The sequence below is a fragment of the Rhodopseudomonas palustris HaA2 genome, from assembly GCF_000013365.1.
Classification (GTDB): Bacteria; Pseudomonadota; Alphaproteobacteria; order Rhizobiales; family Xanthobacteraceae; genus Rhodopseudomonas; species Rhodopseudomonas palustris_J.
The window spans coordinates 2574352-2802655 of record NC_007778.1 but is presented as its reverse complement, the minus strand read 5'-3'; the positions used below and the strand labels follow the sequence as shown (position 1 = coordinate 2802655).

Annotated in this window: 208 protein-coding genes, 4 tRNA genes and 1 pseudogene; 65 read left to right on the top strand and 148 right to left on the bottom strand. The window is 65.5% G+C overall.

Annotated features, from left to right (window positions below):
• The 3 genes from RPB_RS12315 to RPB_RS12305 form a co-directional block, all read right to left on the bottom strand.
• Positions 1-654: a tetratricopeptide repeat protein gene (locus RPB_RS12315; protein WP_011441336.1), complete on the bottom strand. Its 654-nt coding sequence runs from the start codon at positions 652-654 to the stop codon at positions 1-3.
• 158 nt (positions 655-812) lie between these two features.
• A complete protein-coding gene (gene panB / locus RPB_RS12310; protein WP_011441335.1) occupies positions 813-1637 on the bottom strand; it encodes a 3-methyl-2-oxobutanoate hydroxymethyltransferase in 825 nt (274 codons plus the stop codon).
• A gap of 2 nt (positions 1638-1639) precedes the next feature.
• Positions 1640-2224: an NnrU family protein gene (locus tag RPB_RS12305; RefSeq protein WP_011441334.1), complete on the bottom strand. Its 585-nt coding sequence runs from the start codon at positions 2222-2224 to the stop codon at positions 1640-1642.
• A gap of 143 nt (positions 2225-2367) precedes the next feature.
• Here RPB_RS12305 and RPB_RS12300 point away from each other — a divergent pair, with 143 nt between their 5' ends.
• The gene (locus tag RPB_RS12300; protein WP_011441333.1) at positions 2368-3387 is read left to right on the top strand and encodes a Bug family tripartite tricarboxylate transporter substrate binding protein; all 1020 of its coding nucleotides are present in this window, start codon (positions 2368-2370) and stop codon (positions 3385-3387) included.
• Between the two features lie 48 nt (positions 3388-3435).
• Here the strand turns inward: RPB_RS12300 and RPB_RS12295 are convergent, their stop codons facing one another.
• From RPB_RS12295 to gatA, 5 genes are all read right to left on the bottom strand, one after another.
• Positions 3436-3702: a hypothetical protein gene (locus RPB_RS12295; RefSeq protein ID WP_011441332.1), complete on the bottom strand. Its 267-nt coding sequence runs from the start codon at positions 3700-3702 to the stop codon at positions 3436-3438.
• A gap of 702 nt (positions 3703-4404) precedes the next feature.
• Positions 4405-4527 carry a hypothetical protein gene (locus RPB_RS25160; RefSeq protein WP_011441331.1) on the bottom strand — a complete coding sequence of 41 codons (123 nt, stop codon included), beginning with the start codon at positions 4525-4527 and terminating at the stop codon, positions 4405-4407.
• A gap of 523 nt (positions 4528-5050) precedes the next feature.
• Positions 5051-6535 (bottom strand): Asp-tRNA(Asn)/Glu-tRNA(Gln) amidotransferase subunit GatB, encoded by a 1485-nt coding sequence (gene gatB / locus RPB_RS12290; RefSeq protein ID WP_011441330.1) that lies wholly within the window; start codon positions 6533-6535, stop codon positions 5051-5053.
• 131 nt (positions 6536-6666) lie between these two features.
• Entirely contained in the window at positions 6667-7767 is a 1101-nt protein-coding gene (locus RPB_RS12285) for a sensor histidine kinase (RefSeq protein WP_011441329.1), read from the bottom strand.
• A gap of 81 nt (positions 7768-7848) precedes the next feature.
• Positions 7849-9327: an Asp-tRNA(Asn)/Glu-tRNA(Gln) amidotransferase subunit GatA gene (gatA, locus tag RPB_RS12280; protein ID WP_011441328.1), complete on the bottom strand. Its 1479-nt coding sequence runs from the start codon at positions 9325-9327 to the stop codon at positions 7849-7851.
• A 180-nt stretch (positions 9328-9507) separates the two neighbouring features.
• Between gatA and RPB_RS12275 the strand changes: the two genes are divergently transcribed.
• Both RPB_RS12275 and RPB_RS12270 read left to right on the top strand, forming a co-directional pair.
• Positions 9508-9795 (top strand): BrnT family toxin, encoded by a 288-nt coding sequence (locus RPB_RS12275; RefSeq protein WP_011441327.1) that lies wholly within the window; start codon positions 9508-9510, stop codon positions 9793-9795.
• Entirely contained in the window at positions 9743-10027 is a 285-nt protein-coding gene (locus RPB_RS12270; RefSeq protein ID WP_041798225.1) for a BrnA antitoxin family protein, read from the top strand. Before RPB_RS12275 ends, RPB_RS12270 begins: the two co-directional genes overlap by 53 nt.
• Before the next feature lie 3 nt (positions 10028-10030).
• On the opposite strand, the gene RPB_RS12265 is transcribed toward RPB_RS12270, so the two are convergent.
• The 3 genes from RPB_RS12265 to RPB_RS12255 all read right to left on the bottom strand — a co-directional run bounded on the left by RPB_RS12265 (position 10031) and on the right by RPB_RS12255 (position 11697).
• Complete coding sequence (locus RPB_RS12265) at positions 10031-10237, bottom strand: hypothetical protein (protein ID WP_011441325.1); 207 nt, start codon at positions 10235-10237, stop codon at positions 10031-10033.
• A 10-nt stretch (positions 10238-10247) separates the two neighbouring features.
• Complete coding sequence (gene gatC / locus RPB_RS12260) at positions 10248-10535, bottom strand: Asp-tRNA(Asn)/Glu-tRNA(Gln) amidotransferase subunit GatC (RefSeq protein ID WP_011441324.1); 288 nt, start codon at positions 10533-10535, stop codon at positions 10248-10250.
• Between the two features lie 85 nt (positions 10536-10620).
• Entirely contained in the window at positions 10621-11697 is a 1077-nt protein-coding gene (locus RPB_RS12255) for an NAD(P)H-dependent flavin oxidoreductase (protein WP_011441323.1), read from the bottom strand.
• A 300-nt stretch (positions 11698-11997) separates the two neighbouring features.
• Between RPB_RS12255 and RPB_RS12250 the strand changes: the two genes are divergently transcribed.
• A complete protein-coding gene (locus tag RPB_RS12250; RefSeq protein WP_011441322.1) occupies positions 11998-12945 on the top strand; it encodes a cyclase family protein in 948 nt (315 codons plus the stop codon).
• 10 nt (positions 12946-12955) lie between these two features.
• Here RPB_RS12250 and RPB_RS12245 read toward each other — a convergent pair whose 3' ends face one another.
• Both RPB_RS12245 and RPB_RS12240 read right to left on the bottom strand, forming a co-directional pair.
• A complete protein-coding gene (locus RPB_RS12245; RefSeq protein WP_245258214.1) occupies positions 12956-13618 on the bottom strand; it encodes a TetR/AcrR family transcriptional regulator in 663 nt (220 codons plus the stop codon).
• Between the two features lie 44 nt (positions 13619-13662).
• The gene (locus RPB_RS12240) at positions 13663-15642 is read right to left on the bottom strand and encodes an oleate hydratase (protein WP_011441320.1); all 1980 of its coding nucleotides are present in this window, start codon (positions 15640-15642) and stop codon (positions 13663-13665) included.
• 265 nt (positions 15643-15907) lie between these two features.
• On the opposite strand from RPB_RS12240, the gene ruvX reads away from it, so the two are divergent.
• Both ruvX and RPB_RS12230 read left to right on the top strand, forming a co-directional pair.
• Positions 15908-16390, top strand: coding sequence for a Holliday junction resolvase RuvX (gene ruvX / locus RPB_RS12235; protein WP_011441319.1), 483 nt, complete (start codon positions 15908-15910; stop codon positions 16388-16390).
• Positions 16391-16431: 41 nt separating this feature from the next.
• Entirely contained in the window at positions 16432-16821 is a 390-nt protein-coding gene (locus RPB_RS12230; RefSeq protein ID WP_011441318.1) for a YchJ family protein, read from the top strand.
• A 153-nt stretch (positions 16822-16974) separates the two neighbouring features.
• Here the strand turns inward: RPB_RS12230 and RPB_RS12225 are convergent, their stop codons facing one another.
• From RPB_RS12225 to ipdC, 3 genes are all read right to left on the bottom strand, one after another.
• On the bottom strand, positions 16975-18624 hold the full coding sequence (locus RPB_RS12225; RefSeq protein WP_011441317.1) for an acyl-CoA dehydrogenase family protein: 1650 nt from the start codon (positions 18622-18624) through the stop codon (positions 16975-16977).
• A 118-nt stretch (positions 18625-18742) separates the two neighbouring features.
• Entirely contained in the window at positions 18743-19495 is a 753-nt protein-coding gene (locus tag RPB_RS12220; protein WP_011441316.1) for a M15 family metallopeptidase, read from the bottom strand.
• Positions 19496-19505: 10 nt separating this feature from the next.
• Positions 19506-21137 carry an indolepyruvate/phenylpyruvate decarboxylase gene (ipdC, locus tag RPB_RS12215; RefSeq protein WP_011441315.1) on the bottom strand — a complete coding sequence of 544 codons (1632 nt, stop codon included), beginning with the start codon at positions 21135-21137 and terminating at the stop codon, positions 19506-19508.
• 182 nt (positions 21138-21319) lie between these two features.
• On the opposite strand from ipdC, the gene RPB_RS12210 reads away from it, so the two are divergent.
• The 4 genes from RPB_RS12210 to RPB_RS25225 all read left to right on the top strand — a co-directional run bounded on the left by RPB_RS12210 (position 21320) and on the right by RPB_RS25225 (position 24573).
• Positions 21320-22273, top strand: coding sequence for an aspartate carbamoyltransferase catalytic subunit (locus tag RPB_RS12210; protein ID WP_011441314.1), 954 nt, complete (start codon positions 21320-21322; stop codon positions 22271-22273).
• A gap of 19 nt (positions 22274-22292) precedes the next feature.
• A complete protein-coding gene (locus tag RPB_RS12205) occupies positions 22293-23603 on the top strand; it encodes a dihydroorotase (RefSeq protein ID WP_011441313.1) in 1311 nt (436 codons plus the stop codon).
• A gap of 13 nt (positions 23604-23616) precedes the next feature.
• Complete coding sequence (plsY, locus tag RPB_RS12200; RefSeq protein ID WP_011441312.1) at positions 23617-24210, top strand: glycerol-3-phosphate 1-O-acyltransferase PlsY; 594 nt, start codon at positions 23617-23619, stop codon at positions 24208-24210.
• 147 nt (positions 24211-24357) lie between these two features.
• Complete coding sequence (locus RPB_RS25225) at positions 24358-24573, top strand: hypothetical protein (protein ID WP_349644108.1); 216 nt, start codon at positions 24358-24360, stop codon at positions 24571-24573.
• Positions 24574-24627: 54 nt separating this feature from the next.
• Here RPB_RS25225 and RPB_RS24590 read toward each other — a convergent pair whose 3' ends face one another.
• Positions 24628-25458: a hypothetical protein gene (locus RPB_RS24590; RefSeq protein ID WP_157038819.1), complete on the bottom strand. Its 831-nt coding sequence runs from the start codon at positions 25456-25458 to the stop codon at positions 24628-24630.
• Between the two features lie 117 nt (positions 25459-25575).
• A pseudogene (locus tag RPB_RS25265) lies at positions 25576-25743 on the bottom strand (DUF6471 domain-containing protein); the annotation flags it as partial.
• Between the two features lie 126 nt (positions 25744-25869).
• Here RPB_RS25265 and dprA point away from each other — a divergent pair.
• Entirely contained in the window at positions 25870-27006 is a 1137-nt protein-coding gene (gene dprA, locus RPB_RS12195; RefSeq protein WP_011441311.1) for a DNA-processing protein DprA, read from the top strand.
• A 133-nt stretch (positions 27007-27139) separates the two neighbouring features.
• Here the strand turns inward: dprA and RPB_RS25220 are convergent, their stop codons facing one another.
• A complete protein-coding gene (locus tag RPB_RS25220) occupies positions 27140-27457 on the bottom strand; it encodes a hypothetical protein (protein ID WP_011441310.1) in 318 nt (105 codons plus the stop codon).
• Between the two features lie 246 nt (positions 27458-27703).
• Here RPB_RS25220 and topA point away from each other — a divergent pair, with 246 nt between their 5' ends.
• From topA to RPB_RS12170, 4 genes are read left to right on the top strand one after another with little or no spacing between them, the layout of a single operon-like run.
• A complete protein-coding gene (gene topA / locus RPB_RS12185; protein WP_011441309.1) occupies positions 27704-30439 on the top strand; it encodes a type I DNA topoisomerase in 2736 nt (911 codons plus the stop codon).
• A gap of 2 nt (positions 30440-30441) precedes the next feature.
• On the top strand, positions 30442-32793 hold the full coding sequence (gene rnr, locus RPB_RS12180) for a ribonuclease R (RefSeq protein WP_011441308.1): 2352 nt from the start codon (positions 30442-30444) through the stop codon (positions 32791-32793).
• Positions 32790-33221, top strand: a complete 432-nt coding sequence (locus RPB_RS12175) for a DUF983 domain-containing protein (protein ID WP_011441307.1) — start codon at positions 32790-32792, stop codon at positions 33219-33221. The genes rnr and RPB_RS12175 overlap by 4 nt, the downstream gene beginning before the upstream one ends.
• Positions 33222-33264: 43 nt before the next feature.
• Positions 33265-34023 (top strand): NUDIX hydrolase, encoded by a 759-nt coding sequence (locus tag RPB_RS12170; protein WP_011441306.1) that lies wholly within the window; start codon positions 33265-33267, stop codon positions 34021-34023.
• Positions 34024-34044: 21 nt separating this feature from the next.
• Here the strand turns inward: RPB_RS12170 and RPB_RS12165 are convergent, their stop codons facing one another.
• Positions 34045-35292, bottom strand: a complete 1248-nt coding sequence (locus RPB_RS12165) for an MFS transporter (RefSeq protein WP_011441305.1) — start codon at positions 35290-35292, stop codon at positions 34045-34047.
• A gap of 292 nt (positions 35293-35584) precedes the next feature.
• Here RPB_RS12165 and rpmG point away from each other — a divergent pair, with 292 nt between their 5' ends.
• Positions 35585-35752 (top strand): 50S ribosomal protein L33, encoded by a 168-nt coding sequence (gene rpmG / locus RPB_RS12160; protein ID WP_011441304.1) that lies wholly within the window; start codon positions 35585-35587, stop codon positions 35750-35752.
• 232 nt (positions 35753-35984) lie between these two features.
• Here the strand turns inward: rpmG and RPB_RS12155 are convergent, their stop codons facing one another.
• Both RPB_RS12155 and RPB_RS12150 read right to left on the bottom strand, forming a co-directional pair.
• A complete protein-coding gene (locus tag RPB_RS12155) occupies positions 35985-37358 on the bottom strand; it encodes a PleD family two-component system response regulator (RefSeq protein ID WP_011441303.1) in 1374 nt (457 codons plus the stop codon).
• Positions 37359-37367: 9 nt separating this feature from the next.
• A complete protein-coding gene (locus tag RPB_RS12150; RefSeq protein ID WP_011441302.1) occupies positions 37368-37733 on the bottom strand; it encodes a response regulator in 366 nt (121 codons plus the stop codon).
• A gap of 149 nt (positions 37734-37882) precedes the next feature.
• Between RPB_RS12150 and RPB_RS12145 the strand changes: the two genes are divergently transcribed.
• On the top strand, positions 37883-38182 hold the full coding sequence (locus RPB_RS12145; RefSeq protein WP_011441301.1) for a DUF3572 domain-containing protein: 300 nt from the start codon (positions 37883-37885) through the stop codon (positions 38180-38182).
• Positions 38179-39468 carry a DNA polymerase IV gene (locus RPB_RS12140; protein WP_011441300.1) on the top strand — a complete coding sequence of 430 codons (1290 nt, stop codon included), beginning with the start codon at positions 38179-38181 and terminating at the stop codon, positions 39466-39468. The genes RPB_RS12145 and RPB_RS12140 overlap by 4 nt, the downstream gene beginning before the upstream one ends.
• 272 nt (positions 39469-39740) lie before the next feature.
• Here RPB_RS12140 and RPB_RS12135 read toward each other — a convergent pair whose 3' ends face one another.
• On the bottom strand, positions 39741-40562 hold the full coding sequence (locus RPB_RS12135) for a cell envelope integrity EipB family protein (protein WP_433993737.1): 822 nt from the start codon (positions 40560-40562) through the stop codon (positions 39741-39743).
• Between the two features lie 332 nt (positions 40563-40894).
• On the opposite strand from RPB_RS12135, the gene RPB_RS12130 reads away from it, so the two are divergent.
• The 5 genes from RPB_RS12130 to RPB_RS12110 all read left to right on the top strand — a co-directional run bounded on the left by RPB_RS12130 (position 40895) and on the right by RPB_RS12110 (position 45047).
• Entirely contained in the window at positions 40895-41362 is a 468-nt protein-coding gene (locus tag RPB_RS12130; protein WP_011441298.1) for a RidA family protein, read from the top strand.
• Positions 41363-41379: 17 nt separating this feature from the next.
• A complete protein-coding gene (locus tag RPB_RS12125) occupies positions 41380-42132 on the top strand; it encodes a glycerophosphodiester phosphodiesterase (protein ID WP_011441297.1) in 753 nt (250 codons plus the stop codon).
• Positions 42133-42224: 92 nt separating this feature from the next.
• Complete coding sequence (locus RPB_RS12120; RefSeq protein ID WP_011441296.1) at positions 42225-43460, top strand: GNAT family N-acetyltransferase; 1236 nt, start codon at positions 42225-42227, stop codon at positions 43458-43460.
• Positions 43461-43512: 52 nt separating this feature from the next.
• Positions 43513-43941 (top strand): HIT family protein, encoded by a 429-nt coding sequence (locus tag RPB_RS12115; protein WP_011441295.1) that lies wholly within the window; start codon positions 43513-43515, stop codon positions 43939-43941.
• Positions 43942-43973: 32 nt separating this feature from the next.
• A complete protein-coding gene (locus tag RPB_RS12110) occupies positions 43974-45047 on the top strand; it encodes a calcium/sodium antiporter (protein WP_011441294.1) in 1074 nt (357 codons plus the stop codon).
• Between the two features lie 94 nt (positions 45048-45141).
• Here the strand turns inward: RPB_RS12110 and tsaA are convergent, their stop codons facing one another.
• From tsaA to RPB_RS12095, 3 genes are all read right to left on the bottom strand, one after another.
• On the bottom strand, positions 45142-45603 hold the full coding sequence (gene tsaA / locus RPB_RS12105; RefSeq protein ID WP_011441293.1) for a tRNA (N6-threonylcarbamoyladenosine(37)-N6)-methyltransferase TrmO: 462 nt from the start codon (positions 45601-45603) through the stop codon (positions 45142-45144).
• 81 nt (positions 45604-45684) lie between these two features.
• A complete protein-coding gene (locus RPB_RS12100) occupies positions 45685-46029 on the bottom strand; it encodes an AzlD domain-containing protein (RefSeq protein ID WP_011441292.1) in 345 nt (114 codons plus the stop codon).
• The gene (locus tag RPB_RS12095; protein ID WP_011441291.1) at positions 46026-46766 is read right to left on the bottom strand and encodes an AzlC family ABC transporter permease; all 741 of its coding nucleotides are present in this window, start codon (positions 46764-46766) and stop codon (positions 46026-46028) included. The genes RPB_RS12100 and RPB_RS12095 overlap by 4 nt, the downstream gene beginning before the upstream one ends.
• A gap of 144 nt (positions 46767-46910) precedes the next feature.
• On the opposite strand from RPB_RS12095, the gene RPB_RS12090 reads away from it, so the two are divergent.
• Positions 46911-47270 (top strand): PilZ domain-containing protein, encoded by a 360-nt coding sequence (locus RPB_RS12090; protein WP_011441290.1) that lies wholly within the window; start codon positions 46911-46913, stop codon positions 47268-47270.
• Between the two features lie 15 nt (positions 47271-47285).
• Here the strand turns inward: RPB_RS12090 and RPB_RS12085 are convergent, their stop codons facing one another.
• Positions 47286-48173 carry a lytic transglycosylase domain-containing protein gene (locus RPB_RS12085; RefSeq protein WP_433993736.1) on the bottom strand — a complete coding sequence of 296 codons (888 nt, stop codon included), beginning with the start codon at positions 48171-48173 and terminating at the stop codon, positions 47286-47288.
• Positions 48174-48584: 411 nt separating this feature from the next.
• On the opposite strand from RPB_RS12085, the gene RPB_RS12080 reads away from it, so the two are divergent.
• From RPB_RS12080 to RPB_RS12075, 3 genes are all read left to right on the top strand, one after another.
• Positions 48585-48929 carry a PilZ domain-containing protein gene (locus tag RPB_RS12080; RefSeq protein ID WP_011441288.1) on the top strand — a complete coding sequence of 115 codons (345 nt, stop codon included), beginning with the start codon at positions 48585-48587 and terminating at the stop codon, positions 48927-48929.
• A 72-nt stretch (positions 48930-49001) separates the two neighbouring features.
• Positions 49002-49385 carry a hypothetical protein gene (locus RPB_RS25065; RefSeq protein WP_245258213.1) on the top strand — a complete coding sequence of 128 codons (384 nt, stop codon included), beginning with the start codon at positions 49002-49004 and terminating at the stop codon, positions 49383-49385.
• Positions 49386-49401: 16 nt separating this feature from the next.
• Positions 49402-50973 (top strand): glycosyltransferase family 39 protein, encoded by a 1572-nt coding sequence (locus RPB_RS12075; protein ID WP_245258212.1) that lies wholly within the window; start codon positions 49402-49404, stop codon positions 50971-50973.
• A gap of 235 nt (positions 50974-51208) precedes the next feature.
• Here RPB_RS12075 and clpA read toward each other — a convergent pair whose 3' ends face one another.
• A complete protein-coding gene (gene clpA, locus RPB_RS12070) occupies positions 51209-53614 on the bottom strand; it encodes an ATP-dependent Clp protease ATP-binding subunit ClpA (RefSeq protein WP_011441286.1) in 2406 nt (801 codons plus the stop codon).
• Positions 53615-53810: 196 nt separating this feature from the next.
• Positions 53811-54140, bottom strand: a complete 330-nt coding sequence (clpS, locus tag RPB_RS12065) for an ATP-dependent Clp protease adapter ClpS (RefSeq protein WP_041798222.1) — start codon at positions 54138-54140, stop codon at positions 53811-53813.
• A gap of 466 nt (positions 54141-54606) precedes the next feature.
• Between clpS and RPB_RS12060 the strand changes: the two genes are divergently transcribed.
• Both RPB_RS12060 and RPB_RS12055 read left to right on the top strand, forming a co-directional pair.
• Positions 54607-55977, top strand: coding sequence for a TadE/TadG family type IV pilus assembly protein (locus RPB_RS12060; RefSeq protein ID WP_011441284.1), 1371 nt, complete (start codon positions 54607-54609; stop codon positions 55975-55977).
• Positions 55978-56396: 419 nt separating this feature from the next.
• The gene (locus RPB_RS12055) at positions 56397-58118 is read left to right on the top strand and encodes a serine hydrolase (RefSeq protein ID WP_011441283.1); all 1722 of its coding nucleotides are present in this window, start codon (positions 56397-56399) and stop codon (positions 58116-58118) included.
• Positions 58119-58350: 232 nt separating this feature from the next.
• Here the strand turns inward: RPB_RS12055 and RPB_RS12050 are convergent, their stop codons facing one another.
• The 4 genes from RPB_RS12050 to RPB_RS12035 all read right to left on the bottom strand — a co-directional run bounded on the left by RPB_RS12050 (position 58351) and on the right by RPB_RS12035 (position 61943).
• On the bottom strand, positions 58351-59076 hold the full coding sequence (locus RPB_RS12050; RefSeq protein ID WP_041798221.1) for a DnaJ domain-containing protein: 726 nt from the start codon (positions 59074-59076) through the stop codon (positions 58351-58353).
• Between the two features lie 43 nt (positions 59077-59119).
• Entirely contained in the window at positions 59120-59860 is a 741-nt protein-coding gene (locus RPB_RS12045) for a hypothetical protein (RefSeq protein WP_011441281.1), read from the bottom strand.
• A gap of 89 nt (positions 59861-59949) precedes the next feature.
• Positions 59950-60783 (bottom strand): alpha/beta fold hydrolase, encoded by an 834-nt coding sequence (locus RPB_RS12040; RefSeq protein WP_011441280.1) that lies wholly within the window; start codon positions 60781-60783, stop codon positions 59950-59952.
• A gap of 236 nt (positions 60784-61019) precedes the next feature.
• On the bottom strand, positions 61020-61943 hold the full coding sequence (locus RPB_RS12035; protein ID WP_011441279.1) for a division plane positioning ATPase MipZ: 924 nt from the start codon (positions 61941-61943) through the stop codon (positions 61020-61022).
• Positions 61944-62184: 241 nt separating this feature from the next.
• On the opposite strand from RPB_RS12035, the gene panC reads away from it, so the two are divergent.
• Positions 62185-63036, top strand: a complete 852-nt coding sequence (gene panC, locus RPB_RS12030; RefSeq protein WP_011441278.1) for a pantoate--beta-alanine ligase — start codon at positions 62185-62187, stop codon at positions 63034-63036.
• Here panC and RPB_RS12025 read toward each other — a convergent pair whose 3' ends face one another.
• The 4 genes from RPB_RS12025 to RPB_RS12010 all read right to left on the bottom strand — a co-directional run bounded on the left by RPB_RS12025 (position 63037) and on the right by RPB_RS12010 (position 65766).
• A complete protein-coding gene (locus RPB_RS12025) occupies positions 63037-63474 on the bottom strand; it encodes a DUF1489 family protein (RefSeq protein ID WP_011441277.1) in 438 nt (145 codons plus the stop codon).
• A gap of 37 nt (positions 63475-63511) precedes the next feature.
• On the bottom strand, positions 63512-64549 hold the full coding sequence (locus RPB_RS12020) for a hypothetical protein (protein ID WP_011441276.1): 1038 nt from the start codon (positions 64547-64549) through the stop codon (positions 63512-63514).
• Positions 64550-64707: 158 nt separating this feature from the next.
• Positions 64708-64899: a hypothetical protein gene (locus tag RPB_RS12015; protein ID WP_011441275.1), complete on the bottom strand. Its 192-nt coding sequence runs from the start codon at positions 64897-64899 to the stop codon at positions 64708-64710.
• Positions 64900-65109: 210 nt separating this feature from the next.
• On the bottom strand, positions 65110-65766 hold the full coding sequence (locus RPB_RS12010; protein ID WP_011441274.1) for a glutathione S-transferase family protein: 657 nt from the start codon (positions 65764-65766) through the stop codon (positions 65110-65112).
• Between RPB_RS12010 and RPB_RS12005 the strand changes: the two genes are divergently transcribed.
• Both RPB_RS12005 and RPB_RS12000 read left to right on the top strand, forming a co-directional pair.
• Positions 65738-65947, top strand: coding sequence for a hypothetical protein (locus tag RPB_RS12005; protein ID WP_157038818.1), 210 nt, complete (start codon positions 65738-65740; stop codon positions 65945-65947). The genes RPB_RS12010 and RPB_RS12005 overlap by 29 nt on opposite strands.
• A gap of 3 nt (positions 65948-65950) precedes the next feature.
• The gene (locus RPB_RS12000) at positions 65951-66226 is read left to right on the top strand and encodes a DUF3253 domain-containing protein (protein WP_011441273.1); all 276 of its coding nucleotides are present in this window, start codon (positions 65951-65953) and stop codon (positions 66224-66226) included.
• A gap of 18 nt (positions 66227-66244) precedes the next feature.
• Here RPB_RS12000 and RPB_RS11995 read toward each other — a convergent pair whose 3' ends face one another.
• From RPB_RS11995 to mgtE, 4 genes are all read right to left on the bottom strand, one after another.
• Positions 66245-67039, bottom strand: coding sequence for a YdcF family protein (locus RPB_RS11995; RefSeq protein ID WP_011441272.1), 795 nt, complete (start codon positions 67037-67039; stop codon positions 66245-66247).
• 76 nt (positions 67040-67115) lie between these two features.
• Entirely contained in the window at positions 67116-67934 is an 819-nt protein-coding gene (locus RPB_RS11990) for an aldo/keto reductase (protein ID WP_011441271.1), read from the bottom strand.
• Between the two features lie 77 nt (positions 67935-68011).
• Entirely contained in the window at positions 68012-68335 is a 324-nt protein-coding gene (locus tag RPB_RS11985; RefSeq protein ID WP_157038817.1) for a helix-turn-helix domain-containing protein, read from the bottom strand.
• A gap of 59 nt (positions 68336-68394) precedes the next feature.
• Complete coding sequence (gene mgtE, locus RPB_RS11980; RefSeq protein ID WP_011441269.1) at positions 68395-69816, bottom strand: magnesium transporter; 1422 nt, start codon at positions 69814-69816, stop codon at positions 68395-68397.
• Positions 69817-69977: 161 nt separating this feature from the next.
• Here mgtE and RPB_RS11975 point away from each other — a divergent pair, with 161 nt between their 5' ends.
• Together RPB_RS11975 and RPB_RS11970 are read left to right on the top strand one after the other, a co-directional pair.
• The gene (locus tag RPB_RS11975) at positions 69978-70775 is read left to right on the top strand and encodes a polysaccharide deacetylase family protein (RefSeq protein ID WP_011441268.1); all 798 of its coding nucleotides are present in this window, start codon (positions 69978-69980) and stop codon (positions 70773-70775) included.
• A gap of 117 nt (positions 70776-70892) precedes the next feature.
• Positions 70893-72209, top strand: a complete 1317-nt coding sequence (locus tag RPB_RS11970; protein WP_049824683.1) for a polysaccharide deacetylase family protein — start codon at positions 70893-70895, stop codon at positions 72207-72209.
• A gap of 52 nt (positions 72210-72261) precedes the next feature.
• Here RPB_RS11970 and RPB_RS11965 read toward each other — a convergent pair whose 3' ends face one another.
• Together RPB_RS11965 and RPB_RS11960 are read right to left on the bottom strand one after the other, a co-directional pair.
• Positions 72262-72753, bottom strand: coding sequence for a cytochrome b (locus RPB_RS11965; protein WP_011441266.1), 492 nt, complete (start codon positions 72751-72753; stop codon positions 72262-72264).
• Positions 72754-72818: 65 nt separating this feature from the next.
• Positions 72819-73328, bottom strand: coding sequence for an EF-hand domain-containing protein (locus tag RPB_RS11960; RefSeq protein WP_011441265.1), 510 nt, complete (start codon positions 73326-73328; stop codon positions 72819-72821).
• Between the two features lie 170 nt (positions 73329-73498).
• On the opposite strand from RPB_RS11960, the gene RPB_RS11955 reads away from it, so the two are divergent.
• Positions 73499-74236 (top strand): response regulator, encoded by a 738-nt coding sequence (locus RPB_RS11955; protein WP_011441264.1) that lies wholly within the window; start codon positions 73499-73501, stop codon positions 74234-74236.
• Positions 74233-75603 (top strand): ATP-binding protein, encoded by a 1371-nt coding sequence (locus RPB_RS11950; RefSeq protein ID WP_011441263.1) that lies wholly within the window; start codon positions 74233-74235, stop codon positions 75601-75603. Before RPB_RS11955 ends, RPB_RS11950 begins: the two co-directional genes overlap by 4 nt.
• Positions 75604-75732: 129 nt before the next feature.
• Here the strand turns inward: RPB_RS11950 and RPB_RS11945 are convergent.
• Positions 75733-75817 (bottom strand) — tRNA-Leu (locus tag RPB_RS11945).
• 78 nt (positions 75818-75895) lie between these two features.
• Complete coding sequence (locus RPB_RS11940) at positions 75896-76138, bottom strand: FliM/FliN family flagellar motor switch protein (protein ID WP_011441262.1); 243 nt, start codon at positions 76136-76138, stop codon at positions 75896-75898.
• A gap of 63 nt (positions 76139-76201) precedes the next feature.
• Here RPB_RS11940 and lipB point away from each other — a divergent pair, with 63 nt between their 5' ends.
• Together lipB and RPB_RS11930 are read left to right on the top strand one after the other, a co-directional pair.
• Positions 76202-76969 carry a lipoyl(octanoyl) transferase LipB gene (gene lipB, locus RPB_RS11935; protein WP_011441261.1) on the top strand — a complete coding sequence of 256 codons (768 nt, stop codon included), beginning with the start codon at positions 76202-76204 and terminating at the stop codon, positions 76967-76969.
• Positions 76966-77289, top strand: coding sequence for a YnfA family protein (locus RPB_RS11930; RefSeq protein ID WP_011441260.1), 324 nt, complete (start codon positions 76966-76968; stop codon positions 77287-77289). Before lipB ends, RPB_RS11930 begins: the two co-directional genes overlap by 4 nt.
• Before the next feature lie 32 nt (positions 77290-77321).
• Here the strand turns inward: RPB_RS11930 and RPB_RS11925 are convergent, their stop codons facing one another.
• From RPB_RS11925 to RPB_RS11905, 5 genes are all read right to left on the bottom strand, one after another.
• Complete coding sequence (locus RPB_RS11925) at positions 77322-77621, bottom strand: acylphosphatase (protein WP_011441259.1); 300 nt, start codon at positions 77619-77621, stop codon at positions 77322-77324.
• Entirely contained in the window at positions 77618-78487 is an 870-nt protein-coding gene (locus tag RPB_RS11920; RefSeq protein ID WP_011441258.1) for an isocitrate lyase/PEP mutase family protein, read from the bottom strand. The genes RPB_RS11925 and RPB_RS11920 overlap by 4 nt, the downstream gene beginning before the upstream one ends.
• Positions 78488-78492: 5 nt before the next feature.
• Positions 78493-80508 carry an acetyl-CoA carboxylase biotin carboxylase subunit gene (locus tag RPB_RS11915; protein ID WP_011441257.1) on the bottom strand — a complete coding sequence of 672 codons (2016 nt, stop codon included), beginning with the start codon at positions 80506-80508 and terminating at the stop codon, positions 78493-78495.
• Between the two features lie 445 nt (positions 80509-80953).
• Entirely contained in the window at positions 80954-81565 is a 612-nt protein-coding gene (locus RPB_RS11910; RefSeq protein ID WP_011441256.1) for a hypothetical protein, read from the bottom strand.
• Between the two features lie 307 nt (positions 81566-81872).
• On the bottom strand, positions 81873-82271 hold the full coding sequence (locus tag RPB_RS11905) for a DUF2177 family protein (RefSeq protein WP_011441255.1): 399 nt from the start codon (positions 82269-82271) through the stop codon (positions 81873-81875).
• Positions 82272-82385: 114 nt separating this feature from the next.
• Here RPB_RS11905 and RPB_RS11900 point away from each other — a divergent pair, with 114 nt between their 5' ends.
• Positions 82386-83849, top strand: coding sequence for a cryptochrome/photolyase family protein (locus tag RPB_RS11900; RefSeq protein ID WP_011441254.1), 1464 nt, complete (start codon positions 82386-82388; stop codon positions 83847-83849).
• A 90-nt stretch (positions 83850-83939) separates the two neighbouring features.
• Positions 83940-84299: a hypothetical protein gene (locus RPB_RS24585; RefSeq protein WP_011441253.1), complete on the top strand. Its 360-nt coding sequence runs from the start codon at positions 83940-83942 to the stop codon at positions 84297-84299.
• A gap of 1206 nt (positions 84300-85505) precedes the next feature.
• Here RPB_RS24585 and RPB_RS11890 read toward each other — a convergent pair.
• Both RPB_RS11890 and RPB_RS11885 read right to left on the bottom strand, forming a co-directional pair.
• Complete coding sequence (locus RPB_RS11890; RefSeq protein ID WP_011441252.1) at positions 85506-86381, bottom strand: DMT family transporter; 876 nt, start codon at positions 86379-86381, stop codon at positions 85506-85508.
• An 85-nt stretch (positions 86382-86466) separates the two neighbouring features.
• Complete coding sequence (locus RPB_RS11885; protein WP_011441251.1) at positions 86467-86913, bottom strand: hypothetical protein; 447 nt, start codon at positions 86911-86913, stop codon at positions 86467-86469.
• A gap of 205 nt (positions 86914-87118) precedes the next feature.
• Between RPB_RS11885 and RPB_RS11880 the strand changes: the two genes are divergently transcribed.
• Positions 87119-87195: transfer RNA gene (locus RPB_RS11880), tRNA-Arg, on the top strand.
• 20 nt (positions 87196-87215) lie between these two features.
• Here RPB_RS11880 and RPB_RS11875 read toward each other — a convergent pair.
• Positions 87216-88157, bottom strand: coding sequence for a GGDEF domain-containing protein (locus RPB_RS11875; protein ID WP_011441250.1), 942 nt, complete (start codon positions 88155-88157; stop codon positions 87216-87218).
• A 122-nt stretch (positions 88158-88279) separates the two neighbouring features.
• Complete coding sequence (locus RPB_RS11870; RefSeq protein ID WP_011441249.1) at positions 88280-89152, bottom strand: hypothetical protein; 873 nt, start codon at positions 89150-89152, stop codon at positions 88280-88282.
• A 299-nt stretch (positions 89153-89451) separates the two neighbouring features.
• Between RPB_RS11870 and RPB_RS11865 the strand changes: the two genes are divergently transcribed.
• Positions 89452-91470, top strand: a complete 2019-nt coding sequence (locus tag RPB_RS11865) for a methyl-accepting chemotaxis protein (RefSeq protein WP_041798698.1) — start codon at positions 89452-89454, stop codon at positions 91468-91470.
• 244 nt (positions 91471-91714) lie between these two features.
• Positions 91715-92065 carry a GrlR family regulatory protein gene (locus RPB_RS11860; protein ID WP_011441247.1) on the top strand — a complete coding sequence of 117 codons (351 nt, stop codon included), beginning with the start codon at positions 91715-91717 and terminating at the stop codon, positions 92063-92065.
• A gap of 22 nt (positions 92066-92087) precedes the next feature.
• Here the strand turns inward: RPB_RS11860 and RPB_RS11855 are convergent, their stop codons facing one another.
• The 8 genes from RPB_RS11855 to RPB_RS11820 all read right to left on the bottom strand — a co-directional run bounded on the left by RPB_RS11855 (position 92088) and on the right by RPB_RS11820 (position 105555).
• Positions 92088-94790: a PAS domain S-box protein gene (locus RPB_RS11855; protein ID WP_011441246.1), complete on the bottom strand. Its 2703-nt coding sequence runs from the start codon at positions 94788-94790 to the stop codon at positions 92088-92090.
• Between the two features lie 183 nt (positions 94791-94973).
• The gene (locus RPB_RS11850; RefSeq protein WP_011441245.1) at positions 94974-97166 is read right to left on the bottom strand and encodes a PQQ-dependent dehydrogenase, methanol/ethanol family; all 2193 of its coding nucleotides are present in this window, start codon (positions 97164-97166) and stop codon (positions 94974-94976) included.
• A gap of 159 nt (positions 97167-97325) precedes the next feature.
• Positions 97326-98120 carry an NUDIX hydrolase gene (locus RPB_RS11845; protein WP_011441244.1) on the bottom strand — a complete coding sequence of 265 codons (795 nt, stop codon included), beginning with the start codon at positions 98118-98120 and terminating at the stop codon, positions 97326-97328.
• 5 nt (positions 98121-98125) lie between these two features.
• A complete protein-coding gene (locus RPB_RS11840; RefSeq protein ID WP_011441243.1) occupies positions 98126-99079 on the bottom strand; it encodes a dihydrodipicolinate synthase family protein in 954 nt (317 codons plus the stop codon).
• 169 nt (positions 99080-99248) lie between these two features.
• Positions 99249-100109: a MaoC family dehydratase gene (locus RPB_RS11835; protein ID WP_011441242.1), complete on the bottom strand. Its 861-nt coding sequence runs from the start codon at positions 100107-100109 to the stop codon at positions 99249-99251.
• 184 nt (positions 100110-100293) lie between these two features.
• Entirely contained in the window at positions 100294-100686 is a 393-nt protein-coding gene (locus tag RPB_RS11830) for a Zn-ribbon domain-containing OB-fold protein (RefSeq protein ID WP_011441241.1), read from the bottom strand.
• On the bottom strand, positions 100686-101834 hold the full coding sequence (locus RPB_RS11825) for a thiolase domain-containing protein (protein ID WP_011441240.1): 1149 nt from the start codon (positions 101832-101834) through the stop codon (positions 100686-100688). Before RPB_RS11825 ends, RPB_RS11830 begins: the two co-directional genes overlap by 1 nt.
• Before the next feature lie 235 nt (positions 101835-102069).
• Complete coding sequence (locus tag RPB_RS11820) at positions 102070-105555, bottom strand: indolepyruvate ferredoxin oxidoreductase family protein (protein WP_011441239.1); 3486 nt, start codon at positions 105553-105555, stop codon at positions 102070-102072.
• Between the two features lie 311 nt (positions 105556-105866).
• Between RPB_RS11820 and RPB_RS11815 the strand changes: the two genes are divergently transcribed.
• Positions 105867-106310 (top strand): hypothetical protein, encoded by a 444-nt coding sequence (locus RPB_RS11815; RefSeq protein ID WP_011441238.1) that lies wholly within the window; start codon positions 105867-105869, stop codon positions 106308-106310.
• Between the two features lie 203 nt (positions 106311-106513).
• Positions 106514-106792, top strand: a complete 279-nt coding sequence (locus tag RPB_RS11810; RefSeq protein ID WP_011441237.1) for a GCG_CRPN prefix-to-repeats domain-containing protein — start codon at positions 106514-106516, stop codon at positions 106790-106792.
• Between the two features lie 87 nt (positions 106793-106879).
• Here the strand turns inward: RPB_RS11810 and RPB_RS11805 are convergent, their stop codons facing one another.
• The 3 genes from RPB_RS11805 to RPB_RS11795 all read right to left on the bottom strand — a co-directional run bounded on the left by RPB_RS11805 (position 106880) and on the right by RPB_RS11795 (position 109589).
• Complete coding sequence (locus RPB_RS11805; protein WP_011441236.1) at positions 106880-107689, bottom strand: DUF1295 domain-containing protein; 810 nt, start codon at positions 107687-107689, stop codon at positions 106880-106882.
• A gap of 146 nt (positions 107690-107835) precedes the next feature.
• On the bottom strand, positions 107836-108384 hold the full coding sequence (locus tag RPB_RS11800) for a hypothetical protein (protein ID WP_011441235.1): 549 nt from the start codon (positions 108382-108384) through the stop codon (positions 107836-107838).
• Positions 108385-108530: 146 nt separating this feature from the next.
• Positions 108531-109589, bottom strand: coding sequence for a lipase family protein (locus tag RPB_RS11795; protein WP_011441234.1), 1059 nt, complete (start codon positions 109587-109589; stop codon positions 108531-108533).
• A gap of 259 nt (positions 109590-109848) precedes the next feature.
• Here RPB_RS11795 and RPB_RS11790 point away from each other — a divergent pair, with 259 nt between their 5' ends.
• Complete coding sequence (locus RPB_RS11790) at positions 109849-110268, top strand: HigA family addiction module antitoxin (protein WP_433993715.1); 420 nt, start codon at positions 109849-109851, stop codon at positions 110266-110268.
• Between the two features lie 185 nt (positions 110269-110453).
• Here RPB_RS11790 and RPB_RS24580 read toward each other — a convergent pair whose 3' ends face one another.
• Together RPB_RS24580 and RPB_RS11780 are read right to left on the bottom strand one after the other, a co-directional pair.
• Complete coding sequence (locus tag RPB_RS24580; RefSeq protein ID WP_157038816.1) at positions 110454-110990, bottom strand: hypothetical protein; 537 nt, start codon at positions 110988-110990, stop codon at positions 110454-110456.
• Positions 110991-110997: 7 nt separating this feature from the next.
• Positions 110998-112530, bottom strand: coding sequence for an acyl-CoA carboxylase subunit beta (locus RPB_RS11780; protein WP_011441232.1), 1533 nt, complete (start codon positions 112528-112530; stop codon positions 110998-111000).
• Positions 112531-112829: 299 nt separating this feature from the next.
• Between RPB_RS11780 and RPB_RS11775 the strand changes: the two genes are divergently transcribed.
• Positions 112830-113267 (top strand): DUF4260 domain-containing protein, encoded by a 438-nt coding sequence (locus tag RPB_RS11775; RefSeq protein ID WP_011441231.1) that lies wholly within the window; start codon positions 112830-112832, stop codon positions 113265-113267.
• A 4-nt stretch (positions 113268-113271) separates the two neighbouring features.
• Here the strand turns inward: RPB_RS11775 and RPB_RS11770 are convergent, their stop codons facing one another.
• From RPB_RS11770 to RPB_RS11735, 7 genes are all read right to left on the bottom strand, one after another.
• The gene (locus RPB_RS11770; RefSeq protein WP_011441230.1) at positions 113272-114090 is read right to left on the bottom strand and encodes a penicillin-binding transpeptidase domain-containing protein; all 819 of its coding nucleotides are present in this window, start codon (positions 114088-114090) and stop codon (positions 113272-113274) included.
• A gap of 175 nt (positions 114091-114265) precedes the next feature.
• Positions 114266-114535, bottom strand: coding sequence for an EscU/YscU/HrcU family type III secretion system export apparatus switch protein (locus RPB_RS11765; RefSeq protein WP_011441229.1), 270 nt, complete (start codon positions 114533-114535; stop codon positions 114266-114268).
• Complete coding sequence (locus RPB_RS11760) at positions 114532-116340, bottom strand: flagellar hook-length control protein FliK (protein ID WP_041798217.1); 1809 nt, start codon at positions 116338-116340, stop codon at positions 114532-114534. The genes RPB_RS11765 and RPB_RS11760 overlap by 4 nt, the downstream gene beginning before the upstream one ends.
• Positions 116341-116399: 59 nt before the next feature.
• Entirely contained in the window at positions 116400-117197 is a 798-nt protein-coding gene (locus tag RPB_RS11755; RefSeq protein WP_011441227.1) for an ATP12 family chaperone protein, read from the bottom strand.
• A gap of 15 nt (positions 117198-117212) precedes the next feature.
• Positions 117213-117530: a hypothetical protein gene (locus RPB_RS11750; RefSeq protein ID WP_011441226.1), complete on the bottom strand. Its 318-nt coding sequence runs from the start codon at positions 117528-117530 to the stop codon at positions 117213-117215.
• Between the two features lie 48 nt (positions 117531-117578).
• Entirely contained in the window at positions 117579-118940 is a 1362-nt protein-coding gene (locus RPB_RS11745; protein WP_011441225.1) for an RluA family pseudouridine synthase, read from the bottom strand.
• 732 nt (positions 118941-119672) lie between these two features.
• The gene (locus tag RPB_RS11735) at positions 119673-120752 is read right to left on the bottom strand and encodes a hypothetical protein (RefSeq protein WP_157038814.1); all 1080 of its coding nucleotides are present in this window, start codon (positions 120750-120752) and stop codon (positions 119673-119675) included.
• 866 nt (positions 120753-121618) lie between these two features.
• On the opposite strand from RPB_RS11735, the gene RPB_RS11730 reads away from it, so the two are divergent.
• Both RPB_RS11730 and RPB_RS11725 read left to right on the top strand, forming a co-directional pair.
• Positions 121619-121873 carry a FitA-like ribbon-helix-helix domain-containing protein gene (locus tag RPB_RS11730; protein WP_011441223.1) on the top strand — a complete coding sequence of 85 codons (255 nt, stop codon included), beginning with the start codon at positions 121619-121621 and terminating at the stop codon, positions 121871-121873.
• 24 nt (positions 121874-121897) lie between these two features.
• Positions 121898-122320 (top strand): type II toxin-antitoxin system VapC family toxin, encoded by a 423-nt coding sequence (locus RPB_RS11725; RefSeq protein WP_011441222.1) that lies wholly within the window; start codon positions 121898-121900, stop codon positions 122318-122320.
• A 129-nt stretch (positions 122321-122449) separates the two neighbouring features.
• Here RPB_RS11725 and RPB_RS11720 read toward each other — a convergent pair whose 3' ends face one another.
• From RPB_RS11720 to RPB_RS11710, 3 genes are all read right to left on the bottom strand, one after another.
• The gene (locus RPB_RS11720) at positions 122450-123028 is read right to left on the bottom strand and encodes an HXXEE domain-containing protein (protein WP_011441221.1); all 579 of its coding nucleotides are present in this window, start codon (positions 123026-123028) and stop codon (positions 122450-122452) included.
• Between the two features lie 118 nt (positions 123029-123146).
• Entirely contained in the window at positions 123147-124547 is a 1401-nt protein-coding gene (locus RPB_RS23815) for an HD-GYP domain-containing protein (protein WP_011441220.1), read from the bottom strand.
• Positions 124548-124805: 258 nt separating this feature from the next.
• On the bottom strand, positions 124806-125225 hold the full coding sequence (locus RPB_RS11710; RefSeq protein WP_041798214.1) for a secondary thiamine-phosphate synthase enzyme YjbQ: 420 nt from the start codon (positions 125223-125225) through the stop codon (positions 124806-124808).
• 252 nt (positions 125226-125477) lie between these two features.
• On the opposite strand from RPB_RS11710, the gene RPB_RS11705 reads away from it, so the two are divergent.
• On the top strand, positions 125478-125981 hold the full coding sequence (locus RPB_RS11705; protein WP_011441218.1) for a cupin domain-containing protein: 504 nt from the start codon (positions 125478-125480) through the stop codon (positions 125979-125981).
• 148 nt (positions 125982-126129) lie between these two features.
• Positions 126130-126270, top strand: coding sequence for a hypothetical protein (locus RPB_RS24575; protein WP_157038813.1), 141 nt, complete (start codon positions 126130-126132; stop codon positions 126268-126270).
• Between the two features lie 234 nt (positions 126271-126504).
• Here RPB_RS24575 and RPB_RS11700 read toward each other — a convergent pair whose 3' ends face one another.
• The gene (locus tag RPB_RS11700; RefSeq protein ID WP_245258210.1) at positions 126505-127218 is read right to left on the bottom strand and encodes a tetratricopeptide repeat protein; all 714 of its coding nucleotides are present in this window, start codon (positions 127216-127218) and stop codon (positions 126505-126507) included.
• Between the two features lie 206 nt (positions 127219-127424).
• Here RPB_RS11700 and RPB_RS11695 point away from each other — a divergent pair, with 206 nt between their 5' ends.
• Positions 127425-128129: a nitroreductase gene (locus RPB_RS11695; protein ID WP_011441215.1), complete on the top strand. Its 705-nt coding sequence runs from the start codon at positions 127425-127427 to the stop codon at positions 128127-128129.
• Between the two features lie 138 nt (positions 128130-128267).
• Here RPB_RS11695 and RPB_RS11690 read toward each other — a convergent pair whose 3' ends face one another.
• Both RPB_RS11690 and RPB_RS11680 read right to left on the bottom strand, forming a co-directional pair.
• Complete coding sequence (locus RPB_RS11690) at positions 128268-129602, bottom strand: replication-associated recombination protein A (protein ID WP_011441214.1); 1335 nt, start codon at positions 129600-129602, stop codon at positions 128268-128270.
• A gap of 229 nt (positions 129603-129831) precedes the next feature.
• Complete coding sequence (locus tag RPB_RS11680; RefSeq protein ID WP_011441213.1) at positions 129832-131223, bottom strand: DegQ family serine endoprotease; 1392 nt, start codon at positions 131221-131223, stop codon at positions 129832-129834.
• Positions 131224-131434: 211 nt separating this feature from the next.
• Between RPB_RS11680 and RPB_RS11675 the strand changes: the two genes are divergently transcribed.
• Complete coding sequence (locus tag RPB_RS11675; protein WP_011441212.1) at positions 131435-132448, top strand: zinc-binding alcohol dehydrogenase family protein; 1014 nt, start codon at positions 131435-131437, stop codon at positions 132446-132448.
• Between the two features lie 239 nt (positions 132449-132687).
• On the opposite strand, the gene RPB_RS11670 is transcribed toward RPB_RS11675, so the two are convergent.
• From RPB_RS11670 to rpsL, 32 genes are all read right to left on the bottom strand, one after another.
• Positions 132688-133482: an SDR family NAD(P)-dependent oxidoreductase gene (locus RPB_RS11670; RefSeq protein ID WP_011441211.1), complete on the bottom strand. Its 795-nt coding sequence runs from the start codon at positions 133480-133482 to the stop codon at positions 132688-132690.
• Positions 133483-133786: 304 nt separating this feature from the next.
• Complete coding sequence (rplQ, locus tag RPB_RS11665) at positions 133787-134203, bottom strand: 50S ribosomal protein L17 (RefSeq protein WP_011441210.1); 417 nt, start codon at positions 134201-134203, stop codon at positions 133787-133789.
• Between the two features lie 121 nt (positions 134204-134324).
• Complete coding sequence (locus RPB_RS11660; RefSeq protein WP_011441209.1) at positions 134325-135344, bottom strand: DNA-directed RNA polymerase subunit alpha; 1020 nt, start codon at positions 135342-135344, stop codon at positions 134325-134327.
• Positions 135345-135475: 131 nt separating this feature from the next.
• Positions 135476-135865 carry a 30S ribosomal protein S11 gene (rpsK, locus tag RPB_RS11655; RefSeq protein WP_011441208.1) on the bottom strand — a complete coding sequence of 130 codons (390 nt, stop codon included), beginning with the start codon at positions 135863-135865 and terminating at the stop codon, positions 135476-135478.
• 129 nt (positions 135866-135994) lie between these two features.
• Positions 135995-136363: a 30S ribosomal protein S13 gene (rpsM, locus tag RPB_RS11650; protein ID WP_011441207.1), complete on the bottom strand. Its 369-nt coding sequence runs from the start codon at positions 136361-136363 to the stop codon at positions 135995-135997.
• A gap of 187 nt (positions 136364-136550) precedes the next feature.
• Positions 136551-137576, bottom strand: a complete 1026-nt coding sequence (locus RPB_RS11645) for an adenylate kinase (RefSeq protein ID WP_011441206.1) — start codon at positions 137574-137576, stop codon at positions 136551-136553.
• Entirely contained in the window at positions 137573-138904 is a 1332-nt protein-coding gene (gene secY, locus RPB_RS11640; RefSeq protein WP_011441205.1) for a preprotein translocase subunit SecY, read from the bottom strand. Before secY ends, RPB_RS11645 begins: the two co-directional genes overlap by 4 nt.
• 149 nt (positions 138905-139053) lie before the next feature.
• On the bottom strand, positions 139054-139539 hold the full coding sequence (rplO, locus tag RPB_RS11635) for a 50S ribosomal protein L15 (protein WP_011441204.1): 486 nt from the start codon (positions 139537-139539) through the stop codon (positions 139054-139056).
• Positions 139540-139551: 12 nt separating this feature from the next.
• Positions 139552-139746, bottom strand: a complete 195-nt coding sequence (gene rpmD, locus RPB_RS11630) for a 50S ribosomal protein L30 (RefSeq protein ID WP_011441203.1) — start codon at positions 139744-139746, stop codon at positions 139552-139554.
• A 56-nt stretch (positions 139747-139802) separates the two neighbouring features.
• On the bottom strand, positions 139803-140378 hold the full coding sequence (gene rpsE, locus RPB_RS11625) for a 30S ribosomal protein S5 (protein WP_011441202.1): 576 nt from the start codon (positions 140376-140378) through the stop codon (positions 139803-139805).
• Positions 140379-140438: 60 nt separating this feature from the next.
• Positions 140439-140801, bottom strand: a complete 363-nt coding sequence (gene rplR / locus RPB_RS11620; RefSeq protein ID WP_011441201.1) for a 50S ribosomal protein L18 — start codon at positions 140799-140801, stop codon at positions 140439-140441.
• Between the two features lie 11 nt (positions 140802-140812).
• On the bottom strand, positions 140813-141346 hold the full coding sequence (gene rplF, locus RPB_RS11615; protein WP_011441200.1) for a 50S ribosomal protein L6: 534 nt from the start codon (positions 141344-141346) through the stop codon (positions 140813-140815).
• 112 nt (positions 141347-141458) lie between these two features.
• Complete coding sequence (gene rpsH, locus RPB_RS11610) at positions 141459-141857, bottom strand: 30S ribosomal protein S8 (protein WP_011441199.1); 399 nt, start codon at positions 141855-141857, stop codon at positions 141459-141461.
• A 13-nt stretch (positions 141858-141870) separates the two neighbouring features.
• Positions 141871-142176, bottom strand: a complete 306-nt coding sequence (gene rpsN, locus RPB_RS11605) for a 30S ribosomal protein S14 (protein WP_011441198.1) — start codon at positions 142174-142176, stop codon at positions 141871-141873.
• A 55-nt stretch (positions 142177-142231) separates the two neighbouring features.
• Positions 142232-142789: a 50S ribosomal protein L5 gene (rplE, locus tag RPB_RS11600; protein ID WP_011441197.1), complete on the bottom strand. Its 558-nt coding sequence runs from the start codon at positions 142787-142789 to the stop codon at positions 142232-142234.
• Positions 142782-143096 carry a 50S ribosomal protein L24 gene (gene rplX / locus RPB_RS11595; protein ID WP_011441196.1) on the bottom strand — a complete coding sequence of 105 codons (315 nt, stop codon included), beginning with the start codon at positions 143094-143096 and terminating at the stop codon, positions 142782-142784. Before rplX ends, rplE begins: the two co-directional genes overlap by 8 nt.
• Positions 143096-143464, bottom strand: a complete 369-nt coding sequence (rplN, locus tag RPB_RS11590) for a 50S ribosomal protein L14 (protein ID WP_011441195.1) — start codon at positions 143462-143464, stop codon at positions 143096-143098. Before rplN ends, rplX begins: the two co-directional genes overlap by 1 nt.
• A gap of 60 nt (positions 143465-143524) precedes the next feature.
• Positions 143525-143773: a 30S ribosomal protein S17 gene (gene rpsQ, locus RPB_RS11585; protein ID WP_011441194.1), complete on the bottom strand. Its 249-nt coding sequence runs from the start codon at positions 143771-143773 to the stop codon at positions 143525-143527.
• Positions 143774-143784: 11 nt separating this feature from the next.
• Positions 143785-143994, bottom strand: a complete 210-nt coding sequence (gene rpmC, locus RPB_RS11580) for a 50S ribosomal protein L29 (protein ID WP_011441193.1) — start codon at positions 143992-143994, stop codon at positions 143785-143787.
• A 5-nt stretch (positions 143995-143999) separates the two neighbouring features.
• Positions 144000-144413, bottom strand: coding sequence for a 50S ribosomal protein L16 (gene rplP, locus RPB_RS11575; RefSeq protein ID WP_011441192.1), 414 nt, complete (start codon positions 144411-144413; stop codon positions 144000-144002).
• Positions 144414-144446: 33 nt separating this feature from the next.
• The gene (gene rpsC, locus RPB_RS11570) at positions 144447-145145 is read right to left on the bottom strand and encodes a 30S ribosomal protein S3 (RefSeq protein WP_011441191.1); all 699 of its coding nucleotides are present in this window, start codon (positions 145143-145145) and stop codon (positions 144447-144449) included.
• Between the two features lie 23 nt (positions 145146-145168).
• Positions 145169-145555, bottom strand: coding sequence for a 50S ribosomal protein L22 (rplV, locus tag RPB_RS11565; protein WP_011441190.1), 387 nt, complete (start codon positions 145553-145555; stop codon positions 145169-145171).
• A gap of 10 nt (positions 145556-145565) precedes the next feature.
• Positions 145566-145844, bottom strand: coding sequence for a 30S ribosomal protein S19 (rpsS, locus tag RPB_RS11560; protein WP_011441189.1), 279 nt, complete (start codon positions 145842-145844; stop codon positions 145566-145568).
• An 11-nt stretch (positions 145845-145855) separates the two neighbouring features.
• The gene (gene rplB / locus RPB_RS11555) at positions 145856-146692 is read right to left on the bottom strand and encodes a 50S ribosomal protein L2 (RefSeq protein ID WP_011441188.1); all 837 of its coding nucleotides are present in this window, start codon (positions 146690-146692) and stop codon (positions 145856-145858) included.
• Positions 146693-146705: 13 nt separating this feature from the next.
• Positions 146706-147005, bottom strand: a complete 300-nt coding sequence (locus RPB_RS11550) for a 50S ribosomal protein L23 (protein WP_011441187.1) — start codon at positions 147003-147005, stop codon at positions 146706-146708.
• Positions 147002-147622, bottom strand: coding sequence for a 50S ribosomal protein L4 (gene rplD, locus RPB_RS11545; protein WP_011441186.1), 621 nt, complete (start codon positions 147620-147622; stop codon positions 147002-147004). Before rplD ends, RPB_RS11550 begins: the two co-directional genes overlap by 4 nt.
• 1 nt (position 147623) lies before the next feature.
• Positions 147624-148349, bottom strand: coding sequence for a 50S ribosomal protein L3 (gene rplC, locus RPB_RS11540; RefSeq protein ID WP_011441185.1), 726 nt, complete (start codon positions 148347-148349; stop codon positions 147624-147626).
• Positions 148350-148399: 50 nt separating this feature from the next.
• The gene (rpsJ, locus tag RPB_RS11535; protein WP_002712302.1) at positions 148400-148708 is read right to left on the bottom strand and encodes a 30S ribosomal protein S10; all 309 of its coding nucleotides are present in this window, start codon (positions 148706-148708) and stop codon (positions 148400-148402) included.
• A gap of 84 nt (positions 148709-148792) precedes the next feature.
• On the bottom strand, positions 148793-149983 hold the full coding sequence (gene tuf / locus RPB_RS11530) for an elongation factor Tu (RefSeq protein WP_011441158.1): 1191 nt from the start codon (positions 149981-149983) through the stop codon (positions 148793-148795).
• Positions 149984-150022: 39 nt separating this feature from the next.
• Positions 150023-152095 (bottom strand): elongation factor G, encoded by a 2073-nt coding sequence (fusA, locus tag RPB_RS11525; protein ID WP_011441184.1) that lies wholly within the window; start codon positions 152093-152095, stop codon positions 150023-150025.
• A gap of 30 nt (positions 152096-152125) precedes the next feature.
• Positions 152126-152596: a 30S ribosomal protein S7 gene (rpsG, locus tag RPB_RS11520; RefSeq protein WP_011441183.1), complete on the bottom strand. Its 471-nt coding sequence runs from the start codon at positions 152594-152596 to the stop codon at positions 152126-152128.
• A 15-nt stretch (positions 152597-152611) separates the two neighbouring features.
• Positions 152612-152983, bottom strand: coding sequence for a 30S ribosomal protein S12 (rpsL, locus tag RPB_RS11515; protein WP_011441182.1), 372 nt, complete (start codon positions 152981-152983; stop codon positions 152612-152614).
• Between the two features lie 938 nt (positions 152984-153921).
• On the opposite strand from rpsL, the gene RPB_RS11510 reads away from it, so the two are divergent.
• Positions 153922-154845: a hypothetical protein gene (locus RPB_RS11510; RefSeq protein WP_011441181.1), complete on the top strand. Its 924-nt coding sequence runs from the start codon at positions 153922-153924 to the stop codon at positions 154843-154845.
• 334 nt (positions 154846-155179) lie between these two features.
• Here the strand turns inward: RPB_RS11510 and RPB_RS11505 are convergent, their stop codons facing one another.
• From RPB_RS11505 to RPB_RS11405, 21 genes are all read right to left on the bottom strand, one after another.
• Positions 155180-157294: an ABC transporter ATP-binding protein gene (locus RPB_RS11505; protein WP_011441180.1), complete on the bottom strand. Its 2115-nt coding sequence runs from the start codon at positions 157292-157294 to the stop codon at positions 155180-155182.
• A gap of 115 nt (positions 157295-157409) precedes the next feature.
• Positions 157410-159476 carry an FAD-dependent oxidoreductase gene (locus RPB_RS11500; protein WP_011441179.1) on the bottom strand — a complete coding sequence of 689 codons (2067 nt, stop codon included), beginning with the start codon at positions 159474-159476 and terminating at the stop codon, positions 157410-157412.
• Between the two features lie 299 nt (positions 159477-159775).
• Positions 159776-163978 (bottom strand): DNA-directed RNA polymerase subunit beta', encoded by a 4203-nt coding sequence (rpoC, locus tag RPB_RS11495; RefSeq protein ID WP_011441178.1) that lies wholly within the window; start codon positions 163976-163978, stop codon positions 159776-159778.
• Positions 163979-164129: 151 nt separating this feature from the next.
• Positions 164130-168302, bottom strand: a complete 4173-nt coding sequence (gene rpoB, locus RPB_RS11490; RefSeq protein ID WP_011441177.1) for a DNA-directed RNA polymerase subunit beta — start codon at positions 168300-168302, stop codon at positions 164130-164132.
• Positions 168303-168842: 540 nt separating this feature from the next.
• Positions 168843-169214 (bottom strand): 50S ribosomal protein L7/L12, encoded by a 372-nt coding sequence (gene rplL / locus RPB_RS11485; RefSeq protein WP_011441176.1) that lies wholly within the window; start codon positions 169212-169214, stop codon positions 168843-168845.
• A gap of 54 nt (positions 169215-169268) precedes the next feature.
• The gene (rplJ, locus tag RPB_RS11480; RefSeq protein ID WP_011441175.1) at positions 169269-169787 is read right to left on the bottom strand and encodes a 50S ribosomal protein L10; all 519 of its coding nucleotides are present in this window, start codon (positions 169785-169787) and stop codon (positions 169269-169271) included.
• Between the two features lie 661 nt (positions 169788-170448).
• Entirely contained in the window at positions 170449-171102 is a 654-nt protein-coding gene (locus RPB_RS11475; protein ID WP_011441174.1) for a hypothetical protein, read from the bottom strand.
• Positions 171099-173267 (bottom strand): xanthine dehydrogenase family protein molybdopterin-binding subunit, encoded by a 2169-nt coding sequence (locus RPB_RS11470; RefSeq protein WP_011441173.1) that lies wholly within the window; start codon positions 173265-173267, stop codon positions 171099-171101. The genes RPB_RS11475 and RPB_RS11470 overlap by 4 nt, the downstream gene beginning before the upstream one ends.
• A 2-nt stretch (positions 173268-173269) precedes the next feature.
• Entirely contained in the window at positions 173270-173734 is a 465-nt protein-coding gene (locus RPB_RS11465) for a (2Fe-2S)-binding protein (RefSeq protein WP_011441172.1), read from the bottom strand.
• Between the two features lie 186 nt (positions 173735-173920).
• Positions 173921-174868: a 2-hydroxyacid dehydrogenase gene (locus tag RPB_RS11460; RefSeq protein ID WP_011441171.1), complete on the bottom strand. Its 948-nt coding sequence runs from the start codon at positions 174866-174868 to the stop codon at positions 173921-173923.
• A gap of 111 nt (positions 174869-174979) precedes the next feature.
• A complete protein-coding gene (gene rplA, locus RPB_RS11455; RefSeq protein ID WP_011441170.1) occupies positions 174980-175669 on the bottom strand; it encodes a 50S ribosomal protein L1 in 690 nt (229 codons plus the stop codon).
• 5 nt (positions 175670-175674) lie between these two features.
• On the bottom strand, positions 175675-176103 hold the full coding sequence (gene rplK / locus RPB_RS11450; RefSeq protein WP_011441169.1) for a 50S ribosomal protein L11: 429 nt from the start codon (positions 176101-176103) through the stop codon (positions 175675-175677).
• Between the two features lie 255 nt (positions 176104-176358).
• Positions 176359-176889, bottom strand: a complete 531-nt coding sequence (gene nusG, locus RPB_RS11445) for a transcription termination/antitermination protein NusG (RefSeq protein ID WP_011441168.1) — start codon at positions 176887-176889, stop codon at positions 176359-176361.
• A 16-nt stretch (positions 176890-176905) separates the two neighbouring features.
• Entirely contained in the window at positions 176906-177094 is a 189-nt protein-coding gene (gene secE, locus RPB_RS11440) for a preprotein translocase subunit SecE (protein ID WP_041798694.1), read from the bottom strand.
• A gap of 335 nt (positions 177095-177429) precedes the next feature.
• On the bottom strand, positions 177430-178143 hold the full coding sequence (locus RPB_RS11435) for an ABC transporter ATP-binding protein (RefSeq protein WP_011441166.1): 714 nt from the start codon (positions 178141-178143) through the stop codon (positions 177430-177432).
• Entirely contained in the window at positions 178124-178888 is a 765-nt protein-coding gene (locus RPB_RS11430; RefSeq protein ID WP_011441165.1) for an ABC transporter ATP-binding protein, read from the bottom strand. Before RPB_RS11430 ends, RPB_RS11435 begins: the two co-directional genes overlap by 20 nt.
• Positions 178885-179883 carry a branched-chain amino acid ABC transporter permease gene (locus RPB_RS11425; protein WP_011441164.1) on the bottom strand — a complete coding sequence of 333 codons (999 nt, stop codon included), beginning with the start codon at positions 179881-179883 and terminating at the stop codon, positions 178885-178887. Before RPB_RS11425 ends, RPB_RS11430 begins: the two co-directional genes overlap by 4 nt.
• Positions 179883-180749: a branched-chain amino acid ABC transporter permease gene (locus tag RPB_RS11420; RefSeq protein ID WP_041798693.1), complete on the bottom strand. Its 867-nt coding sequence runs from the start codon at positions 180747-180749 to the stop codon at positions 179883-179885. Before RPB_RS11420 ends, RPB_RS11425 begins: the two co-directional genes overlap by 1 nt.
• A gap of 176 nt (positions 180750-180925) precedes the next feature.
• Positions 180926-182101, bottom strand: coding sequence for an ABC transporter substrate-binding protein (locus RPB_RS11415; protein WP_011441162.1), 1176 nt, complete (start codon positions 182099-182101; stop codon positions 180926-180928).
• Between the two features lie 43 nt (positions 182102-182144).
• A complete protein-coding gene (locus RPB_RS11410; RefSeq protein WP_433993735.1) occupies positions 182145-183515 on the bottom strand; it encodes a glutamine synthetase family protein in 1371 nt (456 codons plus the stop codon).
• A 94-nt stretch (positions 183516-183609) separates the two neighbouring features.
• Positions 183610-184968: an aromatic ring-hydroxylating dioxygenase subunit alpha gene (locus RPB_RS11405; RefSeq protein ID WP_011441160.1), complete on the bottom strand. Its 1359-nt coding sequence runs from the start codon at positions 184966-184968 to the stop codon at positions 183610-183612.
• Positions 184969-185248: 280 nt separating this feature from the next.
• Between RPB_RS11405 and RPB_RS11400 the strand changes: the two genes are divergently transcribed.
• Positions 185249-186034, top strand: a complete 786-nt coding sequence (locus RPB_RS11400; protein WP_041798212.1) for an IclR family transcriptional regulator domain-containing protein — start codon at positions 185249-185251, stop codon at positions 186032-186034.
• A 127-nt stretch (positions 186035-186161) separates the two neighbouring features.
• Here RPB_RS11400 and RPB_RS11395 read toward each other — a convergent pair.
• Positions 186162-186237 (bottom strand) — tRNA-Trp (locus RPB_RS11395).
• A 403-nt stretch (positions 186238-186640) separates the two neighbouring features.
• Positions 186641-187831, bottom strand: coding sequence for an elongation factor Tu (gene tuf, locus RPB_RS11385; RefSeq protein WP_011441158.1), 1191 nt, complete (start codon positions 187829-187831; stop codon positions 186641-186643).
• A gap of 174 nt (positions 187832-188005) precedes the next feature.
• Between tuf (RPB_RS11385) and RPB_RS11380 the strand changes: the two genes are divergently transcribed.
• A complete protein-coding gene (locus RPB_RS11380) occupies positions 188006-189229 on the top strand; it encodes a serine hydrolase domain-containing protein (protein WP_011441157.1) in 1224 nt (407 codons plus the stop codon).
• Between the two features lie 158 nt (positions 189230-189387).
• Here RPB_RS11380 and RPB_RS11375 read toward each other — a convergent pair whose 3' ends face one another.
• Complete coding sequence (locus tag RPB_RS11375) at positions 189388-190155, bottom strand: SDR family NAD(P)-dependent oxidoreductase (protein ID WP_011441156.1); 768 nt, start codon at positions 190153-190155, stop codon at positions 189388-189390.
• 146 nt (positions 190156-190301) lie between these two features.
• Positions 190302-191063, bottom strand: a complete 762-nt coding sequence (locus RPB_RS11370; protein ID WP_011441155.1) for a histidine phosphatase family protein — start codon at positions 191061-191063, stop codon at positions 190302-190304.
• Between the two features lie 151 nt (positions 191064-191214).
• Here RPB_RS11370 and RPB_RS11365 point away from each other — a divergent pair, with 151 nt between their 5' ends.
• Positions 191215-192000, top strand: coding sequence for an SDR family NAD(P)-dependent oxidoreductase (locus RPB_RS11365; protein ID WP_011441154.1), 786 nt, complete (start codon positions 191215-191217; stop codon positions 191998-192000).
• 240 nt (positions 192001-192240) lie between these two features.
• Here RPB_RS11365 and RPB_RS11360 read toward each other — a convergent pair whose 3' ends face one another.
• Together RPB_RS11360 and RPB_RS11355 are read right to left on the bottom strand one after the other, a co-directional pair.
• Positions 192241-193299, bottom strand: coding sequence for a phosphotransferase family protein (locus tag RPB_RS11360; RefSeq protein ID WP_011441153.1), 1059 nt, complete (start codon positions 193297-193299; stop codon positions 192241-192243).
• A gap of 154 nt (positions 193300-193453) precedes the next feature.
• Positions 193454-194686 (bottom strand): acyl-CoA dehydrogenase family protein, encoded by a 1233-nt coding sequence (locus RPB_RS11355; RefSeq protein WP_011441152.1) that lies wholly within the window; start codon positions 194684-194686, stop codon positions 193454-193456.
• A 238-nt stretch (positions 194687-194924) separates the two neighbouring features.
• Here RPB_RS11355 and RPB_RS11350 point away from each other — a divergent pair, with 238 nt between their 5' ends.
• Complete coding sequence (locus tag RPB_RS11350) at positions 194925-195590, top strand: TetR/AcrR family transcriptional regulator (RefSeq protein ID WP_011441151.1); 666 nt, start codon at positions 194925-194927, stop codon at positions 195588-195590.
• Between the two features lie 102 nt (positions 195591-195692).
• Here the strand turns inward: RPB_RS11350 and RPB_RS11345 are convergent, their stop codons facing one another.
• From RPB_RS11345 to RPB_RS11335, 3 genes are all read right to left on the bottom strand, one after another.
• Positions 195693-197177 carry an L-lactate permease gene (locus tag RPB_RS11345; RefSeq protein ID WP_011441150.1) on the bottom strand — a complete coding sequence of 495 codons (1485 nt, stop codon included), beginning with the start codon at positions 197175-197177 and terminating at the stop codon, positions 195693-195695.
• A gap of 2 nt (positions 197178-197179) precedes the next feature.
• Positions 197180-198190 carry a 2-hydroxyacid dehydrogenase gene (locus RPB_RS11340; RefSeq protein WP_011441149.1) on the bottom strand — a complete coding sequence of 337 codons (1011 nt, stop codon included), beginning with the start codon at positions 198188-198190 and terminating at the stop codon, positions 197180-197182.
• Between the two features lie 412 nt (positions 198191-198602).
• Positions 198603-198676, bottom strand: a tRNA-Gly gene (locus tag RPB_RS11335).
• Between the two features lie 204 nt (positions 198677-198880).
• Here RPB_RS11335 and RPB_RS11330 point away from each other — a divergent pair.
• The 4 genes from RPB_RS11330 (at position 198881) to RPB_RS11315 (ending at position 203445) form a co-directional block, all read left to right on the top strand.
• Positions 198881-199390: a ferritin-like domain-containing protein gene (locus RPB_RS11330; protein ID WP_011441148.1), complete on the top strand. Its 510-nt coding sequence runs from the start codon at positions 198881-198883 to the stop codon at positions 199388-199390.
• Positions 199391-199401: 11 nt separating this feature from the next.
• Complete coding sequence (locus tag RPB_RS11325) at positions 199402-199962, top strand: DUF4142 domain-containing protein (protein WP_011441147.1); 561 nt, start codon at positions 199402-199404, stop codon at positions 199960-199962.
• 225 nt (positions 199963-200187) lie between these two features.
• Positions 200188-202389, top strand: coding sequence for a glycogen debranching protein GlgX (gene glgX, locus RPB_RS11320; RefSeq protein WP_011441146.1), 2202 nt, complete (start codon positions 200188-200190; stop codon positions 202387-202389).
• 204 nt (positions 202390-202593) lie between these two features.
• Positions 202594-203445, top strand: a complete 852-nt coding sequence (locus tag RPB_RS11315) for a transglutaminase-like domain-containing protein (protein ID WP_041798692.1) — start codon at positions 202594-202596, stop codon at positions 203443-203445.
• Between the two features lie 124 nt (positions 203446-203569).
• Here RPB_RS11315 and RPB_RS11310 read toward each other — a convergent pair whose 3' ends face one another.
• A complete protein-coding gene (locus RPB_RS11310; RefSeq protein WP_011441144.1) occupies positions 203570-203782 on the bottom strand; it encodes a hypothetical protein in 213 nt (70 codons plus the stop codon).
• Positions 203783-203926: 144 nt separating this feature from the next.
• Here RPB_RS11310 and RPB_RS11305 point away from each other — a divergent pair, with 144 nt between their 5' ends.
• Complete coding sequence (locus RPB_RS11305) at positions 203927-204334, top strand: DUF2177 family protein (RefSeq protein ID WP_011441143.1); 408 nt, start codon at positions 203927-203929, stop codon at positions 204332-204334.
• 14 nt (positions 204335-204348) lie between these two features.
• On the opposite strand, the gene RPB_RS11300 is transcribed toward RPB_RS11305, so the two are convergent.
• The gene (locus RPB_RS11300) at positions 204349-206361 is read right to left on the bottom strand and encodes a methyl-accepting chemotaxis protein (protein WP_011441142.1); all 2013 of its coding nucleotides are present in this window, start codon (positions 206359-206361) and stop codon (positions 204349-204351) included.
• 185 nt (positions 206362-206546) lie between these two features.
• Complete coding sequence (locus RPB_RS11295; RefSeq protein WP_011441141.1) at positions 206547-207713, bottom strand: S1C family serine protease; 1167 nt, start codon at positions 207711-207713, stop codon at positions 206547-206549.
• A gap of 230 nt (positions 207714-207943) precedes the next feature.
• On the opposite strand from RPB_RS11295, the gene RPB_RS11290 reads away from it, so the two are divergent.
• Together RPB_RS11290 and RPB_RS11285 are read left to right on the top strand one after the other, a co-directional pair.
• Positions 207944-208615, top strand: a complete 672-nt coding sequence (locus tag RPB_RS11290) for a site-2 protease family protein (protein WP_011441140.1) — start codon at positions 207944-207946, stop codon at positions 208613-208615.
• Between the two features lie 192 nt (positions 208616-208807).
• Entirely contained in the window at positions 208808-209218 is a 411-nt protein-coding gene (locus RPB_RS11285) for a hypothetical protein (protein WP_157038811.1), read from the top strand.
• Between the two features lie 87 nt (positions 209219-209305).
• On the opposite strand, the gene RPB_RS11280 is transcribed toward RPB_RS11285, so the two are convergent.
• The 3 genes from RPB_RS11280 to RPB_RS11270 form a co-directional block, all read right to left on the bottom strand.
• Positions 209306-226588: a tandem-95 repeat protein gene (locus tag RPB_RS11280; RefSeq protein ID WP_080507775.1), complete on the bottom strand. Its 17283-nt coding sequence runs from the start codon at positions 226586-226588 to the stop codon at positions 209306-209308.
• Between the two features lie 407 nt (positions 226589-226995).
• Positions 226996-227340: a hypothetical protein gene (locus RPB_RS11275; RefSeq protein ID WP_011441137.1), complete on the bottom strand. Its 345-nt coding sequence runs from the start codon at positions 227338-227340 to the stop codon at positions 226996-226998.
• Positions 227341-227442: 102 nt separating this feature from the next.
• Positions 227443-228279, bottom strand: a complete 837-nt coding sequence (locus RPB_RS11270; RefSeq protein ID WP_245258346.1) for a transglutaminase-like cysteine peptidase — start codon at positions 228277-228279, stop codon at positions 227443-227445.
• Between the last annotated feature and the right edge of the window lie 25 nt (positions 228280-228304).

Below are 228304 nucleotides of genomic sequence, written 5' to 3'. Positions count from 1 at the left end.
TCAGCTCTTGGCGGCAGGCGGCAGCAATGCCTGCAGCACCTCGGCGCGATTGCGCAAGCTCGCCGGCGTTCCGGCGTCGGTATTGATCTGCTCGATCCACTGCCGCGCGGCGGCAACATTGCCGGCGCGCCAAGCAGATAGCGCCAGCATTTCGCGTGCGGTGTGACGATAGGCGGCATCCGCGCCGGCGATCGGCTCGAGCCGTTGCGACAGGTCGGCGTAGCCGACGCTGTCCATCAGAAACTGCGCCGCGCGGAGCGACGCGAGATCGCGGTCCTGCGCCGGAACGCTGCGATCGGCAGCAATGGCGTCGTAGACCTTGACCGCTTCCTTCGGATCGCGCTGCGCGACCTCGGCCGCGGCGCGCAGACGCGCCAGCGTGCGATAGCCGCCCGATGCGGTCGCGGCGATGTTGTTGAAGGCAGCCTCGGCTTCGGCATGCTTGTTCTGCTCCGCCAGATCGGCAGCCGCGGTGAACGCGGCGCCGGTTTCGGCAGCCTTCTTGCCCTCGTAGTATTGATAGCCACGCCAGCCGCCGACCCCGGCGATAATCAGAATCGCGCCGGCGATGATGAAGAGCGAATATTTGTCCCACAGCTGCTTGAGCCGTTCGCGACGAACTTCTTCATCGACTTCATTAAATATTTCAGACACTTATAGATTTCCTGTCCCGACTGAGCCGCGCATCTGCAAAACCGGCGCGCGGCCGTCTCCCGACGTCGCGGCGGCGATACCCTAGCGTTATGGCGGAGGCAAGGCAAAGCCAGCCGGATCAAGGGGATGCCCCGATATGATTAACCGGCGCGCCAGCCTCAGCCCTTCGCCTTCATTCCGTAGACGTGTTCCGGCCCCGGGAAGGCGCGCGACCGCACCTCTTCGGCATAGCCCTTGATCGCCGCTTCGATGCCCGGCCCGAGTTCACCGTAGCGCTTGACGAATTTCGGGGTGCGCGGCGACAGCCCGAGCATGTCCTCGAGCACCAGTACCTGACCGTCACAGGCGGCGCTGGCGCCGATGCCGATGGTCGGGATCGCGATCGTCTCGGTGATCTTGCGCCCGAGCGGCTCGGCCACCGCCTCGACCACGACGGAGAAGGCGCCCGCATCGGCGACGGCGCGCGCGTCCGCCTCGATCGGCTCCCAGCTGCCCTCCTCGCGCCCCTGCGCGCGGAACGAGCCCAGCGTGTTGATCGATTGCGGCGTCAACCCGATATGGCCCATCACCGGAATGCCGCGCTCGGTGAGAAACGCGATGGTCTCCGCCATCCGCACGCCACCCTCGAGCTTCACCGCGCCGCAATGCGTCTCTTTCAGGATGCGCGCCGCGGAGTGAAACGCCTGCTCCTTCGACGCTTCGTAGGAGCCGAAAGGCATGTCGACGACGACCAGCGCGTGCTGCGAGCCGCGCATCACCGCGTGGCCCTGCAGGATCATCATCTCGAGCGTCACCGGGATGGTGGTCTCGAAGCCGTGCATCACATTGCCGAGCGAGTCTCCGACCAGGATGACGTCGCAATAGCGATCGACCAGCGAGGCGGTGTGGGCGTGATACGAGGTCAGCATCACGATCGGATCGCCGCCCTTGCGCGCGCGGATGTCCGGAGCGGTCTTCCGCTTGATGGTCGTTTGGACGGACATGCTTAGGCTCCGAAGACGGGAACGCCGACGACGTAGGGATGGAAGGCGAACGCCAGCGCCAGATACAGCACCACGCCGGCGCCGATCGCGATGGCGTCGTTTTTCGGGCCGCCGACCGGAATCCGCGGGCCGCCCGGGTCGGCGCGCCGCTTCAGCGAGATGCGGTCGTACACCGCCCAGGCCAGCAACGAACCGAACAGGATGATCGAGCCGAGATCGCCGTTGGCGATCAGATGGCCGACCGCCCACAGCTTCACCGCGGTGATCATCGGGTGCTTCACCGCCGCATAGATGCGGCCGCGCGAATAGGCCGCGGCCAGCAGGATAGCCATCGGCAGCATCAGCAGCGCGGTGAGGTGCTTGGTCCAGACCGGCGGAAACCACAGATCGATCAATCCATCCTCACGGTAGGCACCGAAGCCGTAGGAGATCAGGACGATGCCGAGGATCGCCAGAACGGCGTAACCGATCTTGTAGACTGCTTCGCCGCCGATCCCGATCAGGCGGCCCCGCAGATCGCGCTGCGTCGTCACGACGTGGGTGCCGATGAACAGCACCAGGCCGAGGATCATCACCGCAAGTCCCATCGCGCCACTCCTGTCCCCGTCGGCACGCGTCGGTTTCCGCGCCGGCCAAATCCCACTATGGTCCGCGCCGCTGCGTGAGGCACGGCAGATCGGCCAATCGCGCGAACGAATTCCGGGTATCACTCTTTACGGGACGGATGCAAATGCTGGAAGCCACCGGTCGACGGCCACGGCTGCGAACACGCGCAATGTTCGCACTGATTGCGCTGTTCGGAGCGCACGCCGCAACGGCGAGCGCCGCAGAACCGGCCTCCCAGCCCAACAGCTGGCCGCCGAAGCTGGTGCGGATCGTGGTGCCGTTCTCGGCGGGGTCGACTCCGGACATGGTGGGCCGCGTGCTGGCCGACAGTCTGCAGGCGCGCCATCCCGGCGTCAGCTTCGTGATCGAGAATAAGCCGGGCGCGGCCGGCAATATCGGCACCGACGCCGTCGCCAAGGCGCGCCCGGACGGCGCGACGCTCGGTATCTCGATCGCAGGGCCGCTGGTGATCAACCGGATTCTGTTCGCGAAGCTGCCCTACGACCCCGAGCGCGACATCGCGCCGGTGACGATGCTGACACGGATGCCGAGCGTGCTGGCCGTGCCGAGCAGTCTCGGGATCAGCACCGTGTCCGACTTCATCGCCCGGTTGAAGGACGGCAACAAAAGCCTCGCTTACGCCTCGATCGGCGCCGGCTCGCTGTCGCAACTTTGTATGGAGGCGATCGCGCAGAAGGCCGGCGCCAAAATGGTGCACATCCCCTATGCCGGATCGCCCAACGCGGTGACCGCGCTGATCCGCGGCGACGTACAGGCCGCCTGCCTGCCGGCGATCGCGGTAGCACCGCAGCAGGCCTCGGGCGCGATCCGGATTCTGGCCGTGACGACGCCGGAAAGGTCGCCGTTTCTGCCGGAGATTCCGACCTTGAAAGAGAGCGGCATCGAGGTTCAGTCCGACGCCTGGAACGCGCTGATCGCGCCGGGCGGAACGCCGCCGGCGCTGGTCGCTGCGATCAATGCCGAGTTTCGTCAGTCGCTGTCCGAACCGGCGGTGATCGCGAAGCTGAAGACCCAGATGATCGTGCCGGCCGCCTCGTCGCCCGACGAATTGCGCAAGACGCTCGCCGACGAGAAGTTGCTGTGGGCTGATGTGATCCGTGCCGCCGGCATCAGGATCGAATGAACGGCGCGACTGCGGAGGGTCCTCGGGCGGTCTCTGCCCTCCCCGCAATCAGTGCGAGGTGATCCAGGCCCGCGCTTCGCGCTGCGCCGCGGCGATCTCGTCGGCCGACATCTGCTCGGCGACTTCGCGACGCAGTTCGATCGCGTCGGCGCGGCCTCTCAGAGCGGCAAGGTTGAACCATTTGTGCGCCGCGATCAGATCGACCGGCGCGCCGCGCCCCGACGCGAACAACAGGCCGAGATCGAACAGCACGTCCGGGCTCTCGCCGGCTTCGATCGGCAGCGCAGTCTCGATGTTGAAATGTCCCTGCAGCATCTGTCTCTCCATCCTGGCCGGGCCCGAACCGAGCGCGGCTCCTGTCCTCTGATCTTGTCGTCCCCACCGCCGTGTCCCGGCGCGTTATGGGGTGATCATGTCGGTCAAATTTGAAGAGCAGTTTAAGCGTCGCGATGAACGGATTCTGAACGCGGACCGGCGGCCCGTCTGGGTGAATCGAAGAAACCGCTGAGGCACAGCGACTTTCTCGATGCGCTTACGGTCGATTCACCCTGGGATTTGGCGAACCGATAACCATCGCGGCAACCGGGCGAGCGCGGCGGACCTCGGCCGGCGAAACCGCAGCGGCAGGGCGCGACGAAGCGGACGACAGGACGGGAGGAGTTGGACGGCAGCAAAGCCGCGGGGCCCGAAGGCGGAACTGCTCACGAGCCGGAACCGGGGCTCGGAAAACAACGAGGGCGTCGGCGAACACGTCAGGACCAAATCTCACACGCGATGACCGCCGTGAAACTGCGGACCCAGCATCCGCACCGTTCGAAGAAAAACCGTTTCTTCTGCCGGACTTTCACGGACGAGGACGAACCCCGTCGAAAAATTCCAGCCGCTTGACCTGATGTCTCGCCGACACCCTCTCGTCGACCAAGGCCTTCGCCGGGGAGAAGCTCGTGAAAGCGTGCCTCGCCGATGGCCCTCGTGACGCTGCCGGCATCTTTCGAGCCGGCTCTCGCCGAAGCGAGCTTACTTCTTGGCGGCCTTCTTGGCGACCTTCTTCGTCTTCTTCGCAGTCTTCTTGACGGCGCTCTTGGCCTTCTTGGCCACCTTCGTCGTCTTCTTTACTGCCTTCTTCGCTTTCTTGGCCATGTTGCCCTCCGATAAAGTGAGATGGCTCGATTGCTGCTGCGTGCACTCGGGAATCGAGATGCACTACTTCCCGAATACACCAACACATCGAAAAAAACAGTGTCCCGCTTAAGGAAGTGTTGATGGCTGTTTTGCCGCTCGGCTGCGGCGTCTTTGAAATCGCCGTGTCGCGCAATTCACCGCACGATCGAGTTTACCCGCAAAAAACCTGCATCGGCATTTGTCAAGATCACAAGAAACGCACGAACTGCAGAGCTTTTTTGAATTCGTTAGTAGTGCCAAGTACACACTTTGCCTCCGCGCAAGGCGCGCCGAGTCGGCGCACGCGCGTCGCGCGTGGACTCTGAGTCGCAATTTTTGGCAACGAAAATATTTTCATGCACACCCCCGCATGGGCGCACAATGGATGCTGCGGGGCGTGGGTTTCGGCGCGAATCGAAACCGATGATTCGAGAGCGATCGTCGGCGCCGCGCAGCCTCCGCGCGTCGCGACGACGGCGAAGACGGCACACGCGGCGCGCCGTCAGAGACCGAGCTTACGCTTCAAGAGGTCGTTCACGGCCTGCGGGTTCGCCTTGCCGCCGGACGATTTCATCACCTGTCCGACGAACCAGCCGAGCATCGCCGGCTTGGCGATCGCCTGCGCGACCTTGTCGGGATTGCCGGCGATGATCTCGTCGACCACCTTCTCGATCGCGGAGAGGTCGGTGACCTGCTTCATGCCGCGCGCTTCGACCAGTACGCGCGGATCGCCGCCTTCGGTCCAGACGATTTCGAACAGCTCTTTGGCGATCTTGCCGGAGATGGTGCCTTCGCCGATCAGGTCGACGATCGCAGCCAGCTGCGCGGCGGAGACCGGCGACACCTCGATGCTCTGGCCGTCCTTGTTGAGGCGGCCGAACAGTTCGTTGATCACCCAGTTGGCCGCGAGCTTGCCGTCGCGCGCGGCGTCCGCAAGTGCGGCGAGCACCGCCTCGTAGAAATCGGCGCTCTCCCGCTCGCTCACCAGCACGCCCGCGTCGTCCGGCGAGAGCCCGAAACTGCCGATGAACCGGGCCTTCTTCTGGTCCGGCAGTTCCGGCAACCCGGCCTTCAGCTCGTCGACATAGGCCTGGGAGAATTCCAGCGGCAGCAGGTCTGGATCGGGGAAGTAGCGATAGTCGTGCGCCTCCTCCTTGGAACGCATCGACCGCGTCTCGCCCTTGCCCGCATCGAACAGCCGTGTCTCCTGCACGATCGCGCCGCCGTCTTCGAGAACTCCGATCTGGCGGCGAGCCTCGTATTCGATCGCCTGACCGATAAAGCGGATCGAGTTGACGTTCTTGATCTCGCACCGCGTGCCGTACGGCTCGCCCGGCTTGCGCACCGAGACGTTGACGTCGGCGCGCAGGCTGCCCTTTTCCATGTCGCCGTCGCAGGTGCCGAGATAGCGCAGGATGGTGCGCAGCTTCGACACATAGGCCTTGGCCTGTTCGGACGACCGCAGATCCGGCTTGGAGACGATCTCCATCAGCGCAACGCCGGAGCGATTGAGATCGACGAAGGTCGAAGTCGGGTCCTGATCGTGCAGCAATTTGCCGGCGTCCTGTTCGAGATGCAGCCGCTCGATGCCGACGGTGGTGCTGTCGCCGTCCGGCAGATCGACCACGACCTCGCCCTCGCCCACGATCGGCGACTTGTACTGGCTGATCTGGTAGCCCTGCGGCAGATCCGGATAGAAATAGTTCTTGCGGTCGAACACCGAGCGCAGGTTGATCTGGGCGTTCAGTCCCAGTCCCGAACGGATCGCCTGCTTCACGCACTCCTCGTTGATCACCGGCAGCATGCCGGGCATCGCGGCGTCGACCAGCGAGACGTGGCTGTTGGGATCGCCGCCGAATTCGGTCGCCGCACCGGAGAACAGCTTGGCGTTGGACGAGACCTGGGCGTGGATCTCCAGCCCGATCACGACTTCCCAATCGCCGGTGGCGCCCTTGATGAGCTGGGACGGTTTGACGGGTGCGTTCATGGAGAAACTCTCTGACGAATTCAGCAATGAGGGCCTGAATAGGCCGATCTGCGTCATTTTCCAACAGTACGAAGCCGAAACAGCATGGATGCGGGGACCGCCGCCGCCTGGCGGGGCGCCCCGCTCCAAGATCAATTCGTCGCCGGAGCCGGTGGCGCTTCGAAGCCGAGGGCGAACAACGTGCCCTGCCCGCGAATGCTCTCTGCCCGGAACGTAACGTTGCGGGCGTTTTCCTTGAGGGTCTGCAGGATCAGCGCGCCGAGCTTGCGCGGCGACGGCCATTCCTGGCCTTCCGGCAGGCCGGCGCCGTCGTCCGAGACGATCACCGAGACGCGACCGTTCTCGACGCTACAGATCACCTTGATCCGGCCGCCGCGGCGTCCGACGAAGGCGTATTTCAGCGCGTTGGTCAGCATCTCGTTCACCAGGAGGCCGGCGGGCATCGCCACATTGACCGAGAGCGGGCAGTACCCGACATTGAGGTCGTAGGCGATCCCCTCGCTGCCATGGGCCTGCATCACCGCCTCGGTGACATCCGACAGATATTGGCCGAGATCGATATCGCTGCCGGCGGCACTCTCTGCGGACAAAATCCGGTACAGCGCGGTCAACGCATCGATCCGGCTTGCGAGCCGCGTCAGCGCGACGGTCTCGCCTTCGGCCGCCGAACGCGCTTCGAGCCGCACCAGCGCCGTCACCAATTGCAGATTGTTCTTCACCCTATGCTGCAGCTCGCGCATCAGGGTGTCGCGTTCACGGATCTGGGACTCGAACAGCTCGATCTGCGCCCGCTCGCGTCCGCCGACATCGACCAACGCCGCGATCCGGAAATTCTCGACGCCGTCGTCGCTCTCGATCACGGAGGCGTAGGCCTGCACGATCAGCACCCGGTCGGGCGGCACGGTGGGGCGGAACACGCCGATGAAATCCTCGCCGTCCCGGATCGCCGCGCCGAGCGTCAGCGCCGTATCGTCTTCGTTGATCAACGCATCGAGGCAGTTCCAGCCCTGCCCCTCGATGTCGGCCGGGGCCAGCGACATCAGATCTTCGAAAGCGTGATTGATATAGACGATCCGCTGATCGTCGCCGTTGCCACGCGACACCGCGAGGGCCACCGGAACATTGTCGAGCAGGTGCTTGTAGCGGTCGTTCTCGATCGCCACCGCAATCTTTGACGAGCCTAAAATCCCGTCGACGCTTTGCGGAGACGGCCCCCCTTCATCGGCGCTCATTCAACAAATCCTACCCACCCATCCGAGAATGGCGAAACAAAACGGGAAACGCAACGCAAAAGCCGGTGCATCGCGCGCAGGCTACGCCCACCACTTAGCCGGCGTGAACCGGCCGGCGGACTGCTCGATGACGTCGCCGAGGGAGAACAACGTCTCCTCGTCGAACGGCCGCCCGATCAGTTGCAGCCCCAGCGGAAGTCCCTGCGAGTCGCTCCCCGCCGGAACCGCGATGCCCGGCAGGCCCGCCATGTTCACCGTCACGGTGAAGATGTCGTTCAGGTACATCTCGACCGGATCGGCGCCGCCTTTTTCGCCGATTCCGAACGCCGCCGATGGCGTCGCGGGCGTCAGGATCGCGGAGACGCCCTGGTCGAAGCACTGCTCGAAATCGCGCTTGATCAGGGTGCGGACCTTCTGGGCGCGGAGATAATAGGCGTCGTAATAGCCCGCCGACAGCACATAGGTTCCGATCATGATGCGACGCTTGACCTCGGCGCCGAAACCGGCCGCGCGGGTGTTCTCGTACATCTCGACGATGTTGCGGCCGTTGACGCGGGTGCCGTAGCGCACGCCGTCGTAGCGCGCGAGGTTCGACGAGGCTTCCGCCGGCGCCACGATGTAATAGGCCGGCAGTGCGTATTTGGTGTGCGGCAGCGACACCTCGACCAATTCGGCGCCCGCCGCTTTCAGCCACTCGGCGCCCTGCATCCACAATTTCTCGATCTCGGCCGGCATGCCGTCGAGCCGATACTCCTTCGGGATGCCGATCTTCATGCCCTTCACCGAGCCGCCGATCGCGGCTTCGTAGTTCGGCACTGGGCGATCCACCGAGGTTGTGTCCTTCGGGTCAAAGCCGGCCATCGAGCCGAGCAGGATCGCGCTGTCGCGCACCGTGCGGGCAATCGGACCGGCCTGGTCGAGCGAGGACGCAAACGCGACGATGCCCCAGCGCGAGCAGCGGCCATAGGTCGGCTTGATGCCGACGGTGCCGGTGAACGCCGCCGGCTGCCGGATCGACCCGCCGGTGTCGGTGGCGGTGGCGCCGAGGCAGAGGCCGGCGGCCACCGCCGCCGCCGAGCCGCCGGACGAGCCGCCAGGAACCAGCTTGGTCTCCGAGCCCGCGCGCCGCCATGGGTTGACCACCGGGCCGAAGCACGATGTCTCGTTCGACGAGCCCATCGCGAATTCGTCGTTGTTGAGCTTGCCGAGCAGCACGGCGCCGTCGCGCCACAGCTGCGACGTCACGGTCGACTCGTAGGGAGGCTTGAAGTCTCCGAGAATTTTCGAGCAGGCGGTGGTGCGCGTGCCTTTGGTGGCGAACAGATCCTTGATGCCGAGCGGGATGCCGGCGAGCGGCCCGCCCTCGCCTTTGGCGATCTGCGCATCCGCCGCCTGCGCCATCTGCCGTGCCTGATCCGGCGTCTCCAGCACATAGGCGTTGAGCACACGCGCGGCTTCGATTGCGGCGAGATGCGCGTCGGTCAGTTCGACCGCGGTGAAGGACTTGTTCACGAGGCCATCGCGGGCCTCGGCCAGCGTCAGCGAAGTCAGATCGGTCATGGTTCAGGCACGCCTGGATTGAAGCCGGCGCCGGGCCGGTCACGGGCGCCGCGGATCCGTGCGGCTTTGTTGCAGCGCTGGCTAGCACAGCGCCTTCGACAATTGAAGCGATTGTGCCGCTTTGGCTGGCGCGGCTAGAGTCGGGCATTGACGTTTCGAATATTGTAGTTACATAATTGCATGTCCATCTCATTCGATCCGGCAAAGCGGGATTGGACCCGGCGACATCGTGGTCTCGACTTTGCCACCGACGCCGCAACGGCATTTGCCGGACGTATCGTGACGAAGCTCGACGATCGCTTCGACTACGGCGAGAACCGCTACATCACCGCCGGATACGTCGGTTCACGCATGGTCGTGATCGTCTGGACGCCACGAGACGGCGACCATCATGTGATTTCGATGAGGTATTGCCATGCCAAGGAAGAAGTCCGCTGGGCCGCCCTCTTTCGGCAAGCCTTTGACTGACGATCCCGATGATGCGCCCGAATTACTCGACGAATTCTTCCGCACCGGCGAAATTCGCATCGGCGGCAAGATCGTCCGCCGTGGTCGGCCCCCGCTCGGGGCGCAGCCGAAGAGTTCCGTTACCTTGCGGCTCGATGCCGATGTGCTGGAGTCCTATCGCGCCCTCGGGGCCGGCTGGCAGTCGCAGATCAACGCCGACCTGCGCCGCGTCCGCAAGCTGAAGAAGGCTTGAGGCCTACTTGTTCACCGGGCTGCAGAAGAACGGCGACAGCGTCTTGTCGTTCTCGGGCGCGTCGCGCCTGGCCTTGTCGGCGGCCTGCAGGCCGTCGAGGATCGCGTCCATCGCCTTGTCGGGGTCAGCGACCTTGCCTTGCCGCTCCATGGCGTCGAGGTAGTCCATATAGGCCTGATAGGCCTTCTCGTCGTCGCACAGCAGGCACATCGGCGGGCTCCTATTCGACCACCTTCGGCACCAGGAAGAAGTGATCTTCCGTCGCCGGCGCGTTGGCCACCACCTGATCGGCGATCTCGCCGTCATTGACGACGTCCGCACGCTTCTTCATCTGCATCGGCGTCACCGAGGTCATCGGCTCGACGCCGTCGACATCGACCTCCGAGAGCTGCTCGACGAAGGCCAGCATCGCATTCAGTTCGCCCTGCAGATGCGGGACCTCGTCGTCGGTCACGGCGATCCGCGCCAGATGCGCGATACGACGGACGGTGGCGGCATCGACCGACATTATGTAAGGCCTTTCCCGGAAGTGGCGACCTGTGCCGTATAGCAGAGCCGGCTTTCGCGCCGCAACCTCAGCCCGCTCGGCCGGATCAGCCGGCGAGCCGGCTCAGCCGCGCCAACGCCGAACCCGCCAGCGCCCGGGTCAGTTCCGCCGCCGGCATGTCGCGACCGAGCCGCACCGCCTGCCCGGCCCAAAGGTTGGTGAAATCGGTGCGGCCCTGCTTCTCCGCCTCGGCCTTCAGCGGGCCCAATGCTGTGGCCGCATGCGGGAACGCCGGCGCGTCAGCGGACAGTGGCCCGATTTCGCGCATCACCCGGTTGGCGACGCCGCGTGCGGGACGCCCGGTCATGACGTTGGTGATCACGGTGGACGCGTCGGTCGCCTGGGCCAACGCGGCGCGCGCCGGAGCGCTGATCCGCGATTCCGGGCAGCGCAGATAGGCTGTGCCGATCTGGACGCCGGAAGCGCCGAGCGCCATCGCCGCGGCGATGCCCCGGCCATCGGCAATGCCGCCGGCCGCGATCACCGGCACCCGCACCGCATCGACCACCTGCGGCAGCAGCGCGAACAGGCCCGGCTGCTCGGCGATATTCTCGGTCAGGAACATGCCGCGATGCCCGCCCGCCTCGGCGCCCTGCGCGATCACCAGATCGGCACCGCGCTCCTCGAGCCAAATCGCCTCGCGCACGATCGTCGCCGACGCCAGCACGATGCAGCCGGCGTCCTTCACGCGCCGCAGCAAAGCCTCGTCCGGCAGGCCGAAATGAAAGCTGACCGCCGCAGGCTTCAACTGCTCGACCAGTTCGCACATCGCCGCATCGAACGGCGCACGATTGGCGGCGGCCACCGGCGCGGCCGGGTCGAGGCCGAATTCCTGATAGTAGGCGCCGAGCCGCTGCTTCCACACCGCCTCGCGCGCCGGATCGGCGGCGACCGACCTGTGGCAGAAGAAGTTGAGATTGACCGGCGCCGACACCTGCTGGCGGAAGATCCCGACCTGCTCGCGCGCCTTGTCAGCGGTCAGCATCGCGCAGGGAAGCGACGCCAGCGCCCCACCCCGCGCTGCTGCAATCGCCAGCTCGGCATCCATCGCGCCGGCCATCGGCGCCAGAACGAATGGAAATTCGATATCGAACAGGTCGAGGAGACGGCGGTCCGGCCACATGCTCAGTGCTCGCGATGGTGAGAAAGGACGGCGGGCGTCGTTGCGCGCCGCCGCCGCTTTAGCACGCAGCGCGGTCGCCCGGCTATCCGGGGCTGAATGAGGTGGTTCGCGCGTGCAACAACGCGATCTCGCACCACGGCATGAGCGGTCCCGTTTCTATGGCGATTTGCGGCGCCGCACCCAATGTTGCCGATGGCGCGAAGCAGCTTTCCGGCGGAAGATCGCACGCGGCCCGCAACCGGCAACGGCGTTGCGGGCCGACGACAAACGTCAAGAAACAACAATCGGGAGAAAACCACCATGCTGAAAATGCTGACGCTCGGCGTCTCGGTCGCGTTGATGGGCTCGATCGGGATCGCTCAGGCCCAGGCCCCCGCACCGGACTGGACCAAGTCGAAATGGGGGCCGAACGACGAGATCGGCGCCGCCAACTATCTGACGCCCGAGCTGGCGCTGAAAGCCGCGCAACTGGTGAAGACCGGCAAGGTCTACGCGCTCGGCATCCCGGTCGATACCAAGACCCCGGCCTATCCGCCGCGCGCCTTCAAGATCACCGTGGTGCAACCCGGCCAGGCCGGCAGCCCCGGCATGGGCCCGAGCAAGACGACCTACAATGACGACATCATCGAAGGCTGGGTCGGCGTCGGCAGCCAGCTCGACGGGCTCGGCCATATTGGCGTCGAGCACGTCTACTACAACGGCAACAAGATCGCCGATTTCGGCGATGCGACCGGCCTGAAGAAGCTCGGCATCGACAAGGTGCCGCCGATGGTGACGCGCGGCGTGCTGCTCGACATGGCGGCGCATTTCGGCACCGACGTCGTCAAGGAAGGCACCGCCTTCAACGTCAAGGAGATCGAGGACGTCGCCAAGAAGCAGGGCGTCGAAATCCGTCAGGGCGACGTCGTGCTGTTCCACACCGGCTGGATCAGCCTGATCGGCAAGGACGACAAGCGCTACAACACCGGCGAACCCGGCGTCGGCGTCGAGGGCGCGAAGTATCTGACCTCCAAGGGTGTGGTCGCGGTCGGCGCCGACACCTGGGGCGTCGAGGTGGTGCCGTTCGAGAGCAAGAACATCTTCGAGGTCCACCAGATCCTGCTGCCGATGAACGGTACCTACATCCTGGAAAACATGAACACCGCCGACCTCGCCCGCGACAAGGTCTACGAGTTCATGTTCGTGCTCGGCCAGCCGCGGTTCAAGGGCGCGGTGCAGAGCATGATCAACCCGGTCGCGATCCGCTGATCCGCGGTTCTCACGATGCCGACTGATCGGCGGACGGCTGTCTCCCGTCAGCGGGCGATGGTGATCCGCCGATCACGGCGCGTAGAAAGGCAAGAAAGATTTCATCGCGCGGCCCGGCACCCGGAACGGTGCCCTGCACGGCCAGGCCCGACCACAGCGCGTAGAGACCGATGCCGATCTGCAGCGGCGGCAGCGCCGGCGCGAGGTTGTGACGTTGCAGGATGTCCTCGACCAGCCGCGCGAACTCGGCATGATAGCTGATCTTCGCCGCGTTGTAGGCGTCGGCGAAGCGGGCATCGCGCTGGGCGTGCAGTTGCAGTTCGATGGACAGCAGCGACCATTCGGTCTGTTGCGCCAGATCGGCGAGGCGCGCGGCCACCGTTGCGGGCACGTCGCCCAGAGCCTCGCCGTCCATCACCTGGACCAGGCGCCGAAGCGTTTCCACTTCGCCGAGCACGTGTCGCTCCATCAGCACCAGCAGCAGGTCGTCGCGACTGGCGAAGTTGGAGTAGAACGCGCCCTGGGAATAGCCGGCCTCCTCGCACAGCCGGCGCAGCGACAGACCGCCGATGCCGTCACGCCTGATCGCCGCATGGGCCGAAGCAATCAGCCGTTCCCGCGTCTCCAGCCGGCTCTGTTCCCTCGTCTTTCGCATTCGATCGATCCGTTGCAACGCGCGCGGAAGGAAGCGGCGCGCCGGCTTCCTTCCGCTCGTCGTTATTTCGACGTGTCTCTCAGTCCGTCCCGCATCCGGTCGAGCCAGCCGACGACCGCGCCGAGCGCCTGGCTTCCCTTGCCCAGCAGCGTGGACAGTTCGGCCTCGGCGCGTTCGCGCAAGCTGTCGTCGTGCTCCGGCAGCGGCGGCAGGATATGGGCGTAGTAGCTGTTGTCGAGCAGGCGATGCAACAGCCGTTCGCCCGGGAACGGCTCGTTGTTGTTCATCGCGCGCGCGCCCTTCAGCAGGTTGCGGATGTCGTATTGGGTCGGGCTGATATCGGCGACCTGCTTGGGCAGGCCCAGCAGCGTGTAGACGCCGATCCGCGCCGTGCGCACCGAGGCTTCCATCGTGAAGATGATGTCGTTGCTGGTCTCGACGAATTGCCCCATCAGCGCCAGGTTGGTGCAGCCCTCGGGCACGACGCGCGGGCGATCGCCCGCCGCCCGCGGCATGAATTGCGCGGTGATATAGGGCATCAGCGCCAGACGAACCTTGGTGCTGGCCACGACCGCGTCGAGCTGATCGACGATCCCCAGATGATAGCACAGCTCCGCCAGAATTTCCCGGCCGGTGCAGGCCGGCATCGGCTTCTTGACGTGATTGCCGTCCTTGTCCATCAGCAGCGCGTAGACCCACAGCACCAGCACGTCGTCGGGCTGGGTCGGAAAATGCGGCTGGCGATTGCAGGTGAAGCTCAGCACCCAGTTGGAATCGGTGAAGGTGATGATTCCGCCGGTGGCGGTCTTGCCGGAATACGGATCGTTGACCGACAATTGCTTCAGCTTGTCGATGAGGGGTGAGGGTTTGCAGGTCAGCGTCGCCGATTCCCACATCGAGCCCGCGACATTGCCATAGAATTTTTCAGGCTTGCCGAACACCGGCGACTTCTTCGCCAGGTTCTTCCACAGCATCCAGTCGCTGTCGTCGCCCGGCTCGGCATTGCCACGGGCCAGCACGGGGGCGGTGTCCATGTCGCCATAGGCCGTGCCCTCGGTCATCGATCCCGTCAGCGCGAACACAACGTCGTTCGGCCCGACGGCGATGCTGTCGTCCTTGCCGTCCTTCTTGCAGCGGATCGCCGTCACGGTGCGGCGGCCGGCCTCTTCGACCATGTCGAGATCATAGGCCCTCGTGCCGAACTGCACCTTCACGCCCTTCCCCTCGAGCATCCGGGTCAGCGGCACGACGAAGCTGTCGTACTGATTGTATTTCGGAAATACCAGAGCCGACATGTCGGTCAGCCCGTCGATCGCATCGAGGAAGCGATGCATGTAGAGCTTCATTTCCAGCAGGCTCTGCCAGTTCTCGAAGGCGAACATCGAGCGCCACAGATACCAGAAATTGGTTTCGAGGAAGCTTGCGCTGAAATATTGCTCGATGGTGATGTCGTCGAGGTCCTCCTTGCGCTTGAGCAGCAGCTTGAGGATCTCCCACTGGTGCAGCTTGCTCAGGCCGAGCGTCGAGAAGTCGCGGATCTCGCCCTGCTTGTGCATCAGCCGCGCCTTCGACCAGTTCGGATCGTTGTCGTTGACCAGCCGATATTCGTCGAGGACGGAATAGCCCTCGGGCAATTCCAACGCCGGCACATCCTGAAACAGGTCCCAGAAATTGTCGTAGTTGAAGTTCATCTCGCGGCCGCCGCGGATGATGTAGCCCTCGTCGGCATTGCCGGCGCCGTCGAGCGAGCCGCCGGCGATCTGCATCGTATCGAGGATGGTGATGTCGCAGCCTTTCATCCCGCCGTCCCGGATCATGTAGAAGGCGGCCGCCAGCCCGGCGATGCCGCTGCCGATGATCCAGGCCTTGCGCCCTTCGACCTGTTCGGCCGGGACCGGACGGTTACGCATGTAGGGGCCCATCATGTCGGGCGGCGGCAGCGTATCGGCCGGCCCTTTGCGCCAGAACCCCGCGCCCGCATCGGCCTCGATCGGGTGCTTGCCGGATGTCTGGTGGATCGAAGTGTGGGCTGGTTCGGTCATGGTGGTCCCTTCCGTCGATCGCATCCGGGGACGCGATCGAGCTTGCTTCAGATATCGACTGATATTTGAATGACAGATGATATTGCTCAAATGAGGGCGTAAAAGTCGAAAAACCCGCACAAAATACGGTACTTAGACACCCTTCTTGCAGCCAGAACCGAACAACCGCCGCTCAGCTCGGCGGCTCCTGACAGCGAGGATCGCCGCTCCGGGAGAGGCGCGGGATCGGCTTTGCGCCCGCGGCCATGGGCTGCTATGCGGCGCCATGCCCGCTCTCATCCTTCCGCTGATCGAAGCCGCCGGCCATTGGCCCGCGCGCGGCTCCCTGCTCGGCCTCGACCTCGGCACCAAGACCATCGGCGTCGCGGTTTCCGATCCGGATCGCAGGCTCGCCACCGGCATCGAGACCGTCGCGCGCAAGGCTTTCACCGCGGATGCCCAGCGCCTGCTGGCGCTTGCTGCCGGACGCAACGCCTGCGGCTTCGTGCTGGGACTGCCGCTCAACATGGACGGCAGCGAAGGTCCGCGCGTGCAGTCGACCCGCGCCTTCGCGCGCAATTTCGCTCGCCTCACCGAGCTGCCGATCGGGCTATGGGACGAACGGCTATCGACGGCGGCCGTCGAGCGTGAACTGATCGCCAATGACGTCAGCCGCGCCAAGCGGGCCAAGATCATTGACGAACACGCCGCGATCTACATCCTGCAGGGCGCGCTCGACCGGCTGGCGACGTTGAACCGCGCCGACTGATCGAGCTTCATTGCGACGTTAACGAATGACGGAATGGTGCGATGAATTGCGTCTGCGGATCGGGCAAACCCTATGACAATTGCTGCGGGCCGCTGCTCGCCCGAGCACGGCAGGCGGCGACGCCGGAAGCGCTGATGCGGTCGCGCTACGCGGCCTTTGTGCTGAAGGATTTCGACTATATCGTCGAGACCACAGATCCCGACATGCGCGACCTGTTCGACCACGACGCCAATCGCGCATGGATGGAGCAGTCGACCTTCGTCGATCTGCTGGTGCTCGATAGCCACGAGAAGGGTAGCCGCGGCACCGTCGAATTCGTCGCCCGCTTCAGCCGCGGCGGCGCTGCCGAGCAGACCCACCACGAACGCTCGCAATTCCGCAAAGTCCGTGGCCGGTGGTACTTCGCCGAGGGCGTGACGGTCGGGAGCTGATCTCACGCTCCCTTCAGAACACTCTGACCAACCTATCCACCCGTCATGGCCGGGCTCGTCCCGGCCATCCACGCCTTTGGACGATGCACCGCTGAACAACGTGGATGCCCGCGACAAGCGCGGGCATGACGAACTTGGTGACAGGGACTGGTATCACATCTCCGGCAGCGCCCGCGCCAGCAAGCTTTGCGCCTGATCGGCCGACAGGTCGGCCGCGCCGTACATCGTCGCCGGCTCGGGCGTCAGCCGCGTCCGGGCGAAGAGTTCGGCGTGCGGGGGGTGGATTTCGCTGAGCGCGGAGGCGGCGGCGAGTTTCGCCAGCGTCTCGACCGCGAGCCGCGCGGTGCGCTCGTTGTCGGCCTGCAGGAATGCCCGGGCGACCAGGCTCGCCGCGGCCGGTCCGCCGGTCAGGCCGGCAGTGTCCTGGATCAGGCTCTGCAGCACTTCGGTGCCTGCGTCGCTCTCGCGTGACATCGCGCGCAGCACGTCGAGGCACATCACATTGCCGGAGCCTTCCCAGATCGCGTTCACCGGCGCCTCGCGATAGTGACGCGCCAGAATGCCGTCCTCGACATAGCCGTTGCCGCCCATGCACTCCATCGCCTCGTAGAGAAATGGCGGCGCCGATTTGCACACCCAGTATTTCACCGCCGGCGTCATCAGCCGCATATAGGCGGCTTCGAGATGATCGTGCGGCGCCTGATCGAACGCCCGGCACAGCCGCATCACCAGCGCCACCGAGGCTTCGACCTGTAGCGCCATATCGGCGAGCACCGACTGCATCAGCGAGTGGTCGATGAGGTGCTTCTGGAACACGCTGCGATGGCGGGCGTGATGCAGCGCGTGCGCGAGCCCGGACCGCATCAAGCCTGCGGAGGCGATCGCGCAATCCTGCCGGGTGAGCTGCACCATCTGGATGATGGTGCGGATGCCCCGCCCCGGCTCGCCGACCGGCACCGCATAAGCGCCGGTGAATTCCACTTCGGACGACGCGTTGGAGCGATTGCCGAGCTTGTCCTTCAGCCGCTGAAACTGGATGTCATTGATCGAACCATCCGGCTTGAAGCGCGGCATGAAGAAACAGCTCAGTCCTTCCTCCGCCTGCGCCAGCACCAGAAAAGCGTCGCACATCGGCGCCGACATGAACCATTTGTGGCCGATGATGCGATAGGCGTCGCCGTCGCGGATCGCGCGGGTCGCGTTGCTGCGCACATCAGTGCCGCCCTGCTTCTCGGTCATGCCCATGCCGACGCTCATGCCGCGCTTCTCGGACCACGGCGCGAAAGCGGGATCGTAGCGCTTGCTGCTCAGAACCGGCATGATCTGCGCAAGCAACTCCGGCTGCGCGGCAAGTGCAGCCACGGAGGCGCGCGTCATCGTCACCGGGCACAGATGCCCGGTCTCCACCTGCGCCGCCATGTAGAACTTCGCGGCCCGCACCACTTCGGCCGAGCCGCCGGCCGGCTGGCCGTTGTGGTCCCAGGTCGAATTGTGGATGCCGGCGTGGAAGCTCTCGGACATCAGTTCGTGATAGGCGGGATGAAACTCGACCTGATCACGGCGCAGCCCCTTGGCGTCGAAGGTCTTGAGCTTCGGCGTCTGCTCGTTGGCGAGCCGGCCGCGCTCGGCCATATGCGCCGAGCCCCAATTGCGCCCGAACGCCTCGAGCTCGACATGGGCATGACCGCCATTGTTGAAAGTCACCGCCTCGACCAGCGGCCGATCGGTCCCGAACAGATCGACCTCCTCGAAAGGCGGCGACTGGTTGAAGACGTCGTGGGTCGCGAAAGACGGCTGCGTCATGAGTGTTCCCGGCGGGAGGCAAATGGATTCGCGCGCATGTTAAGCACAAACGCGCGCAAGATCACGCCGGTTCGCGGGTTGTGGCCCCCCGTCGAAATACGACAGCGACCGCTCGAGATCACCGCGTCCGGGGCGCGATCGGGAAATCGTAGGCCTGTCGGCCTCCGCCCGGCAGCGAGAAGTGCCACCACTCCTTGCTGAAATTGACGAAGCCCTGCCGCACCATCGCTCCCGCCAGCAGCTTGCGCCAGCGGCGCTGCCCGGCGGTGATCGATTTGGCGGAAGTGTGCGCCTTGGCGTCCGAGCAGTCATAGCCGGTTCCCATGTCGACGCTGTTCTCCGGGGCCCGCAGCGCTTCCGGCGCGGTGCAATCCGCATAGGCCCGATTCGGATCGAACGAAGGTCCCGTCGGCGCATGCAGATCGACCAGCGTGACGTCGACCGCCGCCCCGGTCGAGTGGCCGGAATATTCCGCGATGTAGCCGAGCCGGAACAGCTCGCTCTTGCTGAAGCCGGGATTGTAGCGCTTCTGCGCCGCGGTCTCATGGCCGTCCTGCGCCCACGCCACCATCTCGCGCGACGCCCGCGCCGGGCGGTAGCAATCGAGCATCTTCAGCGAGACGTTCTGCGGCGCGAGTTCGCGCTGCACCTTCTGCAAGGCGAGCCCGACCGACCGCTTCACAATGCACTCGTTGGCGTCATAGCCGGCAAGCTTCCGGCCGACGAAATTGTTGACGCCCGCATAGCGGATGTCCTGCCGGATACTCGGATCGAGATCGCGCAGATAGACGAAATCGTCGGGCAGCGGCTGCGCGCGCGCCGCCGTCGCCAGCACCATGCCGAAGCACGCAAGCGCGAGGCGGCGCATCATGCTCAGGCGCTCACTTCATCCGCTCGCGCGCGGCCTTGAAGCCTTTGACGAACCGCGCCAGCGTATGCGAGGTGGCGCCACGCGGCAGCATCACTTCGATCAGCGAGAACTGCCCGCGCCGCGCGACGGCGGCATCGAGCGCCGCGGCGAGTTCGGCGCGGGTGGTGACGCGCACGCCGTGGCCGCCGATCGACGGCGCGATGTCGGCGAAGTGCCAGTCGTCGAGATCGTTGAACTTCGACTCCGGCTGGAACACCCGCAGCATCTCCCAGCTGCAATTGTTGAACAGCACCACGATCGGATCGAGGCCGTAGCGCTTACAATTGCCGAGCTCCCAGCCGGTCATCTGGAACGCGCCGTCGCCGACCAGGATCAGCGGCCGCAACCCGGTGGCGGCGACGCCGACGCCCGCCGGCACGCCGAAGCCCATGCCGGCGTAGTAGCCCGGCGCCGCCAGCGCGGTGTTGTCGATCTCCATCGCGGTGAACAGGCAGTCGCCGATGTCGGCGGTCATCGGCATCTTGCCGTGCTTGTCGAACAGGTCGTTGATCGCGGTGGCGATATCGGACGGTGCGATCGCGCCGGAATCGGCGACCAGCTTGCGCGGATAGACCATGCCCTGCCCAGCATTGCGCGGTCGCGGCGGATGCGCCGTGGCGTGAGCGTCGAGCCCGGCGATCAGATCCGCCAGCGGCAGGTCACGATAGACGTGATGGCCGATCTGCACCTCGCGCCCGGTGGCGAGCACGGTGCGGCGCGGATCGGTCATGTTGGTCGACAGCGCGAAATTGGTGTCGGACAGGATCACCCCGAACATCAGCACCAGGTCGGACTCTTCTACCAGCGCCGACAGGCCGGGATCGCCGGCGGCGCCCATATAGGTGCCGGCAACGACGTCGTCGTCGCCTTCGAGCAGCCCGCGGCCCATGAACGTCGTCACCACCGGCAGGCCGAGCTTGCGCGCCAGTGCGGCGACCTGCTTCTCGACGCCGTAGCGGCGGATTTCGACGTCGACCACGACCACCGGCGACTTGGCCTTGGCGATCCGGTCAAGAATTTCCTCGGAACATTCGGCGCACGCGCCGGGGTCGGCCGCCCGCTGCGGCAGCTTCTCGACCGGCTCGACCTTGGCGTCGACCATGTCGCGGGGGAATTCGATGTAGACCGGCAGCGACAGTTCCAGCGAGCTGCGCAGCACGCGGGCGATCTCGGCCGGCGCGGTGGCGGGATCGTTCAGCACCGCCTGCGCGCAGGTGACTTCCTTGAACACCGCGAGTTGCGTGTCGACGGTGCGGACCTGATGGTGCAGCAGATAGCCACTGGTGCGTTCGCGCGCGCCGGGCGCGCCGGCGATCACCACCACCGGCGAGCGCTCCGCGTAAGCGCCAGCGATCGAATTGACCAGATTGAACGCGCCGGCGCCGTAGGTCACCACTGCGACGCCGATACCGCCGCGGTAGCGCGACGCCGCATCCGCCGCGAAGCCGACCGCCGGCTCGTGGCTCAGCGTGAAATAAGGCAGGCTTCCGCTCTCCTCGATCACCTTGAAGAACGGCAGCACGAAATCGCCGGGGATGCCGAAGATCTCCTTGGCGCCGTGATCCTTGAGAGCGTCGAGCAAAGCGGTCGCAAGCGTCGGCATGGCGGCTCCTGAGCGTCGCGCGGGATAGACCGCACCGCTTTACCAGAGCCGCGACCTTCGACCAACATCGCGAGCGGTCGCGATACACCGGGCCTCTGTTCCACAGCACCGGGGGATATTCTGCGCGGGCCTGCGGATCGCGCTTGCCCGCTCCGGCAAGTCTCCCTATAGCTCTTGCTTTAATGACCCCCGCATTGAAATCGACCTTTGTCCTCGCTCACCGGCATCTGCTGGGGATCGAAGGGCTTTCCGCCGCCGACATCACCGGCCTGCTCGACCTTTCCGAGGAATATGTCGAGCTCAACCGGCAGGTCGACAAGAAGCGCGCCTCGTTGCGCGGCCGCACCCAGGTCAATCTGTTCTTCGAGGCTTCGACGCGAACGCAATCGTCGTTCGAGATCGCCGGCAAAAGGCTCGGCGCCGACGTCATGAACATGTCGGTGTCGTCGTCCTCGATGCGCAAGGGCGAGACCCTGATGGACACCGCGGTGACGCTGAACGCGATGCACCCGGACATCCTCGTGGTCCGCCATCACGCCTCCGGCGCGGTCGAACTGCTGGCGCGAAAAGTCGACGGCTCGGTGATCAATGCCGGCGACGGCGCGCACGAGCATCCGACCCAGGCGCTGCTCGATGCGCTGACGATCCGCCGCAACAAGGGCCGGCTCGAAGGCCTGGTGGTCGCGATCTGCGGCGACGTGATGCATTCGCGCGTCGCCCGCTCCAACATCCTGCTGCTCAACACCATGGGCGCCCGCGTCCGCGTGGTCGCGCCCTCGACGCTGCTGCCCCGCGGCATCGAGCGCATGGGCGTCGAGGTCGCGCGCGACATGCGCGAAGGGCTCGACGGCGCGGATATCGTCATGATGCTGCGGCTGCAGCGCGAGCGGATGAACGGCTCGTTCGTGCCGTCGAGCGGCGAATATTTCCACTATTTCGGGCTCGACCAGAAGAAGCTGGCCTACGCCAAGCCCGACGCGCTGGTGATGCATCCGGGCCCGATGAATCGCGGCGTCGAGATCGACTCGATCGTCGCCGACGGCGCGCAGTCGGTGATCCGCGAACAGGTCGAAATGGGCGTGGCGGTGCGGATGGCGGTGCTCGAAGCGCTCGCCCGCAACCTGCCCAACGCCTGAAGCTGGAACTGGACCGACAATGCTGATCGACCGCCGCCCGATCCTGCTCGCCAACGCCCGCCTGATCGATCCGGCGCGCGACTTCGACGGCCTCGGCGACGTGCTGATCGCCGACGGCGTGATCCGCGACGCGCGCCGCGGCATCGGCGCCGCCGGCGTGCCCGAGGGCACCGACATTATTAATTGCGCCGGCATGGTGGTCGCCCCCGGGCTGGTCGATATGCGCGCCTTCGTCGGCGAGCCCGGCGCCAGCCACCGCGAGACCTTCGCCTCGGCCAGCCAGGCCGCCGCCGCCGGCGGCATCACCACCATCATCTGCCAGCCCAACACCTCGCCGGTGATCGACAATTCGGCGACGGTCGATTTCGTGATGCGTCGCGCCCGCGACACCGCGATCGTCAACATCCATCCGATGGCCGCGCTGACCAAGGGTCTGAACGGAATCGAGATGACCGAGATCGGGCTGTTGAAGGCCGCCGGCGCCGTGGCGTTCAGCGACGGCGACCGCAGTGTGATGAATGCGCGGGTGATGCGCAGCGCGCTGACCTATGCGCGCGATTTCGATGCGCTGATCGTCCATCACACCGAAGACCCCGATCTGGTTGCCGAAGGCGTGATGAACGAAAGCGAGTTCGCCACCCGCCTCGGCCTGTCCGGCGTGCCGAGTGCCGCAGAAGCCGTGGTGCTGGAGCGCGACGTCCGCCTCGCCGCATTGACCGGCGGGCGCTATCACGCCGCCTCGCTGACCTGCATCGAGTCGCTGGAGATCCTGCAGCGCGCTCGCGACGCCGGGATCAACGTCTCGGCGTCGGTGTCGATCAATCACGTCACGCTCAACGAGAACGACATCGGCCCGTATCGCACCTTCCTCAAGCTGTCGCCGCCGCTGCGCAGCGAGGACGACCGCAAGGCGCTGATCGCCGCGGTCTCGTCCGGTCTGATCGACGTCATCATGTCGGACCACAATCCGCAGGATGTCGAGGTCAAGCGGCTGCCCTTCGCCGAGGCCGCCGCCGGCGCGATCGGGCTGGAGACGATGCTGCCGGCCGGCCTGCGATTGCTGCACGCCGGCGAACTCGATCTCTTGAGTCTGATCCGCGCGATGTCGACCCGCCCGGCCGAACTGCTCGGCCTGCCCGGCGGCACGCTGCGCGCAGGCAGCCCGGCCGACCTGATCGTGATCGACCTCGACACGCCGTGGATCGTCGATCCGAACGAACTGAAATCGAAGTGCAAGAACACCCCGTTCGACGAGGCGCGGTTCTCCGGACGGGTGGTCCGCACCATCGTCGGCGGACGCACGGTGTACGAGCACGTCAGCGCACATTGAGGGAACCACGACGATGTTGATCGGCATCTACATCGCAGCGCTGCTGCTCGGCTATCTGTTCGGTTCGATTCCGTTCGGGCTGATCCTGACCAAGATCGCCGGCACCGAGGATCTGCGCTCGATCGGTTCCGGCAATATCGGCGCCACCAACGTGCTACGCACCGGCCGCAAGGGCCTCGCCGCCGCCACGCTGCTGCTCGACGCACTCAAGGGCACCGCCGCGGTGATCATCGCGTCGAGTTTCGGCGGCGCCGAAGCCGCGATGCTGGCCGCGCTCGGCGCGTTTCTCGGCCACCTGTTTCCGGTCTGGCTGAAGTTCAAGGGCGGCAAGGGCGTCGCGGTCTATATCGGCGTGCTGATCGGCCTGTTCTGGCCCGGGGCGATCGTGTTCTGCCTGCTCTGGCTCGCCACCGCGGTCACCGCGCGCTACTCGTCGCTGTCCGCCCTGGTCGCCGCCTTCATCACCCCGATTTTCCTGTGGTGGTTCGGCCACCCCGCCCTCGCCTCGCTGTTCGCGGTGCTGACGCTGCTGCTGTTCTGGATGCACCGCGAAAACATCAAGCGGCTGCAGGCCGGCACCGAGAGCAAGATCGGCGAGAAGAAGTAAGCGACTGCTACGCAGCTTGCTTCTCACGCGCCGTCATCCTGAGGCGCGAGCGCAGCGAGCCTCGAAGGATGTGCCACACGGCGTGGCGCTCGTCCCCTTCTTACCCTACCATCGCCCTTTCGAGGGCCGCTACGCGGCCACCTCAGGGTGACGGCGCCCGATACCTCATCATCTTCCGCCTTCGTTGAACTTGTCCACTCGCAAAAGTTGCGCAACACTCCCGGCGGGGGTGGTGCGTGCCGAAAGTACCAGCGACAAGGGAACGTGCTTCTCACCGAGGCGCAGCGGGTCGACTGGCTGCGGCTGATCCGGGCCGACAATGTCGGGCCGCGCAGCGTTATGGAGCGAACGCCCCAAGCCTAGCGGACACCACCGACCCAATTGGGGGCACGTCGTGATCGCGCTCTCTTTGACAGCCTATTTGTGCGAATTGGCTGGTGACGCGTCGGCCCTTTTGCCCGATGCGTCGGGGCGACCGGCTTTGATCCAAGCGACCGTAGCTGCAACCGGCCTTGATCCTACCTGCAGGTACACGCCATCCAATTTCGGCGAAAAGTTCCGGAATGGGTCGCTCAAAGCCCCATCCGACCCCGGGGGGAAGTCGACAACCATTATCAAACCATGCGTGCCACCAACAGGATATGACCCAACCCCGAGCCCGGCGTTTGTGAGTGCCAGCGCCAGCGAAACCGCAGCTGCACTCAATACCGAGAACCTTTGCTGTGCCTCATCCTTAGGATCCCAAGCCTTGTAGGAAGCCGGCGAAAAGACGCTGAGTCCTTCTGAGAGGTTCAGAGAATACCCTGAGCGCGTCTCGTCAATGAACTCTGGTTTCCAGCCGTATTTTGAGAGAACGATCGCGATCTCGTTCGCAAGATTCTGTGCCTCAAGATCGCCAGCGACGACTTGAATTAGTATTTTAGTCCCGGCCCAGCGTTCAAACCCAGCAAACCACGTCTTGGCTTTAGGCTGTTCATCAATTCCGATTAGCCCAACGTGCCTTGGCAACAAGGCTGTCTGTAGCGCCAGATTGTCCGCCGTTAGTTTTGCCGATTCGTTGTTCAATGTTGCAATGTGTTCGCTGGATTGCCGCCTGTCCTCAGCCCAATATTGCTCTTTGACGTCTGTCGTCTTCACTAGAACGAATGTTGAAAGTAGCCCGACTACGAGGCTACCCAATAATGTCCAGTTTGCCACGCTCCCAACGAAAGTCGCGGCTGAAAGAGACATTTCAGAAAAGGGCCACATCAAAATATCCGACTGGTTCTATAGAGGTGACATTCTGGTGGTTCTATCTTGTGGGACCATCGCACTGATCGGTCAGGGTGGAATCGTGATGAGAATTTTTGAGGCCTGGCGAAAAGACTAACTCTCTTTCAAAACTACTCCCTCAAACTCCGTCGCAGCAAGATAGGCGAGGAAAAACTTAGCCGAGAACGTTCCTCGCTTGAGCTTGTTGGTAATATTCGCTTCCATCTCCGATTTGAAACCGTGCCCATTGGGCCGCTTCGCCAGTTTGGCACAGATGACTTCGGTATCCCGGAGCTTGGAGCTCGCGTTTCAAGAACGCAGTGGCTCTCTCCGCACCTATGACGTCCACCCCTCGCCAGTCTTGATCACACGCATCAGTCGCGCGACACTCCCGGCCGGGGGTGCACTTTGGGCGAGCGTAGCAGTGATCAGGGGACGACCGTTCTCACCGAGGCCCAGCGGGTCGACTGGCTGCGGCTGATCCGGGCCGACAATGTCGGGCCGCGCACCTTCCGCTCGCTGATCAATCATTTCGGCTCGGCGCGCGCGGCGCTGGAGCGGTTGCCGGAACTGGCGCGGCGCGGCGGCGCGGCGCGCGCCGGACGTATCCCGTCCGAAGATGAGGCGCGGCGCGAGATCGAGGGCGGGCGGCGGCTCGGTGTCGAGCTGGTGGCGCCGGGCGAGCCTGGCTACCCGCCTCGCCTCGCGACGATCGACGATGCGCCGCCGCTGCTCGGCGTCCATGCGCTGCCCGACGCGCTGGCGCTGATGCAGCGGCCGATGATCGCGATCGTCGGCTCACGCAACGCTTCCGGCGCCGGGTTGAAGTTCGCCGGCCTGCTCGCCGGCGACCTCGGCGCGAGCGGCTTCGTGGTGATCTCCGGGCTGGCGCGCGGCATCGACCAGGCGGCGCATCGCGCCAGTCTCGGCAGCGGCACCGTCGCGGTGCTGGCCGGCGGCCATGACAAGATCTATCCGGCAGAGCACGAGGATCTGCTGCTCGACATTATCGAAGCGCGCGGCGCGGCGATCTCGGAAATGCCACTCGGCCATGTCCCACGCGGCAAGGATTTTCCCCGCCGCAACCGGCTGATCTCCGGCGCCGCGGTCGGCGTGGTGGTGATCGAGGCGGCGTATCGCTCCGGCTCGCTGATCACCGCGCGGCGCGCCGCCGATCAGGGCCGCGAGGTGTTCGCGGTGCCGGGCTCGCCACTCGATCCGCGCGCCGCCGGCACCAACGATCTGATCAAGCAGGGCGCGACGCTGATCACCTGCGCCGCCGACATCATCCAGGCGGTGGCGCCGATCCTCGATCGGCCGATCGAGCTGCCCGGCCGCGAACCCGACCACCCGCCGCCGGCAAGCGATCCAGATCCCAGCGACCGCAGCCGGATCGTCAACCTGCTGGGGCCGAGCCCTGTCGGAATCGACGATCTGATCCGGCTGAGCGGTATCGCTCCCGCGGTGGTGCGCACCGTGCTGCTGGAGCTGGAACTCGCCGGCCGGCTGGAGCGCCATGGCGGCGGGCTGGTGTCGCTGCTGTGAGACCGGGCTGCGCCACAAAAAGCAACGGCCCGAAGTGGTGACACTTCGAGCCATCTCGGAGGCGGACGTACATCCGGCCCGCCTCCCGCTTATTTCGAATCGTGAACCAGTTCGGTTAATAAGACGTAAAGCCTCAGTCGGTTCCGCCGGGACCACGGTGGACCCGGCGCTCCGCCCCCTGATCCTGGAAAGCCGAAACCGGATGCGGATTTGGGCCGCTCCGCTCATACCCGGCATGAACCGTTTCGCTGCGTTGCGCACAGCATCCGGCGCGCAGCCGCACGATTTCGCCGGCCTCCAGGCGCGCCATATCGAGCAAATAACACAGCATATCCAGCCGATGGACCTGGGCGATCTGGATCAGCTCGGAGATTGCCTCCGAAAGGTAACCTGCCGCTTCGACGGGGCCGCCATCGCGATCGGACGAGCTGTTGCCACTTCGTAGCGCCATGTTGTGGCCCTTTCAGAAGGAGGCAACCGCCTCCAATGATAGTTCATAGACGTAATTACTACTCTAAGTTGTACAACTCTAGGTTTATTTTGTGTTGGGATTCATCCCTATTTTGCACCAAAGGGCTCGGTGGTATCGGTGAGCCGATTTGACAGCGCCCGTCCCAGAACCCATGTTCCGAGCCATGCGGCTGGCGCGAGTCTCGCGAAAACGGCGCATTTCTCTAAGCTAAGCCATTGGAATCCGATGAATCTCGTCATTGTCGAGTCGCCTGCGAAGGCCAAGACGATCAACAAATATCTGGGCTCGTCCTACGAGGTTCTGGCCTCGTTCGGGCATGTGCGCGACCTGCCGGCCAAGAATGGCTCGGTCGATCCCGACGCCAATTTCCAGATGATCTGGGAGATCGATCCGAAAGCCGCCGGACGGCTCAACGACATCGCCAAGGCGCTCAAGGGCGCCGACAAGCTGATCCTCGCCACCGACCCTGATCGCGAGGGCGAGGCGATCTCCTGGCACGTGCTGGAGGTGCTCAAACAAAAGCGTGCGCTGAAGGACCAGAAGGTCGAGCGCGTGGTGTTCAACGCCATCACCAAGCAGTCCGTCACCGAGGCGATGCAGCATCCGCGCGAGATCGACGGCGCGCTGGTCGACGCCTATATGGCGCGCCGGGCGCTGGATTATCTGGTCGGCTTCACTCTTTCTCCTGTGCTGTGGCGCAAGCTGCCGGGCGCCCGCTCCGCCGGGCGCGTGCAGTCGGTCGCGCTGCGGCTGGTGTGCGACCGCGAGATGGAGATCGAGAAGTTCGTCGCGCGCGAATACTGGTCGCTGATCGCGACGCTGACGACGCCGCGCGGCGACGCCTTCGAGGCCCGCCTGGTCGGCGCCGACGGCAAGAAGATCCAGCGGCTCGACATCGGCACCGGCGCCGAGGCCGAGGACTTCAAGCAGGCGATCGAGACCGCCAATTTCAACGTGTCGAGCGTCGAGGCCAAGCCCGCCCGCCGCAATCCCTACGCCCCGTTCACCACCTCGACGCTGCAGCAGGAAGCCAGCCGCAAGCTCGGCTTTGCGCCGGCGCACACCATGCGGATCGCGCAGCGGCTGTATGAAGGCATCGACATCGGCGGCGAAACCACCGGTCTCATTACTTATATGCGAACCGACGGCGTCCAGATCGACCCGTCCGCCATTACGCAAGCGCGCAAGGTGATCGCCGAGGATTACGGCAGCGCCTATGTGCCGGACTCGCCACGGCAATATCAGGCCAAGGCCAAGAACGCCCAGGAAGCGCACGAAGCAATCCGCCCGACCGACCTGTCGCGCCGCCCGTCCGAGGTCAACAAGCGGCTCGATTCCGACCAGGCCCGGCTCTACGAGCTGATCTGGGTCCGCACCGTCGCCAGCCAGATGGAATCGGCCGAGATGGAGCGCACCACCGTCGACATCGAGGCGAAGGCCGGATCGCGCGTGCTGGAGCTGCGCGCCACCGGCCAGGTTGTGAAGTTCGACGGCTTCCTCGCCGCCTATCAGGAAGGCCGCGACGACGATTCCGAAGACGAGGATTCGCGACGGCTGCCGGCGATGAGCGAGAACGAGGCGCTGAAGCGCGAAGCGCTCGCGGTGACGCAGCATTTCACCGAACCGCCGCCGCGCTTCTCGGAAGCCTCATTGGTGAAGCGGATGGAAGAGCTCGGCATCGGCCGGCCCTCGACCTATGCGTCGATCCTGCAGGTGCTGAAGGATCGCGGCTATGTGAAGCTCGAAAAGAAGCGGCTGCACGGCGAGGACAAGGGCCGCGTCGTGATCGCGTTCCTGGAGAGCTTCTTCGCCCGCTATGTCGAATACGACTTCACCGCGGCGCTGGAAGAGAAGCTCGACCGCATCTCCAACAACGAAATCTCCTGGCAGCAGGTGCTGCGCGATTTCTGGACCGACTTCATCGGCGCGGTCAATGACATCAAGGAACTGCGCGTCGCGCAGGTGCTCGACGTGCTCGACGAGATGCTCGGCCCGCACATCTATGCACCCCGCGAGGACGGCGGCGATCCGCGGCAGTGCCCGAGCTGCGGCACTGGCCGGCTCAACCTCAAGGCCGGCAAGTTCGGCGCCTTCGTCGGCTGCTCGAACTATCCGGAATGCCGCCACACCCGCCCGCTTGCTGCAGATGGCGGCGGCGCCGATGCCGATCGCGTGCTCGGCCTCGATCCCGACACCGGCTTCGAAGTCGCGGTCAAATCCGGCCGGTTCGGCCCCTATATCCAGCTCGGCGACGCCAAGGACTACGCGGAGGGCGAAAAGCCCAAGCGCGCCGGCATCCCGAAGGGCACCTCGCCGTCCGACGTCGAGCTCGACGTCGCGCTGCGGCTCCTGGCGCTGCCGCGTGAAGTCGGCAAGCACCCCGAGACCGGCGAGCCGATCAAGGCCGGCATCGGCCGGTTCGGGCCCTATGTGCAGCACGAGAAGACCTACGCCAGCCTCGAGGCCGGCGATGACGTCCACAACATTGGGCTCAATCGCGCGGTCACGCTGATCGCCGAGAAGATCGCCAAGGGTCCGAGCAAGCGCCGGTTTGGCGCCGATCCCGGCAAGCCGCTCGGCGATCATCCGTCGCTCGGCCCGGTCGCCGTCAAGGCCGGCCGCTACGGCGCCTATGTCACCGCCGGCGGCGTCAATGCCACGATCCCGAACGACAAGACCCAGGACACCATCACGCTCCCCGAAGCGATCGCGCTGATCGACGAGCGCGCCGCCAAGGGCGGTGGGGCTAAGGCCAAGAAGAAGGCGCCGGCCAAGAAAGCCGCAGCCAAGAGCGACGCCAAGCCGGCGAAGAAAGCCGCGGCCAAGAAGCCGAAAGCCGAGGGCGCCGCCGCAAGCCCGGCGCGCGCGCCGGTGAAAGCCAAGACGTCAACGACCAAGCCTAAAGCCGCGGCAGCCAAGCCGAAATCACCCGCCAAAAAGAGCGCGGCCAAGAACGGATAGATGTGAGCAAGACGCGCGACGACAAGTTCCCGGACAAGGCCACGCTCCTCGCCTTTATCCGCGCGCATCCCGGCAAGGTCGGCACCCGCGAGATCGCCCGCGAGTTCGGCCTGAAGAATGCCGATCGTGCCGAACTGAAGCGCCGTCTCAAGGAACTGTCCGACGACGGCGCGATCCGCAAGAGCGGCCGCCGCAAGGTCGCCGAGCCGGCCACCCTGCCCCCGACGCTGTTGGCGGATATCACCGCGCGCGATAGCGACGGCGAACTGATCGCCACCCCGTCTGAATGGGACGAGCAGGACGGCGAGCCGCCGAAGATCCGCATCCACACCCCGCGCCGGCCCAAGCCCGGCACCGCCGCCGGCCTCGGCGACCGCGCGCTGCTGCATGTCGAGCCGGCCGAGGCGCCCGAGCAAGGTCCCGCTTATGTCGGCCGCGTCATTCGCGTGCTCGATCGCGGCAAGCCGCGCATTCTGGGGATTTTTCGCGCCACGCCGCAGGGCGGCGGCCGGCTTGTCCCGGTCGACAAGAAGCAGGCCGGGCGCGAACTCAACATCGCGCCGCACGATGCCGGCGGCGCGCAGGACGGCGACCTCGTCAGCGTCGACCTGATCCGCAGCCGCGGCTATGGCCTGTCGTCCGGCCGCGTCAAGGAACGGCTCGGCTCGCTCGCGACCGAAAAAGCCGTCAGCCTGATCGCAATCCACTCCCACGACATCCCGCAGGAATTCTCGACGACCGCGTTGCGCGAATCCGAAGCCGCCGAGCCGGCGACGCTGAAGGGCCGCGAGGACTGGCGCGAGCTGCCGCTGGTGACGATCGATCCGCCCGACGCCAAGGACCACGACGACGCGGTCCACGCCGAGCCGGATCCCGACCCCAACAACAAAGGCGGCGTGATCCTGCACGTCGCGATCGCCGACGTCGCCTACTACGTGCGGCCGGACTCGGCGCTCGATCGCGACGCGCTACGGCGCGGCAATTCGGTGTACTTCCCCGACCGCGTCGTGCCGATGCTGCCGGAGCGGATTTCCAACGATCTGTGCTCGCTGAAGCCCGGCGAGCCCCGCGGCGCTCTCGCGGTCCGCATGGTGATCGGCGCCGACGGCCGCAAGCGCTCGCATTCGTTTCATCGCGTGCTGATGCGCTCGGCCGCGAAGCTGAACTACGCGCAGGCCCAGGCCGCGATCGACGGCCGGCCCGACGACACCACCGGCCCGCTGCTCGACACGATTTTGAAGCCGCTCTACGACGCCTATGCGATCGTCAAGCGCGGCCGCGACGAGCGCGATCCGCTCGATCTCGATCTGCCCGAGCGCAAGATCATCCTGAAGCCCGACGGCACCGTCGACCGCGTCATCGTTCCGGAGCGGCTCGACGCGCATAAATTGATCGAGGAATTCATGATCCTCGCCAACGTCGCCGCGGCCGAGATGCTCGAAAAGAAAGCGCTGCCGCTGATCTATCGGGTGCACGACGAACCGAGCGTGGAGAAGGTCCACAACCTCGTCGACTTCCTGAAGACGCTGGATCTGTCCTTCGCCAAGGGCGGAGCGCTGAAGCCGGCGCAGTTCAACCGCATCCTGGCGATGGTCAAAGGCGAAGACGCCGAGCCGCTGGTCAACGAAGTGGTGCTGCGCTCGCAGGCGCAGGCCGAATATGCCTCCGAGAATTACGGCCATTTCGGCCTGAACCTGCGCCGCTACGCGCATTTCACCTCGCCGATCCGCCGCTACGCCGATCTCGTGGTGCACCGCGCGCTGATCCGCGCGCTCAACCTCGGCGACGGCGCGCTGCCGCAGACCGAGACGGTGGAAACGCTGGCCGAAGTCGCAGCCCAGATCTCACTGACCGAACGCCGCGCGATGAAGGCCGAGCGCGAGACGGTCGACCGGCTGATCGCGCATCACCTCGCCGACCGCATCGGCGCGACCTTCCAGGGCCGCGTCTCCGGCGTCACCAAGGCCGGCCTGTTCGTCAAGCTGAGCGACACCGGCGCCGACGGACTGATTCCGATCCGCACGCTCGGCGACGAGTATTACAACTACGACGAAACCCGCCACGCGCTGATCGGCTCGCGCAGCGGTGCCATGCATCGGCTGGGGGACGTCGTCGACGTCCGTCTGGTAGAAGCAGCCCCTGTGGCTGGCGCGTTGCGGTTCGAGCTATTAAGTGAATCGCGAAGCGTCGCGCGCGGGCCACGCAAGGGAGCGTACAAGGGTCGCGCCAAGGCGGTGGAACCGGCAAAGGGCGGCGCCAAAATCGGGCGCAGCGCGCGAAGCAAGGCCGGCAAGCCGAAGGCTGCGAAGCCGTCGAAGCGCAAGGCGAACAAGCCCGGAAAGGGAACGCGATGAAGACCGTTGTGAATCGTGCACCGATCGTCTGGCCGTCGGACAACGCTCCCGCCGAAGATCGCAATGTCTGGCAGGCGATGTGGCGCGGCTTTCGCGGCCGCTGCCCACAATGCGGCGAAGGCAAGCTGTTCCGCGGCTTCCTGAAGACCGCCGACAACTGCTCGCATTGCGGTCAGGATTTCACCGGCCACCGCGCTGACGACCTGCCGGCCTATTTGGTGATCGTCATCGTCGGCCACATCGTGGTTCCGATCGCGCTGTCGATCGAGACCAATTTCTCGCCGCCGGTGATGTTGCAGCTCGCGATCTATCTGCCTATCACGTTGTTCGCATCGCTGGCGCTACTGCAGCCGGTGAAGGGCGCGGTGGTCGGCTTGCAATGGGCGTTCCGGATGCACGGCTTCGACGAGAACAATCCTGAGAAGTGACGGCGTCAAGCCGCAACAAAAAGAGACGGGGGATGGGAACGAGATGAGCGAGACGGTCACGCAGGCTGCGCACACGGTCGAACAGGGCGAGAAGGAAGCCGATCACCATCCCTATTTCCGTCCCAAGGACGCCGCGACGCTGATCCTGGTCGATCGCAGCGGCAGTATCCCGAAGGTTCTGGTCGGCCGGCGCCACGACAAGGTGGTGTTCATGCCCGGCAAGTTCGTGTTCCCCGGCGGCCGGGTCGACAAGTTCGACAACCGCGTGCCGGTCGCAGCGCAGATTCCGCCGGAGCTCGAGGCCAATCTGCTCAAGGGCAGCCCGAGGATCACCCCCGCCCGCGCCCGCGCGCTGGCGATCGCGGCGATCCGCGAGGCTTGCGAGGAGACCGGCCTGTGCCTCGGCTGCAAGGCGGACGGCGCCAAGACCAATCTCGATGGCCCATGGCAACCCTTCGCCGAGGCCGGGCTGTTGCCCGACCCGTCCGGCCTGTACCTGATCGCCCGCGCCATCACCCCGCCCGGCCGGGTGCGCCGGTTCGACACCCGTTTCTTCACCGCCGATGCCTCGGCGATCGCCCACCGGGTCGAGGGTGTCGTCCATGCCGATGCCGAACTGGTCGAACTGGTCTGGGTCGAGCTCGGTTCCAGCCCGCTCGCCGATCTGCATGCGATGACCAAGAACGTGCTCGGCGAGCTGCACCGCCGCCTCGCCACCGGCCCGCTCCGCCACGACGCGCCGGTGCCGTTCTTCCATTTCTACGGCGGCAAGATGCAGAAGGACCTGCTGCCGGGCGCCTGAGGGCCCGGCACGGCTCGTGCCCTATCGGGCCGCCCTGCGGGCCAGCAGTTCCAGCACCAGGGCGACCGCGGCCAGCGCGGCACCGAAGACGCACACCGCCGGCCAGCCGCCCTGTCCCCACGCGAACGCCGCGCCGGCCGATCCGATCGCGCCTCCGATGAAGGTGCCCGTCATGAACACGGTGTTCAACCGGCTGCGCGCGTCCGGCACCAGCGCGTAGATGATGTGCTGGTTCGAGATCAGCGCGCTCTGCAGCCCGAAATCCAGCACGATCACCCCCAGCACCAGCCCTGCCAGGCTGCCCCACAGGCCGAACAGCCCCCACGACACCACCGTCAGCAACGCGCCGATCGTGATCACCGGACCGGGCCCGCTGCGGTCGGCGATGCGCCCGGCGATCGGCGCGGCCAGAATGCCGACCACACCGACCAGCCCGAACAACCCAGCCGCGTCGGGGCCGAGCCCAAAGCGCGGCTCCTGCAGATACAGCGCCAGCACCGTCCAGAACACGCTGAACGATCCGAACAGCGCGGCCTGCACCAAAGTGGCGCGGCGCAGGCTCGGCTGCTCGCGCCACAGCGCCAGCAGCGATTTCAGCGCGGCGCCGTAGCCGATCGTCAGATGCGGGTGGTTGCGCGGCAGCAGCCACGCCATCAGCGCGGCGGCCACCAGCGCCAGCGGCGCCGCCAGCCAGAACATCTCGCGCCAGCCGGTATGGCCGGCGACGAAGCCGGCCACGGTGCGGCTCAGCAGAATGCCGCACAGCAGCCCCGCCATCACCGCGCCGATCACCTTGCCGCGCCGCGCCGGCTCGGCCAGCGCCGCGGCGAACGGCACCACCTGCTGCGCCACCGTGGCGCAGGCGCCGAGAGCCAGCGAGGCGACGATCATCAGCCCAGCCGATGGCGCCAACGCCACCAGCACCAGCGCGCCCGCGAGCAGCACGAATTGCCACGCGATCAGCCGGCGCCGGTCGGTGAGATCGCCGAGAGGCACCAGCAGGAACAGGCCGACCGCATAGCCGAGCTGGGTCGCGGTCGGAATCAGGCCGGTCAGCGACGGGGAGCCGAGGTCGCGCTCGATCACGCCGAGCATCGGCTGGTTGTAATAGATGTTGGCCACCGCGATTCCCGACGCAGCGGCCATCGCCCATGTCAGGGCGAACCCCATTGCCGGGGCCGACGGCGCGCCCTCCCCGCCGGTCTTGCGCGGCGGCGGCTGGGGTCGCTGGTCGTCCACCACCCTCAGGCTCGGTTCGATTGCGGTCATTGTTCGACTTTCGTTGAGATTCGGCGCGGCTTGCGAACATGGGGCACGCTGGCCCCTTGTCGAGAGCGGTTCAGCAAGGATCTGCGATGCAAATGCCTGCCGTCTTGTCGAAATCGCCCATATTCTGGCGACGGCCGGCCCGAAACCGGCCCGAAAACCGGGGTCGACCGCCGCGGTGACGCGAGTTTGGCCGAAAACCTTGACTTTCGATCATTCGCGGCTAGTTTGCGCGCCAAACGCGGGTCCTGACGTTCGACCTCGCTGATTGATTCCCGACATCCGAGGTTCCGACATGGCCAAAGCGGTCACCATCAAGATCAAGCTCGTCTCCACGGCCGACACCGGCTTCTATTACGTGGCGAAGAAGAACTCGCGCACCATGACCGACAAGATGACCAAGAAGAAGTACGACCCGGTCGCGCGCAAGCACGTCGAGTTCAAGGAAGCCAAGATCAAGTAAGCGTCACGCTTGCTGACGGCGTTTCGCGGGGCCCTCGGGCCCCGTTTGTTTTTGCAATTCCTCACCGCTCCTGCGCCCCCACACCTGCAGCGTCATCCTGAGGTGCGCGCTCTTGCGCGCCTCGAAGGATGGGCGGCAGGCACGCGCGGCCATCCTTCGAGGCGCGCCGTGAAGGACGGCGCGCACCTCAGGATGACGGCGGCGCGTGTTTCGATGCAGAGGGTGCCAGTGCTCACGCCGCCGCCGCGACCACCCGATTCCGGCCGTCGTGCTTGGCGCGGTACAGCGCGGTGTCGGCGCGCTTGAGGAGATCGCGCACCGCTTCTCCCTTGCGTTCGAGCGTCGACAGGCCGATCGAGATCGTGACGGCGATCCGCTTCGTCCCCTTCTCGATCGCGAACGGTTCGCCGGCGATGGCGCGGCGCAGCCGCTCCGCCACCATCTGGGCGACCTGCAGGTCGGTCTCCGGCATCACGATCACGAACTCCTCGCCGCCATAGCGGCAGGCCAGATCGATGCCGCGGATCGACTTCTTGATCCGCACCGCGAATTCGCGCAGCACGTCGTCGCCGGCATCGTGGCCGTAGGTGTCGTTGATCGCCTTGAAGAAGTCGATGTCGAGGATCATCAGCGCCAGCGGCTTGCCGCGCGACCCCGCCTGTTCGGCCAGCGTCGCGAGATGGCTCTCCATGTAGCGGCGATTGTGCAGCCCGGTCAGGCCGTCGGTGATCGCCATCTCGATCGAATGCTGCACGTTGTCGCGCAGATGATCGGTGTAGCGCCGACGGCGGATCTGGGTGCGCGCGCGCGCCAAGAGTTCGTTCTTGTCGACCGGCCGCAGCAGGTAGTCGTTGACGCCGATCTCGAGCCCGCGCAGCAGCCGCGCATTGTTGTCGGCGTCGGCGATGGCGAGGATCGGCACGTGGCGTGTCCGCTCCAGCGAACGGGCCTGGCTGCACAGCCGCAGCCCGTCGAAATTCTCCAGGCCGAGCGACACGATCAGCAGATCGTAATTGCCTTCGGCCGCATGGAACAGCGCCTCGGACGGATTGGGTTCGACGTCGATGTCGTGTTCGGCGGCGAGCAAGGGCGCCAGCCGCTCGTAGGACGACGGCCGGTCGTCGACCAGCAGGATGCGGCCGCCTTTGCCGAGATCGTTGACCGCCTCGCGCTCCGGCGCCTGCACGCCGATCTCGAACGAGGTGATCGCGCGCATGCGCAATTCGTCGGTCATCATCTTCAGCCGCGTCAGCGAACGCACCCGCGCGATCAGCACCACATCCGACACCGGCTTGGTGAGGAAATCGTCGGCGCCGGCCTCGAGCCCGCGCACCCGATCGGCCGGGCTGTCGAGCGCCGTCACCATCACCACCGGGATGAAATGCGTCTTCGGATTGGCCTTCAACCGGCGGCAGACCTCGAATCCGTCCATGTCCGGCATCATCACGTCGAGCAGCACGATGTCGCATTCGGCGCGGTCGCAGATCTCCAGCGCCTGCGCGCCGTTGGCCGCGGTGACGACGTCGAAATACTCCGCCGACAGCCGCGCTTCGAGCAGCTTGACGTTGGCCGGAATGTCGTCGACCACCAAAATGCGTGCGGACATCGCGTTCTCCTATCCGATGAAACGGCGCACGGTTTCGATGAACTTGCCGACCGATATCGGCTTCGACAGATAGGCTTCGCAGCCGCCCTCGCGGATGCGTTCCTCGTCGCCCTTCATCGCGAACGCCGTGACCGCGACCACCGGAATGTGCCGCAGTTCCGGGTCGTCCTTGATCCAGCGGGTGACCTCCAGACCAGACACCTGCGGCAGCTGGATGTCCATCAGGATCAGGTCGGGATGCAGCTTGCGAACGAGGGCGAGCGCTTCATGGCCATTGCTCGTTCCCGCGGTCTGGTAGCCGTGGGCTTCCAGCAGATCGCGAAAGAGCTTCATGTTGAGCTCATTGTCCTCGACGATCAGGACGGTTTTGGCCATCCCGCCCTCCAATCCTGATACGAGAATGCCCGCGTCTGCGACGAGCGTGACTGTCCGACAAGCCGCAAAACTCGAGACTCAAGCATGCAAGACTCGGGCATGATTGAATAAAATAGAGACCAGAAGTTACGGAAAGGCAAACATCAGCGATGCCAAAGCGTGTTCACAATGCCAGACAAGTTTCTGAAATCGTGGCGATTCAGGCGCTGTCCTTCATCGCCTCCGACCCCGAACGGCTGGGCCTGTTCCTGGCCGAGAGCGGGATCGGCCCCGAGACGCTGCGGCAGTCGGCCGCCGATCCGCAGTTCCTGATCAGCGTGTTGAACTTCATCATGCGCGATGACGCGACCGTGAAGGCGTTCGCAAATTCGGTCGAGCTCGACCCGACGAATGTCGCGGCCGCGCTGCAGGTGCTGGAAGACAAACCCTGGGAGCGCGACACGCCGTGAATTCGGCCTCGCCGCCCGGACCGCTGTGCTTCTGCCGCGATTGCCTCGCCGACAACGCGACGGCCGCGCGGCGCTGCGCCGCCTGCGGTTCCCCGCGGCTGGCCCGGCATCGTGCGCTTCCGGCGCTCACCCTCGCCCATATCGACTGCGATGCGTTCTACGCGACCGTCGAGAAGCGCGACAATCCGGAACTCGCCGACCGCCCGGTGATCATCGGCGGCGGCAAACGCGGCGTGGTCTCGGCGGCCTGCTACATCGCGCGGACCTTCGGTGTGCGCTCGGCGATGCCGATGTTCAAGGCGCTGGCGCTGTGCCCGTCGGCCGCCGTGGTCCGGCCCGACATGGCGAAATACGTCCGCGTCGGCCGCGAGGTCCGCCAGGCAATGCTGCAGCTCACGCCGCTGGTCGAGCCGCTGTCGATCGACGAGGCGTTTCTCGACCTGTCCGGCACCGAACGGATGCACGGCACCATCGCCGCCAAGGTGCTGGCGCGGTTCGCCCGCGACATCGAGCGCGACGTCGGCATCACCGTCTCGGTCGGGCTGTCCTGCAACAAGTTCCTCGCCAAGATCACCTCCGATCTCGACAAGCCGCGCGGCTTTGCGACGCTCGATCAGGACGACGCCCGGGCGATGCTCGGCCCGCGCCCGGTCGGCTTCATCTTCGGCGTCGGACCCGCGACCGCGGCACGGATCGCGCAGCATGGCTTCCGCACCATCGCCGATCTGCAGAAGGCCGACGAGATCGAGCTGATGCGGCAGTTCGGCGACGAGGGCCGGCGGCTGTGGCGGCTCGCCCGCGGCATCGACGACCGCAAGGTCGTGCCGGATCGCGGCGCCAAGTCGATCTCCAACGAGACCACGTTCGAGACCGACATCCGCGATTTCGAAACGCTGGAACGGATCCTGTGGCGATTGTCCGAGAAGGTGTCGTCGCGTCTCAAAGGCGCAGCGCTGGCCGGCTCGACGATCACCCTGAAGCTGAAAACCGGCGACTTCCGCCAGCGCACCCGCTCGCAGACGATTCACGCGCCGACCCAGCTCGCAGGACGAATCTTCGCGATCTCGCGCGACATGCTCGCGAAGGAAATCGACGGCACCGCGTTCCGCCTGATCGGCACCGGCGTCAGCGCACTGGCGCCGGGCTCCACGGCCGGCGACACCGACATGATCGATCGCCGCTCCGCGACAGCCGAGCGCGCCATCGACGATCTGCGCAAGAAATTCGGCGCCGCCGCGGTGATCAGGGGGCTCGCTTACGACGGCCCGGACAAGCCGCGGGGATGACTCACTTTCGTCTTTAGCGCCGAGACATCAACAACCACCGTCATGCCCGGGCTTGTCCCGGGCATCCACGTGTTTGTTACGTGGACAGGCCCAAGACGTGGATGGCCGGGACGAGCCCGGCCATGACAAAAGTTGTTAGTTGGCATCGTCGCCGCCGCGAGGCTTGCGTCGTCCTGAGGTGCTCGCGCAGCGAGCCTCGAAGGACGGGCCGGAAACGCCGTCGCCCTTCGAGACGCGGCTGCGCCGCTCCTCAGGGTGACGGCTCGCTCGACCTACTGACACGGCTTGTTCGACTTGACGTCGAACTTGCCCATGGCGCCGGCGAGCACGAAGTCGTTGTAGTCGAGCACCAGCGAGCGCGACACGCCGTTTTCATACAATTCGAACGACATCGCATAGACCGGCGTCTGCTCGCCGGAATTGGATTTGGCCGCGTGATCGTAGTAGCTCACCGTCACCGGCCAGCGCTTCAGCGACTTCATCGCGTCGTCCGAGGTCGACGGATCGGGAGACGACGCCGCGCGGTCGCCTTGGATCGGCTGCCCGATCACGGTCAGCGTGTTGTAGACCTTCTCGCCGTTGTCGGAGCCGTCATAGACCTGCAGCTCGAGCAGCGTCTTGCCTTGGCGCGCCGCGGCGATGATGCGTTCGATCTGCTCGGTCGGGAACACCGTCTTGCCATCGAGCGTGAAGGTCTTCTGCACCGGCTGCTTCAATTTCACCGTGATGGTGTCGCCGGTGCGCTCCGCGATGCCGTCAACGTCGGTCGGATCGGCATCGTTCATCTTGGTGTCGATCTTGAAACGATAGCTCTTGCCGGCCGCGTCCTCCCAGCTCGACGAGCGCAGGTCGCTCAGCGTGTTCTTGCCCTCGCCGCTCTCGATCTCGGAGACCTGACGGAAATCCGAGGTGTAACCCTCGCAGGAATTGCCGGAGAAATTGTACAGGATGCGACCGCGCACGGTGCTGACCGAGGCGTTGTTACGCGTCTTCAGCAGACTGAGATCGTACAGCGCCTGATGCGGCAGGAAGGAGACGTTCGGAGCGGCGAGCGCGGGCGCGCCGGACAGCGCCGCGGCGCCGAACATCGTCATCGCCAGCATATTCGCGCGAAGGCTCGTCGGTCGGGACATGCGGGTGGATCTCCTTGAAGACATGCAATTGAGGATAGTAAGCGGCCGGGCGCGCCGCAACGCCGCCGGCCGATGGAACACCGGATTGCGGTGAATTCGCGGAGCAATTCGGTCAAACTTGCATGATGGCCCCGGAACAGGCGGGCGATCATTGCGCCGTCGCCGCTGTTCACACCCCGCGCCCGGCTTGCTTGCCAGACCCGGCGCAATCGGCCAAACAGGGCCGGCCCGGACGCATGGCCGGCTGGGGACGTGACCAACACAACGCCTGACGAACAAAATTGGGGACTGCTATGACCGGAGTGATCGAACAGAAACTGACCGCGCAGGGCATCGTCCTGCCCGAACCCGCGAGCCCGGTCGCGAATTACGTCGGCTTCGTGCGCACCGGCAATCTACTGGTGGTGTCCGGCCAGCTCTGCTTCGACGGCGACGGCAAGCTGATCGCCAAGGGCAAGCTCGGCGCCGGCGTCAGCATCGAAGACGGCAACGCCGCCGCGCGCGGCTGCGCGATCAATCTGCTGGCGCAACTCAAGGCCGCGCTCGGTGACCTCGACAAGGTGGTGCGCGTGGTGCGGCTCGGCGGCTTCATCAACTCGACGCCGGATTTCACCGACGGCCCGAAGGTGATGAACGGCGCCTCCGACCTGATGGTCGCCGCGTTCGGCGACAAGGGCCGCCACGCCCGCACCACGATCGGCGTCGCCTCGCTGCCGGCCGATGCCGCAGTCGAGGTCGAGGGATTGTTCGAAGTCGCCTGATTGCAGGACTGACGGCGATGCGCGCTCCCGACTGGCTGACAGCTCGTCCGATCGCGCATCGCGGACTGCACGACCGCGCCCGCGGCGTGCTCGAGAACATGCCGGCCGCGATCGACGCCGCGGTCGCCGGCCATTTCGCCATCGAGGTCGACATCCAGCTCACCGCCGACGGCGAAGCGATGGTGCACCACGACGACACGCTCGGTCGACTGAATGACGGCAGCGCAAAGCTGCTCGCCCTGACCGCGGCCGAGCTGAAGCAGGTCCGCTTCCACGACACCGCCGAGCGGATGATGACGCTCGGCGGTCTGCTCGACCGGGTCGGCGGCCGGGTGCCGCTGGTGATCGAGCTGAAGAGCCATTTCGACGGCGACCGCAAGCTTGCCACACGTTTGACGCAAGCGCTCGCGGCCTATCGCGGCCCGGTCGCGGCGATGTCGTTCGATCCCGACCAGGTGCTGGCGCTGCGCCAGCTCGCGCCCAAACTGCCACGCGGCATCACCGCCGAGCGGCGCTATGACGACGCCTATTGGGACAAGCTGCCGGAGGCCCAGCGCAATCCGATGCTGGCGCTGCGCCACGGCCTGCGCACCCGGCCGCATTTCGTCGCCTACCGCGTCGACGATCTGCCCGCGCCGCCCCCCTGGATCGCCCGCAACGTCTTCGGCTGCGCGCTGCTGGCCTGGACGGTGCGCACCCCGGATCAGCGCAGCCGCGCCGCCCGTCATGCCGACCAGATGATCTTCGAAGGCTTCGTTCCGGAACCGTGAACGCTGGCGCTCTTGCGGCGCGCCGCGAAAATGCACAATCTGTGGGAATGCCGCTCACCCGTCTTGATCGCCGCAGCGCCCCGGTCAGCTGATTGACGAGCTCATCCGACATCGTTCTGGAAGCCGTCCCCTCGGTCGACGCCATCCCGGCGAGCGAGTGGGACGCCTGCGCGCGTGCCGCCTTGCTACCCGACGCGACTATATCCGGTCTCTCAGCCAATTCCTGCGCAGCTTCGAAAACGGCTTACAACCCATTCCTGTCGCACGCTTTTTTCGCCGCGCTCGAGAAATCGAATTCAGCCTGCGCGCGAACCGGCTGGGGACCCAGGCATCTCGTGGCCAAGCAGTACGGACGGATTGTCGGCCTCGTGCCGTGCTACCTGAAATCGCACTCGCAGGGCGAATACGTGTTCGACCGCGGCTGGGCCGACGCCTATGAGCGCGCCGGCGGCAGCTATTATCCGAAGCTGCAGGTCTCGGTACCGTTCACGCCGGCGACCGGACCGCGGCTATTGATCCGCGACGGCGGCGACACCGCGCAGGTCGCGACCGCGCTCGCAGGCGGGCTGGTGGCGCTGTGCGGGCTCTCCAAGGCGTCGTCGGCCCACGTCACCTTCGCCCGCGAAAGCGAATGGCGCTTCCTCGCCGCGCAGGGTTTCCTGCAACGCACCGACCAGCAGTTCCACTGGCACAATGCCGGCTACCGCAGCTTCGACGACTTTCTCGCCACCCTCGCCTCGCGGCATCGCAAGGCGATCAAGCGCGAGCGCCGCGATGCGTTGGCCAATGGCATCAGCATCCATTGCCTGACCGGCCGCGACATCACCGAAGACGCCTGGGACGCGTTCTTCGAATTCTACATGGAGACCGGCTCGCGCAAATGGGGCCGGCCCTACCTCACCCGCGCATTCTATTCGCTGATCGGGCAGAGCATGGCGCAGGACGTGCTGCTGGTGATGGCCAAGCGCGGCGGCCGTTGGATCGCCGGCGCGATCAATTTCATCGGCGGCGACACGCTGTTCGGCCGGCACTGGGGCGCGGTCGAGCACCACCCCTTTCTGCATTTCGAGGTCTGCTACTACCAGGCGATCGACTTCGCCATCGCCCGCGGCCTCGCCACCGTCGAGGCCGGCGCGCAGGGCGAGCACAAGATCGCCCGCGGCTACCTGCCGCAGACCACCTACTCGGCGCACTACATCGCCGATCCCGCGCTGCGCCGCGCGATTGCGGATTACCTGAAGCGCGAGCGGATGGTCGTCGACGAGATGGGCCGCGAACTGACCGAGGCCGGCCCGTTCCGCAAGAGCGACGCCGCCGATCCGGCTTGACCGGCTGGTTCGCCGCGGCGAAAGATGACGCGAGCGAACAGCCGGAGCGCCCATGACCGCCTACGATCCCGAGAACATCTTCGCCAAGATCCTGCGCGGCGAGTTTCCCTGCCACAAGATCTACGAGGACGACCACGTCTTCGCCTTCCTCGACATCATGCCGCGCTCGCCCGGGCACACGCTGGTCATCCCGAAGGCGCCGGCGCGCAACATCCTCGATATTACCGCCGAAGACTTCGCCCATGTCGCGCGCGGCGCGCACAAGATCGCCCACGCCGCGATGAAAGCCTTCAAGGCCGACGGCATCGTGGTGCAGCAGTTCAGCGAACCGGCCGCCGGCCAGGTCGTGTATCATCTGCACATGCACGTGATGCCGCGCCATGACGGCGTGCCGCTGCTGCCGCCGGCCACTAAGAAGGAAGACACCGCCGTCCTGGAAGGCCACGCCGAGAAACTGAAGGCGGCTCTGGCGCAGGGTTAGCCTCCCGCGATCCCGATAGCGAGTCGAGAAAAATGCTGACCCTGCTCAGTTTTCTGTTGGGACTTGTCGCTCTTGTCGTCGGCGCAGAATTGCTGGTCCGAGGGGCCTCCAAACTGGCGCTCACGTTCGGAATATCGCCGCTGGTGGTCGGCCTGACGGTGGTGGCCTTCGGTACCAGCTCTCCGGAACTGGCGGTCTCGATTCAGGCGGCGATGTCGAACCAGGCCGACATTACGATCGGCAATGTCGTCGGCAGCAACATTCTGAATGTGCTCTTCATCCTCGGTCTGTCGGCGCTCATCACGCCGTTGATCGTCAACCGACAACTGATCCGCCAGGAGGTTCCGATCATGGTCGGAGCATCCTTGCTGCTGGCCGCGCTGGCGTGGGATGGCAATCTGTCGCGCGTGGACGGATTGATCCTGATAGGCCTCATGGCCGCCTATACGGCATTCCTGATCGTGCAGAGCCGTCGTCAGGAAACGGCCTCGGATGAGGCGGCACCGACCACCGCCGACGCGGGAACGGGGTGGGACTCGAAGCTGCCGGTGCAAATCGCGCTGATCATCGTAGGCCTAATCTTGCTGGTGATCGGCGCGACCTTTCTGGTCGAGGCGGCCGTCACGTTCGCGAAACTGTTCGGCGTCAGCGAAATGGTGATCGGTCTGACCATCGTCGCGGCGGGCACCTCGCTGCCCGAGGTCGCGACCTCGATCATGGCGGCCATCCGCGGTCAGCGCGACATCGCCGTCGGCAATGTGGTGGGCAGCAACACCTTCAACATTCTCGGCGTGCTCGGCCTGTCCGCCGGGGTGGCGCCGGACGGCCTTAATATCGCTCCGGCCATGATGGCGTTCGATATCCCGGTGATGGTCGCGGTGGCGATTGCCTGCCTGCCGATCTTCTTCACCGGCAGCCTGATCGCCAGGTGGGAAGGCGGGCTGTTTCTGGCGCTCTACGTCGCCTACACCGTTTACCTGGTGATGGCGGCACAGCAGCACGACGGACTCTCGACCTATGGCTTCGTCCTCGGCACCGTCGTTCTTCCGCTGTGCGGGTTGACCCTTGTCGTCATCAGTTGGCGTGAATGGCGTGCCCGACACTAATCGTATTAGAGCATGATCCCGAAAGGCGGATGCCGGTTTTCGGGATCATGCTCAATCAAGACAACAAGCATCCGGCCATCACGGCCTTGTCTGGTTACTTCGCCATCGAATGCACGCAGCGGTCGGGCTTGAGGTCGATCAGCGGCGTTTCGTCGAGACAATCGAGCCCGCGCACCAGCACCGTCGATCCCTCGATCCCGACCAGAGCCGCCGACGAAATCCCGATCGGGTTCGGCCGCACCGGCGAGCGCAACGCAAAGGTGCCGCGGGGGCCGTCGATGCCGTGGCCGCGCTGGATCACCAGATCGCGGCGCGACTGGTGCAGCCAATAGACCACCTGCACCTGCGTGAACCTATCGAGGCCGGCGAGCGCCGCGGTCCACGGCTCGAAAATCTCCAGCCGGCACACCGGACCGTCGGGACTGCCCTGCCGCGGCGTCTCGCCGCGCGACCTCCACGGCGTGCGAATCCGGCCGATGAACACCAGACCGGCGTCGGTCGGCGGTGGCGGCGTGACGGTGACTTCACCTTCGCGGATGTCATCGGTGGCAATCATGGAGATTTCCCGGAGTCTGTGCCGAAATCGATTCCAGCCTAGCGGGATAGAGGCGTCTGGCAACCACCGCAAAAGGTGAACTCAGCCGAGCGCCCATTGCCCGGCGATTAGCACCGCCTCGCCGACCAGCACGCCGAACAGGATCGAGCGGCCGGCCGCGAGAAACACCAGCAGCCCCATTCCCACCGCGCCGTAGCGCAGCAGCGCCGGCACACCCGCCAGCGCGCCCGGCGGCAGCACCAGAATCTGCGCGATCACGCCGGCGAGGATCGCGGTCGCCACCGCGCGCACCCAGATCAGCAGCTCGGAGCCTTCGTCGATGCCGCCGCCGAGCCACAGCCCGAGCATGCGCCAGATCTCGTTGGGCAGGAAACCCGCGAGCACCAGCACCACGAGCGCCTGCCAATCGCCGATGAAGTCGGTCATGCCGGTCTCCGCCGAAAGCGATGCACGCCGTAAGCGATGGTACCGGCCGCCACGCCGCTGATCAGCACGTCGACCCCGGTGTGAAACATCGCCACCAGCGGAAACAGCGCAAGTCCCAGCCCGAGCGCGACGATGTCGGCGAGTTCGCGGCAGTTGCGCGCGGTCGACAACAGAAACGCCAGCGGCGTCAGCAGCAGCACCGCGGCGCCGAATAGTTGCGGCAGATTGGCGGCCAGCAGATAGCCGATCAGATTGGCGATCAGGCACACCGAGATCAGCCCGGTGCCGAGTCCATTGGCGAAAGCGATCCGGCGTTCGCGCGGCACTTGCGGCAACAGCCGGAAGCACTCGACCCACATCGTCACCGCCACGAAATGCGCCGGCAGCACCAGATGGCGCAGCTTGGTGGTCGGAGTCCGTAGCATCGGTAGCACCGATACCACCATCGGAAACAGCCGGATCGCGCTGACGGTCACCGCGATCGCCGCCTGCAACACGGTGGCCCCGGAGCCGAGCGTCGAGATCAGGATGATCTGCGCCGGCCCGGCCCACACCAGCAGCGTGCCGAGCAGCACCCAGCCGAGGCTGAAGCCGCTGTCATGCGCCAGCGCGCCGATGCCGATGAAGGTGGCGAACAGCACCATCGACAGGACCGAGGTCGCGACCGCCCGCAGCCCCAGCAGGAAGGCGCGCATCGGGCTCTGCCAGCGCGAGGAGTCATGGGGAGGAAGCGCCATTCGTACTGAAACACCTTTGACCATCGCGGCGAATCTCGCGCGGTCCCGCTGCCCGTTTACCTTAACAATCGGTTGACCGTCAGTCGAATTCCGGCCTCGCCACTACCCCTGATAGCATCCCACAACCAAAGCGAGGGGCTGACGATGTTCGAACGGCGCAGCAGTTCACGACGACGGGTCTATTACGGCGGACGGCTCGCCTTCCAGGCCCGAACAGCAACGATCGACTGTATCGTCCGCAATCTGTCGGCGGAGGGAGCCCAGATCGAGTTCGACAATCCGGCCGCCGTGCCGGACCGCGTGGACCTGGTGATCGCGCGCAAGAGCATCGCTTATCGCGGCCGGATCGTCTGGCGGCGTGAAAACCGCGCCGGTCTTTGGCTGGACGCGCCGCGGCGACAACCCTCCGAGCTGCCGCTCGACCTCGCGCTGCGCATCCGGGCCACCGAGCGCGTCAACGTGCAATTGCGCGCCAGGTTGGCGCAACTGCGGTCCGAATTCTGATCCGCACCGTGTTGCTCAGCCGCGATTGCGCAGCACCAGACAGGCGCTGCCGGCGCGGCGTATCCGGCTGCACAGATCGTTCGCTTCAGTGCGCGTCTCGGCACCGATCCGCACCTGATAGAACGGCCGCGTACCGCGGCTGCGGAACACCGCGCTCGACAGGCTCGGATCGTGATCGCCGATCACCGCGCTCAGCCGCGCCATCGCGCGCGCATACATCGCCAGCGCCCGGTCGCGATTGAAGCCGGCCGCGAGTTGCACGCCCCAAGGTTTGTCGGCGCCGAGTTTCACCCGCGCTTCGAGCTGCGTCACGAACGGGTTCGGCGCACGCCGCAGCAGCGCCATCAGCGTGCGGCAATCGCCGGCGGCTTGCGTCGCGGGCTTGGTCTTGCGGCCGGCGGCGGCCCAGTCGTCGACCGAGGTGCCGGTGATCGCATAGACGTAGTCGCGGGTCTGCTGCGGCATCGGGCCGGTGCCGGCGATCCATTCCTGCACCAGGCGCGGACCGGCATTGTATGCCGCCGCCGCCAGTCCGAGATTGCCGAACTGACCGCGCAACTCGCTGAGGAATTCGGCGGATTTCGGCAGCGCCTGCACCGGGTCGAACGGATCGAGCAGGCTGCGTTCCGTCGCGGTGCCGGGCATGAATTGCGCGATGCCCTGGGCGCGCTGACCGTTGCGCGTCACCGGTCCGATGGCGTCCGGCTGAAACCGGCTCTCCTGCCAGATCACGCGGGCGAAGAACTCCAGCGGCAGATCATGCGCCTTCGCCGCCGACTCGATCATCAGGCAGATCGACTCGCGGGTGTCGCGGTCGGCGGGTTTCTCTCCGGGCTGCTCGACAGGCTTTGCCGCGGGCTCCGCCGGGTCCGACTTCGCCTGCGGCTCGGGCTTGCTCTGCATCTCGCCTTGCTTCGACGGCTGCGCCTCCTCGGCGCGCGTGAAGCTTGGCGCTGTCAGCGCGACGAGCAGAACGACCGCGATGCCGCGCAGCATGCCGATGAGCATCCGGATCCTCACGCGAAGTTCCTGATCGAGTAGTCGAGACCAGCGCAACCGCCATCCTGCGCGCCCCGGACGTCCCGATCCTGACACGGCGACCTGCGCTATTATCGCACGATCGCCAAGGATGTTCCTTCTCGCTGAACGTCCAATGCCGCGTGATCGCGCAGATCGACACCGCCGCGCTCCCTGATCTCGCGAACGGCGGATCGAGCACACGATCGATTCAGGTTAATCCGCGATCGGTTCACACGCGCCCTTCCGCACCTTCCGAAGCCGCCTACAATCGGCCGCTCACGCGTGGAGGGTTCGATGGACGATCGGCGGAAATCCCGGCGGGACAAGGTTGTGTATGGCGGCGTCGCCGCGATCAATGCGCGTGGCGCGACCCGGAACTGCGTGGTCCGCAACATCTCGGACGACGGCGCCACGGTCGAGTTCGGCAGCGCGGCCGGCGTCCCGGACCAGATCGCGCTGACCGTCGCCAGGAAGGCCCGGACCTATCCGTCGAAGATCGTCTGGCGCCGCGGCGATACGGTCGGACTGGCGTTCAGCGCGGCGGCCGACGGCTCGGACCTCGGCGAGCGCCTGCGCAAGAGCGAGCGGAAGAAGCGCGAGCTGCAGCGCAAGATCAAGGTTCTGCTCGGAGAGGCCTGAGCGGCCGGCGCGCGCCGCCGCAGTATCCGGTTCTCCGCAAGTCGCCTTTCCGGCAATTGCCTCGGCGGCCGGATGGACTACAACGTCGGTCCTGACTTCATGATCGGCCCGGCCTTCGATGGCAGCGTCGCCGATCTGCAGAGGACGACGCACCATCAAGCGCAAGCAGCCCAGGAACACGTCGAAATACCGTCGGCCGAACAAGAAGCGCCAGGGCGGCAAGAGCGGCGCGCGTCCGGCTGCGGCCGCGAATTCGGCCGGCTCCGATCTGGCTGCCGAGACCGCCACGACCCCGGTCACTGCGCCCGCTCCGGTCGCTCCCCCGACGCCCGCCGTCGAGACGAAGGGCGCGCCGCCCCGCCCGGCTCCCCACGTTTCAAAGCGGCCCACAGCGCCGCCGAAGCCATCCAGTTCGAAGACATCGCCCGGTCAGCCGACTGCACCACCGTCACCTGACGCCGTTGCGGTCACGATGCCCGGGGGTGCGGCCCCCGGTCTGCTGCTGCGCGCCTGCGACGTGGTGCTGCAGATCCTGCGCGGCGAGCCGCGGCGGCTGTTGCTGTGGATTCTCGGCATCTATGGCGGGCTGTGGTTCGTCACAGCCTTCAGCTTCCCGAGCCTGCCGGCGATCAGCTACGAGATGGCGCTGTTCGGTAAGGAACTGCAGGCGGGCACTTGGAAGTATCCGCCGCTGGCGCCCTGGCTGACCGAGATCGCCTCGCTGCTGACCGGCGGGTGGAGCGGATCGCAGCTCCTGCTCTCGATCGGCTCAGCGCTGGCGACGCTGGTGCTGCTGTGGCGGCTCGGCGCTGGCATCGTCGGCGCAGCCGGTGCGACGCTGGCGGTCGCGCTGACGATCCTGATCGGCTGCTTCGGCCCGCAGGTCACCGGCTATGATCCCGCCATCGCCGGCCTGCCGCTGACGGTCGCGGCGGTGCTGCTGTATCGGCAGGCGGTGCTCGGGCAAGCGCGGTCGAGCTGGATCGGCCTCGGCGTCGTCTGCGCGCTGCTGGGCAATGCCAATCACGCCGGCTTCGCCCTGATCCTGGTGCTGCTCGGCCATCTGCTGCTGACGCGCGAGGGTCGCCGGCAGTTGGGGACGCTGGGCCCGCCGATCGCCGCGGTGGTGTGCTTTGTCGTGTTGCTGCCGCATCTGATCTGGCTCGGTCAGGCGAATGCATCGGCGTCCGCCGCAGCGGGCGCGTCGGCCGATTTGCTGCCACGGATCGGCGCGGCCTTCGCCTTCGTGTTCGGCCAGGTCGGGCTGCACGCTGGGCTGATCCTGATCGCGGTGCTGGCGGTGCTGCCGCGACTGCCGCTGCAGGGCGCCCCCGCAACGATCGAGCTCGACACGCCGAGCAGCTTCGATCGCTCGCTGATCCTCGCCGCCGCCTTCGTGCCGTCGATGCTGGTTGCGGTCGGCAGCGTGCCGGACTGGTTCACGATCGGCGCCTACACCGGCAGTGCGCTGGTGCCGCTATCGGGGCTGGCGCTGCTCCTGCTGCTGCCGCGGCGGCTGGTGCTACGCGCCCCGCGCCTCGCGGTGGTGGCGTGGCTGCTGGTGCTGGTGGGCGTTCCGATCGCCACCACGGCATCGATCTACGCCAGAGCCTATGGTGACGGCCCGCCGCCGACCGAGCTGTATCCGGCTCGCGCGCTGTCGCAGGCGATGCAGGCGGCGTGGAGAAGCCGGACCACCCGGCCGCTCGATAGCGTCACCGGGAGTGCCCGCCAAGCCGGCTTCGTCGCATTCGACGCCTCGCCGCGACCATCGGTGTTCATCGATGCCGACTTCGCCAAGAGCCCGTGGATCACGCCGCAACGGCTGAAGCAATCCGGCACGCTGGTGGTGTGGTCGACCGACGAATTCGCCCGCACCGACGAAATCCCGGCGCCCTATCGCGGCACGCTCGGCAGCAGCACGCCGGTGTTCGGCACCATGGTGCTGCCGCTCGGCCGCGGCAAACTGAAAGCCTATGGCTGGGCGATGATCGCGCCGGAAGGCGATCCACCGCAGGCGCCGGCACCGGCGCCGGCGAAGTAATTAGACGGAATTCTTCATCAACCCTCGCCACGAGTCTCAACGTCATCCTGAGGTGCCCGTCGAGCCGCGCCACAGCGCGGCTCGACGGGCCTCGAAGGATGGGCCGCAAATGCCGTCCTCGCCGCCGCATCCTTCGAGGCTCGCTGTGCTCGCACCTCAGGATGACGACTCGCCCCAAACGAAAAAGGCCGGCGATCGCTCGCCGGCCTCGTTCAATTGATCAAGCGTAGTCCGCTCAGGCCTTGACCAAGGGATCCTTCGCCGATCCCTTCGGGCCGCCCGGCTTGGGCTTGCGGGCCGCGCCGCGCTTGCGCGCGTTGGGCAGATTTTCGGGCTTCGGCGTCACCGGGCCGTCGAGGAATTCGAAGGCGATCTTCTCCAGCTCGACGCCGGCGACCGCCTCGTCCTTGACCAGCACCACCTTGACGTGGCCACCGCCCTTGAGCTGGCCGAACAGCACCTCGTCGGCCAACGGCTTCTTGATGTGCTCCTGGATCACCCGCGACATCGGCCGCGCGCCCATCTGCTCGTCATAGCCGTGCTGCACCAGCCAGGCCTTGGCCTCGTCGGTCAGCTCGATGGTGACGTCGCGATCGGCGAGTTGCGCCTCGAGCTGCAGCACGAACTTCTCGACCACCATGCCGATGACATCGGCATTGAGATGCGCGAACGACACGATCGCATCGAGACGGTTGCGGAACTCCGGCGCGAACTGCCGGTTGATCGCCTCGTGGTCGTCGCCTTCCCGCTTGTTGCGGGTGAAGCCGAATGCCTGCCGCGCCAGATCGGCGGCGCCGGCATTGGTCGTCATGATCAGGATGACGTTGCGGAAATTGACCTGCTTGCCGTTGTGGTCGGTCAGCCGGCCGTGATCCATGATCTGCAGCAGCACGTTGTACAGATCGGGATGCGCCTTCTCGATTTCGTCGAGCAGCACGACGCAATGCGGATGCTGGTCGACGCCGTCGGTCAGCAGGCCGCCCTGATCGAAGCCGACATAGCCGGGCGGCGCGCCGATCAGGCGCGAGACGGTGTGGCGCTCCATGTATTCCGACATGTCGAAGCGCAGCAGCTCGACGCCGAGCGTCGAGGCCAGTTGCTTGGCAACCTCGGTCTTGCCGACGCCGGTCGGGCCCGAAAACAGGTAGCAGCCGATCGGCTTCTCCGGTTCGCGCAGGCCCGCACGGGCGAGCTTGATGGAGGCGGACAGCGACTCGATCGCCTTGTCCTGGCCGAACACCACGCGCTTCAGGGTGGTTTCGAGGTGCTTCAGCACCTCTGCATCATCCTTCGACACGCTCTTCGGCGGGATCCGCGCCATGGTCGCGACCGTGGCCTCGATTTCCTTGATGCCGATGGTCTTCTTGCGCTTGTTCTCCGCCACCAGCATCTGCGCCGCGCCGGATTCGTCGATCACGTCGATGGCCTTGTCCGGCAACTTCCGGTCATGGATGTAGCGCGACGACAGTTCGACGGCCGATTCGATCGCCTCGTTGGTGTATTTGAGCTTGTGATAGTCCTCGAAATACGGCTTGAGGCCCTTGAGGATCGCGATCGCGTCTTCGACCGTCGGCTCGTTGACGTCGATCTTCTGGAAACGCCGCACCAGCGCGCGGTCCTTCTCGAAGTGCTGCCGGTATTCTTTGTAAGTCGTCGAGCCCATGCAGCGGATCGTGCCTGAAGCCAAGGCAGGCTTGAGTAGATTCGAGGCATCCATCGCGCCACCGGAGGTCGCGCCGGCGCCGATCACGGTGTGGATCTCGTCAATGAACAGGATCGCGTTCGGATGCGCTTCGAGCTCCTTGAGCACCTGCTTCAGACGCTCCTCGAAGTCGCCGCGATAGCGCGTGCCGGCGAGCAGCGTGCCCATGTCGAGCGAGAACACGGTGGCTGCGGCGAGCACTTCCGGCACTTCCGAGTCGACGATGCGCTTGGCGAGGCCTTCGGCGATCGCGGTCTTGCCGACGCCGGCTTCGCCGACGAACAGCGGGTTGTTCTTCTGCCGGCGGCACAGCACCTGGATGGCGCGGTTGATTTCGGCGTTGCGCCCGATCACCGGATCGATCTTACCGTCGCGCGCCTTCTTGTTGAGATTGACGCAATAGGTCTCGAGCGCGTCGCCCTTCTTCTTGGAATCTTCGCCGCTCTTGGTCTCGGTCTCTTCGTCGACGCCGCGCACCGGCCGCGCCTCGGACACGCCGGGGCGCTTGGCGATGCCGTGGCTGATGTAGTTGACCGCGTCGTAGCGCGTCATGTCCTGCTCCTGCAGGAAGTACGCGGCGTGGCTCTCGCGTTCGGCGAAGATCGCGATCAGCACATTGGCGCCGGTCACCTCTTCCCGCCCCGACGACTGCACATGGATCACCGCGCGCTGGATCACGCGCTGGAAACCGGCGGTCGGCTTGGCGTCTTCGGAACCGTCGGTGACGAGATTCTCGAACTCGGTTTCGAGGTAGTTCACCAGGCTCGCGCGCAGCTTGTCGAGATCGACGCTGCAGGCGCGCATCACCGCGGCCGCATCCGAATCGTCGACCAGAGAGAGCAGGAGATGCTCGAGCGTGGCGTATTGATGATGTCGCTCGTTGGCGATCGCGAGCGCGCGGTGGAGGGATTGCTCAAGGCTTTGCGAAAATGTCGGCATCTCGTCCTCTGTGGCCCCCGCTCATCATGATCGCCGCTGCAACGTCGCGCAACAACAACCTTTCGACATATAGTGTCGCAACCCGCCGACGAAAGCCCCGTTCCTTCCCCGTCGGGCAGCACACCAAGCAAGTCCGGGAAAACCCGCTAGCAGAAACGATGCAAGAGCCGTTCCGGGTTCGGCGACCTCACCCCGCCTATTTCTTTTCCATCACGCATTGCAGGGGATGCTGGTGCTTTCGCGCGAAGTCCATCACCTGCGTCACTTTCGTCTCGGCGATCTCGTAAGTGAACACGCCGCACTCGCCGATACCGTGATGATGCACGTGCAACATCACCTTGGTCGCGGCCTCGATATCCATCTGGAAGAACTTTTCCAGCACATGAACGACGAATTCCATCGGCGTGTAGTCGTCGTTCAGAATCAGAACGCGATACAGGTTCGGCCGCTTGGTCTTCGGCTTGACCTTGGTGATGACCGACGTCGTCGGGCTGCCGCTGCCGGCACGGCCGCCGTCGCCCGCCATGCGGGTCGCACGATACGATAGCCCGACGGACGCGGGGACGGAGTCGAAAGATGAAAATCGTTGCAGCATGGCTCAGGTATTCGAATCCCCAGGGAACTCATCTTTACCGGAACCGCAGCGCGCACAAAATGTGATCGACGATTCAGCTCCGGCTGTCCGCCACCCCGGCGGGCCGATCCGACAGGACCGGGTACCGCAAATATGGGTCGACACGCCGTGCGCCGCAAGCGCGTAAATTCCGGAGGTTGTCCAAACAGCGTTCCGCCCACCGGAACGTCGACGGTTAACCCACCCTTCCCGATTCGTCCGCAATTCAGGCCGCGCCGTTTGCCGGGGATTTACCCTGGCGCGGCTCCCGGAGCATTTAGCACGCAATTTAGCGAGTTTCGAAGATCGGCTTTACTCGCCGTTCAGTGGTAGAATGGAACATCCCGGCCATCTTCTCATCAGGCCGGGATTTCGCAAGATGCCGATGACGTCCATAGCCCCTTGGTCGAGGGACGTTTCGAGCCGTTTCGTCAAGACGGACGGAGGCAACGTCGCCATCATCTTCGCGATCGCGCTGCTGCCGATGATCGGCTTCATCGGCGCGGCGATCGACTATTCCCGCGCCAACAAGGCGCGCACCTCGATGCAGGCGGCGCTCGATTCGGCCGCCCTGATGGTGTCGAAGGATCTGGCGTCCGGCGTCATCACCGCCGGACAGGTGTCGGCGAAGGCGCAGAGCTATTTCGCCAGCCTCTATAACAACACCGAGGCCCCCAACATCACCGTCACCGCGACCTACACGGCGAAGGACAGCACCGGCTCGTCGACGGTCTTGCTGAAGGGCACCGGCGATATCAGCACCGAATTCATGAACATGTTCGGCTTCCCGACGCTCGGGATCGGCAGCGCCGCCACCGCGACCTGGGGCGGTACGAGGCTGCGCGTCGCGATAGCGCTCGACGTCACCGGGTCGATGGCATCCGCCGGCAAGATGCCGGCGATGCAGTCTGCAGCCAAGACGCTGGTGGACAATCTCCGCGCCAACGCCCAGACCGCTGACGATCTCTATATTTCCATCATTCCGTTCGCCCAGATGGTCAACGTCGGCAAGAGCAACAAGAACGCCAGCTGGATCAAATGGGACTACTGGGAAGACACCACCGGCAGCTGCAATTGGTGGTGGCTCACGACCAAGTCGAGCTGCGAAAGTGCGGGCCGGACCTGGAGCTCGACCAATCAAAGCCAATGGGGCGGCTGCGTCACCGATCGCGATCAGCCGGCAGACACGACCAAGGATGCGCCGACGACGGCGGCGACACGCTTTCCCGCGGCGAACTACAGCGCCTGCCCCGAACAGATCCTGCCGATGACGTCGGCGTATTCGTCGAGTAACGCGACGACGATCAAGGACAAGATCGACGCCCTCTCTCCGAACGGCGGCACCAACCAGCCGATCGGCATGCACTGGGCGTGGATGTCGTTGCAGGATGGCGCTCCGCTCAACACGCCGGCCAAGGACGCGGACTACAAGTACACCGACGCGATCATCCTGCTGTCGGACGGCATGAACACGATCGACCGCTGGTACGGCAACGGCTCGAGCTGGTCGAAGGATGTCGACGCCCGACAGAAGCTGCTGTGCGACAACATCCGCGCCGCATCGGCCGCGAGCACGACGAAGACCGTGATCTACACCATCCAGGTCAACACCGACGGTGATCCGGAATCGGAAGTCCTGAAATATTGCGCCGACAGCGGCAATTTCTTCGCCACCACCACCGCGTCCGGCATCAGCACCGCGTTCGCCCAGATTGGCGCCTCCCTGTCCAAGCTGCGCATCGCCAAATAGGCTGCCGGCCGCGCCGGCGCTATCCGCATCGCCTGAAGGTCAGCCGCTCCGACCTTGTCGGGCGGCATCGTCGGCTGCGCCAGACCGGGCGTCCCCGCCGCGAATCGTCGACGATTCCCCTCGCACTGCACCATCACGCGCGGGGTCACATCGCGCAATTGACCAAAATCCTCGGGATTGCCGCAACGGACGTTTAACCTTTTGGAAACGCGCCTCCCCTAACCTCTGCCTCTGATTGTTCGCGCTCTTGAGAAAAAGCCGCGTAAACTCAGCCGCTTAATCTCGACCGCTCGTCCTCGACTCGATGGGTTGGGCTTCCGCGGCTGAACTCGAGGCCGAACCGGGAGGCGTCGCCGCCGTGATGGGCATAATTCTGCCTCACGGTCCGGTGATTGATGAAAGATCGGACGGGGACGTTCATGCACCGCAACACCTATGTCAGCTCGCGGGTCTTGCGAGTATGCGTACTCGGTCTGGCCACCATCGCGGGCGCGGTCATCGCCACCACCGACACGGCCGACGCACGGCGAAAACACCGTCGACATCACGTCGAGCGCAACAGCTACAATCCGGCCTTCGCCTCGATCATCGTCGACGCCAATACCGGCGCCACGCTGAGCGCGACCAATCCCGACGCCGTGCGCCATCCCGCGTCGCTGACCAAGATCATGACGCTGTATCTGCTGTTCGAGCGGCTGGAGGCGGGCAAGCTGTCGCTCGACAGCGAGATGGAGGTGTCGGCGCATGCGTCGTCGCAAGCGCCGACCAAGCTCGGTCTGCGCCCCGGCCAGACGCTGCGCGTCGAAGACGCGATCAAGGCCCTCGTCACCCGTTCCGCCAACGACGCTGCCGTGGTGATCGCCGAAACCGTCGGCGGCAGCGAAGCCGAGTTTGCCAGGATGATGACGCGGAAGGCGCGCGCCCTCGGAATGTCCCGGACCGTCTACCGCAACTCCAACGGCCTGCCGAACGACGACCAGGTGACTACCGCGCGGGACCAGTCGATCCTCGGCCGCGCGATCCAGGACCGCTTCCCGCGCTATTACCGCTACTTCGCCACCACCACGTTCAACTACCGTGGCGCGTCGATCCGAAATCACAATCGCCTGCTCGGCAATGTCGAAGGCGTCGACGGCATCAAGACCGGCTACACCCGCGCGTCAGGCTTCAACCTCGTCACCTCGATGCACCGCGGCAACCGCTTCCTCGTCGGCGTTGTGCTGGGCGGTCGCAGCGGTGGTTCGCGCGACGCGATCATGCGCAACCTGCTCGCTGAAAATCTGGAGAAGGGCGCGACAAGGCGCACCGTCGCTGCGATCGTCGAACGCTCGCCGTCGTCGACGCAGGTCGCAGAAGACATGCCGGACAGCCGCCCATCGCCGACCGTCCAGGTCCAGGGCGCCGTTCAGGTCGCATCGGCCGCGCCGGAGCCGATCGAGACGGTCGCCCGCCCGGCCCCGCCCGCGCCGATCACCCGCGCGATCGCAACGCGGCCCGAGAAGCCCGAGCCCGGCCCGTTTAACAGCGGCACGATCGAGACCAAGCCGCTGTCGCTGATCCCGGGGTCGTCGGAGCCGATGAAGCCGGTCCGGGTGAAGACCGTTCAGGTCAAATCGGCGCCGATCAAGCTCGCCTCCGCCGTCGCCGCGCCGCCCGTGACCAACACCATCCCGCCGGCCCGCCGCGAGATCGCCGAAACCTCCACCGCCGCCATCACCAGGGCCGAGCTGGTGCAGCAGCCGGCCAATCACGGCACCGGCAATGGCATCCTCGGCGTCCTGCCGGCATCCCGAGTGGCGCCGTCGAACGCCCAGGCGATGGCCGCGGTCGAGCCGACGCCCGCGCCGACGTCCAGCGCGGTTCAGCAGAACGGAGCGATCAAGTCGGTGACCCACACCGGCTGGATCATCCAGGTCGGCGCGCTGGAGAGCGAGAGCGAAGCCAAGGCCCGGCTCGAAGCCGCGCGCGATCAGGCCCGCGGCATGCTCGGCAAGGCCGATCCGTTCACCGAGACGGTGGTGTCCAAGGGCGATCGCAAGCTGTATCGCGCCCGCTTCGCCGGGCTCGGTCGCGATGAAGCCGAAGCGGTGTGCCGCAAGCTGAAGCGCTCGGACATCTCCTGCTTCACCATCAAGAACTGACGCACCTCCGACGCAACGTGATCTACGGCCGGACACGCGTCCGGCCGTTTTCGTTAGTGCACCGTCCTTTGCGACGAAGGGATCGCAGCCGTGCGCTGCGCGGTGAAACCACTCGTCAATCATTGCGCGATAAAAACGGAAACAACAGCCACGCCGAAAGGGCGGGCAGTCGGCGTCAATCAGAGATCAGAGAAGCACTCGCAGTCTGTAGCGTTGAGTTGCGTTGCCGGAGTCAGCTGCGATGCGTGCGAAGCAAAGTATCCTTGGCCGCGTTTACACGGGCGGCAAGGTACGTCGACCCCCCTTGGTCGGGATGCAATTTCTTCATCAGGGCGCGGTGAGCGCGGCCGATGTCGTCCGGCCCCGCGCCCGGCTTCAGGCCAAGGATCTCATAGGCCTCCTCGGTCGTCATTTTGCTGCCCGACGGCTGGCTTCCACGCCGCCCTGCCGCGTCTCCCTGCGCGTTCTGACGCCAGGCGGGAAACCGGCGGTCCAGATAGCTTTCAAGTAGCGCACAGCTCTCGGCGTCGAAGCCGGCCATCATCGCGGCGAGTTCGGAAAGATCGAACGCGTCGAGCGAGCGGCCGGCATGGGCGCCGGTCAGAATGCGGCCGTTGATCGCACCGCTCTCGTGGTCGAGCGTCATCTCCAGCGCCGACGATCGCACCTGCGAGGTCTGGCCGGGCGAGCGCCGTCCCGCTGATCCGAACACGCCGCCGAGCCTGCCGAAGCCGGCATTGCCCATCGGCGCCCAGCCGAGCAGGCCGGCGCCGAACAGGCCGAGCGGGATCGCCACAGCCAGCTGTCCCTTGACGCCGGTGAACAGCGCCGCCGCGAGCGTGACGATGCCGCCGGCGACCTTGATCGCGCGCGCCAGCACGGCCGGGTTGGCCGTCCGGACCATCTGCAGCAGCATGTAGAGAACGAAAACGGCGACGACGCCGACGATCAGAGTCATGGATGCCATATAGGATGGGTGCCGGCAAAAAGCATCGCCGCGGCTATTTCATCTGCCCGAGCAGCAGTGCCGCACCCCCGCCCCCGCGGGCGAGCCGCAGCAACGCGTCGCGGCCGCCGGCCGCATAGGCCGCAGCCGCGCGCAGCAGTTCGCGCAACTGTGCCGCCGCGCCCGGATCGAACCGGCACCAGGCGCCGCCGGTCAGCCGCGCGATCTCCCGGAAGGTCTGCTCGGCGACCGGATCGTAACCCTCCTGAAAGACGAACACCGGCACCTTCAGCATGCCGAGTTCGCCGGCTTTCGCGCACAGATCGTCGATCGATTCTTCCATGGCGTCGCCGACGAACACCACCGCGCGCACCCCCGAGGCGATCGCCTCGCGGCGTGTGTCGGACAGCACCCGACCGATCTGGGTGTGGCCGCCGCGGCAGTCGATCCGGCCCATCAGCCGCGCCAGTTCGTCGCTGGTCGAGATCCAGCCGCTGGCGCGGCATTCGCTCAGGCCGCGATAATACACCAGCCGGATGTCGAGGCTGCCGATCGCCTCCGCCTCGCGAAACATGTCGGCCTGCAGCGCGCAGGCCATGTCCCAGGTCGGCTGCCGGCTCATCGTCGCATCGAGCGCAAACACCAGCCGGCCGCGCGCGCCGGTCGCCCCCGGCGTCATCGCCCGCGCCTTGGCGACGAAGGCGGCGATTTCGTCCGACGAATTGCCGGTCCGCACCGATCGATCGGCAGCGTCCGTCAGCGGTCGTTGGGAAGATTTGGTCGGATCGTGAGGCATCGAAGCTCGCGCGTGATCACGCGGCTTATGTGGCGTCTACCCCGGCGACGGTCAATGCCGGGAGCGCAGCGACTGCCGAAGTCCGCGGCTCACCTCACCTGCGCCATGGCGCCCGAGCTCGGCGCAGGCCGCGCCTTGACCGGCCCCGGCCTGACTCCCTCGGTGTCGAGGAACTGATCCAGCGCGCTGCTGATCGACGCCTTGACGTCGTCCGGACCGCGATCACTCATGTCGACATGCTGGAAGCCGGTGTTGACCACGGTGATGCCGGCCTTGTCGCAGATCTCCTGGTCCGGCACGACGCCGGGATCGGGCTTGAACACCGGGTCCTGGGAGCGGAACGACAGAATTCTGAACTTGCCATCGATCATGAACGGCACCCGCAGATTGTCCAGCGTCACCACCTTCCTGATCCGGTCGGGATGCAGCTTGGCGTAGTACATCGAAATGTCGCCGCCGTTCGAATGACCGACCATCGTCAAGTGTTCGTAATCGGCGTTCGGCTGCAATACGGCGAGTTGCTTCACAGCGAATTCGATGTTGGCGATACCGCGTTGATACACCGGAAGCCGTCCCACATAAGGCTCGCCGACTTTCGTCACCAGCGGCGCGTCGCTGTCGAGATCGTGCTGGATGCTCACCGCCATGTAGCCGCGCGCGGCGAACAGATTGGCGAGGAACGAGTACTCGGTAAAGCGGACGGTATTGCCGTGATTGAGGAGCGCGACCGGCAGTTCGATCAGGCCGGCCTCGGCCTGCAGCTCCTTGTCGCGCCGCACCGCGATATCGACGGCCACCGGCCGGTTGCGGGCCGCATCGAAGAACGTCAGCGTCTCGTGACGGATCGCCCATTTCGAAGCGGTGAAATAAGCTGCGGCCGATACGATGCACAGCGTCAGCAGAACGGCAATTCCGCGCGTCATGATCCATCCTGGTTCGGCGCATTGCCCCATGCCCAGGGCTTCGGACGCCGATACCGCAACTATAAGTCACGGCCATATGACGGGAAGATCAAACATTAGGAGAATCCCGCTCGCAGCTTGTGCAAATGCACAATGCAGCGACAAAGCGCGACGATCCATGCAGCGTGTTGCAACAATGCGACGATCGACCGGCTGCGAAACGACCGACACCAAGACACGGGACGGCTGTCAGCCTGCTACGCGCCGACGATGTCGTGTAGTTCGAGCGGCGTGTCGGCCCGGGCGAACCATTCGGCGCGGTTTGCGGCGCGGCGGCGGCCGCGCTCGTCGAGCGGCAGCTTCAATTGCCGTAGCAGCCCGGTGACTTCCTCGCGCGCGGTGACGTGCCCCATACTCGGCCGGGTCCCCAGCGTCGCCTCGGTGAGATCGTCGAGCGCAGTCAGCCCGCGCGGAAAGAATTCGCGGTAAACCACCCGTTCGGCGAAACCGTCGAGCGGACGAAACCCGATCCGCATCGCCAGATCCTTCAGACTGCCGGCGACGAGCTGATTGTTGCGCGACCCCATCGTCGACAGCCGATTGCGCACCACGATCCAGTCGGTATCGACGCCGTCGAGCTGGCGCCGCCTGCGCCGGGCATCGAGCACCATCGACGCATAGTGCCCCGGCCCGGTGACCGAGAATGTCGCCGGGTCGACGCAGCCCAGCACGTCGAAGTCCAGAAAGCTGTCGTTGATCGGGGTCACCAGCGTGTCGGCCATCGAATGCGCCAGCCGCATCAGATAGCTGTCGGCGCCGGGCGTATCGATCACGATGAAGTCGTGGGTGAGTTCGACCGCCGCGACCGCGTCGGCGAATTGCGCGAACTCGGCCGATTCATTATCGGCGATGTGCATCGTCTCGCCGAGCCGGATGCAGCAATGCTGCGGCAGCTCGAGCTCGAGGCCGGTATGCCGCGCCCAGCTCCGGCGATTGTCGATCGAGCGGGTGAGGCTCTGCTGCCGGCAGTCGAGGTCGATGGTCGCGACGCGCTGGCCGGCCTTCAGCAAGGCCACCACAATGTGCAGTGCCAGCGTCGATTTGCCCGAGCCGCCCTTCTCGTTGCCGAGGACAACGACGCGCGCCGAGCCGGACTGTGCCTGCGGAGCCTGAACCAGCATCGATCTCCCCTTGTGGATATCTTCAAAGCGGCGACCTCCGCGGTCAAGCAAATTGCGTGAAAGCGCTGCCGGATCAATCGCCTTGCGGCTTCATCATGAATCCTAAGCTCGGCGGCTCCGGTTCCGGGCGTCGGAAAACGCCTTGGGATTGGCTTGGGATTGGCGGCGGAACGCGGGCTTTGATAAGATCGAAATCCTCGACGCCGCCATCCGGCGGCTCTCTTCACGCCCGCGAGCCCCCATGCCCCGTCCTCCCGTCGTCGCCCGCACCCTCCCCGCCCTTCGCCGCGCGCTCGACGATCTGCGGCGCCGCAACGCCACCGTGGCGCTGGTTCCGACCATGGGCGCCCTGCACGACGGCCATCTGTCGCTGGTGCGGCTGGCGAAGCGCCGCGCCGCCAAGGTCGTGGTGTCGGTGTTCGTCAATCCCACCCAGTTCGCGCCGCACGAGGATTTCGGCTCCTATCCGCGGACCTGGAAGGCCGACGTCGCCAAGCTCGCCGCCGAGAATGTCGACCTGATCTGGAATCCCGATGTCAAGACGATGTACCCAGAGGGCTTCGCGACGAGGATCGGAGTCGATGGCCCCGCGATCGCCGGGCTCGAGGATCGTTTCCGTCCACATTTTTTCGGCGGCGTCGCCACCGTCGTCGGCAAACTGTTCCTGCAGGTCCGGCCGGACGTCGCGATCTTCGGCTCGAAGGATTTCCAGCAGCTCCGCGTCGTGACGCGGATGGCGGCCGACCTCGACTTGGGCGTCAAGGTGATCGGCGCACCGACGATCCGCGAACGCGATGGCCTCGCGATGTCGTCGCGCAACGTCTACCTGACGCCGGAGCAGCGCCAGGTGGCGCCGACGCTGTATCGCGCGATGAAGGAGACCGCCAAATTGTTGAAAGCCGGCAGGAGCGCGGAAGCGGCGTTGGCAGCGGGCGCGAAGATGATCACCGACGCCGGCTTCGCGCTCGACTATCTCGAAGCTCGCCATGCCGAGTCGCTGGCGCCGGTCGGATCGATCAAGGATGGCCCGATCCGTCTGCTGGTCGCCGCCAAGCTCGGCAACACAAGGCTGATCGACAACGTCGCGGTGTAGTCAGAGCAATCCGAGTTCGCGCAATTCGCGGCGCATCGGCTCCGGCATCGCGGCGATGCTCTCGGCGGCCTTGCCGAGGTCGGGCGGCGCGTCGGCGGTGGTGAGATAGCGCCAGCCCTGAAACGGCCGCATCGGCCGTGGGCTGACGGCATGCACCTTCGGCTCCATGATCAGCCGGCAGCGGCCGATGCCGTCGCCGTCGCGAAACGGCTCGATGCCGATCAGCTTCTCGCGCGCAGCGATCTCGCCGCGGATCACCCAGTAGATCGAACCGCCGTCGAGCAGTTCGGCGTCACGCTTGGGCACCATCCGGGTGATGTGGACATGCTGGCGCGGCAGCCCCTGCTGGCGCGCGAGCTTGGCGCGCTCGGCGACGCGGCTGGTCAGGTCCTTCACCGACTCGCAGCCGACCGCCAGCTTGATCAGATTGAGCGCCATTGGTTCGGATCGTTCCTGATGCGGGAGAGGGTCGCGATCAGTTATCCGGATTTGCCTCCGCGGGCGCAAGCTGGACCGGCGCCGCCACCGGCGGCTTCGGTTTCGGCGGCGGCGGCGGTCGCCTGACCGCAGCCTGGGCATTCGCCGGAGCCTGCCCGCCGGCGGCGGCTGCCTGGCCGTTGGCCGGAGCCTGGGCGCTCGGGGCTGCGGGCGGCCGCTTGGCGGCGGCCGACGGCGCCGCGTGACCGGCGGCATTGCCGGCGGCCGTCGCGGCAGGCTTCGGCGCGGCCGGCGCCGGCTCGTTCATGATCGAGATCGGCGGAATCGAGGACGAGGTCGCGAAATCGATATTGACCGGCTTGCCGCTCGGCGCCTCGGCGACGCCGAGCACGCCGCCAGGCACCGGAGCGGCCGCTGCGAGCGGCCCACTTCCCGCGCCCCACGCGGGCGCTGCCCGGGTGACGGTGGTCTCGTAGACGTGTTCGTTCATGTTGGCCGCGATCCGGCTGTGATCGGTGAGCGACTGGAAGGCGGCGCACTGATCAGGCACGCAACGATCCTGCGCCGTCAGCACATAGGCGATCAGGCCGTAGCGGTCACGCTCGATCGAACGCCGCAGCCGGTCGAGTTCGGGCGTCATCCGCTTGCTGGCCGAAGCGACATCGCCCTGCGCCGTCAGTTGCGCCATTCGCGCCGACGCATAGGACACCGCCGCCGCCACCGTCTCGGGCGACGAGAACAGCGCGCGTTCGCATGCGGCCTGCACGGCATCGCCGGCGAGGTCGTCGACGCAGGCCAGCGCCGGCATGGTGTTGATGGCCCGCCCCGCGTCCGCGTTGCGCACCACCGGACCCGCGCTGTCGACGAACAGCCGCCAAGATGCGAGGCCGGCAACGCCCACGGCGAGCAGCGTGATGACGCCGAGCACGGCATTCGCCACCGATCTGTCGGCCCGCACCAGCGCGATGACGAGAATCAGGACGAAAACAGCCGCAGCGGCCATCGCGGCCCAGATCGGCAAATTCGGCGAATGCAGAATGCGGTCGGCTGCCGCCGACCATGAGGCCCACTCCATGCGCGTTGTCCCCTTGCGCCTACCCGGTTCAAATCAACACGGGATTTGCGACGAAAATACGCGCGAGCGTCGTGGGCGGGTCATTCAACCCTGGTTCCGTCGAGCCGTCGGTCGATCGGCTGCCGGCGTCTTGCCGCCGGCCCTGCCGATATGCCACGTCAGCAAACCGTGAGCTGGCTTTCCTTGGCGACGCGCTCGAAGGTTTCGGACGAACTCTTGATGCGATACTGGCAATCCTGGCCGTCGGTCGGGAGCAACCGGATGACCTCGTAGATACCGCTCGCTGCCGGGCGGGCAACGTTGCTGGCGGTAAAATACACGTTTTCACCAACCACGAACTTGTGCTTCAACGCTCTACTCCATGCGCCACGAAAACGCCGGCAGCCGATGATCCCCAGCGCATGCCGGCCAAAACCCTGTTTCCATATAGCACGCCAGGGCCTCAAATGACCAGCGATCAGAGGGCATAGGTCCGCATCGAATTTGCAGCTTTTTCAGCGAGGTAGGCCAGATCGTCGCAGCGTTTCCGGCAACCGCGGACGGGGTTTTAGGGAACCCGCTCAATCGACCTCGAATTTCGCAATGACCAGGGTCTCGGCGAGCGCGGCTTCGGTCCATTCATGGAAGGCCGGCAGCGCCTGCATGACCTCGGCATAGCCCTGCGAGATCGGATCGAGCTCGATCGCATAGGTTCGGAACCGGTGCACCACCGGAGCGTACATCGCATCCGCCCCGCTGAAACCGCCGAACAGATAGGGCCCGAACCGGCCGTAGCGCTCGCGGCAGTCGGTCCAGATCTGCTTGACCCGGGCGATGTCGGCCAGCGCTGCGTCGGACAGCGCCTTCGGACCGACCGGCCGGTGGATGTTCATGCCGCATTCGTTGCGCAGCGCCGCGAAGCCGGAGTGCATTTCCGCCGACACCGAGCGCGCATGGGCGCGGGCGGCGACATCATCGGGCCAGAGTTGCGCCTTGGGAAAACGCTCGGCGGCGTATTCGATGATCGCCAGCGAGTCCCAGATGGTGACGTCACCATCGATCAGCACCGGCACCTTGCCGGAATCGGTGAACGCGAGGATGCGCCGCTTGTCCGCGTCGCCGGTGTAGAGCGGGATCAGCACTTCGTCGAAGGCGATGCCGGTCGCCTTCAGCGCCAGCCACGGCCGCATCGACCAGGACGAGTAGTTCTTGTTGCCGATCACCAGCGTGCGCGCCATCGATGAACTCCAGAAACAGCCGATTCCACCCGGCCTGCGGCACAATCATCGCAACGCCGGGCCGGCTGTCAATCAGGGCGTTTCGAGCGAAGGCGGCTCAGGTTGGCATCAAGACAACGCGTCGGTCAGAACCGAGGCGCGCGTGGCGGTTGCGATCCTCGGCGCGATGCTGCAGGTGTGACGGATGAACATCCAGGATTCGACCACCACCGCGCCCGCGTCGCTCGAACACGCCCTCCTCTCCATCCTGACCAAGGCCAGCCCCGGCACGCTGAGCGCCCCGGAAATCGCGCATGCGATCTCGCCGGAAGGCGACTGGCACGGTTTGCTGATGCCGATCCGCCGCACCGCCGTCGAACTCGCGATGGCCGGCCGGCTGGTGATCTATCGCAAGGGCAAGCCGGCCGACCCGGCCGACTTTCGCGGCGTCTACCGTCTCGGCCTACCGCGCCACGACTAAGCGCGCCTGCTCGTCGCGCTACGGCGATGGCAGCAGGCTCGTGGTCCGGCCGCTCAGCCGATAGGCCAACAGCCCCGCCCATTCATGGGCGGCGACGTCGGTGCGCGCGAGACCGCTGCTGAGCCGGTCGAATGGCCGTGCGGCATCGCCCCAGCCCCGCGTCCGCCAATCCACCGGAGCAGCCGTCACGTCGAAGCCGGCGGCGCGGAACGCGGTGATCGAGCGCGGCATGTGGAACGCCGAGGTCACCAGCAGCCATACTTCGCCGGGCTTCGGCGAGACCAGCTCGCGCGTGAAGCTGGCATTCTCCGCCGTCGTGCGCGATCGGCTCTCCACTACGAAACGATCCGGCGCGACGCCGAAGCGCGCGAATAGATCGGCCGCGATCGGCGCCTCGGCGACCGAATTCTGGATCAGATTGCCGCTGCCGCCGCTGTAGACGATCCGCGCCTGCGGATAGTCCCGCGCCAGTTCGAGCGCGGCCATGACGCGCTCCGCCGAAGAATCGAGCTCGACCGCGTCGCGCGCGGCGCTGACCTCGGAGTCGATCGCACCACCGAGCACGATGATGCCGTCCGGGGCGCGACCGCTGAATTGCCACGGCGGGAAGCGCTCCGACAAACTCAGCAGCAGCACGCTGCCGAGCGGCGAGTAGCCGGCGATCAGCAGCAGCACGACGCCCACGCCCAGCACCCGCGCGCCCGCTCGCCGCCACCGCGTCAGCAACATCAGCACGCCGACCGCGCAGATCACCGCGATGGTGTTGGAAGGGTGGATGAAGAAGCCGAGGATTTTGGACAGCACGAAGAACATCGATCACCCGCGCAGCGAGGCCATGCCCCGCGAGGTGCGTGATTTCGCCGGCCGGGTCAATCTGCCGCGATGTCGCTCAGTCCCAATCCGGCTCGGTGACCGAATGCACCAGCCGGCCCTCGGGGCTGCCCAGCGCAAAGATCTCGCGCATCTCGTCGTCGCTGAGCACGAAGTCGAAGACGTCGATGTTTTGCGAGAGGCGCTCGATCCGCGAGGTGCGCGGGATCGCCGGAACGTTCTGCTGCACCAGCCAGCGCAGGCACACCTGCGAGGGCGACTTGCCGTGCGCTGCCCCGATCCGGGTCAGCACCTCGCTCTGCCGCGCGGTGCCCTTGGCGATCGGGCTGTAGGCGACCATCGCGATGCCGAGTTCGGCGCAGGCCGCCAGCAAATTGCTCTGGCCGAGAAACGGATGATACTCGACCTGATTGCACACCAGCGGTTCCGGACAGAGCGCGACCGCCTGCTTCAGCAGCGCCACGGTGAAATTCGACACGCCGATATGCCGCGTCATGCCGAGTTCTCTGGCGTGCGCGAGTGCGCCGAGCGTTTCGTTCAGCGGCACATGCGCGTTCGGCCAGTGCAGCATCAGCAGGTCGACCTCCGACAGCCGCATCTTGTGCAGGCTCTCTTTGGTCGAGCGGAGCAGATCGTTGGGCGCGAAATGCGTCGTCCAGACCTTGGTGGCGACGAACATCTCGCTGCGCCTGATGTGCGAATTGCGGATGCCCTCGCCGACGTCGCGTTCGTTGTAGTAGACCTGCGCGGTGTCGATGTGGCGATAGCCGAGCCGGATCGCCTGCTCGACGATGCGGGCGCAGGAATGGCCGCTCAGCTCCCAGGTGCCGAGTCCGATCGCGGGAATTTTCGCGCCATGGGCTTCAACGAACTGCATATCGGTGCTCTCGCAGTCGCAACGCAGATCCGTCTGCGCAGTATGTCCCGGGATTGCCGCCGTGCCAATCGCCGCGATTACGAGGCCGTCGAATCCGCAGCGCCGGCTCCCGCCAGCGCCGCGAATACCGTATCGGGCGCATGCGCGATGACGGACAGCAGCGCCCGCGCCGGACCGCGCGGCAGGCGCTTGCCCTGCTCCCAGTTCCGGATGGTATCGACCGGAACGCCGAGCCGGTCCGCGAATTCGGTTTGCGTCAATCGGGCGCGCCGGCGTAGATCGCGCACCGCGGGCGTCGCTGGCTCCGGAGCCGCCGGCGACAGCGGAAATTCCTGCCCGTCGCGCAGTTCGACGATCCGTCCATCCGCCTTCAGGCGCAGCCGCTGCAACTGATTGACCATCGGGCGATGGTCGACCTTCGACGTTAACAGCCGATGAAGACGCGGTTGCTCCCCAGTCGTTACTTCAGCCCGAACCACAACGTGGCGATGCCGAGGAAGGCGAAGAAGCCGACGACATCGGTCACCGTGGTGACGAACGTCCCCGATGCGACGGCGGGATCGACCCGGAAGCGATCCAGCGCGATCGGGATCAGGATTCCGCCGAGCGCGCCCGCCACCAGATTGGTCACCATCGCCAATCCGATCACCACGCCCAGCCCTGGCACCCGGAACCAGGCATAGGCGGCCAGCCCGGTGATGATCGCAAAGCCGATGCCGTTGACCAGACCGACCAGCAGTTCGCGCATCACCACCCGATAGGCGTTGCTGGAGCCGAGTTCGCGGGTCGCCAGCGCCCGCACCGCCACCGTCATGGTCTGGGTCGCGGCATTGCCGCCCTGGCTGGCGACGATCGGCGCCAGCACCGCCAGCGCCACCATCTGCTCCAGCGCGCCTTCGAACAGGCCGAGCACCGAGGAGGCCAGGAATGCGGTGGCGAGATTGACCAGCAGCCAGTTGAAGCGGCTGCGGGCGATGGTCCAGACCCGGTCGGACAGTTCCTCGCCGCTGGAGACGCCGCCCAGCGCCTTGAGGTCCTCGTCGGCCTCTTCCTCGATGACGTCGACGACGTCGTCGATGGTGATCACGCCGACCAGGCGGTCGTCGGTGTCGACCACCGGCGCCGCGACCAGATTGTACTTGCCGAACAGCCGCGCCACCTCTTCCTGGTCGTCGAGCACCGAGACCTTGCGGCGGTCCTCGTCGATCAGATCGGCCAGCGGCACGTCGCGATGCGAGCGCAGCAGCGCGTCGAGCGCGATCGCGCCCTGCCAGCGGTTGATCCCGTCGACGACGTAGATCTCGTAGAACCGGTCCGGCAGATCCGGGGTCTCGCGCATGAAGTCGATCGCCTGCCCGACGTTCCAGTCGCGCGGCACCACGATGAATTCGGTCTGCATCCGCCGGCCGGCGGAGTTTTCCGGATAGTCGAGGCTGCGCTCGAGCGCGTCGCGCTCGGATTGCGGCAGCTTGCCGAGGATCTCGTCCTGCTCGTCCTCGTCGAGCACCTGCAGCAGTTCGACCGCGTCGTCGGAATCGAGCTCGCGGACGCCTTCGGCGACGGCCTCGGGCTCGAGTTCCTCGAGGATCTCCTCGCGGACGGTCTCGTCGACCTCGTTCAGCGCCGAGAAGTGGAAATCGGCGCCGGTCAGTTCCACCAGCCGGACGCGCTCGTCGGAATCCAGCGCCTCGATCAGGTCGCCGACGTCGGCCTCGTGCAGGTCGGAGACGATTTCGCGCAGGAACGGCGCATTCTCCTCGGCGATGGCGCGGGAGATCGCCGCGACGAAGTCGGCCCTGATTTCGCCGTCCTCGTCCCGCATCGAGAGATGATCGGGCATGGTCTGGTCGGCTCGCACGACCGCATCGAGTTCGTCGGCCATGGCGCCCCCCGCGGGTTTTATCGGTTGCAGATTTCGTGCGCCGTCGGGCAAGATGCGCTGTCGATCGGCGGATCGAACGACTTTGGCAATACTCAATCGGTGATGTACGGCGCAATGAATTTCGTGACACCCGCGATCAATCATCGGCCGGAAAGGGTGTCATGAACGCATCGACAGCACTGGCCGCGATTGTCACTCTCGGCATTCTCGGCTCCGCGGCGCAGGCCGCCGACTGCGCCCGCCCCGGGGCGCTCGGCACCGCGCGCACCATGGTCGTCGACGCCGCGAAATACCCGCGCATCGGGACCAAGAGCTTTCCGCAGACATTGCCGTTGGACGACCACGAGGTCGTCCTGACGTTCGACGACGGCCCTGCGGCGACGACACCGAAGGTGCTGAAGGCGCTCGCCGACGAATGCGTCAAGGCGACGTTCTTCCTGGTCGGCAAGCCGGCCGCCGAAACGCCCGGCCTGGTCAAGCGGATCGCGGCCGAGGGCCACACCGTCGCGCATCACACCTGGACGCACAAACATCTGCCGAGTCTCACCTATGCCGACGCGCTGGCCGAGATCGACCGCGGCATCGCCGCCGATGAGGCGATCCTCCGCCGCAACGGCATCGCGGTGTCGCCCACGAAGTTCTTCCGTTTTCCCTATTTCGAATCGACGCCTGCCTTGCTCGACACGCTGCAAGCGCGTGGGATCGTGGTGTGGGGCGCCGACCTCTGGGCCAGCGACTGGAACGTGATGACGCCCGAGGTGCAGCTCAAGCTGATCACCGATCGGCTGAAGACGACCGGCAAGGGCATCATCCTGTTTCACGACCCCCGCGCGCAAACCGCTGAAATGATGCCGGCTTTCCTGCGCTGGCTGCGCGACAATCAGTATCGCGTCGTGCATGCCGTGCCGCCACCGGCCGGGCCGCCGGTGGTCGCCGCCGGCTCTCATGCGACGCGCTGATCGCAGGCTGGCGCCGGCTGAGAAACCGTGATCAATGCCACAGTTAAGCTGCTGTTCAGGCTGCTGACTTACGGTGAGAAGCGACTGATTGGGCGGTCCGGAGTGCGTGGTCACGTGATGGCAAGTGAACTGTTTCGACGGAGAGCCCGGACCCGGTCCCTGCTCGGTATCGCCTGTGTGATTGCAGCACTCGCCCTCCCCGCCGCCCCCGCCCTCGCCGCGGATTGCCCCGGCAATCCGGGCGCGCTCGGCACCTCCCGCACGCTGGTCGTCGATCCGCGCGAGCATCCGCGGATCGGCACGATGCAATATGCCGAGACGCTGCCGCTGCGGGACCACGAGGTGGTGCTGACCTTCGACGACGGCCCGCTGCCGCGCTACAGCAATGCCGTGCTCGAGATCCTCGCCAGGGAGTGCGTCCAGGCGACGTTCTTCGTGGTGGGACGGATGGCGAAGGCCTATCCGGAAGGCGTCCGCAGGATGCGCGATGCCGGCCACACCATCGGCACCCACAGCCAGAACCATCCGCTGAGTTTCAACCGGATGACCGCCGAGCAGGCCAAGCAGGAAGTCGACGACGGCATCGCTTCGGTCGCAGCCGCGCTCGGCAGCCGCGCGGCGATCGCACCGTTCTTCCGCATTCCCGGCCTGCTGCGGGCCGAAGCCGTCGAATCCTATCTCGGCTCGCAGGGCATCCAGACCTGGAGCGCCGACTTCCCCGCCGACGACTGGCGGCACATCTCGCCCGAGGCCGTCTACAGCCTGGCGTTGAGCCGGCTGCAGGCCAAGGGCCGCGGCGTGCTGCTGCTGCACGACATCCAGCCGCGCACGGTGGCGGCGCTGCCGCACATCCTGCACGAGCTGAAGGCCCGCGGCTTCCGCATCGTGCATGTCGTGCCGGCGACGCCGGATCGCCCGAAGACGCCGACCGAGCCGTCGCAATGGCGCCTGCACCCGGTTACCGAGCAGGTCGCGATCTCGCATTGGCCGAAGGTGCCGCGCTTCAGCTATGCCAGCGCCGAGATGCTGCCGGGGCCGTCGATCGCCGATCTCGGCCTCGACATCGGCCGCGTGCCGGAGCCGTTCGATGGCCTCCGGCATCTCGCACGCGGCCAGGTGCCGCTGCCGAAACCCGCGCCGTGGCCGCGCCAGCGGTCGGCCGAGACCTCGACCAATCTGATCACCTTCCCGATTCCGGCCGCATCGCTGTTCAGCATTCCCGAGAAATCCCAGCCGGAATTCCGCGCAATGACTCGCCAGCCCGGGAAGCGGGCCGCGCACGACACCGCTCCGCAGACCGCGCAGACGGAGCCGCGTGCGATCGAGATCAGCGCTGCCGCCCGTCCGATTTCCGGCAGCGCGGCAATCGCCCCCGCCACCCTGCAACGCGGCCCGATCACCGTCACGGCACGGCCGCGACCGCTCAATCACTGAGGATCCGGGCGACCGACAGCCGAGCCGAGCCTGGATGAGCGCCTGCGATCGCTCAGGCTTGCGGCCGAACCATCCGCCGCATCACGTCGGTCTTCAGGACGACGTGGTGGAGCAGCGCGGCGAACACATGCAGCGCGATCAGCCCGAGCAGAACCAGCCTGAGCAGATTGTGGATCTGTGCCGCCGGGACCAAGTCTCCGAACCAGGCGATGGCGCCGCTGACCGACATTGCGGCGAGTACCACGTAGAAGCTGGCGTGCGAGAATTGGGCGATCGCCCGCATCGGCGCCGGCTCGTCTTCCGGCGGGGACGGCGCGCCGAGCTTGGCGCGCAGCACCAGACGCCAGCCGATCAGCAGCAGGATGAGCATCCCCACGACGATATGCGCGAGGATGCGCGGGTCGAACGCGAACGGCAGTTCCTGCTGCCACGCCATCCAGGCATTGGCGATGGAATCCTTGAAGATGTATTGCGCGGCGACCAGCGCCACCACGATCCAGTGCAGCGCAATCTGAGCGCGCGAATAGCCTGCGGGAGAGTTCATCGACGTGTCCTCGTGATGTTGGGATCGAACGATGGCGCCCTGTCGGGGCGCCGTCGCGGTTGCGATCACGGCTTCTGCGGCGCCGCGTCCGGCTTCGACGCGCCGTAGCGCCAGGCGTGCATCCGCGCCATCATCTGCGCCGGGGCGTTGATCTCGACGATGCTGACCTGGCCGTCATTGTCGGCGTCGAGCATCGCGAACGGGCGCTCGGCGAAGCCGCGCGACATCTCGGCGACCATGTCGCCGAATTCCTTCTTGGACAGCGTGCCGTTGCCGTCGGCGTCGTGCTTCTTCAGCAGCGCCGCGGTGCCGGCCTTGGCTTCTTCCGGCGAGACGACGCCGTCGCCATTGGCGTCGAGGGTCTTGATCAGCGGATTGTTGGCGAAGCCGCCGCGACCGCCCCAGCCGCCTTGGGCGAACTGCATCATGCCCGGGCCCCAATTGCCCATCTGCCCGAAGCCGTGCGGGCCGCAATGGCCGAACGGTCCGCCGCCGGCGATCGCCGGGATCGCCACGGCGCCGATGGCCACCACCGCTGCGACGGCGCCGAGCGCCAGGATTGTGCTGCGTTTCATGTCGTGATCTCCTCTTGCTCCAGATTGGATGCAGCGAAGATCGGCCCGTCCTGTCGCAGCAGCTTGTCGGCCGCTTGGAGATTTGTATCGGTCTGTCGCAAGACGCCGGCCTGCGATGATTTGCGACAGAAGTCTTTTCCGGCGCGGGGCAAGTCGGGCTAGATCAAGACATGGCCGATCAACCACAGTTGCCGCACATCCTGGTCGTCGACGATCACCGCGAGATCCGCGAGGCGGTGACAAAATACCTCGAGCGCAACGGCATGCGCGCCAGCGCCGCCAGCAACACGGTCGAGATGGACGCTCAGCTCAAGGCCGGACGGTTCGACCTGATCATCCTCGACGTGATGATGCCCGGCGAGGATGGGCTGTCGGCAGCGCGGCGGCTGAGCACAGGCGGCGGCCCGCCGGTGCTGATGCTGAGCGCGCTGTCGGACGAGACCGACCGCGTGGTCGGGCTGGAGATCGGCGCCGACGATTATCTCGCCAAGCCGTTCAGCCCGCGCGAATTGCTGGCGCGGATCAAGGCGATCCTGCGCCGGAGCGAACGGCGCGAGCCGCTCGCCGGGACGCTGGGCGGCCGCAAGCTCGGCTTCGCCGGCTGGTTGCTCGACACCGATACCCGCGACCTCGTCCGCGACGCCGACCGCGCGGAGAAAATCGCCCTGACGACGGCGGAGTTCAAGCTGCTGGTGGCGTTTCTGGAACGGCCGCGGTTCGTGTTGACGCGCGAGCAGTTGCTCGACATCACCAGCGGCCGCAGCGCCGACGTGTTCGACCGCACCATCGACAACCAGGTGAGCCGGCTGCGTCGCAAGATCGAGGACGATCCGGCGCATCCGAAGATCATCACCACGGTTCGCTCCGGCGGCTACAGCCTCGCCGCCGACGTCCGGGAGCTGCCATGAGCCGCCGCAGGCCGCGCAGCCTTCTCACCCAGGTGGCGCTGCTCAGCTTCGCAGCGCTCCTCGTCGCCCAGTTCGTCAGTTTCTGGCTGTTCACAGCCGACCACGCCAAGCGGATTCGCGTCGCCCAGCGCATCGAGGTGGTCGAACGCGTCGCCGCCGTCGCCGCATTGCTGGACAAGGCCCCGGCGACGGCGCGCGACGACCTGCTCGAAGCGGCCAGTTCACGCTCGACACGGTTCGAGGTGGCCACGGCACCGACCGTCGATCGGCCCGTCGACCTGCTCGGGTCCGATTGCGGCCAGCGCGATTGCGCCGATCTCGGCTTGCCCGCGGGACTGCGGATGCAAGAGGACTTCGTTTCGCCGCGTGATGGCGGCCGGTTCAGCGATCCGCCACCCCGGTTCCGCGATCGGCTCGTGAAATCCAACCTGGCACCGGTCGCGTTCAAGCTGTCGCTGCCGCTGCGCGACGCGCAGTGGCTCAACGTCACCTCGCGCTTCGAGCGGCCGGCCATTCAACTGCCCCCGCAGGTGATGGGCACCACGCTGGTTTCGCTGGCGCTGGTGCTGGCGGCGCTGTGGTTCGCGCTGCGGCGCGTCACCCGGCCGCTCGATCAGCTCGCCTCGGCGGCCGACGGGTTCGGCCTCGACGCCCCGCCTCCCCGGATGCCGACCGGCGGACCGCGCGAAGTCCGTGCGCTGTCGGATGCGCTGGCGCGGATGCACGAGCGGCTGGCGCGGATGCTGGGAGAGCGCACGAGGATGCTGGCGGCGCTCGGCCACGATCTGCGCTCGCCGATCACCGCGCTGCGCGTCCGCGCCGAAATGGTCGACGACGCCGAGAACAAGGAGCGGATGATCGCGACGCTCGACGAGATGCAGCAGATGGTGGAAGCCACGCTGGCCTTCGCCCGCGGCGTCTCGACCGACCAGCCGACCGAACCTGTCGACCTCGCCGCGCTGGCGTCGGAGCTGGCCGCCGAGCTGAGCGCGATCGGACCACCGATCCGGATCACGTCGGCAACCCCGATCGTGCTGCCGCTGCGGCGCGTGCCGCTGCGGCGCGCGCTGCGCAACATCCTGGAAAACGCCCAGCGCTATGGCGGCGGCGCCGAGGTTCGGGTCGAGCAAGACGGCACCGAAGTCCGAATGGTGATCGAGGATCGCGGCCCCGGTCTGCCGGACAGTGACCTCACGCGGGTGTTCGAACCGTTCGTCAGGCTGGAGACCTCACGGTCGCGGGAAACCGGCGGCACCGGTCTCGGCCTGCCGATCGCGCGCGCCATTCTGCAGGCGCACGGCGCCACCATCGCCTTGGCCAACCGGCCCGAAGGCGGTCTGCGCGCGACGGTGACGTTCGCAGGATAGGTCGGCGGCGACTCGGTGAGGATGGGTGGACGACACGCGCCGGCTGGGCTGCTTTCCCGCCAATTCGCGGGAGGCCGGACCGTGCATGTTCGAAGAGAATGGCCTGATTTCGGTCAATCAGGCATTGCTTGGTGCGCTCGGAGGGACTCGAACCCCCACGATTTTACTCACTGCCACCTCAAGGCAGCGCGTCTACCAATTCCGCCACGAGCGCTTGGGATCGGTTCAGGCTGGGCGCCCGACCGGATCGACGGCGCCCATTTAACAAATCAATGATGGGGGTACAAGGCCGTCATCGTCGATCGGGCGATCGCGTCAACATCTGTTTGACCTCGACCGCGATGCGGTTGCGATCGACCAGCACAACGCCGCTGGCCACCGGCATGTTATTGGCGAGGATCTTGACCTCGTCGGCCTCGGTGGCGTCCAGTTCGATGATGGCGCCGCGGGACAGCCGCAGCACCTGGTGAATGGGCATCGAGGTGGTGCCGAGCACCACCATGAGATCGACCGAAACATTATCGAGTGTTGGCACTGGGACCCGGACCGGCAGGCTGTGAATGAAAGTGTGCGAACTTGACCACGTTATGGTTATTCAATGATTAACGCGCCGCTTCATGCCCGTCAGACGCTCGATTTGGCTGGTTTTCGCCCTCAGGCCGACGCCCGGCCGGTGGAATGGCTGATCTCGGAAGCTCCGGTGCCCTACCCCGACGCGGTCGCGGCGATGGAATCACGCGCCGCGGCGATCGCCGCCGGCGACGCCGCCGAGCTGGTCTGGCTGCTCGAACATCCGCCGCTCTACACCTCCGGCACCAGCGGCCAGTCCACCGACCTGCTCGACCCGCGGTTTCCGCTGCACACCACCGGGCGCGGCGGCCAGCTCACCTATCACGGCCCCGGCCAGCGGGTGGCCTATGTGATGCTCGACCTCAAGCGCCGCCGCCCCGACGTCCGCGCCTATGTGGCCGCGCTGGAGCAGTGGATCATCGCGACGCTCGACGCTTTCAATGTGCGCGGCGAGCGCCGCGAGAACCGCGTCGGCGTCTGGGTGGCGCGGCCCGACAAGGGCGCGGACCACGAGGACAAGATCGCCGCGATCGGCGTCCGGCTGAAGCGCTGGGTGTCGCTGCACGGCATCGCCATCAACGTCGAACCCGATCTGAGCCACTTCACCGCCATCGTGCCCTGCGGCATCAGCGACCCGCGCTACGGCGTCACCAGCCTGGTCGATCTCGGCCTGCCGGTGACGATGGCCGACGCCGACATCGCGCTGCGCGCGGCCTTCACCGAGATCTTCGGCGCGACCGTGGATGCGCCGCAAGTCGATCCGGCTGTCGATGCGGGCGCGAGGTCGCCGGCTTGAACACAGCGATCATCTATGTCGGCGCGGCGATCGCCGAGATTGCCGGCTGCTTCGCGTTCTGGGGCTGGCTGCGGCTCGGCAAGCCGGTGTGGTGGCTGGCGCCCGGGCTGCTCTCCCTCGCGCTGTTCGCCTATCTGCTGACGCTGGTGGAGAGCGAGGCTGCCGGCCGCGCCTATGCGGCCTATGGCGGCATCTACATCGTCGCGTCGCTGGCCTGGCTGTGGAGCGTCGAGGGCGTGCGTCCGGACCGCTGGGACGTCAGCGGCGCCTGCGTCTGCCTCGCCGGCGCGGCGATCATCCTGTGGGGCCCGCGCGGATAGAGCATGACGCGGCGCTGCAGCGCCGACTCACATCACACCGTCGCCAGGATCGAAAACCGCTCGCCGGGATTCCGCTGATCGAGCGCGTCCGGTCCCGCATCTTCCGCGAACACCCCATCGACCCGCGCGGCCGAAGGGCCGTGGTAACAGGCCGCGATCACCTCGGTCACGGTCGCGCTCACGCCGGCGAGCAAAGCCTCGACGCTGCCGTCGCGCCGGTTGCGGACCCAGCCTTCGAGGCCCTGCGCCTGCGCGGTCGTCGCGACCCAGGCGCGATAGCCGACCCCCTGCACATGGCCGCGAACGATCACCTGCCGGACCGCCCTGCTCATTCGCGTGCGAGCCCCAGAAACCGGGCGCCGCGCTCGTCGACCAGCGATGCGCGGGTGACGCGGTCCATCAGCTCGGGCGTGGCGAGGCCGGTGAGCTGCTGCGGCGCGGCGCCGTCGCGGAGCGCCGACAGCGTCCTGAACACCGCCTCGGTCGCCGCAGCGATCGGCGCGTGGCCCTGCACGGCGATGCGCACGCGCTGCGCGGCGAGGTACTCCCAATCGGCCAGTTCCGCCGGCGGGCTGCCGAGCACGATCGGCAGCCGCGTCGCGGCGCTGATCGCTTGCAACTGATCGCGCGCCTTCACGCCGGTGAAGAACAGCGCATCGACGCCGGCCGCCTCGTAAGCTACCGCGCGCTCGATCGCATCGTCGAGCGAACTGATCGAACACGCGCCGGTGCGGCCGATGATCACCAGCGACGGATCGAGCCGCGCGTCGAGTGCGGCGTTGATCTTGCCGAGCCCCTCCTCCGACGAGATCAGTTGCGGCTTGGCTTCGCCATAGGCCTGCGGCAGCAGCGTGTCCTCGATGGTGAGGCCGGCACAGCCTGCGGCCTCCAGCTCCTGCACGGTGCGGCGGACGTTGAGCGCGTTGCCGTAGCCGTGATCGGCGTCGACCAGCACCGGCAATGCAGCAGCGCGCGCCATCCGCCGCATCTGCTCGGCGAGTTCGGTGAGCGTGATCAGCGCGCTATCGGGATCGCCGAGGATCGCCAGCGACGCCACTGAGCCGCCGAACATCCCGAGCGGAAAGCGAAGATCGTCGGCGATCCGGATCGAGATCGCATCATACACCGACGCCGGGCGCACGCAGGCCGATCCTTCGAGGATCGCCCGCAACGCGCCGCGGCGGTCGCGCCAGGCCATCGCGGCTACGCGAACTCGAGGATCAGCGCGTCGACGGCGAGTGTGGCGCCCGCCGCGGCGTGGATCTTCTTCACCGTGCCGTCGCGCTCGGCGCGCAGCACGTTCTGCATCTTCATCGCCTCGACCACCGCCAGCGTCTCGCCGGCCTTGACCTCCTGGCCTTCGACCACCGCGATCGAGACCACCAGACCCGGCATCGGGCACAGCACCTTCTTGCCGGTGTCGGCCTTGTTGCCCTCCAGCATCCAGCGCGCCGCCGAGGCTTCGCGCTCGGTGAAGACGTTGACCGCGACTTCGTAGCCGTGATGCGCGAGCCGGACGCCGTTCGGGATCGAGCGGACCTGCACCGCGACCGGCTTGCCGTTGATGGTCCCCTGCCACACCGGGTCGCCGGGAATCCACGACGACAGCAATTGATGCGACTGCCCCAGCGATCCGTCGGCCTCGACGAAGCGCACCACGAAGCCCTCGCCCTCGCGGATCACATCGAGCGCGATCTCGCTGCGTTCGAGCCAGACGCAGCGGCGGCGTTCGCGGATCACCGCGCGGCCGATCATCTGGCCGGAAATCTTGCGCTTGCGCTCGCCGACGACGCGGTCGATCGCAGCGCCGACCGCGGCGATGCGGCGGGCGACGTCGCCCTCCGGCAGCCGCGCGGCGAAGCCCTGCGGGAATTCCTCGGCGATGAAGCCGGTCGAGAGATTGCCCTCGCGCCAGCGCGGATGCGTCATCAGCGCCGACAGGAACGGGATGTTGTGGCGGATGCCATCGACATAGAACGCATCCAGCGCGTGCGCCTGCGCCTCGATCGCCGCCGCGCGCGACGGCGCATGCGTCACCAGCTTGGCGATCATCGGATCGTAGAAGATCGAGATCTCGCCGCCTTCTTGCACGCCGGTGTCGTTGCGCACGGTGACGCCGGAGGCTGAGCTCTCGCTCGGCGGACGATACTTCACCAGGCGGCCGATCGACGGCAGGAAGTTGCGGAACGGATCTTCCGCATAGACCCGGCTTTCCACCGCCCAGCCCTTCAGCCTGACGTCCTTCTGCGCAAGCTCGAGCTTCTCGCCGGCCGCGACACGGATCATCTGCTCGACCAGGTCGATGCCGGTGATCATTTCGGTGACCGGGTGTTCGACCTGCAGGCGGGTGTTCATTTCGAGGAAGTAGAAGCTCTTGTCCTGACCGGCCACGAACTCCACGGTGCCGGCGGAATCGTACTGCACCGCTTTCGCCAGCGCGACCGCCTGCTCGCCCATCTTCCGGCGGGTGACCTCGTCGAGCAGCGGCGACGGCGCCTCCTCGATCACCTTCTGGTTGCGGCGCTGGATCGAGCATTCGCGCTCGCCGAGATAGATGACGTTGCCGTGCTTGTCGCCGAGCACCTGGATTTCGATGTGGCGCGGGTCGACGATGAATTTCTCGATGAAGACGCGATCGTCGCCGAACGAGGCTTTCGCCTCCGCCTTGGCGAGGTTGAAGCCTTCGGCGACCTCACTGGTCGAATGCGCGATCCGCATGCCCTTGCCGCCGCCGCCGGCCGAGGCCTTGATCATCACCGGATAGCCGATCTCGTCGGCGATTTTCACCGCGTGGGTGGCGTCCTCGATCACGCCGAGATAGCCCGGCACGGTCGAGACGTTGGCCTTGGCGGCGGCCTTCTTGGATTCGATCTTGTCGCCCATCGCGGCGATCGCGCCGGCGTTGGGACCGATGAAGACGATGCCGGCGTCGGCCAGGATACGCGGGAAGGATTCGCGCTCGGACAGGAAGCCGTAGCCCGGATGCACCGCCTCGGCGCCGGTCTTGCGGCAGGCCTCGACGATCTTCTCGATCACCAGATAGCTCTCGGATGCCGCCGCCGGTCCGATCAGGACCGCTTCATCGGCCATCTCGACGTGCAACGCGTCGCGATCCGCCTCGGAATAGACGGCGACCGTCTCGATTCCCATCAGGCGGGCGGTCTTGATGACCCGGCAGGCGATCTCGCCGCGATTGGCGATCAGAATACGTTTGAACATGTTCTTGTTGCTTGCGACCTTGGGAGTGGTTCTGCCCTCCCGGCGAGGGACGGCAATCGGCGTGCGTGTGCTTGTAACAATTCTGACGCCGAGGAAAACTAGTTATTGCGAAGGGGTGCCTCGCCGCCCGTCGCCGGGTGCACGCGCGTTCCTCCCTCGCTCCGCTTGCGCGGGTCCATTCTCCGTCGGCCGCCCGATGTCGCCCAGAACGGCCAAAGCCGCAACCTGATTTCACCCGCCCCCGCGGCCACGACGCCCTGGGCCGGGCCCGGCCGACATGGCCGCGAACAACGAAATTCCGCATCGCAGACAATAACCTCGCGCCATCGGACGACATCTTGGATGAACAGACCGACGGGCGGACTCGGCCGCATCAGCGTCCGCACAACGAAAAGGGCGGCGGGACATGATCCCGCCGCCCGGAGGCTCAGCCTGAGAGAGTTGCTTACATGCCGAGGTCGAATACCGTCGGGAGCTGAATCAACGGCAGGGTGGCGACGCCGACCAGGGTCGCGACCATCCGCATCAAAGTGCGATTGTTCGGGCGCGCGCTGCCGCGCATCTGACGCGAGATCCACTCCAGAACCTCGGTGTCGACGCCGACCGCCTTGGTCGGTGCCCAGGATTCGATGTCGGTATCCGGCGCCAGCGCCACGCTGCGCGACGGCACCGGCAGCCCTGACGCGGCGGCGGCATGGTGCACCACCGCCTTGGCGAACAGATCGTCGAAGCGACCGCCGTCCTTGCGCTCGGCTGCTGCGGCGTTGATCTCGAACAGGGCCTCGGCTTCGGCACGGCTGATCGGCTCGTTCTCCACCGCGGCGGCGGTAAGAATGCGCGCGCACCAGGCGACGTCGGCGTCGTCCAGCGTCCGCGAGAAATGAACTCTGCCGCGGGTCGTCGGGCCCTCTCCGGTGATCACGCCATCGCGCACGACACCGAGCGCCATAGCGGCGGTGTAGCGGTCCGAAATACGGGTGGATTCGATGCCGATCTCGTCGGCCAGGGCAGCGGCAGTCATGGGTCCTTGCTCTTCATGTTGGTTGCCGGCCAGCATTTCCACGCCGGCGTAAACGCTTGGTTAAGTCTTCAGCCGGGCTTGCGAGGTTCGCGCATCACCCTCGATCATCGTTAAGAGGGTTGCGGATTTGTCGCAGTGACCCGGGTCACGGACAATGAGATCGCAGGCCGCTCCGGCGGCGGTGCGGCGCAGCAAAGGCTTTATCGAGGCAGCAGGACACCCAAAATGTCGCAGCATCGCCGGTGGTGCCGGGACACCCGAAACAACCACCCGCGCAATGGTCGGGCGGCGCTCGCGCGCCGCCTACCAGCTCGCCCCGCCAGCTATCCCCGTCGTCTGAAAATCAGCGCGGCGACAACCGGTCTGCAATCACGAGGCCGAGCGACCCGGAGACCGCGGTGACGAAGGTGCCCCACGAGATGTCGGCGGCGACCATCGGCCAGGTCCAGTGCTTCAGAACCGCCAGCGCGGTGAGCTCGAAGGTCGCATAGCAGAACAGGCCGAACAGCGCCCCGAGCAGCAACGCCGATTTCCAGGTCGCGGTCGCCGCGCCATTGACGAACACCATGATGCCGACGACGTAGAGCGAATAGAACAGCACCGCCGGCAGCAGCCGGACCGGGCCGAGCATCTCGCCGACCTGGCTGGCGAAGAAGTCCTTCGCAATGAATCCGAGAAACAGGAAATCCAGCGGGATAAGAATGATGAACGTCGCCAGGTAAAGAACGCCATACCGCTTCAAATCAACCTCCAATTATCATCCGCATCGTTCTCAATACGCTTTACTTCTTTTCCGGTTTCAAGCCCGCAACCCTCGCCACGGATCAAAATCCCTCCTGCCGGATTGCATCTTCCGATGAGCAACGACATTCCCCGCCCCGTCATCGTCTGGTTCCGCGACGATCTGCGGCTCTCCGACCATCCGGCCCTGCACGCAGCTGCGGCCTCCGGCAGCCCGCTGATCTGCATCTACGTCCATGACGAACAAAGCCCGCAACTGCGTCCGCCGCAGGCGCGGCCGATCGGCGGCGCCGCGCGCTGGTGGTTGGCGCAGTCGTTGCGCGCGCTCGCCGCCGAGCTCGAGCAGCGTGGCGCGCGACTGATCCTGCGCCGCGGCCCTGCCGCTGCGATCGTCGGTGAACTCGCCCGACAGGTCGACGCCGCCGCCGTGCATTGGAACGAGATCGAGATCGCACCGCATCGCGCCATCGCCGACGACCTCGCCGAAACGCTGAGCATGTCCGGGATCGATCACCACCGCCACCCCGGCGACCTGTTGGTGGCCCCGTCCGAAATCCGAACCAAGGACGGCCGCGGCCTGCGCGTGTTCACGCCGTTCTGGCGCCGCGTCCTCGGCCTCGGCGATCCACCGAAGCCGTTGCCGGCGCCGGCGATGCTGCGCGCTGGACCCGACATTGCAAGCGACGATCCGGCGACGTGGCAGCTGGAGCCGACCGCGCCGGATTGGGCCGGTGGACTGCGCGCGAGCTGGACGCCGGGGGAACGCGCCGCGCACGACCTGCTCACCGCCTTCCTCGATCGCCTGCCCGGCTATGCCGCGGACCGCGACCGGCCCGATCGCGACGCCACCTCGCTGCTGTCGCCGCATCTGCGGTTCGGCGAGATCAGTCCGCGGCAGCTCTGGTACGCGGCGCGCTTTGCCGCCGCAAAGCGGCCGGCGATCGCCGCCGACATCGACAAATTCCTCAGCGAACTCGGCTGGCGCGAGTTCTGCCGGCACCTTCTGCACGACCACCCCGATCTCGCCGAGCGCAATCTGCAATCGGCGTTCGACGCCTTTCCGTGGACGCGCGACGATGCGGCGCTCGCCGCCTGGCAGCGCGGACGCACCGGCTATCCGATCGTCGACGCCGGGATGCGCCAACTCTGGCACACCGGCGTGATGCACAATCGCATCCGTATGGTGGTGGCCTCGTTCCTGGTGAAGCATCTGCTGATCGACTGGCGGCTCGGCGAAGAATGGTTCTGGGACACGCTGGTCGACGCCGATCCCGGCAGCAATCCCGGCAATTGGCAGTGGGTCGCCGGCTCCGGCGCCGACGCCGCGCCGTATTTTCGCGTCTTCAACCCGATCCTGCAGGGCGAGAAGTTCGATCCCGCCGGCGATTATGTGCGCCGCTGGGTGCCGGAGATCGCGGCCCTGCCGAACAAGTTCATCCACCAGCCATGGACCGCGACGCTGCTCGAACGCGCCGCGGCGGGCGTTGCGCTCGGCGGCAATTACCCCGCGCCGATCGTGGATCACAAGGTCGGACGCGCGCGCGCGCTTGCCGCTTACGCCGAACTGCGTCAGAGTTGAACAACTGCGGTTAGCACCACTACTAACTGACGCGAATCGGCTATCGTCGATTCCATCTGTAAACCCATCTAGTGAACCTCGGGGAATGACATGGACGACGACAAGCCGATGATCGATCAGGTGACGGACGCCATCAGCAACGCGGCCGACGAAGCCAAGAAGGTGGTGAAGAAGGCCCGCAAGGCCGCCACCAAGGCGGCCAAGAAGGTCGCCAAGAAGGTGACCGGCAAGAAGGCGACCGCCAAGAAGGCGAAGAAAGCCAAGAAGGCCCCCGCCAAGAAGACCGCGAAGAAATCCGCCAAGAAGGCCGGCAAGAGCGTCGCCAAGAAGGCGAAGAAGACCACCAAGAAGGCCCCGAAGTCGGTGAAGAAGGCCGGCAAGAAGGTCGCCAAGGCGGCCAAGAAGGCCCCGAAGAAGGCCGCCAAGAAGGCCAAGAAGTCGAAGCGCTGAGCCTTTCGGCCTCGGCAAGCGGAAGCCTCCGGATCATCGCCGGAGGCTTTTTGCTGTGCGGCGCGTCCCACCTCCTCGATCGTCGACCGTGCGGTCATGGCGAGGAGCGCAGCGGCGCCGGGTGCTCCGCCTCGCGTTGGTCGAGCGGGCCCGGCCATCTTCAATTCGGAAGAACGCGACGATGATCCGCGTGTCCCGCACGCGGTGCAGCGCGCAGAGCTGCGCCGCCGATGCGGGACCCCGGTTTCTCCTGCTGATCAAGCAGCGCGTAGGGTGGGCAAAGTCGCGCAGCGACGTGCCCACGCGAACGCTGCTGCTGCATCTGAGGGGCGCGATTCCCCTCACCACATCCACCGTCATCGCCCGCGCAGGCGGGCGACCCAGTATCCCGGAGCGTCTGCGGGTCCGCTGTGCATCCGCCGTGGCGCCCTGCGATACTGGATCACCCGCCTGCGCGGGTGATGACGGTCGTGGTGATGACGGTCGTGAAGGCGGAAGGCCTCTTGACAATAATCCTATTATGATTATAGTCCGCCCCGTCCTGTCCGTGAGGGGCGCTTCGCGAGGCGTCGTACAAGCGGGACAGATCGGCGGGCTGGGTAACCAGCCCGGAACGATGGCCCGGCGAAGCCGACACTTGTCGGCGAAGCCGGAGCGGACGCGGCGTCCTGCGCGTCGTGCCTCGCAAGCACGCGTCCGGGAGGCTTCGGGGACCCGTCCGGGCCTACTACGAGGCTCTGCGACTTGTTAGTTCGCTGCACGGGGGCAGGCGAAGGCGGCGAAATCCGCCGGACCGTGGGGTTTCATTACCCTTGCCTGTCAACGGAAGCACGTGCCCGAAGACAGAAAGCGCCGCGGTGGGCGCGCCGGAAGGCGTTACGCGATGGTCGCAAGCCATCGCGAGAAACCACCAAACCCCGCGCCGACCGGCGCGCCCCCACCCCTCGCTGTGACAGCGACGGGTCCAAACCTCGGGCTCGATGAGCCGCGAGAACGAAGAGCCGTGGCTGTTTGACAATTGAATCGGAGATCGCGGCAGGGGATGGCGACTGCTACACTCACCGCCGTCATCCGCGGGCTTGACCCGCGGATCCATCGCGCGCGAAGCGCGCTGATCGATGCATCTCGTGAAGAAGATGGATTGCCGGGTCAAGCCCGGCAATGACATCAATCTGCATCCCGAGCCCAACGCGGCGCTCGCCTTGCCTACACCTTCGCGCGGTTGACCAAGAACACCGCCGCCGCGCAGGTCGCCATGCCGGCGATCGCCACCGCGTCGAGGCGCTCGTCGAACAGCACGAAGGCCATCAGCGCCGTCACCGCCGGCACCAGATAGAACAGGCTCGCCACCGAGGTCGCGGCCGAGCGGCGGATCAGCCAGTACAACAGGCCGATCGAGCCGATCGACAGCACCACCGCGAGCCAGCTCACCGCCAGCACGAACTCGGCGGTCCAGTTGACCTCGCGGGTTTCGAACAGGAACGCGCCCGCGGCGAAGAACGCCAGCGCCGCGAGATACTGCACGATGTTGCCGGCGCGCCAGTCGATGCCGCCGCAGAACCGCTTCTGATACAGCGTGCCGACGGTGATCGCGACCAGCGAGCATCCCGAGGCGAACCATCCCCAGCCGGCGTCGCCGCTGATGGTGCGGTTGTGCATGATCATCAGCGCGCCGCCGAGGCCGAGCGCCAGCCCGGCCCATTGCTGCACGGTGACGCGCTCGCCGAGCCAGCGGTTCGCCAGCGTCGAGGTCAGGATCGGCTGCAATCCCGGGATCAGCGCCGACAATCCCGCCGGCACGGAGTGTGCGATCGCGATCGCGGTGCCGGCGAGATAGACGCCGTGCACCAGGAGGCCGGCGACGATGCTGTGGCCGATGCCGGCGAGGTTCGGCCAGCGCGGCCGGCCGATCGCGGCGATGATCGCCAGCAGCGCCACCACCAGCACCATCCGGATCGCCAGATAGGTCAGCGGCTCGGCGCCGCTCAGCGCGTATTTGGTGCCGACGAAGCCGGTGCTCCACAGCACGACGAAGATCGCCGGCGCCGCGCGCGCGGCGAGATGGTCGGAGGGTGAGGTCATGGCAGCTTGAGTGCCCGATCCGCGCGCGGGCGGCAATCTCGAATGCGCGGAGCGGCCCGCGCGAGCGCTCAGCGAGGCTGCGCGATCAGAAGTCCTCGGGGCACGGGTCGACGATTTTCCACAGATCGACGCCGTTCTTGATCTTCTTCATCTCGTTGGTGAGGCCGCCATTGCGCCGGATCCAGTCCCTCACCGGCTGGGGATAATACCCCATCAATTCGGAGGTGCCCTCGGAACTGTTGACCTTGATGCCGAAGGTGAAGGCCTTGTCGTAATAGGCCAGATGGAAGCCGAGGCTGGCGCGCGGGGTGACGCAGATCTTGTTCAGCGGCACGATGCCGAACACCATGGTGCAGGCCGAATTGCAGATGCCGTCGATGATCACCCGCTCGCGTCGCTCGCGGATGCGCTCGTATTTGGCCTTGTACTCGGTGACGTAGCCGCCGTGATCGCGGGTGATGCGCAGATCGGCATGCGCCGGCGACACCATCAGCAGCAGAGGCAGCAGCAGCGCGGCAAGCAATCTTCGCATGGATCGGTCGGTAACCGGAATGGTCGGGAGGAAACGACGGCCGGCTCCGCCGGGCTCCCCAATGTGGCGTCACATGGTTGGGAAATCCTTAAACACCGCATTCCGGCGAAAACATGGGCAACTCTGCGCACCCCCTTGTAAATCCCGGCAAAAATGCGGTAATCGGCACGTGACCGGCCGGTTTGCGGCCGGTCGACGTGGCCAGGCGCTCGTAGCTCAGCTGGATAGAGCATCGGATTTCGATTCCGAGGGTCGGAGGTTCGAATCCTTCCGAGCGCGCCACGGTCAGCAAGGTTGTTGCGCTAAGCCGCCCGGCTTTGCGCGTCGTCGCCGACCAGATGGACCCGGTTGCGGCCGGCGGCCTTGGCCCGGTACAGCGCGACATCGGCTTCCGCGAACAGGTCGGCGATCCGCCGCCGATGCGGTCGGCCGACCAGAGCCGCGCCGATCGAGGCGCTGACCTCGATGCGAAGACCGTTCCAGAACATCGGTCGGCTCAACATCACGAGGGTCTGCTGCAGCACCTCGGCGATCCGCGCGGGAGCTGTCGGCGCCCGCAGGATGATGGCGAATTCGTCGCCGCCGAGCCGGCCGACCAGGCCGGCATTGTGGAACGCCCGCCGCAGCCGCTGCGCGACCTCGCACAGGCAGGCGTCTCCGGCCAGATGGCCGTGCGTATCGTTGAGATCCTTGAAGCCATCGAGGTCGATCAGCACGAGCGCCGACGCGAAGCCGTGATTCAGGCTGTCGTCCACGACCTCGCGATAGCGCACCTGGAAAATGGTCCGATTGGCGAGCCCGGTGAGCGGATCGGTTTCGGCCTGCTGCCGGAGGCTCTCGATCACGTGTCGGTCGGAGGTGACGTCCTGTTTGCAGCCGAAGATCCGCGCCGGCCGCTCGCCCTCCCGCATCGCGTTGATCCACAGGCGCATCCAGCGCCTTTCGCCGCGCCAGGTTCTGATCTCGGCGTCGAGCGAGACCGGGCGCCCGCTCCGGATCACCTCGGCACGCGCGAGTTCCATGTTCCGCCGCGATTCATCGATGTAGAGGTCGACGATGTTGGCGCGCCGCAGCGGGTTGGCCATCGGATAGCCGAAGATCTCGTAGACGCCCGAGGTCCAGCTCAGACGCTCGGTCTCGATGTCACATTCCCAGACGCCGATGCGAGCGGCATTCAGGGCCTGATCATACAGCCGTAAGCGAACCTCGTCCGACGACACCGAGGCAGCAGGGTCTTCCCTCATCGGCGATCCGACATTCCACGACCTTATCTGCGTACCCAAGGACTAGGGCTGCCGCGTTAACGAATCCTATATGCCGGCCCGCGTCCGCGACGCATAGGCGGCCGCTGAACGGACGGGCCGGCTCAGGCCAGAAATGCGTCCGACGTGGTCAGCACCAGGCCGCGTGCGGCCATGTCGCTGGCGAACTGCGCGGCGAGCGCCGGGAAATCCGGCGATCCGGGCGACGCCGGCACCGGCGACATGCAGTCGGTCAGGATGTGGATCTTCGGCAGATGCCGGTCACCGATGTGGTCGACGATCTGCCGGATGGTCGCCGCCACGCAGTGCGACGACGCCTCGCCGGCGATCGCGATCATGTCGGCCTCCTCCAGCGCCGCAACGATGTCGCGGTTGAGTTGCGTCGCCGGGTCGGCCGGATCGGGCACCTCGGCCAGCAGCGCGCCGTAGTGCTCGGTGAACATGTTGGTACCTTTGATGATGTAGTCGACCGTCGCGCACTGATCACGCTCCCAGCGCGCCATCGCGGCGCGCAGATTGTCGACGATGTTGTGGCCCCAGCTTCCGATCAGGCAATGCTCCGGCCAGATCATCAGCACGAATTTGCCGGCGCGCTGCAACTCGGCCGTGTAGTCCAGCATCCGGTTACGCCAGGCCGGGTTGCGCGGCGCCCAGATGCCGGCTTCAATCTCGGCAGTGGTAATCATCGTGAAGGGCGGCGGCGGACGGCCGTCGCTGTCGCGCCAGAACGCCGGATGCGCGACGTCGATGACCCGATGCGAATCCAGCGTGACGTGAATTCGCGCCAGCCGCCCGCCGAGCCGGCCGATCGTGGTCGCGAGGCGATCCATGTCGGCGAGCGCACCGGGCACCGGAAGGGCCGACCGAAAGCCCGTCCCGTCCGGCAGCGCGAGGCTAACCGACTCCCCTGCCTCCGCACCGATGTCCATGAAGTCGTTCTGCGGATCGATCACCACGAGATGAGTCCGAAGGCTCACACGATATCTCCTGTCGTCTCTGCCCGATGACCACAGCGCCGGCGCGGATCGTGCGAATGACTCTCATTGTACTTCGACCGCAAATCGTCACACTGATCGAATTCGCGGCACCGGGCGCCACGCATTTGAGCAACTCGACTCGGCAGCCGTCAGCGCCACCGCTCGATATCAAAAAGACGACTGGTAGTCTTACGTAGCGCAAGTTTCATCAATCTCTAAGGCGATGATCAACATAGTTACCCCGCTATTATTCGGACTCCCTCCGAACGTCGACGTCAACCCTGGGATTCTGCGCGATGATGAAATTCGATCGAATTGGTAACAAGCTCGGCCTGGCAGGCTTGCTGGGTGTGGTGTTGGCCGGCGGCATGCTGGTCAACCAGATGATGGCCGAGCAAAAGATCGCGGCGGCCAACACGCTCGCCGAGCGTCAGCAATACATCAACGAACACACGCTGGAAGCCAACATCGCCTTGCGGCGGATACAGCTCGCGGTGCGCGATATCAGGCTCGCCAAGACTCCCGCCGAGCTCGAGAAGCCGGTCGCAGCCCTGGCGGAGATGGCGGCGCGCACCCAGAAAGAACTCGAAGCAGCCGCTGCGCGCGCCGCGCGGCCGGAGACCAAGCAACGGTTCGAGAAAATCAAGGCGCTCGCCAAGGACTACGAAACGCAGGCATCGGCGCAGGTCAAAACCATCCAGCAAGCGTTCGCGATGGCCGCCAAGCGGGGCCAAGTGACGAGCGACTGGGGCAAGGCCTTCGAAGCCCTGAAGGCTTCTCCGGCGATCGCCGCGAGCCGCCTCGAGGTCGAGCGGGCGATGTACGAAGCGGATTCGCACTTCAACGCGATCCGCGCGGCGAACTGGCGGTTTACCGCGAGCGGGGAAGACAGCCAGAGGAAGGTCATCGAACTCCGCGCCACCGCCCTGAACGATGCGCTGGCCCGGCTGCGCAATATCTCCAACGACAAGGCGCTGACCACAGCCGCCGACCAGCTCTCGGCCGACGCCAAGACCTTTGTCGGGATGGCCAATGACGCAGTGAAGCTCGACAGCACCAGGAACGGGCAGTCGGCCTCGATGCTGACGATCGCCGACCAGATGGGCCCATTGATGCGGGAAGCCGTCGACGCCTCCAGCAACAGCTTCCGCACCGCCAAGGAGACCGCCGAAGCCGAGCTCGAGTCGGCCAACCGGATCAGCTTCATGGCTGCCGTCGCCGTGATGCTGGCGCTGATCGGCTCGGTGATCTTCACCTTCATCGGCGTCGCCCGCCCGCTCACCCTGCTGAACAACGCGCTCGGCCGGATCGCGGCCGGCGAACTCAATGCCGATATTCCCGGCGCAACCCGCGGCGACGAAGTCGGCGATATCGCCAAGACCGTGGTGGTGATCAGCAAGAACGCCGAACAGAAGGCCCGCGACGAAGCCGAAGCCCAGGCCAAGCAGGAGCAGATCGCCGCGCAGCGTCGCAAGGCCGATATGATCCAGCTCGCCGACAGCTTCGAAGCCGCCGTCGGCGAGATCGTCGACACGGTGTCGTCGGCCTCGACCGAGCTCGAAGCCTCGGCCTCGACGCTGACGTCGACCGCCGAACGCTCGCAGGAACTCACCACCATGGTGGCGGCGGCCTCTGAGGAAGCCTCCACCAACGTGCAGTCGGTGGCCTCCGCGACCGAGGAGCTGTCGTCCTCCGTCAACGAGATCAGCCGTCAGGTGCAGGAATCGGCGCGGATGGCCAATGAGGCGGTCAACCAGGCACGCACCACCAACGATCGCGTCGGCGAACTGTCCAAGGCCGCCGCCCGGATCGGCGACGTCGTCGAACTGATCAACACCATCGCCGGCCAGACCAACCTGCTCGCGCTCAACGCCACCATCGAGGCGGCGCGCGCCGGTGAAGCCGGTCGCGGCTTCGCGGTCGTCGCCTCCGAAGTGAAAGCGCTGGCCGAGCAGACCGCCAAGGCGACCGGCGACATCAGTCAGCAGATCTCCAGCATCCAGACCGCCACCCAGGACTCGGTGGGCGCGATCCGGGATATCAGCGGCACCATCGAGAAACTGTCCGAGATCGCCTCCACCATCGCCTCGGCGGTCGAAGAACAGGGCGCCGCGACGCAGGAGATCTCCCGCAACGTGCAGCAGGCTTCGCAAGGCACGCAGCAGGTCTCCGCCAACATCACCGACGTGCAGCGCGGCGCCACCGAAACCGGCTCGGCCTCGGCGCAAGTGCTCTCGGCGGCCCAAACGCTCTCCAGCGACAGCAACCGCCTCCGGAGCGAAGTGGGCAAATTCCTCAGCACCGTCCGCGCCGCGTAACGACGACAGAGCCCGGCTCCGCATGGAGCCGGGCTTTTCGACCTGCACATCGAGATTGCGACCATCGGGCCGTGGAGTCGTGCCGCCATCCGGCACTGCCCCGCGGCCTCTTCGTGTCTCGTTGCGCGACCAACTTTACAACGCCCCGCCAGTGCCTTCGCGTGATCCTGTCACGTTGACGCCGATCGGCCGGCTTTGGCATAAGTGAGCAGCGCCTTTCGGCGATACGGCGCGGGGGGACGTGATGAGGAACGGTCTGTATTCGATCCACGCCGATCTGCTGGACGGCCGCTCCGGCAAGGGCAGCGGCGTCGCTCTGTTCCGAAACGGCAAGATCCTCGGCGGCGACGCGTATCTGTTCTACACCGGCAGCTACGTCACCACCGGCGACACCTTCAAGGGCGAGGTCACGGTCAGCCAGCACACGCCGAGCCCCGACGCCAATCCGCTGTTCGGCGGTCAGAAAGAACCCGTCGGCATCGGCGTTTCGGGAAGCTGGACCGAGACCTCGGCGGTGATGCAGGGCACGGCGCTGGTCGGCAAATCGAGCCAGCTGTTCCGGGCAACTCTGCGCTGGCTGGCAGAGGCCGACTGAGCCCGCGGCGGGAACGCCCGGCTCAGGCCTGCGCGGTCATCGGCTCGTCCACCACGTCGCGCGGCGCGACGCGCGGCAGGATCATCTGGATGCGCGTGCCGTTGCCCGGCGCGGAATCGAGATCGAGCCGGCCGCCGAGGCGGTTGGTGACGATGCTGTAGACGATATGCAGGCCGAGCCCGGTGCCACCCTGATCCCGCCGCGTGGTGAAGAACGGGTCGAACGCCCGCCTGCGCACATCCAGACTCATGCCGCAGCCGTCGTCGGCGTAGATCACCTCGACATTGTCCTTGCCGGAGGCACGGACCTTGATCTCCACCGTGCCGGGGCGGCCATTCGGAAATGCGTGCGCCACCGAGTTTAGAAACAGGTTGGTCAGTACCTGACCGTAGGGGCCGGGATAGGAATTCATCGTCAGACCGGGCTGGCAATCGACATCCAGCGTCAGATTGTGCTTACGCAGGCCCGGCCGCAGACTCATCACCACCTGCTCGGTCAGGTCGCCGAGATCGAACGGCCGCTGATCCGAATAGTTGCGGTCGGCCGCGACCTGCTTGAACGACTGGATCAGCTCGGCGGCGCGGTTGAGATTGGCGACGAGCTGCGAGGCCGCATCGCGGCTGGTGGCGAGGAATTCGTTGAGCCGCGAGCGTTTGAGATCGCCGCGCTCGACTTCGGCGGCGAATACCGAGGTCTTGCGCTCCAGCGCGGAGGCGACCGTGAGGCTGATCCCGACCGGATTGTTGACCTCGTGGGCGACGCCCGCGACCAGACGTCCGAGGGCGGCGAGCTTTTCCGCCTCGATCAGCGATTGCTGGGTCTCGCGCAGATTGCGCAGCGCCGCCTCGGCGGCATCCTTGGCCTTGCGCATTTCCAGTTCGCCGCGCTTGCGCTCGCCGATATCGAGCGCGACCGTGACGATCCGCTCGATATTCCCTTGCGAATCCTTCAGCGGCATCTTGTTGACCAGCCATTGCCGCATCGCGCCGGTGGCGTCCTGATATTCTTCTTCGTAGAAGCCGAGTCCCTCGCCGGTCGCCAGCACCTTCTTGTCGTTGGCGTCGGTCTTGTGCGAGCCGTAGCGCGACATCAGGTCGGCGGTGGTGCGGCCGATCGCGTCGTTCGGATCGATGCCGAAGATCGTCGCCATGTAGCGGTTCATCAACAGATAGCGAAGCTCGGTGTCCTTGACGTTGATCACCGCCGGAACGGTGTCGATCACCTGTTGCAGCAGGCGGCGCCCCTCGGCGACCGCGGTCTCCGCACGCTTCTGGTCGGTGATGTCGCGGACGGCGCCCTCGTAGCGGATCACCGCGCCGGTCTCGTCGCGCACCGCGCTGGCGCTGTCCGACAGCCACAGCACGTCGCCGTTGCGCTTGAGCGCCTGATACTCGAACTCGCGCACCATGCCGTCGCGCTGCATCAGCGCGCGATAGGCGTCGCGCTTGCGCGGATCGAGATAGATCGAGTTGGAGACGTCGCCGGTGGCGCGCATCAGGTCGGCCGGATCGTCGTAGCCCATCATCCGCGCCAGCGCCGGATTGGCGTTCAGCAGCGCGCCGTCCGGCGTCGTCACATAGATGCCGTCGATCGAGCCTTCGAACAGCTTGCGGTAGCTCTCCTCGGCGAGGCGCTGTTCGGCGAGCGCCCGCACCGCTGCCTCGCGCGCGCTGTCGGCCTCGACCAGCGTGCGACGGAACACTTCCGCCGCGCGGGCGATGTCGCCGATCTCGTTCTTGAGTTCGATCGCCGGAATCGCGGTGTATTGCTGGCCGGCCGCGAGCTGGCGGATCGCCTTGGTGATCGCGGTGAGCGGACCGACGGTGCGGCGCACGACGAACGCCGCCGCCAACAGGCCGACGAGCACGCCGGCGGAGCCGAGCACGATGCTCTGCCACTTGTCCTCGGTGAGCGTCCGGGCGAGATCGCGCGACAGCACCCTGCCCCGCCGCGCGGCGACATCACGCAGCAGCTCGGTGACACGCGCGATCGACCGTCCTTCCGCACCGAGCACGTTGCGATCGAGCGATGCGATCTCGTGCTCGACCGCCGTGGTCGAGATGATCACGTCGGCATAGTCGCGCACCGCGGTCGCGGCGGCGACATCTCCGATCGGGATCGCGCGCATCCGCTGCGCCGCCTCCCCCGCGCCGATCAGATCGCGCGACAGCAGCGCAGCGGCGATCTTGCTGTGCTCGCCGTGCAGCGCCGCCGCCAGCGAACGGTCCTGCAGCCCGACCACCACCGCCTCGAACGCCTCGCGCAGCGGCGGGACGGTGGCGACCATGTCCGCCCGCCGCGGCATCAGCGCGGTGATCCGCTCCAGCCCGTCGCGATAATTGGTGAGCCGATCGGTGACGCCGTCGATCATCTCGCGCTGATCGGCATCGAGCTCGAGCCGCGTCTTCTTCAATAGCGCGGTCAGGGTCGAGGCGGCCTCGAACACCCGCCCGGCCGGCTGCGCGCTCGGTTCGCTGACGACCTGGCGCGCCGCAAAGCGGAGATCGCTCATCCGGCGCTCGATCTCCTCGGCGAGATCGCCGACACTTTGCAGCCGCTGCAATTCGGCGAAGGTGGCGTCGATATGACGGATCGCGACCACGCTGCCGATGCTGGTCATGGCGATGATGGTCAGCAGCAACAGGAAGCTGCCGAACGTCATCTGTCCGATCGAAAGCGTGCGCGACCTCACGCTCTGGATGAACGCTGCAATGGCGTTTGGCATGCTGGCGAAACCGCTGCTCCGGTCGGGGCGAACATCGTCCCACGAATTCGCCGTGAAGGGTATCGCGTCCGCCCGCCGACAACAACGGCGATCGGCGGGCCCGCCTGGACAGGCCCGCCGACAGGTCGAGGCTTCGACAGCCCTGCCTGTCGGCCGGCGCTCCCGGCCGACAGGGGCGCGCCGCTATTTCTTCGGCCGGATCGCGTCCGCGGTGCCCTGGATGAAGGCCTGGATCTTGACCACATCCGCCTCGGTGAGCTTGCCGGTGAAGTCCGGCATGCCCTTGTCGCGGTACGGGCCCTTGAACACGATGTCCTTCAGATGGGCGATGTTCTCGGTCGACGTGTAGCCGAGATTCTTGACGTTGCCGCCGCGGTCAACGCCCGGCACGCCGTGGCAGGTGGCGCAGGCCGCGACATAGATCGCGGTGCCTTCCGGCACGTCCTTCGGATCGTATTCGATCCCGGTCAGCAGATTGCCCATCTGATACTTGGTGAATTCCGGCATCGGCGCCTTGCCGCCCACCGCGAAGGTGTAGACCGTGCCCGGCGCTTCCTTCTCCGTGGCGCGCTGGCTGATGCCGAACACGCCGCCCCAGCCGACCGCGATCGAGACGTATTGCACGCCGTCGACCATGTAGGTGGCCGGCGCCGCCACCGCGCCGGTGCCGAGCGGGCTTTCCCAGAGCTTCTCGCCGGTCTTGGCGTTGTAGGCGACGAAGCGCCCGTCCGCGGTGCCCTGGAACACCAGATTGCCCGCGGTGGTGAGCGTGCCGCCGTTCCATGGCGCGACATATTCGGCGCGCCAGACCTCCTTCTGCTGCACCGGATCCCACGCCAGCAGCCGGCCGAACGGCAGGTTCTTCGGCGGCACGGCGTTCAGCGTGAAGCCGACGTTCCAGCCGGTGGTGCTGCCGAATTTGAACGGCTCCATCTTGTTCTGGGTCAGCGCTTTCTCACCCGTCAGATTGATGGGTACGCCTTGCGCCGGCAGATACACCAGCCCGGTCTGCGGATTGAACGACATCGGGTGCCAGTTGTGCGCGCCGTACGGGCCCGGAATGCTGTCGAACGATTTGGTCGGGTCGCGCGCTTCCGGATTTTCGATCGGCCGGCCGTTGGCGTCGTAGCCGGTCGCCCAGTTCACCTCGACGAAGTTCTTGGCCGAGATGAACTTGCCGTTGGTGCGGTCGATCACGAAGAAGAAGCCGTTCTTCGGCGCGTGCAGCACCACCTTGCGCGGCTGGCCGTCGATGGTGAGATCGGCCAGGATCATCGGCTGGGTCGAGGTGTAGTCCCAATTGTCGCCGGGCGTCTCCTGATAGTGCCAGACGTACTTGCCGGTGTCGGCGTTCAGCGCCACGATCGAACCGAGATACAGATTGTCGCCGCCGGCGGGACTGCGCAGATGCCGGGCCCAGGGCGAGCCGTTGCCGGTGCCGATATAGACCATGTTGAGGTCGGGATCGAAGGTGATGCTGTCCCACGCGGTGCCGCCGCCGCCATTGACCCACCATTTGCCGGCCGGATCCCAGGTCTTGGCCGCCGCTTCCATCGAGGCGTCCTCGAACGGCTTCGACGGATCACCGGGCACCGTGAACCAGCGCCAGGCCTGGTTGCCGGTCTCCGCGTCGTAAGCGGTGACGTAGCCGCGCGCGCCGTATTCGGCGCCGCCATTGCCGATCACCACCTTGCCGTTGAACACCCGCGGCGCGCCGGTGATGGTGTAGGAATAGCCGTGGTCGATCACGGTGTCCTTTTCCCAGACCACCTTGCCGGTCGCGGCATCCAGCGCGACGAGGCGTCCGTCATAGGCGCCGACGAACACCTTGCCCTTGTACAGCGCGACGCCGCGGTTCACGACGTCGCAGCAGCCGCGATAGCCCTTCGAGCGGTCGACGCCGGGGTCGTAGGTCCACAGCTTCTTGCCGGTCCGGGTATCGACCGCGTGAACAACGCTCCACGACGCGGTGACGTACATGATGCCGTCGACCACCACCGGTGTCGCCTCGACGCCGCGATCCGAACCAAGACTGTAGCTCCACTGCAGGCCGAGCTGCTTGACGTTGTCGACATTGATCCGGTCGAGCTTGCTGAAGCGCGTCTCCGCGTAGTCGAGCCCGTAGCTCGGCCAGTCGTTGGTGGTCTTGGCGTTGGCGATGATGGCGGCGCTGTCGATCGCGCCGGTCGCGGCGCGGATATGATCGGCGGAGCCCTTCGCGTTCTGCGCGAACGCGCCGCCGTGAAACAGTGCCGCGGCGATCAGCGCGGCGGCACCGAGTTTCAGGTCTCTCTTTGTGGATGTTGCGGATCGTGATGTCGCGTTGTCGCGGAGGAATCGGTGCGCAAACCACACCGACACGGCAGGCTGTTTCATGCTTCGCTCCCTATGGCCTCTGACGGGCCTGGCCGGGAGTGTTGCGCGCGTTGATGCGAGCGTCAACCAAGGACGCACGTGCTACGAGTTGTATCGCATGACGCGCCGCAACGCGCGTTCGCCGCAGCGCAGCGCGCGAAGCGGTCGTGAACTAACTGCCTAACTGCCGGTGAACTCGAACACTTCGCCGTCGTAACCGGCCTCGGCCGGAATCCGCAGTGTTCTCTTGTCGCCGTCGCGGCTCATGATCGGCATCACCGTCACGATGGGTTTGCCGCGACTGTCGGCGAGCGCCTGCCGGACGTTGGGCTGCTTGCCGAGCCGGATCAGGTTGCGCGTCGTCGGAAACGGCAGCGTGAAGCGTCCGCTGTCGCCGCCGTCCAACGCCTCCTGCGGCGACAGCCAGATCGAATCGGTCGACTCCTTGCCGTCGTGCATGCCGAGCTGTTCGGGCGGCGCTTCGGCGAGGAAGAACCAGGTGTCGAAACGCTTCGGCAATTTCTCCGGCGTGATCCAGCGCGCATAAGGCACCAGCAGATCGAGCGCCAGCACCAGGTCGTGATCGGCGAGGATCTGCGCGAACGAGATCCTGCTCTCGCACAGTGCGGTGCGGTGCAAGGCCTCGATCTCGGCGGCGCGGGACGCCGCAACGAGTTGATCGCTGCCGAGCGGACGCGCCAGCAGGATGCCGCTCTCCTCGAAAGTCTCGCGAATCGCCGCGATCTGGAAATCCAGCGCCGGTTCGGCGGTGGCGTCCGCGCAACAATACAGCTCCGGCCGGCCGATGATGTCGCGATCCCCGGCATCGACGCTGCCGCCGGGGAAGACCAGCGCACCCGAAGCGAACTCGATCTGATAGTGCCGCACCATCATGAAGACGTCGAAGGTGTCCGGACGGTCGCGCAGCAGCATGATGGTGGACGCGGGACGCGCGACCGGGGTTTCGCTCGACATTCGCCCTACTCCGCCGCGCTCGAACGCAGCTCGAGATCGGCCCGTTTGTCGATCCGGGCGAGCCGCGACAACAGATAGTCGACCTCCTCGCGCGCGGTCTCGCTCAACACCGAGCCCGGCTTGCGCTGGGCCGACGAGGCGATGATGCCGCGCTTCTTCAGCACGTATTTGCGCACGGCGAGCCCGACGCCTTGCTGCTGCTCGTAGCGGATCAGCGGCAGATGCGCGTCGAACAGATTGTGCGCCAGATCGCGCTGGCCCGCTTTCGACAGCTTGACGACATCGACCAGCATGTCCGGGAAGCAATAGCCGGTCATCGCACCGTCGGCGCCGCGCTCCATTTCGAAATCCAGAAACAGTCCGCCATTGCCGGTCAGGATCGACAGCGGCCGCAGCGAGCCGTCCTTCTGGAATTCGCGCAGCCTGGTGATCTTCTCCAGACCCGGCCAGTCCTCGTGCTTCAGCATCACGCAGGACGGGTTCTCCATCACGATCCGCCGGATCACGTCGGGCGTCATCACCACCGACAGCGTCAACGGATAGTCCTGCAGCACCCAGGGAATATCGTCGCCGATCGCCTCCACGGCCTGGCGGAAATAGCCGGTGATCTGCTCGTCGGTCCGCAGCGACGGCGGCGGCGCGATCATCACGCCGGCAGCGCCGGCCTCCATCGACGCGCGCGCCAGCGCACGCATGGTCGCGAAGCCCGGCGCCGAGACGCCGACGATGACCTGCATCGCCTTGGCGCGCTTGACGAACCGCACGGCCACCGCTTCGGCCTCGGCCGCGTCGAGCTTCGGCGCCTCGCCGAGGATGCCGAGAACCGTGACGCCTTCGCAGCCGACCTCGGCGTAGAAATCGGTCAGCCGGTCGATCGAGGTTTCGTCGATCTTGCCGTCATGATGGAACGGCGTCGGAGCGATGGCGAAAGTGCCGGCGGCGTCGGGGGTCAGCTTCATCGGGGCAGCCTTTGTCCAGTCGTGGTCGAGAATTCAATCCAATCGGCCACTCGATAACATCATCCCCGGCCAAAATCCCCCCCGCCCTCGCATGGCCGTGTCCCGCCGACAATCCGGGAACCGGGACAGTGCATCGAGGTTGGAACCGGATTCTGTGGCGCGAGCTGCCCTAGCCCAGCACGCTCCGGCCGCTTTTGATCACGGTGACGTCGCGCGCCTTCACCTTGGCCTCGAACGAGATCACATTGCCGTCCTTCCACAAATCCATCGTGACGGTCTCGCCCGGATAGACCGGCGACGAGAACCGCACGGCGTGCTGCCGGAACGCCGAGGCGTCGTAATCCGCATAGGTCTGCAGCACGCCGCGGCAGGTGATGCCGTAAGTGCACATGCCGTGCAGGATCGGCCGCGGGAACCCGGCTTTCTGGGCGAATTCCGGATCGGAGTGCAGCGGGTTGCGGTCGCCGCACAGCCGATAGATCAGCGCCTGATCCGGCCGGGTGGTGATATCGACCGAGCGATCCGGCGCGCGGCTCGGCATCTTGTGCGGCTCGGGCTGCTCCAGCGCCGGGCCGCCGAAGCCGCCGTCGCCGCGGGCGAAGCGCGACGCCAGCAGCGTCGCCAGCTCGGCGCCGGCCTCGTCGCGCAGGATGGTCTGGTGACGGATCACCACGCCCTTGTCCTTGCCCTTGTCGTAGACCTGCACGACGGTTGAATCGGCGGTGATCTTCGCAGCCACCGGCATCGGCCGATGAAAGGTGATGTCGCGCTCGCCGTCGACGACCAGCAGGCGATTGAGATTCATCTCGCCGGGGCCCGCGCCCCATGCCGCGACCGAGGCGAAGGTCGGCACCACTTTCAGCGGCCGCTCGGTGTAGGTCGCCTCGTTGACGAAGGCGAGTTCGCGCTCATCCATCGGATCGGCGCCCATGCCGATGCCGTAGGCATAGAGCATCACGTCGCGATCGGTGTAGGCGTAGTTCTGGCCGATCGCCTCGAGGGCCATGAGTTCGTCGTAACGGGCCGACATCGGCTTCTCCATTGTTGTTATTCGTGTTGCGCCTGCGACTGCGCCCTCTCCCCTTGTGAGAGAGGGCTGCACTGACGTCGCGCCGATTGCAGTCCGGTGAGCGGAAGCGGCATCGCGCGCTTCGACCCCTCACCCGCCTGTGCTGCGCACAGGCACCCTCTCCCACAAGGGGAGAGGGAAGTAATCAGACCACTGTAAAGAACGGCAGCGGCGCGCCGCCGTCACTCGGCTTGAACACCACCTTGACCTTCTGCCCGATCTTCAGCGCCGCAAAATCGCAATCGACGAAATTGGTCAGCACCGACGGGCCCTCCTTGAGCGTCACATAGCCGATGGCGTAAGGACCGGTGGCGGATTTCCGCATCAGGCTGAAGCTGTAGATCTCGCCCTCGCCCTTGCTCTCTTCCCACACCGTCTGGTCGGAGAAGCAGAACGGGCACAGCGTGCGCGGAAAGTAGTGCGCCTCACCGCAGGCCTGGCAACGCTTGATCAGCAGCTTGCCTTCGCTCGCCGCATCCCAGAAAGCCTTCGTTTCCGGATTGCCTTGCGGCGCTGGATATTTCACGGGGCTGTTCATCACACGCGCTCCAGAATGCAGGTAGATGCGGCGTGGCGGATGCCGAGCATGCCGCCGGTGCCGTGGGCGATGGCGAGGTCGCAGTTCGGCACCTGCACCTTGGGATGCGCTTCGCCGCGGAGCTGGCGCACGGCTTCCAGAATCTTGGTCATGCCGCCGCGATTCACCGGATGATTGCTGCACAGTCCGCCGCCATCGGTGTTGAACGGCAGCTTGCCGACGCCGGAAATCAGATTGCCGTCGGCGACGAACTTGCCGCCCTCGCCTTTCTTGCAGAAGCCGAGGTCTTCGAGCTGCATCAGCACGGTGATGGTGAAGCTGTCGTAGATCGAGGCGTATTTGATATCCTTCGGGGTGATGCCGGCCATCTCGAAGGCCGGCGGCGCCGACCACACGCCCGCCGAATAGGTCAGGTCGAGCTTCTGCCCGCCGCGCGGCCCCTTGACCGCCTCGCCGGCGCCGATCAACCGCACCAGCGGCCGCTTCAGGCTGCGCGCGATCGCCTCGGACGTGACGATCAGCGCGCCGCCGCCGTCGGTGACGACGCAGCAGTCGAGCCGATGCAGCGGGTCGGCGATCAGCGGCGAGTTCAGCACGTCTTCGACAGTGACGACGTCGCGCAGCATCGCGTGCTCGTTGTATTGCGCGTGATGCGAGGCCGCGACCTTGATCCAGGCGAGCTGCTCCGACGTGGTGCCGTAGTCGTGCATGTGGCGCGCCGCGCACATCGCATAGACATTGTGCGTCGTCGCGCCATAGGCCAGCTCGAAATCACCCTCGGCGCCGACCGGACGCGGCGGCAGCGCGCCGGTCCGCGGCTTGCCGGCCAGCGTGATCAACGCCACCGAGCAGCGGCCGGCCGCGATCGCCTCCGCGGCGTGGGCGAGAAGGATCAGATAGGAGGAGCCGCCGGTGTCGGTGGTGTCGAGGTGGCGGACTTTCAGCCCGAGATAATCCACCATCGCCATCCCGCCGCCCGGTGCATCGCCGGCGCAGAAATAGCCGTCGATGTCGTCCTTGGTCAGGCCGGCGTCTTCGAGCGCGCCTTTGGCGACTTCGGCGTGGAGCTGGGCGATGGATTTGTCAGGCGCGTGGCGCGTGGGGTGTTCGTAAATTCCGGCAATGAAAGCCTTGCCTCTTATTGTCAACGCAGTTCTCCGCTGGCGTTTGGTCGGACGGTTTTTTGTGACGGCTCGGAACGACCTTGGCAAGCGTGTTCGCGCGCAGGCGAAATTACCACGTCACGGAATGTTCCAGAGTTGCTCGGGCGTCTCCTCCGTCATTGCGAGGAGCGCAGCGACGAAGCAATCCAGAAGCGTCATGCACTGGGCTTCTGGATTGCTTCGCCTTCGGCTCGCAATGACGTGGAAACGTATCGGCAACCTACTCCGCCGCCATTTGCCGCGGCGGCGCCGGCTGCGGGTCGCGCAGATTGGCGCGCAGCTCGGCATAGCGCGGCGCGGTGTCGTCGACCGACTTCTGTTTGATCGGTCCGTAGCCCCGGATCAGATCGGGTAGCGACAGCAGTTCGACCGCAGTGTCGATCGTCGCCGGCGACAGCGACTGCAGCACGCTGGCGACATCCGCCTCGTAGTCGGCGATCAGCTTGCGCTCGAGCTTGCGCTCGGGGTGATAACCGAACACGTCCAGCGGCGTGCCGCGCAGCGCCCGCAACTTCGCCAAGGTGCGGAACACCGGCCGCATGCCCTCGCCGAACTGCCGCTTCTTCGGCCGGCCGGTGACGTCGACGCCCGGCAGGATCGGCGGCGCGAGGTTGAAGCTGATCTTGTAGTCGCCTTCGAACTGATCGCGGATCTGCTGTTCGAATGCGGGCTCCGTCAGCAGCCGCGCCACTTCGTATTCGTCCTTGTAGGCGAGCAGCTTGGCGTAGTTGATCGCCACGGCACGCGGCAGCTCGTCGCCATAGCCGCCGGCATCCGCAGCGCGGCGCACCGTCTCGACCAGATCACCGTAACGCTTCGCCAGCCGCCTGCTTTGGTAGTCGGTCAGCATCGCGCTGCGATGCGCGATGATCTCGTCGAGCGACATCTCGCCCTGGGTCTTCGCGGCCACTGTCTGGCCGGCGCCCTGCAGCAGCGACGCCAGCCGCACCGGATCGGCGGCGGCGAGCCGGCCGAGATTGAACGCCTGGGTGTTCATCTTGATCGACACGCCGTTCAATTCGATCGCCTGCTGGATCGACGCCGCCTGCAGCGGCAGCAGGCCCTGCTGATAGGCGTAGCCCATCATCATCATGTTGGTCGCGATCGAATCCCCGAGCAACGTTTCCGCCGCCTTGGTGAAATCCAGGAAGGCGGAGTCCCTGCGCAACGCGCCTTCCAGCACGCTGTTGACCTTGCGGGTCTGGAAATCGAAATCGCGGTTGCGAATGAAGTCCGCGATCGGGATCAGATGCGTATTGACGATTCCGTGGGTGCGGGACGGCTCGCACAGCGAGATCGTCTCCTTGGAGATCGCCATCACCTCGTCGGCGACGATCAGCACGTCCGCTGTGCCGGTGACGATCCGCGAACAAGTGACGTCCTCGGGCTTGTCCGACAGCCGGACGTGGCTGAGCACCGCGCCGCCCTTTTGCGCCAGCCCGGACATGTCGAGGATCATCGAGGCCTTGCCCTCGATATGCGCCGCCATGCCGAGCAGCGCGCCGATCGTCAGCACGCCGGTGCCGCCGACGCCGCCGACCGCGATGTTGTAGGGCTTGTCGAGGCCCGGGCGCGCCGCCGGCTCCGGCAATGCGCCGAGGTCGCCGAGATCGACCGGCGCACGCTTGCGCAAGGCGCCACCGTCGATGGTGACGAAGGACGGGCAGAAGCCCTTGAGGCAGGAATAGTCCTTGTTGCAGGTCGACTGGTTGATCTTGCGCTTGCGGCCGAGTTCGGTCTCCAGAGGCTCGACCGAGATGCAGTTCGACTGCACCGAGCAGTCGCCGCAGCCTTCGCACACGGCGGCGTTGATCATCACCCGGCGCGGCGGATCCTCCAGCGTGCCGCGCTTGCGGCGGCGGCGCTTCTCGGCGGCGCAGGTCTGCACGAACACAATCGCGGAGGCGCCTTCGATCTCGCGGCACTCCTTCATCACGGCGTCGAGCTCGTCGCGATGACGCAGATGCGTGCCCGGCGCGATGCTGTCGGCCGGATAGGCGTCGGGCGTCTCCGACACCAGATAGATCGCGCGGATGCCTTCGGCGTGCAGCTGATAGGTGATCTGCTGCGGCGACAGATCGCCGTCGTGGCGCTGGCCGCCGGTCATCGCCACCGCGTCGTTGTAGAGGATCTTGTAGGTGATGTTGGCCTTGGAGGCGATCGACTGGCGGATCGCCAGCGAGCCGGAATGGAAATAGGTGCCGTCGCCGAGATTGGCGAAGATGTGCTTTTCCTCGGTGAACGGCGCGATGCCGACCCACGGCACGCCCTCGCCGCCCATGTGCGTGAAGGTCTCGGTGTTGCGGTCCATCCACAGCGACATGAAGTGACAGCCGATGCCGGCGAGCGCGCGGCTGCCCTCCGGCACCTTGGTCGAGGTGTTGTGCGGGCATCCCGAGCAGAAATACGGCGTGCGCGCGATCGGCACCACGTTCTGCACCTGCGAGGCGTCACGGCCGTGGAACCAGTCGGCCTTGGCGCGCAGCATCTCGGCGATGGTCGGGTCGATCTCCATCGCCAGCAGGCGGTCGACCAGCGAGGTCGCGACCTTGGCGACGCTCAGCTCTTGCGCGAACGGCAGGAAGCGATGCTCGTGCTCGTCCATTTTGCCGATCACGCGCGGCCGGTCGCGGGTGCTGAACAACTGCTGCTTGAGCTGGTTCTCGACGATCTCGCGGCGCTCCTCGACGACGAAGATCTCCTCGAGGCCGTGCGCGAATGCGCGCACGCCTTCCGGCTCCAGCGGCCACGGCATGCCGATCTTGTACAGCCGCAGGCCGATGCGTGCTGCGACCTGCTCGTCGATGCCGAGCTCGCGCAGCGCCTGGCGCACGTCCTCGTAGCTCTTGCCGGACGCCATGATGCCGAACCGCGCGTTCGGCGAATCCATCGTGATGCGGTTGACCTTGTTGGCGCGGGCGAAGGCGATCGCCGCGAAGCCCTTGTAGTCCTGCAGCCGGCGGTCCTGATCGTAGCGATCGTCGGGCCAGCGCAGATTGAGGCCGCCCGGCGGCATCTCGAAATCGGTCGGGATCACGAACGGCGTCATCTCGTCGGCGAGATTGATCTCGGCGGTGGTCTCCACCGTCTCGGTGATCACCTTCATCCCGACCCAGCAGCCGGAATAGCGCGACATCGCGATGCCGAGCAGACCCATCTCGATGATTTCGTGGATCGACGACGGATACAGATACGGCATCAAGGCCGCGATGAAGGCGTGGTCGGACTGATGCGGCACCGTCGAGGACTTGGCGCCGTGATCGTCGCCGGCCAGACACAGCACGCCGCCGTTCTTGGCCGAGCCCGCGGCGTTGCCGTGGCGGAACACGTCGCCGCAGCGATCGACGCCGGGTCCCTTGCCGTACCAGATCCCGGTCACGCCGTCGTATTGGGCGCCGGGCGACAGATTGAGCTGCTGCGTGCCCCAGATCGCGGTGGCCGCGAGGTCCTCGTTCACACCGGGCTGAAACTTGACGTTGTACTGCTCGAGATGCCGCCGCGCCGCGACGAGCTGCTGGTCGTAGCCGCCGAGCGGCGAGCCGCGATAGCCGGTGACGAAGCCCGCCGTCTTCAGCCCCGCGGCGCGATCGCGGCGGACCTGCGCCATCGGCAGCCGCACCAGCGCCTGAATGCCGGTGAGAAAAATATGCCCGGAATGCTGGGTGTATTTTTGATCGAGACTGATCGGTCCCTGGTCGATTCCCATACGGCCCTCATAAGGCGTTGGACCGCGCAACCATCCGGCCGCTCTTGCGGTCTTTGGAATCAGTCTATGCCGGTTTATGTGGCTGGCGCATCACAAAAAACGGCGAACGTCAGGCGCTCCGATCTTCGCAGTTTCGTTCCTTTCCGCGCGGCCTCGGCTTGCAGATAACGTCGCGGAACCGGCTCGGCGCGAACGATCGTGTCCGACGCGCTGCAACAGGAACGGCAACGCCCGAGGCGGGCCGATTGCAATCGGCGGGGAACGGATCAGGACGCGCTGGATTGATTCCCTGTCAATGAAAGGAGGACTTCATGGCGCCACGCAATCCCAACGATCCTCTTCGGCCCGGCGTCCAGGCCGACGATCGGCGGGCTCCGTCGCAGTTCGATCACGAACTTCAGGCCGATCCCGAATTGAAGCAAGGCCCGGCCACCGCAGGTCGGATTGCGGCGTTTGCCGTCGCTATCGTGGTGGTGTTCGCGGCGGTGTTCTACGGCCTGAATACGTCGTCTCTCGATCCGAAGGACGAGGCGATCGTGATTCCGAATCCGCCGGAAACATCCGCAGGCCAGACTGCGCAGACCTCGCCCGCCACCGATCCGGCTGCGCCGGCTGCGACGCCGGGCATCAATCGGCAGCCGGGGATGACCACCGGAGCCGCGCCGTCGCGCGACAATGCGGCGCCGCCAGTGCCGCCGACGGCGGATGGCACGACATCGCCGACCGGCCCGGCCGGGTCCCAAGGAACGAAGTAGCACACAGTCATGATCGGCGGATCGACCTGAGCAGCGGGTGCAGCGATGCATCCGCTGCATTTCCATGCGCTGCGCATCGATCCTGGCCGCACGGCGCTCTCTTCGAAACGCGGCGTTCATGGCCTATTCACGGCGACTCGCCTAGGTAGGCGTCGGGGCACGGACGCGTGTTGCGCCGCGCCGAGGCAACAGAGGAGTCCATTATGAAAGCCGTTTTCGCAGCGACCGTGTTCGCAGCCACGCTGGTCGGCGCAGGTGCAGCCAGCGCGATCCCGCTGGCGCCGCTCGCCTCGTCCGCTCCGGCCGACATCATTCAGGTCGCCCAGGGCTGCGGCCCGGGTTGGGCCCGCGGTCCGATGGGCCGCTGCCGTCCGATGTATCGCCGTGGGCCGGTTGTGGTCGTCCCGCCGCGCGTCGTCGCACCGCGCGTCTGCCCGCCGGGCTATTTCTGGCGTGCCGGCCGCTGCCTGCGCCGCTACTGATCCGGATCGACACCGCATCGACGAAGCCCCGTTCGCGCGGGGCTTTTTCGTTGGCGACACCGAGCATCGATCGCCGGACACGCCTCGCTAGCGGAATGCCAGCCGCAGCTTGCGCAACGAATAGATCGCGGTGGCCGGAAACAGGATCGGCACGGTCCGGACGTAGTCCTGATAGTCCGGCTGCGCGCCGTAGCGCTCGTCCTGCTTGCGCTCGAGGCCGGCGGCGGCCGCAATCATCAGCACCTCGATATACAGCATCCCCAGCGTCGCCGGCAGCCACGCCGCGACCGTCGCATAGGCCGACAGGCCGGACAGCCAGACGCCGAACCAGAACAGCATCTCGCCGAAATAATTCGGGCAGCGCACCATGCGGTATAGCCCGACGTCGCAATAATGCGACGGGTTGGCTTGCTTGTAGCGATATTTCTGCCAGTCCGCGACGCCCTCGATGACCAGGCCGGCGAACATCACCATCACGCCGAGTGGCGTCGATGCCGGCCAGACGCCCGCGGCTTGCAGCGACAGCGTCAGCAATGCCGGCAGGAACAGCAGCGTGTACAGCAGGCTGACGCCGAGCCAGATCGCGACCTTCTGCCAGAGCTTCACATCGGCCGTGCGCCGCTCCGCGCCGGCGAGTTCCTTCGCATACACGGAATTGCGCTCGCGAATCGCGAGGAAGCCGCCGAGCCGGACGCCGTAGACGAGCAGCAGCGCGAGCTGCAGCAGCGTCCATCCCCCCACCGTGTCGTGAAACACCAGCCCGAACGCCAGGCTCTGCGCCGCGATGGCGCCCGCATAGCACAGGCTGACGAAGTAATAGACCCGCCGGAAGCCCGGCGCGGAAACGGCCAGGCAAATCAGGAAAGCAAGCCCGACGAGGTGCCACGGAACGGTCATGTCGATTAGCCGCGCGATGCCATGATGGCTGCAGTCCGGATGTTATAGGCTCGACGCGGACACGCCGCCACGCCGAAATCGACTGAGCGCCGGGCGCAGGGTCGCCGCATTGTCGTCAGGCGCTCGCGGCTGGTCGCGCAAGCGGCTCACTTCTGTTTGCAGCGATGGCCGGGCACGCGGGTGTCACACACTCTCGACGCATCGAACAGCCGGACGAGCGCCTTGCGCTGCTTGGCATCGGGCTCGAACCGGTGCGCCTTCTGCAACAGATAGAAATTCTCGCGGCCGCGCACGGCCTTCGACCAGGTGATTTCGGGCTTGCCGCCGTCCTTCGCCTTTGGACAGGTCTCGGTCCAGGCGACCATCGGATACAGGTTCTCGGTGCCGTCCTTGATCGTCTCGAAGGTCGCGCCGGGGCATTCGGCTGCCGCCGCCTTCTCGGAGCGCGTCCGATAGGCGGAGGGCGACTGCTCGGCCTGTTTGAACAGGACCTGCGTCGTCAGTTTCTCGGTCCAGTTCGCCACGCTCTGGCCGTCCGGAACCATCACCGCCGTGCTCGTCGTGTCGGTCTTGGACTCGGCCACAACCTTGAAGCCCTTCGGCGGCTTCAGCAGCATCTGCTCCAGCGCCTCGGCCGAAGCGAGTGGCGCCAGCACGGCGGCGAAGGTGAGGACGGCGACGACGATACGATGCATGAGGGCGAACCTGCGGCGGGACGACGAAACTCTGCCCGAGACCGCGGCCGTTTACAATATCGCGGACCGGGCCGGCATCGCGGCCACGCGGCCTGCGTCGGACCTGCCCGATCGCCTTGGTCGTCGCCGACCGCCGGCCGGTTCAATTACTTGCGGTTGATCCAGTCGACGAGGCGATAGATCCAGGTCTCGCCGGGGTCGCTGCCGGGCGCATTCGGCAGCGGCAGGGCGCGCGCGGCCCATGCCTCCGGCGTTCCCGAGGTTTCGAGCAGGCCGGCGGCGAGATCCGCCATGTTGTGCCTGGCGACGACGCCGCCCTCGGCACCGAAGCTGAACCGCACGGTGCGGATCTGCGGATTGAAGGCCGCCACCGGATAAAGCTGCGTCATCAGGAACCGCAGATAGGCCAGCACCTCGCCGCGCTGATACACCCGATCGATCAGCAGGCCGACCGAATTCTCCTTGCCCGGAACGCCGGGATCGTAATAGCCGGTGACGGTCGAGGGATCGAACGCATAGACCGCGCGGATGCGGCCGTCCTTGTAGGCCGCCTGCTGCGCCAGCCCGCCGCCGAGCGAATGCCCGGTGGCGACGATCGTCGGATCAGCCAGCTTGTGCGCCGCCAGCGCCCGGTCGAGGATCGGCCCGATGTGGCGCTGCACCTGCGCGTATTGATCATAGTACGGCAGAAACCGCGTCACCCAGCGCAGATTGGCGATCCAGTCATGCGCCTCCTTGAAGTCGGTGCCGCGGAAGGCGACGACGATCTCGTTGCGCGCCTGCGAGCTGAACACCTTGTAGCCGAGCCCGCCGAGCGCCCGGCCGCCGCACTGCCCGTCGCCGTCGGGACACGGCAACGGCCCCTCGCCCTGCTCGATCAACGCCCAGTCGCCGAGCCAGCCGCCGCGCAGTTCGGCGGTGATCCGGCTCCGCGCAGGATCGTCCGGTGCCGGCCGCTCCAGCAACGCATTCAGCTTCGGCGAACCGCCGGGTCCGGCCGGATCATAGGCCCGCAGCGCGAACAGCGCGTAAGGCAGATAATGCCCGGCATAGTTCGCGGACGGCAGATGCGCCGCGCGAAAATCGCCGACCCGGATGAAGGCTTCGCCGGTCTTCTGCCGGTAGCTGTCGAACGAGCCGTGAAAATACAGCCAGCCCGCCAAGGCCGCCGCGGCGATCAAAAGAAGTATCACCAGGGCACGCATGGTTCGGCCCTCCAGGGTTGAGCAATCAGTTTCGTCTCAAAATCGGAGCCGCCCACGCCATCGGCCGCGACGACAAATGCCGCGGAGGCGTTGCGCTCAGGCGGCGATCTTGTCCCGGTTCGCGGAGCATTTCCAGCGAAGTTGCGGAGGCAGCGCTACAACTAACGGCGGATGAAGCGCGGAAAATACCGTGTGCGGGGCCGCGAACAACACCCACGCGGCGGGCATAGGATTGATACGAAGCGACCGGCGAGCCAGAATGTCGAACGAGTTATCATTCGGTCCGGATCAACGATCAATGGCAGATCGTGTTCCGCTGGAGAGACACCGCCCCGGACGATGTCGAGATCGTCGACTATCATTAGCGCGAGGCGACGATGACGAAGAAGCTTCCCCCTGTTCATCCCGGCGAGATTCTGCGCGAGGAGTTTCTCCTGCCGATGAACCTGTCGCCTACGCGGTCGCCGCAGCCTGCGGCGTGCCGCGAACCCGCATCGAGCGCCTAGCCCGTCAAGAAGCGCCAGTGAAAGCCGACACCGCGCTGCGACTGGCGAAGTACTTCGGCACGACACCGAATTTCTGGATGAAGCTGCAGGCGCAGTTCGATCTCGGGGTCGCGGAAGACAATAGCGCTGAAGAGCTGAAGCGGATCAGGCCGAGAAAGGCGCAGGCGGCGTAAAGAATGTGATGCAATAAATTGGATGTCATAGCCTGAAGATGACTATACGCATCACGCCCCGTGTTTACAAAACCTACGGTTGCTGCAATCTATCTACTCTTGTTGCGCGGCTCGATAGGGCTCGACAGATAATACGGCGGCCACAAAGATTCCTTTCGACACGACCGTTCGAAGGACTGAGCACCCTAGAGGAATCCAACCAAACTTTTGGCGTTGGCCGTTCCGAAATTCATCAGAAAAAAGTGGGCCGCCTCATTCGCCTCGCCTCCCAACGCTTGGTCAAACCGGACAGACACCTCCGAGCCCGCCTCGAGCAATGGAAGCTTAGGGGTAGATGATATCGTGTAGCACACCACCAGAAAGTGGGACCAATTCCCACACTGAAGATAGCAAAGCCGCATAAGATCACGATAGATTTTTGAAGCTCGCCATCCCTTCCCTTCTCTCAAGAAGCTGACCTCGAACACCAAGTTTCTGAGACTACTGGAATTGCCATCAGGGACTGCTGTCAAGTCATACGCCAAATAACCACTCTGCTGCTGTCCAACGCTACTAAGGATGCTCTGCAAGCTAGCCTCAGATTTGACTGAAAATCCTTGTGGGACCAGATGCCGGCCAATTGAATAGCAAACAAAAGACTCGTCAAGCAACGCCTGAAGGCGTTCGCTACGCGCTTCTTCAAGCCGATCCACCAAATAACGAGCCAATTCTTCAGGATTCAAACTTCCCTCACAACGGCATATTGTCGTGCTTCTTCAGCGGCAGGTCGACGTGCTTGTCGCGCAGCATCGCCAGCGCGCGCGCGATCCTCCGCCGCGTCGCATGCGGCATGATCACGTCGTCGATGTAGCCGCGTTCGGCGGCGATGAAGGGCGACAGGAAGCGGTCTTCGTATTCCTTGGTGCGGGCGGCGATCTTGTCGGGATCGTTCATGTCCTGACGGAAGATGATCTCGACCGCGCCCTTGGCGCCCATCACCGCGATCTGCGCGGTCGGCCAAGCGTAGTTGATATCGGCGCCGATTTCCTTGGAGGCCATCACGTCGAACGCGCCGCCATAGGCCTTGCGGGTGATCAGCGTCACCAGCGGCACGGTGCATTGCGAGAACGCGAACAGGAGCTTCGCGCCGTGCTTGATCAGCCCGCCATATTCCTGCGCGGTGCCGGGCAGGAAGCCCGGCACGTCGACGAAGGTGACGATCGGGATGTTGAAGCTGTCGCAGAACCGCACGAACCGCGCCGCCTTGCGCGAGGCGTCCGAGTCGAGCACGCCCGCCAGCACCATCGGCTGGTTGGCGACGAAGCCGACGGTGCGGCCGGCGATACGGCCGAAACCGGTGATGATGTTCTTGGCGAAGGCGTCCGACAATTCGAAGAAGTCGCCCTCGTCGACGACCTTCAGGATCAGCTCCTTCATGTCGTAGGGCTTGTTCGGATTGTCCGGGATCAGCGTGTCGAGCGAGAAGTCCTCGCGCTCGATATCGTCGAAGCTCGGCCATTCCGGCACGCCGTCCGACGAATTGGCGGGCAGGAAGTCGAGCAGCCGGCGCATCTGCAGCAGCGTCTCGACGTCGTTCTCGAACGCGCCGTCGGCGATCGAGGAGCGGGTGGCGTGGACCGAGGCGCCGCCGAGCTCTTCCGGCGTGACGACTTCGTTGGTCACGGTCTTCACCACGTCGGGGCCGGTGACGAACATGTAGCTGGTGTTCTTCACCATGAAGATGAAGTCGGTCATCGCCGGGGCGTAGACGTCGCCGCCGGCGCAGGGGCCCATGATGACGCTGATCTGCGGGATCACGCCGGAGGCCTGCACCACCCGGCGGAACACGTAAGAGTAACCGGCGAGGGCCGCGACGCCCTCCTGGATGCGCGCGCCGCCGGCGTCGTACAGGCCGATGATCGGGGCGCGGGCCTTCAGCGCCATGTCCTGGATCTTGGTGATCTTGGCGGCGTGGGTCTCCGACAGCGAGCCGCCGAACACGGTGAAGTCCTTGGCGAACACGAAGGTCTTGCGGCCGTTGACGGTGCCCCAGCCGGTGACCACACCGTCACCCGGAATTTTGGTGTTCTCCATCCCGAATTCGGTCGAGCGGTGCTGGACGAACATGTCCATCTCCTCGAACGAATGCTTGTCGAGCAGCAGGTCGATGCGCTCCCGAGCGGTGAGCCGGCCGCGGGCGTGCTGCGCGTCGATGCGCTTCTCGCCGCCGCCGAGTTTGGCCGCCGCCCGGCGTTCGTCGAGTGCTTCAAGGATGTGTTTCATGAGGTTGAGCCGCGCTTCTTGATGTCGTTGTCCCGCCGCATGGCGTGCCGGATTTGTGCCCCCGGATCGCCGCGATAATCAAGGCCTTCTAGCACGGGGCTTCGGAAGGAGGAAACCACCTCGGGACGGATTGGAATAACCCTTTCGGCGCGTTCCAACGGTCCGCGGCGCGGCTGCGCCGGACGCGACCCGGCCGGCAGCCGGCCACCGCCTTCAAAACTGCATCGGCCGGATGCGAAAGCGCGATGGCGTTGCCGCGCAAACCGCCCTATATCGCGTGTCCCGCGCAGGAGCACCGCATGACCGAGGCCACCACTGAACCCACCAATCCCGGCGCGGTGCGCGGCGGCTTGGCCTCGCTGATGCGCGCCGAGGGCGCTGCGCTGTTCATCGGCGCATCGCTGTTCTATCTGATCTCGGACGCGCCCTGGGAGTTGTACGCGATCCTGTTCTTCGCGCCCGATCTCGGCATGCTCGGCTATCTCGCCGGGCAGCGGATCGGCGCGATCGTCTACAACGCGCTGCATACGACGGTCGCGCCGCTGGTGCTGGCGATCGCCGGCCTTCTCGTGCTGTGGCCGATGGCCGGCACGCTGGCGCTGATCTGGTTCGCCCATATCGGCTTCGACCGGATGCTCGGCTTCGGCCTGAAATACGGATCGAGCTTCCACGACACCCATCTCGGCCGGCTCGGCAAGCGCAAGCCCGTCGCTGCCGGTCCCGCCGAGGCGAACTAAGCGTTCAGATCGCGCCGATATCCGCCAGACACTTCTGCGCCAGCGTCATCCGCGCCGCGGCGTGGCGCGGTTCGCTTGCGTCGAGATTGAGCGCGAACACCGTCTGCCGATCGCCCTTCTCGGCCCAGCCGACCAGCCAGCCGAGCGACGGCTGGCCCTTCTCGGCGCCGAGCAGCCCGGTCTTGGCGCGGATCACCGCATCGCCGACTTTCGTCACCGGCAGGATGTCGACGACCAGATCCTGGCTGCGCTTTCCGATCGGCAGCGCGCGGCGGCGCAGCCGGTCGAGGAAGTCGATCTGCTGAATGCAGTCGATCCGCAGATCGCCGGTCAGCCAGAACCGGTCGATGCCGCCGCCAATGTTGCGGTTGCCGTAGTCGAACAAATTCACGTAGTTCTGCATTCTCTCGGCGCCGATGCGGCGGGCGATCTCCTGATACACCGGCACCGCCGAGGCCGCGATCGCGCTGCGCAGCGTGTGGTCGCGATTCCACGCCTCGATGCCGCGGGTGACGCCGTCCCACTTGAACACATCCTTGTCCGGATCGCCGACCACGCCGGTCTCGAGCGCGATCAGCGAGTTCGGCACCTTGAAGGTCGAGGCCGGCAGGAACGCTTCGCCGGAGCGCTGCGCATCGCTGGCGATGATCAGGTAGTCGTCGGTCTTGTAGCCGACGAAAGTCCCTGCCGTGCCCTCGTCGGTGAAACGTTTGGCGAGGCTGGCGCGGATTTCACTGCGCGGCGGCGCGACCTCCGCAAACGCCCGGGGGGTGGGTAGCAGGGCGGCGGCGCAGAGGCCGAGGGCGGAACGGCGGGTGAGCAATGGATGATCCTCGAGGATGGATAAAGCGCGGACGATGCGCGAGGCTCGTGGTGAAACGATGGCCGTCGAGCTATCAACCTCACCGTCATTGCGAGGAGCGCAGCGACGAAGCAATCCAGCGGCTCCATGCACGGCGCTGGATTGCTTCGCTACGCTCGCAATGACGGCGAGAAGCTTAGCCCGGCGTCCGGCCCGACAGTTTCAGCACGAACACCAGCACCTCGGCCACCGCCTTGTAGAGTTCTTCGGGGATCTCGTCGCCGAGTTCGACATGCGACAGTGCCCCGGCCAGCACTTCGTTCTCCTCGATCGGAACATTGTGCTCCTTCGCGACCTCGATGATCTTGGCGCCGATCGTGCCCCTGCCCTTGGCGACGACGCGCGGCGCGCCGCCTTTGTCGTAGTACAGCGCGACCGCGATCTGGTTCTTGATACTGACGGTCACAGCGCGCGATCCAGGAAATGGCCGGCCGCAGCCGGCGGCGGCGCGGTCGGCGCGCCGTCGCGAATGACGATGTCGCCCGGCGTCAGTTCGGCGCGGCTGAGCGCGGCGCTGAGTTGCGCGGCGCCGGCGCGGAGCTGCGTCGCGGTGGACGGCCGCTCCGCCCACATCCGCACCGAGGTCTTCTCGCCCTGCAGCGAAATCAGCGCGTGCACCGGGCCGGCCGGCTCGACGTCCAGCGAGAAACGCGCCCGCCACACCCGGTGCGTGGCGGCGCCGGTCTGGCCGTCGTCGCCGTCGCGGGAGATTTCGAATTGCGCCACCGCGGTGCCCTGCGGCGTGGTGAACGGGATCTCGAAGCTCCAGCGCGGCTGCGGCGCGTCGAATTTCGCCGCGGCGAGTTCGGTCCGATCCGGCAGCGAGGCGACCTGCAACAGCGTCTGCCGCGCCAGCGAACCTTCGGTCTCGGTGAGGATGCGACGCAGCGTGGCGTCGAGCGGCGCGTGCGGATCGAGATTCGCCGGCATCACCGGCTGTGCCGCCGGCAGCGCGCCGCCGATCGGCGGCGGCGGCGTGTTGGTGCGCGCGATCGCATTGTCGTCGACCTTGCCCGCGCGCGCGCCGCCGGCCACCGCCGGCAGCAGCGACAGCAGCAGCGCGTTGTTGGCGAAGCCGGCCTTGGCGAGCAGCGCCGCGGTCTGCGGATTGGCCTGGATCGCCGCTTGCAGCGCGCTCAGCGCCGCGGCGGACTCTGCTGTCGCGGCCGCCGCGGTCGGCGATGCCGGTGCCGACGCGTTGACGTTGGTGAGCTGATTGATCACGTTGCGGACCAGCGCCTGCTCGGCCGCGTCGGTCGCAGCACCCGAGGTGGCGGCGACCGAGATTCCGAGCGACGCGAGCATCTGCGACGTCGCGGTCGCCAGGCCGGCGGTCGCGAACGGCGTCGTCGCCTGCGCGGTCGTTGGCGCTGTCGCGTTCGGCAGTTCGGCCTGCGTGGCGAGCAGCGCGGCCTGAGCAAGTAACTGCGTGCCCTGCCCGCTCTGAAGGAGCGGCGTGGTCGTGGCTGTCGACGCCGCTTGCGCGGCGGTCGCGCTGCCGCCGAGCGCGCTGCTCAGCACCTGGCGCAGCACGATCAGCGCCGCCTTGAGATCGGTGCCGGCGGTCGCCGGCTGCGCGCCGGTCGCCAGCGACGCTTCGAGCAGGATGCCCGACCCCTGAAACGCGCGCTGGATATCCGCGCCGGTCAGCGCCGGCGTGAGATTGGCGCGCTGCGCCAGCACCTGCTCCACCGCCGCGCGCACCGCTTGCGGCAGGCTGGCGAGATCGGTCGCCGCGTCGAGATTGGCGAACAGCGACGACAGCCCGGTCTGCTGCGTGGCGGCGATTTGCGCCGCGGTCGTCAGGGCCGTGAGTTGCTGCGGCGTCAGCGCATTGGCCGACGGCACGATGCTGGGTGCGGCTTGCGCCGTGAGCGTGATCGCCTGCGGCGCCAGCGTGACGGTGTCGAGCGCGGCGCTGGACGCGGCGAGATTGGCGGTCGTGACCGACGCCGTCGCCGGCTGGTTGACCACCGCGAGGCGAATGCCCTGATCGGTCTGCGACACCGCGACCTGCAGGCTCTGCCCGGGCTGCAGCGGAATCTGCGTGGTGGCCTCCACGGTCTGGCCGCCGATCGCGATCCGGACCTGGTTGTTGTCGAGGATCGACAGCACTTTGGCCTGCACCACCGTGCCGGGCTGCAGCGCGACATCGGCGGTCACGCCCTGAAGGGCGAGCACCGGAAGGTTCGGATTGACCGAGATCGCCATCGAGATGCCTTCGCCCCGCGCGTGTCCGGTCAAGCTATCCGACGGCCGTAAACCCCTCGTTAACTTCCAGGCGCGATTGCACGCGGCGACAGCGCCGCCAGCACCCGCGCCGCGGCCTGGAACTCGACCTGCCGCGCCGCCCGCCGCGCCGCGACTTCGTCGTCCAGCCCCCAGCGCGCGATGTTCCAGTCCTCGTCGACATGCGCCGCGGCCCAGACCTGCTCCGGATCGAGCCGGCCGTGCGCCAGCGCCAGCGCCAGCAGCGCCGAGCCGGTGATCGTGGTCACCACATGCAGCGCACCGACCGACCACGGATGCCGCGGCAGCGCCGCGCGCGCGGCGGCGATCGCGGTTTCCGGCTGGTCGACATGGATGATGCCCTCGGCGAGGATGAAATGCGCGCCGAATTCCTCCGCGGCCCAGAACAGCACCGGGTCCCAATGCTGCGCCTCGCGCGCGATCAGTTCCTCCGGATGGCCGGCGCGATAGAACAAGAGATCGGAGCCGAAGTACTTGGCGATGTCGTCGGTGACTTCGTCGATCCGGCCGGCGACGCCGTCGATCACGCTGTTGGCGAGCCGCGTCAGCGGCATCGTGATCGGATCGATCAGCTCCTGCTGCGCCTGCCATTCGGCGGCGATCGCTTCGGCGAGATCGCGGCTCGGCGCCGCGAGCGCGTTGCGCGTCGGCGTCTTGATCGGCCTTCCGTCGAGCGTGATCGCAAAGCCGTCCGGCGTTTCGCTGATCGCGGCCGTGGTGTAGAACCGCTTCGGCAGCGACGTACGCGTCGTGCGCCGCACCGCTTCTTCAGGGTCGAGCATCGATTGGCCTGCGACGTCGTCGAACAATTCACGCATCGATCGGTCCGTTGGTCATTGATTGGCGCAGCCGCGCGAATACGCCGCGCGGTCGTTCGGCGACAACCGCGCCGCATTGCCGTCGGTGAGGCAATCGGTGATGCGGTCGCCGAACGAGCGGCGCTGGTTCGGCAGCTGCGCCCGGGGGGTGGGCGGCGGGTCGCCGAGCTGCGGCACCGGCGGCACGTAGACCGGCGGCGGCGGCGGAGGCGCCGGGGGCGGCGGCAGCAGCGAGGGCTGCGTCCCCAGAATGATCTGCGCCGACGCGGCGCCGGGCGGAACAAGAAGCGCTGCGGCGAGCAGCCAAGGCACGATCCGTTTCATCGGCAACATGTCGGCATCGCGCCGCAAATCCGCAAGCCGGGCCGGCGCGTTGCGCGCTCATTCTTCCGGCGCATGCTCGATCGGATCGAACCGGTCGTGCTCCAGCCCGAGCAGGTTCCAGCTCTGCAGCATGTGCGGCGGCAGCGGCGCCGAGACGTCGATGGTGCCGCCGCGCGGATGCGGAATCACGATGCGTCGCGCCAACAGATGCAGCCGCTTCTGCAGGCCGCCCGGCAATTGCCAGTTCTCGATGTTGAAGTATTTCGGATCGCCGACGATGGCGTGGCCGATATGCGCCATATGGGCGCGGAGCTGATGGGTGCGCCCGGTCACCGGCTTCAGCGACACCCAGGCGAGCTTCTGTGCCGAGGTCTCGACCACCGCGTAGTAGGTCACCGCGTGGCTGGCGCCCTCGTCGCCGTGCTCGGCGATCCGCATGATGCTGTCGTCCTCGCTCTCCTCCTTGGCCAGATAGGTCGAGATCCGGCCCTGCTTCGGCTTCGGCACGCCGGCGACCAGCGCCCAGTAGATCTTCCGCGCCGAGCGGTGGCGGAACGAGCCGGTCAGCGCGGTGGCGGCGAAGCGCGTCTTCGCCACCAGCAGGCAGCCCGCGGTCTCCTTGTCGATGCGGTGCACCAGCCGCGGCTTCTGGCCCTTGCTGTCGCGCATCACCTCGAGCATCAGGTCGATGTGCTTGGTGGTGCCGCTGCCGCCCTGCACCGCCAGGCCCGCGGGCTTGTTCAGCACCAGCACGTCGGCGTCCTCGTACAGCGTCATCGCCTTCAGCGCCGCCAGCGTCTTCTGCTCGGCCTCCGACAGATGCCCGGGCGCCTTCGGCGTGTCGAGCTTGAGCGGCGGAATCCGCACGCTCTGGCCCTCCTCCAGCCGGTCCTTGGAATCGGCGCGCTTGCCGTTCACCCGCAGCTCGCCTTTGCGGACGATGCGCTGGATGTGGGAGAATGACAGACCCGGAAACCGCCCCTCGAGGAAGCGATCGACCCGCATGCCGTTCTCGTCGGCGGTGACGACCACGGTCTCGACCTTGGTCGGCAGCGGCGCGTCGGGCTTGGCGGCCTTCTCGGGCTCGATTGCGGCCTCGGGACGCTGCGCACGCGGCGGCCGCGTGGCGGATGACGCGCCGAACCGCGCCGGCGGACGGCCGGGACGCGCGCTCTGCGGGCGATCGGACGCGGGACGTTCGGGTCGCTCGGCGGCGGGACGCTTCGTGGCAGGCCGCTCGGCGCGCTCGCCACGCGGCTCGCGCTGCGGCCGCGCCGAGATCGGGCGGCCGTCCTCGCCGCGATTGCCGCGCACCGGCCCGCTGGCAGCCGGCCCCCGCTTCGCGGCGGGCCGGCCGGCTTTGGGGCGATCGCCGCCGGGGCCGCGCTTGGCGAGGGGTTTCTTGGTACGACGGCTCATAGGATGAAAGCTCCGGGGTTGAGGCTGTGCCTAGCGCAAAAGCGCCATCGGGTCACGGCCGGAATGCGGCGCGCTCGGCGCGTGGCCTGCCCGGTAGCCCCGTAGCCCGGATGAGCGCAGCGACATCCGGGACCGCCGCGCGGCGCGGAGCCGCGGCTCGGAGCGCGCAACCCGGCGCGGATTGCGCCGGCTGGACTGCGGACCCGGGCGCTGCCGCCTCGGCGACACCGGCCCCGGCCGAACGTCCGAGTTCTCGCGGCGCAACCGGCGCCCGAGTTGTGCGGACGTTCCGCCCCTCGCGACGATGAGGGGCGGCGGAGCGCCGAAAGGCGCACCTTGGTCGTGGTTGCCGCAGCGTGATCACCGGATCGCCGGCAATCAGAGGCCGCGGAAACGCCTTCCGGCGCTCCACCGTGGCGACTTGTCGCTTCAGGGCCGTGCTTCCGGGCGCAGGTCCGGGTAATGAAACCCTGTTGATCCGGAGGGATTTCTCCCGCCTTCGCCTGTGCCGCGTCCAGCCAACTACCAAGTGGCAGAGCCTCGTAGTGGGCCCGGACGGCGACCCGAAGCGTCCCGAGTGCGGAGAACACGTCTGCCCCCCGCCCGCAGGCGCCACACCCCGCCCCACTCCAAGACGCCTCTAGAAGCGCCCCTCGTGGACGGGACCGGCGTGGGTATATGATCCTATGGGAATTTTGTCAAGGGCGACTTTGAGGCCCTGTCTAGATTGGCTCACTCCAAGAATCGTTTGACAATGAGATAAAACGCGTAATTTCCCAATACTGAAAGAATAATCGAACCGAGAATAGAGCAAACGAAAAAGAACCAATTGTCCCAATCACGCGACAACGTCGCATCACGCAACTCGATAGTCTTGTCGGTAAGCGCAACAAAGCTCGGCTTTCGTTCGCTTGCATATTCGCCCACCATTGTCGCAAGAATTGCACTAACCCCTAGCGCTAGCAAAAAGCCAAACAATGAAATCCCGATCAATCGCTCGTTCGGGCTGTCGACTAAGCGCTGTAGAATTTCTTTGGTCGCACTTGCTATTGTCGCTGTCTGACTAAAATCCATCCTAAGGACTTCACGAGCTCCCCGCGTCACTTGATCCTTGTAATCATCTAAAGCAATCCAACCTCCGTAGAGAAACGAGCAAATCAGGGCGGCAAAAGTCAAAAACCCAATTTGAGTAGAATAGCGCCGAGCGAATGATCGCAAAGGGGATTGCTGGCGCACTAAGCGCGTCAGATGCCCCGAGAGAAGAGCTTCAATATCCGTCCCCCAGGTCCGATCAGTATGACTTATCCGCAACGATATAAAGCCAGAATTCCGAAACTCCATCGACCTAAATCGAAACTCGTCGAGATCGAGTCTTCGATGCGGATCCCCCAAAAAGCCAACATCTATCTGCTGCTTCTCGTGCACATTCTTGTTTCTGAACTTGATAAGATAGGTCCATCCTAGTTGGACCGCAGTCGAGACAAGAGGCTTGACCTCCTTGTAGCTCGCAAAATCAGAAAACGAATTCAGCAACACAGAAGAATTGTCTTTGTAGAATATCCGCGCCGTGAATTGAATAAGGGTGGAATCATTCTGAGATGACACCCTCTGATCTAACAAGATGAACAAGTCTTCAATGTCGCTCTTCGCCACACAGAAGGGCCCTGATATAGTTCGATCGATCACCTGCGGCTTACCAAGCAGACCTGAGATGAACTCCCGAAACTGGTGAGGTTCACAAGGCAAAACAACTGCCGCCCGCTCTGGATCAATTGGGGAAATAATCTCTGCTTCAGAATCAGGATGAGACATCTGTAAACCTCGAATATAACGGACGGACCCACATGTAAGTGGATTAGCGAAACGCAGTTCGTATTCGTCCACGCCCTTGCTTTTCTCAATCCGCCGGCGGGCTCGGCGGGTCGCCCGGCTATCCCGTCCTACACATTAATGCGCGGCGTGGGTAACCACTAAACATGGCCCTTTAGTTACGATCTATTGTTCTCGCCTGTTGCTGTCCAATACAGCCACCGCCGCACTTACGGGAACCGCACGAACGGGACTGTGACCGGATTATGCCAGGTTATCACTCTATGAAATCCAGCCCTTACAGATTAGCTCGTAGGGCGGATTAACGCAGCGTAATCCGCCAATCTATCCACTGGGATTCGCCGTAATGGCGGGTTACGCCTTCGGCTAACCCGCCCTGCGATATCGGCGTCAAGCGAATCCACTTGAAAGCGAATTACCTCCCGTAGGGCGGATAAGCGAAGCGCCATCCGCCAGCGTTCATGGCGATAGCGGTATCGGCGGATGACGCCTTCGGCTTATCCGCCCTACGGGCTACGAGCTGAAGCAAGCGCAAGGTGGGCAAAGGCGCGTCAGCGCCGTGCCCACGCGCGCTGTGCGGTGCTCCGCGTGGGCTTCGCTTCCGCCGTCGCTCTTTGAGCTATGGCGGACGAGGCGCTCAGCGCCACCCTACGGGCCGCGCTCGCTCGTCGCGTGAGGCGGAGGGGGCCTTGGGCTGATGCGCTGGCGGATTCCTTCAGCGTGATCGCACTTGCCCCGCTTCCTTCCAAGAGGTTCGGCCGCCTAGGTGAGCGCAGCACCACCCTTGAAAGATGCTATCATTTTTCCTAGTTTGATAGCATCGCAGTCATCCCGCGGAGGACGCCAGCATGGTCGCCGTCACCATTCGCAACCTCTCCGACGAGGCGCATCGCGCCCTGAAGGTCCGCGCGGCGCAGCATAATCGCAGCGCGGAGGCAGAGATGCGCGCCATTCTGGAAGCCGCCGTGCGCCCCGAGGGCCGCGTGCGGCTCGGCACCGCCTTGTCGGACATAAGCCGGAAAATGGGTCTCACCAATGCCGATATCGAAGCGCTCGAACAGGTCCGCGACACGCGTCCGGCCGAGCCGATGAAGTTTGAATGACCTGACGCGGAATTGGTGCCTCGAATGATCCTGCTGGACACCAACGTCGTCTCGGAAGCGATCAAACCCGGACCTCACCCGTCGGTTCTCGCCTGGCTCGACGTTCAGGCGGCCGAGACCTTGTTTCTGTCCAGCATCACCGTGGCCGAACTTCTCTTCGGCGTCGGCGCGATGCCGGACGGCAAGCGAAAGAACTTGCTGGCGGTTCGGATCGACGGCTTGCTGGACCAGTTCGACCGCCGTGTCCTGCACTTCGATATCCCTGCGGCGCGGTGCTATGCCGATCTCGCCGTCAAGGCACGCGCGGTCGGAAAGGGCTTCCCCACGCCCGACGGCTATATCGCCGCGATCGCCGCCGCACACGGCTTTAGTGTCGCGTCGCGCGACGCGAGTGCGTTCGACGCGGCCGGCCTGACCGTGATCGATCCCTGGACGGCGAGCGACTGAGACGCAGCCCGTAGGGCGGATTAGCGAAGCGTCATCCGCCAATTCGGTCACCGCAATTCGGTCGAAGCCTCACAATGGCGGGTTACGCCTTCGGCTAACCCGCCCTACGATCTCTGATCCGCGACGGCTTCAAGCCATTGAGGTGGCCACCCCCCGCCCCGCCATCGCCCGCTGCCGCGCGTGCAGCGCGATCGCGGCGTGGATGGCGATGGCGATCGTGAGGCCCACGGCGTGCTGCAGGGCCGTGGCCGGGATCTCGATCAAGGCGAACAGGCCGAACGGGATGAACACCAGCGCGGCGCTGCCGAGGCCGGGGTTATAGCCGCGCAGATGCGCCGCCATGCCGACATGGGTGAGGCCGTTGACGAGGATCAGATACGCCGCGGCGAGGCCCCAGCCGGGGCCGATGAAATACGCCGCATACAACGCCGCGAGGTTGATGCCCCACACGCCGGGCAGATTGATCAGCAGCACGTCGCCGGGCGTCAGCGCCTCGACGCCGCCGAACACTTTGCTGTTCACGTAAGTGCGGAAGCGGTCGCCGAGGTGCTCCTCGACCTGGTGCAGCATGTAGATCGGCGACGCCAGATAGACCAGCAGCAACGCGCGGTCGCCGCCGGGTACGCCCAATGGCAGCAGAAGGAGCAGCGCCACGCCCATGCACAGCGCCGCCGCCACCCAATGGGCTTCGAAATACGATCTGATCACGGCCGCCCCCAGTAGATCCACGAGGATGGCGAATGCTACCTTTGATTATTTAACAATTGGCGTAGCAGGCAGAGGCAGGCTGCCGCGCTGTGACGGTGCATATGGCCGCCCGGCCGGCTCAGTCCGCGTAGCGGGCCGCGATCGTCTTGAATTCATCGGCGGCAATGGCGACGAACGCGTCGACCACGTCGGGGTCGAATTGCCGGCCGCTGCCGTCCTTGATGATCGCGACCGCCCGATCGTGCGGCATCGCGTCCTTGTAGACCCGGCGCGAGGTCAGCGCGTCGTAGACATCGGCCACCGCCATCAGCCGGGCCGAGATCGGAATCGCCTCGCCCGCCAGCCGGTTCGGGTAGCCGTTGCCGTCCCAGTGCTCGTGATGGCTGAGCGCGATCTCCTTGGCGCAGGCGAGAAACGCCACCGGCGTGCCGAGCCGCTTTTCGGCGTTCACGATGGTCTGGTAACCGAGCGTGGTGTGGGTCTTCATGATTTCGAATTCGTGCGGATCGAGCTTGCCCGGCTTGAGCAGAATGCTGTCGGGAATGCCGACCTTGCCGATGTCGTGCAGCGGCGCGTATTTGAACAGCATGTCGATCTGCGCCTCCACCAGATAGGCCGCGAAGGCCGGGTGCGACTGCAGGCGGCGGGCCAGGGCCCTGACATAATGCTGGGTCCGGCGAATGTGGTTGCCGGTTTCGTTGTCGCGGGTCTCCGCCAGCGAGGTCAGGATCTCGATGGTGACGTCCTGGGTGCGCTGAATCCGCTGGGTGCTTTTCTCCACCTCGAGCTCGAGATGGCCGTTCTGGTTCCTCAGGACGTTCTGCGCCGCCCTCAGGCTGGTCTGCGCCGCAAACCCCTTGCGCAGCAGGAATTCCCGCCACCAGCCGATGCCCGCGGCCAGGATGAACAGAGTCGCCGCATGATACGACAAGTACAGAAACGCGCCGCTGTCCGCGCCGATCGCGCGCAGCAATGCGAGTTCGAACATCGCCAGAACGATCGCACCCGCTGCGAGCGCATACCTGAACTGGACGCCGAGAACGACGAAGCAATAGAATTCGAGAAATACGAAGTTGAGGATGCCGACCCACGACGTCATGCCCATGCCGCCCTGGTTGTCGATCACCAGCAGCACCCAGAACAGGCTGCCGGCGATCGCCGTGATCAGTCCGGACATCACCGGCTGCCAGTGGCGCCGCGCGTAGTCGGCGAACGAGCCGACGAGGCCGAGGCCGAGCAGCGGCACGCAGAGCAGTAGGCGATCGAGATTCGCCGGCGTGGCCTTGGATGCGAGCAGGTCGACGAGGAAATCGGCCGACACCAGCAGCATCCCGACGATCAGGCTGACTTGCGCGTAGCGATAGTAGAATCTGTTGTAGTAGCGAACGAAGTCGCTCTCATAGGCGGGGTCGTCGAACACCAGCAGCGGCCGCAACCGCAACCCGTCGTGCGGACGGCCGCGAACCGCCTCGCCGCTCCGTCCCGCTCCCCATTCCGCTGAATGACCCCAAGCCGACATCGAGGACGCCCCATCCGACGATGGCGAGACGTTCCGGAGGGCCCGGGCGCGATCGCATCGACTAGCGGCAAATCGCTATCGATAGCCGCTAGCGCCACCATTTCCTGCGACTGCTTAAGCGGTGGTGAAGGCTCCCTCCTCGGAAATGCCGGCGACGGCGCGACCACGAACAGCGTTTCCGGGCCGCTGAAAGCTCCGACCCGGTTTGATTCAAGTTTGAGGCGAATGCGCCGGGCGCTCCCGGATCGCGATCCGCGGCTACTCCCCGATCACTTTCACCAGCACCCGCTTCTTCCGTCCGCCATCGAATTCGCCGTAGAAGATCTGCTCCCACGGGCCGAAATCGAGGCGGCCGTCGGTGATGGCGACGACGACTTCGCGGCCCATGATCTGGCGCTTCATGTGGGCGTCGGCGTTGTCCTCACCGGTGCGGTTGTGGCGATAGGACGCCACCGGCTCGTGCGGCGCGAGCTTTTCCAACCACAATTCGTAGTCCGCATGCAGGCCGCTCTCGTCGTCGTTGATGAACACCGACGCGGTGATGTGCATGGCGTTGACCAGCACCAGTCCCTCGCGCACGCCGCTGTCTTTCAGCACGGCCTCGATCTGCCGCGTGATGTTGATGAAGGCGCGGCGGCCCGGCGTCTCGAACCACAGTTCCTTACGGTAGGATTTCATGCGTATCCCCTTCTCGTCCTGTCCGAACCGGTTGCTACTCTCTGGAAACGTCATCGCGCCACAGCGATCCTGCGCTGCGGGCGCGCGATCGTCGAGCTTGCGAGCGCTTCGCAAGCCGGCGCCCGCGGCTGCCGTGATCGTCGAATAACGCGACGCCGGCGTGTCGCACCGGAACTGTTTCGATCAGCATGACTTGCCCATGTTCAACCGGATGCGAGACGGACCCTCGCAGCATATTCGAGGAGACACGTCGTGAGCACCATTGCCGACACCATTCCCGTCGCAAGCCAACACCTCATCCACGACATCGGGCCGCAGCCGCAATCCTTCGACATCGAAGGCGCGACCAAGGACAATATCAATTACCGCACCGTCGCCTGGAGCGGGCGCTATCTGCAATTGACTCTGATGTCGATTCCGCCCGGCGGCGACATCGGCCTCGAAGCCCATCCGGAGACGGATCAGTTCCTGCGCCTCGACGCGGGCAATGGCCGGGTGCAGATGGGCGCCACAAAGGACAGGCTCAGTTTCGAACGGGACGTGTCGGACGGCTGGTGCGTGCTCGTCCCGGCGGGGACCTGGCACAACGTCACCAACACCGGGACGACGCCGATGCAGCTCTATACGATCTACGCACCCGCCCACCACGCGCCCGGCAAGGTGCAGGCGACGGCGGCGGCGGCCAAGGCCGACACCCACGACGAACCGGCGGCATGGTCGGTGCAGCCGCCGAAACATCCGTCGGACAAGCACTGAGGGAGCCTCATCTAAGCGGGCGGGCTCGGCGGACGATCTCAGCCGAATGTCGCGGCTTTGCGGCACGCCCGCGTCGATGTAGGCTCCCGCCGTCCACCGCGCGCCGACCGTCGGCGGCGGCAGCACGATGGCGAGGTTGGATCGAGCGATGCGCGGCCTTGTGGTCTTTGCCCTTCTGTTCGCGCTCGGCGCGGTGATCGATGCGGTGTATTTCAAAGGCCGCCATCTCGACGACGCGCAGAAGGCGCTGTTCGGCCTCACCTCCCTGAAACATCAGATCGGCCGCTAGAGCAGTTCTGGTTTTGATGGAATCACCGGCGTGCCCGGTGGGCCGCGCCTCGCGCGGCCCACCGGGCCTCGAAGGATGAGCCGCAAGTGCCTTGGCCGCATCCTTCGAGGCTCGCTGCGCTCGCACCTCAGGATGACGACTCCGCATGCGAGAATGACGCGTTGCTTCAATCAAGCGATCACGTGCTCTAGTTTCGCGCCGCGACCCTGCCACAGCGATTGTCCGTCCGCACAGCTACTTGCACTTCGCGCTGCTACGCAACTGCGCCAGATCGCTGCTGACAGTGCTGGACGGTTTTCGCGTCGCGGCCTCATTGGCGGCGACGCAGGCGCCGGCGGCGTCGCCGGTCTGCAGCCGGGCGAAACCGAGATTGGACCACGCATCGGCGAGGTCCGGGGCGTCGACGACCGCCTGCTCCAGCACCGCGCGCGCCTGCTGCGGGCGCTTGCCGATCAGCAACGCGCGGCCGTGATCGGATGCCAGCGGCTTCAGCGGATGCGGCTGCAGGCGCGCGCGTTTGAACAATTCGTCGGCGTAGTCGATGTCGCCAAACCGCATCATCGTCACGATGGCGAAGCCGTGATAGACCGCGCTCTGTTCAGGCGCGAGCAGATAGGCCTGGTTGAAGCGCAACGCGGCTTCCGGGGCATTGCCCTTGCTGATCGCCCGCCAGCCGCGCAGGCTGGCCGCGTCGAACGCCTTCTGCCGCGAGCCGGTGGCCGCCACCATGTCGCTGACGAATGTCTCGTCGGCGGCGCGCTGCTCCGGCGTCTTGGCGGCGAAACCGAAGAACGGCTGCTGATTGGTGGGGCCGCTGTAGCTCTTGCGCGTGACCTGCACGCCGGGCGCGACCTCGACGCTGTCGGCGCACGCGGGCGATGCCACGAACAGCAGCGCCAGCGCGAGCAGCGCAAACCGGCAAGGAGCGCGCGCACTGCGCGAAAGCATCGGAATCGTCGAAGGATATCGCATCGAGAATGTCCCGTTCTGTCGGTGCCAGCATAGCACGGCGCCACCTCGGCGCGCGCGTCACAGCGCCGCCATCCCGTCTTGCGGAATGGCGTCTCGCACGGTCGTCTTGCGCGGCGCGCGCGAAACCGCGATGATCCGGTCCAACACGTGGCAGATGATAAGTCGTGGGGGAAACCAGACAAATGCAGTTCGATGACGTCGTCCTCGGTCGCCGCAGCATTCGCGGATACAAGCCCGATCCCGTGCCGAAACAGTTGATCGAGGAAATCCTGACGCTGGCGATGCGCGCGCCGTCGTCGATGAACACCCAGCCGTGGAATTTCTATGTCATCACCGGCGAGCCGCTGAACCGGATCCGCGCCGGCAACACCGAGCGCAATCTGGCCGGCGTGCCGCACAGCCGCGAATTCCGCATTGGGCAGCCGTTCGCGGGCGCGCATCGCGACCGCCAGGTCGGCGTCGCCAAGCAGCTGTTCAGCGCGATGGGAATCGCGCGCGACGACAAGGACGCGCGGCAGGACTGGGTGCTGCGCGGCTTCCGCCAGTTCGACGCACCGGTGTGCATCATCGTCACCTACGACCGCGTGCTCGACGGCAGCGACGACACGCCGTTCGATTGCGGCGCGGTGACGACCGCGCTGGTCAACGCCGCCTGGTCGCGCGGGCTCGGCTGCGTCATCAACAGCCAGGGCATCATGCAGTCGCCGGTGGTGCGCGAACACGCCGGCATCGCCGACGATCAGATCATCATGAAGGCGATCGCGCTCGGCTGGCCGGACGAGACGTTTCCCGCCAACGCGGTGGTGTCGGAGCGCAAGCCGGTCAGCGAAGCGGCGGTGTTCGTCGGGTTCGACGAAGAGCCGGCCGCGAAGCGGCAGGCGGGGTAGTTCGCCCCCCGCGCGGTCATTCCGGTGCGGCCGCGCAGTCTTCAGTCTGTAGGGTGGGTTCGCGCGCAGCGCGTAACCCACCGACTCATCTCTCCGCGCGAGGACGGTGGGTTACGGCGCAAGAGCGCCTAACCCACCCTACGAGTTGTCCTTCGCCGCGCGCAGCTTCGCCCAATAGTCCAGCCGCTTGCGGATCTCGCGTTCGAAGCCGCGGTCGGGGGGATCGTAAAACGTCTGGTGGCCGAGCGCGTCGGGGAAATACTCCTGGCCGGAGAAGCCCTCGGGCGTGTCGTGGTCGTATTGGTAGCCGCCGCCATAGCCTTCGGACTTCATCAGCCCGGTCGGGGCGTTGAGGATGTGCTTGGGCGGCAGCAGCGAGCCGCCCTGCTTCGCCGCGCGCATCGCGGCCTTGTAGGCGGTGTAGGCGGCGTTGGATTTCGGCGCGGTGGCGAGATAGATCACCGCCTGCGCGATCGCGAGTTCGCCCTCGGGCGAGCCGAGGAAGTCGTAGGCGTCCTTGGCGGCATTGCAGATCACCAGCGCCTGCGGATCGGCCAGCCCGATGTCCTCGACCGCCATCCGCACCACGCGCCGCGCCAGGAACAGCGGGTCCTCGCCGGCGTCGAACATCCGGCACAGATAGTACAGCGCCGCGTCCGGATCGGAGCCGCGCACCGATTTATGCAGTGCCGAGATCAGGTTGTAGTGGCCGTCGGCGGATTTGTCGTAGATCGGCGCGCGACGCTGCAGGATGTCCTGCAACTGCGCGGCATTGAAGATCTCGCCGTCGCGCGCCGAGCGCCAGACCTCTTCGGCCAGCGTCAGCGAGGCGCGGCCGTCGCCATCGGCCATCCGCACCAGCACCGCGCGCGCCTCGGCATCGAGCGGCAGCTTCCGGCCCTCGGCCGCTTCCGCATGGGCGAACAGTTTCTCGATTGCCGCGGCATCGAGCGACTGGAACACCAGCACGCGCGCGCGTGAGAGAAGCGCCGCGTTGAGCTCGAACGACGGGTTCTCCGTCGTCGCGCCGACCAGCACCACGGTGCCGTCTTCCATCACCGGCAGAAACGAGTCCTGCTGCGCCTTGTTGAAGCGATGTACCTCGTCGACGAACAGCAGCGTGCCGCGGCCCATCTCGCGGCGCGCGCGGGCGGCGTCGAACACTTTTTTCAGATCGGCGACGCCGGAGAACACCGCGGAGATCTGCTCGAAATGCAGCTCGGTGGCGTCGGCCAGCAGCCGCGCGACGGTGGTCTTGCCGGTGCCGGGCGGGCCCCAGAACACCAGCGAGCCGAGCGTCCGCGTCGCCAGCATCCGCGTCAGCGCGCCGTCGGGGCCGAGGATGTGGTCCTGGCCGACGACGTCGGCGAGCACGCGCGGCCGCAGCCGATCCGGCAACGGCCGCGGCGCCTCACGCTCGAGGCCGGCGGCAGCGAACAGATTGGACGATGGCGTCGGGCGCTTGGGACTCATCGTCTGGCCCGCTCCCTTTCCCCACGCACCGCCTGCTCCTTCTCCCCGCGTGCGGGGAGAAGGGTGGGATGAGGGGGCGTCTCCACGAGGCCGAGCGGCTCGGCTTGGATCAGACACAAAAGCTCGGCCTTGCTGAAGCGCCCCCTCACCCGCCCGGCTTCGCTGACGCTACGCCGGGCGACCTCTCCCCGCGCGCGGGGAGAGGTTGGGAGCAGCGCTGCGGTCGTGCTCATCCGCCGAGCGTGACGTTGATCTGCTGGCCGCCGCGAACGACGGTGATGCGCCACAGGCGGAACGACTCGTTGGTGATGCGTTCGAGGTCGCTGGTCTTGCCGATGCGCTTGTTGTTGACCGCGACGATGATGTCGCCCTTCTGGAAACCGACGCTCGCCGCGGTGGCGCCGTCGGCGAGATCGGTCACGACCACGCCCTCGACGCTGGGGTCGAGCCGCAGGTCGTCGGCGATCGCCGGCGAGATGTTGGCGATCCTGGCACCCTGGAACGGCGAGCGCGCGGTCAGCACGATCTCGTCGCGGCCGGTGTCCGGCGCGGTCTCCAGCGTGATGCTGAGCTTGAGCGGCTTGCCGCCGCGCTGCACGTCGATCTGCGCGGTGCCGCCGAGCGGGCGGGTGGCGAAGCGATAGTCGAACGCGTTGGGATCATCGATCGCAAAGCCGTCGACCCCGACGATCAGATCGGACAGTCTCAGCCCCGCCTTGTCGGACGGGCTGCCCTTGGTGACGCTCGCCACCAGCGCGCCGCTGGGCCGCTTCAGACCGAGCGTCTCGGCGATCTCCGGCGTCACCGCCTGCAGCCGCGCGCCGAGCCACGGCCGCTTCACCGCCTTGCCGCCGCTCTTGGCCGAGGCGATCACCACCCGCACCATGTTGGTCGGGATCGCGAAGCCGATGCCCTGCGAGCCGCCGGAGCGCGAAAAGATCGCGGTGTTGATGCCGACCAGCTTGCCGGTCATGTCGACCAGCGCGCCGCCGGAATTGCCGGGATTGATCGCCGCGTCGGTCTGGATGAAGAACTGATAGTCGGTGATGCCGACCTGGGTGCGCGCCAGCGCCGAGACGATGCCGTGCGTCACGGTCTGGCCGACGCCGAACGGATTGCCCAACGCCAGCACCAGATCGCCGACCAGCAGCTCGTCCGAATTGGCCAGTTCGAGGGTGGCGAATTTCTCCCTGGTATCCTTGAGGCGCAGCACCGCGAGATCGGTGCGGCTGTCCTTCAGCACGATCTCGGCCTCGAACTCGCGCTTGTCGGCGAGCGCGACCTTGACCTGATCGGCGCCGTCGATGACGTGATTGTTGGTGACGACGAGGCCCGACGGATCGACCATCACGCCGCTTCCGAGCGAGCGCTGGATCTGCTCGGGCTGCGGGCCGCCGCCGAAGAAGCGGCGGAAGATCGGGTCTTCCAAGAGCGGATTGCGGTTCTGCACCACCTTGGCGGCGTAGACGTTCACCACCGCCGGCTGCGCGTGCTGCACGATCGGCGCGTAGCTGAGCTTGATCTCGGCCTGCGACGCCGGCAGCCGCCGCTCCTGCGCGGTCGCCGGGGCCGACGCCGCGAGCGAGAGCAGGACGGCCGTGAAGATGCGGACAGCGGACATGAGGCGATGTTCCAGAGTTGAAGCGGCCGCGTGATCGACGCAGCCTGCGCGAATCGAAGCGGTCAAAAGCGGCGGATTGTAGCCTTCCGGCGCAGCGCCGGCAGGTCAATCATGCGTGTGGGCACTATACCTCGCCGGCCGCGACGCTTGCAATTGACCGGGGGCGTGACACCTAGAGGACGCAAGCGCCGTCAGCACAGGAGCACCGTTCATGAAGGCCGTAGGCTACGCCAAATCCCTCCCGATCGACGACGCCGACGCGCTGATCGATGTCGACGTCGCCAGGCCGGAGCCAGGCCCGCGCGACCTGCGCGTCGCCGTGAAGGCGATCTCGGTCAATCCGGTCGACTTCAAGGTCCGCAAGCGCGCCGCGCCGCCGGCCGGCCAGATCAAGATTCTGGGCTACGACGCCGCCGGCGTGGTCGAGTCCGTGGGCAGCGAGGTGACGCTGTTCCGGCCCGGCGACGAGGTGTTCTACGCCGGTTCGATCGGCCGCCAGGGCACCAATGCCGAATTGCATCTGGTCGACGAGCGCATCGTCGGCCGCAAGCCGACGACACTGTCGTTCGCGCAGGCGGCGGCGCTGCCGCTGACCTCGATTACCGCGTGGGAACTGCTGTTCGACCGGCTCGGCGTGCGGCCCGGCAAGGCGCACGACCCGCGCACGCTGCTGATCACCGGCGGCGCCGGCGGCGTCGGCTCGATCCTGATCCAGCTGGCGCGCCGGCTCACCGCGCTGACCGTGGTGGCGACCGCGTCGCGGCCGCAGACGCAGGCCTGGTGCCGCGAGCTCGGCGCCGATGCGGTGATCGATCACAGCCGGGCGATGCAGCCGCAGATCGACGCCTTGAAGCTGCCGCCGGTGGCGCTGATCGCCAGCCTCACCAACACCGATCAGCATTTCCCGGCGCTGGTCGAGATCCTGGCGCCCCAGGGCAAGGTGGCGCTGATCGACGACCCGGCGACGCTGAACCCGATGCTGCTGAAGCCGAAATCGGCGTCGCTGCATTGGGAGGCGATGTTCGCGCGCTCGACCTACACCACGCCCGACATGATCGCGCAGCACGACCTGTTGAACGAAGTCGCAGACCTGATCGACGCCGGCGTGCTGCGCACCACGCTCGACCAGACCTTCGGGACGATCAATGCCGCGAATTTGAGACGCGCCCACGCGCTGCTGGAGAGCGGCAAATCGGTCGGCAAGATCGTGCTGGAGGGGTGGTAGTCGGCGCGCGCCGTGCCCGCGTCGCCCTCACCCCACCCCTCTCCCGCAAGCGGGAGAGGGAGCAGGCTGTGCGTGCTGTGCGGGCCGCGGACCAATGCGATTCAGACTCGTCATCGCGAGCGGAGTTTGTTCGGCCCAATGCGCTTATCCAAGCGGCAACGCGCCCCCTCTCCCGCTTGCGGGAGAGGGTTGGAGTGAGGGCGAGCCGAGCACTGAGACAATGAACTAAGCTCGACGAACTACGCGATCGTCTGCAAGAGCCCGCCTTCGGCGCGCAGCGCGGCGCCGTTGGTGGCGGAGGCTTCCTTGGAGCTGACATAGACCACCATGTTGGCGATCTCCTCGACGGTAGCGAAGCGCTGGATCAGTGAGCCGGGGCGATGCTGCTTGACGAAATTGGCCGCCGCCTCGGCCTCCGACTGGCCGTTCTGCTTGGCCAGATCGGCGACGAAGGTCTGCACGCCTTCGCTCATCGTCGGTCCCGGCATCACCGCATTGACCGTCACCGCGGTGCCGCGGGTCATCTCCGCGAGGCCGCGCGACACCGAGAGCTGCGCGGTCTTGGTCATGCCGTAGTGGATCATCTCCTTCGGAATCATGAGCGCGGATTCCGAGGCGATGAAGACGATGCGGCCCCAATTACGCTCGAGCATCCCCGGCATGTAGCCGCGCGACAGCCGCACGCCGCTCATCACATTGACGTCGAAGAAGCGCTGCCAGTCGGCGTCCGGAATGTCGAAGAAGCCCTTCGGTTCGAAGATGCCGGCATTGTTGATCAGGATGTCGACGCGCGGAATCGCGACCAGCAGCGCGGCGCAGCCCTCCGCGGTGGAGACATCGGCGGCGACGCCGCACAGCTTGGCGCCCGGCACCGCCTTGTCGATCGCGGCCTGCGCGGCGTCGACCTTGGCCTGGCTGCGGCCGTTGACCACGACCTCGGCGCCGGCCGCGGCGAGCCCCCTGGCGATGGCGTGGCCGATGCCCGCCGTCGAGCCGGTGACCAGCGCGGTCTTGCCGGAGAGATTGATGTGCATGTGGTTGCTCCTCGTTACATTGCTCGGCGCGATAGCTGACGTAACGTCGGAAGCGATGGTCGTGAGCGCAAGACGCGATTTCGTGTGCAGCGCTTGCTGCATATTCGGAGGTCATCGCCCGGCTTTGTCCGGGCGACCCAGTATTGCAGAGCGCTGGTGATGAACGCGGGCGCGCTGGCATACTGGATCCCCGCATGCGCGGGGATGACGGTCGATGGTGGTGCGAACCCAGCGGCCTACGCCCAACGAAAAAGGCGGCGCCTTGCGGCACCGCCTTTGGAAACTCGGGTGTTGCAGAAGCCGCTTACGCCGCTTCGGCAGCGCCGTCCTGGGACGGACCGGAATCCTTGCCCTTGGCGTCTTCGTCGCGGTCGACGAATTCGATCACCGCCATCGGGGCGTTGTCGCCGTAGCGGAAGCCGGCCTTGATGATGCGGGTGTAACCGCCCTGACGGTCGGCATAGCGCTTGGCCAGAACGTCGAACAGCTTCCGGACCTGGTCCAGGTCGCGCATCTCGCTGATCGCCTGGCGGCGCTTGTCGAGGCCACCCTTCTTGCCGAGCGTGACCAGCTTCTCGACGATCGGCCGCAATTCCTTGGCCTTCGGCAGCGTGGTGACGATCTGCTCGTGCTTGATCAGCGCGGCGCACATGTTGGCGAACATCGCCTTGCGATGCTCGGCGGTGCGATTGAGCTTCCGATGAACCTTGCCGTGACGCATGTGAGTAGTCCCTCTAATTCAATGTCCCGACGGTTCGTCGGAGTTGCAGGTGGGCTGCCTGCGTTCGCCCGGAAACGGGAACGGCGAACAGCCTGCGCTGTCCGCCATCCCGTCGTCGTTCTCAGTAGTGATCTTCGAAGCGCTTGGCGAGCTCGTCGATGTTCTCCGGCGGCCAGCCCGGCACTTCCATGCCGAGATGCAGGCCCATCTGCGCCAGCACTTCCTTGATCTCGTTCAGCGACTTGCGGCCGAAGTTCGGGGTGCGGAGCATTTCGGCTTCCGACTTCTGCACCAGGTCGCCGATGTAGACGATGTTGTCGTTCTTCAGGCAGTTCGCCGAACGCACCGACAGTTCGAGTTCGTCCACCTTCTTGAGGAAGGCCGGGTTGAAGGCCAGATCCGGGATGATCTCCTGGGTGACTTCCTTGCGCGGCTCTTCGAAGTTGACGAAGACGTTGAGCTGGTCCTGCAGGATGCGGGCGGCGAAGGCGACCGCGTCGTCCGGGGTCAGCGCGCCGTTGGTCTCGACCGTCATGGTCAGCTTGTCGTAGTCGAGGATCTGACCCTCGCGGGTGTTCTCGACCTTGTACGACACCTTGCGCACCGGAGAGTACAGGCTGTCGACCGGGATCAGGCCGATCGGCGCGTCTTCCGGACGGTTGCGCTCGGCGGCGACGTAGCCCTTGCCGGTGTTGACGGTGAATTCCATGCGGATCTCGGCGCCCTCGTCGAGGGTGCAGATCTGCAGGTCCGGATTGAGCACGACGATGTCGCCGACGGTCTGGATGTCACCGGCGGTGACGACGCCCGGCCCCTGCTTCTTGACGACCATCCGCTTCGGGCCTTCGCCCTGCATCTTCAGCGAGATGTCCTTGATGTTCAGCACGATGTCGGTGACGTCCTCGCGCACGCCGGCGATCGAGGAGAACTCGTGCAGCACGCCGTCGATGTGCACCGACTGCACCGCCGCGCCCTGCAGCGACGACAGCAGCACGCGCCGCAGCGCGTTGCCGAGTGTCTGGCCGAAGCCGCGCTCGAGCGGCTCGGCGACCAGCGTCGCGAACCGGGTGGCATCGCTGCCGGCAGTCACCTGCAGCTTGTTCGGTCGAATGAGTTCTTGCCAATTCTTCTGGATCGTCACTGTGTCACCTTCCTGGCCGGTCGATCGCCGCCGAAATAAGGGCGCGGTCACTGGCGATGGAAACTGCGGATCAATCCGCGCCAAAGTATCGAAAGCCGCGGGCGGCTCGACACCACCCGCGACAGAAAAAATCAGACCCGACGCCGCTTGCGCGGCCGGCAGCCGTTGTGCGGGATCGTGGTGACGTCACGGATCGAGGTCACCGTGAAACCCGACGCCTGCAGCGCGCGCAGCGCCGATTCGCGGCCCGAACCCGGACCGGCGACCTCGACTTCGAGGGTGCGCATGCCGTGCTCCTGCGCCTTCTTGGCGACGTCCTCGGCCGCGACCTGCGCGGCGTAGGGGGTCGACTTGCGCGAGCCCTTGAAGCCCATCGTGCCGGCCGACGACCAGGCGATCGCATTGCCCTGCGCGTCGGTGATGGTGATGGTCGTGTTGTTGAACGACGAGTTCACATGCGCAATGCCAGAGGCGATGTTCTTGCGCTCGCGGCGGCGAATGCGGCCGGCTTCCTTAGCCATGGTCTACCTTTCTGAGTGATCTCAACGCCGCCGTAACACCAGCGGCTCCACCGAAACGGCGAATGGCGAAAAGCGAGCGGCGAATAGGGGAAGCCCCTACCCGCCATTCGCCGTTCGCTACTCGCAAAATTACTTCTTCTTGCCGGCGATCGCCTTCGCCGGACCCTTGCGGGTGCGGGCGTTGGTGTGGGTGCGCTGGCCACGCACCGGCAGACCGCGACGATGGCGCAGGCCGCGATAGCAGCCGAGGTCCATCAGGCGCTTGATGTTCATGCCGGTCTCGCGACGAAGATCGCCCTCGACCAGATAGTCGCGGTCGATGACTTCGCGAATCTGAAGAACCTCGGCGTCGCTCAACTGATTGACGCGACGATCCACCGGGATCTTCACCTTCTCGATGATCTCGGCGGCGTTCTTCTGGCCGATGCCATGGATGTACTGGAGCGCGATCAGCACGCGCTTGTTGGTCGGGATATTCACGCCGGCTATACGGGCCACAGACTTCTCTCCTGTCACCGACCGCAACCGGCCGGCTGATTCTTGCTATCTCGGGCTGGCGTTCACAAACGCGAACACGACGCCATCCCCTCGGTCGTTCTGGGGCCCGGCATCGTCTGAAACCTATCCGACGGGATATCGGGCCTTATTAAAGGATTCCGTTTCTGTTCGTCAACCGAATCCAGGTTCAAGCTCGCTTTTTGTTGACTTTCCTGGCCTTTTGGGCGGAGGGCGTCCCCGCCTTCTTGGCCGCCTTCTTCGTCACCTTGGCGCCGCGTTTCGGCGCCTTGGCGGCCGATTTGGCCTTCGATTTGTTTGCTTTCTTGCCGGCCGTCTTGGCCGCCTTGGCGGGCGCCTTGCTCGCGACCTTGGCGGCCTTTTTGCCAGTCTTCTTCGTGGCTTTCGCCGGCTTCTTCAGACCGGCCGAAGCCGTCTTGGCGGATTCCGCCTTGCTCGAAGATTTTCCGCTAACTGCCTTCTTGGCCGAAGCTTTCTTGGCCGGAGCCTTGCCGGGAGCTTTCGCCTTGCCGGAAGCCTTGGGCTTGCCGGAAGCCTTGGCCGGCTTCGCGCTCTTTTTGACCGCGCGCTTGGCAGCGGCGGTCTTGGCAGCCTTCTTGGCGTTGGCCTCGCCGAGCGCCTCAAGGATCCGGCCGATCTCGCGGGTGACCTCGTCGATGGTCATCATGCCGTCGACGGTCAGCAGCTTGCGCTTGTCCGAATAATACTCGACCAGCGGCTCGGTCTGCAGGCGATACGCGGTCAGGCGCTTCGCCAGCGCCTCGGCGTTGTCGTCGGCGCGGGGCTCCTCGCCCCGCTCGCGCATCTCCGCGACGCGGGTCTCGACCCGGGCCAGCAGCGCGCTTTCGTTGACCCGCAATTCGACCACGGCATCGAGGCCGAGCTTCTTGTCCTTGAGCAGCGCGTCGAGCGCCTCGGCCTGCGGCACGGTGCGCGGAAAGCCGTCGAGGATGAAGCCGTTGGTGGCGTCGGGCTGCTCGATGCGGTCGGAGATGATGCCGATCACCACCTCGTCCGGCACCAGGCCGCCGCTCGCCATGATGTCCTTGGCCTTCAGCCCGACCGGCGTGCCGGCCGCGACCGCGGCGCGCAGCATGTCTCCGGTGGAAAGCTGCACCAGTCCGTATTGCTGAACCAGGCGGGCCGCTTGCGTTCCCTTGCCCGCCCCCGGCGGCCCGAGAAGGATCAGTCTCATTTCTTACGGCCCCTCAACTTCGACTTCCGGATCAGGCCTTCATACTGATGCGCCAGCAGATAGCCCTGCACCTGGGCGACCGTGTCCATCGTGACGCTGACCACGATCAGAAGCGAAGTTCCGCCGAAATAGAACGGCACCGCCGCGTAGGAAATCAGGACTTCGGGGATCAGACAGACGATCGCCAGATAGATCGCTCCGACCGCGGTGATGCGCGTCAGCACGAAGTCGATGTATTCCGCGGTGCGCTCGCCGGGGCGGATGCCCGGGATGAAGCCGCCGTGCTTCTTCAGATTGTCCGCGGTCTCGGTCGGGTTGAACACGATCGCGGTGTAGAAGAACGCGAAGAACACGATCATCGCGATGTAGAACACCAGGAACAGCGGCCGGCCGTGGCCGAACTGGGTGACGATCCACTGGAACCATTCCGGGCCGGTGCCCGAATTGAAGCTCGCGATCGTGGTCGGCAGCAGCAGCAGCGACGAGGCGAAGATCGGCGGGATCACGCCGGAGGTGTTGAGCTTCAGCGGCAGATGCGAGGACTGGCCCTCGAACATCTTGTTGCCGACCTGGCGCTTCGGATACTGGATCAGCAGCCGGCGCTGCGCCCGCTCCATGAACACGATGAAGGCGATGACGACGACCGACATCACCAGCACCAGCAGGATCAGCGCGGTCGACAGCGCGCCCTGACGGCCGAGTTCGAGCATGCTGGCGAGCGCCGAGGGCAACTCGGCGACGATGCCGGCGAGGATGATCAGCGAGATGCCGTTGCCGATGCCGCGCGAAGTGATCTGCTCGCCCAGCCACATCAGGAACATGGTTCCGCCGGTCAGCGTGATCGCCGTCGACAGCAGGAAGAACGCGCCGGGCTCCGACACCACATTGCCGGCGCCCTGCAGGCCGACGGCGATGCCGTAGGACTGGAACGCCGCCAGGATCACCGTGAGATAGCGGGTGTACTGGTTCAGCGTCTTGCGGCCGGATTCGCCTTCCTTCTTCAGCGCCTCGAGCTGCGGCGACACCGTGGTCAAGAGCTGCACGATGATCGATGCCGAGATGTACGGCATGATGTTGAGCGCGAAGATCGCCATGCGGTGGATGCCGCCGCCGGCGAACATGTTGAACATGCCGAGAATGCCGCCGGCCTGCGACTTGAACACCTGCTCCCACACCGTGGGATCGATGCCGGGCAGCGGGATGTAGGTGCCGAGCCGGTAGACCAGCAGCGCGCCGAGCGTGAACCAGATCCGCTTCTTCAGCTCTTCGGCCTTGCCGAGCGCCGAGAAATTGAGGTTGGCCGCGAGTTGTTCCGCTGCAGAGACCATGTCCGGCTTTCTCCCGCGCTACTCGTCCCGTGGTGCCGCCGGATGCGGGCCGCCGAGGGAGCGCCGGGCATCATTTGGTGTGCGAATGTCGTCAATTCCACCGCCGCCGGCAAGGCCGGCGCCCGCTTTCGCGGGCGATGACGGCAATGTTACGCGGCTTCGCCTTCGTCCTTCTTCGGCGCCAGGATCTTCACCGATCCGCCGGCCTTCTCGACCGCCTCGATCGCCGATTTGGTGGCGCCGTGGACTTCGATCGTGAGCTTCGCCTTGAGCTCACCGCGGCCGAGCAGCCGCACGCCGTCGCGCGAGCGACGCAGCACACCGGCCGCGACCAGCGACTCGGCGTTGATCACCGCGCCGGCGTCGATCGTCTTGGCGTCGATCGCATCCTGCAGCCGGTCGAGATTGATCTCGGCGAATTCGAGCCGGAAGATGTTGTTGAAGCCGCGCTTCGGCAGGCGCCGATGCAGCGGCATCTGGCCGCCTTCGAAGCCCTTGATGCGTACGCCGGAGCGCGCGGTCTGGCCCTTGCCGCCACGGCCGCCGGTCTTGCCTTTGCCGGAGCCGATACCGCGGCCGATGCGCATGCGCTTCTTGCGTGCGCCGGGATTGTCGGAAATCTCGCTGAGCTTCATCGCCCTGCCCTCTTACTTCTCGTCGACGACGCGAACGAGGTGTTGCACCTTGGCGATCATGCCGCGAACTTCAGGCGTATCCTGAAGCTCGGTGACCCGGCCGATCTTGTTGAGCTTGAGGCCGACCAGCGTCGCGCGCTGCGAGTGATGGCGGCGGATTGGGCTGCCGATCTGCTCGACCTTGATCATGTTTGCGGCGTTGGCCATCGTCTTCACTCCGGATCGCGTCTTGTCTCTGTCAGCGGGATCGCGTGATCACGCCGTTATTCGGCAACCACTTCCGCATCGCCGCCGACGCGGCGGGCCTGCAGGGTGGACACCTTGATGTTGCGGCGGGCAGCGACCGAACGCGGCGAGTCGACGTGCTTCAGCGCATCGAAAGTCGCGCGAACCATGTTGTAGGGGTTCGACGAGCCGATCGATTTCGCCACCACGTCCTGGATGCCGAGCGTCTCGAACACCGCGCGCATCGGGCCGCCGGCGATGATGCCGGTACCGGCCGGGGCGGCGCGCAGATAGACGCGACCGGCGCCGTGACGGCCGGCGATGTCGTGATGCAGCGTGCGACCTTCGCGCAGCGCCACCCGCGTCAGGTTGCGCTTCGCCGCTTCGGTCGCCTTGCGGATCGCTTCCGGAACTTCGCGCGCCTTGCCGTGGCCGAAACCGACCCGGCCCTTCTGGTCGCCGATCACGACCAGCGCCGCGAAGCCGAAGCGCTTGCCGCCCTTCACGACCTTCGCCACACGGTTGATGTGGACGAGCTTGTCGACGAACTCGCTGTCGCGCTCCTCGCGATCCCTGCTCCGTTCGCGTCCACCGCGTTCGCGTTCAGCTGCCATGGTGTTTTCCAATCTCTGCGAGGCTGTCGCCCCGATCCTTGTATCCGTTCAAACCGAAACTTAGAAGCTCAGGCCGCTCTCGCGCGCCGCATCCGCCAGCGCCTTGACGCGGCCGTGATACAGATAGCCGCCGCGGTCGAACACGACTTCCTTGACGCCCTGCTTCACCGCGCGCTCCGCCAGCAGCTTGCCGACCGCCTTCGCCGCGTCGATGTTGGCGCCGGTGTTGCCGGCTTCGCGCATCGACTTCTCCAGCGACGACGCCGAGGCCAGGGTCTCGCCCTTCAGATCGTCGATCACCTGGGCGTAAATATGCTTCGACGAGCGGAACACCGACAGCCGCGGACGGCCGTTGGCGGTGCGCCGCAGCGCGATCCGGACCCGAGTCTTGCGCCGGGCATTCGTGACATTCAACTTCGACATGACCGGCTCCGTTACTTCTTCTTGCCTTCCTTGCGGAAGATGAACTCGTCGGAATAACGCACGCCCTTGCCCTTGTAGGGCTCCGGCGGACGATAGTCGCGGATCTCGGCCGCGACCTGACCGACCTTCTGCGAGTCGATGCCGACGACGTTGATCTCGGTCGGCTTCGGCACCGTGATGGTGATCCCTTCCGGGATGTCGTAGATCACGTCGTGGCTGTAGCCGAGCGCGAGCTGCAGCTTCTTGCCCTGCAGCGCGGCGCGATAGCCGACGCCGGTGATCTCGAGCTTCTTCTCGAAGCCCTTGGTGACGCCTTCCACCAGGTTCGCGATCTGGGCGCGCGCCGTTCCGTACAACGCCTGCGCGCGATTCGTCTCGAACCGCGGCGCCACCTTCACCGAGCCGTCCTCGAACTTGACGTCGACGTCGTCGTGCACGACGAAATGAAGCTGACCCTTCGGCCCCTTCATCTTGACGGTCTGACCCTCGACGGACGCCGTCACCCCGGACGGGACCGTGACGGGCTTCTTGCCAACGCGTGACATGGTCGATCCTTCCTAACCAAACATCATCCGGCGTAACGACGCCGCGGAAGATGCGCCAATTCCCGTTCTCTCGGCGCGTCCCGGCCGCATCGTGCGGCGGGCCACGCTTCGCTCAGAACACCGTGAACAGAACCTCGCCGCCGACATTGGCGTCGCGGGCATCGTGATCGGCCATGATCCCCTTGGGGGTCGACAGCACCGAGATGCCGAGGCCGTTGTTGACGCGCGGCAAATTCTTGACCGAGGCGTAGACCCGACGACCCGGACGCGACACGCGCTCGATTTCGCGGATCACGGGCTCGCCGTCGAAATATTTCAGCTCGATCTCGAGCTCGCTGCGCCCCGAGGGATGCTCGACGCTGGCGTAGCCGCGGATGTAGCCCTCGCTCTTCAGCACTTCGAGCACGCTCGCGCGCATTCTCGAGCCGGGAGTCGAGACCTTGGACTTCGAACGCATCTGCGCGTTGCGGATGCGGGTGATGAGATCGCTGATCGGATCGTGCGTTGACATCTGACGACCCTCCTTACCAGCTCGACTTGACGAGGCCGGGAACCAGGCCCTTCGAGCCGAGATCGCGGATCGCGATACGGCTCAGCTTGTTGAGGCGGTAGACCGAGCGCGCACGGCCGGTGATCTCGCAGCGGTTGCGGATCCGGGTGGCCGACGAATTGCGCGGCATCTCGGCGAGCTTCAGGGTCGCCGCGAAACGCTCCTCCATCGGGAGGTCCTTGTCGGCGATGATGGCCTTCAGACGCGCGCGCTTCGGCGCCGCGTTCTTGGTCATCTTCTTCCGACGATTGTTCTTCTCGATCGAACTCTTCTTTGCCATGCCAGGCTCCTGGGTTTCCGCGTTTGAGACAGATCAGCTCGGGGCTGTCAGCGTCTCACTGCCGGAACGGGAAATTGAATGCGGTCAACAGCGCGCGCGCTTCGTCGTCGGTGCCCGCGGTCGTACAGACGGTGATGTCCATGCCCCACGACTCGCCGGTCTTGTCGAAGTCGATTTCGGGGAAAATGATGTGCTCTTTGATGCCGAGCGAATAGTTGCCGCGGCCGTCGAAGCTCTTCGGGTTCAGGCCGCGGAAATCCCGGACGCGCGGCAGCGCGACGGTGATCAGGCGGTCGATAAACTCGTACATCTTGGCCTTGCGCAGCGTCACCTTGCAGCCGATCGGCTGGTTCTCGCGCAGCTTGAAGGTCGAGATCGCGACCCGCGAATAGGTCACGACAGCCTTCTGGCCGGCGATCAGCGCCATGTCGGCGGCCGCCTGCTCCGCCTTCTTGCGGTCGTTGACCGCCTCGCCGACGCCCATGTTCAGCACGACCTTGTCGAGCCGGGGAACCTGCATGACGTTGCCGTAGCCGAACTTTTCAGTCAGCTGGGTGCGGATGCTGTTGTCGTACTCCGCGCGAAGGCGCGGAACGTATGCGGTCTCAGCCATCGATCTCTGCTCCCGAGCTCTTGGCAATACGAACCTTCTTGCCGTCCGCCAGGATCTTGAAACCGACGCGGGTCGGTTTGCCGTCCTTGCCGACGATCGCGATGTTGGACAGGTCGATCGGCGCCTCTTTCGAGATGATGCCGCCTTCCTGGGATTGGGTCTGCTTCTGGTGACGCTTGACGATATTGATGCCGCGAACCAGCGCCACACCGGCGGCCGGACGGACCTCGAACACTTCGCCGGTGCGACCCTTGTCGCGCCCGCTCAGCACCATCACCTTGTCGCCCTTACGAATCTTGGCGGCCATCACAGCACCTCCGGTGCCAGCGAAATGATTTTCATGTGGTTCTTCGCACGCAGCTCGCGCGGCACCGGCCCGAAGATACGGGTCCCGACCGGCTCGGACTGATTGTTGATCAGCACGGCGGCGTTGCGGTCGAAGCGGATGACGGAGCCGTCGGGGCGGCGGATGTCCTTGCGGACCCGGACCACCACGGCCTTCATGACGTCGCCCTTCTTCACCTTGCCGCGCGGAATCGCTTCCTTGATCGACACCACGATGACGTCGCCCACGGTGGCATAGCGGCGCTTGGAGCCCCCGAGCACCTTGATGCACATGACACGGCGTGCGCCGGAATTATCGGCCACGTCGAGGTTGGTCTGCATCTGGATCATTGATGCACCTCGTCCTCTCTCTAATGCGCTGATGCGCTCTCAACTGACGCGCAAATGCGCTTAGGCGGTCTTCTTCGGTTCGCCCCGGACCACGGTCCAGCGCTTCAACTTGGAGATCGGCTTGCTCTCCTCGATCCACACCATGTCGCCCGGATGGAACTGATCGTTCTCGTCGTGCGCGTGGTAGTTCTTCGAGCGCCGGATCGTCTTCTTGTAGATCGGGTGGGTGAAGCGACGGTCGACGCGCACCACCACGGTCTTGGCTTGCTTGTCGCTGACGACCACGCCCTGCAGGGTCCTCTTCGGCATCTCTGTGGTCCTTACTTCGTCTTGCCGGCGCGCTTCTGCGCGGCGATGGTCTTGATCCGGGCGATGTCGCGCCGGGCTTCGCGCAGCCGCGAGGTGTCCTCGAGCTGGCCGGTGGCGCGCTGGAAGCGCAGGTTGAAGCGCTCCTTCTTCAGATTGAGGATGGCGTCGTCCATCTGGTCTTCGCTCATCGCGCGGATGTCGCCGCTCTTCATCTCAGCCATGACACTTACTCCGCGATGCGCGCGACGAAGCGCGTCTTGATCGGCAGCTTGGCGGCGGCGAGCGTCAGCGCTTCCTTGGCGGTCTGCTGATTGACGCCGTCGATCTCGAACATCACCCGGCCTGGCTTGACGCGGGCGACCCACAATTCCGGCGCGCCCTTGCCGGAGCCCATGCGGACTTCGGCGGGCTTCTTCGACACCGGAACGTCCGGGAAGATCCGGATCCAGACGCGGCCGGCGCGCTTCATGTGGCGGGTCAGCGCACGACGGGCGGCTTCGATCTGGCGCGCGGTGACGCGCTCCGGCTCCATCGCCTTCAGGCCGAACTGGCCGAACGCCAACGTCGCGCCCGACGACGCAACGCCGTGGATGCGGCCCTTGTGCGCCTTGCGGAACTTGGTCTTCTTTGGTTGCATCATGGCTTACGCCCTCAAACCTTATTCAGCAGAAGATCAGGCAGCGTCGCGGCGCGGGCGGGAATTGTCGCCTTCGGCCATACGCTTGTCCTGCGCCATCGGATCGTGTTCGAGGATCTCGCCCTTGAAGATCCACACCTTGACGCCACAGGTGCCGAAGGTGGTGAACGCGGTCGCGACGCCGTAATCGATGTCGGCGCGCAGCGTGTGCAGCGGCACGCGACCTTCGCGATACCACTCCATGCGCGCGATTTCGGCGCCGCCGAGACGGCCCGAGCAGTTGATCCGGATGCCCTCGGCGCCGAGACGCATCGCCGACTGCACCGCCCGCTTCATCGCGCGGCGGAACGCGACGCGGCGCTCGAGCTGCTGCGCGATCGATTCGGCGACCAGCGTGGCGTCGAGCTCCGGCTTGCGGATTTCGACGATGTTGATGACGACGTCCGACGCGGTGATGTCGGCGACCTTCTTGCGCAGCTTGTCGATGTCGGCGCCCTTCTTGCCGATCACGACGCCCGGGCGCGCGGAGTGGATCGTCACCCGGCACTTCTTGTGCGGGCGCTCGATCACGATGCGCGCCACCGCGGCCTGCTTCAATTCCTTGTGCAGGATCTCACGGATCTTGACGTCCTCGTGCAGCAGCTTGCCGTACTCGTTCTTGCCGGCGAACCAACGGGAATCCCACGTCCGGTTGATGCCCAGCCGCAGCCCGATCGGATTGATCTTTTGACCCATCGAAAGTCTCCCGCGCCCTGGCGTTAAGCGCTTGCTTCGGCTTCGACCTGACGAACGACGATCGTCAGCTGCGCGAATGGTTTCAGAATACGGCCCGAGCGGCCGCGGCCGCGCGGCGAGAAGCGCTTCATCACGATGCCCTTGCCGACATGGGCCTCGGAGACGACGAGCGCGTCGACGTCGAGGTCGTGGTTGTTCTCGGCATTGGCGATCGCCGATTCCAGGCACTTCTTGACGTCGACCGCGATCCGCTTGCGCGAGAATTGCAGGTCGGCCAGCGCCGCCGCGGCCTTGCGACCACGGATCAGCTGGGCCACCAGGTTGAGCTTCTGCGGGCTGACGCGAAGCATCCGGGCAACGGCCTTGGCCTCGTTATCGGGGAGGACCCGTTCGCGCTTGGGTTTGCTCATGGCTTGGTCCTCAACCCTTCTTCGACTTCTTGTCGCCGGAGTGGCCGTGGAACGTGCGGGTCGGCGAGAACTCGCCGAACTTGTGACCCACCATTTCCTCGTTGATCGCCACCGGCACGTGCTTCTGGCCGTTGTAGACGCCGAAAGTCAGCCCGACGAACTGCGGCAGGATGGTGGAGCGGCGGCTCCAGATCTTGATGACGTCGTGACGGCCCGACGCACGCGCGGCATCCGCCTTCTTCAGCAGCGAGCCCTCGACGAACGGGCCCTTCCAGACTGAGCGAACCATGTCCGGCTTCCTTACTTCTTCTTCCGCTTGTGGCGGCTGATGAGAATGAACTTGTCGGTCGACTTGTTCGAGCGGGTCTTCTTGCCCTTGGTCGGCTTGCCCCACGGAGTGACCGGGTGACGGCCGCCCGAGGTGCGGCCTTCGCCGCCGCCGTGCGGATGGTCGATCGGGTTCATGACGACACCGCGGTTGTGCGGGCGCCAGCCGAGCCAGCGCGTACGCCCGGCCTTGCCGATCGAGATGTTCATGTGGTCCGGGTTCGACACCGCACCGATGGTGGCGGTGCAGCGGCCGTGGACCAGGCGCTGCTCGCCTGAATTCAGACGCATGATGACGTAGTCATGGTCGCGGCCGACGAGCTGAGCGTAGGTGCCGGCCGAACGCGCGATCTGCCCGCCCTTGCCGATCTTGAGCTCGACATTGTGCACGATGGTGCCGATCGGCATGTTGCCGAGCGGCATGACGTTGCCCGGCTTGACGTCGACATAGGCGCCGGCGATCACGGTGTCGCCGACCGCGAGGCGCTGCGGCGCCAGGATGTAGGCCTGCTCGCCGTCCTCGTACTTGATCAGCGCGATGAACGCGGTGCGGTTCGGATCGTATTCCAGGCGCTCGACCTTGGCCGGAACGTCGACCTTGGTGCGCTTGAAGTCGACCAGACGATAGGTCTTCTTGTGGCCGCCGCCGCGGAACCGCACGGTGATCCGGCCGGTGTTGTTGCGGCCGCCGTTCGAGTGCTTGCCTTCGGTCAGCGTCTTGACCGGCTTGCCCTTGTAGAGCGCCGAACGATCGACCATCACCAGCTGGCGCTGGCCCGGCGTCGTGGGATTGTATTTTTTCAATGCCATGGTCGGTCCCGCCTTACAGTCCGGTGGTCACGTCGATGCGATGACCCTCTTCCAGGGTCACGACCGCGCGCTTGACGTCCGACTGCGTGCCGAAGGTGCCGCGGAAGGACTTCGACTTGCCCTTGCGCACCAGCGTGTTCACGCTCTTCACTTTGACGTCGAACAGCTTTTCGACGGCTTCCTTGATTTGCGGCTTGGTCGCGCCGCTCTGCACCTTGAACACGACCTTGTTGTGCTCGGACGCCATCGTGGCCTTTTCGGTCACGACCGGCGAGACGATCACGTCGTAATGGCGCGGATCGATCGATTTCATTTGAAGCGCGCCTCCAACGCATCGAGAGCGGCCTTCGTCAGAACCAACTTCCGACGGCGCACGATATCGTAGACGTTGATGCCCTGGATCGGCAGCACGTCGATGTTCGGGATGTTGCGGGCCGCCGTGGCGAACCCGGTGTTGACCTCGGCGCCGTCGATGATCAGCGCGTTGGTCAGACCAAGGCCGGAGAACGCTCCGACCAAAGCCTTGGTCTTCGCGGCTTCAAGCTCGGCCTTGTCGATCACGATCAGCCCGCCGCCCTTGGCCTTGGCCGACAGCGCGTGGCGCAGCGCCAGCGCACGGACCTTCTTCGGCAGGTCGATGGCGTGCGAACGCACCACCGGACCGAACGCACGGCCACCGCCGCGGAACTGCGGCACGCGCTGCGAACCGTGACGAGCACCGCCGGTGCCCTTCTGCTTGTACATCTTCTTGCCGGTGCGCCAGACTTCGGCGCGGCCCTTGGCCTTGTGGGTGCCGGCCTGACGCTTGGCGAGCTGCCAGATCACGCAGCGCTGCACAATGTCGTTGCGCGGCTCGAGACCGAAGATGGCGTCGGAGAGCTGGACCGAGCCGGCTTCCTGACCCTCGAGAGTGGTGACTTTCAATTCCATCTCACACACCCTCCTGCTCGGCAGCCGGAGCCGCTGCTTCTTCGCCGCCGTTGGCGAGCCGGAACTTGCCCGGCTTCGGCGCGTCGGCCGGCAGCGCCTTCTTGACGGCGTCGCGCACCGAGATCCAGCCGCCCTTGGAGCCGGGAACGGCGCCCTCGACCAGGATCAGGCCGCGCTCGACGTCGAGCTGCACCACGCGCAGATTCAGCGTGGTGATGCGATCGACGCCCATGTGGCCGGGCATCTTCTTGTTCTTGAAGGTCTTGCCCGGGTCCTGACGGCCACCGGTCGAACCGATCGAACGATGCGACACCGACACACCGTGGGTGGCGCGCAGACCGCCGAAATTCCAGCGCTTCATGCCGCCGGCGAAGCCCTTGCCGACCGAGGTGCCGGTGACGTCGACGAACTGGCCGACGACGAAGTGGTCGGCCTGGATCTCGGCGCCGACCGGGATCAGCGCGTCCTCGGACACGCGGAACTCGGCGACCTTGCGCTTCGGCTCGACCTTGGCGACGGCGAACTGACCGCGCTCGGCCTTCGGCATGTACACCGTCTTGCGCGCACCCGAACCGAGCTGCAGCGCGACGTAGCCGTTCTTTTCAGTGGTGCGATGGGCGAGCACCTGGCAGTTGCCCAGCTTCAGCACGGTCACGGGGATATGTTCGCCGGTCTCCGTAAAGACCCGCGTCATCCCGACCTTCTGTGCGATCACTCCGGAGCGCATCGGCGTGCTTCCTGTTCTTTCTGTCCGTTAAGTAACCGGACGGTCCAATCTCAGAGCTTGATTTCGACGTCGACGCCGGCAGCGAGGTCGAGCTTCATCAAAGCATCGACGGTCTGCGGGGTCGGGTCGACGATGTCGAGAAGGCGCTTGTGAGTGCGCATCTCGAACTGCTCGCGGCTCTTCTTGTCGACGTGCGGCGAACGGTTGACGGTGAACTTCTCGATCCGGGTCGGCAGCGGAATCGGCCCGCGCACCTGCGCACCGGTTCGCTTCGCGGTGTTGACGATCTCACGCGTCGACGTATCGAGAATCCGATGGTCAAACGCCTTGAGGCGAATGCGAATATTCTGGCCGTTCATTGCCGTATCTTTCTTCAGTGAGCCAATGGTGAGTAGTGAGTGGCGAGCGGGGATCCGTCCGCCACTCTCTATTCGCTATTCGCCTTACTCGATGATCGAGGCCACCACGCCGGCGCCGACGGTGCGGCCGCCTTCGCGGATGGCGAAGCGCAGCTTTTCTTCCATCGCGATCGGCACGATCAGGTGCACTTCCATGGCGATGTTGTCGCCCGGCATCACCATCTCGGTGCCTTCCGGCAGATGCACGACGCCGGTGACGTCGGTGGTGCGGAAGTAGAACTGCGGACGATAGTTGGTGAAGAACGGGGTGTGACGGCCGCCCTCTTCCTTGGTCAGGATGTAGGCCTCGGCCTTGAACTTGGTGTGCGGCTTCACCGAACCCGGCTTGCACAGCACCTGGCCGCGCTCGACGTCTTCGCGCTTGGTGCCGCGCAGCAGGCAGCCGATGTTGTCGCCGGCCTGGCCCTGGTCGAGCAGCTTGCGGAACATTTCGACGCCCGTGCAGGTCGTCTTCTGGGTGTCGCGGATGCCGACGATCTCGATTTCCTCGCCGACCTTGACGATGCCGCGCTCGACGCGGCCGGTCACCACCGTGCCGCGGCCCGAGATCGAGAACACGTCTTCGACCGGCATCAGGAACGGCTGGTCGATCGGGCGCTCCGGCTGCGGAATGTAGGCGTCGACCGCCTTCATCAGCTCCAGGATCGCGTCGTGGCCGAGCTTCTGATCCGAGTTCTCCAGAGCGGCCAGCGCCGAGCCCTTGATGATCGGAATGTCGTCGCCCGGGAAGTCGTACTTCGACAGAAGCTCGCGCACTTCCATCTCGACCAGCTCGAGCAGTTCCGGATCGTCGACCATGTCGCACTTGTTCAGGAACACCACCAGCGCCGGAACGCCGACCTGGCGCGCCAGCAGGATGTGCTCGCGGGTCTGCGGCATCGGGCCGTCGGCCGCCGACACCACCAGAATGCCGCCGTCCATCTGCGCCGCACCGGTGATCATGTTCTTGACGTAGTCGGCGTGGCCCGGGCAGTCGACATGCGCGTAGTGGCGGTTCGTCGTCTCGTATTCGACGTGAGCCGTCGAAATCGTGATGCCGCGCGCCTTCTCTTCCGGCGCCTTGTCGATCTGGTCGTAGGCCGTGAACGTCGCGCCGCCCGTCTCCGCCAGAACCTTGGTGATCGCCGCCGTCAGCGACGTCTTGCCATGGTCGACGTGACCGATCGTCCCGATATTGCAATGCGGCTTGGTACGTTCGAATTTTGCTTTGGCCATCGTTCTTCTCCGTTCAGTCGCGGCTTACGCCGGCGACAATCAGGCAAACTTCTTCTGGACTTCCGCCGACACGTTGGCCGGGGCTTCCGCGTAGTGGTCGAACTGCATCGTGAAGGTCGCGCGACCCTGGCTCATCGAGCGCAGGTTGTTCACGTAACCGAACATGTTCATGAGCGGCACCATCGCGTTGATGACGTTGGCGTTGCCGCGCATGTCCTGGCCCTGGATCTGGCCGCGCCGCGAGTTGAGATCGCCGATCACCGAACCGGTGTAGTCTTCCGGGGTGACGCATTCGACCTTCATGATCGGCTCGAGCAGAACCGACTTGCCCTTCTGCAGCGCTTCGCGGAACGCAGCCCGCGAGGCGATTTCGAAGGCGAGCGCCGACGAGTCGACGTCGTGATACTTGCCGTCGACCAGCGTCACCTTGACGTCGACCACCGGGAAGCCCGCGACCACGCCGGAGCCGAGCACGCTCTCGATGCCCTTCTCGACGCCGGGGATGTATTCCTTCGGAACCGAACCGCCGACGACCTTGGAGATGAACTCGTAGCCGGCGCCTGGCTCGTTCGGCTCGACGATGAAGCTCACCGCCGCGAACTGACCGGTACCGCCGGTCTGCTTCTTGTGGGTGTAGTCGACCTCGGCCTTCTTGGTGATGCGCTCACGGAACGCCACCTGCGGCGCGCCGATATTCGCATCGACCTTGTAGGTGCGCTTCAGGATGTCGACCTTGATGTCGAGATGCAGTTCGCCCATCCCCTTGAGGATGGTCTGACCCGACTCGATATCGGTCGAGACCCGGAACGACGGATCTTCGGCCGCGAGCTTCGCCAGCGCGACGCCGAGCTTCTCCTGGTCGGCCTTCGACTTCGGCTCGATCGCGATCTCGATCACCGGCTCTGGGAATTCCATCTTTTCGAGGATCACCGGCTTGGCGGGATCGCACAGCGTGTCGCCGGTGCGCGCTTCCTTGAGGCCGGCCAGCGCGACGATGTCGCCGGCATAGGCTTCCTTGATGTCTTCGCGGTTGTTGGCGTGCATCAGCAGCATGCGGCCGATGCGCTCTTTCTTCTCGCGGGTCGAGTTCACCACGCCGGTGCCGCTCTGCAGAACGCCGGAATAGATGCGGCAGAACGTGATGGTGCCGACGAACGGGTCGTCCATGATCTTGAACGCGAGCAGCGCCAGCGGCTCGCTGTCGTCCGCCTTGCGCACGACTTCGTTGCCGTCCTCGTCGATGCCCTTGATCGCCGGCACGTCGACCGGCGACGGCAGGTAGTCGACCACGGCGTCGAGCAGCGGCTGCACGCCCTTGTTCTTGAACGCCGAACCGCACAGCACCGGATAGAACGCGCCGTTCAGCACCGCCTTGCGGATCAGCCGCTTCAGCGTCGCCTCGTCGGGCTCTTTGCCGTCGAGATAGGCGGCCATGGCGTCGTCGTCGAGCTCGACGGCGGCTTCGATCATCTTCTCGCGATATTCCTTGGCCTGCTCGAGCAGATCTTCCGGAATGTCGGTGTCTTCGAACTTGGCGCCGAGCGATTCATCGTTCCACACCACGGCCTTCATGCGGACCAGATCGATCAGGCCCTTGAAGTTGTTCTCCGAGCCGATCGGCAGCTGGATCGCCACCGGCTTGGCGCCGAGGCGGTCGACGATGTCCTGCAGGCACTTGAAGAAGTCGGCGCCGGTCTTGTCCATCTTGTTGGCGAAGACGATGCGCGGAACCCGATACTTGTCGCCCTGACGCCAGACCGTCTCGGTCTGCGGCTCGACGCCCTGGTTGCTATCGAGCACGCATACCGCACCGTCGAGCACGCGCAGCGAACGCTCGACTTCGATGGTGAAGTCGACATGGCCGGGGGTGTCGATGATGTTGAGGCGCTTGCCGTTCCAGAACGCGGTGGTGGCGGCGGAGGTGATCGTGATGCCCCGCTCCTGCTCCTGCGCCATCCAATCCATCGTCGCGGCACCTTCGTGCACTTCGCCGATCTTGTGGCTCTTGCCGGTGTAGAACAGGATGCGCTCGGTCGTCGTGGTCTTGCCGGCATCGATGTGGGCCATGATGCCGAAGTTGCGGTAGTCCTCGATGGCGTGAACGCGGGGCATGACGTCTTCCTTGCTTCCGTTGCTTCGCCGTTACCAGCGATAGTGCGAGAACGCGCGGTTGGCTTCCGCCATCTTGTGCACGTCTTCACGCTTCTTTACGGCATTGCCGCGGTTGTTCGAGGCGTCGAGCAATTCGGCCGACAGCCGCTCGGTCATGGTCTTCTCGTTGCGGCCGCGGGCGGCCGTGATCAGCCAGCGGATGCCCAGCGCCTGGCGCCGGGTGCTGCGGACTTCGACCGGCACCTGATAGGTGGCGCCGCCGACGCGGCGGGACCGGACCTCGATGGCCGGCATGACGTTTTCGAGCGCCTGCTCGAACACGGTCAGCGGAGCCTGCTTGGTCTTGGCCTCGATGAGGTCGAGCGCACCATAGACGATGCTCTCGGCGACCGACTTCTTGCCGGCGTACATCACCGAATTCATGAACTTGGTAACGACGATGTTCCCGAACTTCGGATCCGGCAGAACTTCGCGCTTTTCGGCGGCATGACGACGAGACATGGTTGAGCTTCCCGCTTACTTCGGACGCTTCGCGCCGTACTTCGAACGACGCTGCTTACGGTTCTTGACGCCCTGGGTATCGAGGACGCCGCGGAGAATATGGTAGCGCACGCCGGGCAAATCCTTGACGCGGCCGCCGCGGATCATGACCACCGAGTGCTCCTGAAGGTTGTGGCCTTCACCCGGAATGTAACCGATCACCTCGAAGCCGTTGGTCAGCCGAACCTTGGCGACCTTGCGGAGAGCCGAGTTCGGCTTCTTCGGCGTCGTGGTGTAGACGCGGGTGCACACGCCGCGCTTCTGCGGCGACTGCTGGAGCGCCGGAACCTTCTTGCGCGACTTCTGCACAACGCGCGGACGTGCGATCAGCTGGTTGATCGTCGGCATCTTCGCCTTCACCCTTGGCTTCACGCGAAACCTTTGTGGGGTTTCGCAAATTCGTTCGGGGCACCCGCCCCAGCGGCCGCCTCGCAGGATTGGAGCAAGTCCGATCACGCAAAGCGAAATCGCGCCAGCCACTCATTGCTGAGCGGAAAGCGCTTCCATGCAACAGAGGACCGCAGCAAAGTCCGATCAGCATCGGCTGACCGTCCTCGTACCGAGGTCATGCTTCCAAAACAGTCCTCAGGAGAGAAACTCTCCGGAGAACGATGAACGTCCTGGCATTGCCTGGCTTTAGAGACAGCGTCTGAGCGTCTTGGGTCGAGGTTGGTGCCCGAAGTCCGTGAAGACGTCCGGGTGGTCCGTTCCGACGTTGGCGAAGCTCACCGCCTGTCTTGAAGTGGCCGGGTTTTATCGGCGCAACCCTCTCAAGTCAAGGCAAAACCACGCGGCGGCTGTCGTTCTGGCGCAACTCGCGCGTCGCTCCCGCGCGTGCAGTAAATGCCCGCCATAAAGGGGTTTTCGTGCGGTCGCCGCGCTCGTCGAGGGCCGCCTTCCAGCGCGGGGCGCTGCCGGCCCAGCGCCGGATTCAGCGGACGCCGGAACGGTTCGAACAGAATCGGTCACGTCTTCGTCGTATCCGCGCAACATGCGGCAGCATGAGTCGCGTTAACGATTCGTGCCCGCGCGCGCCTTCCCACGGCCCGGCCTGTTGCGGAGAAGGACGGCGATGCACGTATGAGGTGTCTTTTTATACAATGCACGCACATTCATTGGGACTCCAAGGCGCGGCCCGCCGGGATTGCAACCGCGCCGGCCCGCGTGCTTACTGATCCGCTCCGGCGTCATTCGAGCGCGTCGGTGCGAGAGGCAGTCCGATCCGTGACGGCGTGGGGGGCAACCAGGTGAGCAGGCGCTCCGCAGGCGGCGCGAGGTCGCGGCGCGTGGGCCTCGCTTCGCGTTCCGCGTTGGCGACCCTGATCGCGCTGCAGCTCCCCGCTTTCGCCTTCGCCAAGGATGTCGTCAAGGATGTCGTCAAGGATGTCGCGAACCACGCCGACGACGATGACGACGTCGCCAAGCCGTTTGCGCCGCAGGTCTATCTCGATCTGCGCAGCACCTATTCGCGGGTCCCGGCCGGCGTGCTGGCGATCGGCTTCGCCAACACGGGGAGCGCGCTGTCGCAATTGACCGCCCTGTCCACGCGGACGTCCCTGCCCGGCCTGTCGCTGCCGGCGAGCCAGGGCGTCGGCTTCGACGTGCCGCTGACGGTGGACGTCAATGAGCAGGTCTCGCTGTATGGCGGCTTCAGCGCGACGGCATCGAAGGCCGGCGATTTCGACTGGAGCGCGGTCGCGATCACGAGTTGGAACCTCGGCGTGCAGGCCGACCTCCATCAGCAGAACGGCGGCGCGATCCCGACGCTGACATTGCAAACCACGCTGACCCGCGCAGTGCCGTCCGGGCCGCTCGCCACCACGTCGCTGAACACCATCCTCGAGGCAAGCTACGCGCTCGACGCCGACGAAACCCGCGGGATTCTGGTCGGCGTGCAATCGACACTGACGGCGATCGACGCCGACCGCGCCGAGATCCGGCCGAACTGGGTCGGCTGGCTCGGCGGCTTCTATCAGTGGGAGACCAACTGGAAAGTGACGGGCCGCGCCGGCGTGCAGTCGTTCGGCGGCGCGCAGTTGCTGAATCTCACGCCGCTCGACCCGTTCACCCAGCCGATCCTGCGGTTCGATCTCGACCGGATGGACGACGACGACAACCGGCTGTTCGGCGTCACCGCGCAGATCGCCTGGACGCCGAAGCCGGCCTATCAGCTGACCCTGCGGACGCCGCTGTATCTGACGAAGAACTGACGCCAGCTCAGAACACGTCATTGCGAGAGCGAGGCGACGAAGCAATCCAACATCAGGCACTCGTCGCTCTGGATTGCTTCGCTTCGCTCGCAATGACGAGGTCTGCGCGGCCATTTCTCCTCACTCAGTCACTCGCAGCAATCCTGACGTCGTCATCCTGAGGTGCGCGCTGTTGCGCGCCTCGAAGGATGCGGCAAGGGGTGCGTGCGGCTCATCCTTCGAGGCGCGCCGTGCCGCGCTTTAGCGCGGCCCAGCGCACACCTCAGGATGACGCTGGGACGTGAAGCAAGTCCGCTAAGCCACCAGCGAGATCGCTACCCGGCGTCGCCACGTATCACTCGTCGTCGTCCTCTTCATCATCATCGTCGTCATTGCGGCTGCCGTGACGGCCGTGGGTCTGGTCGTCCCACAGCTTGCGGTAGACGCCGTCCTTGGCCAGCAGTTCCTTGTGCGAGCCGCGCTCGATCGCCTGGCCGTTGGAGATGACGATGATCTCGTCCATCTCGACCACCGAGGCGAGCCGGTGGGTCGAGAAGATCATGGTGCGGCCGCGCGCCAGCTTCAGCAGCGTCTTGTTGATCGCCGCTTCGGTGGTCTGGTCGAGCGCCGAGGTCGCCTCGTCGAGCAGCAGCACCGCCGGGTCGCGCACGATGGCGCGGGCGATCGCCAGGCGCTGGCGCTGGCCGCCGGACAGCGTATCGCCGCGCTCGCCGACCTGGGTGTCGTATTTGTCCGGCAGGCTCATGATGTAGCGGTGGATCTCCGCCTTCTTCGCCGCCGCGACGACCTCGGCGTCGGTGGCGCCCTCCTTGCCGAGCCGGATGTTCTCGCGGATCGTCATGTTGAACAGCATGTTGTCCTGGAACACCACGGCCATGCTCTGCCGCAGCGAGTCCATCGTGACCTTGCGGACGTCGACGCCGTCGACGGTGACGCGCCCTTCGTCGGGCTGATACAGCCGCAGGATCAGGTTGAGCAGCGTGCTCTTGCCGGAGCCGCTCGGGCCGACGATGGCGATGGTCTTGCCGGCCTGCAGCCTGAGGCTGAGATTGTCGAGCACCGGCCGCTCCGCGCCCTCGTAGCCGAACGTCACCCGCTCGAAGGCGATGTTGTCGGTGATGCGCGGCAATTCGGCGGCGCCCGGCCGGTCGGCGATCGGGGTCGGCTCGTCGAGCATCTCCTCCATGTGGCGGACCGCGGCGGCGGCCTGGATCGCGACCGGGATGAACTGCATCAGATGCGCGATGTTGTAAGACACCTCCCAGAACGCGCTCTCGAAGGTGACGAAGGTGCCGACCGTGATCTGGCCCTTGGTCGCCAGATAGGCGCCGATCGCCAGCACCACGATGTGCAGCAGCAGCACCGCGACGGTGACCGAGCGCTCGACCATCGTGCGCAGGAAGATCGCCTCGGCGATCTTGTTCCGTGTCGTGTTGTTGCGCAGCGAAAAGAAGCCGAACATCTTGCGCTGCAGGCTGAATGCCTTGACCACGGCCTGCGCGCCGACGTTCTCCTGCACCATGCCGAGCAGCCCGGCCTCCTGGACCTTCTGCTCGTAATTGGCCTTCACCGCCTTCGGCGTCAGGATGCGCGGCCCGATCAGCGTGATCGGGAAGATCAGGAGCGCGACCACGGCGAGCTGCCAGTTCAGGAACAGCATCAGGATGATGCCGGCCACCAGTTCGAGCAGCGGCAGCAGCGCGGTGTTGGCGAAGATCTCGACCACGTTCTCGAACGCCGCCATGTCGATCGAGAAACGCGACAGCGTCTCGCCGCGCTTGGTGCGGGCGAAGTAGCCGGCGGGCAGCCGCTGGACGTGGTCGAACAGCCGGGTGCGCACGTCGCTGATGACCGACGCGGCGAGCCGCGCGTCCCAGCGCTCGTACCAGATCGCCACGATCGAGGTGATCACGCCGGCGACCGCGAGGATCGACAGAATCTTGTAGAGTTCCTGGAAGTCCTCCTCGCCGAGCGCATCGTCGATCAGGAACTTCAGGCTGAGCGGCATGATGACGTTGAACAGCGTCTCGACGAGAACGCCGAACACCACGATCGCGACCATCTTCCTGTAGTTCGGCAGGATCGGCCGGACGAACCGCGCAATGGTGGCGAGCGCGCCGGCGGCCTCGCGCGCGGTGAAGACGACGAGTTCCTCGTCGTCCTCGTCGTCGTCCTCCCCCTCGCCGTCTTCGTCGTCTTCTTCGTCGTCGTCGTCGTCCGCCGCGGCCTTCGGCGCCGGCGGCGTCTTGTCCTGAACGAGCTGTTTCACCGGCGGCTTGGTGCCGGGAACCACGGCGGCGGTCTTGCCGACCGGCATCGCGAATTTCTCGTCGAGCGGCGACGCGGCGGCATCGCCCTCGCCGGGTTTCGCGTCGGGAACGGCGGATTGATCAGCCGTCGGCGCGGCGGCCGGATCGGTCGGTGGCTTGGCAGGCGGCTTTCGGGCCATGTATCGAACCGGGGGTCGAACCGTTGGTGGACGGCCAGTACGACCGCAATGACGAGCGCCGTGACTCGCGAGCCGCGGCGTATCCTAAGCTATCATCTCGGGGCGGGCAAAGCGCTCAGTCTTCGTCGTCTTCGTCGTCGTCGACCTTGTCGAAGAACGAGTAGCGCAGGCTGTCCGCGTCGCCGTACCACTGGCCCGGACCCTTGCCGGCCTTCAGCGTCGCTTCCCAGAGCTTGTCGCTGACGTCGTTGCGATGCATCGACAGATCGAAGCCGTTGCTGAAGAACAGTTCCGACCACTCCCACCAGGTGCCGAGCTTCTTGACGCCGCGCAGCAGATCGTAGTCGTCGATCACGATGGGTTCCATGTCGCTGGTCACCGAGCCGAACACCAGGCCGGTGCGCGTCACCCGGTTGAGTTCGCGGATCGCCTTGACCACGCGGTTCTCCGGGACGTGGCACAGGCTGGTCTCGAACACGAGGTCGAACGAAGCGTCCTCGAACGGCAGGTCGACGATCGAGCCGAACTGGTTGAACGGCTTCAGCGCCTCCGGCGTCTTGGCGAGAATGCCGCGATTGTTGTCGACGCCCCAGGCATCGATGCCGCGCTCGCGCAGCGCGCCGACCAGCTCGCCGCTGGCGGAGCCCGCGACCAGCAGTTTGACGCCCTGCGGCACGTCCCAGACCGTCCTGATCATCGCCAGCAGATAGTCGGGGTCGGTGAACCGGCTCCAGACCTCGGCATACGGCCCCTGGTTGCGATAATTGGCAAAATACGAGGCGTCGATCTTGTCCGACCCGGGCTGGCCCGCGAGCGCGCGGGCGCGGCGCAGCTTCATCGTCTCGGTGACGATGATGTCGGTGGCGGCGTCGGAGGAATCCAGCAGGCCGTTCAGCGTCGAATCGAACAGATAGTCGCCGACCACGACGAAGCCCGGATGATTCTTCGGCTCGGGCCGGTGATTGGTCATCACGTCGCGCACCGGCAGGCCGCCGGGGATGCAATTCACCGACGACAGCCAGCGATGGGTCTTGCCTTCCATGAAATGCTCGCGCGCGTCGCCGAATGCCGCCGGCAGCGACTTCAGCGCCAGGTCGGTCAGTTCGCCGTCGGTCAGATTCGAGAACGCCAGCGCGTCGGAGCCGGCGACCAGGAAGTTCAGCACGCCGTATTTGCCGACGTCGTGGCGCGCGCCCTCGTTGTAGACGCAGCAGCCGCCGAACGCCTCCGACATGAACCAGGCGCCGGGGATCTTGTCGCCCCAGAACGGGCTGTCGAACAGCAGCGAGATCCGCAGATAGTGCGCCGGCCGGTCGAAATAGGCGACGTGCTTGACCATGGCCTTGCGCAGCTGCTCGTCGCCCCAGCCGAGCGTCGCGAGCCAGTTGTGCGGCAGGCACATCAGCACGAGATCGAAGTCGCGCGTCTCCGGGCCCTTGCCGTTCATCATGTTCAGCTCGTAGCGGCCGCTCGCGGTCTTGCCGACCTTGAGAATGCGGTGGTTGAGCTGGATCTCGGCGTCGACCTCGGAGCGCAGCCCCTCGATCAGTTGCTCGTTGCCGTTCTGGATCGAATACAGGCCGATATAGCCGTCGATATCCATCACGAAATTCTTCAGCGCGTTGAGGCCGTTGGTGTTGTGGCTCTCGGTGGCGATGTCGGACCGCGCCATCACCTTGAAGAAACGCTTGGCGACCGGGTCGTCGATCTCCTTGTCGAGCAGTTGCTCGCAATTGGTCCAGGCCCAGGGATGCTCGTTGTCGTGCGCGCCGACGCCCTCGTAGTACTCCAGCGGCGTCACCATCTCGCTGCAGGTCTTGCGGAAGGCGAGAATGGCGTCGGCGGTCTTGTCGCCGTACTTCCGGCGCATCCCCGGCACGTCGTCGAGCAATTCGCCGTCGAGCTGGACCTGCTCGGCGTCCATCGGAATCGTCTGCAGCCCGAAATGCTGCACCAGTTCGCGCAGCGGGTCCGGCCCGGTCATCGAGTAGTCGTACAATTCGGCGACGCCGGCCTCGTACAGCGCCGGCGCGGTGTCGAAGGTGCGGGACACGATCTTGCCGCCGAGCCGGTCGGACGCCTCGAAAATCGTCACCCGGCACAGCGGGCCCAGCTTCTTCTTCAGGTACCAGGCGCTCATCAGTCCGCCCGGGCCGCCACCAACGATCGCAAGGTCAAACATCTGGTTCTTTCAACACATCGGCGCAGGCCGTCCAGCCGCGCGCAGCCATACCCGATCCGCTCCGCCGGCGCCCGGCAGACCGATTCTGTGCGAAAATCAGCTTATGTTCAACGACTTAACGCTGATTTTGGCGCGGAATCCGCGCCCCCGGAGCAAGGATCGCATCGTTCCTGGACAGCAAGGCGGCTTTCACCTGAAGGAAACATGAACGGACCGTAATGCGTAGCCCGAAAAGTCGGCCAGACGCAAAAAAGGCCGGCTTGCGCCGGCCTTTTTCAGATTGCTTTGCAGAAGCCGCCTTATTCGACCGGCGGCAGCGCCAGCGGCTCGGCTTCCGGGGCCGCGGGCGGCACGATGGTCGCCTGCTTCTCGCGTTCGTCGAGGATCATGCGATCCCGCTTCATCGCGACTTCGCGGAGCTTGGCCATCGAGGCGCCGGTGCCGGCCGGGATCAGCCGGCCGACGATGACGTTTTCCTTGAGGCCTTCCAGCGGGTCCACCTTGCCGTTGACGGCGGCTTCGGTGAGCACGCGGGTGGTCTCCTGGAACGACGCCGCCGAGAAGAACGAGCGGGTCTGCAGGCTCGCCTTGGTGATGCCGAGCAGAACCGGCGTTCCCGTGGCGATCTTCTTGCCCTCGTCGCGCGCCTTGGCGTTGAGCTGGTCGAACTCGATCTTGTCGATCTGTTCGCCCGAGATCATGTCGGTCTCGCCCTGGTCGGTGATCTCGACCTTCTGCAGCATCTGGCGAACGATCACCTCGATGTGCTTGTCGTTGATCAACACGCCCTGGAGCCGGTAGACCTCCTGGATTTCGTTGACCAGATAGGCAGCGAGTTCCTCGATGCCCTTGATCGCCAGGATGTCGTGCGGCGCCGGGTTGCCTTCGACGATGAAGTCGCCCTTTTCCACGATGTCGCCGTCCTGAAGGTGGATGTGCTTGCCCTTCGGGATCAGGTACTCGCGCGCCTCTTCTTCGCTGTCCATCGGTTCGATCGAGATCCGACGCTTGTTCTTGTAGTCGCGGCCGAACCGGATGGTGCCGGCGATTTCCGCGATGATCGCCGCGTCCTTCGGCTTGCGGGCCTCGAACAGTTCGGCGACGCGCGGCAGACCGCCGGTGATGTCGCGGGTCTTCGCGCTCTCGGTCGAGATACGCGCGAGGATGTCGCCCGGCTTCACCTTGGCGCCGACGTCGACCGACAGAATGGCGTCGACCGACAGCATGTAGCGGGCGTCACCGCCGCGCGCCAGCTTCAGCACCTTGCCGTCCTTGCCCTTGACCACGATCGCCGGGCGCAGATCGGCGCCGCCGCGGGTCGAGCGCCAGTCGATGACGATACGCTTGGCGATGCCGGTGGATTCGTCGAGCGTTTCCGAGATCGACTGGTCTTCGACCAGATCCTCGAAATCGATCGTGCCCTCGACCTCGGTCAGCACCGGGCGGCTGTACGGATCCCACTCGGCGATGCGCTGGCCGCGCTTCACCGTGTCGCCCTCGTCGACGTGCATGCGCGCGCCGTACTGGATGCGGTGGGTCGCCCGTTCGGTGCCGTCCGGATCGACGATCGCAACCACCATGTTGCGAACCATCGCGACGCTGTGGTTCTCGCCGTTGCGGGCGATCGCCTTGTTCTTGATGACGACCTTACCCTCGAAGTTCGACTCGATCACCGACTGCTCGTTGATCTGCGCCGCGCCGCCGATGTGGAAGGTACGCATCGTCAGCTGCGTGCCGGGTTCGCCGATCGACTGCGCGGCGATGACACCGACCGCCTCGCCGTGGTTGACCGGGGTGCCGCGGGCGAGATCGCGCCCGTAGCACTTGCCGCAGATGCCGTTGACCAGTTCGCAGGTCAGCGCCGAGCGGATCTTCACTTCCTGGACGCCGGCCTGGTGGATCGCCTCGACGTCGCGCTCCTCCATCAGCTGGCCCTTCTTGACGATCACCTCGTTGGTCTGCGGATCGCGCACGTCTTCGCCCGCGGTGCGGCCGAGGATGCGCGAGCCGAGCGACGCCACCACGGTGCCGGCGTCGATGATCGCCCGCATCTTGATGCCGAGCGAGGTGCCGCAATCATCCTGGGTGATGATGCAGTCCTGCGCCACGTCGACCAGACGGCGGGTCAGGTAGCCGGAGTTCGCGGTCTTCAACGCGGTGTCCGCGAGGCCCTTACGGGCGCCGTGGGTCGAGTTGAAGTACTCGAGAACCGAGAGGCCTTCCTTGAAGTTCGAGATGATCGGCGTCTCGATGATCTCACCCGACGGCTTGGCCATCAGGCCGCGCATGCCGGCGAGCTGACGCATCTGGGCGGGCGAACCACGCGCGCCGGAATGGGCCATCATGTAGATCGAGTTGACCTGGGTCTCCGCGCCGGATGCGTTCTTCCGGACCGCGGAGATCTCCTTCATCATCTCCTTGGCGATTTCCTCGGTGGCCTTCGACCAGGCGTCGACCACCTTGTTGTACTTCTCGCCGTGGGTGATCAGACCGTCGTTGTACTGCTGCTCGAAATCCTTCGCCAGCGTACGCGTGGTGTCGACGATCTTCCACTTCGAGGCCGGCACGACCATGTCGTCCTTGCCGAACGAGATGCCCGCCTTGAACGCGTTGAAGAAGCCCAGCGCCATGATGCGGTCGCAGAAGATCACCGTCTCCTTCTGGCCGCAGTGGCGATAGACCTGATCGATCACGCTGGAGATCTCGCGCTTGGTCATCAGCTTGTTGATGACCTCGAACGGCAGCTTCACCGATTTCGGCAGAACCTGGCCGAGCAGGATGCGGCCGGCGGTGGTCTCGATCAGCCGCTGGTACGGCTTGCCCTCGTCGTCGAGCGAGTCCCAGCGATATTTGATCTTGGTGTGCAGGTGGATGACCTTGGAGAACAGCGCGTGCTCCAGCTCGGCGAGGTCGCCGAACACCTTGCCCTCGCCCGGCAGCCCTTCCCGCAGGATCGACAGGTAGTACAGGCCGAGCACGATGTCCTGCGACGGCACGATGATCGGCTGGCCGTTCGCCGGATGCAGGATGTTGTTGGTCGACATCATCAGCACGCGCGCTTCGAGCTGCGCTTCGAGCGACAGCGGGACGTGCACGGCCATCTGGTCGCCGTCGAAATCGGCGTTGAACGCGGCGCAGACCAGCGGGTGAAGCTGGATCGCCTTGCCCTCGATCAGCACCGGCTCGAACGCCTGGATGCCGAGGCGATGCAGCGTCGGGGCGCGGTTCAGCAGCACCGGATGCTCGCGAATGACTTCGTCGAGGATGTCCCAGACCTCGGGACGCTCCTTTTCGACGAGCTTCTTCGCCTGCTTCACCGTGGTCGACAGACCCTTGGCGTCGAGCCGCGAATAGATGAACGGCTTGAACAGTTCGAGCGCCATCTTCTTCGGCAGGCCGCACTGGTGCAGCTTCAGCTCGGGGCCGACGACGATGACCGAACGGCCCGAATAGTCGACGCGCTTGCCGAGCAGGTTCTGACGGAACCGACCCTGCTTGCCCTTCAGCATGTCGGCGAGCGACTTCAACGGACGCTTGTTGGCGCCGGTGATGACGCGGCCGCGGCGGCCGTTGTCGAACAACGCGTCGACGGCTTCCTGCAGCATCCGCTTTTCGTTGCGGATGATGATGTCCGGCGCGCGCAGCTCCATCAGCCGCTTCAACCGGTTGTTACGGTTGATGACGCGGCGATACAGGTCGTTCAGATCCGAGGTCGCGAACCGGCCGCCGTCGAGCGGCACCAGCGGCCGCAGGTCCGGCGGAATCACCGGCACCACGGTCAGGATCATCCACTCCGGCTTGTTGCCGGAGAAGCGGAACGCCTCGACGATCTTCAGCCGCTTGGCGAGCTTCTTGTGCTTGATGTCGGAGTCGGTCTCGGCCATCTCGACGCGCAGCTGCGCATCGATCTTCTCGAGCTCGAGTCCCTTCAGCAATTCGCGGATCGCTTCGGCGCCGATCATGGCGGTGAAGCTGTCCTGGCCGTACTGATCCTGGGCGCGGAGGTACTCCTCCTCCGACAGCAGCTGACGCTCCTTGAGGTCGGTCAGGCCCGGCTCCAGCACGACGTAGTATTCGAAGTACAGAATCCGCTCGAGGTCCTTCAGCGTCATGTCGAGCAACTGCCCGATCCGCGACGGCAAGGACTTCAGGAACCAGATGTGGGCGACCGGTGCCGCCAGCTCGATGTGGCCCATGCGCTCGCGTCGGACGCGCGACAGCGTCACTTCGACCGAGCACTTCTCGCAGATGATGCCCTTGTACTTCATCCGCTTGTACTTGCCGCACAAGCACTCGTAATCCTTGATCGGCCCGAAGATGCGGGCGCAGAACAGGCCGTCGCGCTCGGGCTTGAAGGTGCGGTAATTGATGGTTTCCGGCTTCTTGATCTCGCCGTAGGACCACGACAGAATCTTCTCCGGCGACGCGATCGAGATCCGGATCTGGTCGAAGACCTGAGCCGGCGTCGTCGGATTGAACAGATTCATGATTTCTTGGTTCATCGTCTTCTCCTCGCGTACCGATCGTCACCGGCAGCAAATTCGAATTTCTTTAGGTCGCTCCCGACCGCGCGCATCGCGTCTGCGCGGCAGGACGCCCGGCCGGTGCGCGCGAAGATGAATTCGCGCGTCCCGCCGGGCCTGACGCAGTTTGTTACTCGGCCGCCTCGGCCGGGGGCGGCACGCCCAGCTTGGAATTGTGCAGGTCGACGTTGAGGCCGAGCGAGCGCATTTCCTTCACGAGCACGTTGAACGATTCCGGGATACCGGCCTCGAACGTGTCGTCGCCGCGCACGATCGCTTCGTACACCTTGGTGCGGCCGGCGACGTCGTCGGACTTCACCGTCAGCATTTCCTGCAGCGTGTAGGCGGCGCCGTAAGCTTCGAGCGCCCACACTTCCATTTCGCCGAAGCGCTGGCCGCCGAACTGCGCCTTGCCGCCCAGCGGCTGCTGGGTGACGAGCGAGTACGGACCGATCGACCGGGCGTGGATCTTGTCGTCGACAAGATGGTGCAGCTTCAGCATGTAGATGTAGCCGACCGTGACCTTGCGATCGAACTCGTCGCCGGTGCGGCCGTCATAGACGGTCGACTGGCCGGAGGCGTCGAAGCCCGCGAGCTTCAGCATCTCCTCGATGTCCGCTTCCTTGGCGCCGTCGAACACCGGCGTGGCGATCGGGACACCGTGGCTGAGGTTGCGGCCGAGCTCGATCAGTTCGCCGTCGTCGAGCGACTTGATGGTCTCGTCGTCGCCGTAGATCTTCTTCAGGGTCTCGCGCAGCGGCTTGAGATCCTGCCTCTGATAATAGGCGTCGATGGTCTGGCCGATCTTCTTGCCCATGCCGGCGCAAGCCCAGCCGAGATGGGTCTCGAGGATCTGACCGACGTTCATGCGGCTCGGCACGCCGAGCGGGTTGAGCACGATGTCGGCATGGGTGCCGTCTTCGAGGAACGGCATGTCCTCGATCGGCACGATCTTCGACACCACGCCCTTGTTGCCGTGGCGGCCGGCCATCTTGTCACCAGGCTGGATCTTGCGCTTCACCGCGACGAAGACCTTGACCATCTTCATCACGCCGGGCGGCAATTCGTCGCCGCGCTGCAGCTTCTCGACCTTGTCGAGGAAGCGCTGTTCGAGGCCCTTCTTCGACTCGTCGTATTGCTTCCGCATGGCCTCGATTTCGGCCATCAGCTTGTCGTTCGGCGAGGCGAACAGCCACCATTGCGACTTCGGATATTCTTCGAGCACCGCGCGGGTGATCTTGGTGTCCTTCTTGAAGCCCTTGGGACCGGCGACGCCCTGGCGGTTGTCGAGCAGGTCGGCGAGACGGCCGTAGACGTTACGGTCGAGAATCGCCTGCTCGTCGTCGCGGTCCTTGGCGAGGCGTTCGATCTCTTCCCGCTCGATCGCCAGCGCGCGCTCGTCCTTGTCGACGCCGTGCCGGTTGAAGACGCGGACTTCGACGATGGTGCCCTGCACGCCCGGCGGCACCCGCAGCGAGGTGTCGCGGACGTCCGAGGCCTTTTCGCCGAAGATGGCGCGCAGCAGCTTTTCTTCCGGCGTCATCGGGCTTTCGCCCTTCGGCGTGATCTTGCCGACCAGGATGTCGCCGGCGCGGACTTCGGCGCCGATATAGACGATGCCGGCTTCGTCGAGGTTCTTCAGCGCTTCTTCCGAGACGTTCGGAATGTCGCGGGTGATTTCCTCGGGGCCGAGCTTGGTGTCGCGGGCCATCACTTCGAATTCCTCGATGTGGATCGAGGTGAAGACGTCTTCCTTCACGATCCGCTCGGAGAGCAGGATCGAATCTTCGAAGTTGTAGCCGTTCCACGGCATGAACGCGACCAGCACATTGCGGCCGAGCGCGAGTTCGCCGAGGTCGGTCGACGGACCGTCCGCGATGATGTCACCCTTGGCCACCTTGTCGCCGACCTTCACCAGCGGGCGCTGGTTGATGCAGGTCGACTGGTTGGAGCGCTGGTACTTCATCAGCCGGTAGATATCGACGCCCGACTTGGTCGGATCGAGATCCTCGGTGGCGCGGATGACGATACGGGTGGCGTCGATCTGGTCGATCACGCCGGTGCGGCGCGCGGCGATCGCCGCGCCCGAATCGCGCGCGACCACGCCTTCCATGCCGGTGCCGACGAACGGCGCCTCGGCGCGAACCAGCGGCACCGCCTGGCGCTGCATGTTCGAGCCCATCAGCGCGCGGTTGGCGTCGTCGTTCTCGAGGAACGGGATCAGCGCCGCGGCGACCGAAACGAGCTGCTTCGGCGACACGTCCATGTAGTCGACCTGGTCGGCCGGGATCAGCACGACGTCACGCGTCCCGCCTGCGCGGCACACAATGAGATCGTCCGTGAAGCGGCCCTTGGCGTCGAGCGAGATGTTGGCCTGAGCGACCGCGTAGCGGCCCTCTTCCATCGCCGACAGATACACCACCTCGTCGGTGACGCGGCCTTCCTTGACCTTGCGATACGGGGTCTCGACGAAGCCGTATTTGTTGACGCGCGCGAAGGTCGCGAGCGAGTTGATCAGACCGATGTTCGGACCTTCCGGCGTCTCGATCGGGCAGATCCGGCCGTAATGGGTCGGATGCACGTCGCGGACTTCGAAGCCGGCGCGTTCGCGGGTCAGACCGCCCGGGCCGAGCGCCGAGAGGCGGCGCTTGTGGGTGATCTCCGACAGCGGATTGGTCTGGTCCATGAACTGCGACAGCTGCGAGCTACCGAAGAACTCGCGCACCGCGGCGGCCGCCGGCTTGGCGTTGATCAGGTCCTGCGGCATCACCGTGTCGATATCGACCGACGACATCCGCTCCTTGATGGCGCGCTCCATGCGCAGCAGGCCGATGCGGTACTGATTCTCCATCAGCTCGCCGACCGAGCGCACGCGGCGGTTGCCGAGATGGTCGATGTCGTCGATCTCGCCCTTGCCGTCGCGCAGACCGACCAGGGTCTTGATCACCGCGAGGATGTCTTCCTTGCGCAGCGTGCGATGGGTGTCGGGCGCATCGAGGTCGAGGCGCATGTTCATCTTGACGCGACCGACCGCGGACAGGTCGTAGCGCTCGGCGTCGAAGAACAGCGACTGGAACATGTTCTGCGCGGAGTCGAGCGTCGGCGGCTCGCCCGGGCGCATCACCCGGTAGATATCGAACAGCGCGTCTTCGCGCGTCATGTTCTTGTCGGCCGAAAGCGTGTTGCGGATGTAGGGGCCGACATTGACGTGGTCGATGTCGAGCAGCGGCAGTTCCTTGTAGCCCTGCTCCAAGATCGCCTTCATCGGCGTGGCGCCGACGAACAGCTCGATTTCCTTGTCGTCGCCCTTGATCGGCTTGCCGGTCAGTTCGTCACCGGCTTCGGCGAAGATCTCGCCGGTCTTGGGGTTGACGAGATCTTCGGCCAGGTAGTTGCCGACCAGCTCGGAGTCGGACAGCCGCAGCGCCTTGAGGCCCTTCTCCTGCAGCTGTCGCGCCGCGCGCACGGTCAGCTTCTTGCCGGCCTCGAGCACGACCTTGCCGGTGTCGGCGTCGATCAGGTCGTTGACGGTCGAGTAGCCGCGGAAGCGGCTGGCGTCGAACGGCACGCGCCAGCCTTCCTTGGTGCGCTTGTAGAGGATCTTGTTGTAGAACGTCGACAGGATCTCTTCGCCGTCGAGCCCGAGCGCGAACATCAGCGACGTCACCGGAATCTTGCGGCGACGGTCGATACGCGCGAACACGATGTCCTTGGCGTCGAACTCGATGTCGAGCCAGGAGCCGCGATACGGGATGACGCGGGCGGCGAACAGCAGCTTGCCCGACGAATGGGTCTTGCCCTTGTCGTGATCGAAGAACACGCCCGGCGAGCGGTGCATCTGCGAGACGATGACGCGCTCGGTGCCGTTGACCACGAAGGTGCCGTTCATCGTCATGAGCGGAATGTCGCCCATGTAGACGTCCTGCTCCTTGATGTCCTTGACCGAACGGGCGCCGGTTTCCTCATCGATATCGAACACGATCAGGCGCAGCGTCACCTTCAGCGGCGCGGCATAGGTCATGCCGCGCTGGCGGCATTCGTCGACGTCGTATTTCGGCGGCTCGAATTCGTAGCGAACGAATTCCAGCATCGAGGCGTTGGAGAAGTCCGAGATCGGAAACACCGACCGGAACACCGCCTGCAGGCCCTCGTCGTCGCGGCCTCCGGGAGGCTCGGCGACCATCAGGAACTGGTCGTAAGACGCCTTCTGAACCTCGATGAGGTTCGGCATCTCGGCGACTTCCCGGATGTGACCGAAGAACTTGCGAACGCGTTTGCGACCGGTGAACGTCTGCTGCGCCATCGTGGCCTCTCATGTCGTCGCCCGGTGGGGCGAACCTTCCGAAGCGCGATCCGCATCGCCCCCGGGTTGAATTACGTACATCCGAAATTCTGAAGTCGAATTTCAGGAACTAAATCCTAAATCCGTACAACACTGATCCCGAACGCAAAACGACGTGCGGGGCGCTTGCGCACCCGCCCGTCAAAACCATCTCGTCACAGACCGAAAAAGCCCGAAATTGCTGATTCTCCTAGAGGCTGCGCGGAATGTTACCATGTCCATCGCGCCTGCGCTTTCGTGCTGCCGAACCAATATGGGTCGACAATGTGGAGATTCGAGGGGTTTTCCCCGCGCATCCCCACACATTCCTGTGACGGCCGTCCGGGCCGGCGCCTTCGCCGCCCCACCACCGCCGCGACCGGGGCCGGCGAACCGGCCCCAACCGCTGAAGTCGCCCTGCCCGCTCCGTCATGGCCGGGCGTGTCCCGGCCATCCACGTTCTGGGCAGATCCCCGGGTCTCGCTGACGCTCGCCCGGGGATTTCGCCTGAGTAACCTGTGGTTACTTGAGCTCAACCTTGGCGCCGGCCTTCTCGAGCTGGGCCTTGAGCTTGTCGGCTTCTTCCTTGTTGACGCCTTCCTTGACCGGCTTCGGAGCGCCCTCGACCAGGTCCTTGGCTTCCTTGAGGCCGAGGCCGGTGATCGCGCGCACTTCCTTGATCACTTCGATCTTCTTGTCGCCGGCGGCGGCAAGCATCACGGTGAACTCGGTCTTCTCTTCGACGGCGGCGGCGGCAGCGCCCGGAGCGGCGGCAACCGCCACGGCGGCGGCGGCGGACACGCCCCACTTTTCTTCGAGAAGCTTGGCCAGTTCGGCGGCTTCGAGCACGGTCAGGCTCGACAGGTCGTCGACGATTTTCTGCAGATCAGCCATTGAATCAGTTCCTTACGGGTATCAGTTCGAACCAGGGTTGAATGAGGTGAAGCGTCAGGCCGCTTCGCTTTTGGAGGCATAGGCCTGAACCACGCGCGCGACCTTGGCCGCGGGAGCCGTGGTGAGCTGCGCAATCTTGGTGGCCGGCGCGACCAGAAGGCCGACCAGCTTGCCACGCAGTTCATCGAGCGACGGCAGCGAGGCCAGAGCCTTCACACCGTCGACGTTCAGGACAGTCTTGCCCATCGAACCGCCGAGAATGACGAACTTCTCGTTCGCCTTGGCGAATTCGACGGCAACTTTCGGCGCCGCCACCGGATCGTCGGAAGTCGCGATCACGGTCGGCCCCTTCAGCAGGGAGCCGATAGCAACGACGTCGGTGCCTTCAAGAGCAATTTTGGCGAGACGGTTTTTCGAGACCTTCACGGAAGCGCCAGCGGCTTTCATCTGCGAACGCAGCTTCTGCATCTGGGCCACGGTGAGGCCGGAATAATGAGCGACGACCGCAACGCTGGTGGTCTGGAACAGACCGTTCAGCGATTCGACCGCCTCTTTTTTTGCCGCTCTTTCCACAGCAAGCTCTTTCCGGTTGGCGGCCTCTGCGAACAGGACCGCCGGGTTGCACCCACCGTCCTGCCCTCACCTGACCTCAAGACACACGGTCTTCAGACACCAAGGGCAAGACGATCTTGAACAGCCTGCCCTCCCGATCGGACGCCAGCCGAAGCCGCTGCCCTCACGGGGTGTCGAGGTTCGAACCCTATCCGTGCCCACCGCACGCGGCAGGACACAAAATCCGGTCTTCACCCGTCTATGCAGGCCATGCGATTAAGCCTCAGAAGAAACGTAGAGTTTCGACGTCAGCGCCTGCAGTCTTGGACAGGACCAGAGTCGATCGGAAGCCAGGTCCGGCGAACCGGACGAACCTTCCTGCGACTCCCTGCCCGCACTCCTCCGAAACGACATCGGCCCTTCCTTCGAGCAATCCTGAGATGGACGACTTGAAGGACTGGTCTCCTATCGGTACCGGTGAACGGAATGCGCGCAAGAGCGCGCCAGCACCAGCCAGCACGCCCGGAAGGAACTGTTTAACGAGTCTGAACGGAGTTGCCAAGCCCGTTGTCAGGAAAACGGCATCTTTTATGCAAGGGGCCTTGATGCAGGAGACTTTGATACTGGAGACTTTGCTGCAGGGCGCTGCAAGGGACTGTTCCGGTCGCTCGGTCGGGCCACATCACCCTTTCGGGCAGGCCGCGCCCGAATCGGCCCAAGCCTTGATCAGCGCACCGAACTCCTTCTGCGTGCCGGGCGCGGGCGTCCGGCCGGCGCCGGGGTTCCAGCCCCAGCCCACCAGATCATCCTCCGCCATATGATGAACCAGCTTGGCCATGTCCATGTCGCCATTGCGGGTTCGGTCCTTGATCTGGACGCAGATCTGGCCGAGCGTCTTGCCCTGCCAGGCCATCTCCAGCGGCGCCAGCGCCCATTTCGGATGGCCGGGGACGCGGGCCGGATCGAAATTGGTGTCGTGGTGGCAGGTGTTGCAGGCCAGTCCGCCGACCGGGCCGTGCCCGCCCTCGCCTCGGACCACCAGCGGCTCGTGCGGCCGCATCGTATCGGTCTGGGTGGGCCGGTCGCCGGCGGGATGGCAGTTCATGCAGCGTGGCGAGGCGATCACCTTGCCGGCCTCCTCGAACAGCGCCACCGCCCGCGCGTCCTTGTCGCCGATCTTGGCGAAGTCGGAGACCGGCCGCAGCGTCGCGCGGCCAGGGACCGGCGGATTCGCGGCGTCGGCCTCGCCCTGCAGCACGGGGCCGGCGATCGTCAGCACACACGCCGCCAGGATGCCGGCGGCACCGGCCAGTACAAGATGACGGAGCCGGCTCATGCGTTGGCTCCCGGCACGATCGGCAATTTCCGCGGACGGGGCAGACCCAGTTTCGCCATGGCGTTGGCGACGGCCGGGCCGAGCGGCGGCACGCCCGGCTCGCCGACACCGGTCGGCTTTTCGGTCGAGGGAATGATCGTCACCTCGATCTGCGGCATCTCGTTGATCCGCAGCGAGCGATAGGTGTCGAAATTGCCGGACACCGGCGCGCCGGCTTCAATCGGCTGCTGCGCATAGAGGATGTGGCCGAGCGCGAAGCCGATGCCGCCCTCCATCTGGGCGCGGATGATGTCCGGGTTGACCGGGACGCCGCAATCCACCGCGCACCACACTTTGTGCACCACCGGCCCATCGGCGCTCATCGACAGTTCGACCACTTGCGCCACGAAGGTGTTGAAGCTCTCCACCACCGCGACGCCGCGAGCGCGGCCGGCCTCCGGCTTGGCGCCCTTCCAGTTCGACAATTCGGCGACCGCTTTGAGCACGCCGGCGTGGCGCGGCTTGCGATTGCCCATCAAGGCCAGCCGGCCCTCGACCGGATCCTGCCCGGTCGCCGTCAGCAACTCGTCGACAAAGGCTTCGACCGCATAGCCGGTATGGGTGTGGCCGACCGACCGCCACCACAGCACCGGCACGCCGAGATCGACCTGGTGAAGGTCGCAGCGGAAATTGGCGATCTCGTAGGGCGGCTCGTTGGAGCCCTCATAAGCGGTGGCGTCCATGCCGTCCTTGAAGGTCATCGCTTCGAACGGCGAGCCTTTCATGATGGACTGGCCCACGATGGTGTCGGTCCAGCCCTCGATCCTGCCGTCGCGCACCACGCCGCGCATCCGGTGCACGCCGAACGGCCGATAATAGCCGCCCCGCATGTCGTCCTCGCGGGTCCACACCAGCTTCAATGCCTTGCCGGGTCCGATCGCCTTGGCGACCTCGGCGAGTTCGATGGCCTGATGCGTCGTCTGCTGCGCGCGGCGGCCGAAGCTGCCGCCGGCGAGGATCGTGTCGATCTTCACCTTGTCCATGCCGAGGCCGAGCACCTGGGCGATCGCGGCGTGATCGGGCGTCGGGAACTGGCAGCCATATTTGGCGGTGGCAGTGTCGCCGTCCCATTTGAGATAACCGTTCAGCGGCTCCATCGCGGCGTGGGCGAGATACGGAAACACGTACTCCGCCTCGATCACCTGCCCGCCTTTGGCGAAGCTGCCGTCGACGTCACCGTGCTGCGTCACCACCTTGCCCGGCGTCTTCGCCAGCGCGCGGAACTCGGTCAGGATTTCCGTGGTGCCGCGGGTCTCGGCCTTGCTGTTGTCCCACTCGATCTGCAGCAGCTCGCGCGCAGTCTTGGCCGGCCAGAACCCCTTGGCATAGACAGCCACGCCGGTCGGCACCTGCTTGATATCGACCACACCGGCGACCGCCTTGGCCTTGGTCGCATCGAACGACCTCACCGCGCCGCCGAATTTCGGCGACCGCGCGATCAGCACGGTCAGCATGTCGGGCCCGTGGATATCCATGGTGAACAGCGCGCTGCCGTCGGATTTGGCGGCGCTGTCGAGCCGCTTCACCACGCCTTCCTTGCCGATCAGCCTGAACTGCGACGGATCCTTCAGCTTCGGCGCGCTCGGCACCGGGCGCAGCATCGCCTGCTCGGCGAATTCGCCGAACCGGCCCTGCTTGCCGGAGGCATGACGGATCACGCCCTTGTCGACGGTGATCTCGGAGGCCGGCACCTTCCAGGACTCGGCGGCGGCGCCCACCAGCATCTCGCGGGCGGCGGCGCCGACCTGACGCATCTGGATGTAGGAATTCGCCATCTGCGTCGAGCCGCCGGTGCCCTGCACACCGAACGCCAGGTTCTTGTAGAGCGCCGGGTTCGACGGCGCATGATCGGCCCGCATCTGCGACCAGTCGGCGTCGAGTTCCTCGGCGACCAGCGTCGCCATGCCGGTGAACGGGCCCTGCCCGAACTCGATGCCCTTGCACAGCACGGTGACCGTGTCGTCGGCGCCGATGATCAGAAAGGTGTTGGGCGCGATGTTCGGGGCGCTCGGGGCGGGCGACTGCGCAAACGCCTTGCCGCCGCGAACGACATAGGCGCCGATGACGAGGCCGGCGCCGGCCTTCAGCAGCGAACGGCGCGACAGCTTCGTGTCATGAATGGTCATGCTCAGCCCTCCAGCGACTTGGCGGCCTGGTGGATCGCGGCGCGGATCCGCACGTAGGTGGCGCAGCGGCAGATGTTGCCGGTCATCGCCAGATCGATGTCCCGATCGGTCGGCTTCGGATTTTTCGACAGCAAGGAGGTCGCGCTCATCACCTGGCCGGACTGGCAATAGCCGCATTGCGGCACGTCCAGCGCCACCCAGGCCTGCTGCACCGCAGCGCCTTCCCTGCCGCGAAGGCCTTCGATCGTCGTGACTTCGCTGGTTCCCACCGCCGACACCGGCAGCGAACACGAGCGCACCGTATTGCCGTCGACGAAAACCGTGCAGGCGCCGCATTGCGCGACGCCGCAGCCGTACTTAGTTCCCATCAGTCCGGCGCCGTCGCGGATTGCCCACAGCAGCGGGGTGTCGGGATCGACATCGACGGTGTGAGTGCGTCCGTTGATCTTGAGTGCGTACGCGGCCATGTCGACCCCCGTTTGATATGACGGAGATCATACATAAGAATAGCTCGCAACGACAATCACAAGATTTTGCGTCCGGGCAATCCAACGTATGTGTTTACACAATCAGGCTCGTGTGATGCCACGCGCCGTCAGCGGCTGCATCATCGATGCGCGCTACGCACTGATTTATGACAGTTGCGCGATGAACTACGCCACCGGATAAGGCAGCGGCCTGCCTGCAAAGTAAGCTGTGAGGTTGGCGATCACGCAATCCTGCATCGCGACATGCGCATCGAGGGTGTGACCGCCGATATGCGGCGTCAGCACCACGTGCGGGAACTCGCTGAGCGCATCCGGCACGTAAGGCTCCTGTTCGAACACGTCGAGCCCGGCGCCGGCGATGGTGTTGTCGGCCAGTGCCGCGATCAGCGCCGGCTGGTCGATCACCGAGCCGCGCGAGATGTTGACCACCACGCCGTCCTTGCCGAGCCGCTTCAACATCTCCGCATCGATGATGCGCTGCGTATCCGGGCCGGCGCGGACCGCGATCAGCAGCACGTCGCACCAGTCGACCAGTTCGCTTAAGCTCCCGACATAGCGATACGGCACGTCGTGACGGCTGCGGCTGTGATAGGCGACCTCGGTCTCGAACGACGCCACCCGCGCCGCGATCTTGCGGCCGATCTCGCCCATGCCGTAGACGCCGACTTTGGCGCCGGTCAGGCCGCGCGGTGGCTTGAGCAGCGGCGACGGCCTCGCTCCCGACCAGCCGCCGCTGCGTAAGTAAGCGTCCGCCGGAATCACCCGTCGCATCAGCCCGAGCAGCAGCGTCATCGCCAGATCGGCGACCGCCGAGGCATTCGCCGCCGGCGAGTTGCCGATCAGGATGTTGCGTTCGGCGGCGGCGTCGAGGTCGACTCCGTCATAGCCGGTGCCGTAGCAGACGATCGCGCCGAGCGACGGCAACAGATCCATCGTGTCGCGGCCGAGCGGCTGCGCGCCCATGGTCAGCAGCGCGCGAACGCCGGCGAGTTCGGTCGCGCTGAAGACTTCGTCGGCCGGCTTGCCGCCGGTCTCGAGCAGTTCGAACCGCTCGCCGAACCGCGTCAGCATCGACTTCGCGAACCGCGAAAACACCAGAACCTTGTCCGTCACACCGGGCTCCTTCGCTCGTTTCTTGATCTTGGAAGCAAAGACAAAGGGGCGGACGGGTTTGCCCCATCCGCCCCTGGTTTGCCTCGAGTTTGCCGCAAGGCTGCGACGGGCTTAGTGAACCGAACCCGGCTCGACCTTGACGCCCGGGCCCATCGACGACGACACCGCGACGCGCTGGATATAGGTGCCCTTGGCGCCGGTCGGCTTGGCCTTGGTCACCGCGTCCGCGAGCGCCTTGATGTTCTCGACCAGCTTCTCTTCGCTGAACGAGGCCTTGCCGACGCCGGCCTGGACGATGCCGGCCTTCTCGACGCGGAACTCGACCGAGCCGCCCTTGGCGCCCTTGACCGCGCCGGCGACGTCCATCGTCACCGTGCCGATCTTCGGGTTCGGCATCATGCCGCGCGGACCGAGCACCTTACCGAGACGGCCGACCAGCGGCATCATGTCGGGGGTAGCGATGCAGCGGTCGAAGTTGATGTTGCCGGCCTGGACCTGCTCGACGAGATCCTCGGCGCCGACGACGTCGGCACCCGCCGCCTTGGCTTCGTCCGCCTTGGCGCCGCGCGCGAACACGCCGACGCGCACGGTGCGGCCGGTGCCGTTCGGCAGCATCACCACGCCGCGGACCATCTGGTCGGCGTGACGCGGATCGACGCCGAGATTGAGCGCGACCTCGATGGTTTCGTCGAACTTCGAGACGGCACGCTCCTTGACCATCTTCACCGCTTCGTCGAGCGGATACAGCTTGGTGCGATCGATGCCTTCACGAGCCTTCTTCAGACGCTTACCGATTGCCATGTCCGTTACCCCTCGACCTGGAGGCCCATCGAACGGGCGGAGCCCTCGACCATGCGCATGGCCGACTCGATGGAGTCGCAGTTCAGATCCTTCATCTTCTTCTCGGCGATCTCGCGCACCTGCGCCGAGGTCACCTTGCCGGCCGAGTCACGGCCCGGCAGCTTCGATCCGGACTGGATCTTGGCCGCCTGCTTCAGGAAGAAGGACATCGGAGGAGTCTTCATCTCGAAGGTGAACGAACGATCGGCGTAGATCGTGATCACCACCGGAATCGGGGTGTTCTTCTCTTCCTTCTGGGTCTGCGCGTTGAACGCCTTGCAGAACTCCATGATGTTGAGGCCGCGCTGACCAAGCGCGGGACCGATCGGGGGCGAAGGGTTCGCCGCACCGGCCGGCACCTGCAACTTCAGGTATCCGGTCACTTTCTTTGCCATACTCTTCTCCTGTTGCCGGCACAGCCGGCGGTTTCAGGTTTCGTGGTGGGGCCTGCGACGACTGGCGATCGTCATCGGCCTCCCACGTCAGTTCAGAGCAAAGCCTTCGCCTCGCTCACTCCCGTCACGCCCGGACTTGATCCGGGCATCCATCGCTCTTCGCAAGAAGCATCTTTCGAAGAAGATGGATTGCCGGGTCAAGCCCGGCAATGACGCCATAACCGGAGCCAGGCCCCGGCAATGACACTTGCCCGATCAGACCTTCTCGACCTGACCGAATTCCAGTTCGACCGGCGTGGCGCGACCGAAGATCGACACCGCGACCTTCACGCGCGACCGCGCCTCGTCGATTTCCTCGACCACGCCGGAGAACGACGCGAACGGGCCGTCGGCGACGCGGACGTTCTCGCCGATCTCGAACGACACCGACGCCTTCGGGCGCTCCACGCCTTCCTGCACCTGGTGCAGGATGCGCATCGCCTCGGCTTCCGAGATCGGCATCGGCTTGTTCTCGGCGCCGAGGAAGCCGGTGACCTTCGGCGTGTTCTTGATCAGGTGAAAGGCTTCGTCGGTGAGGTTCATCTTCACCAGCACGTAGCCCGGGAAGAATTTGCGCTCGGCGTCGACCTTGCGGCCGCGGCGCACCTCGGTGACCTTCTCGGTCGGGACCAGCACCTGTTCGAACAGATCCTCCAGGCCGCGCTGCTTGGCCTGCTCGCGGATCGATTCCGAGACCTTCTTTTCGAAGTTCGAATAGGCGTGGACGATGTACCAGCGCATGCTCATGTCGAGGGGCCTGCCGTTAAACGCCGAGCACGAAGGTGATCAGGATCCTGATCACCTGGTCGGCGGCAAAGAAAAAGATCGAAGCGAGCGCCACCATGATGAACACCATGATCGTGGTGATCGTGACTTCACGGCGCGACGGCCAGGTCACCTTGGCGGTCTCGCTCCGCACTTCCTGCAGGAATTTGAACGGGCTGAAGGCCATCATGTGATCCAGATCGGTCGGTCGAATGTCGGGGTTTGCGAAAACCAGACAGCCCTGTTGCGCCCAACCCCGGCGGCTCCGCCGGGGATGAGCCGCCAACCGGGCTCTGTTTTCGGGAAATCAAGCCGCGCCGGAAATCCGCAAAACGGGCCGGCAGCGAGTGAGGCCTTTTATGGCGAGTCCGGCCGAACGTCAAGCCGGCCGCGGCCCGACGAGGCTCCCAAGGCAGCACTCCGGCCGTCCGCGACGCGCGAAAAACCGTCTTTCTGCCAGAGACTTGGCAGACCGCCACAATCCGGGATCGCGACCCGCGACCGCAGTGGCGATGCGACGTTTCACCCGATCCCGACGCCGAGCAGGGCGTCGACCAGTTCCCGCTCGCCACGCAGGCGTTCGGTCCGCCCGCTCCAGGCGATCCGGCCACGCTCGATGACGATCACGTCGTCGGCGAAATCGAGCGCCCGCTCGATCTGCTGCTCGACCAGAACCACGGTCATTTCTCCGGACTGCGCCAGGTCGACGATCGTTTCCATCAACCGGTCGCAAATCACCGGGGCGAGCCCTTCGAGCGGTTCGTCCAGCAGCAGCACCGACGGCTTGCCCAGCAGCGTGCGCGCCAGCGACAGCATCTGCTGCTCGCCGCCCGACAATTGGGCGCCGTTGTGATGCCGCCGCTCGGCGAGCCGCGGAAAAATCGTGTAGACCTCGTCGAGCTCGGAGCGCGGCCGGCCCTTGAGGCCGGTGAAGAGATTTTCCTCGACCGTCAGCGACCGGAACACGTCGCGCGTCTGCGGCACGTAGCCGAGGCCCGCGGCGGCACGGGCGTAGGTCTTCAGTCCCGTCACATCGCGATCGTCGACGCGGATCACACCGCCCTGGTGCGACGTCAGGCCCATGATCGTGGCGAGCAGCGTGGTCTTGCCGACGCCGTTGCGCCCGAGCACGGTCAATCGGCCGCCGGCCGGCACGACCAGACTCATCTCGCTCAGGATGCCGACTGAACCATAGCCGGCGCTCAGGCGCTCGACTTCAAGACGTGCTGCGGGCATCGGCATAGCTTCCCAGATAGGCCTGACGGACGGCGTCGTTCTGCTTCACTTCCGCCGGCGTGCCCTCGAAAATCAGGGCGCCATTCGCCAGCACCAGCACGCGTTTGGCGAATTTGAACACCAGATCCATGTCGTGCTCGATCATCAGGATCGCGATCTCCGGCGACATCCTGGCGATGGCTTCGAGAATCCGCGGCGACTCGTCGTGCGGCACGCCGGCGGCAGGCTCATCGAGCACCAGGACCCGTGGCTTCATCGCGAGCCCGATCGCCAGATCCAGCAGCCGCTGCTGACCGTAGGCCAGCTTGGTCACCGGCATGGCCGCGAGGTGGGCGATGCCGAGCAGGCTCAGCACGCCTTGCCATTCGTCGCGCACCTCCGCCGACTCCATCACCGACGAGAACATCCGCTTGGTCAGCCCGCGACGCTGCATCACCGCGAGCGCGACGTTCTCGGCCACCGTCAGACTGGTGAACAACCGCGTGACCTGGAACGTCCGCACCAGTCCGCCCTGCACCCGCTCGGGGATCGACGCGGCGGTGACGTCCTCGCCGGCGAGCAGGATCCGCCCGCTGGAGGGCGGCAGATCGCCGGAGATCAGGTTGACCAGCGTCGTCTTGCCGGCGCCGTTCGGGCCGATCAGCGCGACGCGATCGCCGCTCGACAGCGTGAACGACACGTCGTCGGTGACCCGCAGGCCGCCGAACGATTTGGACAATTGCTGCACGTCGAGCAAGGCGGTCATCGCGCGCCCCTCGCCTGACGAAACTCGCCGACCCGCCGCACGACCTCGTTGACGAGGCCCTTGGGGAAGAACAGCACCACCACGATCAGCAGCAGGCCGATCAGGATCATCCAATGGAACGGGCTGGCGGCGGATACGTAGTGATGGAACAGCTCGAACAGGATGGCGCCGATCAGAGCGCCCCACAGATTGCCGGCGCCGCCCAGGATGAGCATGATCAGCGCTTCCGCCGAGCGCTCGAAGCCGACGCTGTCGAGGCCGACCACGCCGGTGTTGATCGCCGTCAGCGCGCCGCCCAGGCCGGCGACGGCGCCGGCCACGCAATACATCACCACCAGCCGCGGATAGACGGCGACGCCGATCATCCGCGCGCGCAACGTGTCGTCCTTGATCGCGCGGCACATCAGCGCGAACGGCGAGCGCGCGAAGCGCAGCAGCACCACCATCGCGATCAGCAGCACCGCGACGGAGAACACGTAGCCGGTGCGGCCGAACATGTCGAAATTGAACATGCCGAACACCGGGCCCGGCGATATCCCGGCGAGACCGTCGCTGCCGCCGGTGATCGACGACAGCTTGTTGGCGAGCGCGGCGACCAATTGGCCGAAGGCGATCGACAGCACCAGTTGCGGCAGGCCGCGAAACCGCGTGACCAGCACGCCGGAGATCAGCCCCGTCGCGGTGCCGGCGACGATGCCGACCAGCAGCATCAGGATCGGATCGGTGACGCCGGCCAGACAGGCGTTGCCGGCCGCATAGGCGCCGACGCCGAACAGCGCCGCGTGGCCGAGCGTCGCGACGCCGCAATAGCCGGTGACGAGATCGAGCGAGATGACGAGAAATGCGAGACCGATGACGCGAGTGAGGAAGGCGAGATCGTCCGGGAAGACGAAATAGCCGATCGCGCCGAGACCGGCGATCGCCGCGGCTGCGATCAGGTCGTTGCGCAGGCCGGCGGTGGCGACCGGTCCGGCCGTGTCGGAGGCAGGCGTCATCAATGGGCCCTTCCGAACAGGCCGTGGGGGAAGATGTACACGATCACGATCACCGCAACGTAGAAGAAGAACTCGCCGAATTCCGGGGCCAGATACTTGCCGGTGGTGTCGGCGAGACCGAGCAGCAGCGACGCGGCGAGCGCGCCCGATACCGACCCGGCGCCGCCGACCGAGACGACGACGAGGAACGTCACCATGTAGCGCAGCGCATAAAACGGCTCGACCGGCAACAGCTCGGCGCCGACGACACCACCGAATGCAGCGAGGCCGACGGCCAGCGCGAACGTCGCCGAATAGACGATCTGGGTGCGGATGCCGAGCGCTTCCGCCATGTCGCCATTGTCGACCGCGGCACGCAGCCGAACGCCGAATTCGGTCTTCTCGATCAGAAGCCAGAGCGCCACCGCCGTCACGACTCCGCAGCCGATCACGAACAGCCGGTGCGTCGGAATCATGCGGACGCCGAGATCGAACGGCCCCTTGAGCAGTTCGGGAAGCGGGATCGGCTTCGAGGTCGGACCGAAAATGTAGTTGGCGACGCCGACGATGAAGAAGGTGATGCCGATCGTCAGCAGGATCTGGGTCAGTTCGTCGGACTTGCGATAGATCCGGCGATACAGCAGGAACTCGAACGGGACGGAGATGATCACCGCCCCGATCACCGCGATCAGGATCGCGACCGGATAGGAGACGCCGAGCGACACCAGCGCGAACGAGGCGAGATAGCCGCCGATCATCGCGAATGCGCCGTGGGCGAGATTCACGACGCGCATCAAGCCCATCATGATCGACAGGCCGATCGAGATGGTGAACAGCACCATGCCGTAAGCGAGCGCGTCCGGCAGAATTCCGAAAACCGTCCGCATCATGCGGCCACAGCCGGCGTGACGAACCGACGGCCCCGGGACTGCGATGATGTCGACGTGTCAAACTCAGCCTTCACAACCCGGCCCTCGTCCTGGTGCTGTCGGAGCGGCCGCGTGGCCGCCCGCCCCTGTTACAGAGAACGCCCGCCGCATTCCAGTGCGGCGGGCGGTCCAGATCACTGCTTGGCGAGGCCCCAGTCGGGCTGCGCCTTGAAGGTTTCCAGCTCCCTGTTGATCAGCTTGCCGTCGACCTTCTCGACCTCGCGCAGATAGACGTTCTGCGTGATGTGGCGGGTCTCCGGATCGATCGACACCTCGCCGCGCGGGCTCACCCACTTCATGCCCTTGACCGCCGCGATCGCCTTGTCCGGATCGCTCTTGCCGGAGGTCGCCTCGATCATCTTGTAGATCAGCCGCGCGCCGTCATAGGCCGCGACCGACGTCATGGTGACTTCGTCGAGCTTGGCACCGCCCTTCTGGAGCAGGGCCAGGAAGGCCTTGTTTTCCGGCGAGTCGTGCGACACCGCGTAGTGATAGGTCGACAGGATGCCGAGGCCGGCTTCGCCGATGTTCGGCAGATCGGGCTCGGTGACGACGTCGCCGGTCGACATCAGCTTGACGCCGCCCGCCTTCAGCCCGTTGTCGATATAGGCCTTGACGAAGCCGAGCGTCGGCGGCCCGGCCGGCAAGAACGTGAAGATCATGTCGGCGCCGGAATTCTTGATCCGCTGCATGATCGGTCCGAAATCCGTGGTGCTGAGCGGCATCCGCACCGCCTCGACGACCTTGCCACCCTCGGCTTCGAACGTCTTCTTGAACGCGGTTTCGGCGTCGATGCCCGGACCGTAATCGCTGACCGCGATCGCGACCTTGGTGGCACCCTTCTGCTTGGCGACCTTCGCCGCCGGCACGGTGTTCTGGAACATCGTGAACGAGGTGCGGACGATGTAAGGGCTCTTCTCGGTGATCGACGACGTCGCCGCGTTCATCACCACCATCGGCACCTTGGCCTCCTGCAACAGCGGCGCCACCGCCATCGCGTTCGGCGTGAAATACAGGCCGGCGAGATACTGCACCTTCTCCTTGACGATCAGCTCCTGCGCCAGCGCCTTCGACTGCGCCGGATTCGGCGAGACCTCGTCGCGGTACACGAACTCGACGGTGTGCCCGGCGACCTTGTTGCCGTGCTCGGCGACCCAAGCGTCGATGCCCATCTTGTAGTTCTTGCCGAACAGCGCATAGGGCCCGGACATCGTGCCGATGACGCCGACCTTGATGGTGTCGGCGCGCGCGCCGGTGGCGATCAACGAGACCGCCGCGAGTGCATAAACAGATCGCAATCCCCAACCCATACGTCTCTCCTCACTGTTGATTGTCGAATTCGTGATTTCGGCTTCAGAACATTTCGAAATATTCGCGCTGCTCCCACTCCGTCACTTCGGCCTGAAAGCGCTCGATTTCAGCATTCTTGATGAACGTGTAGTAGTCGACGAACTCGTCGCCCAGCGCGGTGCGGAAGAACGGATCGTCGCGCAGCGCGAAGATCGCCTCGCGCAGCGATTTGGGCAGAAGATCCGCCTTGGTCTCGTAGGGCGTGTCGGCTGACGGCCCGGGATCGAGCGCGCGGTCGACGCCGTCGAGACCCGACAGGATCTGCGAGGCCATGTAAAGATACGGGTTTGCCGCAGGCTCGCCGACCCGGTTCTCGATCCGCGTGCCGCGATCACCCGGTCCACCCAGCACGCGCAGCATCACGCCGCGATTGTCGCGTCCCCAGATCGCGCGATCGGGGGCCAGCGAATAGGAGCGGTAGCGCTTGTAGCCGTTGATCGTCGGCGTGGTGAACACGGTCGCGGCGCGGGCATGCTGCAGCAGCCCCGCGAGGTAGTGACGGCCGAAGTCGGACAGCACATCCGTCTCCGACACGAAGGCGTTGTGGCCGCCGTCACGCGCGATCAGGCATTGGTGCAGATGCCAGCCGGACGACACCACGTTCGGAATACGCGGGCGGCACATGAAGGTGGCGTGATAGCCGTGGCGCCGACAGATCTGCTTCACCGCGCTGCGGAACAGCACCATCAGGTCCGCCGGCATCAAGCCCACCGTCGGCTGGAAGGTGAACTCGCATTGGCTCGGGCCGAACTCGACCTCGATCGACCGCAGCGGCAGGCCGAGCGCGACGATATCGCGGCGGATCAGTTCGAGCACCGGCTCCATCTGATCGTAGCGCTGCTCGGTGAGATACTGATAACCGTGCGACAACAGGCTGACTTCGGGCGGCTCGCCGGGCTGGCCGGCGTGCTCCGGCCGCATCTTGCCGTCCTCGACCTTGAAGACGTGGAATTCGACCTCGAGCCCGGCCATGTAGTCGTAGCCGCGATCGGCGAGTTTCTGCAGCACCGAGCGATACAGCCCGCGCGTCGCGAACGGAACGGCGCGACCATTGGCAAAATACAGATCGCACAACACCCACCCGGTGTTCGGCGCCCAAGGCAGCACGCGGAATGTCGTGGGATCCGGCAGCATGATGGCGTCGGCGCCGCCCTGCATCTCCGACATGCCGAAGCCGCCGCCGGCCTGAAACACCGGAAACACCGTCTTGTGCGAAGTGTCCTTGGCCAGCATCGTCGTCGTGATGGAGGCGCCGGATTCGAGGCAGTTCAGCGCTTCGGACGCCACCAGCGTCTTGCCGCGCAGGATGCCGTGCTGATCGGGAAACGAGAAGCGGATGGTCTCGAGACCATGCTCCTCGGCGGTCTGCCGCATCCTCGCGGCAGCCTCGATCTGTTCGTCGGACCAGAGCCCGTACTTCTCAACCAGACTCAACGCTCGATCCTCGATCCGTGTCGTTTGCCCACGTTCATTCCGCCGCCGTCAGATGCGGCACCTTGGCGGCGATCTCCGCCGGCACCGGCGCGGCCCAGGGCGCGCCGCGGCGACGCTTGACGTCGACTTCCATCCAATAGGTCTCCCAGCCGCGGCTGGGGCCGATGCCGTCCATCGTCGCCGGCCCCTGGATGCCGCGCGCGCTGGCGGCGTCGAGCGCCAGCAGCGGCTTGCCGCCGGCTTCGGCCTTGGCGATCTCCTGGCGCAGCAGCCGGCGATACTGAATGATCGCCTTGTCGCTCTGCCCGAGATGCTCGCGGGTGCGATCCTGGATCGGCCCCATCGACTCCACCGCCCACTGGTCGTGCACGTTGATGTCGGCGCCCATGCCGGTATAGGTCGCGGTCGCCTGCTCGTGCGGATCGAAGCCGTAGTCGTTGGTCTTGTTGCGGCGGGACTTGTAGTCCGGCAGTTCGTAGAGTTCGAGCCGCTGGTCGCGCATCTTCACCTTGTCCACCGGCTTGGTGTAGCTGGTGAAGATCGCATACCAGTAGCAATTGTTGTCGTCGACCGGAACGTGCCACTGCGTGATCGTCATTTCGGTGCTCATCGGAATGACGAAGCCGTGCGGAAACAACTGATTGGTGACGCGCACATGGGTGCGCTCGTCGTCGATCTCGCGCAGCGCGATCAGCCGCAAGCCGTATTCGGTATGCTCGACATTGATGATCGGGCGATCGTATTCGCGCAGCACCTTGGTCATCGGCAATTCGCTGCCGGCGGAGGCGCCGCGGAACTGCTTGCCGTAGGATTGCGAGGTGTCCTCGTCCTCGAAGAAGCGATGCAGGAACGAGGCATGCGCCGGATCGATCCCGACCTCGAGCGCCTGCAGCCAGTTGCACTCGAACAAGCCCTTGAACGCGAAGACGTGGCTGTCCGGGGCAACGAAGCAGTCGATCTCCGGGAATGCCGGCGGCTCGCCGGCGCCGAGATAGGTCCACAGCATGCCGCCCTTGGCGACCACCGGGAATGCGCGCTGCTTGATGTTCTGGCACAGCACCGAATTGCCGGGCTCCGCGGGCGTTTCGAGACATTTGCCGTCGACGTCGAACAGCCAGCCATGGAAGGCACAGCGCAGACCGCCGTTTTCCAGCCGGCCGAAAGCGAGATCGGCGCCACGGTGCGGACAATCGCGATCCATCAGCCCATAGCGACCCGTCTCGTCCTTGAACAGCACGAAGTCCTCGCCGAGCAGCCGCACCGGCTTGATCGGTCGCTCCCCTTCCAGCTCGTCCACCAGAGCCACCGGCTGCCAATACGCCCGCATCAGCTTGCCGCAAGGCGTGGCGGGTCCGATCCGGGTGATCAGATCGTTCTGTTCTTGACTCATCATGGCGGTGGCCTCCTTCGCAGGTCGAGGAGCAGCTTGTCTGAAAAAGGAACAGACTGCCGCCCGTTTTGTTTGTTCAATAGACGAACATTCGTTCGATTAGAATAAGAATGCCTCTTAGGAGCGAAGCCTGCAAGCCCATTTTGTGTCCCAAAACTGCCCAACAGAGGTGCAGGCAAGTTCCGGATACCGATGTGCATTAATGAACAATCCGTCTGACGCCCTTGTGTTCGCACAACGAACACGCTTAGGATCACCAACCCGCTGTCTTCAATGTCCCCAGATGCCGAAACTGAAACGCGACGAGAGCGAACTGCCGGATACCGAGCACATCGAAAGCCTGGCGCGCGGCCTTCGGCTGATCGAGGTGTTCGGGGCCGAACGGCGCCCCATGACGTTAAGCGATGTCGCGAAGGCTTGCGGCCTACCGCGCGCCACGGCGCGGCGCATTCTTCTCACGCTGCAGAAATCCGGCTTCGTCACCAGCGACGAGCGGCTGTTCGAATTGACCCCGCGCGTACTGCGGCTTGCATCGGCGTATCTGGCTTCGAACCAGATCAGCACCCTGCTGCAGCCGGCGATGGATCTGGTCTCGGACAAGGCCAAGGAGGTCTGCTCGCTGGCGATCTGGGATGGGGACGACGCGGTGTTCGTCGCACGGTCGAGTCCGGCGCGGGTGTTTTCGGCCGGCATCGATCTCGGCTATCGGCTGCCGCTGTTCTGCACGTCCGTCGGCCGGGTCCTGCTCGGCCGGCTCGGCAATGACGACCTCGCCGCGACGATCGACCGGATGACGCTGACGAAGCAGACCGACACGACCCTGATCGACAAGCCGACATTGGTGGCGACCATCATCGCCGATCGGACCAAGGGATATTCACTGGTCGATTGCGAGGCCGAGCCGGCATTCCGCTCGATCGCCGTGCCTGTTCGCCGCTACGATGGAATGATCGTCGCCGCCGCCAATATCGGCGCCCATGTGGACCGGATCACGACCGGCGAAATGATCGACCGGTTTCTGCCGCCGCTGAAACGCATGGCCGAAGATGTCCGGCCTTTGGTGATGTGACTTCGAGCCAAAGCGGCGGCCGGGGCGCGAAGCGGAACTCGCGAGCGCGACAGAACGGACCTCGCACCAACCCGTCGCAGCGCGGTTGGACCTGTTAACCGATTGAAATGTTTGAAACTTTAGCCGCTGGCAGGAGTGGCAGGGCTCGAACCTGCGACCCCCGGTTTTGGAGACCGGTGCTCTACCAATTGAGCTACACTCCTACGATCGACGTTGCCGCCGATTTGCGCGGTTGAAGCATAAGCGGTGCCCTTCTGGCAAGTGGGATGCGCGATTAGGCTTTGGTCTATTCCGCCGCGGCGTCCGTCGGCCCGTCCGATTTCCGCTTTGATCGGGGCGCCAGCGCACACGCCCGGTTGGCGCCCGTGCCGGGCGCATTCTCGAACACGCAGCGCGTCGGCGGCGCGCCGCAGACCTCGTCGAGGTCCCGGAAGCCGACGCAGTGCCCATCCGGGGCGCGATAGCCGGTGCCGCCCTTGCAGCCGCAACCTTTGCACGGCGGGCGATCGGGACAGGCCGCCTGAGCCGTCAACAACGGCTGTCCGAACAGAAAGGCCGCGAGCACGACCCAGCGTACTCGCGGCCCTGAGGATTGCTTTCGCAACGTTACTCGATGATCGAGGCCACCACGCCGGCGCCGACGGTGCGGCCGCCTTCGCGGATGGCGAAGCGCAGCTTTTCTTCCATCGCGATCGGCACGATCAGGTGCACTTCCATGGCGATGTTGTCGCCCGGCATCACCATTTCGGTGCCTTCCGGCAGATGCACGACGCCGGTGACGTCGGTGGTGCGGAAGTAGAACTGCGGACGATAGTTGGTGAAGAACGGGGTGTGACGGCCGCCCTCTTCCTTGGTCAGAATGTAGGCCTCGGCCTTGAACTTGGTGTGCGGCTTCACCGAACCCGGCTTGCACAGCACCTGGCCGCGCTCGACGTCCTCGCGCTTGGTGCCGCGCAGCAGGCAGCCGATGTTGTCGCCGGCCTGGCCCTGGTCGAGCAGCTTGCGGAACATTTCGACGCCGGTGCAGGTCGTCTTCTGGGTGTCGCGGATGCCGACGATCTCGATTTCCTCACCGACCTTGACGATGCCGCGCTCGACGCGACCGGTCACCACCGTGCCGCGGCCCGAGATCGAGAACACGTCTTCCACCGGCATCAGGAACGGCTGGTCGATCGGGCGCTCCGGCTGCGGAATGTAGGCGTCGACCGCCTTCATCAGTTCCAGGATCGCGTCGTGGCCGAGCTTCTGATCCGAGTTCTCCAGAGCGGCCAGCGCCGAGCCCTTGATGATCGGAATGTCGTCGCCCGGGAAGTCGTACTTCGACAGAAGCTCGCGCACTTCCATCTCGACCAGTTCGAGCAGTTCCGGATCGTCGACCATGTCGCACTTGTTCAGGAACACGACGAGAGCGGGCACGCCGACCTGGCGCGCCAGCAGGATGTGCTCGCGGGTCTGCGGCATCGGGCCGTCGGCCGCCGACACCACCAGAATGCCGCCGTCCATCTGCGCCGCACCGGTGATCATGTTCTTCACGTAGTCGGCGTGGCCCGGGCAGTCGACATGCGCGTAGTGGCGGTTCGTCGTCTCGTATTCGACGTGAGCCGTCGAAATCGTGATGCCGCGCGCCTTCTCTTCCGGCGCCTTGTCGATCTGGTCGTAGGCCGTGAACGTCGCGCCGCCCGTCTCCGCCAGAACCTTGGTGATCGCCGCCGTCAGCGACGTCTTGCCATGGTCGACGTGACCGATCGTCCCGATATTGCAATGCGGCTTGGTACGTTCGAATTTTGCTTTGGCCATCGATATCCATCCTTGTCGGCGCAGCACACATGCGGCGAAACCCGCGGCTGGTTACTGCGGAAAAGCACTCTGTTCAAGCCGGAAGTTCTGGGCCAATCTCGCCGCGCCGAACCGAGAAAGGCCGCATGGATGCCCATGTAAGGCTTCGTCGGCAAAGATCAATCGGGAGACGCCATGACCGCCCACGCCGCCGCCAAATCCGCCGCCGCCCCCCGGACGCCACCGCTTGCCGAGGCGAAGCCCGAGACCATCGGGCTGTCCCCGGCCCGCCTGCAGGCCATGTCGGACGCCTTCAAGCGCGAGATCGACAAGGGCAGCATCCCCGGCGTCACCGTTCTGGTGTCACGCCGTGGTCATATTGGCTGGTTCGAGGCACTCGGCCGGCAGGCACCCGGGGCCGACGCGCCGATGCGCCCCGACAGCCTGTTCCGGATTTTCTCGATGACCAAGCCGATCGTCTCGATCGGCATCATGCAGCTCGTCGAGGACGGCCATCTGCAGCTCGACGATCCGCTGCAGAAGTTCATTCCCGAATTCGAGAACACCAGCGTCGGCGCGGTGCGCGACGGCAAGCTCGATCTGGTGCCGCTGGTACGGCCGATCACGATTCAAGACCTGCTGCGCCACACCTCGGGAATTACTTACGACCACGTCAGCGACGGCCCGATCCAGAAGATGTATCGCGAGTCGCGTATCCGCAGCCGCAAGATCACCAACGAGGAGCACGCCGGCCTGATCGCCGCGATGCCGCTGGTGTGCCAGCCCGGCGCGGCCTGGAACTACAGCCGCTCCACCGACATCCTTGGCCGCGTCGTCGAAGTGATTTCCGGCAAGACGCTCGGCGCGTTCCTGACCGAGCGTATTCTGGCCCCGCTGCAGATGGCCGAGACCGGCTTCCACACCGGCGCCGAGAACAAGGGCCGGCTCGCCGAGCCCTTCCCCACCGATCCGTGGACCGGCGATCCGGTCGCGCTGTTCAACATGCTGGAGAAGCCGGCGATGGAATCCGGCGGCGGCGGGCTGGTATCGACGACGATGGACTACGCGCGGTTCTGCCAGATGCTGCTGAGTGGCGGCTCGCTCGACGGCACCCGCATCATCGGCCGCAAGACGCTGCAATTGATGGCGAGTAACCACCTCGAGCCGCACATCCCGCCGGACAACTACATCCTGCCGCCGGGCCACGGTTTCGGCCTCGGCTTCGCGGTGCGCACCGAACCCGGCATCGCGCCGTTCCCGGGCTCGGTCGGCCAGTTCTACTGGAGCGGCATCGCCGGCACGTTCTTCTGGATCGATCCGGCGGAAGACCTGTTCGCGGTGTTCATGTCGCAAGGGCCGGGCCAGCGCGAGTACTTCCGCACGCTGGTTCGGAATCTGGTGTACGCGGCGGTGGAGTAGCGCTGCATACTGCTACATCCGACCAGCACAGCGTCATCCTGAGGTGCGCGCTCTTGCGCGCCTCGAAGGATGAGCCGCATGGACCCGTCGCATATCCTTCGAGGCTCGCCGAAAACGGCGAGCGCCTCAGGATGACGTCGGTTCGCGTGGCGAACCGTTCAGCTGATCGTCGCGCCGCCGTCGATCACCAGCGTCTGCCCCGTCGTGAAGCTGCCCGCGGCGGAGGCGAGGAACACAGCGGCGCCGGCGATTTCGTCTGGCTCGCCGATCCGCTGCAGCGGCGAGCGCGCGGTCGAGGCTTTCAGCGTCTCGGGGTTTTCCCACAGCGCGCGGGCGAAATCGGTCTTGATCAAGCCCGGCGCGATGCAGTTCACGCGGATATTGTGCTCGCCATATTCGCAGGCGAGGTTGCGCGCCAGCTGCATGTCGGCGGCCTTGGAGATGCAGTAGGCGCCGATCACGGTCGAGCCCTTCAGGCCGCCGATCGACGAGACGATGGTGATCGAACCGTCCTTGCGGGCGATCATCTGCGGCGCAACGGCGCTGATCAGCCAGTGATTGGCGACGATGTTGTTGTCCAGAATCTTCCTGAACTGATCGTCGCTGATGCCCGACTGCGGGCCGTAATACGGATTCGACGCGGCGTTGCAGACCAGCGCGTCGATCTTGCCGAACGCCGCGGTCGCTTCGTTGGCGAGGCGCTCCAGGTCGGTCTTGCTGGAAATATTGGCGGCGATCGCCAGTGCCGTCCCTGCCCCGCGCGCATCATTGATCGACTTGGCAACGGCGTCACAGGCGTCCTGCTTGCGCGACGAGATCACCACCTTGGCGCCGTGCTCGGCCATCCGCTCGGCGATCGCCTTGCCGATGCCTCGCGACGATCCGGTGATCACAGCGACTTTTCCGCTCAGGTCGAACAAGCTCATGTTTCTCTCCCGTTGTTAATTGTTGTGTGTCGATGACCTATCCGTCATTGTGAGGAGCGTAGCGACGAAGCAATCCAGCGCAGTGCACAGGTCTGGATTGCTTCGCTTCGCTCGCAATGACGGAGAGGCTTCGTTCGGAATGACGGTCACGCCAACTTCGTAGTGCTCGTTGCCACTTCCGGCCCCGCCGGCTGATGCATCGCGGCGTGCGACGGATCGGCGATCCAGGGCTGCTGATTGATCATCGGGATCCGCCAGCCCTCCTGGCCGTCGGACGAGACCATGTGGTCGAGCCGTGTGATCGAGCAATTGTCGATGGTGAAGGCGAGCCCGCGCTCGGGCTGGTCGCGCAGTGCCACGCCGATCGCGGCCTTGATGGTGCCGCCATGCGCCACCGCGACGATGTCCCCGCCCGGATGCGCGGCGGTGATCCGCGCGATCGCGCGTTTGGTGCGCTCGTACAGATCGATGAAGCTCTCGCCGTTCGGTGCGCGCTGGTCGATCGGCGCGAACCAGAAGGTGTCGAGGTTGATCGGCAGATTGGCGAAGAACGCGGCGCGGTTGGTGCCCTGCCAGTCGCCGAGATGCTGCTCGTTGAGATCGGCATCGTGGGTGATCAACGGCGGCCGCGGGAAGCCCGCGGCGAAGATCGCATCCGCGGTCATATGCGTGCGCTTCAACTGGCTCGCGTACCACACCGCATGGCGCGGCAGCACCCGCCCGACCGCGTCGAACACGACCTTGTCGCTGCAGTCGCAGTCGATGTCGATCTGGCCGTAGATGTTGCCGCCGTCGCTACGGACCGGCGCGTGGCGCACCCACCACCACCGCGTCGCGGTGACGCCCGTGGGAACGGAGTGCTGGGCGACGAAGGGCTTGTCGTCCTTGGAAGGCGGCGCATTCGACATGCAGAAAATCCTTCATTCCCGTTTCAAGTCGCTGTACGTCAGACCTCGCATCGCCTCAAGTCACTTGTGTGTCCGCAGGCGATGCGGACCGTTCAATCGATCGGCCGAATTCCGTCAAACGGCAATCGCCGCAATCATCAGGGAGCAACGCATGGGCCGCCTCGCAGGCAAATCCGTCATCATCACCGGCGCCGGCAGCGGCATCGGCCGCGCGGCCGCGCTGCTGTTCACCCAGGAGGGGGCGCAACTGATCGCGGTCGATCGCACCGACGGCGTGCACGAAACCGTGGAGCAGGTGCGCAAGGCCGGCGGCACCGCGGAAGCGGTGATCGCGGATGCGGGCGCGGAGGACGACGTGAAGGGGTTCGTCGCCAAGGCGGTTGCAGCCTACGGCAAGCTCGACGGCGTCTGGGCCAATGCCGGCATCAGCGGCGGGCTGGTGCCGCTGCCCGAGCAGACGCCGGAGCACTGGCAGGAAATTCTGCGGATCAACCTGATCGGGCCATTCCTGGCGATCAAGCACACGATGCCGCACATGATCAAACAGGGCCACGGCGCCATCGTCTGCACGGCGTCCGTCGCAGGCCTGAAGAGCGGCGCGTCGGGGCATCCCTACGCGGCCTCCAAGGCCGGCGTCATCAGCCTGGTGCAGACCACCGCCTATTCGCTGTCCGGCACCGGCGTGCGCATCAACGCGGTGTGCCCCGGCCTGATCGAGACCGGCATGACCAAGCCGGTGTTCGACGGTGCCCGCGCCCGCGGCACCGATCACAAGATCGGCCAGCTCAATCCGCTGAAGCGCGCCGGACAGCCGCACGAACTCGCCACCATGGGGCTGTTCCTGCTCAGCGACGAAGCCTCCTACGTCAACGGCCAGGCCTTCCCGGTCGACGGCGGCCTGACGGCGTCGATGCCCTATGCGGGCAAGCCGATCTGAGCCGAGCGACAGCGTTCTCAGATGGTCGTCATCCCCGCGCATGCGGGGATCCAGTACTCCAGAGCGTTCCTGGCGAAACGAAGCGCTTGCGCCATCGTGCTAGGCTAATTGCGCGGCTCTGGAATACTGGGTCGTCCGGTCAAGCCGGACGATGACGGCAGATGCGGACCGCGATGGCTTCACATCAAAAAGGCGCGGCCCTCACTGGCCGCGCCCTGGTCTCGCCTCTATGTGAAATGCTTACTTCGCGCCGGCCTTCTGCGCGTAGGCCCAGCTCGCCTTGGCGAGCGGCACGGTGCGGGCGGCGGAGTCCTTGGCCTTGTCCGAGGCGGCGGTGCCGTCGCGAATGCGGCCGGCGATACCCTGGGTGATGCCGGCGAGGCGGAAGGTATTGTAGGCGAAGTACCAGTTCATGTCCTCGACTTCGGGGATGCCGGCGGCGCGGTTGTAGATCGCGGTCGCCTCCTCGATGGTCGGGATGTTCAGCGCCTTCAGATCTGCGCCGTCGAGGCCCGGCATCGCCCACTGCATCAGCAGATAGGTGAAATCAGCCATCGGATCGCCGAGCGTCGACAGTTCCCAGTCGAGCACCGCCTGCACCCGCGGCTCGGTGGCGTGGAAGATCATGTTGTCCAGCCGGTAGTCGCCGTGGACCACCGAGACCCGCTGCTGATCCGGCACCGTGCTCGGCAGCCATTCCATCAGCCGGTCCATCTCCGGGATCGATTGCGTCTCGGAGGCCTTGTACTGCTTGGTCCAGCGATCGACCTGGCGCGCGAAATAATTGCCCGGCTTGCCGAAATCGCTGAGGCCGATCGCCTCGGGATCGTAAGAGTGCAGCTTCGCAAGGGTTTCGATCTTGGCGGTGAAGATCGCGCGGCGCGCCTCCGGAGTCTGGCTCGGCAGCGTCGGATCCCAGAACACCCGGCCCTCTTCCATCGACATGATGTAGAACGCCGCCCCGATCACCGCATCGTCGGTGCACAGCGCGTAAGCCTTAGCGACCGGGAAGCCCTGCTTGCCGAGCGCCGCAATGACGCGGAATTCGCGATCGACCGCGTGCGCCGACGGCAGCAGCTTGCCGAACGGCTTGCGCCGCATCACGTAGGAGCGGCCGGGCGTGTTGAGCCGATAGGTCGGGTTGGACTGGCCACCCTTGAACTGCTGAACCTCGAGCGGGCCGGCATAGCCCTCGACGTTCTGCTGCATCCATTCCGCGAGGCGGGCTTCGTCGACGCGATGCCGCTCCTCGACCGGCTTTGTGCCGGTGTACTCGTCGTCTTTCCGTATCCCGACCAACGTGACGCTCCCTTGTTCTTGTTCGCGCGTTACGCGCCGCGCGTTCCGACAATCCAGAAACAGTCATACCCGGGCTTGACCCGGGTATCCATCTTTTCAAGAGATGGATCGCCGGATCAAGTCCGGCGATGATGTTTTTATGCGGCCTGCGCGGTCAGTGCGCCGCGTTGGCGTATTTCTTCATCTCGAGCCGGGCAATGGCGCGGTTGTGCACCTCGTCCGGGCCGTCCGCGAGCCGAAGCGTGCGGATGTTGGCGTAATCCTTGGCCAGGCCGGCTTCATCGGAGACACCGCCGCCGCCGAACGCTTGGATCGCGTTGTCGATGATCTTCAGCGCCATGTTCGGCGCCGCAACCTTGATCATCGCGATCTCGAGCTGGGCGGTCTTGTTGCCGACCTTGTCCATCATGTCGGCGGCCTTGAGGCACAGCAGCCGGGTCATCTCGATGTCGGTCCGCGCCTCGGCGATGCGCTGTTCCCAGATCGAGTATTCGATGATCTTCTTGCCGAAGGCGGTGCGCGACTGCAGCCGCCGCACCATCTTCTCCAACGCCTCTTCGGCCTTGCCGATGGTGCGCATGCAGTGATGAATCCGGCCCGGACCGAGACGGCCCTGCGCGATTTCGAAACCGCGGCCTTCGCCGAGCAGCAGGTTCGACACCGGCACGCGGACATCCTTGAGCAGCACCTGGCCGTGGCCGTGCGGCGCGTCGTCGAAGCCGAACACCGGCAGCATCTTTTCGATGGTGATGCCGGGGGTATCGAGCGGCACCAGGATCTGCGACTGCGCCTGATGCTTGGCCGCGTTCGGATCGGTCTTGCCCATCACGATCGCGATCTTGCAGCGCGGATCGCCGACGCCCGACGACCACCATTTGCGGCCGTTGATGACGTAGTGATCACCGTCGCGCTCGATCCGGGTCTCGATGTTGGTGGCGTCCGACGACGCCACGGCGGGTTCGGTCATCAGAAATGCCGAACGGATCTCGCCGTCCATCAGGGGACGCAGCCACTGCCGCTTGTGCTCCTTGGAGCCGTAGCGCATCAGCACTTCCATGTTGCCGGTGTCGGGCGCCGAGCAGTTGAACACCTCGGAGGCCCAGCTGATATGGCCCATCTGCTCGGACAGCAGCGCGTATTCGAGATTGGTGAGGCCGGCGCCGCGGAATTCGTCGTCTTCGTGCGACGACGGCGGCATGAACATGTTCCACAGGCCCTCGGCCTTGGCCTTCTTCTTCAGATCCTCGAGGATCGGAATCACCTTCCAGCGGTCGCCCTCGGCATCCTGCTGCTTGTAGATCGGCACCGCCGGCCGGACATGCGTGTTCATGAAGGCGGTGACGCGGTCCAGCCATTCGCGCTGGCGATCGGACATCGTGAAATCCATCAGGCGATCCTCACTGTTTTCCCTGTTCGGCCGACGGGTTGCCGGCACTGTCTCCCCACCGCTCCGCCTCCGCAAGCCTATTCTGCGTTGCGCGCTGCGGCGCGGGAGCGCGACGCGCATGCGGCGAGCCGGTGGGTTGCCGAATGTCGCAGGCGCGAACGCATTGACTTTCGGCAATGAAACGATAGTTTCATACAAGCGTTTGAAATGCAAGTTCGACGATTTTCCACGGCATGGCATGTCCACCGACACCACACGCACAGCGATCCTCCGGGCGGCCGAGCGGCTCTACGCCGAGCGCGGCTTCGGCGACGTCACGCTGCGCGACATCGTCGCTGCCGCCGAGGTCAATCTCGCCGCGGTGAACTATCACTTCGGCTCGAAGGACGAGCTGATCACCGAACTGTTCGTGACGCGCTCGATCGCCACCAATCGCGAACGGCTGAACGAATTGAAGGCGGTGGAGGCGGCCGGCGGCGGCCGCGCGCCGGTGGACGACGTGCTGCGCGCGCTGGTCGGCCCGACCATGCGCGGATGCCTCGGCCCGGACAGCCAGCGCTCGGATGCCGCGCGCTTCATGATCCGCGCCTCGATCGAGGCGATCCCGGCGATCCGCAAGATCAAGACCCGCGAGATCGACCATCTGCGGAAATTCGCCGCGGCGCTGCGGCGCTCATTGCCCGGCACGGCGGACGTGGAGATCTATTGGGGCCTGCACTTCGCCCTCGCCATGGCGCACCAGACGGTGCGCGACAGCGAGCGGCTGCTGCGGCTGTCGGACGGCGCCTGCGACCTCAACGACGTCGACGGCGCGATCGCGCGCGTGGTGAACGTGGCGGCGCTGGCACTGACCGCGCCGAAGCCCTCCGCAGCCGCCAAGGCCCCTGCCCGCCGCGAACGATGAACGTGAGCGGCATGGACAAGGTCCACACGGTCGATCGTCCACGCGTGCAGCATCCGCGCACAAGCGACGGGAGGCTTGCCGCCTGCGTCGGTATCGTCGGCGTTACCGAAGCCCCGCGAATGCGATCAGCAATCCGCCACCGAGCAGCGCATAGACGAAACACACCGGCAGCGTCCTTTTGAGAACCGCGCCTTCGCGACCGATCAGGCCCACCGTCGCGGCCCCGGCGACGATGTTGTGCGGAGCGATCACATTGCCGATCGCGGCGCCGAAGCTCTGGCCGGCCAGCGCCGCCATCGGTGCAAATCCGACGGCCTCGGCCGCGGCCACCTGAAAGCCCGCGAACAGGACGTTGGACGCGGTCGCCGATCCGGTCACGAAGGAGCCGAGCGCGCCGACCATCGGCACGGCCACCGGCCAAGCCGATCCAAGAAGGACCGCTGCGGCGTTGGCTAAAGTGTCGATCATCCCGCTGTGAACCATGATCCGCGCCAGCATCAGCACCGACACCAGAGCAAGCGCCACCAGCGGCAGACGGCGGGCTGCGCTGGACACCGCCGGCAGGATGACAGCGCGGTTGCGCTGGCTCGCCATGGCGGCAGCAGCAAGGGCCAGCATCAGCATCGTGCCCGGATGATAGAGCGGCTTGACCGAACCGGAGAAGCGGTCGCCGAGCGTCCATTCCAGCGTGAATGACTGCAGCCATGCGGCCAATGACGGCACCGTTCGTGTGGCCAGGATCGCAACGAGGACCAGCCCGTAGGGCAGGATAGCCGAGAGCACGCCCTCGTTTGCGCCCGACGGAGCCCGGCTGCCCGTCGACCATCGCCACTTCGCCAGGCCGATGAACATCAACAGCCCGATCAAGGCGCCGCCCAGGGTGGGAAGTTCAGGCCCACTCAGCCAGGCGAGCGCCAGCGCCGGCAGCAGAAAGAGCCCCGCCGCCGTCGGCACGGCGAGCCAGATCGCTCCGCCGCTCGCCGACGCAGCCAGCCGAAACACCACCAGCGTCAGTATCCAGCCGAGCGCGGCGTGCATCAGCATGATGCTGCCTGAGAGTAGTTTTGGATCGACCGTGAGCACCTCCAACAGCGGCAGCATCGGAGTGCCGACCGCGCCGAACGATACCCCGGCCGCATGGCCGATCAGCGCCAGCAGCAGCGAACGCTCCGGCGAGAAGCCGAGCGTCACCAGCATCGGAGCCACCAGGGCCACCGGCGTGCCGAACCCGGCCGCACCTTCCAGCAGCAAGGCGAAGAACCAGGCCAGCAGCAGCGCAAGCACTTCCCGCTTGTCCGAAATCGACACGAGCCAGGCGCCGATCCGGTCCGACGCGCCGGAACGCATCTGGAATTCGTGCAGCGCGAGCGCCGGAAAGATGATCCACAGAATCGTCGCGGCGGTGAACACCGCTTCTGCCAAAGGGCCGACGACCGCCATGATGCCGGGTGCCGGCTGAAACGCCCATGATGCGACACCGAGACCCGCGGCGGCGCTGATCATGCCGGAACGGGCCGCGGTCCAGCCAAATCCGACCATGCACAGCAGCAGGATCAGGATCGGAAGCAGCGCGAGCAGCTCGGTCACGTTCAGACACGCAATTCCAACGAGATCGGATGCGCCGCCTGTCCAGTCAGTTCGAATTGAGAGATATTCCGGATCGTCGTATCGGCGATCTCCATCAAAGCCTCCTGCGTGAAGAAGGCCTGGTGACCGGTGATCAGCACATTGGGAAATGTCAGCAATCGCGCAAAATCATCGTCCTGAATGATCTGCCCGGACAGGTTTTCGAAGAACAGATCGCTCTCCTCCTCATAGACGTCGAGTCCGAGAAAACCGATCTTCTTGTTCTTCAATCCTTGAATCACCGCCCGCGTATCGATCAGCGCCCCGCGTCCGGTGTTGATCAGCATCACGCCCGGCTTCATCTTGGCGATCGAGGTCTCATCGATCATGTGACGGGTGTCCGGGGTCAGCGGGCAATGCAGCGAGACGATGTCGGACTCGGACAGCAACTCCTCCAGGCCGACGAGACGCCCGCCGAGCGCCTCGAAGGCAGGATTGGGCCGGGGATCGAAGCCCAGCACGCGACAGCCGAATCCCGTCATGATGCCGGCCAGGCACAGGCCAATGTTGCCGGTGCCGACGATGCCGATGCTGCGTCCCCTGAGATCGAATCCGAGCAATCCATCCAGGGCGAAATTGCCTTCGCGCACGCGCGCATGGGCGCGGTGAATTCTGCGGTTGAGGGACAGGATCAGCGCGACCGTGTGCTCCGCCACGGCGGACGGTGAATAGGCCGGCACCCGCGCCACCGTGATCTCGAGATCGCGCGCGGCCAACAGGTCCACATTGTTGAAGCCGGCGCAGCGCAGCGCCACCAATCGGACGCCGTTGTCTTTCAGCCTTTCCAGAATCGATCGGTCGAGCCCGTCGTTGACGAAAGCGCAGATCGCATCGGCATTGCCACTGAGTTGCGCCGTATCCAGACCGAGCCGCGGCTCGAGAAAGCGCAATTCGTGCCTGTCCCCGTCCTTGGTGTTGGCCGCCGTCAGAAACTGCCGATCGTAGGGTTTGGTGTTGAATACCGCGACTTTCATAAACATGCTCCGATCGGCGAATCTGCCGGCTGCGAGATATAGCAGGCCATCCCTGCTTGTTTCCGACGCCACGAGTCTTATGCAGCTCGCGGCGTTGCGTCAGGACGACGCAGAGGCTCCTTCAACTCGCAGAGATGATTCAATTTCAATGCCAAGCTCAGTCAGCTCGGCACCGCCGGTCGCGCGACAGCGGCGTCGGTTGCCGTGGTCGACGAACATGCGTCCGGCGCGGGATTCACCCGCACCCCGCCCGGTGCCATCGTGCCGCCCCAGGGCCGATCGGCGGCAGCAGCGTGATGCTGCTGGTCGCTCTGCTGCTCGGCTTCGCGCTCGGGTGATATCGCTCGGGCCGGCTGTCCACCGCGATCGATGGCCGCCAAATCGCCGATTTAAACTGGAGCGGGTGGAAAACTGGAGCGGGTGAAGGGAATCGAACCCTCGTATTCAGCTTGGAAGGCTGCTGCTCTACCATTGAGCTACACCCGCGCAGCCGTTCCCTAACATGCTCGCCGGCCGGCCTCAACACCCCGCGCCGGGTCAATTCGGCCGATCGCGCGTCGGTCCCGGGCCGCCGCCGCGGCGGTCGAACGCGAACGCCGACACCCGCGCGGCGCGGCGCGGCGCGAGGAACCGAAACGTCCCGTTCCAGTTGTGCAGGAAACCAGCTCCCAAACCCAGACGGAGGCGACGATGGGCCTGTTCACCAAGGATATCCAGACCATGGACGACATGCTGCTGCATGGCCTGCGCGACATCTATTACGCCGAGCAGCAGATCATCAAGGCACTGCCGACGATGATCGAGCAAGCGACCAACCGCGATCTCTCGCAGGGCCTCAAGGCGCATCTCGAAGAGACCCACAAGCAGATCGAGCGGCTCGACCAGGCGTTCAAGAAGCTGGGCGAGACCCCGTCGGGCACCGATTGCCCGGCGATCGACGGACTGATCAAGGAGGCCAACGCGACCTCGAGCGAGATCGCCGACAAGAGCGTGCTCGACGCCGCGATCGTCGCCAATGCGCAGGCGGTCGAGCACTACGAGATCGCGCGTTACGGCACGCTGATCGCCTGGGCCGAAGAACTCGGCCACGACGACATCGTCCGCTTCCTGACCACGAATCTGAACGAGGAAAAAGCGGCCAACACCAAGCTCAACACCGTGGCGCTCCGGAAGGGCGTCAATCGCAAGGCCGCAAGCTGAAGGATCATTCGATGAAACGCACCGCAATCATTCTTGGATGCCTGTTGCTGGCCTCGCCGGCCCTGGCGCAATCGATCACCGAGAAGACCGGCGTCAACTCCGTCCTCGGCGTCGCGCCGTCCACCGCCGACTTCGTCAAGCAGGCGGCGATCAGCGATATGTTCGAAATCCAGTCGAACAAGCTTGCCGAGGCCAAGGGCAACGCCGCCGAGAAGGCCTTCGCCAAGCAGATGGTCGCCGACCATACCAAGACCAGCACCGAGTTGAAGTCGCTGGTATCGGGCGGAAAGGTCACGGCCCAGTTGCCGACCGCGCTCGACGACGCCCATCAGAGCAAACTCGAGAAGCTGAAGACCTCCACCGGCGCCGAGTTCAGCGAGACCTTCATCGACCAGCAGGTCGGCGCCCACAAGGACGCCGTCTCGCTGTTCGACCGCTACGCGCGCGGCGGCGAGAACGCCGAACTGAAGAACTGGGCCGGCCAGACCCTGCCCGCGCTGAAGCACCACCTCGACATGGCGCAGAACCTCGAGAAGCAGCACAGCACGACCACCTCGAAATCCAGCAAGTAAGCCACACGCATTCTCGATCAACGGCCCGGCCCGCGATGCGGCGCCGGGCCGTTTGATGTCTGGTATCTGCGCGGATCCTCCCTGTCCGTGAGTCATGGAACCGAAGCGGGGCTGCGGCATTATCGCGGTCGACAGAATGGGGGACGACATCATGAGAGATCGATCGGCATCGGCGGCGCACACGGCCGCCTGCGTGACAACGCGGCAGCATCCGGGGGCGCGACGATGACCACCGACACTCTCGATCCGCCGCCGCCGACCACTGCGGCGACCGCCGAATCGAAGCAGCCGCCGAAACCCGCGCCGGCCTACAAGATCATCAACGAGACCGGCAACGTACGCGAAGGCTTGCCCTACCCGCTCGGCGCCTGCTGGGATGGCGAAGGCACCAACTTCGCGCTGTTCTCGGCAAACGCCACCAAGGTCGAGGTCTGCCTGTTCGACGGCGACACCGAGCGCCGGATCGAGTTGCCCGAGTACACCGACGAAGTCTTCCACGGCTACATACCTGATATCGGCCCCGGCACGTTCTACGGCTATCGTGTGCACGGCCCCTACGAGCCGGAGAACGGTCACCGCTTCAACCCGAACAAGCTGCTGCTCGACCCTTACGCACGCGCGCACGCCGGCGAGCTGAAGTGGGACCCGGCGGTGTTCGGCTATCAGATGGAAACCTGCGACGACACCACCTTCGACGAACGCGACTCCGCGGCGTTCGTGCCGAAATGCGTCGTCGTCGATCCGGGCTTCGACTGGAAGGGCGAGCCCGGCCGCAAATTCGTGCCGTGGGATCAGACCATCGTCTACGAAACCCACGTCAAGGGTTTCACCAAGCTGCATCCGGAGGTGCCGGAACATCTGCGCGGAACCTATGCCGGCTTCGGCAGCCAGCCGGTGGTGGACTACATCGCCGCACTCGGCGTCACCGCCGTCGAGCTGCTGCCGATCCACACCTTCGTCAACGACAGCTATCTGCTCGACAAGAAGCTGGTGAACTATTGGGGTTACAACACCATCGGCTTCTTCGCGCCCGATCCGCGCTACGCGGCGGACGTGCCGAACAGCCTGCGCGAATTCAAGGAGATGGTGGCGCGGCTGCACGACGTCGGCCTCGCGGTGATCCTCGACGTCGTCTACAACCACACCGCCGAGGGCAACGAACTCGGCCCGACGCTGTCATTCAAAGGCATCGACAACGCCAGCTACTATCGCCTGCTGCCGGAGCAGGAGCGCTATTACATCAACGACACCGGCACCGGCAACACCGTCAACCTCACGCATCCGCGCGTGATCCAGATGGTCACCGACTCGCTTCGCTACTGGGCCGGCGAGATGCACATCGACGGATTCCGCTTCGATCTCGGCACCATCCTGGCCCGCGAGGTTCACGGCTTCGACGACCAGAGCGGGTTCCTCAAGGCGGTCAATCAGGACCCGATGCTGAGCTCGGTGAAGCTGATCGCAGAACCGTGGGATTGCGGACCAGGCGGCTATCAGGTCGGTGGATTTCCGCCCGGCTGGGCGGAATGGAACGACAAGTTCCGTGATACGATTCGCGACTACTGGCGCGGCGACGCTTCGGTGTCGGCCCTCGCGCCACGTCTGGCCGCCTCCGGCGACGTGTTCAATCGGCAGGGCCGCCGAGCCTGGGCCAGCGTCAACTTCATCACGGCGCATGACGGCTTCACGCTCAACGACTGGGCGAGCTACAACGAGAAGCACAACATTGCCAACGGCGAGGACGGGAAGGACGGTCATTCCGACAACCGGTCGTGGAATTGCGGCGCCGAGGGACCGACCGACGACGAGGCGATCCTCGCGCTGCGCGAGCGCCAGAAGCGCAACATGCTGGCGACGCTGCTGCTGGCGCAAGGCACCCCGATGCTGCTCGCCGGTGACGAATTCGGTCGCACCCAGCAGGGTAACAACAACGCCTATTGCCAGGACAACGAGATCTCCTGGGTGCATTGGGACCACGACGCAGCCGCGCAGGATCTCCTGACCTTCACCAAACGGTTGATCGAACTGCGGCGGACCTGTCCGACGCTGCGACGCAGCCGTTTCCTGCAGGGCCAATACGACGAGGCGCTCGACGTCTGCGACGTCACCTGGATCAACGCCAATGGTGGTCCGATGCAGACCGAGCACTGGGAAGACGGCAACGTGAAATGCTTCGGCATGTTGCTGGACGGCCGCGCGCAGAAGACCGGCATACGCCGGCACGCAGAGGACGACACCGTGTTGCTGATCACCAACGCCTTCGACGGCGTGGTCGACTTCAACCTGCCCGAGGTTCCGCACGGCTCGAAATGGCAGTTGCTGATCGACACCAATCTTCCGGACGGAGCCGCCGGCGAACAGTTCGCATGCGGAGCTGCGTATCAGGTGACGGCGCGATCGGTCCTGCTGTTCGGATTGGTGGAGTAGAGTTCCGCTTCTCGTCGTCAGACCGGAACTTCAGCTCGAAGGCGCTTCGTCCCGCGGGCCGCTGCCAGTTCCTTCGATGGCGAGGAAACGCCCACTCTGCCGCAAATTTGCGCAAGGGCTCAGATGGTTAGACAGGAACCGAAGGAGCCCTGCGGGATTGTCGATGATCAATTCTTTGATCGACGCACAATGACGGAGACAGCGGTGAAGATTCGAGCGGGCTACAACATCGCCTTCCAGTGCCTCCAGGAAACCCCGATGAACCTGCTGCTCAGCGTTCATCCGTCCCGGCAGCAGCACATCATTGGCGAGCACAAGATCCGGTTCGCGCCGGAAGTTCCGGCGCGTGACTTCACCGACATGTTCGGCAACATCTGCACCCGCATCGTCGCGCCGGCAGGACGCATCGATATCAGCAACGATTTCCTGATCGAGGATTCCGGCCTTCCCGACCCGGCAGCACCGGGCGCACGGCAGTTGCCGATCGCCGAATTGCCCGACGATGCACTGATCTATCTGCTCGGCAGCCGCTATTGCGACACCGACAAACTGTCGAACCTCGCCTGGTCGTTGTTCGGCGGCATCACGTCGGGTTGGGAGCGGGTGCAGGCGATCGTCGACTACACGCACAATCAGATTGAATTCGGCTATCAATATGCCCGCAACGACCGCACGGCGTCGGAGGGGCACTCCGAACGCATCGGCGTATGCCGCGATTTCGCGCATCTCGCCGTCACGCTGTGCCGCTGCATGAACATCCCGGCGCGCTACTGCACCGGCTATCTCGGCGACATCGGCGTGCCGGTGGATCCGGCGCCGATGGATTTTTCGGCGTGGTTCGAGGTCTATCTCGAAGGCCGCTGGTACACTTTCGATGCCCGCCACAACCATCCGCGGATCGGCCGCATCGTGATCGCGCGCGGGCGCGACGCTGCCGACGTGGCAATCTCGACCTCGTTCGGAACGGCGCAATTGCTGCAGTTCGAAGTGATCACCCACGAGGTCACCGAACAACCGGCGGCCGAACACCAGGCTCGGCTGTCGAAGGTGGCGTAGGCTGCATAGACGACGATCGACGCCAGAATGCCCGGCCTGGCGCCGGGCATTATCGTGTCGATGAATGCTGCGGAGCAGACGAACGGGGCCGGGACGAACCCGGCCAATCGCGGTCTTCGTTCGATCAGTTGCTGGCCGTCCCCAGCGCGTTGCCCGACCCGTCCTGGCCCGGCACGGTGATCCGCACCTCGTGGCCGAATTTGATCGCGTTCGACGCCGCGGCGCAGGCCGCTTCGAACGCGGCCTCCTTGCTGGCGTATTCGCCAATCGGATCGTCGTCGTGCCGGATGCCCCAATTGTCGTCGCTGCCGATGACGTCGTAGTAAGCCTTGCCCATGTCGCGCCTCCTTGGTGAACGATCGCGGTTTTGTCGACAATGACCGCCACGACTGTTCGTTCCGGCTGTCAGACGCCCCCGGTTTCCCTGGGGAACCGAGCCGCACCACCGCCGTTGAGCCCGGAACCTTCACCGGAGATCGATATGAAGCGCTACGCGGTCGTCTACCTCGCCACTCTCGTCGTGCTGTTGCCGCTGGATTTTCTGTTTCTCGGCAGCGTCGGCAAGAAGATGTTCGAGCAGCACATTGGCGACCTGATGTTGAGCAGCCCTCGCGTCGCTCCGGCGATCGCGTTCTATCTGCTCTTCGCCGCCGGGATCGTCATCTTCGTCAACGGCGCCGCGCCCGGCGACTGGCAGCACAACGCGCTCTACGGCGCGCTGTTCGGCCTGGTCTGCTACGCGACCTACGAACTCACCAACATGGCCATCCTGCGGCAATGGGACTGGTCGATGGTGTTCACCGATATCGCCTGGGGCGCAACGCTCACCGCGCTCGCAGGCGCGCTGGGCGGCCTGCTCGCGCAGTGGACGCTGTCCAAGGTGGGATGACGGCGCGCGGCGCCCTAGGCGGCGCGTACCGTTCCGAGGAACCGCTCGACTTCGAGCTTGAGACGGTTGCTGTCGCCGGAGAGCGATTGTGCGGCGTGCAGCACCTGGGACGACGCGGCGCCGGTCTCGGTCGCGCCGCGCTGCACGTCGGTGATGTTCGCCGACACTTGCTGCGTGCCGTAGGCGGCCTGCTGGACGTTGCGTGAGATCTCCTGAGTCGCGGCGCCCTGCTCCTCGACCGCCGAAGCGATCGTCGACGAGATCTCCGACATTCGCCCGATCGTTCCGCCGATCTCCTTGATGGCGGCGACCGACTGCTCGGTCGCGGACTGGATGCCGTTGATCTGCTGGCTGATCTCGCCGGTCGCCTTGGCGGTCTGCTCGGCGAGCGCTTTCACCTCGCTGGCGACGACGGCGAAGCCGCGGCCGGCCTCGCCGGCACGCGCCGCCTCGATGGTAGCGTTGAGCGCCAGCAGATTGGTCTGCCCGGCGATGGTGTTGATCAGTTCGACAACGTCGCCGATCCGTGCAGCGGCCTGAGCCAGCTCTTCGACCCGGTCGTTGGTCAATCGGGCCTGATCCACCGCCTCCTGGGCGATCCGCGCCGACTCCTGCACCTGGCGGCTGATCTCATTGACCGAAGAACTCATTTCCTCGGTCGCCGACGCCACCGACTGAACGTTGGTCGAGGCCTCTTCCGATGCCGACGCCACCGTGGTGGCGAGCGACTGCGACCGCTCCGCGGTCGTGGTCAACGACGTGGCGGACGCTTCCAATTCTTCCGAGGCCGCGGACACCGTGTCCACGATCTCGCCGATCGCGCCTTCGAATTCGTCGGCGAGCCGGATCATGTCCTGCTTGCGCTTCTGGGCGAGCTCGCGGTCGAGCTCGGCCTTGGCCGCGACTTCGTCGCGGGCTTTCTGTTCCGCGTTGGCCTGGATCACGCCCACGGTCTTGCCGATGTCGCCGATCTCGTCGCCGCGTTCCGCGCCGACGATCTTCACGTCAAGCCGTCCCGCCGCGATCTCGCCGAGCGCGCCGTTCAACCGCGTCAAGGGCCGGGCCACGCCGAGGAACGAGAACAATGCGGAGCCGATCAGCACCAGAATGATCGCAGCGCCGAAAGCGAGATTGAGCCGCCCCGACCAGCCGATCTCCGCAGCCGTCCGCGCCTTGGCTTCCGCCACCGATTGTTGCGACTTCTCCACCGCCCCGCGCAGCATCTTTGCGGCTTTGTTGGCGATCGGAACAGTCCGGTCGCGACTGATGCTGTTCTTCAACGTATCGGCAGCAAATGCTTCGCTCGTCGTCTTGGCATAGGTCGCGAGCAGGCCCTCGAGGTCGCGCAGCGCAGCCTTGGAACCGGCGTCCGTCGCCTGCTCGGCGGCGCGCTTCAGACTCTCGGCTGATTCCGAAATCTTCCCGTCCATCTTGGCCTTGTAGTCTTTCTCGTCGACGACGAAGTACTTCCAGCCGATCGAGCGGATGGCGGCGAAATCCCCGTCCGCCTCGCGCAGATTTCCGAGCGCCGCACCGGGGCCGAGCACCGGTTTCAGCGCCGCGACCTTCTTGTCCCACTCGGTGGCCAATGACGCACGTTTGAGGTTGAGATCAAGGCCTCGGCGATGCTGCTCGGCCTGCTCGCCGGCTCCGGCGGCATATTCGATGTTCATCTTCTTGAGTTCGGTGAACATGTCCTTGTCGCCCGGCAGAATCGCGAGCGAGATGGCGGCATCCAGCAGCTTGACCTGGGAATCCCGGGCCTCATTGAATTGGCTCGTGCGCTGATCGAGTTCCTTGAGCGATCGCGAGAGCCGCACGCCGCGCACGGCGAGCTGCATGTTGCGCATTTCCGACTCGGCGATCAGCGCCTTCTCCGAAACCTGCGCCTCAACATCGGCGATCCGCGTCGCCTCCTTCACCTTCGATTCGGTGATGGACTGGTTGACCACCATGCCGATCGCGAGAGAAATACCGATCAGGCCGGCGATTCCGAGTTTGTTTCCGATTCGATTGAGCTTGAGCATTGCGACCATCCTTTGATGTCGCAAAAGATAGAGCGGCGCTCTAAGTAGCTCGTTAACGCTGGAACTGGTAGGACTACGGATAGCCGAAAGTTCAGGGCCCCGAAGCCGTTCGAACTACTCACATTCTGCACCCTTCGCTCGCGCCGAGCAGCTTCCTCGATGCGACCGAGCGCCGGCGACCGGGGCTAGCTGCGCCGCAATCGGGCAATATCGGTGACCTCGACGTTGATGGTCCGGGCGCGGCCGTCGCGAATCACCTGCAGCTTGACCTCGTTGCCGATGCCGACGCGTTCGAGCGTCGCGGCGAGATCCGACATGCTGTGGATCTCCTGGCCGTTGGCACCGACGATGACGTCCTCGACCATGCCGGTCTCGCTGGCGCCGGTGAGCCCCGCGCGTGCCGCCGGGGAGCCCGGCAGCGTACGCACGACGACGACGCCGTCGATGCCGAGGCGGGCGGCCTCGTTCTCGTCGGCGGCGATGATGCCGATGCCGGGCACCGGCACGGTGCCGGTCTTGATCAGCGCGGTGGCGATCCGATTGACGGAATCGACCGGGATCGCGAAGCCGATTCCGGCCGAAGCGCCCGATCCGGAAATGATTGCGGTGTTCAAGCCGATCAAGCGGCCGGCGCTGTCGAGCAAGGGGCCGCCCGAATTGCCGGGATTGATCGCCGCATCGGTCTGGATCACGCCACTGACTTCATGGGCAGCCGCGGTCGGTAGCCGCCGCTGCAGCGCGCTGACGATGCCGGTGGTCAGCGTCTGCTCCAGACCATAGGGGCTGCCGATGGCGAACGCCGACTGCCCGACCTGCAGGTCCGACGAACTGCCGATCGCAATCGGGCGCAGCTCGGCGCGCGGTCGCTCGAGCTGCAGCACCGCGAGGTCGTAGTTCGGCGCGGTGCCGACCACGCGCGCGGTGACGAACTCGCCGGTCGACAGCCGCGCGCCCAGTGCAGTTGCGCCCTGGATGACGTGGTTGTTGGTGATGACGTGGCCCGCGGCGTCCCAGATCACACCGGAGCCGGACTGCACCCCGCCCTCCTGTTGCTGCTCGAACAGCGACGGCGAGCGCCGGCTCGACTGGGCAAAGACGTGCACCACCGACGGCGACACCCGTTTGAACAGCTCGATGGTCGCGGTCTCCGCCGGGGCCAGATCACCCCGGGCGGTGACGGTCCGGGGCCCGGACACCGAGAACCACAACGACGAGAGATAAGGCTGCGCGACCCAGGCCGTTGCCAGCAACAACAGCCAGATCACGGCGGCTCGGAGCAGCAGGTCAGTGCGCTGCGCCCGGCGGATCTGCGGATCGGGCGGAGGCCTGGTCGGCGGGACGGATGGGGGCATCGTTCGGTCCTTGCATCTCATCGGAACGCAGATCGGGTTCCGACGAGTTCCGCTGCATAATGCCCGGCGATGTCCGGGGGTTCCACCCCGGTGACGGACAGCCGCCGAACCAACATGAATTCGCGGCCATGATGCGCTCCGCGGCGCGCGCGGCGGTGGCGCGGGTCGGATCAAGGTCCTATATCGGGAACCAGCAACGGCGGATGGCGCCGGCGCCATCAGGACGATCGATGTCGGACCCTCTTTCCACCATGATGCTGGTGATCTCGGTGTGGGCGCTGCCGCTCGTGATCGCGATCACCTTTCACGAGGCGGCGCACGCTTACGTGGCGCGGGCCTGCGGCGACAACACCGCATGGATGCTCGGCCGCGTCACGCTCAATCCGATCAAGCATATCGATCCGTTCGGGACGGTGCTGCTGCCACTGCTGCTGCTGGCGATCCAGTCGCCGTTCCTGTTCGGCTACGCCAAGCCGGTGCCGGTGAATTTTCGGGGATTGCGCAACCCGCGGCGCGACATGATCCTGGTGGCAGCGGCCGGCCCCGCGATCAATCTCGCGCTGGCGCTGATCGCCGCGATCGCCATCCGCCTGATCGACCTGCCCGGGGAGACCGGCGAATGGCTGATGCGCAATCTCGCCAATGCGCTGCTGATCAACGTCGTGCTGGCGATCTTCAACCTGATCCCGATCCCGCCCCTCGACGGCGGCCGGATCGCCGTCGGCCTGCTACCGCGCGTGCTGGGACGGCCGCTGGCGCGTCTCGAGCCGTACGGCATGCTGATCCTGATCGGGCTGGTCTTTCTGATGCCGCTCGCCGGCCTCGGCGGCGCGACGCAATGGATCGCGCAATCCAGCCGCTACGTCGTCGAGGCGATCCTGCGGCTGACCGGCAACGCTTGAGGTACGCGAGTCCGCCGATCCGCGCCGAACGTTGAACCTCTTCTGCGCGACCACCTCAGGATCGTTGAAGTCGTCAACGGACTACGGCAAGGTGCCGCCGGCAGCGACCACAGCGAGCGACCGATGCGGGCGACGATCGACGGACCGAGAACCAGGCGCAAGGGCACGATCGCTGCACTGGCCGCATGCGCAATGACGGCCACACTGACTGCGGCCGCCGCCCAGTCGCCGGCGCCCTCCCCGGCTCCACCGTCCACCGCCACGGTCGAGCGCAACGCCCGCGCCGCCGCCGGCAAACCGGTCCGCGTCGGGGTCTATGTCAACGTCCAGCCGGACTGCAGCTCCGGCCCGCTGCCCTCGATCCGGCTGGTCAGCCCGCCCGGCAACGGCACGGTGCAGATCAAGCGCGGCAAGATCAGTGCCACCAACTACAAGCAATGCCTGGCGCTTGAGGTGCCGGGCTTCGTCGCGTTCTACCAGAGCAAGGCCGACTTCGCCGGCACCGACACCGTGACGCTGGAAGTCAAATTCCCGCAGGGCCGCATCGAACTGCAGCGCATCACCGTGACGGTCGGCGTCGGACCGGGCGGGCAGAAGATCTGAGCCACTGACGACGACGCAGACAACGATGCACCGAAATGAAAAGACCCGCCGGCGATCACCGGCGGGTCTTTGACTTTTTGCCGAGGCTCAGGCCGCGACGGTCAGCGTGTGAGTGGTGTTCTCGAACTGCGCCAGCACGGTGTTGCCTGCCGTGTGGTAGCCCTGCAGCAACGCGACATCCGCCCAGTTCTGGCCGCCGGTCGCACCGTCGACGTCGACCTGGACCTTCACGTCGTTGCCCTCATTCACCAGCCTAACGAAACTGGCATCGACGTTGTTGCCGGGGCCATACGCCGCATCGAGCAGAGCCGACAGATCGAGCGTGTCGCCCTCGGCGCTGCTGTAGTCGAGGATAGTATCGAAATTGGACGATCCCGTATTGGACAATTCGAAAGTGTCGGCCCCCGCGCCGCCACGCAACGTGTCGTTGCCCGAGCCGCCGGCTAGCAAGTCGTTTCCACCGCCGCCGATCAGCAGATCGCTTCCTTCGCCACCGGACAAGAAGTCGTCATGCCCGCCCCCGAAAATCAGGTCCCTGGCGCTGCCGCCGGTGATGGCGTTGGCGCTGCCGTCCTCGCCTGCGATGAAGTTGTCCGATGAAGTGAACGACAGATCGACGGTGCGCGCACCACCGCTCGAATTCGGATCGTCGGTCCGCACGGTGTAGATCGATGTGCCGAGGTCATAGCCGTCGACCGAGCCGCCATCGAACGAGATCCTTTCGATCGCCTTGCCGCCGAAATGATCGACCACGGTGATCTGCTGGCCGTTGTATTGGATCACCAGACTGCCGGACGACGTCCCGTTGTTGTTGTCGTAAGCCGAGAGGCCCGACAACGCCGCGCCGTTGGTGTCGATGAAGATCGCGTCGGCAATTCCGCTGCTGTCGGTGATCGTGTCGGTGCCGTCCTGGATGCCGAACGCAAACACGTCGTTGCCGGTGCTGGCGCTGAGCGTGTCGTTGCCCTTGCCGCCAACGATCAGATTGTTGCCTCCGCCGCCGTTGAGCGTATCGGCCAGATCGCCGCCGAAGATCAGGTCCGCACCCGAGCCACCGGTGATCTTGTTGGCCGCTTCGATTTCGCCGGCAATGAAGTTATTGCCGGTCGAGACGCTGACGGTGCGGAAGCCGTCCGCGTCGGTCGCCGGATCCGAGCCGTTGAAGGTGTAATCACCCAGCGTATAGCCGTACACGGTGCCATTGTCGAAGTTGATGGTGTTCACCGCATAGCCGGTGCCGTCGTACTGGGCTTCGACATCGACCGACTGACCATTGAACTGGATCATCAGATGGCCGGTCCCTGCCGCGGAACTGGTGTCGTGGGCATTGAGCCCCGTCAGGTCGGCGCCGTTGGTCTTGATGACGATCCTGTCGCCGGTTCCGCCGGCATCGAAAATCGTGTCGTTGCCGTCGGCGAGGCTGAACAGATAGGTGTCGTCGTTCAAGCCGCCTTCGAGCCGGTCATTGCCAAGTCCCCCGATCAGCAGGTCGTTGCCGGCATTGCCGTACAGCGTGTCGTGGCCGCCATTGCCGAACATGAGATCGGTGTTGACGCCACCATAGATACTGTCGCTGGCCTCGGTGCCGGCAATGATCCTCGACCCGGACAGACCCGTGTTGTCGAGGCTTTGCGCAAGAGTATAGAGCCCCGCAATGGCGACGCCCCCGTAGCTTGCATTGCTCTGGAACAGGAAGTTCTCGAACTGGTTTGTGCCGACATATTGATTAAGGACGGTGGCGTAGCCGTTGCTGCCGTAGCTCGCCCATCCGATCTCGAGGTTGTTGTCGCTGCGCAGGAAGCTCAGCGACGTCAGCGTCGCAAAATTGGAGTTCGGGATTCGCAATGTGTCGCTACCGCCAGCGTCACTATAGGAATAAACACCAGCATTCTGCACCACGTCAACGAGACTGTCGTAGTTGGGTGACGTGAAGTCCCCCTGGTTCGCGTTGCCGAACCCAATGGTGATCGTCCTCTCGGTGGCGTCGCTGGTGCCGGTGCTGTCCATCACCTCGAAGCCGAAGCTGACACTGCCGACATTGGTGAAAACATTGTCCACGGGCGCGAAGTTCAGCATGCCGGCGGCGATGTCGGCCGCCGAGATGAACTGACCGACTGTGACCGCGACGTTGCCGTAGAGCAACTGACCCAGCCCGGCGTTGGCCGACAGCGACGTGATCGTCACGCCGCTCATCGCATCGCCGTCGTCGTCGACGTAGCCGAAGTCGGCCAGCATCAGCACGCGGGTGACGTCTTCACTGACCGTCAGCGAGGCGTTCGTGCCAGTGGGCACGTCGTTGACGCCCTGCACGTTCACGGTGACGGTCGCGGTCGAGGTGCCGCCGTTGCCGTCGTCGATCGTGTAGGTGAAGGTATCGGTCGTGGCTTCGCCCGCAGCGAGATGCTGCAACGTCGTCGAACCGGACGCATTGTAGGTGATCAGTCCTGTCAGCGCGTCATAGCTGACCGCCGCGCCCTTGGCGCTGGTCGACGACACCGACGCGATCGCCGCCGGCGCGTTGCTGTCGTTGCTCAGCAACCAGCTCTGCGAGAACGAGAACGGCGCGTCCTCGGTGATCGCGGCGTAGGTTGTGCCTCCGCCGCCCGCTTCCGCGGTATAGCCGATCGTATTGGAACTGCCGCTCAAAGAGACGTCGTTCCAGAAGTGACTGAGATCGGTCGCCAGGTAGTCCTCTTCAAACCCGCCCGGCGAAGTCCCGCTCGGTCCGGAGCCGCTCCAGTCCGTATAGGCGCCGTTGACGGCAAGACCGCCCATGTACAGCACCTGCCCCGCTTCCGGACCGGTCGCCCAGACCCAAGTGCCGTCTGTGGCCGCATCGGACGCGCCGAGATAGCTGCGGTTGCCGGAACCGACAAGGGAGTCGATCAGGCCGTCCTCGCCCGCGCTGGTGACGGTCGCGAGATAGGACTGACCTGCGATCATCGAAGCAGCGGACGAAACCGCCGCATCCCACGACGTCGAGGTGCCGACGAATTTGTAGATGTGGCCGTTATCGGACAGCCAGGTCCAGCCTGTCGGTACCAAGGAAATTGTGTCGCCCTGCGCGACCGCAGTCGAAGAGGCAGGCGTCACGTCGATGGTGGTGGTGGCGACGTCGGACCACGCAGAGCCGTCACTCACGGTGACGGTGACGGTGCGGTCGACGCCGCTCGCGCCGGTGCTGGAGAACGTCACCGACTCGATCGCACTCCCATAGGCAGCAAGCGACGCCGATCCGCCGAGGGTGACGGTGATCTTGCCGGCCACCGATGTGTCCACTGTGTGCGTGACGATGCCGAGGCCATCGAGCAGCGCCGTATTCAGATTGAGCGCGTCGCCGGCCTGCGCGTTGGTCAGGACGATCATCGCCGACGCCATCGTCGTGGTGTCGACGTCGCCCAGGTGCGAATCCACGTCCGCGATCGCTTTCGCTACGCCACCGATCGTGTAGCTGGCCTGATAGTCGCTACCGGTTTCGCCCGAACTGTCGTTACCGTCGAGGTCGAGCGCCGGCTTGTCGTTGACCGGCGTGACGGTCAGCGTGAATCCTTCCGACGCAGCATACTCGCCGTCCGAAGCGTAGACCTTGACATCGATCGAGCCGACGAAGTCCTGCGGCGGCGTCCCACTGAACGTGCCCGTGGCTGGATCGAAGCTGAGCCAGGCCGGTAACGCGCTGTTGTCGCTCAGCACCGCCTCGTAGGTCAGCGGATTCGACGTGCCGTCGAGCCGACCATCGGCGTCCGCGAATGTGTTCGCCGGGATGGTGAAGCCGAACGGCTGGTCCTCGGCCGAGGTCTGGTCGGCAAGCGCGGTCTGTAGCGTCGGCGCGTCGTTGTTGCCGAGGATCTGCACGGTGACGGTTTGAGCGGTGCCGTCCTGGGTATAGACCGTGAAGCTGTCGGTCAAGGTGGCCTGGTTTTCCTTCAGCGCCTGGATCGCCGGCAGCGCGTCGTTGAGACTGTAGGTCCACTGGCCGTCCGCCGTGATCTGGTACCAGCCATAGCCGTTGTCGCTTCCGGTGACGGATACTAACTGCCACAGATCGTTGCCGGCACCGCTGTCTGGATCGACGGAGTTGAGGTCCCCGCGCGCGACGCCGTTGAGCGGATCGCTCTGACTGTTGGCAATACCGCCCAACTCCCGGATGGTCCCGGCCGTGTCGCCGCTGATCATCGTCGGATCATCGACGCCGGTGACGTTCACCACCACCGTGTCGGTCGCCGACGAGAACGCCGTGCTGCCGCCGTTCGTGGTGGTGTTGGCATAGCTGCCAGGCGTGCCCGCGGACTGATCCCAGGCGCGGATCGTCAGCCCATTGCTGACAGTGCCGTCGAAGCCGGCAGCCGGCTGGAAATAGACGTAGTAGTCGCCATACAATAGCAGCGCGTGGCTGTCCGACAGGCTGGCTGCGTTGATCTGCGACCAGTTAATGCCGTCCATCGACCACGACCAGGTTCCGTTCGCCGCGTTGGCGCCGGTGATGGCGATGCCCACGATATATCCATCGTCGGTAACATTGCCGATCCCGGCCGTCCCGGCGAAGCCGACCAGCGACGAGACCTGCACCTTCCCGGCGAAGCTCGGAGCTCCGGCGTCCTCGGCCAGCGTGATCGCCGGCGCTTTCGAGACGTCAAGTACAGGCGCATCGTTGACGCCGGTGACGCGGACCATCATCTGCGCGGTCGAGACATCGGTCCCGTCGCCATGCAGCGTGTAGCTGATCGGGATGACCAGCGACGAACCGCTGCCGAGCTTCTGCCAATCCGCGCCGAGCAGTTCGACCCTGATCTTGTTGTCGGGGTCGACCGTCACGCGAAGATCGCTGTCGGTGATGCCGATATAGTTGGTCGGGATGGTGACCGCGGTAATGGTGATATTGTTCGGCGCGCCTGCGTCGGGATCGAGCGTATCATTGCCGATCGCATTGAAGGTCGCCCAAATGGTGTCTTCAGTGATCGTGTAGCCCGGCGCGCTTCCGGACGGGTTGTCGATCACCGCCACCGGCAGGTCGTTGACCGGCGTGACGTCGATCGTCATCGTCTTGGGCGTGTCGTCGACATTGTCGCCGATGTAGTAGCTGCCGGAACCAAAGTCGCCGTTGACCAGCAGGTTAGCCCCGTAGACACCGGGACTGACAACCTGGCTGAGCGAGACGTTGTCCAGCGCGAAGGTGCTGTTTGCGGTGAATACGACGCTCAGGCTGTTTCCATCTTCTCCGACTGGGACCGCCGTCGTCGTGTCGTAGCTCACGGTCGGATTCGCGGCGTTGAAGTTGTGGGTGAAGTGCCCGATCAGCGTCGTACCTGCGTAGACGTCGATCGTGATCGTCCCTGCGCCGTATCCGACGTATTGCAGATGATCGAACGTCAGGTGATAGGTCGCACCCGTCGTGGCGATCGCGTTGGGCTGCCCGGACGCGTCCGTCCTGATCGTGCTGCCCGTCACACTCTCTGCGAAGGCAACCGCGGTTTGATTGGGTGAGAGGCCCGGCGCCTGTGTCGCGGTTCCCCATCCGTAGTTGGTGCCCGAGGTGCCGGTCCAACCAGACGCGAGTTGGAACTCGAGTCGTACGCCCTGCCCCGACACTGAGCCGTCGTCCTGCACCCGGAAGGTGAACGACGCGTAGTCGTCGCCGGCGCCGTTCGCGGCCGGCGTATACACCAGATGGCCGGCATTGATGTCGGCGATCGACACCATCGATCCGGCCGTCACCGCGACGCCGTGATTGGTCAGCGTGCCTGCCATGGGCAGCGTCGAGATCACCACGCCGGTGAAGTTGTTCGCCGGACTGTCGAGCGGATCGGTGAAGCCGAATTCCGCCGCCGTGAAAACGTGGGCGCCGTCTTCGGTCGCGGTCACCGTGTTGCTGGTGCCGACCGGCGCATCGGCCACCGGCGTCACCGTGAACGAGGCATGACCGACGTTGGACTTGAAGTCGTCGACGCCGGCGGTCTGGCCGTTGTCCTGAACGGTGTAGTCGAACGACGCGGTGCCGTTGAAATTGGCGGCCGGCGTGAACAGGATGTTGGTGCCGCTGATCGTCGCGGTGCCGCCGACGACGTTCGACAGCGCCGTGATGGTCAGGCTCTGACCGGATTCATTGGCCGGGCCCGCGGAGTCGTTACCGAGCAGCGAGGCGAAGCTGATGATCCGGACGCCGCTGTCCTCCTTGACCGACGACAGCGCGTCGGCCCCCGCGACCGGGACGTCGTTGGCCGGGGTCACGACGACATTGATCGACTGGACCTCGGTTCGGACGTCGGTGTGGGTCTGGCCATCCGACAATACGGCGCTGTCGGTGACGGTGGCACTGACCTGGACGGTGAACGCGCCGTTGTAGTTCGACGGCGGGGTCAGGCTGAGCGTGGACAGAGTCCAGCCGGTGACGACGATCGCGGCACCGGTCGACAGCGCCGAATGGCCTTGTCCGTCGGTCAGCACGAAGCCGCTCGGCACGCCGCCGAGGGAGACGGTCATGGTCTCCGAGCCGTCGAGATCGGCCAGTGCCGCGCCGACCGCCAGGTCGATCGCGCCTTCTTCCGCCGTGGTCGGATTCGTGCTGCTGATCGACAGCACCGGCGCATCCGCTTTCGGCGCGACGTCGACCGTGACGTGCGCCGTGGCGCTGCCGCCGTTGCCGTCGCTGACGGTGTAGTCGAAACCGGCGACTCCGGAGAAATTCGCGTCCGGGGTGAAGATCGGATTGCCGTTGTTCAGCGACACCGTGCCGTGCGTCGCGTTCGCGACGCCGGTCACAGTCAACGTGTTTCCGTCGATGTCGCTGTCGTTGTCGAGCAGGCGGAGCAGCGAGTCGATGGTCAGCGGCGCGTCTTCGGACGCCATGATCGTGTCGTCCTGCGCGACCGGCGCCGTATTGAACAGCGCGGGCAGCAGCCGCGTGCCGTCGGTGAAGACGAAGCTTTCGTAGTTGGTGAAGGTGCTGGTGACGCCGTTGTAGGTGACATCGACGCCGATCAGCGTCACGCCGTCCAGAGCGAACACCTTGGCGTAGGTCGCTTCGTTGTAGTCGAAGCCGAATTGCACGCGGTCGGCGTCGGCGCCGCCGTCCGAGACGACGCGGATGTCGCCGGCATAGCCGGACAGATCGACTACGTCGTTGCCGTCACCGCCGTCGATGTGCAGCGTCGACGTGGCGAGCCCGGTGCCGAGCAGAGCCCCGGTGACACTGAACGTGTCGCCGCCGCCGCCGCCATTGACCACCCACTCCTCGACCGCGGTGGTGGCGACCTCGTAGTTGGCGCCGTCCGCCAACTCGACGGTGGCGCCGATGTTGGCCGCGACATGGCTGATGCCGCCGAGGCTGACGGCGTTGATGTTGAACGTCTCGGCGCCGCCGGTGCCGACGATGATCTGGGTGTCGGTGTCCGATCCGCCCTCGACGGTGTCGACGCCGCCGCTGCCGACGTTGTAGATGATCGTATCGTTGCCGGCGCCGCCCTGGATGGTGTTCGAGCCGCCGCCGCCGATCAGGGTGTCGTTGCCGCCGTTGCCGAACAGCTTGTTGTCGCCCACCCCGCCGACCAGGATGTCGTCGGCGCTGCCGCCATCGGCCATCGTGATGGAGCCGAGACGATCCAGTCCGACCACCCGGTCGGTCACGGAAGCCCGGTCGGTGACGCTGTGCGCGGCCACGGTCTGGCCATCGACGGTCTGTGAGGTCTCGCTCATGTTGACGAACACCGCCGAGTCCGGCGCGGTGTAACCGGTCGAGACCACCCCCGCAGCGTCGACGATGACGCTGAAACTATTGGTGAAGTCATCATCGCCGTCGGCGTCCTCGATCCGGAAGCCGAAATTGAGCGTGAGCTGCTGCGTGCTGCCGGTGGCGCTCGGATGGTCGAGCGGTTGCAGCAGGGTGAAGTTGTACGAGCCGGTGCCGGAGTCGGACAGCGTCACGGTGAACACCGCGGCGTCGGAGGCATTGGCGAGGTCGCTGCCGAGCGAGACGCCGGTTTCGCTGATGTAATCGGTGCCGTTGAAACGATACGCCGTCAGCGTGGCGCCGTCGGCCGAAAGGACGTAGCTCAAGCCGACGCCGAGCGAGGTCAGCGAGACGGCGTTGCCGTCCTGGGTCTTGACGGTGAGCGGCCCGGCCGAGACGAACGTGACCGACGCACCGGCGCTGTCGCCATCAGCGCCGAAATCGATCTCGATATCGACATTGCCGGTTGAAACGCTGCCCGCCGCCTCCTCGATGGTCTTTGCGTCGACGTCCTTCGATTGCGGCGCCCAGTCTTCGAGGGTCACCGTGAACGATTGCGTCACCGCATCGCCGTCGCCGTCGTGGCCGGTGGCGCCGAAGGTCAGCGTCAGTGTGTCGTCGTAGGTCCCGGTATGATCGAGCGCCTGGTACAACACGAATTGGTAGGACGGGTTGCCGGCGGCGATCAGATTGACGGTGAAGACCGGGTTGTCGGGCGTGTCGCCGTCCTTGTAGGCGATCAACTTCTCATCGAGCGGATTGGTGCTGCCGTCGGCCGAAACGATGGCGTATTTCAGCGCGACTCCGCCCGAGGTCAGCGCCAGCACGTTGCCGAGGTCGTCGGTGACCGTCGTGCTGGTGAAGGTGAGATGAACGTTGCGGTCGTCGGCGTTCCAATCGATCGCGAGGTTCCCGAACGTGCTCGGATGGGGTCCGTCGAGATAGCGCTCATCGACCGCGCCTTCCTCGGCGTTGGCCGTGACCAGCGGCACGTCGTCGACGACGTCGACGGTGAATGAGCCGCTGGTGGCGTCGCCGTCGCTGTCGGTCGCGGTGAAGCCGAAGTTCAGCGGCAGCGTGTTGGCGCCGGCGCCGCTGGCATGGTCGAGATTGTCGTACAGCGTGAAGCTGTAGGAGCCGCTGCCGCTGTCCGACAGCGAGACCGAGAATATGCGCGCCGAGTTCGACGGCGACGTGCCGAGATCGGCACCGGCGCCATTCAGGAAGTGCCCGTTCTCGTAGCGATAGGCGGTCAGGGTCTGGCCGTCCGACGACAGCAGATAAACCAGATCGAAGCCGTTGGAGGTGACGCCGGTCGGCACTGCATTCGCCAGCGACGCGGCGAAGGCGACGGAGCGGTCGTGCGCGCCCGCGCCCGCGGTCGGATTGGCGTCGTCCGCACCCCAGGAAATATTCAACGAGACGTTGGACAGACTCTGGGCCTGGAACACGTTGGAGAAGCCCGAGGCGGTCGTTTCCGTCACCGACTGGTTGGCGATCACCGCGACCGTCGGAACGTCGTCGCTGATCGTCGTCCGGATGATGCCGGTGACGACATCGCCGTCACCGTCGCTGAAGGCCACCGTGGCGTCGACCCGGATGCCGTCGATCTGCGAACCATCCTGCACGGCGATGTGGTCGATCACCCCGTAAAGCGTCGTCGTCGCGCTCGCATCGGTGTCGGTGAGCTTGATCTCGATAATCGTTTCGTCGGGGTTGCCGCCGTTATCCGCCGACGCGACGTAGCCGCGGATGGTGTTGGCGTCGACCTTGACGAAGGTGATCGCCCGCCCCTCGGATGTCAGCAGCGGCTCGCGGTGCGCCCCCGTCGACACGTCGAAGCTGACATTGCCGGCCAGCCCCGGCCCGATATCGAGCCTGATCGCGCCGGTGAAGGCCGTCGCGCCGTAGCCGTCGGCGCCGAATTGCACCGCGAAGCTGTGACTATCGACATCCGGACCGCCGCCGAGCTGCGACTCATGGACGTCGTTATAGCGATAGACCTGCGCCAGCGTCGGGGTGTCGTCGTTGACCTCGACGGTCAGCGAACCGGCGGCAACGTCGTTGTCGCCGTCGGTCACTGTGTAGTTGAACGTCAGCGTCAGCGTCTCTTCGGTCGCGCCGGAGGTCGGATGCGCCAGCGGCTTGAGCACCGTGAAGGTGTAGGACCCGTCGGCGTTGATCGTCAGCGTCGCCGCATCGCCGTGGACCCCGGATGCGATCCAGGTGGTCGCGCCACTGACGACGGTCGGATTGCCCCAGGTGACTTGTTCGGTCTGCGAGACGCCGTTGCCGTCGGTGTAGATCGCGCTGAAGGCCGTGGTCGCTCCCAGCACCACGCTCTTGAGGCCGTCGGCGCCGATCGTGAACAGTGCGCTGGCCGCGCCGCTCACGGTCGTTGCATCGAGAACGTCTCCGGCGCCACCGGCATTGCCGGCGAACGCGTCGTCGTCCAGAACGGTGGAGGCCGTGATGGCGCCGGTCGAGACCGGCGCGTCGTCGTGAATGGTCGTCCGAATGATGCCGGTGACGACATCGCCGTCACCGTCGCTGAAGGCCACGGTGGCGTCGACCCGGATGCCCTCGATCTGCGACCCGTCCTGCACGGCGATGTGGTCGATCACCCCGTAAAGGGTCGTGGTCGCGCTGGCATCGGTGTCGGTGAGCTTGATCTCGATGATCGTTTCGTCGGCATTGCCGCCATTGTCCGCCGACGCGACATAGCCGCGGATGGTGTTGGCGTCGACCTTGACGAAGGTGATCGCCCGCCCCTCTGACGTCAGCAGCGGCTCGCGGTGCGCCCCCGCGGACAGGTCGAAGCTGACATTGCCGGCGAGCCCCGGCCCGATATCGAGCTTGATCGCCCCGGTGAAAGCAGTCGCGCCGTAGCCGTCGGCGCCGAACTGCACCGCGAAGTTGTGACCGTCGACATCGGGGCCGCCGCTGAGCTGGGCCTCGTAGACGTCGTTGTAGCGATAGGTCTGCGTCAGCGTCGGTGTATCGTCGGCGACGTTCACCGTCACCGTCTGGTCGACCGTGTCCCCATCGCCGTCCACGCCGCGCACCTCGAACGTCACCGGCAGCGTCGTGCCGTTGACGCCGGTGTGATCGAGATTCTGGTAAAGCGTGAATACGTAGGTCGGGTTCGATGGCGAATTCAAAGCGATGATGAAGACAGCGTTGCTATCGATCTGCGCGTCGCCGGTCTTGTAGGCGATCAGTTCCTGATCGAAGCCATTGCTGGCGGCGCGGACGACATAGACGAGCGGCACCCCATCCGACGTCAGACCCGGCGTGATCACCGGATTGCCGCCGGAGGTGACGAATTCAAGGTGGCGGCCGCCGAAATCGTCGGCGTTCCAGTCGATGTTCAGCGCGCCGGTTGTGAGCGACAGACCGCCATCCAGCGCAACTTCCGTCACAGCGCCGAGATCCGGTGCGCCGGTCGCGACCGGCACGTCGTCAGTCACCGCGACCGTGAACGAACCACTGGTGGCGTCGCCGTCGCTGTCGGTCGCGGTGAAGCCGAAATTCAGCGGCAGCGTATTGGCGCCTGCGCCGCTGGCGTGGTCGAGGTTGTCGTACAGCGTGAAGCTGTAGGAACCGCTGCCGCTATCGGACAGCGAGACCGAGAACACCCGCGCGCCGGTCGACGGCGCGGAGCCGAGATCACCGCCGGCGCCGTTGAGATAATGGCCGTTCTCGTAGCGATACGCGGTCAGGGTCTGACCGTCCGCCGACAGCAGATAGACCAGATCGAAACCGTTCGAGGTGACGCCAGCCGGCACCGCATTCGCCAGCGACGCGGCGAAGGCGATCGAACGGTCGCCCGCGCCCGCGCCCGCGGTCGGGTTCGCATCATCCGCGCCCCAGGAAATGTTCAGCGAAACTTCGGACAGACTCTGGGCCTGGAACGCGTTGGAGAAGCCCGAGGCGGTCAGTTCGGTGACCGTCCGGGTGGCAATGGCGCCGATGGTCGCGGTATCGTCATCGACATTGATGCTCAGCGTGCCGGTTGCGACGTCGCCGTCGCCATCGGTGACGCGGTACTGGAACGAGATCTCGACATTGTCCTCGATGCCGGGCGTGTTGTGCCTCACCGCTGCCAGCGGGGTGATCTGATAGGCGCCGGTCGCCGTGTCGGTGATGGTGGCCTGGAACACGCCGACATAGGTGCCGTCCTGCAACTGCGTGATCGTCATCGTCTTGCTGTCGGGCGACAGCGTGAACCAGAAGCCGAACGGCAGGGTGAGTCCGTTGGGCGCCCAGAGCACCGACGCGGTGCCGTCGGCACCGCCGCTATGCGACAGCACGCCAGTCAGCACGGTGGCTTCGACATCGTCGCCGACGCCGCCGGCATTGCCGCCCGGCAAGGCGTCGTCGTCGAGCTGGATCAGCGCATTGGCACCGACCGTCGGGGTATCGTCGTCGACATTGACGCTGATCGTGCCGGTCTTGATGTCACCGTCGCCATCGGTGACGATATAGGAGACGGTGAACTGGACGTTGTCCTCGTAGCCCGGCATCGTGCCTTGCGGGTGATCGATCGGCGCCACCTGCGCGACCGAGTAGGCGCCCGTCGTCGTATTGGTGATCGTCATGGTCAGGACCGGCACATAGCCGTTGCCCTGATCCTGCGTGATCGTCATCACCGTGCCGTCCGCTGAGACCTCGAACCAGAAGCCAGAGGGCAGCGTCAAACCGGCGGTCGACCACAGCACCGATGCGGTGCCGTCGGCGCCGCCATTGTGCACCAGCGTGCCGGTCTTAGCGATCGCGTCTGCATCATCGCCATTGCCGCCGGGGTTGCCACCGAGAGTGTCGTCATCCAGCCGCACCGTGGTGTTCGGGCCCACCGTCGGCTCATCGTCCCGGATGGTGACGGTGAAGCTGCTGGTTGCGGTGTCGCCGTCGCCGTCGGTCGCCTGGAAGCCGAAGGTCAGCGGCAGGCTGTCGTCGTTCGGGCCGGACGACGGATGATCGATATTGTCGAACAGGGTGAAGGTGTAGCGACCGTCGCCGCTGTCGGAGAGTTGGACGGTGAACACGACGCGACTGTCGGCGGTGACCGCGGTCAGCGTGGTGCCATCGGCGGAGATCGAATAGCTGATCGGCGAGCCGTCCGAGGTCAGCCCGGTCGCGCCGGCTGCGGTGGTGAACGCCACCGAGCGGTTGCTGATCGCACCGGAATTGTTGTCGTCGGCGCCCCAGGAGATGTCCAGGTCGCCGGTCTGCACCGTCGAAGTCGGATAGTCGGGGTGCGTGGTGTCGTAATTCGTGGTCGGTAGATCGACTTCGCGCACGGTCTCGTCGTCCGGCCGGCCGATCACCGGCGCATCGTCGACGATCTTGACCGTGAAGCTGCTGGTGACGGTGTCGCCGTCCGAATCCGTGGCGGCGAATCCGAAGGTGAGCGGCAACGCATCTTCGCCCTGCACCGCGCCGGGATGGTCGATGGTGTCGATCAGCGTGAACGCATAGGAGCCGTTGCCGGAATCCGACAGCCCGACGATGAACACCACGTTGGCGGCGATCGCCGCGCCGGTGCTCCACGGCACCGCCGATGGCGGGGTATCGCCGGTGTAGGCCACCAGCACCTCGGCGCCGTTGAGGGTGAAGACCTTGTAGTGGATCGTCTCGCCGCGCGAGGTCAGCAGCTGTGCTTGGAGATCCGCGATGCCGGCGGCGGTGAATGACACCGTGCGATCGCCGGGCTGGCCGTTGTTGTCGTTGGCGTTGTCCGCGCCCCACGCGATCGCCAGCGTGCCGCCGGTGGTTTCGGTGGTGGCGTCAACGAAATACGGGATGCCGAAGAAGCTGCCCCAATAATCGCCGTCGGCCGCGCCCGAGGTGTCCTCGTTGCCCGGACCGACCACGATCCACTGCTCTTCCTCGACCACGCCACCCTGGAACGGCGTGCCGATCACCGGGGCGTCGTCGACGATGCTGACGGTGAAGCTGTTCGACGCGGTGTCGCCGTCGGAATCGGTCGCGGTGTAGTTGAAGGTCAGCGCCAGCGTGTTCTCGCCGTTGCCCGCCGCATGGTCGAGCGGCTTCACCAGCGTGAAGCTGTAAGCGCCGCTGTCGGCGTCCGACAGCGTGGCGAAGAACACCACGTTGCTCGCGCTCGTAGAGGTCGGTGCCGTCGGGCCGGTGTAGCCGACCAAAGTGCCGTCCCACAAAACCGTAGTGTGAACCGCGACGCCGCGGGACGTCAGAGTCGTGCCCTGATAGGCGCCCGAGACCGCGACATTGGCGTTGCTGAACGCCACCGAGCGGTCGCCCGGCTGGCCGTCGCCGTCGTTGGCGCTGTCCGCGCCCCAGGCGATGTTGAGCGAAACGTTGCTCACCGATGCGCCGAGATTGGGGGCTTCGGTCTCGTTGTTGCCGCCGGCCAGCGATTCGTCCTCGACCCGCGACGCCGTGCCGGTGTTCGCCACCGGGCTGTCGTCGACGACGTTGACGGTGAAGCTGCTGCGGGCGATGTCGCCGTCGCCGTCGCGCGCCGTGAAGGTGAAGGTGAAGGACAGCGCGTCTTCCTGCGACGCGCTGCTGCCGCTGACCGGGTGATCGAGCACGCCGCTGAGATTGAACAGGTAGGCGCCGCCGGAGCCCTGGTCCGACAGAGTGACCGTGAAAACGGTCTGATTGCCCGCGGTCGCGGTCAGCACCGTGCCGTTAGCCGACAGCGTGTAGACCAGCGCCTGGCCACCCGACGTCAAATCGGCGAGATTGATCGCGCCATTGCCGCCGCTGACGCCGATGAACTGCGCCGCGACCGCCGCGCTGATCACGCCGTCCGCGACGTAGGCGCCGGCGCTGCCGCCGAACACGATCGAGCGGTCGCCCGCGACCTGCGTGCCGGCGTAGCCGTTGCTGCCGCCGACGTTGGAATCGTCGCCGCCCCAGAAAATGTTGAGCGGGCCGCCGGCCGACGCGGTCGTGACATCGGCGAAGCCGAACAGCGTGAAATCGCCGTCGCCAGTTCCGCGGGTGTCCTCGTTGCCGCCCGCGAGTTGCTCCTCTTCGACCGTGCGGGTGAGAATCGTCCCGACCGCGACCGGCGAATCGTCGATCACCTTGACGCTGAACGATGCCGGCGCGGTGGTGTCGCCATCGCTGTCGGTCGCGGTGAACTGGAACTGCAGTGCCAGCGACTCCTCGCCCTGCACCTCGCCCGGATGGTCGATCGTGTCGATCAGCGTGAACTGATACGAGCCCGAACCAGAGTCCGACAGGCTGACGGTGAACACCACATTTGCGGCGATCGCCGCATTGGTGTTGGACGGGACCGACGTCGGTTCGGTGCTGCCGGTATAGGCGACCAACACCTGGCCGCCATTCACAGTGAAGACCTTGTAGTGGATGTCCTGGCCGCGCGAGGTCAGCTGCTGCGCCTCGAGCGCGGCGATACCTTCTACGGTAAAGGCGACCGCGCGATCGCCGGGCTGGCCGTTGCCGTCATTGGCGTCGTCGGCGCCCCAGGCGATCGCCAGCGTGCCGCCGGTCGACTGCGTGGTGCGGTCGTTGAGGACGATCGGAACCCCGACCACCGTGATGCCGCCGTCGGCATCTCCGGCGCCGCCGAAATCCTCGTTGCCGGCGCCGACGACGATCGGCTGTTCTTCCTCGACCACGCCGTCCTGATAGGGCGTGCCGACGACCGGGACGTCGTCGACGACGCTGACGGTGAAGCTGTTCGACGAGCTGTCGCCGTCCGAATCGGTGGCGGTGTAGTTGAAGGTCAGCGACAGCGTGTTTTCGTCGCTGCCCGCCGCATGATCCAGCGGCTTCACCAGCGTGAAGCTGTATTCGCCGTTGTTGATGTCCGACAACGACGCGAACAGCACCACATTGGCCGCGCCGGTGGAGGTCGGCACGGATTCCCCCGTGTAGCCGACCAGTTCGCCGGTCGACAAAACCGTGAACCGTACCACCTGTCCGAGCGACGTCAGCGTCTCACCATAAGCACCGGACACGGTGACGTCGGCGTCGGTGAAGGCGACGGAGCGGTCGCCGGGCTGCCCGGCATTGCTGTTGGCGTCGTCGGAATTCCAGTCGATGTTGAGCGACACGCCGCTCACCGCGGCGAGCAGCCCGTCACCTTCGTTGTTGCCGCCCGGCAGTGACTCGTCCTCGACGGTCGACGCGGTGCCCGGATTCGCCACGGGCGTGTCGTCGGTGATGTCGACGATGAAGCTCGAGGCCACCGGATCGCCGTCGGCGTCGGTCGCGACCACCGCGAAGGTCAGCGGCTGGGTCGCGCCATTGGCGCCGACATGGTCGAGATTGTCGAGCAGCGTGAAGGTGTAGCTGCCGCTATCGGTGTCGGACAGCGCCACCGTGAATACGGCTCGGCCGCCGGCCGCGCTAGCGACGATCGAGGTGCCGTCGGCCGACAGCGCGTAGCTGATCGCTTCGCCGTTCGAGGTCAGGCCGAGCGATGCGAGCGCGGCGAGTGTCGAGTCGGCGAATACCAGCGACCGATCGCCGAGCGCCACCGCACCGCTCGAACCACCGTCGATGCTACTGTTGCCGCTGTCGGCACCCCAGCCGATGCCGAGAGACGCGGTCACGGCGCTGGAAACGAACGTATTGCCCTCTCCGGTCTGCTCGACGAGCGTGGTCGACGCCACGGTCGACGCCACCGGCGAATCGTCATTGACGCCAATCACGATCGACAGCGGCGCGGAGTCTCCGCTGCCGTCGGTGGCGATGACGGCGATCGTCAGGTTGAGCGTGTCTTCGGTTCCGCCGATCGGATGATCGAGCGGACGCAGCAGCGTGACGGTGTAGCTGCCCTGGATCGTCGAGTTGACGTCGAGCGAGACGATGAACACTTGGTTGGCCGTGACCGACGGATCGCTGCCGGTGTAGCCGATCAGCACCGGTTGACCGTCGATGGTGGTGAACTGCAGGTTCACCGCCTGCCCGCCCGAGGTCAGCCCGGCCAGGCCGGGCTGCGCCGCCGCAAAGGCCAGGCTGCGGCCGATGACGTCGGTGCCGAAGTCGATATTGAGCGAGCCGGTGAAGCTGGTCAGCGTGCCGCCGGTGTCGCCGAGACCGCCGGGCTGGCCTTCGAACAGACCGTCTTCATTGAGGATGATGGTGTCGGCCCCACCCGGAATCGGCGTCGACGTCGCGGTCTGCTGATTGGCGACGGCCTGCGTCCCGGCGGCTTCCGCGCCGAGCAGATCCAGCGGCGTCCCGCCCGACAGCGCATCGATCGTGAACGAGCCGAAATTGGCACCGGACGGCGACGACGGCGCGCCGGGCGTGCCCGCCGCCGGCAACACTGATTGATCGGTCGTAATCGGAAACAGCTCGGCAAACGCAGTGCCGTTCAGCACGCGGTCCAGGCCCATATCGAACGACACTTCCGGCAGCGGCGCGCCGGTGTTGCTGAACACCGGATCGATCGAGACCGTCGACTGGTTGTCGAACAGGATGATCAGTCGATCGCCGATGCGAACGAACGTCAGTTTCTCGCTCGAAATGGCGCTGAAGTCGATCTTGGTTGCACCGTCGAGATGGACGGTCACGGCCTGCCCGCTCTGGGGCTTTGCAAGCTTCAATGGCTTGGAGATGGCCGATGAATCCGGAGACGAGCCAGACAGCTGTGCCAGCAGGACGGGAGCATTCATAGACCACAACCTCCATCGACGAGCCACATTCGTGGCGGCTCGCTCATGAGGTTAAAATAGTCTTAAAGCCTGTAATTGGTCAATAATTGCCGCTTCTTTTCATCTAGTTTTAGCGAAATTGGTTAAGTGCAGAAAAGTTTAAGAGCGTTGAGGGAGCCGGCTCCTCATCATGTATACTTAAGGTTCCGCAGTCATCCAGATCGATAGACTAGTATTCAATCCGATCTTGCCGCGCATAGACCAGAAAACTGCGGGTTTATACGAGGGGTAAATACTTTGGAGATCAATATTGATCAGGGGGCACATCGCGATCCAGTCGCAGAATAGCCCGATTTACGCCGCTGCAGCCGGGAAGTATTTGCGGATAGCGGCGCTCATCTTCGCGGCAGACGCGCGTATCGGATTGCTCAGTTGCGGGCGATCACGCAAGCGGTCGGCTGGTATTTGCTGCGATACAGCAAAGCCTGGTCGCGAATGCCGTCGAGCCAGATGCCGCGGCCGGCATAACGATACCCATCGCCCATCGGAATGAGGCGCATCGGCACCGCCCGGTCCGGCGTCAGGTAAAGGCGTGCGGTGACGATTTCGCCCGGCGCGGCCACAGGACCCGACTGCAAGATGTAGTTGCCACCGTTGGCGCATGAAACCGACAGACTGGCGCCCGGCAGGATGATCTCGGCCTTTGCCGACCCCACCGCTGCCACAACCGGCAGCGCCAACAGCCCGCAAACAATCGCTTGTTTGAAATTCATCTTGGCTCCCCCTGCCCGGATACCGCGCTGCGTTCAATTAAGACCGCAAATCAGCAGCGAGTACAAGCGGGGTAGGCAGCCGTGCGCAGCTTTCCCGCCTTGTCAAAGCTGAAACGGCAACGAGGAGCTTCCGCCGGCCACCTCGACATCCGCCGCCGGCGCCATATCGCTCTCGCTCTCGTGGTGCGGGCGCGCGGCGTATGGCGCGGCGAACAGGCTGACGCCGCGATGATCGATCGCGAACAACGGCATGAAGGATTGCAGATCGCGGCCTTCCAGCAGCGACGAGCGGCGATTGTCGAGCACGAGCCAGCGGCCGTCGAGCCGCACCGCCAGCACCGCATGGTCCTGGCGTACGGCAAGGTCGCGCACCAGCACCAGTTTCAGATCGGCCTCGTCGGCGCCCGCCGAGCGCAGCAACGCGTATTTGGCGATGGCGTAGTCCTCGCAATCGCCGATGCCGCTCCGCAACGTCTGCAGTGGCGACGTCCACAGATCGGCGACGCCGTGCTGCTGATAGTCGTTGACGTAGCGCACCGCTTGATTGACGGCGCGGTTGACGAGCTCGGCGCGAGCCCTCGCATCACTTGCGTCCCGCGCGCCGCGCATCAACGCGGTGAAACGACGTTCCGATGGTGAGCAGCGGGAGTCGTCGCTATTGCAGCGGACGATCGATCCGGCATCCGCATCCATCGCAGCCTTGACGGCGCGCCACTTGGTCCACAACACGCCCTCCGGGGCGCGGAAGGTCATCAGACCGAACGGCTCGTCGGTGGGGGCCTCGATCGCCGGCAAGACCGGCGCGTCGCTGGCGACTGCCGAACGCGACGCCGGATCGGTCGAAGCCAGTTCGACCGGGCCCGAAGCCGACTTTCGCATGCCATCGTGTTTGGCGAGCACCGCATTGATGGTAAAGAATCGGACGTGCGGCGCGGTCATCGGCAGCGAACTGTCGATCGCTGGC

Excerpts from the sequence above, each read along its gene's own strand:
- RPB_RS11745 (WP_011441225.1), bottom strand. The coding sequence starts at position 118,940 with ATGAGCCGTCGTACCAAGAAACCCCTCGCCAAGCGCGGCCCCGGCGGC.
- RPB_RS12020 (WP_011441276.1), bottom strand. The coding sequence starts at position 64,549 with ATGGAGTGGGCCTCATGGTCGGCGGCAGCCGACCGCATTCTGCATTCG.
- RPB_RS11425 (WP_011441164.1), bottom strand. The coding sequence starts at position 179,883 with ATGACGCCTGCCTCCGACACGGCCGGACCGGTCGCCACCGCCGGCCTG.
- RPB_RS11675 (WP_011441212.1), top strand. The coding sequence starts at position 131,435 with ATGAAGGCCGTAGGCTACGCCAAATCCCTCCCGATCGACGACGCCGAC.
- RPB_RS11550 (WP_011441187.1), bottom strand. The coding sequence starts at position 147,005 with ATGAAATCGATCGATCCGCGCCATTACGACGTGATCGTCTCGCCGGTC.
- rpsJ (WP_002712302.1), bottom strand. The coding sequence starts at position 148,708 with ATGAACGGCCAGAATATTCGCATTCGCCTCAAGGCGTTTGACCATCGG.
- RPB_RS11695 (WP_011441215.1), top strand. The coding sequence starts at position 127,425 with ATGCAGTTCGATGACGTCGTCCTCGGTCGCCGCAGCATTCGCGGATAC.
- rpmC (WP_011441193.1), bottom strand. The coding sequence starts at position 143,994 with ATGGCTGAGATGAAGAGCGGCGACATCCGCGCGATGAGCGAAGACCAG.
- RPB_RS12115 (WP_011441295.1), top strand. The coding sequence starts at position 43,513 with ATGACCGCCTACGATCCCGAGAACATCTTCGCCAAGATCCTGCGCGGC.
- RPB_RS11305 (WP_011441143.1), top strand. The coding sequence starts at position 203,927 with ATGAAGCGCTACGCGGTCGTCTACCTCGCCACTCTCGTCGTGCTGTTG.
- tsaA (WP_011441293.1), bottom strand. The coding sequence starts at position 45,603 with ATGATTGCCACCGATGACATCCGCGAAGGTGAAGTCACCGTCACGCCG.
- RPB_RS11380 (WP_011441157.1), top strand. The coding sequence starts at position 188,006 with ATGACCGCCCACGCCGCCGCCAAATCCGCCGCCGCCCCCCGGACGCCA.
- RPB_RS11700 (WP_245258210.1), bottom strand. The coding sequence starts at position 127,218 with ATGCTTTCGCGCAGTGCGCGCGCTCCTTGCCGGTTTGCGCTGCTCGCG.
- RPB_RS12050 (WP_041798221.1), bottom strand. The coding sequence starts at position 59,076 with ATGACTCTGATCGTCGGCGTCGTCGCCGTTTTCGTTCTCTACATGCTG.
- RPB_RS11780 (WP_011441232.1), bottom strand. The coding sequence starts at position 112,530 with ATGAAACACATCCTTGAAGCACTCGACGAACGCCGGGCGGCGGCCAAA.
- RPB_RS12040 (WP_011441280.1), bottom strand. The coding sequence starts at position 60,783 with ATGACGCGCGGAATTGCCGTTCTGCTGACGCTGTGCATCGTATCGGCC.
- RPB_RS11280 (WP_080507775.1), bottom strand. The coding sequence starts at position 226,588 with ATGAATGCTCCCGTCCTGCTGGCACAGCTGTCTGGCTCGTCTCCGGAT.
- RPB_RS11970 (WP_049824683.1), top strand. The coding sequence starts at position 70,893 with ATGGCAAGTGAACTGTTTCGACGGAGAGCCCGGACCCGGTCCCTGCTC.
- rplR (WP_011441201.1), bottom strand. The coding sequence starts at position 140,801 with ATGTCGAAGTTGAATGTCACGAATGCCCGGCGCAAGACTCGGGTCCGG.
- RPB_RS11910 (WP_011441256.1), bottom strand. The coding sequence starts at position 81,565 with ATGCTGGCCGGCAACCAACATGAAGAGCAAGGACCCATGACTGCCGCT.
- RPB_RS11415 (WP_011441162.1), bottom strand. The coding sequence starts at position 182,101 with ATGGGTTGGGGATTGCGATCTGTTTATGCACTCGCGGCGGTCTCGTTG.
- RPB_RS12295 (WP_011441332.1), bottom strand. The coding sequence starts at position 3,702 with ATGCTGCAGGGACATTTCAACATCGAGACTGCGCTGCCGATCGAAGCC.
- RPB_RS11925 (WP_011441259.1), bottom strand. The coding sequence starts at position 77,621 with ATGAGCAGGGCGGTCCGGCAGGTGATCGTTCGCGGCCATGTGCAGGGG.
- RPB_RS11725 (WP_011441222.1), top strand. The coding sequence starts at position 121,898 with ATGATCCTGCTGGACACCAACGTCGTCTCGGAAGCGATCAAACCCGGA.
- rpsL (WP_011441182.1), bottom strand. The coding sequence starts at position 152,983 with ATGCCGACGATCAACCAGCTGATCGCACGTCCGCGCGTTGTGCAGAAG.
- RPB_RS12035 (WP_011441279.1), bottom strand. The coding sequence starts at position 61,943 with ATGCTGGTTCAGGCTCCGCAGGCACAGTCCGGCTCGGCGCGCGTCGTT.
- RPB_RS12250 (WP_011441322.1), top strand. The coding sequence starts at position 11,998 with ATGCTGAAAATGCTGACGCTCGGCGTCTCGGTCGCGTTGATGGGCTCG.
- RPB_RS11295 (WP_011441141.1), bottom strand. The coding sequence starts at position 207,713 with ATGCCCCCATCCGTCCCGCCGACCAGGCCTCCGCCCGATCCGCAGATC.
- RPB_RS12170 (WP_011441306.1), top strand. The coding sequence starts at position 33,265 with ATGAGCGAGACGGTCACGCAGGCTGCGCACACGGTCGAACAGGGCGAG.
- RPB_RS12090 (WP_011441290.1), top strand. The coding sequence starts at position 46,911 with ATGTTCGAACGGCGCAGCAGTTCACGACGACGGGTCTATTACGGCGGA.
- RPB_RS11830 (WP_011441241.1), bottom strand. The coding sequence starts at position 100,686 with ATGAACAGCCCCGTGAAATATCCAGCGCCGCAAGGCAATCCGGAAACG.
- rplV (WP_011441190.1), bottom strand. The coding sequence starts at position 145,555 with ATGAGCAAACCCAAGCGCGAACGGGTCCTCCCCGATAACGAGGCCAAG.
- RPB_RS11365 (WP_011441154.1), top strand. The coding sequence starts at position 191,215 with ATGGGCCGCCTCGCAGGCAAATCCGTCATCATCACCGGCGCCGGCAGC.
- RPB_RS12305 (WP_011441334.1), bottom strand. The coding sequence starts at position 2,224 with ATGGGACTTGCGGTGATGATCCTCGGCCTGGTGCTGTTCATCGGCACC.
- RPB_RS12285 (WP_011441329.1), bottom strand. The coding sequence starts at position 7,767 with ATGAGCGCCGATGAAGGGGGGCCGTCTCCGCAAAGCGTCGACGGGATT.
- rpsS (WP_011441189.1), bottom strand. The coding sequence starts at position 145,844 with ATGGTTCGCTCAGTCTGGAAGGGCCCGTTCGTCGAGGGCTCGCTGCTG.
- gatB (WP_011441330.1), bottom strand. The coding sequence starts at position 6,535 with ATGAACGCACCCGTCAAACCGTCCCAGCTCATCAAGGGCGCCACCGGC.
- RPB_RS12075 (WP_245258212.1), top strand. The coding sequence starts at position 49,402 with ATGCCCGGGGGTGCGGCCCCCGGTCTGCTGCTGCGCGCCTGCGACGTG.
- RPB_RS11420 (WP_041798693.1), bottom strand. The coding sequence starts at position 180,749 with ATGCGGACGGTTTTCGGAATTCTGCCGGACGCGCTCGCTTACGGCATG.
- secY (WP_011441205.1), bottom strand. The coding sequence starts at position 138,904 with ATGGTCTCTGCAGCGGAACAACTCGCGGCCAACCTCAATTTCTCGGCG.
- RPB_RS11275 (WP_011441137.1), bottom strand. The coding sequence starts at position 227,340 with ATGAATTTCAAACAAGCGATTGTTTGCGGGCTGTTGGCGCTGCCGGTT.
- rpmG (WP_011441304.1), top strand. The coding sequence starts at position 35,585 with ATGGCCAAAGCGGTCACCATCAAGATCAAGCTCGTCTCCACGGCCGAC.
- RPB_RS24585 (WP_011441253.1), top strand. The coding sequence starts at position 83,940 with ATGGACGACGACAAGCCGATGATCGATCAGGTGACGGACGCCATCAGC.
- secE (WP_041798694.1), bottom strand. The coding sequence starts at position 177,094 with ATGGCCTTCAGCCCGTTCAAATTCCTGCAGGAAGTGCGGAGCGAGACC.
- RPB_RS11735 (WP_157038814.1), bottom strand. The coding sequence starts at position 120,752 with ATGTCTCATCCTGATTCTGAAGCAGAGATTATTTCCCCAATTGATCCA.
- RPB_RS11900 (WP_011441254.1), top strand. The coding sequence starts at position 82,386 with ATGAGCAACGACATTCCCCGCCCCGTCATCGTCTGGTTCCGCGACGAT.
- RPB_RS12275 (WP_011441327.1), top strand. The coding sequence starts at position 9,508 with ATGTCCATCTCATTCGATCCGGCAAAGCGGGATTGGACCCGGCGACAT.
- RPB_RS11465 (WP_011441172.1), bottom strand. The coding sequence starts at position 173,734 with ATGGCCGCGTACGCACTCAAGATCAACGGACGCACTCACACCGTCGAT.
- rplQ (WP_011441210.1), bottom strand. The coding sequence starts at position 134,203 with ATGCGTCACGGCAAGGTTCATCGGAAGCTCAATCGCACCGCCGAGCAT.
- ruvX (WP_011441319.1), top strand. The coding sequence starts at position 15,908 with ATGCCCGCTCTCATCCTTCCGCTGATCGAAGCCGCCGGCCATTGGCCC.
- RPB_RS11270 (WP_245258346.1), bottom strand. The coding sequence starts at position 228,279 with ATGACCGCGCCGCACGTCCGATTCTTTACCATCAATGCGGTGCTCGCC.
- RPB_RS11430 (WP_011441165.1), bottom strand. The coding sequence starts at position 178,888 with ATGACCGCCTTGCTCGACGTGCAGCAATTGTCCAAATCGTTCGGCGGC.
- RPB_RS11340 (WP_011441149.1), bottom strand. The coding sequence starts at position 198,190 with ATGAAAGTCGCGGTATTCAACACCAAACCCTACGATCGGCAGTTTCTG.
- rpsN (WP_011441198.1), bottom strand. The coding sequence starts at position 142,176 with ATGGCAAAGAAGAGTTCGATCGAGAAGAACAATCGTCGGAAGAAGATG.
- RPB_RS11410 (WP_433993735.1), bottom strand. The coding sequence starts at position 183,515 with ATGCGGCAGACCGCCGAGGAGCATGGTCTCGAGACCATCCGCTTCTCG.
- RPB_RS12165 (WP_011441305.1), bottom strand. The coding sequence starts at position 35,292 with ATGACCGCAATCGAACCGAGCCTGAGGGTGGTGGACGACCAGCGACCC.
- RPB_RS12135 (WP_433993737.1), bottom strand. The coding sequence starts at position 40,562 with ATGACGATGTTCGGCGCCGCGGCGCTGTCCGGCGCGCCCGCGCTCGCC.
- RPB_RS11805 (WP_011441236.1), bottom strand. The coding sequence starts at position 107,689 with ATGACCGTTCCGTGGCACCTCGTCGGGCTTGCTTTCCTGATTTGCCTG.
- rpsQ (WP_011441194.1), bottom strand. The coding sequence starts at position 143,773 with ATGCCGAAGAGGACCCTGCAGGGCGTGGTCGTCAGCGACAAGCAAGCC.
- gatC (WP_011441324.1), bottom strand. The coding sequence starts at position 10,535 with ATGTCGGTCGATGCCGCCACCGTCCGTCGTATCGCGCATCTGGCGCGG.
- RPB_RS11975 (WP_011441268.1), top strand. The coding sequence starts at position 69,978 with ATGAACGCATCGACAGCACTGGCCGCGATTGTCACTCTCGGCATTCTC.
- RPB_RS25220 (WP_011441310.1), bottom strand. The coding sequence starts at position 27,457 with ATGGCGCTACGAAGTGGCAACAGCTCGTCCGATCGCGATGGCGGCCCC.
- RPB_RS11855 (WP_011441246.1), bottom strand. The coding sequence starts at position 94,790 with ATGCCAAACGCCATTGCAGCGTTCATCCAGAGCGTGAGGTCGCGCACG.
- RPB_RS11330 (WP_011441148.1), top strand. The coding sequence starts at position 198,881 with ATGGGCCTGTTCACCAAGGATATCCAGACCATGGACGACATGCTGCTG.
- RPB_RS11760 (WP_041798217.1), bottom strand. The coding sequence starts at position 116,340 with ATGGCGATCTCGGTCAATCCGAACCTTCCGGTGCTCGCCCTTCAGGGC.
- RPB_RS11680 (WP_011441213.1), bottom strand. The coding sequence starts at position 131,223 with ATGTCCGCTGTCCGCATCTTCACGGCCGTCCTGCTCTCGCTCGCGGCG.
- RPB_RS11730 (WP_011441223.1), top strand. The coding sequence starts at position 121,619 with ATGGTCGCCGTCACCATTCGCAACCTCTCCGACGAGGCGCATCGCGCC.
- panC (WP_011441278.1), top strand. The coding sequence starts at position 62,185 with ATGCCCCGTCCTCCCGTCGTCGCCCGCACCCTCCCCGCCCTTCGCCGC.
- RPB_RS11840 (WP_011441243.1), bottom strand. The coding sequence starts at position 99,079 with ATGAAGCTGACCCCCGACGCCGCCGGCACTTTCGCCATCGCTCCGACG.
- mgtE (WP_011441269.1), bottom strand. The coding sequence starts at position 69,816 with ATGGCCGACGAACTCGATGCGGTCGTGCGAGCCGACCAGACCATGCCC.
- RPB_RS11845 (WP_011441244.1), bottom strand. The coding sequence starts at position 98,120 with ATGTCGAGCGAAACCCCGGTCGCGCGTCCCGCGTCCACCATCATGCTG.
- RPB_RS11350 (WP_011441151.1), top strand. The coding sequence starts at position 194,925 with ATGTCCACCGACACCACACGCACAGCGATCCTCCGGGCGGCCGAGCGG.
- plsY (WP_011441312.1), top strand. The coding sequence starts at position 23,617 with ATGTTGATCGGCATCTACATCGCAGCGCTGCTGCTCGGCTATCTGTTC.
- rpmD (WP_011441203.1), bottom strand. The coding sequence starts at position 139,746 with ATGGCCAACGCCGCAAACATGATCAAGGTCGAGCAGATCGGCAGCCCA.
- RPB_RS11850 (WP_011441245.1), bottom strand. The coding sequence starts at position 97,166 with ATGAAACAGCCTGCCGTGTCGGTGTGGTTTGCGCACCGATTCCTCCGC.
- RPB_RS11310 (WP_011441144.1), bottom strand. The coding sequence starts at position 203,782 with ATGGGCAAGGCTTACTACGACGTCATCGGCAGCGACGACAATTGGGGC.
- RPB_RS12210 (WP_011441314.1), top strand. The coding sequence starts at position 21,320 with ATGACCCCCGCATTGAAATCGACCTTTGTCCTCGCTCACCGGCATCTG.
- RPB_RS12240 (WP_011441320.1), bottom strand. The coding sequence starts at position 15,642 with ATGACCGAACCAGCCCACACTTCGATCCACCAGACATCCGGCAAGCAC.
- RPB_RS11985 (WP_157038817.1), bottom strand. The coding sequence starts at position 68,335 with ATGGTCAATCAGTTGCAGCGGCTGCGCCTGAAGGCGGATGGACGGATC.
- clpA (WP_011441286.1), bottom strand. The coding sequence starts at position 53,614 with ATGCCGACATTTTCGCAAAGCCTTGAGCAATCCCTCCACCGCGCGCTC.
- RPB_RS11300 (WP_011441142.1), bottom strand. The coding sequence starts at position 206,361 with ATGCTCAAGCTCAATCGAATCGGAAACAAACTCGGAATCGCCGGCCTG.
- lipB (WP_011441261.1), top strand. The coding sequence starts at position 76,202 with ATGATTAACGCGCCGCTTCATGCCCGTCAGACGCTCGATTTGGCTGGT.
- RPB_RS11915 (WP_011441257.1), bottom strand. The coding sequence starts at position 80,508 with ATGTTCAAACGTATTCTGATCGCCAATCGCGGCGAGATCGCCTGCCGG.
- RPB_RS12145 (WP_011441301.1), top strand. The coding sequence starts at position 37,883 with ATGCCAAAGCGTGTTCACAATGCCAGACAAGTTTCTGAAATCGTGGCG.
- clpS (WP_041798222.1), bottom strand. The coding sequence starts at position 54,140 with ATGGCGGGCGACGGCGGCCGTGCCGGCAGCGGCAGCCCGACGACGTCG.
- RPB_RS12255 (WP_011441323.1), bottom strand. The coding sequence starts at position 11,697 with ATGTGGCCGGACCGCCGTCTCCTCGACCTGTTCGATATCGAATTTCCA.
- RPB_RS11800 (WP_011441235.1), bottom strand. The coding sequence starts at position 108,384 with ATGCATCGTATCGTCGTCGCCGTCCTCACCTTCGCCGCCGTGCTGGCG.
- RPB_RS12220 (WP_011441316.1), bottom strand. The coding sequence starts at position 19,495 with ATGATGCGCCGCCTCGCGCTTGCGTGCTTCGGCATGGTGCTGGCGACG.
- RPB_RS11670 (WP_011441211.1), bottom strand. The coding sequence starts at position 133,482 with ATGCACATCAATCTCTCCGGCAAGACCGCGCTGGTCACCGGCTCGACG.
- RPB_RS12110 (WP_011441294.1), top strand. The coding sequence starts at position 43,974 with ATGCTGACCCTGCTCAGTTTTCTGTTGGGACTTGTCGCTCTTGTCGTC.
- RPB_RS25160 (WP_011441331.1), bottom strand. The coding sequence starts at position 4,527 with ATGGCCAAGAAAGCGAAGAAGGCAGTAAAGAAGACGACGAAGGTGGCC.
- rplO (WP_011441204.1), bottom strand. The coding sequence starts at position 139,539 with ATGAAGCTCAGCGAGATTTCCGACAATCCCGGCGCACGCAAGAAGCGC.
- RPB_RS11890 (WP_011441252.1), bottom strand. The coding sequence starts at position 86,381 with ATGACCTCACCCTCCGACCATCTCGCCGCGCGCGCGGCGCCGGCGATC.
- RPB_RS11965 (WP_011441266.1), bottom strand. The coding sequence starts at position 72,753 with ATGAACTCTCCCGCAGGCTATTCGCGCGCTCAGATTGCGCTGCACTGG.
- rplE (WP_011441197.1), bottom strand. The coding sequence starts at position 142,789 with ATGGCTGAGACCGCATACGTTCCGCGCCTTCGCGCGGAGTACGACAAC.
- rpsK (WP_011441208.1), bottom strand. The coding sequence starts at position 135,865 with ATGGCTAAGGAAGCCGGCCGCATTCGCCGCCGCGAGCGCAAGAACATC.
- RPB_RS11865 (WP_041798698.1), top strand. The coding sequence starts at position 89,452 with ATGAAATTCGATCGAATTGGTAACAAGCTCGGCCTGGCAGGCTTGCTG.
- rplN (WP_011441195.1), bottom strand. The coding sequence starts at position 143,464 with ATGATCCAGATGCAGACCAACCTCGACGTGGCCGATAATTCCGGCGCA.
- RPB_RS11370 (WP_011441155.1), bottom strand. The coding sequence starts at position 191,063 with ATGTCGAATGCGCCGCCTTCCAAGGACGACAAGCCCTTCGTCGCCCAG.
- tuf (WP_011441158.1), bottom strand. The coding sequence starts at position 149,983 with ATGGCCAAAGCAAAATTCGAACGTACCAAGCCGCATTGCAATATCGGG.
- RPB_RS11835 (WP_011441242.1), bottom strand. The coding sequence starts at position 100,109 with ATGTCGGCCCGTTACGACGAACTCATGGCCCTCGAGGCGATCGGCCAG.
- RPB_RS12300 (WP_011441333.1), top strand. The coding sequence starts at position 2,368 with ATGCTGGAAGCCACCGGTCGACGGCCACGGCTGCGAACACGCGCAATG.
- RPB_RS11400 (WP_041798212.1), top strand. The coding sequence starts at position 185,249 with ATGCCGAAACTGAAACGCGACGAGAGCGAACTGCCGGATACCGAGCAC.
- RPB_RS11950 (WP_011441263.1), top strand. The coding sequence starts at position 74,233 with ATGAGCCGCCGCAGGCCGCGCAGCCTTCTCACCCAGGTGGCGCTGCTC.
- RPB_RS12155 (WP_011441303.1), bottom strand. The coding sequence starts at position 37,358 with ATGTCCGCACGCATTTTGGTGGTCGACGACATTCCGGCCAACGTCAAG.
- RPB_RS11285 (WP_157038811.1), top strand. The coding sequence starts at position 208,808 with ATGACGGCCACACTGACTGCGGCCGCCGCCCAGTCGCCGGCGCCCTCC.
- rpsC (WP_011441191.1), bottom strand. The coding sequence starts at position 145,145 with ATGGGTCAAAAGATCAATCCGATCGGGCTGCGGCTGGGCATCAACCGG.
- rpoB (WP_011441177.1), bottom strand. The coding sequence starts at position 168,302 with ATGGCGCAGCAGACGTTCACCGGTCGCAAACGCGTTCGCAAGTTCTTC.
- RPB_RS11875 (WP_011441250.1), bottom strand. The coding sequence starts at position 88,157 with ATGAGGGAAGACCCTGCTGCCTCGGTGTCGTCGGACGAGGTTCGCTTA.
- RPB_RS11795 (WP_011441234.1), bottom strand. The coding sequence starts at position 109,589 with ATGCGTGCCCTGGTGATACTTCTTTTGATCGCCGCGGCGGCCTTGGCG.
- RPB_RS11355 (WP_011441152.1), bottom strand. The coding sequence starts at position 194,686 with ATGGATTTCACGATGTCCGATCGCCAGCGCGAATGGCTGGACCGCGTC.
- RPB_RS11505 (WP_011441180.1), bottom strand. The coding sequence starts at position 157,294 with ATGGCCCGAAAGCCGCCTGCCAAGCCACCGACCGATCCGGCCGCCGCG.
- rpsH (WP_011441199.1), bottom strand. The coding sequence starts at position 141,857 with ATGTCAACGCACGATCCGATCAGCGATCTCATCACCCGCATCCGCAAC.
- RPB_RS12230 (WP_011441318.1), top strand. The coding sequence starts at position 16,432 with ATGAATTGCGTCTGCGGATCGGGCAAACCCTATGACAATTGCTGCGGG.
- RPB_RS11920 (WP_011441258.1), bottom strand. The coding sequence starts at position 78,487 with ATGGCCTGGCGCGACCGCCGCGGCGCGTTGCGGGCGATCCTCGAAGGA.
- RPB_RS11885 (WP_011441251.1), bottom strand. The coding sequence starts at position 86,913 with ATGCGAAGATTGCTTGCCGCGCTGCTGCTGCCTCTGCTGCTGATGGTG.
- RPB_RS12000 (WP_011441273.1), top strand. The coding sequence starts at position 65,951 with ATGAACATCCAGGATTCGACCACCACCGCGCCCGCGTCGCTCGAACAC.
- RPB_RS12205 (WP_011441313.1), top strand. The coding sequence starts at position 22,293 with ATGCTGATCGACCGCCGCCCGATCCTGCTCGCCAACGCCCGCCTGATC.
- rplX (WP_011441196.1), bottom strand. The coding sequence starts at position 143,096 with ATGGCCGCCAAGATTCGTAAGGGCGACAAGGTGATGGTGCTGAGCGGG.
- rplF (WP_011441200.1), bottom strand. The coding sequence starts at position 141,346 with ATGTCACGCGTTGGCAAGAAGCCCGTCACGGTCCCGTCCGGGGTGACG.
- RPB_RS12085 (WP_433993736.1), bottom strand. The coding sequence starts at position 48,173 with ATGCAGAGCAAGCCCGAGCCGCAGGCGAAGTCGGACCCGGCGGAGCCC.
- RPB_RS11290 (WP_011441140.1), top strand. The coding sequence starts at position 207,944 with ATGTCGGACCCTCTTTCCACCATGATGCTGGTGATCTCGGTGTGGGCG.
- RPB_RS11810 (WP_011441237.1), top strand. The coding sequence starts at position 106,514 with ATGAAAGCCGTTTTCGCAGCGACCGTGTTCGCAGCCACGCTGGTCGGC.
- rplL (WP_011441176.1), bottom strand. The coding sequence starts at position 169,214 with ATGGCTGATCTGCAGAAAATCGTCGACGACCTGTCGAGCCTGACCGTG.
- panB (WP_011441335.1), bottom strand. The coding sequence starts at position 1,637 with ATGTCCGTCCAAACGACCATCAAGCGGAAGACCGCTCCGGACATCCGC.
- ipdC (WP_011441315.1), bottom strand. The coding sequence starts at position 21,137 with ATGCCGACGCTTGCGACCGCTTTGCTCGACGCTCTCAAGGATCACGGC.
- nusG (WP_011441168.1), bottom strand. The coding sequence starts at position 176,889 with ATGAGCATGCGCTGGTACATCGTCCACGCCTATTCGAACTTCGAAAAG.
- RPB_RS25065 (WP_245258213.1), top strand. The coding sequence starts at position 49,002 with ATGGACTACAACGTCGGTCCTGACTTCATGATCGGCCCGGCCTTCGAT.
- RPB_RS11775 (WP_011441231.1), top strand. The coding sequence starts at position 112,830 with ATGACCGAGGCCACCACTGAACCCACCAATCCCGGCGCGGTGCGCGGC.
- RPB_RS12095 (WP_011441291.1), bottom strand. The coding sequence starts at position 46,766 with ATGGCGCTTCCTCCCCATGACTCCTCGCGCTGGCAGAGCCCGATGCGC.
- RPB_RS11645 (WP_011441206.1), bottom strand. The coding sequence starts at position 137,576 with ATGAGACTGATCCTTCTCGGGCCGCCGGGGGCGGGCAAGGGAACGCAA.
- RPB_RS11750 (WP_011441226.1), bottom strand. The coding sequence starts at position 117,530 with ATGTTGCCGATGAAACGGATCGTGCCTTGGCTGCTCGCCGCAGCGCTT.
- RPB_RS12270 (WP_041798225.1), top strand. The coding sequence starts at position 9,743 with ATGCCAAGGAAGAAGTCCGCTGGGCCGCCCTCTTTCGGCAAGCCTTTG.
- RPB_RS12100 (WP_011441292.1), bottom strand. The coding sequence starts at position 46,029 with ATGACCGACTTCATCGGCGATTGGCAGGCGCTCGTGGTGCTGGTGCTC.
- RPB_RS11710 (WP_041798214.1), bottom strand. The coding sequence starts at position 125,225 with ATGAAATCCTACCGTAAGGAACTGTGGTTCGAGACGCCGGGCCGCCGC.
- topA (WP_011441309.1), top strand. The coding sequence starts at position 27,704 with ATGAATCTCGTCATTGTCGAGTCGCCTGCGAAGGCCAAGACGATCAAC.
- fusA (WP_011441184.1), bottom strand. The coding sequence starts at position 152,095 with ATGCCCCGCGTTCACGCCATCGAGGACTACCGCAACTTCGGCATCATG.
- RPB_RS12025 (WP_011441277.1), bottom strand. The coding sequence starts at position 63,474 with ATGGCGCTCAATCTGATCAAGCTGGCGGTCGGCTGCGAGTCGGTGAAG.
- RPB_RS12055 (WP_011441283.1), top strand. The coding sequence starts at position 56,397 with ATGCACCGCAACACCTATGTCAGCTCGCGGGTCTTGCGAGTATGCGTA.
- RPB_RS12150 (WP_011441302.1), bottom strand. The coding sequence starts at position 37,733 with ATGGCCAAAACCGTCCTGATCGTCGAGGACAATGAGCTCAACATGAAG.
- RPB_RS11755 (WP_011441227.1), bottom strand. The coding sequence starts at position 117,197 with ATGCGTGAATTGTTCGACGACGTCGCAGGCCAATCGATGCTCGACCCT.
- RPB_RS12010 (WP_011441274.1), bottom strand. The coding sequence starts at position 65,766 with ATGGCGCGCACGCTGGTGATCGGCAACAAGAACTACTCGTCCTGGTCG.
- rplP (WP_011441192.1), bottom strand. The coding sequence starts at position 144,413 with ATGATGCAACCAAAGAAGACCAAGTTCCGCAAGGCGCACAAGGGCCGC.
- RPB_RS11995 (WP_011441272.1), bottom strand. The coding sequence starts at position 67,039 with ATGTTCTTCGTGCTGTCCAAAATCCTCGGCTTCTTCATCCACCCTTCC.
- RPB_RS11860 (WP_011441247.1), top strand. The coding sequence starts at position 91,715 with ATGAGGAACGGTCTGTATTCGATCCACGCCGATCTGCTGGACGGCCGC.
- RPB_RS11375 (WP_011441156.1), bottom strand. The coding sequence starts at position 190,155 with ATGAGCTTGTTCGACCTGAGCGGAAAAGTCGCTGTGATCACCGGATCG.
- rpsG (WP_011441183.1), bottom strand. The coding sequence starts at position 152,596 with ATGTCTCGTCGTCATGCCGCCGAAAAGCGCGAAGTTCTGCCGGATCCG.
- RPB_RS11435 (WP_011441166.1), bottom strand. The coding sequence starts at position 178,143 with ATGCCCGCAGCACGTCTTGAAGTCGAGCGCCTGAGCGCCGGCTATGGT.
- glgX (WP_011441146.1), top strand. The coding sequence starts at position 200,188 with ATGACCACCGACACTCTCGATCCGCCGCCGCCGACCACTGCGGCGACC.
- RPB_RS12060 (WP_011441284.1), top strand. The coding sequence starts at position 54,607 with ATGCCGATGACGTCCATAGCCCCTTGGTCGAGGGACGTTTCGAGCCGT.
- RPB_RS23815 (WP_011441220.1), bottom strand. The coding sequence starts at position 124,547 with ATGTCGGCTTGGGGTCATTCAGCGGAATGGGGAGCGGGACGGAGCGGC.
- rpsE (WP_011441202.1), bottom strand. The coding sequence starts at position 140,378 with ATGGCAGCTGAACGCGAACGCGGTGGACGCGAACGGAGCAGGGATCGC.
- rplA (WP_011441170.1), bottom strand. The coding sequence starts at position 175,669 with ATGGCAATCGGTAAGCGTCTGAAGAAGGCTCGTGAAGGCATCGATCGC.
- RPB_RS11470 (WP_011441173.1), bottom strand. The coding sequence starts at position 173,267 with ATGACCATTCATGACACGAAGCTGTCGCGCCGTTCGCTGCTGAAGGCC.
- RPB_RS11820 (WP_011441239.1), bottom strand. The coding sequence starts at position 105,555 with ATGGGAATCGACCAGGGACCGATCAGTCTCGATCAAAAATACACCCAG.
- RPB_RS12265 (WP_011441325.1), bottom strand. The coding sequence starts at position 10,237 with ATGTGCCTGCTGTGCGACGACGAGAAGGCCTATCAGGCCTATATGGAC.
- rplD (WP_011441186.1), bottom strand. The coding sequence starts at position 147,622 with ATGGAATTGAAAGTCACCACTCTCGAGGGTCAGGAAGCCGGCTCGGTC.
- RPB_RS12045 (WP_011441281.1), bottom strand. The coding sequence starts at position 59,860 with ATGCCTCACGATCCGACCAAATCTTCCCAACGACCGCTGACGGACGCT.
- RPB_RS11815 (WP_011441238.1), top strand. The coding sequence starts at position 105,867 with ATGGCGCCACGCAATCCCAACGATCCTCTTCGGCCCGGCGTCCAGGCC.
- rplB (WP_011441188.1), bottom strand. The coding sequence starts at position 146,692 with ATGGCATTGAAAAAATACAATCCCACGACGCCGGGCCAGCGCCAGCTG.
- rpoC (WP_011441178.1), bottom strand. The coding sequence starts at position 163,978 with ATGAACCAAGAAATCATGAATCTGTTCAATCCGACGACGCCGGCTCAG.
- RPB_RS12175 (WP_011441307.1), top strand. The coding sequence starts at position 32,790 with ATGAAGACCGTTGTGAATCGTGCACCGATCGTCTGGCCGTCGGACAAC.
- rplC (WP_011441185.1), bottom strand. The coding sequence starts at position 148,349 with ATGCGCTCCGGAGTGATCGCACAGAAGGTCGGGATGACGCGGGTCTTT.
- RPB_RS11325 (WP_011441147.1), top strand. The coding sequence starts at position 199,402 with ATGAAACGCACCGCAATCATTCTTGGATGCCTGTTGCTGGCCTCGCCG.
- RPB_RS11960 (WP_011441265.1), bottom strand. The coding sequence starts at position 73,328 with ATGAAACGCAGCACAATCCTGGCGCTCGGCGCCGTCGCAGCGGTGGTG.
- rplK (WP_011441169.1), bottom strand. The coding sequence starts at position 176,103 with ATGGCAAAGAAAGTGACCGGATACCTGAAGTTGCAGGTGCCGGCCGGT.
- RPB_RS11990 (WP_011441271.1), bottom strand. The coding sequence starts at position 67,934 with ATGCAGTTCGTTGAAGCCCATGGCGCGAAAATTCCCGCGATCGGACTC.
- RPB_RS11955 (WP_011441264.1), top strand. The coding sequence starts at position 73,499 with ATGGCCGATCAACCACAGTTGCCGCACATCCTGGTCGTCGACGATCAC.
- RPB_RS11690 (WP_011441214.1), bottom strand. The coding sequence starts at position 129,602 with ATGAGTCCCAAGCGCCCGACGCCATCGTCCAATCTGTTCGCTGCCGCC.
- RPB_RS11500 (WP_011441179.1), bottom strand. The coding sequence starts at position 159,476 with ATGTTTGACCTTGCGATCGTTGGTGGCGGCCCGGGCGGACTGATGAGC.
- gatA (WP_011441328.1), bottom strand. The coding sequence starts at position 9,327 with ATGACCGATCTGACTTCGCTGACGCTGGCCGAGGCCCGCGATGGCCTC.
- RPB_RS11405 (WP_011441160.1), bottom strand. The coding sequence starts at position 184,968 with ATGATGAGTCAAGAACAGAACGATCTGATCACCCGGATCGGACCCGCC.
- RPB_RS24575 (WP_157038813.1), top strand. The coding sequence starts at position 126,130 with ATGCGCGGCCTTGTGGTCTTTGCCCTTCTGTTCGCGCTCGGCGCGGTG.
- RPB_RS11475 (WP_011441174.1), bottom strand. The coding sequence starts at position 171,102 with ATGAGCCGGCTCCGTCATCTTGTACTGGCCGGTGCCGCCGGCATCCTG.
- RPB_RS24590 (WP_157038819.1), bottom strand. The coding sequence starts at position 25,458 with ATGTGGCCCTTTTCTGAAATGTCTCTTTCAGCCGCGACTTTCGTTGGG.
- RPB_RS12130 (WP_011441298.1), top strand. The coding sequence starts at position 40,895 with ATGACCGGAGTGATCGAACAGAAACTGACCGCGCAGGGCATCGTCCTG.
- RPB_RS12225 (WP_011441317.1), bottom strand. The coding sequence starts at position 18,624 with ATGACGCAGCCGTCTTTCGCGACCCACGACGTCTTCAACCAGTCGCCG.
- tuf (WP_011441158.1), bottom strand. The coding sequence starts at position 187,831 with ATGGCCAAAGCAAAATTCGAACGTACCAAGCCGCATTGCAATATCGGG.
- RPB_RS12125 (WP_011441297.1), top strand. The coding sequence starts at position 41,380 with ATGCGCGCTCCCGACTGGCTGACAGCTCGTCCGATCGCGCATCGCGGA.
- RPB_RS11790 (WP_433993715.1), top strand. The coding sequence starts at position 109,849 with ATGTCGAACGAGTTATCATTCGGTCCGGATCAACGATCAATGGCAGAT.
- RPB_RS12080 (WP_011441288.1), top strand. The coding sequence starts at position 48,585 with ATGGACGATCGGCGGAAATCCCGGCGGGACAAGGTTGTGTATGGCGGC.